189 protein-coding genes and 4 tRNA genes (1 of these 193 only partly in view) are annotated in these 230,686 nt (G+C 51.5%); 81 read left to right on the forward strand and 112 right to left on the reverse strand.

Annotation, left to right across the window (positions count from 1 at the left end):
• The first annotated feature begins 255 nt into the window (after nucleotides 1–255).
• Nucleotides 256–2,454: a S9 family peptidase gene (locus tag TH63_RS16325; protein WP_048921888.1), complete on the forward strand. Its 2,199-nt coding sequence runs from the start codon at nucleotides 256–258 to the stop codon at nucleotides 2,452–2,454.
• A gap of 320 nt (nucleotides 2,455–2,774) precedes the next feature.
• On the opposite strand, the gene TH63_RS16330 is transcribed toward TH63_RS16325, so the two are convergent.
• The 3 genes from TH63_RS16330 to glmM form a co-directional block, all read right to left on the reverse strand.
• Nucleotides 2,775–3,743: an L-threonylcarbamoyladenylate synthase gene (locus tag TH63_RS16330; protein ID WP_048921889.1), complete on the reverse strand. Its 969-nt coding sequence runs from the start codon at nucleotides 3,741–3,743 to the stop codon at nucleotides 2,775–2,777.
• 472 nt (nucleotides 3,744–4,215) lie between these two features.
• On the reverse strand, nucleotides 4,216–5,358 hold the full coding sequence (locus TH63_RS16340; protein WP_048921891.1) for a cysteine desulfurase family protein: 1,143 nt from the start codon (nucleotides 5,356–5,358) through the stop codon (nucleotides 4,216–4,218).
• Nucleotides 5,359–5,456: 98 nt separating this feature from the next.
• Nucleotides 5,457–6,851, reverse strand: coding sequence for a phosphoglucosamine mutase (gene glmM, locus TH63_RS16345; protein WP_048921892.1), 1,395 nt, complete (start codon nucleotides 6,849–6,851; stop codon nucleotides 5,457–5,459).
• 527 nt (nucleotides 6,852–7,378) lie between these two features.
• On the opposite strand from glmM, the gene mazG reads away from it, so the two are divergent.
• The 8 genes from mazG (at nucleotide 7,379) to TH63_RS16385 (ending at nucleotide 14,186) form a co-directional block, all read left to right on the forward strand.
• Nucleotides 7,379–8,197, forward strand: coding sequence for a nucleoside triphosphate pyrophosphohydrolase (gene mazG, locus TH63_RS16350; RefSeq protein WP_048921893.1), 819 nt, complete (start codon nucleotides 7,379–7,381; stop codon nucleotides 8,195–8,197).
• Between the two features lie 254 nt (nucleotides 8,198–8,451).
• A complete protein-coding gene (locus tag TH63_RS16355; protein ID WP_048921894.1) occupies nucleotides 8,452–9,309 on the forward strand; it encodes a MotA/TolQ/ExbB proton channel family protein in 858 nt (285 codons plus the stop codon).
• A 28-nt stretch (nucleotides 9,310–9,337) separates the two neighbouring features.
• The gene (locus TH63_RS16360) at nucleotides 9,338–9,946 is read left to right on the forward strand and encodes an ExbD/TolR family protein (RefSeq protein ID WP_048921895.1); all 609 of its coding nucleotides are present in this window, start codon (nucleotides 9,338–9,340) and stop codon (nucleotides 9,944–9,946) included.
• 16 nt (nucleotides 9,947–9,962) lie between these two features.
• Nucleotides 9,963–10,496, forward strand: coding sequence for an ExbD/TolR family protein (locus TH63_RS16365; RefSeq protein WP_048921896.1), 534 nt, complete (start codon nucleotides 9,963–9,965; stop codon nucleotides 10,494–10,496).
• Nucleotides 10,496–11,320, forward strand: a complete 825-nt coding sequence (locus TH63_RS16370) for an energy transducer TonB (RefSeq protein ID WP_048921897.1) — start codon at nucleotides 10,496–10,498, stop codon at nucleotides 11,318–11,320. Before TH63_RS16365 ends, TH63_RS16370 begins: the two co-directional genes overlap by 1 nt.
• Nucleotides 11,321–11,459: 139 nt before the next feature.
• Nucleotides 11,460–11,717, forward strand: coding sequence for a hypothetical protein (locus tag TH63_RS16375; protein WP_048921898.1), 258 nt, complete (start codon nucleotides 11,460–11,462; stop codon nucleotides 11,715–11,717).
• Nucleotides 11,704–12,657 (forward strand): PstS family phosphate ABC transporter substrate-binding protein, encoded by a 954-nt coding sequence (locus tag TH63_RS16380; RefSeq protein ID WP_048921899.1) that lies wholly within the window; start codon nucleotides 11,704–11,706, stop codon nucleotides 12,655–12,657. Before TH63_RS16375 ends, TH63_RS16380 begins: the two co-directional genes overlap by 14 nt.
• A gap of 38 nt (nucleotides 12,658–12,695) precedes the next feature.
• Nucleotides 12,696–14,186 carry a tetratricopeptide repeat protein gene (locus TH63_RS16385; protein WP_082161766.1) on the forward strand — a complete coding sequence of 497 codons (1,491 nt, stop codon included), beginning with the start codon at nucleotides 12,696–12,698 and terminating at the stop codon, nucleotides 14,184–14,186.
• Between the two features lie 335 nt (nucleotides 14,187–14,521).
• Here the strand turns inward: TH63_RS16385 and TH63_RS16390 are convergent, their stop codons facing one another.
• The 13 genes from TH63_RS16390 to TH63_RS16450 form a co-directional block, all read right to left on the reverse strand.
• Nucleotides 14,522–15,595: an RluA family pseudouridine synthase gene (locus tag TH63_RS16390; protein WP_048921901.1), complete on the reverse strand. Its 1,074-nt coding sequence runs from the start codon at nucleotides 15,593–15,595 to the stop codon at nucleotides 14,522–14,524.
• A 93-nt stretch (nucleotides 15,596–15,688) separates the two neighbouring features.
• Nucleotides 15,689–16,291, reverse strand: coding sequence for an OmpH family outer membrane protein (locus TH63_RS16395; RefSeq protein ID WP_053093839.1), 603 nt, complete (start codon nucleotides 16,289–16,291; stop codon nucleotides 15,689–15,691).
• Nucleotides 16,292–16,310: 19 nt separating this feature from the next.
• The gene (locus TH63_RS16400) at nucleotides 16,311–16,988 is read right to left on the reverse strand and encodes an OmpH family outer membrane protein (RefSeq protein ID WP_048921902.1); all 678 of its coding nucleotides are present in this window, start codon (nucleotides 16,986–16,988) and stop codon (nucleotides 16,311–16,313) included.
• Nucleotides 16,989–17,018: 30 nt separating this feature from the next.
• On the reverse strand, nucleotides 17,019–19,547 hold the full coding sequence (bamA, locus tag TH63_RS16405; protein ID WP_231583492.1) for an outer membrane protein assembly factor BamA: 2,529 nt from the start codon (nucleotides 19,545–19,547) through the stop codon (nucleotides 17,019–17,021).
• A gap of 35 nt (nucleotides 19,548–19,582) precedes the next feature.
• Nucleotides 19,583–20,329 carry an isoprenyl transferase gene (locus tag TH63_RS16410; protein ID WP_048922913.1) on the reverse strand — a complete coding sequence of 249 codons (747 nt, stop codon included), beginning with the start codon at nucleotides 20,327–20,329 and terminating at the stop codon, nucleotides 19,583–19,585.
• 62 nt (nucleotides 20,330–20,391) lie between these two features.
• Nucleotides 20,392–21,093, reverse strand: coding sequence for a type IX secretion system protein PorG (porG, locus tag TH63_RS16415; protein ID WP_048921904.1), 702 nt, complete (start codon nucleotides 21,091–21,093; stop codon nucleotides 20,392–20,394).
• A 120-nt stretch (nucleotides 21,094–21,213) separates the two neighbouring features.
• Complete coding sequence (locus TH63_RS16420) at nucleotides 21,214–22,179, reverse strand: DUF6089 family protein (RefSeq protein ID WP_048921905.1); 966 nt, start codon at nucleotides 22,177–22,179, stop codon at nucleotides 21,214–21,216.
• A gap of 124 nt (nucleotides 22,180–22,303) precedes the next feature.
• Nucleotides 22,304–23,182, reverse strand: coding sequence for an NAD kinase (locus TH63_RS16425; protein WP_048921906.1), 879 nt, complete (start codon nucleotides 23,180–23,182; stop codon nucleotides 22,304–22,306).
• Between the two features lie 66 nt (nucleotides 23,183–23,248).
• A complete protein-coding gene (locus TH63_RS16430; RefSeq protein WP_048921907.1) occupies nucleotides 23,249–23,914 on the reverse strand; it encodes a CBS domain-containing protein in 666 nt (221 codons plus the stop codon).
• Complete coding sequence (locus tag TH63_RS16435) at nucleotides 23,911–24,675, reverse strand: alpha/beta fold hydrolase (RefSeq protein ID WP_048921908.1); 765 nt, start codon at nucleotides 24,673–24,675, stop codon at nucleotides 23,911–23,913. Before TH63_RS16435 ends, TH63_RS16430 begins: the two co-directional genes overlap by 4 nt.
• A 38-nt stretch (nucleotides 24,676–24,713) precedes the next feature.
• Nucleotides 24,714–25,286 (reverse strand): anthranilate synthase component II, encoded by a 573-nt coding sequence (locus TH63_RS16440; protein ID WP_048921909.1) that lies wholly within the window; start codon nucleotides 25,284–25,286, stop codon nucleotides 24,714–24,716.
• Nucleotides 25,287–25,475: 189 nt separating this feature from the next.
• Nucleotides 25,476–25,985 (reverse strand): CvpA family protein, encoded by a 510-nt coding sequence (locus TH63_RS16445; protein ID WP_048921910.1) that lies wholly within the window; start codon nucleotides 25,983–25,985, stop codon nucleotides 25,476–25,478.
• A 12-nt stretch (nucleotides 25,986–25,997) separates the two neighbouring features.
• Nucleotides 25,998–26,459, reverse strand: coding sequence for a GatB/YqeY domain-containing protein (locus TH63_RS16450; RefSeq protein ID WP_048921911.1), 462 nt, complete (start codon nucleotides 26,457–26,459; stop codon nucleotides 25,998–26,000).
• 117 nt (nucleotides 26,460–26,576) lie between these two features.
• On the opposite strand from TH63_RS16450, the gene TH63_RS16455 reads away from it, so the two are divergent.
• Genes TH63_RS16455 through TH63_RS16470 form a run of 4 tightly spaced genes read left to right on the forward strand, consistent with a single transcriptional unit; the run spans nucleotide 26,577 to nucleotide 29,517 of the window.
• Nucleotides 26,577–27,293, forward strand: a complete 717-nt coding sequence (locus tag TH63_RS16455) for a pyridoxine 5'-phosphate synthase (protein WP_048921912.1) — start codon at nucleotides 26,577–26,579, stop codon at nucleotides 27,291–27,293.
• A 58-nt stretch (nucleotides 27,294–27,351) separates the two neighbouring features.
• Nucleotides 27,352–27,930 (forward strand): hypothetical protein, encoded by a 579-nt coding sequence (locus TH63_RS16460; RefSeq protein ID WP_048921913.1) that lies wholly within the window; start codon nucleotides 27,352–27,354, stop codon nucleotides 27,928–27,930.
• 39 nt (nucleotides 27,931–27,969) lie between these two features.
• Nucleotides 27,970–28,737, forward strand: coding sequence for an alpha/beta fold hydrolase (locus TH63_RS16465; protein WP_048921914.1), 768 nt, complete (start codon nucleotides 27,970–27,972; stop codon nucleotides 28,735–28,737).
• 60 nt (nucleotides 28,738–28,797) lie between these two features.
• Entirely contained in the window at nucleotides 28,798–29,517 is a 720-nt protein-coding gene (locus TH63_RS16470; RefSeq protein ID WP_048921915.1) for an SAM-dependent methyltransferase, read from the forward strand.
• A 65-nt stretch (nucleotides 29,518–29,582) separates the two neighbouring features.
• Here the strand turns inward: TH63_RS16470 and TH63_RS16475 are convergent, their stop codons facing one another.
• The 7 genes from TH63_RS16475 to TH63_RS16505 all read right to left on the reverse strand — a co-directional run bounded on the left by TH63_RS16475 (nucleotide 29,583) and on the right by TH63_RS16505 (nucleotide 37,497).
• Entirely contained in the window at nucleotides 29,583–30,917 is a 1,335-nt protein-coding gene (locus TH63_RS16475; RefSeq protein WP_048922914.1) for a murein hydrolase activator EnvC family protein, read from the reverse strand.
• A 34-nt stretch (nucleotides 30,918–30,951) separates the two neighbouring features.
• A complete protein-coding gene (locus TH63_RS16480; RefSeq protein WP_082161768.1) occupies nucleotides 30,952–31,713 on the reverse strand; it encodes a DUF4292 domain-containing protein in 762 nt (253 codons plus the stop codon).
• Nucleotides 31,706–33,457, reverse strand: coding sequence for a tetratricopeptide repeat protein (locus tag TH63_RS16485; RefSeq protein WP_076606514.1), 1,752 nt, complete (start codon nucleotides 33,455–33,457; stop codon nucleotides 31,706–31,708). The genes TH63_RS16480 and TH63_RS16485 overlap by 8 nt, the downstream gene beginning before the upstream one ends.
• A 17-nt stretch (nucleotides 33,458–33,474) precedes the next feature.
• On the reverse strand, nucleotides 33,475–34,482 hold the full coding sequence (locus TH63_RS16490) for a sugar phosphate nucleotidyltransferase (protein ID WP_048921917.1): 1,008 nt from the start codon (nucleotides 34,480–34,482) through the stop codon (nucleotides 33,475–33,477).
• Between the two features lie 120 nt (nucleotides 34,483–34,602).
• Nucleotides 34,603–35,049 carry a dUTP diphosphatase gene (dut, locus tag TH63_RS16495; protein WP_048921918.1) on the reverse strand — a complete coding sequence of 149 codons (447 nt, stop codon included), beginning with the start codon at nucleotides 35,047–35,049 and terminating at the stop codon, nucleotides 34,603–34,605.
• Between the two features lie 19 nt (nucleotides 35,050–35,068).
• Nucleotides 35,069–36,568, reverse strand: coding sequence for a lipopolysaccharide biosynthesis protein (locus tag TH63_RS16500; RefSeq protein WP_048921919.1), 1,500 nt, complete (start codon nucleotides 36,566–36,568; stop codon nucleotides 35,069–35,071).
• Nucleotides 36,569–36,714: 146 nt separating this feature from the next.
• A complete protein-coding gene (locus tag TH63_RS16505) occupies nucleotides 36,715–37,497 on the reverse strand; it encodes an enoyl-CoA hydratase/isomerase family protein (RefSeq protein ID WP_048921920.1) in 783 nt (260 codons plus the stop codon).
• A gap of 231 nt (nucleotides 37,498–37,728) precedes the next feature.
• Between TH63_RS16505 and TH63_RS16510 the strand changes: the two genes are divergently transcribed.
• Nucleotides 37,729–38,151 (forward strand): metallophosphoesterase family protein, encoded by a 423-nt coding sequence (locus TH63_RS16510; protein ID WP_156180664.1) that lies wholly within the window; start codon nucleotides 37,729–37,731, stop codon nucleotides 38,149–38,151.
• A 744-nt stretch (nucleotides 38,152–38,895) separates the two neighbouring features.
• On the opposite strand, the gene infB is transcribed toward TH63_RS16510, so the two are convergent.
• The 5 genes from infB to TH63_RS16535 all read right to left on the reverse strand — a co-directional run bounded on the left by infB (nucleotide 38,896) and on the right by TH63_RS16535 (nucleotide 46,750).
• Nucleotides 38,896–42,132: a translation initiation factor IF-2 gene (infB, locus tag TH63_RS16515; protein WP_048921922.1), complete on the reverse strand. Its 3,237-nt coding sequence runs from the start codon at nucleotides 42,130–42,132 to the stop codon at nucleotides 38,896–38,898.
• A 170-nt stretch (nucleotides 42,133–42,302) separates the two neighbouring features.
• On the reverse strand, nucleotides 42,303–43,562 hold the full coding sequence (gene nusA, locus TH63_RS16520) for a transcription termination factor NusA (protein WP_048921923.1): 1,260 nt from the start codon (nucleotides 43,560–43,562) through the stop codon (nucleotides 42,303–42,305).
• Between the two features lie 7 nt (nucleotides 43,563–43,569).
• Nucleotides 43,570–44,043 carry a ribosome maturation factor RimP gene (locus TH63_RS16525; RefSeq protein ID WP_048921924.1) on the reverse strand — a complete coding sequence of 158 codons (474 nt, stop codon included), beginning with the start codon at nucleotides 44,041–44,043 and terminating at the stop codon, nucleotides 43,570–43,572.
• Nucleotides 44,044–44,350: 307 nt separating this feature from the next.
• Nucleotides 44,351–46,513, reverse strand: a complete 2,163-nt coding sequence (gene feoB, locus TH63_RS16530; RefSeq protein ID WP_082161769.1) for a ferrous iron transport protein B — start codon at nucleotides 46,511–46,513, stop codon at nucleotides 44,351–44,353.
• 3 nt (nucleotides 46,514–46,516) lie between these two features.
• A complete protein-coding gene (locus tag TH63_RS16535; RefSeq protein WP_231583493.1) occupies nucleotides 46,517–46,750 on the reverse strand; it encodes a FeoA family protein in 234 nt (77 codons plus the stop codon).
• Nucleotides 46,751–46,919: 169 nt separating this feature from the next.
• On the opposite strand from TH63_RS16535, the gene TH63_RS16540 reads away from it, so the two are divergent.
• The gene (locus TH63_RS16540; RefSeq protein WP_048921926.1) at nucleotides 46,920–47,669 is read left to right on the forward strand and encodes a Bax inhibitor-1/YccA family protein; all 750 of its coding nucleotides are present in this window, start codon (nucleotides 46,920–46,922) and stop codon (nucleotides 47,667–47,669) included.
• Between the two features lie 89 nt (nucleotides 47,670–47,758).
• On the opposite strand, the gene TH63_RS16545 is transcribed toward TH63_RS16540, so the two are convergent.
• On the reverse strand, nucleotides 47,759–50,236 hold the full coding sequence (locus tag TH63_RS16545) for a bifunctional UDP-N-acetylmuramoyl-tripeptide:D-alanyl-D-alanine ligase/alanine racemase (RefSeq protein WP_076606515.1): 2,478 nt from the start codon (nucleotides 50,234–50,236) through the stop codon (nucleotides 47,759–47,761).
• A gap of 249 nt (nucleotides 50,237–50,485) precedes the next feature.
• On the opposite strand from TH63_RS16545, the gene TH63_RS16550 reads away from it, so the two are divergent.
• Nucleotides 50,486–51,391, forward strand: coding sequence for an EamA family transporter (locus tag TH63_RS16550; RefSeq protein ID WP_048921927.1), 906 nt, complete (start codon nucleotides 50,486–50,488; stop codon nucleotides 51,389–51,391).
• 66 nt (nucleotides 51,392–51,457) lie between these two features.
• Nucleotides 51,458–51,907 (forward strand): hypothetical protein, encoded by a 450-nt coding sequence (locus TH63_RS16555; protein WP_197088578.1) that lies wholly within the window; start codon nucleotides 51,458–51,460, stop codon nucleotides 51,905–51,907.
• A 470-nt stretch (nucleotides 51,908–52,377) separates the two neighbouring features.
• On the opposite strand, the gene gloA2 is transcribed toward TH63_RS16555, so the two are convergent.
• The 3 genes from gloA2 to TH63_RS16570 all read right to left on the reverse strand — a co-directional run bounded on the left by gloA2 (nucleotide 52,378) and on the right by TH63_RS16570 (nucleotide 56,529).
• Complete coding sequence (gene gloA2 / locus TH63_RS16560) at nucleotides 52,378–52,767, reverse strand: SMU1112c/YaeR family gloxylase I-like metalloprotein (protein WP_048921929.1); 390 nt, start codon at nucleotides 52,765–52,767, stop codon at nucleotides 52,378–52,380.
• A 57-nt stretch (nucleotides 52,768–52,824) separates the two neighbouring features.
• Nucleotides 52,825–55,419 carry a DUF5686 and carboxypeptidase regulatory-like domain-containing protein gene (locus TH63_RS16565; protein WP_048921930.1) on the reverse strand — a complete coding sequence of 865 codons (2,595 nt, stop codon included), beginning with the start codon at nucleotides 55,417–55,419 and terminating at the stop codon, nucleotides 52,825–52,827.
• Nucleotides 55,420–55,665: 246 nt separating this feature from the next.
• Nucleotides 55,666–56,529 carry a DMT family transporter gene (locus TH63_RS16570; protein WP_231583494.1) on the reverse strand — a complete coding sequence of 288 codons (864 nt, stop codon included), beginning with the start codon at nucleotides 56,527–56,529 and terminating at the stop codon, nucleotides 55,666–55,668.
• 284 nt (nucleotides 56,530–56,813) lie between these two features.
• On the opposite strand from TH63_RS16570, the gene TH63_RS16575 reads away from it, so the two are divergent.
• Nucleotides 56,814–57,299 carry a regulatory protein RecX gene (locus TH63_RS16575; RefSeq protein ID WP_048921931.1) on the forward strand — a complete coding sequence of 162 codons (486 nt, stop codon included), beginning with the start codon at nucleotides 56,814–56,816 and terminating at the stop codon, nucleotides 57,297–57,299.
• 307 nt (nucleotides 57,300–57,606) lie between these two features.
• On the opposite strand, the gene TH63_RS16580 is transcribed toward TH63_RS16575, so the two are convergent.
• From TH63_RS16580 to TH63_RS16605, 6 genes are all read right to left on the reverse strand, one after another.
• Nucleotides 57,607–58,245, reverse strand: coding sequence for a DUF4230 domain-containing protein (locus tag TH63_RS16580; RefSeq protein WP_048921932.1), 639 nt, complete (start codon nucleotides 58,243–58,245; stop codon nucleotides 57,607–57,609).
• A gap of 98 nt (nucleotides 58,246–58,343) precedes the next feature.
• A complete protein-coding gene (locus TH63_RS16585; RefSeq protein ID WP_048921933.1) occupies nucleotides 58,344–59,273 on the reverse strand; it encodes a 1-aminocyclopropane-1-carboxylate deaminase/D-cysteine desulfhydrase in 930 nt (309 codons plus the stop codon).
• A 21-nt stretch (nucleotides 59,274–59,294) separates the two neighbouring features.
• Nucleotides 59,295–60,092 carry a cation transporter gene (locus tag TH63_RS16590; protein ID WP_048921934.1) on the reverse strand — a complete coding sequence of 266 codons (798 nt, stop codon included), beginning with the start codon at nucleotides 60,090–60,092 and terminating at the stop codon, nucleotides 59,295–59,297.
• Nucleotides 60,093–60,216: 124 nt separating this feature from the next.
• The gene (locus TH63_RS16595) at nucleotides 60,217–62,634 is read right to left on the reverse strand and encodes a YfhO family protein (RefSeq protein WP_048921935.1); all 2,418 of its coding nucleotides are present in this window, start codon (nucleotides 62,632–62,634) and stop codon (nucleotides 60,217–60,219) included.
• A 62-nt stretch (nucleotides 62,635–62,696) separates the two neighbouring features.
• Nucleotides 62,697–62,996 carry a DUF4834 family protein gene (locus tag TH63_RS16600; protein ID WP_048921936.1) on the reverse strand — a complete coding sequence of 100 codons (300 nt, stop codon included), beginning with the start codon at nucleotides 62,994–62,996 and terminating at the stop codon, nucleotides 62,697–62,699.
• Nucleotides 62,996–63,748, reverse strand: coding sequence for an FkbM family methyltransferase (locus TH63_RS16605; RefSeq protein ID WP_048921937.1), 753 nt, complete (start codon nucleotides 63,746–63,748; stop codon nucleotides 62,996–62,998). Before TH63_RS16605 ends, TH63_RS16600 begins: the two co-directional genes overlap by 1 nt.
• Before the next feature lie 206 nt (nucleotides 63,749–63,954).
• On the opposite strand from TH63_RS16605, the gene TH63_RS20395 reads away from it, so the two are divergent.
• From TH63_RS20395 to TH63_RS20815, 10 genes are all read left to right on the forward strand, one after another.
• On the forward strand, nucleotides 63,955–64,287 hold the full coding sequence (locus TH63_RS20395; RefSeq protein WP_156180666.1) for a hypothetical protein: 333 nt from the start codon (nucleotides 63,955–63,957) through the stop codon (nucleotides 64,285–64,287).
• Nucleotides 64,288–64,375: 88 nt separating this feature from the next.
• Nucleotides 64,376–64,846 (forward strand): hypothetical protein, encoded by a 471-nt coding sequence (locus TH63_RS16610; protein WP_048921938.1) that lies wholly within the window; start codon nucleotides 64,376–64,378, stop codon nucleotides 64,844–64,846.
• Nucleotides 64,847–65,236: 390 nt separating this feature from the next.
• Complete coding sequence (locus tag TH63_RS16620; protein ID WP_156180668.1) at nucleotides 65,237–65,944, forward strand: hypothetical protein; 708 nt, start codon at nucleotides 65,237–65,239, stop codon at nucleotides 65,942–65,944.
• Nucleotides 65,945–66,052: 108 nt separating this feature from the next.
• Nucleotides 66,053–66,364 carry a putative quinol monooxygenase gene (locus tag TH63_RS20030; protein WP_076606516.1) on the forward strand — a complete coding sequence of 104 codons (312 nt, stop codon included), beginning with the start codon at nucleotides 66,053–66,055 and terminating at the stop codon, nucleotides 66,362–66,364.
• 281 nt (nucleotides 66,365–66,645) lie between these two features.
• On the forward strand, nucleotides 66,646–67,845 hold the full coding sequence (locus tag TH63_RS16630) for a serine hydrolase domain-containing protein (RefSeq protein WP_231583495.1): 1,200 nt from the start codon (nucleotides 66,646–66,648) through the stop codon (nucleotides 67,843–67,845).
• 362 nt (nucleotides 67,846–68,207) lie between these two features.
• Nucleotides 68,208–69,902, forward strand: a complete 1,695-nt coding sequence (asnB, locus tag TH63_RS16635; protein WP_048921941.1) for an asparagine synthase B — start codon at nucleotides 68,208–68,210, stop codon at nucleotides 69,900–69,902.
• Nucleotides 69,903–70,116: 214 nt separating this feature from the next.
• A complete protein-coding gene (locus tag TH63_RS16640) occupies nucleotides 70,117–70,716 on the forward strand; it encodes a hypothetical protein (RefSeq protein ID WP_156180670.1) in 600 nt (199 codons plus the stop codon).
• 104 nt (nucleotides 70,717–70,820) lie between these two features.
• Nucleotides 70,821–71,144 carry a nucleotidyltransferase family protein gene (locus tag TH63_RS16645; RefSeq protein ID WP_048921943.1) on the forward strand — a complete coding sequence of 108 codons (324 nt, stop codon included), beginning with the start codon at nucleotides 70,821–70,823 and terminating at the stop codon, nucleotides 71,142–71,144.
• 80 nt (nucleotides 71,145–71,224) lie between these two features.
• A complete protein-coding gene (locus TH63_RS20810; RefSeq protein WP_262506199.1) occupies nucleotides 71,225–71,362 on the forward strand; it encodes a HepT-like ribonuclease domain-containing protein in 138 nt (45 codons plus the stop codon).
• 41 nt (nucleotides 71,363–71,403) lie between these two features.
• On the forward strand, nucleotides 71,404–71,469 hold the full coding sequence (locus TH63_RS20815; RefSeq protein WP_262506200.1) for a hypothetical protein: 66 nt from the start codon (nucleotides 71,404–71,406) through the stop codon (nucleotides 71,467–71,469).
• A 44-nt stretch (nucleotides 71,470–71,513) separates the two neighbouring features.
• On the opposite strand, the gene TH63_RS16655 is transcribed toward TH63_RS20815, so the two are convergent.
• A complete protein-coding gene (locus tag TH63_RS16655) occupies nucleotides 71,514–72,563 on the reverse strand; it encodes an LLM class flavin-dependent oxidoreductase (RefSeq protein ID WP_048922921.1) in 1,050 nt (349 codons plus the stop codon).
• 465 nt (nucleotides 72,564–73,028) lie between these two features.
• On the opposite strand from TH63_RS16655, the gene TH63_RS16660 reads away from it, so the two are divergent.
• Together TH63_RS16660 and TH63_RS16665 are read left to right on the forward strand one after the other, a co-directional pair.
• Nucleotides 73,029–73,943 carry a pirin family protein gene (locus tag TH63_RS16660; RefSeq protein WP_048921944.1) on the forward strand — a complete coding sequence of 305 codons (915 nt, stop codon included), beginning with the start codon at nucleotides 73,029–73,031 and terminating at the stop codon, nucleotides 73,941–73,943.
• Between the two features lie 73 nt (nucleotides 73,944–74,016).
• Nucleotides 74,017–74,373 carry a VOC family protein gene (locus TH63_RS16665; protein ID WP_048921945.1) on the forward strand — a complete coding sequence of 119 codons (357 nt, stop codon included), beginning with the start codon at nucleotides 74,017–74,019 and terminating at the stop codon, nucleotides 74,371–74,373.
• Nucleotides 74,374–74,503: 130 nt separating this feature from the next.
• Here the strand turns inward: TH63_RS16665 and TH63_RS16670 are convergent, their stop codons facing one another.
• Entirely contained in the window at nucleotides 74,504–75,388 is an 885-nt protein-coding gene (locus TH63_RS16670) for a hypothetical protein (protein ID WP_197088579.1), read from the reverse strand.
• An 84-nt stretch (nucleotides 75,389–75,472) separates the two neighbouring features.
• Nucleotides 75,473–75,548 (reverse strand) — tRNA-Gly (locus TH63_RS16675).
• A 490-nt stretch (nucleotides 75,549–76,038) separates the two neighbouring features.
• Between TH63_RS16675 and TH63_RS16680 the strand changes: the two genes are divergently transcribed.
• The 6 genes from TH63_RS16680 to TH63_RS16710 all read left to right on the forward strand — a co-directional run bounded on the left by TH63_RS16680 (nucleotide 76,039) and on the right by TH63_RS16710 (nucleotide 92,316).
• Nucleotides 76,039–77,232: an alpha/beta hydrolase gene (locus TH63_RS16680; protein WP_231583496.1), complete on the forward strand. Its 1,194-nt coding sequence runs from the start codon at nucleotides 76,039–76,041 to the stop codon at nucleotides 77,230–77,232.
• Nucleotides 77,233–77,422: 190 nt separating this feature from the next.
• Nucleotides 77,423–79,366, forward strand: coding sequence for an LTA synthase family protein (locus tag TH63_RS16685; RefSeq protein WP_048921947.1), 1,944 nt, complete (start codon nucleotides 77,423–77,425; stop codon nucleotides 79,364–79,366).
• 705 nt (nucleotides 79,367–80,071) lie between these two features.
• On the forward strand, nucleotides 80,072–80,701 hold the full coding sequence (locus tag TH63_RS16690; protein ID WP_076606517.1) for a DsbA family protein: 630 nt from the start codon (nucleotides 80,072–80,074) through the stop codon (nucleotides 80,699–80,701).
• 194 nt (nucleotides 80,702–80,895) lie between these two features.
• Complete coding sequence (locus TH63_RS16695; protein WP_048921949.1) at nucleotides 80,896–81,348, forward strand: MarR family winged helix-turn-helix transcriptional regulator; 453 nt, start codon at nucleotides 80,896–80,898, stop codon at nucleotides 81,346–81,348.
• 58 nt (nucleotides 81,349–81,406) lie between these two features.
• Complete coding sequence (locus TH63_RS16700) at nucleotides 81,407–82,528, forward strand: alkene reductase (RefSeq protein ID WP_048921950.1); 1,122 nt, start codon at nucleotides 81,407–81,409, stop codon at nucleotides 82,526–82,528.
• An 851-nt stretch (nucleotides 82,529–83,379) separates the two neighbouring features.
• On the forward strand, nucleotides 83,380–92,316 hold the full coding sequence (locus tag TH63_RS16710; RefSeq protein ID WP_076606518.1) for a YDG domain-containing protein: 8,937 nt from the start codon (nucleotides 83,380–83,382) through the stop codon (nucleotides 92,314–92,316).
• 380 nt (nucleotides 92,317–92,696) lie between these two features.
• Here the strand turns inward: TH63_RS16710 and TH63_RS16715 are convergent, their stop codons facing one another.
• Both TH63_RS16715 and TH63_RS16720 read right to left on the reverse strand, forming a co-directional pair.
• Nucleotides 92,697–93,746, reverse strand: a complete 1,050-nt coding sequence (locus TH63_RS16715; protein WP_048921953.1) for a sensor histidine kinase — start codon at nucleotides 93,744–93,746, stop codon at nucleotides 92,697–92,699.
• 232 nt (nucleotides 93,747–93,978) lie between these two features.
• A complete protein-coding gene (locus TH63_RS16720; RefSeq protein ID WP_082161770.1) occupies nucleotides 93,979–95,907 on the reverse strand; it encodes a PAS domain-containing sensor histidine kinase in 1,929 nt (642 codons plus the stop codon).
• 453 nt (nucleotides 95,908–96,360) lie between these two features.
• Between TH63_RS16720 and carB the strand changes: the two genes are divergently transcribed.
• Nucleotides 96,361–99,174: a carbamoyl-phosphate synthase large subunit gene (gene carB, locus TH63_RS16725; protein ID WP_048921954.1), complete on the forward strand. Its 2,814-nt coding sequence runs from the start codon at nucleotides 96,361–96,363 to the stop codon at nucleotides 99,172–99,174.
• Between the two features lie 155 nt (nucleotides 99,175–99,329).
• Here carB and TH63_RS16730 read toward each other — a convergent pair whose 3' ends face one another.
• Both TH63_RS16730 and TH63_RS16735 read right to left on the reverse strand, forming a co-directional pair.
• Entirely contained in the window at nucleotides 99,330–100,715 is a 1,386-nt protein-coding gene (locus tag TH63_RS16730; RefSeq protein WP_076606519.1) for an alanine/glycine:cation symporter family protein, read from the reverse strand.
• A 169-nt stretch (nucleotides 100,716–100,884) separates the two neighbouring features.
• The gene (locus tag TH63_RS16735; protein ID WP_048921955.1) at nucleotides 100,885–101,286 is read right to left on the reverse strand and encodes a thiol-disulfide oxidoreductase DCC family protein; all 402 of its coding nucleotides are present in this window, start codon (nucleotides 101,284–101,286) and stop codon (nucleotides 100,885–100,887) included.
• A gap of 203 nt (nucleotides 101,287–101,489) precedes the next feature.
• Here TH63_RS16735 and TH63_RS16740 point away from each other — a divergent pair, with 203 nt between their 5' ends.
• The 3 genes from TH63_RS16740 to TH63_RS20610 all read left to right on the forward strand — a co-directional run bounded on the left by TH63_RS16740 (nucleotide 101,490) and on the right by TH63_RS20610 (nucleotide 103,805).
• Nucleotides 101,490–101,861: a hypothetical protein gene (locus TH63_RS16740; RefSeq protein ID WP_048921956.1), complete on the forward strand. Its 372-nt coding sequence runs from the start codon at nucleotides 101,490–101,492 to the stop codon at nucleotides 101,859–101,861.
• Nucleotides 101,862–101,955: 94 nt separating this feature from the next.
• Nucleotides 101,956–103,461, forward strand: a complete 1,506-nt coding sequence (locus TH63_RS16745; protein WP_048921957.1) for an HTTM domain-containing protein — start codon at nucleotides 101,956–101,958, stop codon at nucleotides 103,459–103,461.
• Between the two features lie 167 nt (nucleotides 103,462–103,628).
• Nucleotides 103,629–103,805 (forward strand): hypothetical protein, encoded by a 177-nt coding sequence (locus tag TH63_RS20610; RefSeq protein WP_048921958.1) that lies wholly within the window; start codon nucleotides 103,629–103,631, stop codon nucleotides 103,803–103,805.
• Between the two features lie 93 nt (nucleotides 103,806–103,898).
• Here the strand turns inward: TH63_RS20610 and TH63_RS16755 are convergent, their stop codons facing one another.
• Nucleotides 103,899–104,447 carry a hypothetical protein gene (locus tag TH63_RS16755; protein ID WP_231583497.1) on the reverse strand — a complete coding sequence of 183 codons (549 nt, stop codon included), beginning with the start codon at nucleotides 104,445–104,447 and terminating at the stop codon, nucleotides 103,899–103,901.
• Between the two features lie 219 nt (nucleotides 104,448–104,666).
• Here TH63_RS16755 and TH63_RS16760 point away from each other — a divergent pair, with 219 nt between their 5' ends.
• On the forward strand, nucleotides 104,667–106,019 hold the full coding sequence (locus TH63_RS16760; protein ID WP_048921959.1) for a DEAD/DEAH box helicase: 1,353 nt from the start codon (nucleotides 104,667–104,669) through the stop codon (nucleotides 106,017–106,019).
• 242 nt (nucleotides 106,020–106,261) lie between these two features.
• Here the strand turns inward: TH63_RS16760 and TH63_RS16765 are convergent, their stop codons facing one another.
• Complete coding sequence (locus TH63_RS16765) at nucleotides 106,262–106,711, reverse strand: hypothetical protein (RefSeq protein ID WP_048921960.1); 450 nt, start codon at nucleotides 106,709–106,711, stop codon at nucleotides 106,262–106,264.
• A 273-nt stretch (nucleotides 106,712–106,984) separates the two neighbouring features.
• Between TH63_RS16765 and TH63_RS16770 the strand changes: the two genes are divergently transcribed.
• Together TH63_RS16770 and TH63_RS16775 are read left to right on the forward strand one after the other, a co-directional pair.
• Nucleotides 106,985–108,124 carry an AI-2E family transporter gene (locus tag TH63_RS16770; RefSeq protein WP_048921961.1) on the forward strand — a complete coding sequence of 380 codons (1,140 nt, stop codon included), beginning with the start codon at nucleotides 106,985–106,987 and terminating at the stop codon, nucleotides 108,122–108,124.
• A 210-nt stretch (nucleotides 108,125–108,334) separates the two neighbouring features.
• Nucleotides 108,335–109,627 (forward strand): M20/M25/M40 family metallo-hydrolase, encoded by a 1,293-nt coding sequence (locus TH63_RS16775; protein ID WP_048921962.1) that lies wholly within the window; start codon nucleotides 108,335–108,337, stop codon nucleotides 109,625–109,627.
• A 675-nt stretch (nucleotides 109,628–110,302) separates the two neighbouring features.
• Here TH63_RS16775 and TH63_RS16785 read toward each other — a convergent pair.
• The 3 genes from TH63_RS16785 to TH63_RS16795 form a co-directional block, all read right to left on the reverse strand.
• Complete coding sequence (locus tag TH63_RS16785) at nucleotides 110,303–112,705, reverse strand: TonB-dependent receptor (RefSeq protein WP_048921964.1); 2,403 nt, start codon at nucleotides 112,703–112,705, stop codon at nucleotides 110,303–110,305.
• A 100-nt stretch (nucleotides 112,706–112,805) separates the two neighbouring features.
• Nucleotides 112,806–113,279, reverse strand: coding sequence for a GNAT family N-acetyltransferase (locus tag TH63_RS16790; protein WP_048921965.1), 474 nt, complete (start codon nucleotides 113,277–113,279; stop codon nucleotides 112,806–112,808).
• 93 nt (nucleotides 113,280–113,372) lie between these two features.
• Nucleotides 113,373–114,071 carry a hypothetical protein gene (locus TH63_RS16795; protein ID WP_197088580.1) on the reverse strand — a complete coding sequence of 233 codons (699 nt, stop codon included), beginning with the start codon at nucleotides 114,069–114,071 and terminating at the stop codon, nucleotides 113,373–113,375.
• 240 nt (nucleotides 114,072–114,311) lie between these two features.
• On the opposite strand from TH63_RS16795, the gene TH63_RS16800 reads away from it, so the two are divergent.
• Nucleotides 114,312–115,508: a C40 family peptidase gene (locus TH63_RS16800; RefSeq protein ID WP_076606520.1), complete on the forward strand. Its 1,197-nt coding sequence runs from the start codon at nucleotides 114,312–114,314 to the stop codon at nucleotides 115,506–115,508.
• A 96-nt stretch (nucleotides 115,509–115,604) separates the two neighbouring features.
• The gene (locus TH63_RS16805) at nucleotides 115,605–117,110 is read left to right on the forward strand and encodes a glycosyl hydrolase family 18 protein (protein ID WP_048921967.1); all 1,506 of its coding nucleotides are present in this window, start codon (nucleotides 115,605–115,607) and stop codon (nucleotides 117,108–117,110) included.
• Between the two features lie 331 nt (nucleotides 117,111–117,441).
• On the opposite strand, the gene TH63_RS16810 is transcribed toward TH63_RS16805, so the two are convergent.
• Nucleotides 117,442–118,809 carry a D-alanyl-D-alanine carboxypeptidase gene (locus tag TH63_RS16810; protein WP_048921968.1) on the reverse strand — a complete coding sequence of 456 codons (1,368 nt, stop codon included), beginning with the start codon at nucleotides 118,807–118,809 and terminating at the stop codon, nucleotides 117,442–117,444.
• 255 nt (nucleotides 118,810–119,064) lie between these two features.
• On the opposite strand from TH63_RS16810, the gene TH63_RS16815 reads away from it, so the two are divergent.
• Together TH63_RS16815 and TH63_RS16820 are read left to right on the forward strand one after the other, a co-directional pair.
• Nucleotides 119,065–120,123, forward strand: coding sequence for a S66 peptidase family protein (locus TH63_RS16815; RefSeq protein ID WP_048921969.1), 1,059 nt, complete (start codon nucleotides 119,065–119,067; stop codon nucleotides 120,121–120,123).
• Between the two features lie 96 nt (nucleotides 120,124–120,219).
• A complete protein-coding gene (locus TH63_RS16820; RefSeq protein WP_048921970.1) occupies nucleotides 120,220–123,342 on the forward strand; it encodes a glycoside hydrolase family 3 N-terminal domain-containing protein in 3,123 nt (1,040 codons plus the stop codon).
• A 108-nt stretch (nucleotides 123,343–123,450) separates the two neighbouring features.
• On the opposite strand, the gene TH63_RS16825 is transcribed toward TH63_RS16820, so the two are convergent.
• The 4 genes from TH63_RS16825 to TH63_RS16840 form a co-directional block, all read right to left on the reverse strand.
• Nucleotides 123,451–124,341: a carboxypeptidase-like regulatory domain-containing protein gene (locus TH63_RS16825; RefSeq protein WP_048921971.1), complete on the reverse strand. Its 891-nt coding sequence runs from the start codon at nucleotides 124,339–124,341 to the stop codon at nucleotides 123,451–123,453.
• Between the two features lie 285 nt (nucleotides 124,342–124,626).
• Nucleotides 124,627–125,733 carry a DUF3616 domain-containing protein gene (locus TH63_RS16830; RefSeq protein WP_048921972.1) on the reverse strand — a complete coding sequence of 369 codons (1,107 nt, stop codon included), beginning with the start codon at nucleotides 125,731–125,733 and terminating at the stop codon, nucleotides 124,627–124,629.
• A gap of 243 nt (nucleotides 125,734–125,976) precedes the next feature.
• A complete protein-coding gene (locus TH63_RS16835; protein WP_048921973.1) occupies nucleotides 125,977–126,696 on the reverse strand; it encodes an ABC transporter ATP-binding protein in 720 nt (239 codons plus the stop codon).
• A gap of 357 nt (nucleotides 126,697–127,053) precedes the next feature.
• Nucleotides 127,054–127,926: a hypothetical protein gene (locus tag TH63_RS16840; RefSeq protein WP_048921974.1), complete on the reverse strand. Its 873-nt coding sequence runs from the start codon at nucleotides 127,924–127,926 to the stop codon at nucleotides 127,054–127,056.
• 106 nt (nucleotides 127,927–128,032) lie between these two features.
• Here TH63_RS16840 and TH63_RS16845 point away from each other — a divergent pair, with 106 nt between their 5' ends.
• Both TH63_RS16845 and chrA read left to right on the forward strand, forming a co-directional pair.
• The gene (locus TH63_RS16845; RefSeq protein WP_048921975.1) at nucleotides 128,033–129,004 is read left to right on the forward strand and encodes an isopenicillin N synthase family dioxygenase; all 972 of its coding nucleotides are present in this window, start codon (nucleotides 128,033–128,035) and stop codon (nucleotides 129,002–129,004) included.
• Nucleotides 129,005–129,102: 98 nt separating this feature from the next.
• The gene (gene chrA / locus TH63_RS16850; protein ID WP_053093841.1) at nucleotides 129,103–130,278 is read left to right on the forward strand and encodes a chromate efflux transporter; all 1,176 of its coding nucleotides are present in this window, start codon (nucleotides 129,103–129,105) and stop codon (nucleotides 130,276–130,278) included.
• 88 nt (nucleotides 130,279–130,366) lie between these two features.
• Here the strand turns inward: chrA and rfbA are convergent, their stop codons facing one another.
• The 7 genes from rfbA to prmC form a co-directional block, all read right to left on the reverse strand.
• Nucleotides 130,367–131,227 carry a glucose-1-phosphate thymidylyltransferase RfbA gene (gene rfbA, locus TH63_RS16855; protein WP_048921977.1) on the reverse strand — a complete coding sequence of 287 codons (861 nt, stop codon included), beginning with the start codon at nucleotides 131,225–131,227 and terminating at the stop codon, nucleotides 130,367–130,369.
• A gap of 5 nt (nucleotides 131,228–131,232) precedes the next feature.
• Nucleotides 131,233–132,240 carry an SDR family oxidoreductase gene (locus TH63_RS16860; RefSeq protein ID WP_048921978.1) on the reverse strand — a complete coding sequence of 336 codons (1,008 nt, stop codon included), beginning with the start codon at nucleotides 132,238–132,240 and terminating at the stop codon, nucleotides 131,233–131,235.
• Between the two features lie 84 nt (nucleotides 132,241–132,324).
• Nucleotides 132,325–133,371: a dTDP-glucose 4,6-dehydratase gene (gene rfbB / locus TH63_RS16865; RefSeq protein WP_048921979.1), complete on the reverse strand. Its 1,047-nt coding sequence runs from the start codon at nucleotides 133,369–133,371 to the stop codon at nucleotides 132,325–132,327.
• Nucleotides 133,372–133,389: 18 nt separating this feature from the next.
• A complete protein-coding gene (galE, locus tag TH63_RS16870) occupies nucleotides 133,390–134,412 on the reverse strand; it encodes a UDP-glucose 4-epimerase GalE (RefSeq protein ID WP_048921980.1) in 1,023 nt (340 codons plus the stop codon).
• Nucleotides 134,413–134,422: 10 nt separating this feature from the next.
• Complete coding sequence (locus TH63_RS16875; protein ID WP_048921981.1) at nucleotides 134,423–135,712, reverse strand: nucleotide sugar dehydrogenase; 1,290 nt, start codon at nucleotides 135,710–135,712, stop codon at nucleotides 134,423–134,425.
• A gap of 11 nt (nucleotides 135,713–135,723) precedes the next feature.
• Nucleotides 135,724–136,314 (reverse strand): acyltransferase, encoded by a 591-nt coding sequence (locus tag TH63_RS16880; RefSeq protein WP_048921982.1) that lies wholly within the window; start codon nucleotides 136,312–136,314, stop codon nucleotides 135,724–135,726.
• A gap of 120 nt (nucleotides 136,315–136,434) precedes the next feature.
• Nucleotides 136,435–137,310: a peptide chain release factor N(5)-glutamine methyltransferase gene (gene prmC, locus TH63_RS16885; protein WP_048922927.1), complete on the reverse strand. Its 876-nt coding sequence runs from the start codon at nucleotides 137,308–137,310 to the stop codon at nucleotides 136,435–136,437.
• A gap of 79 nt (nucleotides 137,311–137,389) precedes the next feature.
• On the opposite strand from prmC, the gene ribD reads away from it, so the two are divergent.
• Together ribD and TH63_RS16895 are read left to right on the forward strand one after the other, a co-directional pair.
• On the forward strand, nucleotides 137,390–138,421 hold the full coding sequence (gene ribD, locus TH63_RS16890; protein WP_048921983.1) for a bifunctional diaminohydroxyphosphoribosylaminopyrimidine deaminase/5-amino-6-(5-phosphoribosylamino)uracil reductase RibD: 1,032 nt from the start codon (nucleotides 137,390–137,392) through the stop codon (nucleotides 138,419–138,421).
• Nucleotides 138,422–138,621: 200 nt separating this feature from the next.
• Entirely contained in the window at nucleotides 138,622–139,104 is a 483-nt protein-coding gene (locus TH63_RS16895; RefSeq protein WP_048921984.1) for a GAF domain-containing protein, read from the forward strand.
• A 190-nt stretch (nucleotides 139,105–139,294) separates the two neighbouring features.
• Here TH63_RS16895 and TH63_RS16900 read toward each other — a convergent pair whose 3' ends face one another.
• The 4 genes from TH63_RS16900 to TH63_RS16915 form a co-directional block, all read right to left on the reverse strand.
• On the reverse strand, nucleotides 139,295–139,981 hold the full coding sequence (locus TH63_RS16900; RefSeq protein WP_048921985.1) for a phosphatidylserine decarboxylase family protein: 687 nt from the start codon (nucleotides 139,979–139,981) through the stop codon (nucleotides 139,295–139,297).
• Nucleotides 139,982–140,095: 114 nt separating this feature from the next.
• The gene (locus TH63_RS16905; RefSeq protein WP_048922928.1) at nucleotides 140,096–141,370 is read right to left on the reverse strand and encodes a Glu/Leu/Phe/Val family dehydrogenase; all 1,275 of its coding nucleotides are present in this window, start codon (nucleotides 141,368–141,370) and stop codon (nucleotides 140,096–140,098) included.
• A 118-nt stretch (nucleotides 141,371–141,488) separates the two neighbouring features.
• Nucleotides 141,489–142,319: a phosphatidate cytidylyltransferase gene (locus TH63_RS16910; protein WP_048921986.1), complete on the reverse strand. Its 831-nt coding sequence runs from the start codon at nucleotides 142,317–142,319 to the stop codon at nucleotides 141,489–141,491.
• Between the two features lie 93 nt (nucleotides 142,320–142,412).
• Nucleotides 142,413–143,351, reverse strand: a complete 939-nt coding sequence (locus TH63_RS16915) for a CPBP family intramembrane glutamic endopeptidase (RefSeq protein WP_076606521.1) — start codon at nucleotides 143,349–143,351, stop codon at nucleotides 142,413–142,415.
• A gap of 56 nt (nucleotides 143,352–143,407) precedes the next feature.
• Between TH63_RS16915 and dusB the strand changes: the two genes are divergently transcribed.
• The gene (gene dusB, locus TH63_RS16920) at nucleotides 143,408–144,406 is read left to right on the forward strand and encodes a tRNA dihydrouridine synthase DusB (RefSeq protein ID WP_048921988.1); all 999 of its coding nucleotides are present in this window, start codon (nucleotides 143,408–143,410) and stop codon (nucleotides 144,404–144,406) included.
• A 263-nt stretch (nucleotides 144,407–144,669) separates the two neighbouring features.
• Entirely contained in the window at nucleotides 144,670–145,584 is a 915-nt protein-coding gene (locus TH63_RS16925) for a DMT family transporter (protein ID WP_231583498.1), read from the forward strand.
• A 7-nt stretch (nucleotides 145,585–145,591) separates the two neighbouring features.
• Here TH63_RS16925 and TH63_RS16930 read toward each other — a convergent pair whose 3' ends face one another.
• Both TH63_RS16930 and TH63_RS16935 read right to left on the reverse strand, forming a co-directional pair.
• Nucleotides 145,592–146,014 carry a hypothetical protein gene (locus TH63_RS16930; protein ID WP_048921989.1) on the reverse strand — a complete coding sequence of 141 codons (423 nt, stop codon included), beginning with the start codon at nucleotides 146,012–146,014 and terminating at the stop codon, nucleotides 145,592–145,594.
• 156 nt (nucleotides 146,015–146,170) lie between these two features.
• A complete protein-coding gene (locus TH63_RS16935; RefSeq protein ID WP_231583499.1) occupies nucleotides 146,171–147,850 on the reverse strand; it encodes an amino acid permease in 1,680 nt (559 codons plus the stop codon).
• Between the two features lie 146 nt (nucleotides 147,851–147,996).
• Here TH63_RS16935 and TH63_RS16940 point away from each other — a divergent pair, with 146 nt between their 5' ends.
• Nucleotides 147,997–148,746 carry a carboxypeptidase-like regulatory domain-containing protein gene (locus TH63_RS16940; RefSeq protein ID WP_156180674.1) on the forward strand — a complete coding sequence of 250 codons (750 nt, stop codon included), beginning with the start codon at nucleotides 147,997–147,999 and terminating at the stop codon, nucleotides 148,744–148,746.
• A gap of 185 nt (nucleotides 148,747–148,931) precedes the next feature.
• On the opposite strand, the gene TH63_RS16945 is transcribed toward TH63_RS16940, so the two are convergent.
• On the reverse strand, nucleotides 148,932–150,119 hold the full coding sequence (locus TH63_RS16945) for a sensor histidine kinase (protein WP_048921992.1): 1,188 nt from the start codon (nucleotides 150,117–150,119) through the stop codon (nucleotides 148,932–148,934).
• Between the two features lie 182 nt (nucleotides 150,120–150,301).
• Here TH63_RS16945 and hemA point away from each other — a divergent pair, with 182 nt between their 5' ends.
• Entirely contained in the window at nucleotides 150,302–151,576 is a 1,275-nt protein-coding gene (gene hemA, locus TH63_RS16950) for a glutamyl-tRNA reductase (protein WP_048921993.1), read from the forward strand.
• A gap of 513 nt (nucleotides 151,577–152,089) precedes the next feature.
• Entirely contained in the window at nucleotides 152,090–153,043 is a 954-nt protein-coding gene (locus TH63_RS16960) for a phosphodiester glycosidase family protein (protein WP_048921995.1), read from the forward strand.
• A gap of 157 nt (nucleotides 153,044–153,200) precedes the next feature.
• Here the strand turns inward: TH63_RS16960 and TH63_RS16965 are convergent, their stop codons facing one another.
• The gene (locus TH63_RS16965) at nucleotides 153,201–153,509 is read right to left on the reverse strand and encodes an ArsR/SmtB family transcription factor (protein WP_048921996.1); all 309 of its coding nucleotides are present in this window, start codon (nucleotides 153,507–153,509) and stop codon (nucleotides 153,201–153,203) included.
• A gap of 1,496 nt (nucleotides 153,510–155,005) precedes the next feature.
• Between TH63_RS16965 and TH63_RS16975 the strand changes: the two genes are divergently transcribed.
• Nucleotides 155,006–156,232, forward strand: coding sequence for a Glu/Leu/Phe/Val dehydrogenase dimerization domain-containing protein (locus tag TH63_RS16975; protein ID WP_048921998.1), 1,227 nt, complete (start codon nucleotides 155,006–155,008; stop codon nucleotides 156,230–156,232).
• Nucleotides 156,233–156,378: 146 nt separating this feature from the next.
• Here the strand turns inward: TH63_RS16975 and TH63_RS16980 are convergent, their stop codons facing one another.
• A complete protein-coding gene (locus TH63_RS16980) occupies nucleotides 156,379–156,735 on the reverse strand; it encodes a hypothetical protein (protein ID WP_156180676.1) in 357 nt (118 codons plus the stop codon).
• Nucleotides 156,736–156,807: 72 nt separating this feature from the next.
• Here TH63_RS16980 and TH63_RS16985 point away from each other — a divergent pair, with 72 nt between their 5' ends.
• Nucleotides 156,808–157,923, forward strand: a complete 1,116-nt coding sequence (locus tag TH63_RS16985; RefSeq protein WP_048922000.1) for a mechanosensitive ion channel family protein — start codon at nucleotides 156,808–156,810, stop codon at nucleotides 157,921–157,923.
• Between the two features lie 468 nt (nucleotides 157,924–158,391).
• On the opposite strand, the gene TH63_RS16990 is transcribed toward TH63_RS16985, so the two are convergent.
• Complete coding sequence (locus tag TH63_RS16990; protein ID WP_048922001.1) at nucleotides 158,392–159,246, reverse strand: tellurite resistance TerB family protein; 855 nt, start codon at nucleotides 159,244–159,246, stop codon at nucleotides 158,392–158,394.
• 183 nt (nucleotides 159,247–159,429) lie between these two features.
• Here TH63_RS16990 and TH63_RS16995 point away from each other — a divergent pair, with 183 nt between their 5' ends.
• The gene (locus tag TH63_RS16995) at nucleotides 159,430–160,413 is read left to right on the forward strand and encodes a helix-turn-helix transcriptional regulator (protein ID WP_048922002.1); all 984 of its coding nucleotides are present in this window, start codon (nucleotides 159,430–159,432) and stop codon (nucleotides 160,411–160,413) included.
• Here TH63_RS16995 and TH63_RS17000 read toward each other — a convergent pair.
• From TH63_RS17000 to TH63_RS17020, 5 genes are all read right to left on the reverse strand, one after another.
• Nucleotides 160,410–160,631, reverse strand: coding sequence for a hypothetical protein (locus tag TH63_RS17000; RefSeq protein WP_048922003.1), 222 nt, complete (start codon nucleotides 160,629–160,631; stop codon nucleotides 160,410–160,412). The genes TH63_RS16995 and TH63_RS17000 overlap by 4 nt on opposite strands.
• A 15-nt stretch (nucleotides 160,632–160,646) precedes the next feature.
• On the reverse strand, nucleotides 160,647–161,132 hold the full coding sequence (locus TH63_RS17005) for a DinB family protein (RefSeq protein WP_048922004.1): 486 nt from the start codon (nucleotides 161,130–161,132) through the stop codon (nucleotides 160,647–160,649).
• Nucleotides 161,133–161,407: 275 nt separating this feature from the next.
• The gene (locus tag TH63_RS17010; protein ID WP_048922005.1) at nucleotides 161,408–162,577 is read right to left on the reverse strand and encodes a serine hydrolase domain-containing protein; all 1,170 of its coding nucleotides are present in this window, start codon (nucleotides 162,575–162,577) and stop codon (nucleotides 161,408–161,410) included.
• Between the two features lie 79 nt (nucleotides 162,578–162,656).
• Nucleotides 162,657–163,814 (reverse strand): ATP-binding protein, encoded by a 1,158-nt coding sequence (locus TH63_RS17015; protein WP_048922006.1) that lies wholly within the window; start codon nucleotides 163,812–163,814, stop codon nucleotides 162,657–162,659.
• 205 nt (nucleotides 163,815–164,019) lie between these two features.
• Nucleotides 164,020–166,542, reverse strand: a complete 2,523-nt coding sequence (locus TH63_RS17020) for an AsmA family protein (protein ID WP_048922007.1) — start codon at nucleotides 166,540–166,542, stop codon at nucleotides 164,020–164,022.
• Nucleotides 166,543–166,715: 173 nt separating this feature from the next.
• On the opposite strand from TH63_RS17020, the gene TH63_RS17025 reads away from it, so the two are divergent.
• Nucleotides 166,716–166,790 (forward strand) — tRNA-Val (locus TH63_RS17025).
• A 413-nt stretch (nucleotides 166,791–167,203) separates the two neighbouring features.
• On the opposite strand, the gene TH63_RS17030 is transcribed toward TH63_RS17025, so the two are convergent.
• From TH63_RS17030 to TH63_RS17040, 3 genes are all read right to left on the reverse strand, one after another.
• Nucleotides 167,204–167,710 (reverse strand): YkgJ family cysteine cluster protein, encoded by a 507-nt coding sequence (locus TH63_RS17030; RefSeq protein ID WP_048922008.1) that lies wholly within the window; start codon nucleotides 167,708–167,710, stop codon nucleotides 167,204–167,206.
• 179 nt (nucleotides 167,711–167,889) lie between these two features.
• Nucleotides 167,890–168,654 carry a DUF6503 family protein gene (locus TH63_RS17035; RefSeq protein WP_048922009.1) on the reverse strand — a complete coding sequence of 255 codons (765 nt, stop codon included), beginning with the start codon at nucleotides 168,652–168,654 and terminating at the stop codon, nucleotides 167,890–167,892.
• A 414-nt stretch (nucleotides 168,655–169,068) separates the two neighbouring features.
• Nucleotides 169,069–171,684 (reverse strand): multicopper oxidase domain-containing protein, encoded by a 2,616-nt coding sequence (locus TH63_RS17040; protein WP_231583500.1) that lies wholly within the window; start codon nucleotides 171,682–171,684, stop codon nucleotides 169,069–169,071.
• 347 nt (nucleotides 171,685–172,031) lie between these two features.
• On the opposite strand from TH63_RS17040, the gene TH63_RS20945 reads away from it, so the two are divergent.
• Both TH63_RS20945 and TH63_RS17045 read left to right on the forward strand, forming a co-directional pair.
• Nucleotides 172,032–172,130, forward strand: coding sequence for a twin-arginine translocation signal domain-containing protein (locus TH63_RS20945; RefSeq protein ID WP_394331430.1), 99 nt, complete (start codon nucleotides 172,032–172,034; stop codon nucleotides 172,128–172,130).
• A 224-nt stretch (nucleotides 172,131–172,354) separates the two neighbouring features.
• The gene (locus tag TH63_RS17045) at nucleotides 172,355–173,521 is read left to right on the forward strand and encodes a hypothetical protein (RefSeq protein WP_048922931.1); all 1,167 of its coding nucleotides are present in this window, start codon (nucleotides 172,355–172,357) and stop codon (nucleotides 173,519–173,521) included.
• A 107-nt stretch (nucleotides 173,522–173,628) separates the two neighbouring features.
• On the opposite strand, the gene coaE is transcribed toward TH63_RS17045, so the two are convergent.
• The 8 genes from coaE to TH63_RS17085 all read right to left on the reverse strand — a co-directional run bounded on the left by coaE (nucleotide 173,629) and on the right by TH63_RS17085 (nucleotide 180,623).
• Nucleotides 173,629–174,228 (reverse strand): dephospho-CoA kinase, encoded by a 600-nt coding sequence (coaE, locus tag TH63_RS17050; RefSeq protein ID WP_048922010.1) that lies wholly within the window; start codon nucleotides 174,226–174,228, stop codon nucleotides 173,629–173,631.
• A 3-nt stretch (nucleotides 174,229–174,231) separates the two neighbouring features.
• Nucleotides 174,232–175,131 carry a YbbR-like domain-containing protein gene (locus tag TH63_RS17055; protein WP_076606680.1) on the reverse strand — a complete coding sequence of 300 codons (900 nt, stop codon included), beginning with the start codon at nucleotides 175,129–175,131 and terminating at the stop codon, nucleotides 174,232–174,234.
• Nucleotides 175,132–175,220: 89 nt separating this feature from the next.
• A complete protein-coding gene (gene yajC, locus TH63_RS17060) occupies nucleotides 175,221–175,556 on the reverse strand; it encodes a preprotein translocase subunit YajC (RefSeq protein WP_048922012.1) in 336 nt (111 codons plus the stop codon).
• 15 nt (nucleotides 175,557–175,571) lie between these two features.
• Complete coding sequence (locus TH63_RS17065) at nucleotides 175,572–176,114, reverse strand: DUF1573 domain-containing protein (protein ID WP_048922013.1); 543 nt, start codon at nucleotides 176,112–176,114, stop codon at nucleotides 175,572–175,574.
• 29 nt (nucleotides 176,115–176,143) lie between these two features.
• Nucleotides 176,144–177,139, reverse strand: coding sequence for an isocitrate/isopropylmalate dehydrogenase family protein (locus tag TH63_RS17070; RefSeq protein WP_048922014.1), 996 nt, complete (start codon nucleotides 177,137–177,139; stop codon nucleotides 176,144–176,146).
• Between the two features lie 12 nt (nucleotides 177,140–177,151).
• Complete coding sequence (locus tag TH63_RS17075; RefSeq protein ID WP_048922015.1) at nucleotides 177,152–177,457, reverse strand: YtxH domain-containing protein; 306 nt, start codon at nucleotides 177,455–177,457, stop codon at nucleotides 177,152–177,154.
• Between the two features lie 120 nt (nucleotides 177,458–177,577).
• Nucleotides 177,578–178,750, reverse strand: coding sequence for a transcription antitermination factor NusB (nusB, locus tag TH63_RS17080; protein ID WP_048922016.1), 1,173 nt, complete (start codon nucleotides 178,748–178,750; stop codon nucleotides 177,578–177,580).
• A 772-nt stretch (nucleotides 178,751–179,522) separates the two neighbouring features.
• Nucleotides 179,523–180,623, reverse strand: coding sequence for a Glu/Leu/Phe/Val dehydrogenase dimerization domain-containing protein (locus TH63_RS17085; protein WP_048922017.1), 1,101 nt, complete (start codon nucleotides 180,621–180,623; stop codon nucleotides 179,523–179,525).
• Nucleotides 180,624–180,769: 146 nt separating this feature from the next.
• On the opposite strand from TH63_RS17085, the gene TH63_RS17090 reads away from it, so the two are divergent.
• From TH63_RS17090 to TH63_RS17100, 3 genes are all read left to right on the forward strand, one after another.
• Nucleotides 180,770–182,557: an ABC transporter ATP-binding protein gene (locus TH63_RS17090; RefSeq protein ID WP_048922018.1), complete on the forward strand. Its 1,788-nt coding sequence runs from the start codon at nucleotides 180,770–180,772 to the stop codon at nucleotides 182,555–182,557.
• Nucleotides 182,558–182,775: 218 nt separating this feature from the next.
• Nucleotides 182,776–183,363 carry a hypothetical protein gene (locus tag TH63_RS17095; RefSeq protein ID WP_156180678.1) on the forward strand — a complete coding sequence of 196 codons (588 nt, stop codon included), beginning with the start codon at nucleotides 182,776–182,778 and terminating at the stop codon, nucleotides 183,361–183,363.
• 230 nt (nucleotides 183,364–183,593) lie between these two features.
• Nucleotides 183,594–183,667, forward strand: a tRNA-Pro gene (locus TH63_RS17100).
• Nucleotides 183,668–183,839: 172 nt separating this feature from the next.
• Here the strand turns inward: TH63_RS17100 and TH63_RS17105 are convergent.
• From TH63_RS17105 to TH63_RS17160, 12 genes are all read right to left on the reverse strand, one after another.
• Nucleotides 183,840–184,520, reverse strand: a complete 681-nt coding sequence (locus TH63_RS17105) for a DUF2490 domain-containing protein (protein WP_082161772.1) — start codon at nucleotides 184,518–184,520, stop codon at nucleotides 183,840–183,842.
• A 158-nt stretch (nucleotides 184,521–184,678) separates the two neighbouring features.
• Nucleotides 184,679–186,703 (reverse strand): DUF3857 domain-containing protein, encoded by a 2,025-nt coding sequence (locus tag TH63_RS17110; protein WP_197088581.1) that lies wholly within the window; start codon nucleotides 186,701–186,703, stop codon nucleotides 184,679–184,681.
• Nucleotides 186,704–186,804: 101 nt separating this feature from the next.
• A complete protein-coding gene (locus TH63_RS17115) occupies nucleotides 186,805–188,718 on the reverse strand; it encodes a DUF3857 domain-containing protein (protein WP_048922022.1) in 1,914 nt (637 codons plus the stop codon).
• A 30-nt stretch (nucleotides 188,719–188,748) separates the two neighbouring features.
• Nucleotides 188,749–190,785 (reverse strand): DUF3857 domain-containing protein, encoded by a 2,037-nt coding sequence (locus TH63_RS17120; RefSeq protein ID WP_048922023.1) that lies wholly within the window; start codon nucleotides 190,783–190,785, stop codon nucleotides 188,749–188,751.
• A 374-nt stretch (nucleotides 190,786–191,159) separates the two neighbouring features.
• Nucleotides 191,160–192,335 (reverse strand): carboxypeptidase-like regulatory domain-containing protein, encoded by a 1,176-nt coding sequence (locus TH63_RS17125; protein WP_197088582.1) that lies wholly within the window; start codon nucleotides 192,333–192,335, stop codon nucleotides 191,160–191,162.
• Between the two features lie 302 nt (nucleotides 192,336–192,637).
• Nucleotides 192,638–193,993: a sensor histidine kinase gene (locus TH63_RS17130; RefSeq protein ID WP_048922025.1), complete on the reverse strand. Its 1,356-nt coding sequence runs from the start codon at nucleotides 193,991–193,993 to the stop codon at nucleotides 192,638–192,640.
• Complete coding sequence (locus TH63_RS17135) at nucleotides 193,983–195,362, reverse strand: sigma-54-dependent transcriptional regulator (RefSeq protein WP_048922026.1); 1,380 nt, start codon at nucleotides 195,360–195,362, stop codon at nucleotides 193,983–193,985. Before TH63_RS17135 ends, TH63_RS17130 begins: the two co-directional genes overlap by 11 nt.
• 224 nt (nucleotides 195,363–195,586) lie before the next feature.
• Nucleotides 195,587–196,540: an adenylate/guanylate cyclase domain-containing protein gene (locus TH63_RS17140; RefSeq protein ID WP_048922027.1), complete on the reverse strand. Its 954-nt coding sequence runs from the start codon at nucleotides 196,538–196,540 to the stop codon at nucleotides 195,587–195,589.
• Between the two features lie 62 nt (nucleotides 196,541–196,602).
• Entirely contained in the window at nucleotides 196,603–196,887 is a 285-nt protein-coding gene (locus TH63_RS17145; RefSeq protein ID WP_048922028.1) for a GNAT family N-acetyltransferase, read from the reverse strand.
• A 75-nt stretch (nucleotides 196,888–196,962) separates the two neighbouring features.
• The gene (locus TH63_RS17150; RefSeq protein ID WP_048922029.1) at nucleotides 196,963–197,898 is read right to left on the reverse strand and encodes a ring-cleaving dioxygenase; all 936 of its coding nucleotides are present in this window, start codon (nucleotides 197,896–197,898) and stop codon (nucleotides 196,963–196,965) included.
• A gap of 12 nt (nucleotides 197,899–197,910) precedes the next feature.
• On the reverse strand, nucleotides 197,911–198,621 hold the full coding sequence (locus TH63_RS17155) for a pirin family protein (RefSeq protein ID WP_048922030.1): 711 nt from the start codon (nucleotides 198,619–198,621) through the stop codon (nucleotides 197,911–197,913).
• Nucleotides 198,622–198,720: 99 nt separating this feature from the next.
• Nucleotides 198,721–199,257: a YceI family protein gene (locus tag TH63_RS17160; RefSeq protein ID WP_048922031.1), complete on the reverse strand. Its 537-nt coding sequence runs from the start codon at nucleotides 199,255–199,257 to the stop codon at nucleotides 198,721–198,723.
• A gap of 394 nt (nucleotides 199,258–199,651) precedes the next feature.
• Here TH63_RS17160 and TH63_RS17165 point away from each other — a divergent pair, with 394 nt between their 5' ends.
• From TH63_RS17165 to TH63_RS17200, 8 genes are all read left to right on the forward strand, one after another.
• Nucleotides 199,652–200,902, forward strand: coding sequence for an efflux RND transporter periplasmic adaptor subunit (locus tag TH63_RS17165; RefSeq protein ID WP_048922032.1), 1,251 nt, complete (start codon nucleotides 199,652–199,654; stop codon nucleotides 200,900–200,902).
• 284 nt (nucleotides 200,903–201,186) lie between these two features.
• Nucleotides 201,187–201,876 (forward strand): ABC transporter ATP-binding protein, encoded by a 690-nt coding sequence (locus TH63_RS17170; RefSeq protein WP_048922033.1) that lies wholly within the window; start codon nucleotides 201,187–201,189, stop codon nucleotides 201,874–201,876.
• Between the two features lie 11 nt (nucleotides 201,877–201,887).
• Nucleotides 201,888–204,299: an ABC transporter permease gene (locus TH63_RS17175; RefSeq protein WP_048922034.1), complete on the forward strand. Its 2,412-nt coding sequence runs from the start codon at nucleotides 201,888–201,890 to the stop codon at nucleotides 204,297–204,299.
• 234 nt (nucleotides 204,300–204,533) lie between these two features.
• Nucleotides 204,534–205,403, forward strand: a complete 870-nt coding sequence (locus TH63_RS17180; RefSeq protein ID WP_048922035.1) for an STAS domain-containing protein — start codon at nucleotides 204,534–204,536, stop codon at nucleotides 205,401–205,403.
• Between the two features lie 15 nt (nucleotides 205,404–205,418).
• The gene (locus TH63_RS17185) at nucleotides 205,419–205,817 is read left to right on the forward strand and encodes an STAS domain-containing protein (RefSeq protein WP_048922036.1); all 399 of its coding nucleotides are present in this window, start codon (nucleotides 205,419–205,421) and stop codon (nucleotides 205,815–205,817) included.
• Nucleotides 205,801–206,214, forward strand: a complete 414-nt coding sequence (locus tag TH63_RS17190) for an anti-sigma regulatory factor (RefSeq protein ID WP_197088583.1) — start codon at nucleotides 205,801–205,803, stop codon at nucleotides 206,212–206,214. The genes TH63_RS17185 and TH63_RS17190 overlap by 17 nt, the downstream gene beginning before the upstream one ends.
• Nucleotides 206,204–207,247 (forward strand): ATP-binding protein, encoded by a 1,044-nt coding sequence (locus TH63_RS17195; RefSeq protein ID WP_048922037.1) that lies wholly within the window; start codon nucleotides 206,204–206,206, stop codon nucleotides 207,245–207,247. The genes TH63_RS17190 and TH63_RS17195 overlap by 11 nt, the downstream gene beginning before the upstream one ends.
• Nucleotides 207,248–207,255: 8 nt before the next feature.
• On the forward strand, nucleotides 207,256–208,599 hold the full coding sequence (locus tag TH63_RS17200; protein ID WP_048922038.1) for a sensor histidine kinase: 1,344 nt from the start codon (nucleotides 207,256–207,258) through the stop codon (nucleotides 208,597–208,599).
• A gap of 76 nt (nucleotides 208,600–208,675) precedes the next feature.
• Here TH63_RS17200 and TH63_RS17205 read toward each other — a convergent pair whose 3' ends face one another.
• Nucleotides 208,676–209,095 carry a response regulator gene (locus TH63_RS17205; protein ID WP_048922039.1) on the reverse strand — a complete coding sequence of 140 codons (420 nt, stop codon included), beginning with the start codon at nucleotides 209,093–209,095 and terminating at the stop codon, nucleotides 208,676–208,678.
• 374 nt (nucleotides 209,096–209,469) lie between these two features.
• Between TH63_RS17205 and TH63_RS17210 the strand changes: the two genes are divergently transcribed.
• The gene (locus TH63_RS17210; RefSeq protein WP_048922040.1) at nucleotides 209,470–209,874 is read left to right on the forward strand and encodes a hypothetical protein; all 405 of its coding nucleotides are present in this window, start codon (nucleotides 209,470–209,472) and stop codon (nucleotides 209,872–209,874) included.
• 43 nt (nucleotides 209,875–209,917) lie between these two features.
• Here the strand turns inward: TH63_RS17210 and TH63_RS17215 are convergent, their stop codons facing one another.
• The gene (locus tag TH63_RS17215; protein ID WP_197088584.1) at nucleotides 209,918–210,211 is read right to left on the reverse strand and encodes a hypothetical protein; all 294 of its coding nucleotides are present in this window, start codon (nucleotides 210,209–210,211) and stop codon (nucleotides 209,918–209,920) included.
• A gap of 150 nt (nucleotides 210,212–210,361) precedes the next feature.
• On the opposite strand from TH63_RS17215, the gene TH63_RS20400 reads away from it, so the two are divergent.
• The 4 genes from TH63_RS20400 (at nucleotide 210,362) to TH63_RS17230 (ending at nucleotide 213,544) form a co-directional block, all read left to right on the forward strand.
• Nucleotides 210,362–210,535, forward strand: coding sequence for a hypothetical protein (locus TH63_RS20400; RefSeq protein ID WP_156180682.1), 174 nt, complete (start codon nucleotides 210,362–210,364; stop codon nucleotides 210,533–210,535).
• A gap of 653 nt (nucleotides 210,536–211,188) precedes the next feature.
• Nucleotides 211,189–211,317 (forward strand): hypothetical protein, encoded by a 129-nt coding sequence (locus TH63_RS20820; RefSeq protein ID WP_262506175.1) that lies wholly within the window; start codon nucleotides 211,189–211,191, stop codon nucleotides 211,315–211,317.
• A gap of 284 nt (nucleotides 211,318–211,601) precedes the next feature.
• Nucleotides 211,602–211,994: a hypothetical protein gene (locus tag TH63_RS20615; protein ID WP_048922042.1), complete on the forward strand. Its 393-nt coding sequence runs from the start codon at nucleotides 211,602–211,604 to the stop codon at nucleotides 211,992–211,994.
• Nucleotides 211,995–212,536: 542 nt separating this feature from the next.
• Nucleotides 212,537–213,544, forward strand: coding sequence for an alkaline phosphatase D family protein (locus TH63_RS17230; protein ID WP_231583595.1), 1,008 nt, complete (start codon nucleotides 212,537–212,539; stop codon nucleotides 213,542–213,544).
• 50 nt (nucleotides 213,545–213,594) lie between these two features.
• Here TH63_RS17230 and TH63_RS17235 read toward each other — a convergent pair whose 3' ends face one another.
• The 4 genes from TH63_RS17235 to TH63_RS17250 form a co-directional block, all read right to left on the reverse strand.
• A complete protein-coding gene (locus tag TH63_RS17235) occupies nucleotides 213,595–214,116 on the reverse strand; it encodes a GyrI-like domain-containing protein (RefSeq protein WP_048922044.1) in 522 nt (173 codons plus the stop codon).
• 168 nt (nucleotides 214,117–214,284) lie between these two features.
• A complete protein-coding gene (locus TH63_RS17240; RefSeq protein ID WP_048922045.1) occupies nucleotides 214,285–216,051 on the reverse strand; it encodes an ABC transporter ATP-binding protein in 1,767 nt (588 codons plus the stop codon).
• Nucleotides 216,052–216,361: 310 nt separating this feature from the next.
• Nucleotides 216,362–217,168: a tRNA pseudouridine(38-40) synthase TruA gene (gene truA / locus TH63_RS17245; protein ID WP_076606522.1), complete on the reverse strand. Its 807-nt coding sequence runs from the start codon at nucleotides 217,166–217,168 to the stop codon at nucleotides 216,362–216,364.
• Between the two features lie 178 nt (nucleotides 217,169–217,346).
• Complete coding sequence (locus TH63_RS17250) at nucleotides 217,347–217,790, reverse strand: hypothetical protein (protein ID WP_156180684.1); 444 nt, start codon at nucleotides 217,788–217,790, stop codon at nucleotides 217,347–217,349.
• A gap of 259 nt (nucleotides 217,791–218,049) precedes the next feature.
• Between TH63_RS17250 and TH63_RS17255 the strand changes: the two genes are divergently transcribed.
• A complete protein-coding gene (locus TH63_RS17255; RefSeq protein WP_048922047.1) occupies nucleotides 218,050–218,526 on the forward strand; it encodes a DUF4293 domain-containing protein in 477 nt (158 codons plus the stop codon).
• 174 nt (nucleotides 218,527–218,700) lie between these two features.
• Here the strand turns inward: TH63_RS17255 and TH63_RS17260 are convergent, their stop codons facing one another.
• The 6 genes from TH63_RS17260 to TH63_RS17290 form a co-directional block, all read right to left on the reverse strand.
• The gene (locus tag TH63_RS17260) at nucleotides 218,701–219,381 is read right to left on the reverse strand and encodes a DUF4476 domain-containing protein (protein WP_082161774.1); all 681 of its coding nucleotides are present in this window, start codon (nucleotides 219,379–219,381) and stop codon (nucleotides 218,701–218,703) included.
• An 891-nt stretch (nucleotides 219,382–220,272) separates the two neighbouring features.
• Nucleotides 220,273–221,442, reverse strand: a complete 1,170-nt coding sequence (locus tag TH63_RS17270; protein WP_048922935.1) for an AIR synthase related protein — start codon at nucleotides 221,440–221,442, stop codon at nucleotides 220,273–220,275.
• A 154-nt stretch (nucleotides 221,443–221,596) separates the two neighbouring features.
• Nucleotides 221,597–223,528: an OmpA family protein gene (locus TH63_RS17275; protein WP_076606681.1), complete on the reverse strand. Its 1,932-nt coding sequence runs from the start codon at nucleotides 223,526–223,528 to the stop codon at nucleotides 221,597–221,599.
• Nucleotides 223,529–223,568: 40 nt separating this feature from the next.
• Nucleotides 223,569–224,051: a hypothetical protein gene (locus TH63_RS17280; RefSeq protein ID WP_048922051.1), complete on the reverse strand. Its 483-nt coding sequence runs from the start codon at nucleotides 224,049–224,051 to the stop codon at nucleotides 223,569–223,571.
• Nucleotides 224,052–224,477: 426 nt separating this feature from the next.
• Nucleotides 224,478–225,251, reverse strand: coding sequence for a (Fe-S)-binding protein (locus tag TH63_RS17285; protein WP_082161835.1), 774 nt, complete (start codon nucleotides 225,249–225,251; stop codon nucleotides 224,478–224,480).
• A gap of 129 nt (nucleotides 225,252–225,380) precedes the next feature.
• Complete coding sequence (locus TH63_RS17290; RefSeq protein WP_048922053.1) at nucleotides 225,381–226,733, reverse strand: (Fe-S)-binding protein; 1,353 nt, start codon at nucleotides 226,731–226,733, stop codon at nucleotides 225,381–225,383.
• Nucleotides 226,734–226,891: 158 nt separating this feature from the next.
• Between TH63_RS17290 and TH63_RS17295 the strand changes: the two genes are divergently transcribed.
• Both TH63_RS17295 and TH63_RS17300 read left to right on the forward strand, forming a co-directional pair.
• A tRNA-Phe gene (locus TH63_RS17295) sits at nucleotides 226,892–226,967 on the forward strand.
• 1,258 nt (nucleotides 226,968–228,225) lie between these two features.
• On the forward strand, nucleotides 228,226–230,686 hold the 5' portion of the coding sequence (locus TH63_RS17300; RefSeq protein ID WP_048922054.1) for a SusC/RagA family TonB-linked outer membrane protein. 494 nt of this gene lie beyond the right edge of the window; the window shows 2,461 of its 2,955 coding nt (coding positions 1–2,461); its start codon is at nucleotides 228,226–228,228; its stop codon lies beyond the right edge, outside the window.

A 230,686-nucleotide genomic window follows, 5' to 3' on the forward strand; every position in this document is an offset into this window, starting at 1 on the left:
GTCACGGAAGTAACTTACGCGCTATAGAAAATATTAATTCCCTTCGCTCTTCCGGATTTCCAATCCGGAAGCACTCTGTCGGGGATTTCTAATCCCCTCGCCCATAAAGGCGAAACCACATTCCCCTTCTTAAAACAAACCATTCCCTGCCTAAGCGAACCTTCACTCTTTTATTCTCTCAATCATTCAACCATTCAATCATTCATTCCCCAATATTTGCCTAATTTTAAGCCTACGAACTTTCTTACAAACTTTATGAAACATAGAATGAACCGCTGGATTTTGGCGGCTAGCTGTCTTTTGTTGGCGGTAAGCGCCCAGGCCCAGCAAAAGCGATCTTTTGACTTAGACGATATTTTCCGGAAGAACACGTTCCAGGCCAAGTCGGTGTACGGGGTGAACTGGATGCGGAACGGCCAATTCTACTCCTCGCAGGTGCAAGACCAGGCCAACAAGGCCGTGGACATTGTGCAGGTAGACGTGACCACGGGTCAGCCGGTAAGCACTATTCTGGAAGGCGAGAACCTGAAGATAGACGGAAAGGTGCTGGACTATGACAACTATAGCTTCAGCGAAGACGAGACCAAGATCCTGTTTGAGACCGAGCATGAGCCTATTTACCGCCGCAGCAGCAAGGGCCATTTCTATGTATATGACCGCGCCTCTAAAAAACTGCAGAAACTAAGCCAGGGCGGAAAGCAGAGTTACGCCACGTTTTCCCCGGACAACAAGTTTGTGGCCTTCGTGCGCGACAACAACCTGTTCTACGTAGACCTGGCCACCATGCAGGAGCGCCAGATCACCACAGACGGCAAGTGGAACTTCATCATCAACGGCGGCACTGACTGGGTATATGAAGAGGAATTTGGCTTCGCGCAGGCTTTTTTCTGGTCTCCGGAGGGAAACCAGATTGCTTTCTACACCTTTGACGAAACCCAAGTACCCGAGTACAACATGCAAATGTGGGGCCCGCTCTACCCCAAAGACTACAAGTTCAAATACCCAAAGGCTGGCGAGAAAAACGCCATTGTCTCTATCTCCGTGTTTGACCTGACCTCGGGCAAAGCCACCAAAATGGACATTGGCCAGGAGCAGGAGCAGTATATCCCGCGCATCAACTGGACCAGAACCCCTAACCTGCTATCTATCCGGCGCATGAACCGCCTGCAGAACACCCTGGAGATTCTGCACACCGACACCCGCACCGGTCAAAGCAAGGTAGTCCTCACCGAGAAAGACAAAGCCTACATTGACATCACCGATGACCTCACTTACCTGGCCAATGGCAAGCAGTTTGTGCACAACTCAGAGAAGGATGGCTTTAACCACCTGTACCTCTATGACATGAAAGGCAAACTGGTGCGCCAGATCACCAAGGGCAAGTGGGAAGTAACCAATTTCTATGGTGTAGACGAGAAAAACGACCTGGTGTATTTTTCGTCTACGGAGGTTTCACCTATGGAGCGTCACCTCTACAGCATTGGCCTGAACGGCAAGAACAAGAAAAGCCTCACCCCGGCCAAAGGCACGCACACCATCAACCTGAGCCGCGATTTCAAATACTACCTGGACTACTTCTCCACCATCACCACGCCGCAAGTTGTGAGTCTGCACACCTCGGCGGGAAAGCAGATTAAGGTATTGGAGAGCAACGAGGCACTGAAAAGCACCGTAGCCAACTACAACCTGCCCAAAGCCGAGTTCTTCCAGTTCAAGACCACCGATAACGTGACCCTGAACGGCTACACTCTAAAGCCGGTGGATTTTGACCCGAACAAGAAATACCCGGTGCTCATGTTCCTGTACGGCGGCCCCGGCAGCCAGGAAGTGGTAGACAGTTGGAGAGGCCGCAATTACCTGTGGCATAGCTATCTTACCCAGCAAGGCTACATCATTGCCGTGGTAGACAACCGGGGTACCGGTGGCCGCGGCGCGGATTTCAAAAAAGTAACTTACGGCGACTTAGGCCATTATGAGACCATTGACCAGATAGAGGGCGCCAAGCATTTAGGCAGCCTACCCTACGTAGATAAGAGCCGCATAGGTATCTGGGGCTGGAGCTTCGGGGGCTACATGAGCTCGCTGGCCATTACCAAAGGCGCGGACTATTTCAAGGCCGCCATTGCCGTGGCCCCGGTAATCAACTGGCGCTTCTATGACACCATCTATACCGAGCGTTTCCTGAAAACACCCCAGGAAAATGCCAAAGGTTATGATGAAAACTCACCGGTAACCCATGCGGGCAAACTGCGCGGCAAGTACCTGCTCATCCACGGCACCGGCGATGACAACGTGCATTTCCAGAACTCCGTGGAGATGGTGAACGCCCTAGTGAAAGCCAACATCCCGTTTGAGAGTGCCTACTACCCTAACCGGAACCACGGCATCAGCGGCGGCAACACTACCATTCACCTATTCACCAAAATGACCGAGTTTGTGCTGCGTAACCTATAGTCATTCCTGAAGTTAGTAAAGCAAAAGGCTCCCGTTCAACCAAGAACGGGAGCCTTTTATGTTCAAGCTGTTTTGAGCATGTTTTTCAGAAAGCAGGCCCAAAACAAGGTTTTCTATTTGCAGGTACATACTTTGTAGAGACAATGGCACCGCCTTGTCTCCCGCGCATTGCCCTCATTCTATAAGGTGTTACAACAAAAGTACTATTACCAAAATCAGGAATGCGTCATAGACAAGGCGGTGCCATTGTCTCTACAGATGCGCCATCTGTATAACAGCCAGAAGGGTGATTTCTATTCAGAAGGCTAAAAACATCCCCTTTACTCTTCCTGAAAGCTTGCGCGTTGCAGACGGTCATTGATGGCGCGGCCTAGGCCCTGGTCGGGCATGCGTTCGGCTAGAATGGTGTCAACCGTGGGGGTATCTAATTGGCGCAAAGCTGAGAACAGATTACGCGCCGCTTCCTGTAAATCGCCGGAGGCAGAAAGCTGAATCTGGTGCTGGACTGGGATACCAGCGAATTTCTCTTTTAAAGAAATAATGCCTACCCTGGAGGTGTCTCCTATACTCTTTAAATGCTCTCCCACCTCACCTAAAAACACCTTTTTGCCCGGGTTGTAATGGCTGCTGAGCATGCCCGGCGCGTCTGGGTTAGACGACGAAGTCTTGATTTTGGCTTTGGAGATTTGCACCACTTCGGCTAATTCTTCCAGGGCCAGCCCGCCTAGGCGCAGCACTTCAATCTCTTCGCCGGTAACCCGGATGATAGTGGATTCAATGCCGACGGGGCAGGCGCCGCCGTCTAAAATATACGGGATGCGGTCGCCCAGCTGGTCCTGCACGTGCTGGGCCGTGGTGGGGCTCACGTACCCGAACGGATTTGCGCTGGGCGCCGCCAGTGGGAATGGCAGCTGCCGAAGTAACTCCAGCGTGAGCGGGTGCCTGGGAATACGCACCCCTACAGAGTCATGACCCGAAGTCACCAGCAGCGGCACGCGTTCGGCTTTGGGCAGAATAAGCGTAAGCGGACCGGGCATGAACTTCTCGGCCAGTTTATAGGCCACGTCTGGCACCTCTCGGGCAATGGTGGCTATCTGCGCAATGGAATGGGTATGGACAATCAGTGGGTCAAAGGCCGGGCGGTTCTTGGCTTCAAAGATTTTCACCACGGCGGCCTCGTCATAGGCATTGGCCGCCAGTCCGTACACCGTCTCGGTGGGGATGGCTACCAAATCGCCTTGGGTTAAGTAAGCGGCGGCCCGCTGTATGTCTGTGCCAATGTCTGCCATGGGTGGTTTACTATTTCGCAAAGCTACTATGATAGTTGCGTATAATCAGCTACCCACGGTGTAAATTGCGTTTAGGGGCTGTTTTTCTGAAAACGGCTATTAAACAGGAATCCCCGCTGTATCAGCGGGGATTCCTGTTTAATAAATTTACCTGTTTAGTATTGACTTTGATGTTTAAGCGCTAATTAGATTATGTTAGGCGATAATAATTTCTTTTTAATCTGATTCTTTATCACCCTAACAATATTATCCCAATTGGTATAAACACCAACACACCGATAATATTTCTAATTTTATTTCCTTTGTTTGGGTCACTAAACTTTAATCCATCATTAGGTATGAACATCATGAAGGCATAATTATTCTTCGTAAAAAATGCAGCGTAAAAACACAAGGCTCCCCAACAAATAAATAACAGCCCATCTATCATCCTGGAAATTCTTTACTTCCTATAACGCCTAGCACCTTAGGACTATACCGTCTCTTTCTGGTAAAGCTTGGCTAGGGTAGCCACGGTGTAGTCAATCTCCTCAATGGTATTGTACTTACTGAAAGAAAACCGAACATTGCCTCTTTCCATATCCGCGCCAATGGCGCGCAACACATGGGAGCCCAGGTCCACGCCGCTGGTGCAGGCGCTTCCGCCGGAGGCCGAGATCTTGTTGATGTCCAGGTTAAAGAGAAGCATTTCATTCATCTCAGAGGCGGGCAGGCTCACGTTCAGAACGGTGTACAGGCTCTTGTCCCCTTCCTGCGACAGGCCGTTAAATTGCACATCCTCTATCTGCTCGCGCAGCTTCTGTACCATGCGGTCTTTTAAGGCTTGGATGTGTTGCTGGTGCTCTTCCATGTCACGGCAGGCAATCTCCATGGCTTTGGCCAGGCCTACAATACCGTACACGTTCTCGGTGCCGCCGCGCATGTTGCGCTCCTGCGAACCGCCCTGAATCAAGGGGTGAATTTTAATGGACGAATCTACATAGATGAATCCAACGCCTTTGGGACCATGGAATTTATGCGCCGAGCCTACCAGGAAGTTCACACCCAGGGCCTGCACGTCATGCTTGTAGTGGCCCATGGTCTGCACGGTGTCTGAGTGGAACACGGCATCATACTGCTTGCAGAGTTGGGCAATGGCCTCAATGTCATTCAGGTTGCCAATCTCATTGTTGGCGTGCATGATGGAGACAAACGTGCGGGGCTGCGAGGCCAGCAATTGCTCCAGATGCGCCAGATCCAGCACACCCTGTTTGTCTACCTTGAGCATGGTAAGTTCCACCTCGCCGTTCTTCTCCAGGGACTCCAGCGAGTGCAACACGGCATGGTGCTCAAGCGGAGAGGTGATGGCGTGCTTGATGCCCAGGCTCTTGATGGTACAGATAATGGCCAGGTTATCGGCCTCGGTACCGCCAGAGGTAAAGAAAATCTCAGAGGGAGAAGCGTTCACCAGATTGGCCACGGTCTTGCGGGCCATTTCAATGGCGGCGCGTACCTGCCTGCCGTGTGCGTGTATAGAAGAGGGGTTGCCGTAGTGCTCCAGCATAAAGGGAGCCATTACCTCAAAAACTTCTTTGTCTAGCGGGGTGGTAGCCGCATTGTCTAAATATACACGCATGATCTTTTTTAACTTAACAACAACAGGTACAACAGATACGGTTCATAGGAACGGTTCCTTGGAAATGAGGTAAAACGCTTATTCGCTTAGGTTACAGGTTAGGCAGACTTGTCAGAGATGATTTCCTTGATGTCGCCAATGATCTTGTTGGCCAGATGATCTGCTGTGGAAAGGCTGTCAGACTCGGCGTAGATTCTGATGATGGGCTCTGTGTTAGACTTACGCAGGTGCACCCACTCTTTATCGAACTCAATCTTAACCCCGTCAATGGTATTGATAGGTTGTTTGACGTAGTGCTTCTGCACCTTGCCCAACACCGCGTCAACATCAATGTCTTTGGTGAGCTCTATCTTGTTCTTAGAGATATAGTAGTTGGGATACGTGGCCCGCATCTGGGTCATGGTCAAGCCGGTTTTGGCTAAATGCGTCAAAAACAGCGCAATACCCACTAAGGCATCACGGCCGTAGTGCAGTTCTGGGTAAATGATACCCCCGTTACCCTCGCCGCCAATAATGGCGTTCTGGGCTTTCATCATGTTTACTACGTTCACCTCGCCCACGGCAGCGGCAAAGTACTGGCCACCGGCTTTCTCGGTGACATCGCGCAGGGCGCGGGTAGAAGACAGATTAGACACGGTGTTGCCCACCTGGTTCTGGAGCACGTAATCAGACACGGCCACCAGGGTGTATTCCTCGCCAAACATGCTGCCGTCTTCGTTTACCAACGCCAGGCGGTCTACGTCTGGGTCAACTACAATGCCCAGGTCAAACTTGCCTTTTTCCATGACCCGGGCAATCTCGCCCAGGTTTTCTGGCAGCGGCTCTGGGTTATGGGCGAAGTGGCCGGTTGGCTCGCAGTTTACTTTTTCAACTTGCGCCACGCCCAAGGCCTCTAACAACATAGGCACGGCAAAACCTCCGCTGGAATTCACGGCGTCTACCACCACTTTGAAGTTGCGGCTCTTAATGGCTTTCACGTCTACCAGGGGCAGATCCAGAATAGCCTTAATGTGGGTCTTCAGGAATTTGTCGTTCTGGGTATAGGTGCCCAGTTTGGTTACCTCGGCAAACTGGAAAGACTCTTTCTCGGCTAGCTCCAGCACCAGTTTCCCTTCAAGGTCATTGATGAATTCACCGTGTTGGTTCAGGAGTTTCAGTGCGTTCCATTGCTTGGGGTTATGGCTGGCCGTGAGGATAATGCCGCCGCCTGCCTTTAACGCCGGTACCGCCATTTCAACGGTGGGAGTGGTGGAAAGACCTAAGTCAATCACGTTTATGCCCAGCCCCTGCAGGGTAGCCACCACTAAGCGGTTGACCATGTCACCAGACAAGCGGGCGTCACGGCCTATGATAAGGGTATTGTTTTGGGTGGTCTGTAAAACCCAGGTGCCAAAAGCAGCCGCAAATTTCACAACGTCTAATGGCGTAAGCGCTTCTCCTACCTGCCCCCCAATTGTACCTCTAATTCCTGAAATTGATTTTATAAGTGCCACAGATTCTTAGTATTTGAATAGACAAAAGTAGTAAAAACGAAACGATTCCCTGCAAATAAGATCACAAAGGCCGCTACCCCCTAAGGCCTGCAACGGGCCAGCCCGGCCTCTTCGCTAAAGCCACTTTTCCTTTAAAGAATCAGAAAACTGGTTTTATCCTTCTCACTTAATAGCCTTTAAGTATAATTATTTCTAAAAGAATCTGCCCGCATTTAGTTCCTGCGGGTAAAAATACCGTACAAATGCCTTAGCACAGGAGCGGACCCCAGGCCGGCCTCAAAAAAAATTTATTTCTTTTTATGGAAATCAAGCGGCGCCTGTATCATTTAGGCAAACAGTGCTTCCGCTTGACCAGGTCAGGACGAAGAAAAACGGTTTTAGGCCTATTTTCCGGAAATCAGACCAAAACCAGCTCCCCGGTATCTTGCGCAGGCAGGAGTAGGTGCAACTTTTCATGTGTTACTGATTTTATTTAATAACAAACCTAGCCAGACCCAAATTGCTATCATTCCCTTTATCTTTGCCTAATGGAAAACCCTATTGCCCCCGTTTACTCCAGAAAAGCCCAACTAGAGGCCTTTAACCGCCTCCTGGACATCCTGGATGAACTGCGCGAGAAATGCCCCTGGGACCGGAAGCAAACCTTAGACAGCCTGCGCCACCTCACCATTGAGGAAACGTTTGAACTCTCTGAGGCTATTCTTACCCAGGACATGGCCGAGATAAAGAAAGAAGTGGGAGATGTGATGCTGCATTTGGTGTTTTACGCCAAAATAGCCGCAGAGCAACAGCAATTTGATTTAGCCGATGTTCTCAATGCCCAGTGTGACAAACTGATCTTCCGGCATCCGCACATCTACGGAGACACCAAGGCAGACACCGAAGAGGAAGTGAAACAGAACTGGGAGCGCCTAAAATTGAAAGAAGGCAACAAATCTGTGCTTTCCGGCGTTCCTTCCTCACTCCCAAGTATGGTAAAGGCCATGCGTATTCAAGAGAAGGCCCGCGGTGTAGGATTTGATTGGGATGAACCGGCGCAGGTATGGGAGAAGGTAGAAGAGGAGATAGCTGAGTTCAAGGCTGAATTTGACAAGCCCCAGCTTACTCCCGAAGACAAGGCCAAAGCCACCGATGAACTAGGCGACGTCTTTTTCTCCCTTATCAACTTTGCCCGGTTTCTGGACCTTAACCCAGAAGAAGCGCTGGAGCGGACCAACCTGAAATTCATCAAGCGGTTTCAGTACCTGGAGAAGGCCGCGGCTGCCCAGGGGAAGAAACTAAGCGAGATGACCCTGGCAGAGATGGATGTTTACTGGAACGAAGCAAAGACAGATAAAAGGAGCTAAGAAAGCGTGTTCTTCCATATTGCAATCGATTGCGATACATTTGGATTTTTGAAATGAAATATGCTCCTTTATTTGATATTCTGCTTTTAAATCCCTAGGCTTGTATTTACGTTGTCTTAAAATGTACATTTTTGAATTTCTTGGGTAACCTTACAGGGAAGTATTAGTGTATAAGGGGCAATTAAACTTTTTATCATAATTTTTTACAAACAAACACAGTAACACAACAACTAAACCTAAATTTTTAGAAGACAATGGAAAGAAAGAGTGCACCTGCAACTGCAAAACCAGTAGTACAAAAAAGTGAAGGCAAGGCAGGCTCAATGTTTGCAAGCATCGTAATTCCTGTGGCCATTATCGCCGCCGTTTTAATCTACATGTTCATTCTTGGTAACCCTGCCAACTTTGAAGGTAATGACAACGCTAACCACCCGCTTCCAGGCAACATGCTGGGCCAGGTGTATAAAGGAGGTTTCATTGTACCAATCTTGATCGCGATCAACATCTTGGTATTGGCTTTCTCTATTGAGCGTTTCATGACTATCAGCAAAGCAAAAGGTGGCAAAGGCCTTGAGCAGTTCGTGCGCACGGTGCGTCAGAAAATGGACGTGGGTGATGTAAACGGAGCTATCGCTATCTGTGATCAACAAAAAGGATCTGTTGCCAACGTAGTAAAAGCCGGTTTGTTGAAATATCAGGAAATGCACACAGAAGTGGGCATGACCAAAGATCAGCGTATCCTGGCTATCCAGAAAGAGATTGAAGAAGCTACGGCTCTTGAGTTACCTATGCTGGAGAAAAACCTGGTAATCATCTCTACTATCGCCTCTATCTCTACCCTGGTAGGTCTTATTGGTACAGTATTGGGTATGATTAAAGCGTTCGCGGCTCTTGCAACTGCAAGTGGTGCCCCAGATGCAACCCAGCTGGCAAACGGTATCTCTGAGGCCTTGATCAACACTGCTCTTGGTATCACAGGTTCTGCTATCGCTATCGTAGCCTATAACTACTTTACCAGCAAGATTGATGAGTTGACCTATAGCATTGATGAGGCTTCTTACAGCATCATCCAGACGTATGCCGCTCAGCACTCTGAAACCAACAGAATTTAATTTTAAGCTTCTTTATTAGAAGGAAGAAATGCCTAAAGTAAAAGTACACAGAACCTCTCCATCCCTGGACATGACGCCCATGGTGGACTTGGCATTCCTTCTGGTAACGTTCTTCATGCTTATTTCGAAGTTCGCACCAGAGGAAGTGCTGGTAGTGGATACGCCGTCTGCAACAAGTGAGATAAAAGCCCCGGATTCCAACATTATCACCATTAGTATTGGTAACGATGAGCGCGTTTTTATTGGTGTAGATGACAAAAACACTAAATTGAGATTGATAGACAAAATAAGTGAGAAATACGGAGTAGCCTTCACAGACGCAGAAAAGCAGACATTTGCCAGCCTTGCTTCCTTTGGGGTTCCTATCTCTCAGTTAAAGTCTTATCTGTCTTTGACGCCCGAGGACATGAAAAAGGTGAACCAGCCGGGTATTCCTATTGATTCTACCAGAAATGAGTTGAGAGACTGGGTGCAACAAGCCCGTTACTCTAACCCACAGTCTATTGTAGCTATCAAAGGAGATCAGAAGGCAGGTTATCCAGTTGCTGGTCGTGTGATTGAAATTTTACAGGATATTAATGTAAACCGTTTCAATCTGGTTACTGACATGGAAGTGAAACCTGTTATTAAAAGATAACGAAAGGGAAAAAGAAATGGCAGAAATACAACAGCAAGGCGGCGACGAAGGCGGGAAAAAGCGGGCCAAGAAAGGCTCTACCAAAGTGGATATGACCCCCATGGTAGACTTAGGCTTCCTTTTGCTTACCTTCTTCGTAATGACCACCACCCTGGCTAAACCGCAGATCATGGAGATTAACATGCCGGTTAAGCCAAAGACTGAAGAAGAAAGAAATGAACTAAAGGCATCAAATGCATTTACTATTCTCTTAGGCGGTAACAACCGTATTTTCTACTACCGTGGCCTTCACCAGCCAAACATGAACATTATTCCAACGGTAGAGGAAAGCGATTGGTCAGCCAAGGGCATTAGACAAGTGGTACTTGAAGCAACCAGCGCTAATCCTAAACTGGTAGTTTTGATCAAGGCAGATGAGACGTCAAATTACAAGAATCTGGTAGATATCTTGGATGAGATGGCCATCACCAGCACTCAAAAGTATGCCATTGTACCATTAGACAATGCTGATGCTACGTTACTTAGAAATGCAGAAAAAGGAGGGCAATAATGGATACTACTAAACGTTTGACAAACGCCAGCCTTGATGATATGGTCTTTGAAGGCCGTAACAAAGAGTATGGCGCGTACATGCTCCGTAAACTGTATAACAAACACGTTACGCGGGCAACAGTAATCGCTATCGCTCTTTTCGTACTGTTCCTAAGCATCCCTTTGATCCAATCATTGTTTAAGGATGAAGAAGCCGTAAGAAAAGCACCGGTAGTTAAGGTAGTTGACCTGGCAGCACCGCCTTCCGTTGAGAAAGTGGTTCCGCCACCGCCACCACCACCAGACGCACCACCACCCCCACCACCCGTACGCTCCACCGTTAAATTCACGCCTCCGGTAGTGAAGAAAGACGAAGACGTACGTAAGGAGGAGATTCCGGACGTGAAAGAACTTCAGAAAACTGATGCCGGGGCTGAAACCGTAAAAGGGGACCCTAATGCACCGCCATCTTTAGAAGGTATTGAAAACGGCACAAATACGGGCCCAGCTCAGGAAGTCTTTGAAGATAAGGTATACATTGCGGTAGAGAAAATGCCTGAGTTTCCAGGCGGTATGTCTGCCATGATGAAATACATGGGTGACAAATTCCGTATCCCGTCTGCTGCCCAGCGTGCTGGCGCCGAAGGAAACGTGGTTCTGTCCTTTGTGGTAGGCCCTACCGGTGAGATCACCAACATTGAAGTACTGAAAGGCCTTGGTTACGGTCTGGACGAAGAAGCCGTAAGAGTAATCAAGGGAATGCCTAAATGGACCCCAGGAGAGCAAAACGGCCGTAAGGTGTCTGTAAAATATACAGTTCCTTACCGTATCGTGATCAAATAAGCATAGCCTCGGCTTAACCTTACCTGAAACTCCGGAGACTGACATTCCTTAGAATGGACAGACTCCGGAGTTTTTTCTTACCACTGCCCTGCTTAAGAAACCAACTTACTTTATGTCACCCGTATAGGGATATTGGCTTATGAATTACTCCAGAAGACCACAGCGCCAACGACAGGAAAACGCCTATGGCAACATCATGAAGTATATTTCCTTGCTCATGGTGCTGCTATACTTTGGCTTTGGTCTGTACATTTTACTTTCCAGTCCGCAGCAGATCCCCTTCCCCAAGGAGTTTAAATATATATTGGGCGGCCTGCTGCTTTTCTATGGTTTTATTAGATTTGTGAGAGCGTATCAACAATACTTTAAGAAACCCAGACGAGATGAAGAAGAATAGACTATTGGCTTTGGTAGTATCTGTGCTTACAGGCTTTGCCGCTTTCTCCTGCAACCAGTCTGGCAAAGGACCCACAGATACTGCTACCACGGGCTCCATCAAGATAAGCGTAGATGAGTCGTTTGCCCCTATCGTAGATTCCCAGATTCAGGTATTTGAGTCTTTGTACAAGTACGCCCAGATTGAGGCCGTCTATAAGCCAGAGGCCCAGGTCATGCAAGACCTCCTAAATGACACCATAAGGTTTGCCATCTTGGCCCGGGAGCTTAACGCCCAGGAAAAAGCAGAGTTTGACCGCGTAAAGATCACCCCACGTGTCTTCAAGATTGCCATAGACGGTATTGCCCTTATCCTCAACAAAGAGAATACAGACACCACCCTCACCCTGCAGCAGGTACGTAATATCTTCACGGGTAAGACTACCAACTGGAAGCAACTTGACCCGGCAGCTAAAGACGGCAAGATCACCATTGTCTTTGACAACAGTAACTCCAGTACAGCCCGATTTATCCAGGACTCTATTAACCTCAAGAAGCCTTTACCCGCCAATACCTACGCCAGTACTTCTAATGCCAAACTGGTGGATTATGTGGCCCAGAACCGAAATGCCATAGGGGTTATTGGCGTGAACTGGATAAGTGAGCGCGCAGACAGCACCGCCATTAGTTTTCTAAAGAAGGTGAATGTGGTGGGCATCAGCAAGAAAGACAACCCGGCTTCTGTAGATGATTACGTACAGCCCTACCAGGGATACCTGGCTCAAGGAACTTATCCCCTTAAAAGAGAGGTTTTTATTATAAGCCGTGAGGCCCGCGCAGGACTTGGCACAGGTTTTGCATCCTTCATTACCGGAGACAAGGGCCAGCGAATCATTCTGAAATCTGGCTTAGTGCCTGCTTCCATGCCGGTGCGGATAGTAGGGTTTTCAGAAGAAGAATAAATTTTACCCATTTTTCACATTACTAACAACCACAACCAATGAGTAAGAACTGGAAGACGTATGGAGTTTTAGCGGCCGCTTTGTTTGTTTCCGCTGGAGCATCAGCCACTAATGTGGGCCTGGGTTCTGGTAAGACAACTGCAGCCGTACACGCCTATCTGGAGCAAAATATACTTGCCACTAACCTGGTACAGGACAATTCAGCCCTAGGCCTGGTAAAACAAGGCAAAGCTGCCCTGCAGCAGAATAAAACCGCAGAAGCCCAACAGCATTTTGACAAAGCCCTGGCTATGACAAAATCTAAGGACAATAACGTGAAGGTAGCCATTGCCGAAGCTTATGTAAGCACCGGCGTGAAGGACCTTTCCCCTGCTATTAAGCTGTTGGAAGAAGTAGTGAGCAAAGACCAGAAGAATGCCAACACCTTTATTCTTTTGGGAGAAGCTTACCTCAACAACAAAACCGTTGATGGTGGTAAGGCGCTGGCTAACTTTGATAAAGCTCTAAACCTTGAGCCGAAGAACGCCCGTGCACTTTATAGCAAAGGAAAACTTTATGTACAATCCAGAAACTATAAGTCAGCAGGTGAAAACTTAGAGGCAGCAGTAGCCGCCGATCCTAAGTTCGCTCCCTCTTATTTAGAGCTGGCAGAGCTGTACTATTTAGCAAAGCAGTTCCCTAAGAGCTCTGAATACATAACCAAGTACATTTCTCTGGCTGAAAACACGCCTGAGACCCGTGCTAAATACGCCTCTATCCTGTACCTGACAAAGGATTACACCAATGCCATGACAGAGATACAGAACGTCTTGAAGGTAGACCCCAATAATGTGGCCATGAACCGCCTGTTGGCTTACTCTTACTTTGACACCAAGCAGTATGACAAAGCCCTGGAGGCCATGAAATCATACTTCGCTAAATATGATGAGACCAAGCGTATTCCTTCTGACTACGAGTACTACGCCAATATTCTGGTGGAGAACAAGAAGCCCCAGGAAGCCGTTGACCTGATCTTGAAAGCCAAGCAGCTAGACCCTAAGAACCCGATTTATGATGACCTTCTGGCGAAGCAGTACCTAAGCCTTAAGGACTATCCTAAAGCCATTGAGGCTTACAAAGCTAAGTTTGCGGTAACGCCTCCTTCCAATACAGATCTGTTCTACTACGGGTATACCTATGAGTTGAATGATAACTACAAGACCGCTGACAGCGTGTACGCGATCATCACCACTACCAACCCAACGTATGCGTACGGTCACCTTTGGAGAGCCCGGGTAAATTCAAACTTGGACCCAGACACCAAATTAGGCTTGGCCAAACCGCACTATGAGGAGTTTATCAAGCTTACCTCTGGTGATAAGGAGAAGTACAAGAAAGACCTGATCACGGCTAACAACTACTTAGGTTACTTCTATTACCTGAAGAAAGATAAAGCCAATGCCACTAAATACTGGACAGAGGTAAAAGCGCTTGACCCCACCAACGCTGATGCCACTAACGGCTTGAATGGTTTGAAATCCATGAAATAAGCTTAGAATCCATTTATAAAAAAAAGCGCCACTCTCACCAGTGGCGCTTTTTTTATGCCTTACTCTTTTCCGTCAATCGCTCACGTTCCCTGGTTTGGGGCCGAACTCAGAAAAACAGGCTTAAAACGTAAATTGGTCTTAAGTTCTCCTTGCCCATTGCTGAAGCATTCTGGTCTTCCCTCCTATTCACCGTTGTGCTTGGGTGCTAGAACCTGTAAATGTGGGTGGCCTGAATTTACAGAAACACAAAGGTTTGTTTTGGGCCTGTTTTCCGGAAAACAGGCCCAAAACAGTCCTCTGTCACTAATACTATAAAGTTATGGCTAACTATTTAGTTAGTTGGATCTGGTGGCCAGCATGTTCCCGTATTGGCGCCACCGCTCCAATCCCGCCTTGAAATCCTCCGGGAGGTCAGACTCAAAATGGATGTTCTCATGCGAGACCGGATGCACAAAACCCAGAGACTTAGCGTGGAGGGCTTGCCGCGGAAGCGCCTCAAACGTGTTCTGCACAAACGCTTTGTAAGAACCCGTCTGCTGCCCCTTTAAGATCTTATCTCCGCCGTAGGTGGCGTCATTGAACAGGGGGTGCCCCAGATACTTCATATGCGCCCGTATCTGGTGCGTGCGCCCGGTTTCCAGGTTACATTTGATCAGGCTGCAATAGGAGAAATCTTCCAGCACCTCATAATGGGTCACTGCGGGCTTCCCAAACTCACCATCGGGGTACACGGCCATAACCTTACGGTCTTTGAGGCTGCGGCCTATGTGGCCCACAATAGTACCCTTTGGCTGCGCCGGCACGCCCCACACCAGGGCGTAATAGGTACGCTCAATAGAGTGGTCATAAAACTGGCGGGCTAAGTAAGCCATAGACAGCTCGGTCTTGGCAATCACCAACAGCCCAGAGGTATCTTTGTCTATGCGGTGCACCAACCCGGGCCGTATCTCTCCGTTACGGTGGGTGGGCAGATTTTGCAGGTGGTACACCAGGGCATTCACCAGGGTACCGGTCCAGTTATTGTAGGCGGGGTGCACCACCATTCCCGCGGGCTTATTGACAATCAAAAGCTCAGAGTCTTCAAACATGATGTCTAGGGGAATGTTCTCTGGCAAGACATCTGTTTCCCGGGGCGGGTTGGCTAGCGTGATGGTGATCACGTCCAGGGGTTTTACCCGGTAGCTGGCCTTGATCACGTTGCCGTTCACGCGCACAGACTCGGCTTTAATGGCGCCCTGTAGTTTGTTGCGGGTCACGTTGGGTAAGCGGTCCATCAGGAATTTATCCAAGCGCAGAAGGGCCTGACCCTTGTCTACCTGAATACGGTGGTGCTCAAACAACTCATCTGAATCAGGACCGGATATTTCATCGGCGTCCTCATCTTCTCTTAGGTGCCCAGGTTCCAGCATGGCGTTTTAGGCGTGTTTTTCAGAATATAGCACAAAAATAAAGAGCCGGTAACGTTTTATCGTTACCGGCTCTTACCAATAAAGGGTTTACCCTTATTTTTTCTTTTTAACCGGAGTAGCGGTAGAAGCGGCTGGCTTTGGCGTTACAGCGGAAGGGGAAGTAGAGGCCGCTCCTTTAGGAGCTGGCGTCACACCCATTTTCTTCAAAACCAGGTCAGTGAAGTTGTTTCCATCTTCAGGTCCGTACAACAAAGCCTCAGCGGTGAAGATGTGGGTATAGCCGTTTTCTTTGGCAACCTCATCAATAGCCTTCTGGATTTTGCTCATTACCGGCTCTAAGGCAGCCTGCTCTTTTTTCTGTAAAGAAGCATCAGCGTTACGCTGGAACTCTTCAATAGAGGCCTGTAACGTAGTCAATTCCTTCTCTCTGTCTGCCCGAACTACGTCTGTCATAGTAGGAGCTCCTTTTTTGTAGGCTTCTACTTTGGTTTGATAGTCTTTGTATTTGTTCTGGAGTTCTTTTTCCAGCTGGCTGCTGTGGGCTTTTAAATCAGACTCAATTTGACGGCTTTCTGGTAATTGGCTGATAATGTAGTTGGCGTTGGTATAGCCAATCTTCACATTTCCCGTTTGTGCAAATGAAGCCACACTTACCAATAAGAAAGCGGCTACCAAAAGAGATTTCAATTTGTTCATTTTAAGTTACTTAGTTTGTTTAATTGTTTTTCTTTTTAACAGGAGTAGCCTTGCGGCTAGGTACAGGTTTTTTGGCTGGGTTCACAGTGGGTTCCGCACTCTCTGGGAGCGGGGGAACATCTGCCGGATTGTCTTTCAGAGCATCGGCTGGCTTAGGGCCCGCCGCATTTTGCTCTTTAGAGGCCAATCCTAACTCCTCCAGTACAAATTCAGTGTAATCATGACGCGGGTCTGTGTACAACATGACCACATCACCAGACTTGTCAAACATGAAGTTAAGGCCACGTGCCCTTACTACTTTCTCTATTGCTTCAAATAGCTGGTCCTGGGCTGGCCTTACCAATTCCTGGCGTCTCTTGAAAAGGGCTCCTTCAAACCCGAACATCTTCCGCTGGAACTCTCTTAGCTCGGCGTCTTTCCGAGTGAGTTCTTCCTGCCGTTTCACCTTCATGTCTGGGGTGAGCAGGATCTCCTCAGCCTGATAACTCTTTTGAAGCTTCTCAAGTTCCGCCCGCATGTTCTCAATCTCCTTCTGCCACCCCTGTGAAAGCTTCTCAGCTTCCTCCTGGGCGTTCTTGTAGGCCGGCATCTTCTGCAATATAAACCCTGAGTCAATATAACCAAAACGTTGGGCGTTGACTTCTATCCCGCATAGCAGGAACAGGCTGATAAACAAAAGAGACGCTAGCTTCCTCATTTTTATATCTATCTACAAATACTGTTCCAACTATCTTATCTGCTGACCTATGATAAAGTGGAACTGACCGCCGTTAGATCCTGGTCTGCCAGGAACGGTATCAAGCCCCCAACCGTAGTCAAATCCTAGCAACCCGAAGGCAGCCATAAATACCCTGGCCCCAAGGCCTACCGAGCGGTATAATTTGAAAGGATCATATTCGCGGTAGCTGCCAAAGTTGTTACCGGCCTCTGCAAACCCTAAAACAAACACCGTAGCGGCCGGGTTCAATGAGATAGGGTAGCGCAGTTCCGCCACATATTTGTTAAAGGCGATACCCCCGGCGGCATTAGGCGTGATACTTTCATCTTCATAGCCTCTCAGACCAATATAGTCTGTGGCCACAATAAACGAACCACCTCCTAAACCAGAGCCACCCAACTTGAATCTTTCAAACGGACCAATGACCCCGTCTTTGCTGTAGGTACCAATGTACCCGAAGTGAGCCCGTGTGTTCAACACCAACTTACCGTCGCCGCTCAGGGAGTGGAACCAGGAAGCATCCAACATCCATTTGTGGAACTCAATCCACTGGAAGGAGTTAGACCCATCTTTGAACAGGGAGTAAGGCGGGGTAAACGTTACGTTCAAGCCAATAGAAGAACCGGAACGGGTATAGGTTGGGTTGTCAATACTGTTTCTGGCGAAGGACGTGATAAAGGAAACGTTGTTGGCATCCTTTATTTTATCTGCCTCAGAATAGCCCCTGAAGATAGAAGCACCGTTGCTCATATTGTACCTGAAGTAAGAAATAGAGTTACTCAAGGTAAAATAGTCATCTGGCCACTTTAATCTACGGCCCAGGTTCACGCTGGCCCCGGAGATATCAATATTGGCATCTCTTAACTGGCCAAACTCATCATACTCATTGAAACGCTGAACAGATTTGCTTAAGCTAACCGTCAATGAGTTTGGTCTGCGCCCTCCTAACCAAGGCTCTGTGAAAGAAAGCGAATAAGACTGGTAGCGCTTGCCGTTGGCCTGAATATTCAAAGCCAGACGTTGCCCGTCTCCAGAAGGAACCGGTCTCCACTCTTTCCAATCTTTGGCTTTTCTCATGGAGAAGTTATTGAGCACCAGACCTACGGTACCTACCGCGCCCAGGCCACCGCCCCAACCACCAGAAAGGGTAATCTGGTCATTTGGCCGCTCTTCTACTGAGTACTGGATATCAACGGTTCCGTTCTCAGGGTTAGGCACCGGGTTCATGCCAATCTTCTCGGGGTCAAAATAGCCCAGGTTGGAAAGCTCACGCTGTGAACGGATCAAATTAGCCCTGCTAAAGTTCTGCCCAGGCAACGTCCGTAGTTCCCTGAGGATTACGTGGTCACTGGTTTTGGTATTGCCAGAGATGGAGACTGAATTGATCTTAGCCTGAGAACCTTCGCTGATGCGCATCTCAATGTCAATGGAATCACCTTCTACGGCAACTTCTACCGGTTCAATCTGGAAGAACAGGTAACCGTCATCCATGTACAGAGAGGTAATGTCACTGCCACTTGGGTTATAGTTCAGGCGCTTGTCCAGCTCTTCTTTGTTATACACATCGCCTTTGCCAAGACCAAGAATTCTGGCCAGCACAGCGTCATTATAAAGGTAATTGCCGTTCCAGGAGATAGAACGGTAGAAGTAACGATTGCCCTCATCTACCACCAGCTTTATGCCAATCCGGTCATCACTTATGGTATAGACAGAGTCTGAGATAACGGCGGCGTCACGGTAGCCTTCTTTGTTATAGAACTCAATAAGCAGCTTCTTGTCATTCTCAAACTCAGATTTCTGGAACTTAGAGCTGGTAAACACCTTGTAGAGTTTCTTCTCCTTGGTCTTTTTCAACTGACGTTTCAGCTTGCCCTCTGTAAAGGCCTCATCATCGCCCCAAAGCCTGGAGAAAAGGTTTCCCTCGTCTTCCATTACCTGGCCGTTTCTAAGCCTTACAATGTCCAGTTCACCAATGCGCACCTTCTCGCCTTTGTCTACTTTAATTTCTAAGGCAACGCTGTTGGCAATGATGGAGTCAGGCGTCTGTCTAATGACTACCTGGGTATTGAGGTAACCCTTTTCCTGGAAGAATTTTTGAACGGTGGTACGGGTAGAACTCAAAAGGTCATCGGTCACTACCCTTCCCTTATTAAGGGAAATTTTCTTCTGAAGGTCTTCTGCTTGTGACTTGGTGGTACCGGAGAAATCAAACCGCGACAAACGCGGGCGCTCGGTTAGAAAGAAATCAAGGAAGATTTTGTCTCCTTCAATCTTGGTGGCCCGCACATCTACCCCGCCCAAGATACCCTGGTCCCAGAGTTTCTGGATGGCTTTGCTGATGGCATCACCTGGTACCTCAATCTCATCACCTACCCGTAGGCCGGTCAGGGAGATCAAAGTATTGGGGTCCAGAAATTTAGCACCGCTTACGGTAATACCGCCAATCTCATATTTGCGAGGGTTAGCGTAATCAATTGTTGCTGAGTTGCCGCTACCAAGACCAATTCTGATTTGAGCTGAGGCTGCTGCCCCAGACATTACGAAGAGGCATACTAGCCAAAAGTACTTACTCATTAAGGTTGTGCTTTTTGTAATTGTTCACTTGTTTTCCCAAAACGGCGCTCCCTTTGCTGGAAAGCAAGTATGGCTTCATAAAGGTGTTCTTTTCTAAAATCTGGCCACAACAGATCTGTAATATATAGCTCTGTGTAAGCTAATTGCCAAAGCAAGAAATTACTAATGCGTTGTTCGCCGCTGGTTCTGATCAAAAGCTCCGGATCAGGCATATTGGCCGTATTCAGGTTCTGGCGGATGGTGTTTTCGTCTATGGCAGATGGCTCCAGTTCACCGGCTTTTACCAGGCCCGCTATTTTCTGCATAGCCTGCACCAATTCCCACCGCCCGCTGTAACTTAAGGCCAATACCAGGGTCATTCTGGTGTTTCGGCTGGTAATCTCCATGGCCTCCTCCAGCTCAGCTCTGCAAGCTGCCGGCAAAGAAGCCAGGTCCCCAATGGCCTGTAGCCTGATGTTGTTCTTATTTAGCGTCTCCGTCTCCTTGCGGATGGTGCTAACCAGCAACTTCATTAAGGCATCTACCTCAAACTTAGGCCTTGACCAGTTCTCTGTAGAAAAAGCGTAGAGAGTTAAATAGTTAACGCCTAATTCAGCCGCCGCCTCCACGGTTTCCCGCACGGCGGTGATGGCGTTCTGGTGACCAAAGATCCTGAGATTCCCCTTCTTCTTTGCCCACCTACCGTTCCCGTCCATGATAACGGCAACATGTTGCGGCAAATTGCCTATATCTATCTTTTCCTTTATGCTCATTAAAAAAAGAAATTTCAATGCAATTTAGGAAAAGCTAAGCACTTTGCACTTTATTCTTATTTGATAGTTGTGTTACTAGCCGGCGAGACAGGGCAATTAATCTTATAGAAGGTATAGGAAAGGCTGATCCCGTTGTAGAAATAGAGATCATTGTTATACTTATTCATCACGGCCTGGTTCTGAGAGGTAAGGTTGTCAAACTCGTCAGAAAGCATCATCCGCACGCCAGCCTCAAGGCCCAGGTTCCACTTTTCAGAAAGGGCGTACTTAATACCCGCGCCAATGGGAATGGCCAGGGCATAGGAAGTTCTGTAGGCAGATGACTTATCGCTCCCGGCCGGGTAGATGATGGACTCGTCTGCCGCAGTGGTTTTGTTATTATAAACCAAGCCCGCCAAACCCACCGTAAAGTAAGGAGTCCACCTTACGTTCTGCCGGAAGTCATAATAGTCCAGGAAGTTATAGTCTATGCCTCCGCTCAACTCCAGCAGGCTGGTGATGACGGTAGCTCTTCTGTAGTTAGCCAGTGGCAAGTCATTGCCCAAGGAGGATTTTTTCTCAGGCACAAAGTCTTCAGCCTTAATTCTTCCCAACAAAAGGCTTCCCCGCCAGGCAACCGCATTGGAGATATCCTTTTTGTAGAAAACCGTAAGGGCCGGCCGGTTGTTGGCCAGTCTGTATCGCGGGGCCACTTCTCCTTTGTAAACTATTCCGCCAAGGCCCACGCCTATTTCACTGGTGGTTCTTGGCTGGCCCATTTGCATTTGGGCAATGGCGGGGGAGATAAAAAAAACACTCCCTATTTGTACCAAGGTGCAAATAAGGAGTGTGCGTAATTTTTGTAAAATCATGTACTCAAAATCAAAAAGTGTTCCGGCTTAACGGAATTTAGGTCCGCGGCCAATTGGGCTCAGGATGTAGTTAAGCGTAAAGCCAGTGGTGATATACCAGTCATCATCAGAAGCGTCACCTCTTTGGTCACCTTTTCTGCCGTAACCTTCCACGCGGCTTAAGCCGTTGGCATCTGTCACAGTTGAATATCTTCCGGTTTCAGCGCTTCTGTCTGAAAGAACGGCTGCTCTTCTTCCGTTATCGCCACCCATGGCTAACAAATCATTTTTGTCGGCATAGGTAGTGCTCACATCATCCAGGTAGTCAGTGAAGGTTTTTCTCCAGGTAACTTCAAAGGCTACATCCCAGCTACGAGCCAGTTTGTATTTTACGCCTAAACCGAAAGGAATAGCAAACTGTACTTTTTTGTACGGCTCTGGATATCCTGCACCACTTGCGTATTGACCTTCGGTACCCAAAGGCTGAAGCTCATACCATCCGGTTGGAACACCTGCAGCGCCACCATCATAGTAGGCTTTAGGGTTGTGGTGGAAAACAGCTACCCCTGCAAAGGCATAAGGTGTGAAGTCAGGACGACGCAGGTAAGATCTTCTGTTTTCAAACAGGTCTATAATACCCACCAGGTTCAACTCCTTAATGTCATTACGGAAGCTAAGGTTACGCTTGTAACGAGGCTCGTTTTCGCTTTCAGTAGGAGATGCACTTTTGCTGTCATCACCCGTGATACGACCCCAGGAAAGAGCGGCACGTCCGTAAATACGTGGCGTAAACTTGTGGGTGAAGTTCACCGCAACGCTTGGCCGGGTAGAGTTCAGGCGCAAGCTGGTAAAGTCAGACTCAGGGGTAATATCGCCGAAATAGTTCATGGCGTTCAGGCTGATCCCTACGCTGTTGTAAAGATTTCTTCTGTTAAAACGCTGTGCCTCAGCCTCTGAGAGAACAGTGGTTAAGAGAACAAATAAGATAAATAAGGTAGAGAATAATTTTTTCATGCCATCAACTATTACTGAATTTTTAATTTTTTCCTAAAGTGCGCCTAAACTGCCGCCGACAAAATTATACCTTTTTTCAATATAACAAATAGGTATATAGGATTTTTTAATATAAATCTTTTAATTATCCGTTCCTGTGGTCCAGTCCCCAGTGCATCTTGGTACGCAGAGTTGTTAAAAAGTTTATCTGGTTAAGCCTGATAAGCCTTGCATTAAACTCTTCCCGCCGTACCGCCAACTGAATGGTAGCATCTACCGGTTTTGATCTGGAATCAAGGGATACCAGATACTTGGTACTGCGGCCTTCAATCTCAAAGGAGATCACACTTCTGTCAGACACTACGAGGGGCCGTACGTTTAAGTTATGAGGGCATACGGGAGAGATCACGAAATTGTTCGTCTGCGGCATCATTACCGGCCCGCCGCAAGATAGGGAATATCCGGTAGATCCCGTGGGGGTGGCCACTATTAAGCCGTCTGCCCAATAGGAATTCAGGTACTCACCGTCTATATAGGTGTGCACCGCAATCATGGAAGAGGTATCCCGCTTCAGGATGGAGAATTCATTCAACCCAAAGTTCTTGCCGTCAAACACCTCCTGGTCACTGTCCAGGTGTATCAGAGACCGTTCATCTAAGGTAAAGTGGCCTTTCAGCAAAGAATCAATTGCTACCTCCAGTTGCGCATACGGCACGGAGGCCAGAAAGCCCAACCGCCCCATGTTAATCCCCATGATAGGAATCTGCAAGGGCCCTACGTAGGTAACGGCATCCAGCAGGGTACCATCGCCGCCGAGGCAAAGCATATAGGAAACGTCATGGAGACTGGTCTCCCTGTTAAAATAATCTACCTCTGCCGGGATAGGCAGAAAAGGATCAAGACATTCAGCAAACTGCTCAGACACCGTCACCTTAATTCCCTGCCGCAGCAGAATTTCAAACAGCTGGTGCACAAAGGGAATCACTTCCTCTTTCACAGGCTTGCCAACTATTGCTATTTTCATACTAGGTTCTGCTCAAGATGAATAGAGGAATGCCTATATGGCGACTGCGTACCGTTCCCTTTGAAATCAAATATTGATATACCGCAACAACTGGTCTAACCGGTCCTGGTCATCCTGCACGTTAGGGGTGTCATGGAACTGGGCCGTGATCTTGTAATTAAACCGCTCCAGGGTTGCCACTATGCGGCCCAGGTCTGTGGTATTGATCTTTAAAGTTAGCTTAATCTTAAAGATATCCAGCTCATCTGGTGAAACATAGGCGCTCAAAATCTTGGCGTTGTTAGATTCCACCAGGCGGCTGATCTCACTCAGGGAATAATCACGCTCGTTCATGCAGAGCACCAGAATCCCCCCCTGCCCCTGTAAGGCAGACATCTGGCCAAAAGCGGCAATGGTATCGTTTACCGTGATCACGCCCAGGTACTCCTGCAGTTCGTCCAGAACCGGCACCACCTGCACTTTGTTTTTGATGGCCAGCTCCATCACGTTGTAAAAGTGCTGGTTCTGCTGCACATGCACGTGCTCAAAATCAAAGGGAATGTTTTCCAGGATAAGCTCAGGGTTCTTGGCGTCCAGCACGTTCTCCTCCGTGACCAGACCCAGGTATTTCCGGTTTTTTACCACAGGCAGTTGGTTTAGCCGAAACTCATCCATCCACTGCACGGCTTTCTTGCCAGAGTCAGAGAGTTTGAGCGGCGGCACCTTCTGGTTAATCAGTTCTTCAGCAATCATACGGCAGCGGTCTTTAGCAGGAATCTCTCTAAGATACTGTTAAAGGTCTCAGGATGTTCCATCATAGGCGCATGACAGCAGTGATCAATGAAATGAAGTTCTGAATTATGGATCAATCTATTGAACTCATGGGCCACAATAGGCGGGGTAATGGTGTCATTGAGGCCCCAGATGAGCAAGGTGGGCGCATGGATCTTACCCAGGTCTTTGCCAAGGTTATTACGCTGCGCACTTTTGGCAATGGAGATGATGCGCAGCACCTTGGTGTTGCTGTTGGTGATGTCAAACACCTCGTCTACCAGGTCTTTGGTGGCCGTGGCCGGGTCATAGAACGTGTACTCCACGCGCTCTTTCACAAAGCCGTAGTTGCCGCGCTTAGGGAACGAGCCGCCCATGGAGTCTTCAAACAGCCCCGAGGAACCCGTCAGCACCAACCGGCTCACGTGTTCTGGGTTCTTTAAGGTATACTCCAGCGCCACGTGGCCGCCCAGCGAGTTCCCCAGCAAGGTAAGGTTGGAAAGTTTCTTGAAGCCAACAAAGTCCTCCACAAACTCCACCAGTCCCGGCACGCTGGCCTGCGGCAAGGGCATTTCATAGAGCGGCATCAGCGGAATGACCACCCGGTAGTTTTTCTGGAAATAAGAGACTACTCCCTGCCAGTTACTCAGCGCCCCAAACAGACCATGCAAAAGCAAGAGCACTTCGCCCTGGCCTTCATCAATGTACTCAAACCCGCCTTCCTTCTTGATTTCCAAGTTCATGTGAGAGAATCGCTTGTAATGAATGTAAGTAGAAACAATTATAGGGATGTAATATTAGCAATATTCACCCAATTTCTGAGCATTTGCAGCCCATAAGGGGTAAGTGCCGCCTCTGGATGGAACTGCAACGCATACAACGGCAAGTGCGCATGCTTAAAAGCCATCAATTCCCCTTGGGCTGTCTGCGCAAGCGGCAGCAAATCTGCCGGTGACTCCTGCACTACCAGCGAATGGTAGCGCACCACCTCGGTTACGGCCGGCACGTCCTTGAAAATAGGGTCTGGCACGCAGTGTATCTTGGAGACCTTCCCGTGCATGGGCAGCAGCCCTTTCACCACCCTGGCCCCGAAGAACTGCCCCAGCGCCTGGTGCCCCAGGCAGATACCCAGCATGGGCAGCCGGTCATGGTAGTAGGAGATCACCTCTGGCATCACGCCAGCCCGCTCGGGCGTACCTGGCCCCGGCGAGAGCACAATGCCTTCCAGAGGCAGCGTCTGCAGCTCTTGTAAGGACACATCATTGCGCCGCACCTCTACCTCCACCCCCAGTTGCCTGAAATAGTCAAACAGGTTATAGGTGAAGGAATCAAAATTGTCTAAAAGCAGCAGCACAGGGAAGAAACGCAGAGAAAGGAGAAAAAGATATTCTTCTGTTTTAGGGCTGTTTTCTTTAAAACAGCCCTAAAACAGAAGAACCAGAAAGTAAAGGTTTGATACTCAAAGAGAAGAGATTTCCGTTTTAGGCCTGTTTTCAGAAAAACAGGCCTAAAACGGTATTTCATTTAAAGTTTGAGACCTTATTTACGCAAAGGCTTCCAGGGCCTCACGGCCGAAGGGAATGATCCACTGCACAAAGGCCCAAGCCCCGGGGGCGGCATTCAGGTAAAACGGGTACACATCAGACTCCTTCACTATCTGCAGCGAGGTGTCCAGCCCGGTGGCATTGGCGAAGTACACCAGCAGGCAGATGGCAAAGGCCCATTTTCCGGCGCCAATACCCGCGCCTATCAGGTTGTCCAGCACCCCGAAAGGCGTTAGGTGCACCCCTTTCTTGACCACCATGCCAAACGCGCGCACCGCCAACCCTATGCCAATGAACACCAGCAGGTACGGCACAAACGGGAGGAACCCGGCGTTGTCGCCCAGCCACTCATGGATAGGCGGCGTCAGGAGCCCTACCAGCTTCATCCCGAAGACCGTGAGGATCACGAGGGTGGCCAAAGAGGCAATCTCCAGCACCAGGCCCTTGAAATATCCCTTGAAGGCCCCGTAGGCCAGCGGCAACAGCAGAAAAAGGTCAAAGGTGGTCACGCGTGGGAAGTACTAGGCGTTAGGGTTATTCAAGAGCGCGCTCACGGCGTTGGAAATGGCTCTGCCATCGGCTTGGCCGGCCAGCTCCCGTGAAGCCACGCCCATCACCTTGCCCATGTCTGAAGGCCCCAAAGCGCCCACGCGCTGAATAATCTCTACCAGACGCTCGCGCAGGTCTCCCTCGTCCATCTGCTGGGGCAGGAACTCCTCAATCACGGCCAGCTCAGCCAGTTCCACTTCTTCCAGGTCGGGCCGGGACTGAGTGCGGTACACCTCAGCCGACTCGCGGCGCTGCTTGGCGGCTTTGGTCAGAAGTTTCAGTTCGGTATCCGGGGCCAGGGCGTCCACGCCGCCTTTCTCGGTTTCGGCTAATAGAATCTGTGATTTGATGGCGCGCAGGGCTTGCAGGCGGGTTTTATCTTTGGCCAGCATGGCTTGCTTGATTCCGGTTTCTACTTTTTCTTTCAGGCTCATAGTTTTACGTAGTATAGGGGCACGTGCCCCGGGTGTGAAATCAGATGGTTACGTGACGCCAAGTTTCTTTTATCTTTGCCCCATCCCGTACAGGAGGAACGTTAACGCAAGACGAACATGACCAAACTCAGCGTAAATATAAATAAAATAGCCACGTTGCGGAATGCGCGCGGTGGCAATAGACCAAATGTGGTGCAAACCGCCTTGGACTGCGAGCGGTTCGGGGCGCAGGGCATCACGGTGCACCCCCGCCCAGACGAGCGCCACATCCGGTTTCAGGATGTATACGACTTAAAGGCCGTGGTGACTACCGAGTTCAACATTGAGGGAAACCCCACCCCCGACTTCATCAAGCTAGTGCTGGCCGTGAAGCCCGAGCAGGTGACCCTGGTGCCCGATGCCCCCGATGCCATCACCTCCAATGCCGGCTGGGATACAATCAAGCACAAAGACTTTTTGGTAGACGTGATTGCCCAATTCAAGGCCGAAGGCATACGCACCTCCATCTTCGTGGACCCTGTAGAGGCCCAGGTAGAAGGCGCCGCCCACACCGGCACCGACCGCATTGAGCTCTACACCGAGGCGTACGCCCACAACTACCACACTAACCGCGAAGCAGCCGTGAAGCCCTACGCCCAGGCCGCCCGCCTGGCCCAGCAGCTGAACCTGGGCCTGAACGCCGGCCATGATCTGGACCTGGACAACTTGCGCTACCTCAAAGAACAACTGCCTAACCTGGCCGAGGTTTCCATTGGCCATGCCCTGATCTGTGACGCTTTGTATTTCGGGCTGGAAAACACCATCCAGCTGTACCTGCGCCAACTCAACTACTAATGCGGCTATTTTCAGTTTTCGCCTGTTTTCCAGAAAACGGGCCTAAAACAGGCGGCCTATGTTAGGCGTGCTGCTCAAGATCACGGCTGTGATCATAGTGGTGCAGTACCTGGTGCGTTTCTTTTCCAAGTTCTTTAACAAGCAGCAGCGCGTATTCTTTCTGTCGCCTATGCGGCAGTTCAAGAAGGTGTTCTGGTCGTTGCTGAGCGCGTGGCTGGGTGGTTCCATGATCAGTCTGCTGGCCCGTGACCAAAGCGTGACGCCTCTTGAGAGAAGCATCGCCATTGGCTTGGGGGTGGTGCTGTTTCTATTCGCGCTACCCACCTTGCTGCTGCATTTCCAGTACTGGCGCCATGAGCGGGAGAATGCCCTGGAGCTGGAAAAGGAAACCAATACCGCCTTGCTGTTGCAGCCCGGCGGCCGCTACCTGCTCAACCAACAGCAGATCCAGCACATTCTGGAAACCCGCTGTCCTTCGCGCCGCTATTTCTGGAGTTCCTACCACTACCTCACGCTCACGCTGGCAGACGGCCAGCAGGTCATCATCACCTCATTGTTAATTGATCTTGAGCTCTTGAAGGCCCTCTGGCCGCGCGTGCCGCACCAAACCCGAACGAAATGGGCCTGTTTTCTGTAAAACAGGCCTAAACCATACTTCACCTCACTTCGCTATTCCATGGAATTAAACTATAAAACCTTAGGTCAGGGCCAACCGCTTCTTATCCTGCACGGCCTGTTTGGCACGTTAGACAACTGGCAGACTTTGGGCAAGCAGTTCTCTGAGAACTTCCAGGTGTTTCTGATTGATTTGCGCAACCACGGCCGCTCCCCGCACTCAGACGAGTTCAGCTACCAGCTCATGTCTGATGACCTGCTGGAATTCATTCAGCAGCACCAGTTAAAAGAAGCGTTGATCATTGGCCACTCCATGGGCGGAAAGGTAGCCATGAACTTCGCGCTGCAACACCCAGACCAGCTTTCCAAACTGCTGGTCGCCGACATAGCCCCTAAACACTACCCGCCGCACCATGACGATATCATTGCCGGCTTTAGGTCTATTGACCTGAACGCCATCCAGAGCCGCCAAGACGCTGATACCAAGCTGGCTGAGATGGTACCGGACCTGGGCACACGTATGTTCCTTCTCAAAAACCTGTACCGCAAAGAAGACAACACCTTCGGCTGGCGCCTGAATCTGGATGCCATTGAAAAGAACCTGGACCAGGTATTGAGCACCATTGAATCTACCACCCCGTTCACCAAGCCAGTGCTGTTCCTGCGCGGCGCCAATTCCCGCTACATTAAACCTGATCAGGACCTGGCCCCTATAAAGGCGTTGTTCCCGGCCGCGGAGATCAAAACCATAGAGAACGCCGGCCACTGGCTCCACGCTGAGCAACCCGAGGAGTTCTACCGTATAGCCATGGAGTTTCTGCAGGCGTAGATTATCAGGTTATAAAGGCAACAGACTCTCCCCGTTCAGTACAAGCCAAATCAAGAATACATGAGCACATCGGCCAAAGGCACGCTTTTTCTAATCCCCACGGTACTGGCCGAGGACACGGCCCAGCAGGTGATCTGCCAGCAGGTGGCCGAGGTCACGGCGCAGCTCAAATACTTTCTGGTGGAGAATGCCCGCACGGCCCGGCGCTACATCAAATCCATTGCACCCAGCCAGACCATAGAAGAGTTGCAGATCACGGTCATTGACAAGAACTCCTCAGATGCCGAACTCACCGCGGCCCTTAAACCGCTTTTGGCGGGGCAGGACGCCGGTGTTATCTCTGAGGCGGGTTGTCCCGGCGTGGCAGACCCCGGGGCCGAGCTAGCGCGCCTAGCGCACCAGCATGGGGTGAAGGTGGTGCCCTTGGTAGGTCCTTCGGCGATTTTGATGGGTTTGATGGCCTCTGGGTTCAACGGGCAGTCGTTTGCGTTCCACGGCTACCTGCCTATTGAGAAGCGTGACCGCATTGGGGCCTTGAAGAACCTGGAGAAAGAGATGGCCCTCAAAGACCAGACGCAGATTTTCATGGAGACGCCTTACCGCAACAGGCAGATGATAGAGGACCTGCTGCAGAATCTGAACAAAGACACCAAACTCTGCATTGCCGCCAACATTACGGGCCCCACGGAGTTCATTAAAACCCTGCGCGTGGCAGATTGGAAAGGCAAAGTGCCTGACCTGCATAAGCAGCCGGCCGTGTTCCTGATCTATAAGCGGTAAGTGTAGAAGAAGTGATATCCTGTTTCGGGGCCGTTTTCTCAAAAACGGCCCCGAAACAGGATATTTTATTTCCGGATCAGCCAGCCCTCTGGGTTGAGGTTGGCCTGGTTTTTCCAGATCTGGAACTGGAGCTCAGAGGTGCCCTCGGCGTCTGTGTACACACTGCCAATGGTTTGCTTGGCACTGATTTCCTGGCCCTCGGTCACATTTACGGTGCGTAGCTTGGCATAGATAGTGAAGTACTCGCCGTGCTGCACCATCACAATGTTGTTCATCCCGGGTATGGTCTGGATGGTGAGTACTTTTCCGCCAAAAATGGCCCTTACCTTTTCGTTGGCCCCTGTCTGGATATTGACGCCGTTGTTCTGCACATACACGCCTTTCAATACCGGGTGGGCCTGCCGCCCGAAGCGCTGCGAGATAAAGCCCCGCTCTACTGGCCAGGCAAAGCGACCTTTGTTCCCTGCGAAGTTGGAGGAGACAATCTCTCCCTCCGGGGTAAGGGTTACCCGGCTGGTGCTGGTTTTTACGGGGGCTTTGGCGGTGCTTGGGGCTGGGGCGGGTTTACCGGCTGCGGCAGCCGCTGCCGCGGCGGCGGCTTCACGGGCGGCCCTGGCTTTGGCGGCGGCCTCGGCGGCACGGGCAGCCCGGGCAATCTCCTCCCGCACAATGTTAGCGATCAACCTATCCAATTGCCTTACGGCCTGCTCGCGCTGCTCCACTTCCTGCTTCAAGGTCTGCTCCTGCATGCTCAGTTGTTGAATGACCTGGTCTTGCTGGTCATGCATGGAAAGCAGGTTCTTATTCTCGCTGAGCTGCACGTTGAGCAGGCTTTTCTTTTGCTTTTTCTGGGAGGTGAGGGTATTGAGGTGCTGGCTCAGGTTCTGCTGGGTGGCTTCAATGGCGGCCGCCTGCTCCTTGCGGGCCTCAGTGTACTGCCGCAGGTAGCGCATGCGCCGCATCATCTGGTTAAAGGAATCTGACGCGAACAGGAACATGAGTTTGTTGTAGCTGTTGGCCGTTTTGGAGGCGGCATAAATCAGGCGGGCGTACTCCTTTTTGAGCCGCTCCAGATCCATTTGGGTATCGGCTACTTTCTCCTCTGTGGTTCTAAGGTCTTTGTTGAGGTAGACAATCTCTGAGGAAATGTTTTTGATGACGCCCTTCTGCACCGTGATTTTTTCTTTGATCACGTTCAGCTGGCCCAAAGAGGCCTGCTTTTTCTGGGCGGTCTGTGCCAGAATGCGGTTAGCCTCCTGAATACGTTTCAGGTTGGCGTTTTTCTCCCGCTCCAGCTGCGCTTTGCTTTTTACCGGCGCCTTTTTTGTCTTTGAAGTGGTTTTGGAAGGGGTACGGGTGGTCTTCTTTTGCTGCGCATCGGCAGAATAGAAACCAACCAAGAAAAAGAATAAAAAAAGATAAAGTACCCCCGCCCTATTTACGTTCATGGTTCGAAGGTACAGAAAAAGGAAAATCCAGGGAAGTTTCAGACGTGGAAACCTGCCGGTGCTTCACCGCCACCACTGATGTTTTGGCCGAGTTCCCCTCTGGCTGCTGAATGGAAAGCAGCAGCGCCATGGCAAAAGGCTTGCCGTTCACGTCTTCAAAATCCTGGTAATCCACAGACATGTAGTCTTTGTTCTGCAGGTTGCGCACCTCGGCGCGTTTGAGCTTAAAGCGGGTGGTGTCTACAAACTGGTCCAACTGCAGGTTGGTGCGCAGGGTGCGTACGTGCTGCATGGGGCCGTCCTGTTCCAGCTTTACCTTGTCTGCCTCTCCTGGTACAAAATTCCCGATCAGGATTTCCTGCAGCGTGTTGAAATCTACGTCTACGTTGTAGCGCTGTCGCAGCACCTCATAGGAGCCTATCAGATACTCTTCCTTCAGTCTATTAACAATGTATACTGAGTCTGGCGTGACTTTAAGACGGGCGGCCTCAAAACCGAAGGCCTGAACCGAGGCCCAGATGACCTCGTTTTTCTTCATACGTATGGTGAGGTTTGCACTTAGATTGCTGTGCTCGCTCTGCAGCTTACCTTTTGCCGTTAAATAGGTGTAGTCTGTGTTGACCACGTTGATGTTGTTCATGTTTTCCGGCGCAATGGCCCCAGAGGCACCCGGCACCATCTTCTTTTGACAACCTATCAACACCAATAAACTTAACCCTAACGCGCATACGTATCTGCTCCTACTCATATAGTCTCTTGTCTTTTATCTTCTTGCTGATGCCCTCTGAGGCACCGCCTACCTGGTTGGCCCGCACCCACTGCTTGAGCGCCAGATCACGCTGGCCCAATTGGTAAAGTACGTCCCCGTAGTGCTCAATAATAGCGGCATCTGATGAAACAGCCACCGCTTTTTCCAGCAGGCGCTTTGCCTCCTGGTACTCTTTCATTTTATATAACACCCACGCATAGGTATCTAAGTACGTGGCATTGTCTGGATACTGCGCCACCAATGAACCAGCCATGGCCTTGGCCTTTACCAGGTTCTGCCCCCTAAGGGACAAAAAGTAACTGTAGTTGTTAAGCGCGTGCGGGTTCTTGGGGTCTATGGACAGCACGTTCTCATACGCCTGGTCAGACTGCTCAAACTGCTGCAGAGAATGGTAAGCATCGCCTAACTGCAGGTTGAACTGCAACTGCAGGTCGGCGTTGTTACCAGCCAGGCGCCGGCCATACTCCAAAGACTTAACGGCCTTAGTGTAATTCTTGGTGATGAGGTGGGCCGTGCCGTTGTAGAACCAGAAAATAGGTTGGTTAGGGAAGAACTCCAGCGCGCGCTCTGAATGGGCAATGAGGGAATCATTCTGGTTCATCTCCCCGTCCAGGAAGACAATCTGCTGCCAGATCTTGTAATGCCCCGGGTCCAGGGCCACCGCTTTCAGGTAATGGTCACGGGCAGGCAGTTTCTTATCTGTGTTCACATAGATATCGCCGGCCACGGCGAATGCCTTGGCTTCCTGGGGGTGGGCCTTGGTGGTGAGGTCGGCCAGCTTAATGGCCTGGCCCGCTACTTTTTCATTTGGCAGCCGCCGGATGTAGTCCACCAGAATCTTCACCTTGGCGTCAATGTTCAGGGCCGGGTTCTTAAACGCCAGTTCCAGTTGGGTGTCGGCCTCTGCTGTCTTGCCCTGTTGTTGGAGCAAATCTGCCAGCATAAGCCGGCCATAGGCATTCTGCGGATCTACCTTGAGCGCCTGTTCGGCTACTTTCACCGCATCTGGCACGCGTTTATTAGCGGCCAGAATCTCGGCCTGCGCCAGCAGGTAGCGTATTTCCTCTGGGTTGGATTTGATGAGGTTCTCCCCTTCCTTCAGGGCCTTGTCCAGGTTGTTCTGCTTAAGGTAGATCTGTTGCTTTTTGAAGGAGATTTCCTCTACCATGCCGTAGCTTTCCTCAATCTGGTTGAGCGTACGCAAGGCATCGTCCAGGCGGTTCTTGGCCAGGTACAGGTCGGTGAGGTTGAAGAGGTATTGTTGGGTGTTGGGCAGTTCCTGGGTGAGGCGGGCGTACACCTTTATGGCCTCATCAATCTGCTGTTGGTTGGTGTAGATCTGGGCCAGCAGCAGGTGGTAATACGGGTTCTTGGGTTCCAGCTCTACCGCGGCTTTGGCAAAGGGAAGGGCCCCGCGGGCACTGCCCAGCAGCAGACTGGTTTCAGCTAGCTTGTAGTTGACCCCGGCGTTGTCTGGACTGATGGCATAGGCGCGCTGGAACCGGTCCAGGGCCTTGTTATATTCCTCCAGCACAAAGAACTTCATGCCTTCCAGAAAATAGGACTCACTTAGCTGCTGCTCTTGCGGGCTTAACGCAGGGGAAGGCGCAGCCGAGGTGACTGTGCTTTTCTCCTTCTTACGCTCAGACTGGGCATAGCTTTTTTCTCCCGCTACCACCAACCCGCACAAAGCGGCCACTACCGTGAGTCCTCTCTTCCACATAAAAATTTATTCCCTATCTAGCCACGCAAGACGTTGTAATCGCCTAGGCTTAAGTCAGTTGGAATCCCCTCATATACAACGAAATTCCCCAGCATTGAGTTAGCGATATGCGCATGATTAATTTTACTGTTCTCCTGCACAATGCTGTTGCTCACCACTGATCCGTTCACCTGCGTGTTGTTACCTATGGAAACGTGCGGACCTACCACAGAATTGTGCAATACCACGTTTTCACCAATATAAACCGGAGGGATCACTACGGAGTTGGTGATCTTTGCTGACTTAGACACCAAGCCTTCCTCATCCTGGATGTATTCCAAATACCGCTGGTTGGTAAACACGGTGGCGTCTTTGTTTCCGCAGTCCAGCCACTCAGAGATAGGGCCCGGGATAAACACAGAACCTTTGCTCTTCATGTTCTCCAGGGCGTTGGTCAGCTGGTACTCGCCTTTGTCTTTAATGTCATGGTCCAGCAGGTACTGCAGCTCATCGCGCAGGTACTCGCCGTCTTTGAAGTAATAGATACCAATAATGGCCAGGTCAGACACGAAATCCTGCGGTTTCTCCACAAACTCGGTGATCTGACCCTGCTCGTTCAGTTTCACTACGCCAAACGGACGCGGATCTTCCACTTTCTGTACCCAGATCGTTCCTTCGGCAGAAGTGTCTAAGGTAAAGTCGGCTTTGAACAGGGTATCGGCGAAGGCCACTACCACATTGCCTCTCAGGGCATCTTTGGCGCACAGAATGGCATGGGCCGTACCCAATGGCTCGTCCTGGTAATGGATAGAACCTTTTGCCCCAACAGACTCGGCAATCTTGAGCAGGCGTGCCTCTACTTCCTCCCCGAAGTTGCCTATGATAAAGGCCACCTCTTCAATGGGCTCCTGGCACACCTTGGCAATGTCTTCCACCAAACGCTGCACAATGGGTTTGCCCGCAATGGGAATAAGCGGCTTAGGAACAGTAAGGGTGTGGGGACGCATGCGTTTGCCCATGCCGGCCATTGGTACAATAATTCTCATAGTAAATCTTAAAATATAGGTTGCTTAAGTATGGCCTACCTACGGACAGACCACATTTTAGATATAGGTAATTTCTGATTTAAGGCCGTTTTCAGGAAAATAGCGCAAAAACCGAAGCTTCTAGTGTTTTCCGGTACTACCGTAACCGCCGGCGCCGCGCTCAGTCTCTGTTAACTCATCCGCCGTCTCCCAGGCTATGCGTTCATACCGCGCCACTACCATCTGGGCAATCCGTTCCCCGTCTTCCACCACAAAATCAGTGTCTGAGAGGTTTACCAACAGCACCTTGATCTCGCCGCGGTAATCTGCGTCTATGGTGCCGGGGCTGTTGACAATGGAAATGCCGTGCTTGTAGGCCAGGCCGCTGCGGGGCCTTATCTGCGCCTCATGTCCTTCTGGCAGTTCAATGCTGAGTCCCGTAGGAATAAGTACGCGCTGCAAGGGTTTTAACGTGACCGGCGCCTCAATGTTGGCCCGCAGGTCTAACCCGGCCGAGTGTTGTGTCCCGTAAGCAGGCAACGCGTGCTTGCCGCTGTTGATGACTTTTACTGGTAAGGTGGTGTTCATAGAAAGCTAATATAGTAATTTATGCATTTATTCCCCTGACCTTCGGCTTTTCCACTACCCAGACCACGGCCAAAAATACCAGGCAAAGCCCAATGTGGTAAGCGTTGCCCAGCCAGAAATTATCAATCTCTACTACGTTAGCCAGCCAGATAAGCCCGGTGGCCAGCCCCAGGTAGCCAAAGATAGCCATAAGCGGATATGGCACTGGAAAATACTTCTGCCCTATCACGTAACACACCACCGACATGGTAAAGTAGCAGAGAAACGCCGCAATGGCACTTCCCATATACCCCAACACCGGAATAAGCAGAAAGTTGGCCACAACCGTGACAATGGCCCCAAAGATGGTGATGTAGGTACCGTAATGGGTCCTGTCTGTTAGCTTGAACCAGACCGTGAGGTTATAGTACACGCCATTGAACAGATAGGCCAGCAACAGAACCGGTACTACTTCCATGCCCGTGCGGTACGCCTTCTGCCCCAGGAAATACTGAAAAATATCAAGGTTGGCGCTGATGCCCAAATACGCCAGGGCGCAGACAATCACAAACCAGCGCATGACCATGGCAAAGGTGGCCGGCGAGTTCTTTTCCTGGGCCTGTGAGAAGAAGAACGGCTCCGCCGAATAGCGGAACGCCTGAATCATCAGACTCATCATGATGGCCAGCTTGTAGTTGGCCCCAAAAATACCCAAGGCCTTCTCGTTGCTTACCCCGGGGTAGAAATTAGGGGGCAGCCAGTCTTCCAGCATTAACCTGGACAGCATTTCATTGGTAGCCCCGGCAATGCCCATCACCAGGATAGGGAACGCATACACCAGCATAGGCCACATCTCCTTCAGATCCAGCTTGAACTTAAAGTCTGAGAACTCGCGCCAGAGCATGGGAATAAACAAAAGATTGGCCACCATGTTTACCAGGAAGATATACCCTACCCCCAATTCAGGGTCATAGATGGTCGTTATTAGCGGTCTTAGCTCCTGCAGGTATTTACCCTCGTACACTTGTCGGCAGAAGAGCAGAAAAAACAGGTTGCCGCCTATCACCAGAAAGATATTGGTAAGCCGGATGATGGCAAACCGGGCTGCCTTGTTCTCCAGCCGCAGGCGTGCAAACGGAATAGCCGAGATGGCATCTACGGCCATGGTAATAGCCAGCCAGATAATGTATTTCTCCTTCCCCGTGTAGCCCAGGGCCGCTGCAATAGGGGAAGCGTACAGCACAAAGGCGGCTGTCAAGACAAGGCTGGAGGTAATAATAAGCGTTTGCACCTTGTGGTATAGCGCCTGCCGGTCCACGCCCGGCTTATTGGCAAACCGGAAAAAGGCGGTCTCCATGCCATAGGTGTACACAATGTTCAGGAACGCGACAATGGCGTAGAGCTTAGTAACTACCCCGTACTCCTCGGGCGCGAAGACGCCGGTGTAGAGGGGCACCAGAAGGTAATTGAGCGCCCGGCCTATAATACTGCTCAAGCCATACGCCGCCGTTTGCCCTACCAGCTTTTTCGCAATACTCATATAAGGCTAATCAGAGAAGTTAAAACAGAAAAACAAACAGGTACGCTTATGTACGATGACTCCCGTTTTTGGCGTGTTTTCCATAAAACAGGCCAAAAACGGGAGCAGATAAAGTATTTACAGAAACAGGTTTTTACCCGAAAGGATTACTCGCCTTTGAACTCAGGCTTACGTTTCTCCAGGAACGCGGCGGTTCCTTCCTTAAAGTCTTCTGAGCCGCAGCAGCGGCTGAAGGAGTTTGCCTCGGTCTGGTAGCCATGCTCTTCTTTGTCATACCAGGCATTCACGCAGTCCACGATCATGCCTACCGCAATAGGCGCCTTGCTAATAATCTTCTCCATGATCTCCAGGCACTTAGGCATTAAATCTACCGATTGGGTTACGTGGTTGACCAATCCAAACTCGCAAGCTTCCGCCGCCGAGATCATATCGCCGGTCATCATCATTTCCATGGCTTTGCCTTTGCCCACCAACTGGGTCAGGCGCTGGGTACCGCCGTAACCGGGGATCAGGCCCAGGTTTACTTCAGGCTGACCGAAGCGCGCATTTTCACTGGCTACCCTAATATGGCAGGCCATGGCCAGCTCGCAGCCGCCGCCCAGGGCAAACCCGTTTACCGCAGCGATGACCGGCTTGGGGCACTCCTCTATCATAGAGAACACGTCCTGGCCGCGCTCGGCAAAGCGTCTGCCGTTCACCTCGTTCAGTTCCGCAATCTCGGCAATGTCAGCGCCGGCCACAAAGGCCTTCTCGCCGCTCCCGGTTAAAATAACCCCCCTCACCTCAGAATCATCGTATACTCCTTGAAAGGCCGTGTTTATTTCCTTTACCGTCTCAATATTGAGGGCATTCATCTTGTTAGGACGATTTACCGTGATAAACAAAATACCGCCCTTGTTTTCAAGCAGAAGGTTATTATAATGGGTCATATGCTATTATCTAACGTAAGTAACTTGTACTAACTCGGAGGCGCAAATATAAAGAAATCCACACAGAATATCCCCTTAGGTTCTTACCCCAGAAAAATACCCTACTTGTCCATAATTTTAGCCTCAAAACTTAGGAAAGTATAAAATTTATTTCAAATTTAGGCTTCGCTTTCGGAACAGTTGACCCTACTTTCGCGTTACCAAACATATCCAAAATTTCCTCTTACTTTTATGATCACAACTTTCAGAAATGTAGCTTTTGTAATGGCGCTGTTCCTGCTGGGAGCCACTGCCCCAGATGCTATGGCCCAAAGTTCCAAAAAAGCGAAAGCCAGCCGATTAGGGCCAGATGGAATGAAGAAAGGGGAAGTAGCAACCGGCAACGTAGACCGCCAGATGCTTCTGGAAAAACAGAAAGCCATTGCCTCTGCCAAAACCAGCGGCGGCATGACTTCCAGGTCCGTCACCTCCCTTCCAGACAACCAATTTGAAACTGGGACAGGCCGTTTCAAGATCACCGAATACAAGACCAAAAGCACTCCCAAGAGAGCATTGCCTAAGAAATCAAAAAGACTGATTGACCAGGACAACCCAGACGGCCGCATCTACCAACAGACCCTGAACAAACGCGACCGCAAGTTTCTGATCTTCTAAATATCAACTTACTTTCCCCAAAGCAAAAGCCCCTTTCATGTACATGAAAGGGGCTTTTGCTTTGGGCCCCTATGGTTAAGCGGTGGAAATGCTAGAAAGCTTTTTAGCTGCTTTTAAAAGAGGCGCAGTTTCAAAACCTGTTCCCAGGTTATTAGAAAGAACATGTCTATTACAACTGGAACCACGGACAGGTCAAGCCCTGTCCCTACCTTTCTTCATCCCGCCGGGCGATAAATGCATTGCAACCAATCGAGTAGCAGCGGGCTCACCTGCCCCGCACCTGGCGGAGGGCCGCCACCGCGTAGCCCGAAGCATGGGCAGGGGCAAGCAGCGGCGGAATGAGTGGCAGTAGCCTAAGCTCCCAATGGAACAGAGGACGGTTGCCCGGTGGTACCGCGTAGAAGCCCCGCCTATCTGAGCGGCAGCGAGTTCGGGGCTTCTTGATTCTTTTGGTTACTTTTCTCATCAAGGAGAAAAGTGACAGACGCCAGCCGGGCGCCACTTCAGGCTGGAGGCTTGGCAGTAAGAGAATAGAGAGTAAAAGCGCAATGGTAGAAGGAGAAGCAGTTTCAGTCGTTGGCCCCTAGGAACACCAACAACGGCATAACACCAAAAACAGCGCAATGACTGTGCACACAGAAAAACCGTTTTAAGCCCGTTTTCGCCAAAACACCCTCAAAACAAAAAGCCTCTCCTTTGCAGGAGAGGCCTTCATTATAACACTAAATCTAGAGCGGCAGCTGGTTACAGCGTACGTTTGATCTCACGCTCTTCGTATGCTTCAATCACGTCACCTACGTTCAGGTCATTGAAGTTCTTGATACTGATACCGCACTCGTAGCCTTGTCTCACCTCAGACGCATCGTCTTTGAAGCGTTTAAGGGCCAGGATCTCTCCGGAGTGAACCACAATACCATCACGTACCAGACGTATTTTGGAGTTTCTGGTGATAGTACCGTCCGTCACCATACAGCCGGCAATAGTACCCACCTTGGTGATTTTGAATACATCCCGAACCTCTACGTTGGCCACTACCACTTCTTGTACTGTTGGTGCCAACATACCTTCCATGGCGTCTTTCACCTCATTGATGGCGTTGTAGATGATAGAGTACAGGCGGATATCAATCTGCTCGTTCTCTGCCAACTTACGCGCACTGGCCGAAGGACGTACCTGGAAACCAATGATGATGGCGTCTGAGGCCGAAGCCAGCATGACGTCTGTCTCTGAGATCTGACCCACGCCTTTAGACAGGATGTTCACCTGCACCTCTTCAGTAGACAGTTTCAGTAAGGAGTCAGAAAGGGCCTCTACGGAACCATCCACGTCACCGCGTACAATCACATTCAGTTCCTTGAACGTACCGATGGCCAAACGACGACCGATCTCATCCAGAGTAATGTGTTTCTTGGTCCGCATGCTCTGCTCACGCTGCAACTGCTGACGTCCTACGGCAATCTCACGGGCTTCACGCTCCGTCTCCATCACCTGGAACTTGTCACCTGCCTGCGGCGCGCCGTCAATACCCAATACCTGGATAGGCATGGAAGGTCCGGCGGTCTTATGGCGGCGACCCAATACGTCGGTCATCGCTTTCACCCTACCGTAGTGTGAACCAGCTACCAGAATATCCCCAATAGAGAGGGTTCCGGTTTGTACCAACACGGTGGCTACGTAACCGCGGCCTTTGTCCAAGGCGGCTTCAATCACAGTACCCACGGCACGGCGGTCTGGATTGGCTTTCAGATCAAGTAATTCTGCTTCCAGCAATACTTTCTCCAAGAGTTCATCAATGCCTTGTCCGGTTTTAGCGGATATTTCCTGAGATTGGTATTTACCACCCCACTCTTCTACCAGTACGTTCAACTGGGCAAGTTCCTCACGAATCTTGTCTGGGTTGGCGGCAGGCTTATCAATCTTGTTAATGGCAATCACAATAGGCACCCCGGCTGCTTGCGCATGGTTCAGGGCTTCCTTGGTCTGTGGCATCACGTTATCGTCTGCCGCTACCACAATAATAACCACGTCGGTTACCTTGGCACCACGGGCACGCATGGCCGTAAAGGCTTCGTGACCCGGTGTATCCAGGAAGGTGATGTTCTTACCGGTATCTGTGGTTACCTGGTAAGCGCCAATGTGCTGGGTAATACCTCCGGCCTCACCGGCGGTTACCTTAGAGTTTCTGATGTAGTCAAGCAAAGAGGTCTTACCATGATCCACGTGACCCATGATAGTCACAATTGGAGCGCGGTGTTTCAGATCCTCTTCGGCATCTACTTCTTCTACACCAATGTTCTCTTCGTCTTCAGACGTGGCAAACTGGATGTCATAGCCAAATTCATCTGCGATGATGGTGATGGCCTCGGCATCTAGACGCTGGTTGATGGACACGAACATGCCCAAATTCATACAGGTCTTGATCACTTCATTGACGCTCACGTCCATTAAAGAGGCAAGGTCATTGGCAGACACGAACTCAGTTACTTTTAGAATCTTAGATTCCAATTGTTCCTGCATTCTGCGCTCATCAGCGGCATCTGCCACGGCAGAACGTTTCTCACGACGGTACTTGGCGCGGTTACCTTGGTTACCACCTTTACCACCGCTCAAACGAGCCAGCGTTGCTTTAATCTGATCCTGGATTTCCTTATCCGTTAACTCAGCACGTGGGGCCGATGGGCCTCCCGGACGCTGGCCTGGTCCACCCGGACGTGGACCACCTGGTCCGCCACCTGGACGGTTACCCTGGTAACCACCGCCTCCTGGGCGTGGGCCGCCTGGTCCGCCGGCACCGCCTTGACGGTTAGCTGCCTGACCAGTTCCTAACGGACGGGTGCTGGTAGCTCTGTCACCCGCGCGGTGTGCCTGAGGCTGGTTAGGATTAGGGGCAGCTGCACCTGGAGCACCTGGTTTAGGCACTTCAATGCGCTTGCGTTTTTTCTTGTCTTGACCCTGGCCCTGGCCTGCCTGGCCTGGGGCACCTGGTTGGTTTCCACGACGACGCTCATCTGAGGAGGCTACCGGCTTACCGCCTTTGCCACGTCCGCCGCTTACCGGCAATTCTATTTTACCTAATACAGTTAAGCCTTTCAGCTGATCTGCCTGGGCTTTTATGGTTTCTTGGGGTGCTTCTGGCTCTGCGGCGGCCTCTGGTGCGGGCGCTGCCGGAGCGGCAGCGGCGGGCGCAGGAGTGGCTGGTGCGGGTGCAGCAGGAGCTGCTGGTGCCGGGGCAGCAGCCTTAGGGGCTTCTGCCGCAGGGGCCGGAGCCGCTGAGGGAGCTGGCGCAGCCGGAGTTACCGGAGCGGCAGCTACGGGTGCCTCAGGCGCTTTAGCCTCTGGGGCTTTTGCTTCTGCTACTGGAGCAGCGGCCGGAGCTGGCTGAGCGGGTGCCGGGGTAACCGGCTTCTCTGCCGCAGGGGCCTCTACTGGTTTTGCCGGAGCAACCGGGGCCTCTGGCGCTTCCGGGGCTTTAGCCTCAGGCGCTGGAGCAGTTACCGGAGCCGGGGCTGGGGCTGCTGCCGCAGGAGCGGGCGCCGGTTTTGCCGGAACCGGTCTGCCTTTGGCATCTAGCTCAATCTTGCCTAACACTTTAATGCCGGGCAGAGAAGCCGCTACCGGGGCGGGCTCTGGCGTAGCAGGTGCTACCGGGGCAGCTGGCTTAGGCGCCTCTGCCTGCGGTCTCACCTGGTTAGACTTGATGAGCATCTCCTGCTCGGGCTCTTGCTGGCGCTTAGGTTCAGCCTTAGGCTCTACCTCGGCGGGCTTTTTCCCGGGGATGTTCAGCTCTGCCGCCTCGGCCTTGGCCTGCATAGAGGAAGCAAACTCTTTCGACAGCATATTGAACTGCTCCGGGGTAATTTTTGAAGTAGGTTTATTCTCGACATCAACCCCCTTTTTCTCCAGGAACTCCACCACCGTGGAGGTACTGATGTTCAAGGTGGTTGCTACCTGTTTAAGCCTCATCGATCTTTCTTCTGACATGTTCAAATATGCTGTTATGATTTACTTTTTGTAGTTACTTGTTTCTTACTCATGAAAAGGATGGGCGGCCATGACGACTTCGCGTTTTTAACCTAATTCCCGGAAAACAGGCCCAAAACGGCTCCCATCCTTCCGGTCAGATCAAATAACCCGGCACATAAAGCGCACCACTAGTTGTTGTTGCTTTCTTCTGAATCGAACTCCTGGCGGATAATGTTGAGCAAGTCTTCCACGGTTTCTTCTTCCAGTTCCGTCCTGCGCACCAAATCCTCCTTGCTGACGGCCATCACGCTGCGGGCTGTATCCAGACCAATACGCTTCAGTTCGTCAATAACCCAGGCCTCAATCTCATCAGAGAACTCAGTCAGGTCAATATCTTCTTCAAATCCTTCGGTTTCACGGAACACGTCAATCTCCAGACCCACCAGCTTACTGGCAAGTTTGATGTTCTGCCCGCCCTTACCAATAGCCAGTGATACCTGGTCTGGTTTCAGGAACACAGAGGCGCGCCCGCTTTCCTCGTTTATCTTGATGCTGCTGATCTTGGCAGGGCTCAACGCCCGCTGGATGTACAGCTCCATGTTGTCTGTGTAGTTGATCACGTCAATGTTCTCGTTCTCCAACTCCCGCACAATGGTGTGGATACGTGAACCTTTCATGCCCACGCAAGCCCCTACCGGGTCAATGCGGTCATCATAAGACTCTACGGCAACTTTGGCACGCTCGCCGGGCTCGCGCACAATTTTTTTGATGGTGATTAAACCGTCAAAAATCTCAGGCACTTCGCCTTCAAACAAACGCTCCAGAAACTGCGGAGAAGTACGGGAAAGAATGATCTTGGGATTACCGTTGATGATCTCTACGCGCTGCACTACCGCCCGCACCACGTCACCTTTGCGGTAACGGTCTTTGGGGATCTGCTCAGACTTAGGAATCAGAAGCTCGTTGTCTTCTGAGTCCAGAATCAACACCTCGCGGTTCCATACCTGATAGACCTCGCCGGAGATGATCTCCCCTACCTGGTCTTTGTATTTTTGGTACAACAGGTCTTTCTCCAGGTCTTTCACGCGTTGGATCAAGGTCTGGCGGGCGGTTAACACGGCTCTGCGGCCGAAGTCTTCCAGCTTGATCAGCTCAGAAACCTCTTCGCCTACCTCAAAGTCGGGCTCAATCTTGCGGGCCTCAGACAACGGAATCTTGTCATCGTCCCAGATATCCTCTGAGTTATCATCCACGATCTCGCGGTTACGCCAGATTTCCAGGTCACCTTTCTCTACGTTCAGGATGATGTCAAAATTCTCATCTGTCGTCCATTTCTTCCGGATCATTGTACGGAATACGTCCTCCAAGATCCGCATCATGGTAGGGCGGTCTATGTTCTTGAACTTCGCGAACTCCGCAAACGATTCGATTAATATTGAACTATCCATGTCTTTCTTATTTAAAAGAGATTACAATCTGCGCTTTCACAATGTCTAGGTAGGGCACTTTCACGGGCTCCTGCAAAGACACCTTATGTTTCTGTTTTACCTCTTCGGCAAATAAAATTCCGTCTTCTAGTACTTCCTGCAGCACGCCCACTTTCTCGGCGCCGCCAGCCAGAGTAATTTTAATGTTGCGACCTACGTTCTTGGCAAACTGGCGAGCCTCTGTGAGCGGGTAGTCAACGCCCGGCGAGGAAACCTCAATGGAATACTCCATGTCTTCGCCGTACACTTCCTCAATTCTCTTGGACACCCGGCGGCTGATCTTGGCGCACTGCTGGATGGTAATGCCCTGGTCGCCATCTGCTAGGATAGTTACCTTGGGCCGCACCGGCGTGTCAGACACGTGCACCGACACCAGGAACAAGTCCGGTTCCGGCAACGCTTCCTGCGCAAAATCTGCTATTGTTTTCTGGTCTAAGGCCATTCGCGATCTGGGTAACAAATAAAAAGGGGGACTCTCTCGTCCCCTCCATTTCACTTTAATCGCACAAATGTACAAATAAATCCACTGAAACACAAGCAACAGCGCAGGATGAACCGTAGAAGTTGCTGGAAAAATAATTTTCTAGGGGAGGAAGCCCCGGGACAAAAGCCCGCGGCGAAGCGCATCTGCCTATAAAGAAACGGAGCCCAGCACCCAATGGTTCACCGGAGGCCCGCTTACGGCTTGACCTATTCAAAGAGTGCGTTTTGGGCCTGTTTTCTGAAAAACAGGCCCAAAACGGGAAGTTCTAGGAGAACAACCTGAACACCAGAAACGCTGACACATAGGCCAGGCCGGTCATGTAAACCAGTTGCATGATGGGCCACTTCCAGCCTTTGGTCTCGCGGTACACCACGGCCAGGGTACTCATGCACTGCATGGCAAACACGTAGAAGATAAGCAGGGAGAACGCGCGCGCCGGGGTAAAGAACGGCTGCCCGAATTCGTCTTTCTGGGCCATCAGCTTCTCTTTGACGGTGGCAATGTTCTCAGAATCGCCTACGCTGTAAATGGTGGAAATGGTACCCACAAACACCTCACGGGCGGCAAAGGAAGTAAGCAAGGCAATACCCAGTTTCCAGTCATAGCCCAGCGGCTTGATGGCCGGCTCAATGAACTTGCCAAACTGACCAGCATACGAGGCCTCCAGTTTTTGCCCGGCAATATGCGCGCTGGCATCTGCCTCATTCAGGTTCAAGGTCTTTAGCTCTGAGGTAGCGCGGGCTTCTGCTTTTTCCATAGAGCTGCCCGGACCGTACGAAGACATCACCCACAGGATGACGGAGATAGCCAGAATCACTTTACCAGCCTGAAATACAAACGCTTTTACTTTCTCTACAATGGTAAGGCCCACGTTTTTCCAGCGAGGCATTTTATAGGTAGGAAACTCCATGATGAAGTAGCTCCGCTCCTTGGTCTTGAGCACCCACTTGAGCATGGCCGCCGAGAATATAGCCGCCAGGAACCCAATCAGGTACAGGCCCATGAGCACCAGGCCCTGCAGGCTCAGGAAACCCAGGAAATAGGTCTCCGGTACCACCAGTGCAATCATGATGGTATAGATGGGCAGACGCGCCGAACAGCTCATGAGCGGCGTCACAAAGATGGTGATCATGCGGTCTTTCCAGTTGTCAATGGTGCGGGTAGCCATAATAGCCGGCACGGCGCATGCCACGCCCGAGATCAGCGGCACCACGCTTTTGCCATTGAGCCCGAACTTACGCATGATCTTGTCCATGAGGAACGTGACCCGCGCCATGTAACCGGTTTCCTCCAGCACGGCAATAAAGGCGAACAAGAGCGCAATCTGCGGAATGAAGATCAGGACGCCGCCCAGACCGGCCAGCACGCCGTCGGTGAGCAAATCCACCAGCGGACCATCGGCTTGGGTATGGATCCAGGCGTTGAGTGTGGCCACCCCGCCGTCAATCAGGTCCATGGGGTAAGCCGCCCAGGCGAAGATGGCCTGGAAGATCATGAACAGCACGCCAAAGAAAATGAGGTAGCCAAAGACCTTGTGCGTAAGCACCTGGTCAATCTTGTTGCTGATCTGCTCGTTGTTTTCGGCCTTGGTCACGCGCATGGCATCCAGCAACAACGTGTTGATGCGGGTGTAGCGGTCAATGGTTTCGGCGGCCTGCTGCGCGTTAGACTGAAACCCGTATTTCTTTACTAGATCAGCAATGTAGGCCTTGTCATCCTCAGAGAGGAAAGACAGTTTCTGGTATTGGTGGGCGTAGTGCCAAGCCAGATAATCATTGCTCAGCTCAAAGTAGTAGCGTATCTGGCGCACCATCACCAGCAGGTCTTCGGGTATCTTAAAGAAGGTGGGCGTGGTTGCCTCCAGCTGCTGGGAAAGCAAAATCTTGAGGGCTGCTATGCCGCCGCCGGTACGGGCATTCACCGGCACCACGGGCACGCCCAGTTCTTGCTGCAGTTCGGCTATGTCTATCTTTACGCCGTGCTTCTCGGCTACGTCCATCATGTTCAGGGCCAGCACCGCCGGAATCTTCAGGTCGGCGAGTTGGGTGAAAAGCAGGAGGTTGCGCTTAAGGTTAGAGGCATCTGCGGTGATGATGAGCACGTCTGGGTAAAACGCGGACTTCTTATCATGCAGCAGGTCAATGATGACCTTTTCATCCAGTGATTTCGGGTACAGGCTATAGGTGCCGGGCAGGTCAATGACCTGGGCCCGAAGGTTGGGCGTGAGGTTAGTGAGGCCCGTCTTCTTGTCTACCGTTACCCCCGGAAAATTCCCTACCTTCTGGTTGAGGCCCGTTAAGTGGTTGAACAGAGAGGTTTTCCCGGAGTTCGGGTTCCCGATGAGGGCAATCTTGGCAACGGCTGTACGGGGCGTGCTGGTAGCGGGACGCGGAACGGAGGCAGGAGCCGGAGCAAGAACTTGGGACATAGACTAAGCCTTTAACTTGATGGTAGCAGCTTCGTCTAAACGCAGGGAAAGGGTGTAATCGTTCACAATGATGGTAATGGGATCGCCTAGCGGGGCTCGGCTGTTGAGTTTCACCTCTTCGCCCGGAATACAGCCCATCTCCAGCAGTTTCAAAGACATATCAGGGTCGGTGAGGCAACAGATAATGCCCTTCTCCCCTATCTTCAGATCCCGCACGCTCTTTTGGTCTTTCTGCACCTGTCTCTGCTTTATTTAGACTTGTTATAAACAACCGCAAGGTACAAGGTGTTCCTTTTGAATCCAAAAAGTTAGACAGGTTTAACTGGGGAACCTTCATGAACGCGGCACATTTATTGTATTTGCCGTATTTGTTCCCTAATTTTCCTGTAAAACCAACCAAAAGAGCATGTCACTGTTCACTTCCAATAACCCTGCCCTCAAAGAAGAGACCTTCACAGAACTGGCGCATACCGAGGCCTACGCCGGACCTACCATGACCCTGAACGGCACCATCGCCAAGACGGCGGCCCTGTTTGCCATTGTGGTAGGGTTTGCGGTTTTTTCCTGGGATCTATTCTTTTATATGGGAGTGCCGCTGCCTTACCTCATTGCTATTCCGTTGGTAGGGGTGGGCCTGGCGTTCCTGATCACGTTCAAGAAACACCTGGCTGCCTACATTGCCCCGGTGTATTGCGCGCTGCAAGGTTTGTTTTTAGGCGGAATTTCTGGTTTGCTAGAATCTAAATTCCCCGGCATAGCTAACCAAGCCATGCTGCTGACGCTTACCATCTTTGGCAGCATGTTGCTGCTGTACAGTACCCGCGTGATCAGAGCCACGGAGCGGTTCAAATCCATCATCATCACCGCCACCTTCGGGATTTTCTGCTACTACATGCTTTCCTGGGTACTGATGTTGTTTGGCGTGGAGATGGCGCTTATCCATAGCAGCGGCTGGGCCGGTATCGCGTTTAGTGTGTTGGTAGTGATCATTGCCGCCATGAACCTGATCTTGGACTTTGATACCATTGAGCAAGGCGTTGGAGTAGGTGCCCCAAAGTACATGGAATGGTACTCGGCCTTCGGCCTGACCGTGACGTTGATCTGGCTTTATATTGAGATTCTACGTCTGCTGTCTAAGATCAATAGCCGTAACTAGAACTCATATTTTATTAAAACAGAAAAGCCCCGGTCAATGCCGGGGCTTTTCTGTTTTAGGCCTGTTTTCCTGAAAACAGCCCCAAAACGCTACTCATTGTAAAACACCCGCTTCACCCGCGTACTCACATTGGTGAGCAGTTCATACGGGATGGTGCCAATGCGGGCGGCCAGTTCAGTGAGCGGCAGTCCTTCCCCGAAGATGAGTACTTCATCATCGGCGCGCACGTCCAGGCCGGTCACGTCTACCATGCACATGTCCATGCACACGTTGCCAATGATAGGCGCGCGCTGGCCATGGATGAGCACCTCACCCACCCCGTTCCCGAAGCGGCGGTCATACCCATCGGCGTAGCCAATGGCGATGGTGGCGGTCTGCTTGTCTGTGTCTGCCACGCCGCGGCGGCTGTAGCCTACGGTGTCTCCGGCCTTGATCTGCTTTACTTGCGAGACGGTTGTCTTGAGTTGTCCCACGGTTAACAGGCTGCCCTGGTCACTGCCACTTGACTCAACGCCGTACAGGCCAATGCCCAGGCGCACCATGTCAAAGGCGGCCTCCTCGCCAAAACGTACAATACCTGCTGAGTTAAGGATATGCTTGGTTACCGTGTAGCCCAGGGATTTCTCCACCCGTGCAGCCATCTGTGTGAATTGGGCAATCTGCTCGCGGGAGAAGTCATTGTAAAGCGCCTCATCGGCGCCCGCCAGGTGACTGAAGACGCTTTGCACCCGCACGTGCGGCATCTGGTCCAGCACGGCAAGGGCCTCCTCCAACTCAGCGGCGTCAAAGCCCAGGCGGTGCATGCCGGTGTCTAGCTTTAAATGGATGCGGGGCGTTTTAGGGGTCTTTTCCGGAAAATAGTCCAGAAACCGGTGCAGCAGATCGGGCGAATAGATCTCGGGTTCCAGGGCGTATTGCTCCATCTTCAGGAAACTGTCGGCACTGGGGTTCATGACCATGATGGGCAATGTAATGCCGTGCTCGCGCAGGGCTACGCCTTCATCGGTGTACGCCACGGCCAGGTAATCCACCCGGTGGAACTGCAGCAGGTTGGCAATCTCATAAGACCCCGCGCCATAGGCGAAGGCCTTGACCATGACCATGATCTTGGTCTGGGGCTGCAGCCGGGAGCGGTAGTAGTTGAGGTTGTGCACCAGAGCATCAAGGTTCACTTCCAGCATGGTGCCGTGCACCTGCTGCTGCAGGGCGGCCACAATCTTCTCAAACTGGAACACGCGGGCGCCTTTCACCAGAATGGTTTCCTGCCGGAACGTCTCGGGGCGCAGCTGGCCCAGGAAGGAATCGGTGCCCAAGTAAAACTCGCTGCCCTTGGGGAACAGGTCCTGGTGGCGGGTAATGATGTCTCCTATGCCAATGACGCGGTCCACGCCGCGCGCGGAAATCTCCTGCGCCACCTGCTGGTAGAGCGCCTCTTCTTCCATGCCGGCCTCCAGTAAATCTGAGAGAATGAGTGTTTTTCGGCCGCGCCGGGCCTGGTGGGCCAGCACATCCAGAGCAATGCGAAGGCCAGCCACGTCATTGTTGTAGGTATCATCTATGACGTAGCAGCCGTTGATGGCTTCTTTGCGTTCCAGGCGCATGGCCACGGGCGTGAGCCGTTCAAAGCGCGAAGCCATCTGCTCGGGCGCCACGCCTAGGTACAGCAGCGCGGCTAGGCAATGCAGGGCGTTTTCCAGGGAGGCCTCGTCTGAGAAGGGCAGCGTCAGGTCCTGGCCGTGGCCCTGGTAATGGAACCGGATTTTGGTTTTGCGCTGCCGCATCTCCAGCACTTTTACCTGCACATCGGCGGCCGCCGAAGGAAGTTCTGCCTTGCTCCAGGTAAACCCGGGCAGGCCGGCTTTCTGGATGGCGTAGTGCACCGGCACCTGGTCGGCGCAGTAAATGAGTTTGTCTACGTGGGTAAAGAGCCTGAGCTTTTCCTGCAGTTTCTGGTTGCGGTTCTCAAAGCCCTCGTCATGCGCTGAGCCTAGGTTGGTGAAGATACCGAGAGTGGGTTGCAGCACATCGGCGAGTTTCTCCATCTCCCCGGGCCGGGAAATGCCCGCTTCAAACACGCCCACGGTGTGGCTCTCGTTGATTTGCCACACGGAGAGCGGTACCCCAATCTGGGAGTTATAGCTGCGCGGACTTTTCACCACGCGTTCAGACACGCTCAGCAGCTGGGCCAGCCATTCCTTGACAATGGTTTTGCCGTTGCTGCCGGTAATACCAATAACGGGCAAGGTAAATTGGCGCCGGTGGTAGGCGGCCAGCCGCTGCATGGCCTCAATGCTGCTGCTAACTAGCAGAATGTTGGCTTCGGGGTAAGCGGCTAGGTCCATAATGCCGGCGGCGTCTTCCACCACAAACTGCCGCACGCCTTGCGCATACAGCTCGGGTAGGTACTGGTGCCCGTCATGGAACTCGCCCCTAATAGCGAAGAACACCGATGAGGCGGCGTTGACCAGTTTGCGGCTGTCGGTGACCAAGTGCTGGACCGGATAGTTGGCTTTCCACTGGGCCAGGGTGCCGCCCATGACGTGGGCTATCTCTTTGAAGGTAAACATAGGCTCTTACAAGTAGTAGTCAAATATACGAGAGATGCCTATACCCTGCACCTTCCCGGCTTCGGGTGCCGCATAACCAGAGTTTTCCTGTTTTCGGCCTGTTTCCCCAAAAACAGCTTCAAAACGCCCCACTCTTGCCAGAAGCGTTCTTTCTTAGTAACCGCATGCTGCTTTTCAAGGACAAATCAACGCAGATTAGGCAGTGGGGCGGGCAAGGGTTACCTTTGCGGCTCAGAAAATATTTTTGTTGTGAAGTTGAATCGTTACCACGGCGCGGCCATCAGTGCCTTTTTAATATGGGGCTTTATCCCCTTCCCGCTCAAAGCCCTCACCGACTTTCCGGCCAGCCAGATTCTGTATTTCCGGATTCTGGTCTCGGTGCTCACGCTTTTGGCCATTTCCCTGACCACGCGCCGGCAGCAATGGCAGGAAACCCTGCAGTTATTCAAAGGCCAGGCCCCGAAGGAGCGGAAGCGTTTTGTGCTGTTCACGTTTCTGGGCGGCGTGTTGCTTACGGTCAACTGGCTGGCCTTCATTTACGTGGTGAACCATGTTGACATCCAGACGGGGTCTTTCTCCTATCTGCTGTGCCCTATTCTCACGGCCTTTCTGGGCTATCTTTTATTGCGGGAGCAACTGCGCCTAAACCAATGGATTTCTATTGGCCTAAGCCTCATGAGCTGCCTGTTAGTGGGTACCGATTCGCTCTATAACCTGCTGTTCAGTCTGCTCATTGCCGCTTCTTACGCGTTCTATTTGATCACGCAGCGCCTCATGAAAGACTATGACAAGATTGTGCTGCTCACGTTGCAACTGCTGCTGGCGTTCCTGTTCATCGGGCCTAGTTACCCATGGTTCGTGGGCGATTCGGCGCAGCCAATCACGGTTCATTTTGCCGGACAGATTGTGCTCTTGAGCTGGGTGTTCACGGTGCTTCCGTTATTTCTGAACCTGTATGCGCTCAAGGAACTGAAATCTGCCACGGTGGGCGTGCTCATGTACCTGAACCCCATCATTAATTTCACCATGGCGTTCCTGTACTTTGGCGAGGTGGCCAGCCAGCAGAAGATTGTAGCGTATTTTGTGATCTTCCTGTCGGTGATTTTGTACAACCTGCCCATTGGCAAGAAAAAAGAGGCAGAAGCTTCTATTTAAGTAAAAGCCGGTGCAGCCTTTGGCTTCGTTTTTGACTCTTACCTGTAAGAATTTATGTGTATGTCTATGAAATCTCTTCCCGTTCTTGTCTTCGCCAGCCTTGTGCTCATGGGCTGCGCCCACACCGAAAACCTGTCTTCTGAGCAGACGCCTCAGTTCTCGGCGCCGTTTACCCTGGCCCTGGAGAAACCGGTAACGGTGGGCAACCTGGTGGTGAAGCTGCAGAAAGTAGAGGACAGCCGCTGCCCCATGAATGCGATGTGCATTCGGCAAGGCTCAGCTATCACGTACCTGCAATTACAGGACACCCGTGGCAACGAAGCCACCAAAACCCTGTACCTGGGCGACGCCCTCCCCGCCCCCGACAACCGGGGCATGCGCTCTGCCGATACCGTTCTGGTTTCCATGGGTCCGCGGCAATACCAGTTGATTTTGTCTGAGGTGCAACCCTATCCTAATACCGCCAATACTTCTCCGGCGGAGAAAACAGCGAAGATAGAGGTGAGGGCGTTGTAGGTTGCTTTCGCGTTAAGGCAGTATGTTTTCCTGCTTTAGCTAGCGTGATGGCCGCTTTTGCCTGAGTCCTTATGCTTGGTTGTTTCATGGTTTCCCTCCGAGCGCTCACTGCCGCGAGGCCTCGTCTTTCCCCCTCGCACTGCCCTTGCGGCCGCTTTGCCTTCTTCTCTTAGCTAGAGTTATCACAGGGCCACAAGCGAGGCGCTCAGAGTAAAGACTGGAAACAGGGAAGGCGTGGGAAGGAGGTATTTGTCCGGAAGGCGTTCTAAGCACGTTTTTCGAAAAACAGGCTCAAAACACTGCTCCGCTCATTAAGCGCAGACTCTCCCCTTGAGGGGAGCGCAGAGGGGTGTTTACACAGGAGAGCACGTATTCCGTCCCCCTTTGAAGGGGGTAGGGGGACGACGCACTCCTGCAGAGCAATTCCGTTTCCAGCCCGTTTTCTCTAAAACACCCTCAAAACACGCTATCTACAGCTCATACAATTCCAACGGCAAACCGTCCGGGTCAGAGAAGAAGCAGAAGCGTTGGTTGGTGTGTTCGTCGGTTCTGATTTCCTGCACAGGCACTCCCGCATGGATTAGGTCTTGCCGAGCGGCTTCTACGTCTTTCACCGCAAAGGCCAGGTGACGCAGGCCGGCGGCCTCAGGGAAGGAAAGGCGGGCGGGGACCTCGGGGAAAGAGAACAACTCTAATACGTACACGCCGTTCAGGGCCAGGTCCAGTTTGTAGGAGTCTCTCTCCGGACGGTAGATTTCCTGGAGCACCGTGAGGCCCAGCACCTGGGTGTAAAAAGCCTTGGAGACGGCGTAATTGGAACAGATGACCGCTATGTGATGGATGTTCTTTAACTGAAGCATGTGTTGCAGAATTATAAAAACCGGTGGCTCTTTCTAAATACAGGAAGCACTTACGCCCTAAAACCCGAAACCTACCCGAATGCCGGAGCTTACTTTCTCGCGCTCCTGGAAACCGGTCACAAAGTCTACCCTGAAGATTTTGAACAGGTGCTCCAGCCCTACGCCCACCTCCAGGTAATGCCCCGAGGCTTGGGTATGGAGGTAATTCACGCTGCCCACTTCCTGCCATTTTAGTTTGCGCACCAGCGGCAGCTTGTTCAAAATAAAGCCGTTGAAATGGTGGCTGTAGTGGCCCTCAAAGAAGGTTTTCTGGGTGCTGTAGCGGTAATAGTCAAGTAACTGGAACCCGCTGAAGTCGCCGGACAGAATGGTGCGGTTGCCGGAGAAATGCCGAAAATCCATGAAATACAGTTCCTTTTTGCGCAGGAACGAGCCCACGTTGATGGTATAGTTACTGGTTCCCAGCAGCCCCAGCGCCAGTTCGTCCTCTACTCCTACGGTCAGGAAATCATAGTCCACATCGCTGCCCAAAAGCCCAGAGATACCTTTTTTATACACCAGGGTGAAGGTGGGCCACTCAGAACCCAGGTTGATTTTACGGTCTGGGTGGGAAATGTATTCGGCCCCGGGCCGGAAAGCCAGACCAATGGTGGCCGTGAGCGCCTGATGCCGCGGGAAAGCGGTACTGCCCACTTCGGCGTTAAAGGGATCATTGGGGGTGAAGGTTTTAGTAGCTCGGTCCCGAACCACGTAGTCTGCGGTATTCTGAAGCATGTCGCGCTGGGCGTACTCCATCTCAAACATGGCGGCCAGGCCGTTCACCAGTTCCCGCCGGTGCCAGCCGCGCAGAAAGGTTTTCTGGTAGAGCTTCATGTAATTCTCTTCCACCAGCAGCGTGTATACCGTGTTGATGAACGGGGTGATGGGCTCGTTGGCATTGAACTGGCTTACAAACCTACCTCCCTCAAAGCCGGCGGAGCGGCGGCGTACCATGTCATAGTTGTAGGAGGCCGACAGTTTGGCCTGCGGCTTTTCATTGCTGAACCCGTAGCGCAACGTAGGCGTGATGGTGTAGCTGCGGCGGTCTTCAAAACGTTTGGTGTAGCTAATGCGCAGGTTGGCCACTAGCCCCTCTACCGTGTTGTACTGCCAGATACGGGTTATGGGGTCCAGGCTGAAAGTGGTGCGCTCAAAGGAGTTCTGGTAAGAGTAGCCGGTGAGCAGCAGGTTAGACACGCCCAGCTGGTTGTTCTTTTTGTCTATGGAGTCTTTGTAGGGCTTGGAGTCTTTGATGACCTGCAGGCTGTCTTTCTCATGGTAATCCACCACTTCTTCCTCGGTTAAAGGCACCGGGCGCACCTCGGCCCAGTAGGAACTGTCCTGGGTATTGGCTTCTTTCTCAATGAGCAGCACCTCCTTTTTCTTGAAGAAATCGGCATCTGGGACCCCATCGGCGGGAGCGGATTTCTGCTGGGCCTTGCGCTCTTTCCTGCTGAGTTTCACGGCAGGCGGAGTCACAGCCACCGGCGGAGAAACTACCGGAGCCTGAGGAGCCGGCGTTGTTGGGGCGGGGGCCGGTTCCTGCTTCACAAAAGAGGCGGGTTTTACGCGGTACTTGCTGTACACGGCCATGAAATACCCATTGCCTTTAAAGCCGTAACCCTCTACGTCAAACGTGAATTTCTGGGACTGCAGCACCCATACGTTTCCGGCCGCAGGCGTGAACTGCTGGGTAATGCGCAGGGTGTCTACAAACTCAATCTGTTGGTCTTTGGTCACGTACAGGTTCAGGCTTTGCAGGCGCCAGGAACCATCTACAATGTAGAGGTAACCGGTCACGGCGGGGTCATTCTTGCGTTTGGGCGTGACTTTTATGCGGTGAATGAGGTGTCCGTTGTTCTGGTTGCTACCCATGAGCTCATACTTGTAGAAGAACATGGCGTTGCTGGCCAGCGGCGAAACAAACCCACGCTCGTTCACGCCCTTGGCCTTGACCAGGTTCTGGTAGAAGTTCACGTTGAATTCAGAGGCCTGGTTAAAGCTGAAGGCCCGACTGTTGCCACTCACCTTAGAGGAAATCATGCGTTCGCGGTACTTGTTGGGCTGCATGAAGTTCAGTTCAGACACCGACTCTGACAGATACAGAATACCCGGCTTGAGGCCCGCCGGCACTTTAATGATGCCCATGATCCGTTTAGGCATGTTCAAGAGCCGTTGCAGTCCTTTCACGTAGACCTGGGCCGTGTAGGCCTGCACCTCTTTGAGGTGGTATTCGCGCTTGGCGATGGCCTGCTGCATGATGCCGTAGGCCGGGTCTTTGCCGCTGAGGCTTACCCGCACCTCGTTGAGGTTATAGACCTCGGGAAGGAGCTGCACGTTCAGCACCAGGGGCGTAGGCTTCTCTTCGTCAAGTATCTCAATGGTCTTAGACTGGCTTTTATAGCCCACGTACTGGAACACCACGGTGTGCTTGCCGGGGTCTACGTTGAACTGGTAATTCCCCTGCTCATTGGTGGTAGAGCCCACGGTAGAACCCAGCAAATACACCGTCGCGAAGGCTAGGCCCTCCCCTTTTTCATCGGTGACTTTGCCTTTCACAATGCCCGCCTGGGCCGTGCCGCCCAAGAGACAAAGGAGGCAAAGCAGAGACATCAGTATTGGCCTTGAAGCAAAAGAAAAGAGAAACGGAAAAGGCATGAACGAAGGGTTTGACAGCATAACGAAAGATCCTTCGGGTTGGGTATAGGCCTTTATAGAGAAAACGCAATATTCTAAACAGCCCTGCCTCTGAGGGAAGAGAGGCCTGTTTCTTCCCCTTAAAGGTAAAAAGAAGATGCCCTATGAAACAAAGCCAGCGGGCGTTTTGGGCCTGTTTTCTTAAAAACAGGCCCAAAACGCTTACTTGGTGGCCAGGGCGGCCTCCTGTTTCCGAAGCTTTCTGCTGTACTGCATGTTGAGCAATACCCCCAGTAAGACCAGCGCAATGCCCAGGTAAGAATAGAAATGGAAGGTCTCGCCAAAGAACACAAACCCCAGCCCCAGCGCGTAGAGAATGCCAATATAGTTGAGGTTAGCCACCCGCGCCAGCTTCTCGATCTGATAAGAACGGGTCATGAAATACTGCCCCAACTGGGTCAGAATCCCCGTCAAACCCAACCATATCCAGTCATCGCCCCGCAGGGGTACCCAGTCAAACAGGCAAAAGATAGCTGCCAGTGGCAAGGACACCAGTGGGAAGTAAAACACGATCACCAGCGGGTGGTCTGTCTCGCTTAATTTACGCACCGAGTTATACGCCACCCCCGACAGGAATGCGCTGCCAATGCCAATGAGCAGGTAATACCATGAAATGCGCGTGTCTACCCCTTCAATCACCAGCACCCCGGCAAACGACACCAAGAAAAACACCCACTGCCACGGCGTCACTTTCTCCTTGGCAATGAACACCCCCAGCAAGGCCGTGAAAATGGGCGCCAGGTATTGAATGGTGACCGCCCCCGCCAGCGGAATATTCTGGAGCGTGGTATAGAACATGAGCAGCGAGAAGCCGCCGGCCAACCCGCGCGTAATCAAAATGCTCTTCCGGTTACCCCACGGCGAGATATTGGCCCGCCTGATCATGGCGTAACTGAGCACCAAAGAGATCATAGACCGGAACAGCACCACTTCCATAGGCGGCAAATGCGACAGAAACTTCACGCATACGTTCATGAAGGCAAAAAAGAACGTAGAAAGCAGCATAAACTGCACTCCTTTGGTCATAATGGTAAGCGGTAAAAATATGTGGCTGCAAAGGTCGGGCATAATAGGTTAGGAACCGAAAAAACTCTGGTTTTCCAGCGCTAACATGCAAACTGTTTTTGCCTACTTTTGGTTATTCTATAGACCAAGGATGCAAAGCCTAAGACCCAGAATGTTGGGATAGAGAAGGGATTGGTTTAAGGTTCTTCCTGAGGAAGAAAAAGCTTGCTAACCGTCATCTTTGGAATGTACCAGACCCAGCGTTTTGCGTCTGTTGCTTCGTGTTCTACTTTAAATGCGCACCTGTGTTTCAGCCGAAGAAAAATAAAGTCTATACCAAGAAAGAGGCGCTGCCCAAGATTGCCGCCTACTGCGCTTACCAGGAACGCACCCAGAACGAGGTGCGCGCCAAACTGCTGGATTACGGCCTGGACCTGGACGACGCCGATGAGCTGGTGATTTACCTGACCCATGAAAAGCTTCTGGACGAGGAACGCTACGCCCAGTCGTTCGTGCGGGGCAAGTACGGCCTCAAACGCTGGGGCCGCCGCAAAATACAGCAGGGCCTCAAAGCCAAAGGCATCTCTGACTTCTGCGTCAGGAAAGGCCTCCAGGAAATTGACCCAGACGTGTACTGGACTAACCTGCTGCACCTCCTGGAAAAGAAGAATGCCACCGAAGGGGAACGCAATCCCATGGCCCGCCGCCAGAAAATACAGTATTTCCTGCAAAGCAAAGGCTATGAACTAGACCTGATCCAGGATGCGTGGAAGGAGTTGGGGCTAGGGTAATGTGCTAATTTCTTAGTGTGCTATTTTTCTAATTTGGGATATGCAGATCTGGAAATATTGAGGAGAAGTAGGGGCAATCCCTTGTGGTTGCCCTTTACCATTTCCACCGCATTAGGGCAACCAAAGGGGATTGCCCCTACTTCTAATGATTTTTAATCTCGCCTTTCGTACACTGCCAAAACGGGGAGTCGCCACTACAGCTGGTTCAAGTTTTCAACTTCAATGAGGCGTCAGCCTCAATCTAAATTCCTACCTCTGCACCTTTTTTAAATAGCACATCAGCACATTAAGAAATTAGCACATTACCTTACCGCTTTTTAGGCACCGGCGGGGCAGCCATGGTCTCGCGGGGCATGAGGTAGACTTTGCGGCCGGTCATGTTCTCCAGCATGGGCTTCAGGATTTTCTCAGCGTTGATAGACGTCTGCTTCAGAATGCCGCTACTGATAGCCGCCTTTTTCACGTTGGCCTCGGCGTATTTGTAGCCTTCATCCACCAGGTCTGCATCCTGGAAATAGGTATTCTCCTTCCCGAAGACCTTGGATTGCGTGTGGTCAATGCGGTAATAACAGATTTCGGGAGCCGGCAGGCTCACGTGCAGGACCGAGTCGCCAATGAATTGCAGGTCGCTGGCCTCTAACTTTCTCAGGTCAATGCAGCCTACGGCCTCCCCGCCCACAATCAGGGCTATTTTGGAGTCTGGCAGAAACGTAGAGACTTCCTTTTTGTACTCCACTACGTCTTTGAAATTGAAGCGCACCAGTTCCAGCTTGCCCATATCCTCTACCTTGGTCAAGATGGTATTGTGCATCACCTCCACCGACGGCTCTTTGTCGCCCCTGAAAAAATCACGGAACGGCGCCAGGAAGAACTTCCAGACCACCACCGCCACGGCAAAAAACAACAGCAACGGGATAAGCTTACGGAAAATATAGAGTAGACGCATGGCCAGAAGATAGGTGCAAGTATCTATATGCGAAAACCGCACCGAAAGTTGCCTCGGCCGTTTTGGCGCTGTTTTCAGGAAAAGAGGCTTGAAACAGTTTATCCTTGGGCAGACCATTCCGCCTGGGTAGGCCACTCCAGCCCATACCGCTGCGCGTACCCTTTCCAGCCTTGCTGACCGCCCGTATGCACCGCCACTATGTTCGTCCCTTCCGGGAAATAATCTTGCCTGATCAAATCAAACACGCCAAACAGCATCTTGCCCGTGTAAACCGGGTCCAGGAGAATGCCGTGCCGGGAATAGAAATCCTGAATAAAGGTGAGCAGCGCTGGGGTGTGTTTGGCGTAGCCGCCGAAGTGGTAGGCCGTCTGCAGTTCCCAGTTCTGGAAGGCCAGCCCGGAATAGGCCTGCACCAAGTCCGTTACCTCTTGTTGCAGGAACTCGCCTCCCTTTAACGCCGGGAAGCCAAGAATGCGCCCCTGGCCCTGGGCACCGGCAATCATTCCGGCCAGGGTGCCCCCGGTGCCGGCAGCTACGCAGAGAACATCCCAAGGACCGTCTACCTCCATGACTATCTCAGTGCAGCCTTTCACAGCCAGCAGATTGGTACCGCCCTCTGGTAAGAGGTAGGGTTTTGGGGCCGTTTTTGCCATTTCAGCCTGAAACTGGAGGTCGGGCCGCAGGCGGTAATCAGAGCGGTTGAGGTAACGCAGGTTCATGCCGCAATTGGTAGCGTATTGCAGCGTAGGGTTGAGGGGCAGCGTTTCCTCACCCCTGATGTAGCCCAGCGTGGCAAACCCGTGCTCTTGCCCGGCGACGGCGACCGCGGCAATGTGGTTGGAGAAAGCGCCGCCAAACGTGACCAGGGTCTGGGCCTCCTGCTCCCGGGCAGCCTGCAGGTTGTATTTCAGCTTGCGCCACTTATTGCCCGGAATGGTAGGGTGGATCAAATCCTCGCGCAGCACAGACAAAGAAACTCCTTTCTCAGTGAGCAAAGACGAATGGATGGGCTGGACAGGAACAGGCATGAGGCAAAGCTACGAAAAGAGTTATTTGGCCAGGCGCAGAATCCTGAACGCACCCCGGGCCACCAGCAGAAACACCAGCGTGCCTATGACCAAGTCCGGCACCGCAGATTGGGTGAAATATACCAATCCGCCGGCCAAGATCACGCCTATATTCGCAATGACGTCATTGGAGGTAAAGATAAGGCTGGCCTGCAGGTGCGCCTCGCGGCTTCTGGATTTCTGAAGCAGGTACAAAGATACGGCGTTGCCCAGCAGCGCAAAAAGCGAAACCCCAATCATCACCCTGAAGTCAGGCATGGCCTCCGCGCCCAGGAACCGGCGCAGCACCTCGGCAAAGCCCAGCACGGCCAAGGCCAACTGGAAATAGCCGCTCAGGCGGGCAATGTTCTTCTTGCGCAGCACCGTTCCGCCCACCGCCCAAAGGCTTAGGCCGTAGACCAGGGCATCAGCGAGCATATCAAGACTATCGGCGATCAGGCCCATGGATTTGGCTAGCAGCCCGGTGGTCATTTCTATGACGAAGAAAGCAGCGTTGATGCCCAGCACCAGCCAAAGCAGCTTGCGGTCACCGGTAGGCGAATCTGCCTGGGTAGCGGTTTCTCCCGAGGCTTCAGACTCCAGTAGCCTGGCTCCCAAGCCCAATGTGGCCAAGGCACCGGCAATGGGCGCCACGGGGCCCTGGTGCCAGATGGTGGCTTCACGGGCCTGCAAGTCAAAATTGAGGCGCTTCACCGAAGGCTTCCCTTCCAGTTTCATGCGTACCATCTGCTCCTCGGCGGGGCAGTCCATCTGGGAGATATGGAAGGTTGATTTCTGCATAGATGTTAGATGAGTATCTACCCCGCAACCAGACTTCAGCCTTTATAAAAAAGCTTGCCGCCGTTTTGGGGTTGTTTTTCTCAAAACGACCCCAAAACGGCGGCAAGTATACCTACTAGGTAATTTATACTGCCTCGTGGTCCCGCCGACGGAAACCGTAGTACACGGCTCCGGCCAGCCCGGCCAGTAAGAGCAGGGAAGAAATCAGCGCTACGGTATTACCCAACGCATATTCTTTTGGCTGAAACTTGAACTCAAGGGCATGCTGGCCCGCCGGCATGTTCATGGCCCGAAGAATGTAGTTGGCCCTGAAGTGGTCTACAGGTTTGCCGTCCAGGAACGCCTGCCAGCCGTCTTTGTAGTAAATCTCTGAGAACACCACTACCCCATCTTTAGCCGCGTTGACCGCATATTTGAGGTAATTAGGCTGATACTCTACTAATTTAATGATAGAACCCACCGTGTCATAATTCTGCGGCTTCACACTCGGGAACTTAGACACATCTACAATGGCTTCGTGCTTGGCGTCAATGCCTTTGAGCGCGTTCAGTTCCTCATCTGGAGAGTTTACCGCCCGCACTTCCTCCACGTACCAGGCATTGCCCAGGTAGCCCGGAATCAACTGCACCGGCTGTTTCTCCTGGCCGGTAATCACGTATTTGGCGTTGAGCATGTTCAGCACCTGCACGTTGCCCTGCGCAATGTGGTTCTCAATCACGTCTTGGTAGCGGCGCAGCTTGGCCCCGTGGTAACCGCCAATGGATTTGTGGAAATACGAAGTGCGGGCATCATTGAACGGGTTAGGCGCATTGTACACACGGTAACTCAGTTCCTTGTCCTGCATAATGGCCAGGTCGGCGGGCGTAGGCTGGAAATAGGCCTTGCTATAGTCTTTCTGGAAATCATCATTGTTAAGGTAGCGCTTGTCTACGCCCCAAAGGTCTATCAGGATCAACAGCCCCATCACGCCGGTGGCCATGAAAGAGGTCAGTTTGTTTTTGGTGTACAGGTACAGCGTACCGGCGGCCAGCAGAATAAACACCAGAGACCGCAGCGCGTCGCCGCGAAGCATGGACTCCCGGTCTTCTCTAATGGCCTGGATAGGGTACTGGTATTGCGCCAGTTGCTCATCTACCGCGCCCACGTAGTCAAACATGCCACTGAACAGCACCAACAGCAGGCAAAGCCCGCCGGTAACGCCCAGGGCAATCAATAGTTTCTTCTGCAGGTTCTCAATAGGATAATTCTGTAGCACGCGGCACAGCGCCAGAATGGCCAGCAGCACCATGGTTACCTGGGCAATCACCAGCGCCATACTCACTGCCCTGAACTTGTTGTAGCCCGGGAACACATCAAACATGAAGTAGTTGAAGGCCTCAAAGTTCTTGCCCCAGCTCAACATGAAAGAAAGCAGGGTGGCGCTCAGCAGCCACACCCACAGGCGGCGCGGCGTTACCAGCAGACCCAACACGAACAGGAAGCAGATAATGGCGCCCATGTACACCGGTCCGCCTACAAAAGACTGATCTCCCCAGTAGTAGGGCATGGTAGAATTCTGGAGCTGCGATTCTGGCACCCCGCCCTGCAACAAGGCTTTATAGGTAGCCGAGTTTTTCTCAATTGGTCCCTGAGAGGCACCGCCGTAAAAATTAGGCACCAATAGGGTCATAGTCTCCCCCACCCCGTAGCTCCACTGGAAAGCGTACTCGCGGTCCAGACCAGACCCTACCTGGGCGGCGTCTTTACCCTGGGTCAGTTCAGAAGCGCCCCTGATGGAATACTTACCATACTCAGCAGTGGTATAGATACGTCCAAAGCTCACGCCGGCCGCCAGGGCAGCCCCGATGGCCAGGATAAGCGTGCGTTTGAAGAAATCTGGCAGACGGCCTTCCTTGGCCCAGGCCACCAGCTCTACAATACCAAAGATGAGCACGATAAAGAGCAGGTAATACGTGATCTGCATGTGGTTCATGCGCATGTGCATGGTGAGACCAAAGGCAAACAGTGCCGCCCCTAACCACACGTTTTTGCGGTAGGCGTACCAGAGCCCGGCTAGCACCAGCGGCAAGTAGGCAATAGCCAGTGACTTGGTGTTGTGCCCGGCCTCCAGAATAGCGAAGTTATACGACACAAACGCATAGGCAATGGCCCCCACGGCTGCCAGCATCGGCCGCAGGCCGAACACCACAAACATTATGTAGGCACACACCAACGTGATAAAGATATTGGAAGCTACCAGCGGCAAACCCAGGGTAAAGAGGGAGTGCACGTACTGGAACAGGTCACCGGAGAACTTCACGCTGATAAGGTAGGCGGGCATACCGCTGAACATGGAGTTGGTCCAGAGGGCCTCGTCGCCGGTTTTCTCCCGGAAGTCGGCAATTTCTTTGGCGCCGCCCTGGAACTGCACCACGTCATGCTGCATGAGGCTTTTGCCGTCAAAGAAAATAGGTGAGAAATACGCTACAACCAGCAGCAGGAAAAACAAAAGCACCAGCAGGTGCGGCAACACGTGCCGTTTGAAATCAATTTTTGGGGCCATGATGACGTTAATTGCAACAAAAAGCCCGATGCGGTGGGCATCGGGCTTGAAAGATACTAGGTTTATTTCACTTCTTCATAATCTACATACTCCCCACCGGGGAAGTCTTTTCGGGGCCGCTTTTCTTCGGGCACGTAGGCTACCTTCACCTTGCCGTTGCCGCCCGTGGTTTGGGCGTAAGTGGGCCCGGCAGATCTTTGCTGTTGCTGCTGGTATTGCTGCTGCGCCTGAGCCTCATACACGTATTGCTGGGCGTTGCGCATCTGTTTCTGTACAAACGTTTTGAGTAAAAAGCGGATGATGTACGGCATTAGATACCGCATCAAAATCATCACCGCCAGCATAATCAAAAAGAATTTCACTAGGCGTTAGGGTTTGGTTTGAAATAAAAGTCGCCGCCCTGGTACTGGTACACCTCAAAGGGGCTACAAGGAGTTAACGTCTGGTTTGGGCTTAACGTGTATACGCCGTAGCCTAAACCGGTCAAAATCTCTATCACGGCCTTGCGGTTGTCTGTCCCGTTCAGTTCTGTCTGAATCAACGGTTTAAATTTCTTAATGGTTTCCTGCAGGTGGGCAAATACCTGGTGCTCATAGCCTTCCACATCACACTTAATAAAGTCCAGCCGGTCCAGGTCTGCGAACAACTCATCTGGCACCCGCATTTCTACCTGGTATTTCTGGGCGTACTGCTCCTGCGCCGAGCTCGCGATTTTGGTCATGCCGTGGTGCACCAGCCCGTCGCGCACGGGGGTGCCCATCTCTATGGTGGTGTTCTCGCCGCCCAGGGCGAAGGGCAACAGCGTGAGGTTGTCTACCCCGCTGGCCCGCACGTTGTCTTTCCAGATTCGGCCAAACAAAGGCACCGGCTCCACGGCCAGCACCTTGCCCTCAGGCCCGGCCAGCCTAGACAGGAATGTGGAATAATAGCCCAGGTTGGCCCCAATGTCTATACAGGTAGACCCCGGACGGATGATTTTGCGCAGGAAGAACAGCTCTGGGTACTTGTCACGCCCCCGGCCCGAACCGATCATGATAATGTACATGCGGCTGACCAAACGCAGATAGCTCTCAAACCCGAGCGCCTTCACTAATAATTTGCGGAGAAGTTTCACGCGGTAAAGTTCTGCAATCTGGGGGGAGAAAACAAAAGGAAGCGTTTTGAAGGTGTTTTGGGGAAAACGGGCTGGAAAGGCAAACGGCGCAGTTAGTACATATATTTTTCTATATATAGAATATTCGGCAGTTCAGTTAAGGTTATCTGTGAAGAATTGAGGAGAAAGTATATGTTTATGTGTGTTTTACACTAGTTAGCTACAATATGAATAAAAAAGTAACTATATCAACAGGCATAATAGTTTGGATTATCCCTCCATTATTACTTTCCAATACATATGACATAAACCTCACACAAATACTAAAATCATTCTATAGCGTGCTACACTTACTTGCGTTAAGCAGTGTATTTCTTTTTGACTATCAATCAAGACATAAAATTCAGAAAACCTTGGTATTAACTGCTTTTCTCATTTATCCATTGCTTCTGACTGCAGATTCTACACAAATGTTTGCCGAGAAAACATATATAGTTGTTTTAATTACAGCTTGGATATATTTGATGGGATTTGCTGGATGGTTATATACAGAAAAATAAAAGACAGTAGCTAACACGGCACAGGCTTCATACTCGGCTACGCCTCATTCGCAGCCTGTACTAACCGTTACGCACCATAAAATTCATAATGAAAACAAAACTTCTCCTCATCCTAGCTCTTCTGCTTTTCCAGAGAGCATATTCACAAGAGATATTTAAGGAAGAAATTCTGAAGCATGGCATTGAAACCATAACAGCAATTGATGAAGATGGCAAGCAGTTAATTGAGTTTTTTAATGCCAAGGGTGAGATTGTTAAAGCGGGTGAAATAGAGATAGATGGCACTTTTAGCCTTAATGAAGAATACCGATACGATGAATTGGGGCGGCTCAATGAAATCATTAAATATACTACTGCAGGCAGGACTCACTCAACAAAAAAATACCAATACAATTCACAGGGTCAACTGGTTAAAGCTGAACTCTTAGATGATGATAAAGTTGATGTCACTTGGTCATACACATATGATATAGTTGGGAATAAGATAAAAGAAACAAAAGAATCAGGCACATCAGGCAGTTCTGTTACTGTGTACAAATATGACAGTAATCCCTCCTGACTCAAGAGGACAAGTCTAATAATACCATAGGAAAGGAAGAGAGGGTCAACTACAAATACAATGACAGAAAGCAACTGATGGAGATGAAAACCAAGTACTACTTTAGTGGCACTACGCTAACTCAGACTTATGAGTACAATGAAGTAGGCAAGCTAAAACAGTTAAAGGATAAATCATCAAATGGCGTTTCAATGGTTATAATCTATACCTATAATGAAAAAGGGCTTCTGATTAGTGACACTTGGAGAGGGTCCTTGGGCAAGAAAGCTTACACTACTCATTATATAATTAACAAAAAGTAGAATTAAAGCACCTAAGACAGCACATAAGCAAAGCTTCGGCAGCTACGCCACTTCAAAGCAAGGTCCGTTATTCCCAACTATAAACCCCATGAAACAATCAGCTTTACTCCTGGCTGTTATCGGTTTGTTAACAGCTTGTTCTACCGTGCAACCAGTAAGTACCAGTGCAGGCCCTGAATTCCAGACCACCGAACCACTGATGACCCAATCGCTGTTTAGTGACAAGGCTGCCACCATTTCAGAAGAGAACATCCAAAAGATACTGGACGGCAAATACAAGTTGCCGCAGCAACTGCGCGTGGCCATTGCAAGAATTGACCCGGCAACCCAATTCAGAAGGCCTTACTGGAGCGATGAACAGTATCTGAAGACCCAGCAATCTTATTTAGATTTGTTCTCAGACAAACTGAAGCAATCAGGCAAGGTGACCAAGTTATCTGTTATTCCAGACCTGCTGCTGGCCAAAGCCCCTACCTTTACCAACCTCAGGGAAGCCGCCGTGAGAATGCAGGCAGATGTTATAGTGGTATACACCATTTCAAGTGATATTTACTCTAAGTACAAGGTTTTCTCACGGCCAGACATCAAAGCATTTGCCACTACCCAATTGGCCGTCATAGACGTGAGAACAGGCCTGATTCCGTTTTCCACCATAGTCACCAAAGACTTTCTGTCGCAGAAGGGAAAGGAGGAACTTGAGAATGCAGAGGCAGCGGCCCGTATCCAGAATGAAGCGGTTCTTCTGACTATCCAAGACATTGGGCAGCAAATCACAGCATTTCTTAATGCTAAATAAGCTTGGCAGTAATAACATAGCCGCTTTTTTCTTTACAGACTGCTGGCCTGGAACTTTAGGCGCCAGATAATTTCACTTATAGTAAGACACATCTCACCACCCAACCCCATGACAAAGAAATACGGCTTGCACGGCAAGTTAACCGCCACAGACGGCAACAAAGACGCCCTCGCTTCTATCTTGGTGAAAGCCTCCAAATTAGTGTTCACCATGAAAGGGTGCCACGTTTACTTTATCAGTGAAGACAAGAATGATCCTGCCGCCGTCTGGGTCACCGAGGTCTGGGACAGCAAAGAGGACCATGACAACTCCCTGCAGGTGCCCGGCGTGCGCGAACTGATTACCCAGGCCATGCCGCTTCTCGCCGAAAAACCGCAGAAGGCCCAGGAGCTGGACATTTTGGGCGGCGCCCTCAGGTAACGGCCATTTAGAGTACCCTAACCGGTAAAGCAGATGGCGGTTTATTGGCTGCGCGGGACATCACGAATAAGCAGAGCCTTCTCTCTAAGGGGAAAAACAAGGGATGACCTTCTACCTACAGGACAGTAAGATTTCCTGAAATCGTGCGTTTGGGAATTAACTTTCCTGTAAAGCAGGCGTTTTTCAGAAATCACTCCCAAAACAGAACCGAACTACTTATATTAGAGCTGGTGTTCAGGTTGGAAATCTCAGGTATGACCTTATTCAGAGTAAATTATTCTTTGTTCCGGTGTCTCGGCGCCGCTATTCTGTGTCTCTTCTTTTTTGCGTGTAAAGAAAAACGGCAGGAAAACGGCCTGTGGGAAGAAAAGGAAGAAACCCGGGAAAAAGTGGCCGTCCCGGCTTCGTTTACGGCAGACAGCGCGCGCCAACTGGCTGTGAAGTTGGACTCAGTGTTCAAGCATTTCCATAAGCGCCGGGGCTTTAACGGCACGGTGCTGGTGACCAAATATGACCAGGTTATCTATAAAAACGCCTTCGGGATGGCCGATTTCTACCGCCGCGATTCCCTGACGGTGAACACCGCGTTTCAGTTGGCCTCGGTCTCCAAGCAGTTCACGGCCATGGCCATTATGATGCTCAAGGAAGACGGCAAGCTGAGTTATGAAGACAGCGTACAGCAGTATTTTCCGGCCTTCCCGTACCATGGCATAACCATCCGGCAGCTGCTCACCCACCAGAGCGGTTTGTCTAATTACACCTATTTCAGTGACAAGCTGTGGCCAGACCGCAACAAGAACCTCACCAACCAGGACGTGGTCAACTTGATGGTACAGCACCAGCCCAAGCCTTATTTTAAGCCTAATACCCGCTTTGACTATAGCAACACCGGTTACAGTCTGCTGGCCTCTATTGTAGAGAAAGTCTCTGAAAAGCCGTTCGCCACCTTTCTGCGCGAGCGTATTTTTGAGCCTCTTGAGATGAAGCACACCTTCACCTACAGCCCAGACGTAGCCACGCTTACCGGCAAAATAGCCACCGGCCACACCCGCTTTAGGCAGAAACGCACCTCAGACTACCTGGACACCGTGCTGGGCGACAAAGGCATTTACTCTACGGTAGAAGATCTCTACAAGTGGGACCAGGCGCTCTACACCCAGAAACTGGTGAAGCGCGAAACTCTGCACGAAGCCTTTACCGGCACCCGGCAAGAGAAAAGAAAAGACGAAGACTACGGCTTCGGCTGGCGAATTAAACCCCTGGAGAACGGCGATACCGCCGTGTACCATGGCGGCTTGTGGCACGGGTTTTCCAGCTACCTGCTCCGTAACCCCAAAGAACACAGCGCCCTGATTATCCTCAGCAACCTGCCCAACGGGAGCTTCAGTTACCTGCAGGAACTCAGGCATTTCCTGTACCCAGTGCACCCAGACAGCGTGGCCAAACTCAGCAAGCAGGGAAAACTGGCGGCCCGGTTGTAGTTTCTGGCAAGTCATCTTTTTTTCCTTTGTTTTCGGCAGCCACCTCTTAAGAAATCAAAGCCTGTTTTTATGTTGTTTTGGGAAAAACGGGCTATAAACGCATAGGCTACAACAGGAAACATAATTCATGCATTTGGGATTAGTTTTCCAGCAAAATGCAGTTCAATAGGCAGACTCTCCCCTTGAGGGGAGAGTCTGCCTATTGAACAAACCTTCATCGCTACCGTTAATAGCATTCCTTCACGCAAACACTCTATTGTTTGTATATTTTTTAATTTATCAGGAAATTATTTGCGAATAATGTTTCATTTTTGAATAAATACTGCCACATTTGTTTATTGACCATTTAAAAGTCAACAAGTATGTGTGGAATTGTTTGTGCATTTGATTTAAAAGAACCTGCTGAGGCGCTTCGGCCGCAGCTATTGGAAATGGCGAAGTCTATCCGGCACCGTGGTCCGGATTGGAGTGGGGTGTTTAGTAATGACAAGGCTATCATGACGCATGAGCGCCTAGCTATTGTGGACCCTATCTCAGGTAAGCAGCCTTTGTTTAACCAGGAAGGAACCTTGGTGCTGGCCGCCAACGGCGAGATATATAACCACGTGGCCCTGCGCCAAGAGCTTACCATTGACTATAACTTCCAGACCAAATCTGACTGCGAAGTCCTGCTGGCCCTGTACCAGGAGAAAGGCGCTAAGTTCTTAGATGACCTGAACGGCATCTTCGGCTTTGCCCTGTATGATATTGAAAACAACGAGTACCTCATTGCCCGCGACCACATGGGCATTATACCGCTGTACATTGGCTGGGACCAAAACGGCACTTTTTACGTGGCCTCAGAACTGAAGGCCCTGGAAAAGACCTGCTCCAAAATTGAGCTGTTCCCGCCGGGCCATTACCTGAGCAGCAAAGAAGAAGGCTTCCAGAAATGGTATGACCGCGACTGGAAAGAGTACCAGAACGTAGCTGAGAACCAAACCAGCATCCAGGAACTACGCGAAGCCCTGGAGGCTGCCGTGCACCGCCAATTGATGAGTGATGTGCCCTATGGCGTGTTGCTTTCAGGTGGGCTGGATTCTTCCATCACCTCGGCTATTGCCAAGAAGTATTCTGAGAAGCGCATTGAAAGCAATGACACGGAGAAGGCTTGGTGGCCCCAGTTGCACTCCTTCGCTATTGGCCTGGAAGGCTCCCCAGACCTGGCCGCGGCCCAAAAAGTAGCCGACCACCTGGGTACCATTCACCATGAGATCAAATTCACCATTCAGGAAGGCATAGACGCGCTCAAAGACGTGATCTACCATCTGGAAACCTATGACGTGACCACCGTGCGCGCCTCTACCCCCATGTACCTGATGGCCCGCGCCATTAAGTCTATGGGTATTAAGATGGTGCTCTCCGGCGAGGGCGCCGATGAGATTTTTGGCGGTTACCTGTACTTCCACAAGGCGCCTAACGCCCAGGCCTTCCACGAGGAGACCGTGCGTAAGCTGGACAAGCTGCACATGTATGACTGCCTGCGCGCCAACAAGTCTCTGGCCGCCTGGGGCATTGAAGGCCGCGTACCATTCCTGGACAAAGAGTTCATGGACGTGGCCATGCGTCTGAACCCCCATGACAAGCTCATCAACGGCGAGCGTATGGAGAAATGGGTGCTGCGCAAAGCCTTTGAAGACTACCTGCCCGCCAGCGTGGCCTGGCGCCAGAAAGAGCAGTTCTCAGACGGCGTAGGCTATAACTGGATTGACACGCTCAAGGAAATGGTGAACCAAAAAGTAAGCGATGCCCAATTGGCCAACGCCCGCTTCAAGTTCCCCATCCAGACGCCCAGCAGCAAGGAAGAATACTATTACCGGTCTATCTTCCAGAAGCATTTCCCCAGTGATGCAGCTGCCCTCTCGGTGCCGTCTGTACCGTCGGTGGCCTGCAGCACGCCCATCGCGCTGGAGTGGGATGCCTCCTTCAAGAACCTGAACGACCCCTCAGGCAGAGCCGTGGCTAACGTGCACGCTGATGCTTATAAGAAGGATTTGGTGGAGGAAGTTGTAGACTAGTTAGATTTTTAGAGACCAGAAGCCCCACCCGTTTTCAAAACGGGTGGGGCTTCTGGTTTTAGGGTGTTTTGGGGGAAATGGGCTTAAAACGAAAAGCACTTAAAAGCGCATATAATTAATATATTGAGATACTATTTGGCTTTACTGTTGAGTATAACAGATAAACCAAATAACTCCGTTTAGCAATTAGTTAGCATAAAAATGAAAACTAACTTTGAAAACATTATTTAAGGCCATTCTTGTTGCTGTTACATTAACTTCTTGTAATGTAGACTTAAGAGGAAAAGCTGATGGTAATGGAATACCCAAAAACCCAATGGTCGGTCTAGAACCTCAATCTAGCCGTGACTTAAAGCGCACAGGAGTAAGCGAGAGCAGTCTAATAGGCAAAACCACTGTTGAGGTAGCAAACTTGGGCTGGTTGAGTTGTGCCCTCACCTATATAAATATTTATAAAAGCAAGTATTCTATTGTTATACTCGCGAAATCACAAGAAGAATGTGGGAACGGAAAAGGCAAAATACTCCTTGAAAGGTATATCGGTAGGAATGGAAACAAAATGATTTTTGAGGTACTAGACGAAATCAACATAAAGTCCACCTATCCCGAGAATGAATACATCTGGACATCCTGCGAGGGGAAGGGAGTGGATCGTGAGGGTTTGTATATAATAAATTATAAAGTCCAGCAGCAGGCTAAATTTACGAGCATCCTTGAATTATGGGCAGTAGACCTTAAAGCTGGTAAGTTTATACAAGAAAGTAATGTGGATAGTGTTACCTGTCTCAATCCTATACACCCTGATAACTTATAAATTCGTATGCTAAGGCAACTCCGCCGCCATATAGCCCAGTATCGTTTATTTAAATTAAACCTTTTAAGAAAAACACCCGCTAAAAGAACCAAGTAGCTTGCCCTATGAACGCAGTGGAACAAAATATAAAATCAATAGAAGCACTCTGTCAATTACACAAAGTTGACAGGCTGTTTGTGTTTGGCTCCATCCTAACAGATAAATTTGGTGCAGAAAGCGATATAGATTTTGTAGTGAAGTTTGGCCCGGTTCCTCCCTACAACTACTTTGAAAATTATCTTGGGTTTAAAGAGTCTTTAGAAAACCTACTCTGTAGACCTGTTGATTTACTGGAAGAGCAGACTATTAAGAACCCTGTCCTAAAAAAATCCATCGACAGAACCAAAAAACTAATCTATGGACGAGAGGATAAAAAAGTGGCTGCTTGATATATTATCTGCCATTGACGAAATAGACCAATTTTTCAACACTTACCCCAAATCCTTTGAGTCGTTCCAAACCAATTGTTATGCTTCGCCGGGCTACAGAAAGGAACCTGGAGATTGTTGGGGAGGCAGTAAACCGGATTCTGGTAAAAGACCCTGATTTCCCAATTGAACAAGCCAGAAGAATAGTAGGGCTAAGGAATCAAATAATCCATGCCTAAATCAAATAATCCATGCCTATGATAATATCTCAGATGAAACTATTTGGGCCATTATAATTAATCATTTACCAAAGTTGAAAGCAGAAGTAGATAAACTACTTAAATAAGCACCAGAGCCAAGAGTTGCTATATCCAACCTCGCAAAACCATTCTACCTCTTCCCTTCCTTCTCCCCCACCGCCTTCTTCACCGCCGGGGCCACTACCGTGCCCAACAGCTCAATGGCGTGCATAACCTGCGCATGCGGCAAGGTGCCCACGCTAATATGCAGCAGGAAACGGGTATTCCCGAACAGCTCATGTTCCCACAGAATCTTATCTATCACCTGCTGCGGGCTACCCACCAGCAGAGAACCTTCGGGCGCGCGCATGAGGTCATACTGCTCGCGGCTCATACCAGACCAACCGCGTTCCCGGCCAATCTTGCCCATTAAATACGCATAAGGCCCATAGAATTCACTGGCCGCCTTCTGCGAGTCATCAGAAATATAGCCATGGGAGTTGATGGCCAGTTGTAGCTTGTTGGCGTCATGCCCTGCCTGCTGCCAGGCTTGCTTGTACAGGTTAGTAAAGGGCACAAATCGCTCGGGGTTGCCGCCAATAATGGCCAGGGCCATGGGCAACCCGTAGCTGGCTGCCCGAAGCACAGATTCCGGTGTGCCGCCTACCGCCACCCAAATGGGCAGTTCTTTCTGGTACGGCCGGGGGTACACGCCCAGGTTATTAATAGAAGGTCGGTGCTTGCCTTTCCAGGTGATTTTCTCGCTTTTATTTAACTGTACCAGCAGGTCCAGCTTCTCAGAGAATAATTCATTGTAGTCTTTCAAGTCCTGCCCGAACAGCGGGAAAGACTCCGTAAAGGAACCCCGGCCGGCCATGATCTCGGCGCGGCCTTTAGAGAGCAGGTCTACGTGCGCGAAGTCCTGGAACACCCGCACGGGGTCATCTGAGCTGAGCACCGTCACGGCACTGGAGAGCTTGATATTCTTGGTTTTCACGGCTGCCGCTGCCAGCACTACCGCCGGCGAAGAGACAATGAAATCAGGCCGGTGGTGCTCGCCAATGGAGAAGACATCCAGCCCCACCTGGTCCGCCAACTCAATTTCCTCCATGAGGTCCCGCATGCGCTCATAAGGGCTCAACAAGGTCCCGGTAGCCGGGTCTGGGGTATTCTCTACGAAGGTGGTAATGCCAATTTCCATTCGGTCTTTCTGTTTGGTGCGCAGGCACAAGGCCCTCTGGTTCTAACGGAAGAAAGACAGAAAAGCTTCGGGGGATTCTTGCCAGGGGCCATGGCTATACAAAAGCATATCCAGCATTTCTTGTAGGGACAGGGCTTGACCTGTCCGCACGCGTTGCCCTCTTCCTCGTCCCCCTTTGAAGGGGGTAGGGGGATGACTAAGGCAGTGGGAGAACCAACTGCTACACCACAAAGAAGGACAAAGCTAATTCTCGGGAATGCCATATATCAGCAGGAGTAATCACCCCCCTACCCCCTTCAAAGGGGGACGAAATACGTATGAAATGCGTGCTCTCCTGTGTAAACACCCCTCTGCGCTCCCCTCAAGGGGAGAGTCTACCTGTAGAAACGTTTATGTGGGAAGTAAAGAATATCCAACCACTTTCGCCTCCTTGCTTACGTTTATTAAAATCTAACCCTAAAACCTATGTTGGATATTGTCATAGACGCCCGCAAAGCCTCCTTGGCGCCGGGCATGGACGTGCGCCGTATTCTGCCTTTTAGAATGCGCCGCATGGTAGGCCCCTTCATTTTCATGGACCATGCGGGTCCGGTAGACGTGCAGCCGCCGCTGCAGCATAACCTGGACGTGTTGCCCCACCCGCACATTGGCTTGTCTACGGTCAGTTACCTGTTTGGTGGCCAGGTCACGCACCGAGACAGCCTGGGTGTGGAGCAGATCATCAGGCCCGGTGAGGTGAACTGGATGACGGCCGGCAGCGGCATTGCCCACTCAGAGCGTTTTGAAGACCCTGCCACCCTGGCTGGCGGCCAGTTGGAGATGATCCAGACCTGGGTGGCCTTGCCCGAGAAAGATGAAGAAGCCGCTCCCGCCTTCACCAACTACAAACCCGAACAGCTGCCCATCTTCACCGACTCCGGCGTCTGGATGCGCCTGATTGCCGGCGATGCCTACGGTCTGCGCAACTCTGTCAAAACCCATTCGCCGCTGTTCTACCTGCATGTGGTGCTGGAGGCCGGGGCCCGGTTAAGCTTGCCCACAGAACACACGGAACGCGGTATTTACATTGCCAAAGGAAGCCTAGAAGTATCTGGGAGAATCTACACCGTGGGCCAGATGCTGGTGTTCACCAAAGGCGCCGAACCGGTGATTCTGGCCAAAGAACCTACTACGCTCATGCTATTGGGCGGGGAGCCCTTGGGCGAGCGGTTTATCTGGTGGAATTTCGTCTCCAGCCGCAAAGAACGCATTGAGCAAGCCAAAGCCGACTGGAAAGAAGGCCGCATTCTCTTACCGCCTACCGACAACGCCGAGTTTGTGCCCCTCCCCGAGGATAAATCAAGCCCCGCCGGAAACCCATCGCCACAGGCGCTTTCCTGAAAGAGAGGCTGCCAAAAAATTTATTACCTTTCTGGCAGCGGATACCGCCTCTACAAATTCACCTTAATATTTTATGCAATTCCTATCCCTTGAACCCTTCGTTCCCTCCGGAAGTAACTTTACAGACGCCAAACAATTCTTCCAGGAACTGGGCTTTACCCTTACCTGGGACGCCGGGGATTATATTGGTTTTGAGCGCGATGCCTGCAAATTCATCCTGCAGAAATATGACCACGCAGAATTCGCCCAGAACTTTATGCTCAATGTAAAGGTGAGTGATGTGGAGGAGTTCAGAAACGGTTTGCTCTCCAGGAAACTGCCAGAGAAATACGGCGTTACCGTTGGGCAGCCCACCCAACAACCGTATGGCAAAGAAGTGAATGTGATTGACATGGCGGGCGTTTGCTGGCACTTTGTGGAGGGCAGCTAATAGCCATGGGCACTATGCCAAAAGAAACGAGGCAACCAGGTCTGATCTGATGGTCCTTCTCTAGCCTTTCGCCAGCTTCTTTATTGTCTGTTTCGGGGCCGTTTTTGGCAAAACAGCCCCGAAACAGCTTTTACCGCTTGCTGCTTTTTCCCTGGCCCAGGCCAATCTGCACGCCAATAGAAGGCACAATAGTGATACCGGAGTAGTCTACTGTCTCGCTTTTCAGGAGCTCAAAGGTGCCGTAGTTCTGGTAAAACATAGACAGGGCCGGCAACAGGTAAATGCGCTTCACGCCAATCTTTCCGTTCACAAACAGTCCATAAGACCCGAAGCTTTGTTTTCTAGTAAGGCCTTCCAATTGCACGGCTTTTCCGCCGCCTATTTTCTCATACAGCCGGCCCGGTACCAGACCATACTCCACAAACGTGTGGTTGTAGGCTACGCCGAAGGAAATATTGCCAAACTCTTCATCGGGCCCGAACGACCGGCTGAACACCAGAGGCACCAGAATGTCTTTTCTAGTAGCCTTGAACTCCAGAATAGGGGTGAGTTTTCCCAGGAAGATCTTATCAAAAATATCTGACTTCTGCCCGGCGTACTGCACGCCCAGGCTGCCGTACCAATCCAGATTGGCGCCCGCACCGGTTCCGGCCTCGGGACCCATAAACTGGTACATAGCATCCAGCACGTGCACCCCAGAGGCATATTTGTAGCCCACGTCTACCCGCGGCAACACTCCATAGCGCACATAGAAATCAAAGGTGGGGCCCACCGGGTCCAGGGAATAGGCAATAGCGGCCTTGGTGGCAGACTTTACCAGCCCGTCATAGTACACAGAGTCGCGGTTGGCCAGGGCCTTGATGGCGTCTTCGGTGACGTCTTTGAGTTCGCCAATGGGTTCAGAGGCCAGGTTTCCGCCGAAGTTGGCGCCAACCTTGAACTGCCCGTGCGGCGTTACCCGCCCCGAATGGATAATGGACCGAGGAGCGGTACAACTGGCCAGGGACGCCAACAACACCAATAACAATAAGGACCCTTGGCTAGAAAAGAAACCAGTTACGCGCATACCTGTGGCAGAAAAAATCAAATGAATAAAAAATGGAGCGAGAAACGGGATTCGAACCCGCGGCCCTCAGCTTGGGAAGCTGATGCTCTACCAACTGAGCTACTCTCGCAGATGGATAAAGATCGCTTAACAGACAAAGATAGGCAGCCATTCCCCTACGCACAACAGGAATAGTTTTTGGGCAAAGGAAATGTGCGCTATTATCCACAAGGCCCAGTAACCTTGTTCCAAGCTCTTATCAGATTTTCCGTTTTGAGCCCGTTTTCCCTAAAACTGCATCAAAACGCATTTAACGCTTACTAAATGTAGGCTCCCCTTTGTGGGGGGACAAGGGGGTGTTTACAAAGGAGAACAACTCTTGGAGAAGCCATCGGCACAGACGCTCGCAGGAGCTGTGCACACTACGAGGTCTTTGGACCGAGCGGCAATGCGGTGGCAACGGTTCATCCCTGCTCTTCCGAATTTGCAATCCGGAAGTTGTTGAAGGGGGATTTGAAATCCCCTTCTTTTGCTAGCGGTTCCCTCCTTATTCACACAGTCAATCCGGAATTTCTCAAGGCCCGTACGTACTTAAATTACACAACCTTCTATTTACTGCTATGAAAACATCATTTTTACCCATTGCCAGAAAGGCCGGCGTTGCGCTAGTGGCTGCCTGCTGCTTTTTGGCCAGCTCCTGCGAGAGCAAACGCAGCAACGAACCAGAGCGCGAAGCCCGTGACGAGGTTGCCAGAGCCCAGAAAGAAAACAATAAGATGGCTGATGAAAATGAGCAGCCCGCTACTGCACCGGCAGGCACCGCGCTCAAGCCCACCGGTCCTAAACCCGCCTGGGCCGACCAGATCACCGGACCTATGCAGGCCGTGCTGGAGAAACTGGCCAGCTACAAAGCCAAGCCTATTCCGCAGTTAACCGCGCAGCAGGCCCGCCAGAACCCCACGCCTACTACGGCCGTCATGGACCTGATCAAGGAAAACAACATCACCCTACCTCCTTCCAAAGTAGACACTGTGGGTAAGAAAATACCTGTGACCGGCGGTCAGATCCATGCGCGGGTATACACGCCTAAAACCGGCAAAGCCACCTACCCCGTTATTGTGTATTACCACGGCGGCGGCTGGGTGATTGCTGATCTGGATACCTATGATGCCTCCGCGAAGGGCTTAGCTGAGCAGGCAGATGCCATTGTGGTGTCGGTTGCGTATCGTCAGGCCCCGGAGAATAAATTCCCGATGGCCCATAATGACTCTTTTGCCGCCTATAAGTGGGTGCTGCAGAATGCGGCCTCTATGAAAGGTGATCCTAAGAGAGTGGCCGTAGTAGGCGAGAGTGCCGGAGGGAACCTGGCCGCTTCGGTGAGCATGATGGCCCGCGACCAAAAGGTACAGATGCCTTTGCACCAGGTGCTGGTCTACCCTATTGCCGGCTATGACACTAACACCCAATCTTACCAGAAATATGCCGCGGCCAAACCCCTGGACAAACCCATGATGGAGTGGTTCTTCAAGCAATACCTGCGCTCCCCTGAAGATGGGAAAAGCCCCATGATTAACCTAGTGGGCGCTAACCTGAAAAACCTTCCGCCAACCACCATCATCAATGCCCAGTTGGACCCGCTCCAGACCGATGGCCAGAAACTAGCCGATAAACTTAAGGCCGATGGCGTGACCGTAGAGCACAAGCTGTACAACGGGGTGACGCATGAGTTCTTCGGGATGGCCGCCGTATTGCCCGAAGCCAAAGAAGCCCAGGCCCTGGCTGTTTCTAAGTTGAAAGGCGCCCTGAACAAGTAACCTGTTTTCGCCCTATTTTCCGGAAAACGGCCCCGAAACAGTAAATCCTGTTTTGGGGCCGTTTTCTGTTTTATCAGTTCTGTTTTTAGCGCAACTGGTCACCGTCTTCCTATACCCAGATTTCCGGCTGCGCATTCTCTCATGAAACTCTGCGCCCGGTTGCGTAATTTTGCGGGGCTTATTTCTGAACATGATAAAATCTTTCCACCCGAAGGTCCTCAAGCAGAGTGTGCACGTGGCGATGCTGCTGGCCCTGGCGGTAGCTATGCTGCTATACTCCATCAGTCGGGTTCTCTTTTTTGTTTTCAACCGGGGATTCTTTGCAGAGACGTCTCTCTCAGACCTGCTGTACCTCATGTGGGGCGGCCTGCGCTTTGACCTGGTGGCGGTGCTGTACACCAACCTGCTGTTCATTGCGCTCATGGTCCTGCCCTTCCGGTTCAGGCACCACCCAGCTTACCGGAAGGCGGTGAAATGGGTCTTTATCTTCTTCAATGCCCTAGGCCTGGCCCTTAATTGCATTGACTTTGTGTATTACCGCTTCACGTTGCGCCGCACTACCGGCAGTGTGGTCAGGGAGTTCGGGAATGAGGACTGGGGCGGTTTGGCGGGAAGTTTCCTGGTAGATTTCTGGTACATTCCGGCTATCTGGTTTGCGCTGGTGCTGCTCTTGGTATGGCTGTACAACCGCATCAAACTGGAGAAGTCGGTCCGTTATAATCCCTGGGTATATTATCCCTGGCACGTGGTGTTGCTGGTGCTTACCGTGGGGCTGAGCATTGCGGCCATGCGGGGCGGGTTCCGGCACAGCACGCGGCCCATCACGCTCAGTAACGCCGGCGAGTACGTGGAGCGGCCGCAAGAAATCTACCTGGTGCTCAACACGCCCTTCTCCGTGATCAGGACCATTAACAAGACCAGCTTCAAAAAGCTGGAGTATTTCCCTGAAAAGGAAGTGGCGCAGCTCTACAACCCCATTCATCTGCCGGCAGACTCTACGGTTTTTAAGAAGAAAAACGTGGTGGTGATTATTCTGGAGAGCTTCGGGAAGGAGGCCGTGGGCGGCTACAACCAGCACCTGGAAAATGGCACCTACACCGGCTTCACCCCGTTCATTGACTCGCTCATGCAGCACAGCAAGGTGTACTGGAACTCGTTTGCCAACGGCCGCAAGTCCATAGATGCCCTCCCTTCCGTGCTCACCAGCATCCCCAGCATTCAAGAGCCGTTCGTGCTTACTCAGTACGTGAGCAATGACCTGCCCAGCTTGCCACGCACGCTCCGGAACAGCGGTTACCACACCTCCTTCTTCCATGGCGCGCCTAACGGCTCCATGGGCTTTGATGCGTTCATGAATCTCATTGGCGTGGAAAAGTATTACGGCATGACAGAGTACGGCAACAAAGAGGACTTTGACGGCATGTGGGGCATCTGGGACGAGGAGTTCCTGCAGTTCATGGCCGGCAAACTAAAGACGTTTGAGGAGCCGTTCATGACCGCCGTGTTCACCACCTCCTCGCACCACCCTTACAAGATACCGGCCCGCTACAAAGGCAAATTCAAGAAAGGTCCGTTTGAGATCTTTGAGACCATTGGCTACTCAGACATGGCTTTGCGCAAGTTCTTCCAGACCGCCAGCCAGGCCCCCTGGTTCAAGAACACGCTCTTTGTAATCACCGCCGACCATTCCGCCACTTACACCTACTACCCCGAGTACCAGACCGCCTGGGGCAACTTTGCCGTACCGGTGCTCTTCTACGCCCCCGGCGACCCTTCCTTTAAAGGTATAGAGAAAGACCGGGTGGTGCAGCAACTGGACATCATGCCTACCGTGCTAGGCTATCTGGGCTATGACCAACCGTACTTCTCCTTCGGGAAGAACATGCTCAACCCTCAGGAAGGCAACTTCGCGATCAGTTACCAAGCTGGCTACCAATGGACCGAAGGCGAGTACTTTCTCCAGTTTGACGGCACGAATACCGTAGGGCTGTTCAATTACCAGCAAGACAAACTCCTGAAGCACAACCTCAAAGACAGCCTGCCGGAAGTGCGCGTGGCCATGGAGAACAAACTCAAGGCCTTTATTCAGCAGTATAATAATCGTATGCTGGAGAACCGGCTTAAGGCTGAGTGAGAATTGTTGATTGCTGATTGTTAGGGTTCTATTTTGGGGCTATTTCTTTGAAAACAGCCTCAAAATAGAATATCCTCAACTTCGCGCAGACTCTCCCCTTGAGGGGAGTTAGAGGGGTGTTTACACCTACTGATCTACGTATTGTCGATATCCTTTTTCTATTGATCAAAGGTAATCGCTTATGACAGGCTCTGAAATGCGTATTCTCCTGTGCAGACACCCCTCTAACTCCCCTCAAGGGGAGAGTCTGCGTTGAACATCCCGAATTACGGATTTGTACTCCTCTGCCCTTGTCTCTTGGCTGTTCGGGATTTGCAATCCCGAACTTTTGGAAAGCGGATTTGTAATCCGCCTGCCGGGGACCAAGACCAGGAATGCCGCCGGGGATTGCAAATCCCCCTTTCGGAACTTCCGGATTGCAAATCCGGAAGAGCCATCGAGCGATCTAGGGAGCAGCGCGTTCTCTCTCTGAGAAAAGGTAATGGTTCTCCCCGCTTCAAGAGAGCTTCAAGAGAGTATAACTGAGCCCTATTGCCAAAAACATTTGGCCCAGGGTTTACTCGCAGAAACCTGCACCTTCAGAAAAGTAAGCATTCCCTCCTCTACCTTTGCTCCACCTGTTTTGAGCCCGATTTCCGGAAAACAGCTCCGAAACGGAAACCCAGTTCTGCCCGTTCATTCTTAATTCCTAATTCTTAATTATCCATGAAGCCTACCCTATACTATATCTCTGATGCGCTTTGCGGCTGGTGTTTCGCCATGGGTCCGCAGGTGGTGCAACTGCAGGAAACCTACGGTGACAGATTCCACTTTGAGGTGCTGAGCGGCGGCATGATGACCGGCGACCGTGTGGGGCCCATCAGCCAAATGGCGGATTACATAAAGCAGGTGCTTCCCCGGCTCACGGAGATAACGGGGGTGACCATGGGTGAGGCGTATGTTAAAGGCATTTTGGGCGAAGGCACCTACGTCAGCAACTCCGTGCCGCCGGCGGTGGCGCTGGCTATTTTCAAGGAAGTAAAACCAGAGGAACAGGTGAAATACGCCAAAGCCATTCAGGACCTGCACTTCAAAGAGGGCCAGGACCTGAACCTGGTAGAGACGTACCTTCCCCTGGCCCGGGAGGCGGGGCTTTCTGAGGAACAGTTCAGGGAACGGTTCACAGATGACCAATACCGGCTTCTGGCGCAGCAGGAGTTTGCGCAGGTGCAGGCCTGGGGCATTGAGGGCTTCCCGGCTATGATTGCGCAAAAGGGCGAAGAACTGTTTCTGGTGGCCCGGGGCTTCTCCAAGGCCGAGGACGTGGCAGAAATTCTGGAGAAGATTTACTCCTGATTGCGTTTTAGGCTTGTTTTACCCAAAACGGCCCCAAAACACATTTAGTTAATTGTAAAGCAAATCCTACATCCGCCAACAGGCGTATCTCTTACTTTCTTTGAAGAAACTAAGTTAAAACGGAACAAAATATCGGCGACAATTGTATATACAATAGTTATAAGTACTTTTGTCGGCCCCACGGCTGAGCGCCTATGAAATTAGAAGACGAGATAAAGCAGAAATCTTTTGGCAGCCCTTACCGGCGCATGTTCGTGAACGTGATGTTCACCGGTAACTGGGTGCAGAAAGAAATTGCCTCTTTGCTGAAGCCGTTCGGGTTGTCTTTGCAGCAGCATAACGTCTTGGGCATCTTGCGTGGCCAACACCCCAACCCCGCCACGCTGGGCCTGATTCAGGAACGTATGCTGGATCGTGACTCCAACGCTACCCGCCTGGTAGACAAATTGCTGGAGAAAGGCTTGGTGACCCGCTGCCAATGCTCTGATAACCGGCGTAAAGTAGACATCATTATTACGGATAAAGGGTTGGAGCTGCTCAAGCAAACCGATGGCCTTTTGCAGGCTCTGGAAGAGCGGTTCAGCCACATTACCCCCGAGGAGGCTACCCTCATTGGCGAACTGATGGACAAGCTGAGAGACCGTTAATATTTTTTTATCTATATAGTTGTATATACAACTTATGTTTTCACACAAATAAATGACTATGATAACTCAAGAAAATCAACCGCTGTTACAGCCATACAAAAAAGACTCTTTAGAGCTTAAAAATAGATTAGTGATGGCGCCTATGACGCGTAGCCGGGCTAATAACCCAGAGAACGCCGCCACGCCGCTCATTGCCGAGTACTACGCCCAGCGGGCCAGTGCCGGGCTTATCATTTCAGAGGGAACCCCGGTGAGCAGCCATGCCATTGGCTACATTAACGTGCCGGGTATTTATACGCCGGCTCAGGTAGAAGGCTGGAAACTGGTAACCCAGGCCGTGCACGCCAAAGGCGGAAAGATTTTCGCGCAGCTGTGGCACGTGGGCCGCATGTCGCACCCAGACTTCCATAACGGTGAGCTGCCGGTAGCGCCCTCGGCCGTTAACCCCAACGACCAGGCCTACACCCCCGAAGGTTTCAAAGAAACCGTGACGCCGCGCGCCCTGGAAGTCTCTGAGATCAAGGCCATTATACAGGACTTCAAAAATGCCGCTGCCAATGCGGTAACCGCCGGATTTGACGGTGTGGAGATCCATGCCTCCAACGGTTACCTGCTGCACCAGTTCTTTAGCTCATTGACCAACGTCCGGACCGACGAGTACGGTGGCTCTGTGGAGAACCGCGCCCGCATTTTGTTTGAGATTCTGGATGCCGTGAAAGAAGTGCTGGACCTGAGTAAGGTAGGTGTTCGCCTGAACCCCTCTATGCACGGTGGGTTCGGTATTGAGTTGGCTGAGGACGGACCGGAGACCTTTGAGTACATTGTGCGCCAGCTGAATGACTACGGCCTGGCGTACCTGCACCTGACAGAGGCTGGCGCAGGGGCCAGAAAGTTACCGCACGCCATTAAAGAGGTAGCTAAGCACTTCCGGAAAATCTATCAGGGAACCTTGATCACCAACGGCGGCTATACCCGTGAAACTGGGAACAAAGTCATTGAAGAAGGCAATGCTGATCTGGTGGCCTACGGTGTACCGTTCATCGCCAACCCAGACCTGGTAGACCGTTTCGACCAGGAAGCATCATTGAATCAGGCAGACCCGAACACCTTCTACAGCAACACAGCTGAAGTCGGCTACACGGATTACCCGGTACTGGCCGAGGTAGAAGAAGAAAAATAAGCAAAGGATTACACCACTGCATATATAGGAAAGGGCCGCGCTGTAAGTGCGGCCTTTTTCGGTTTGGGTCCGTTTTACAGAAAACAGGCTGAAAACGGAAACCAGGTTTTACTTTTATTAACCTGTGTTACCTTGTTCTAGAATACTGTATAAGTAAAGTTAACCCCCTCCCTCTCCCCTTATACTTTACATTTATTATTCTCCGGCTTCTAGTTGTTCATTAAAGGAGCCTTAGTAGATTCCGTTATCAATGAGCGCTTAATAGCTTCATAAAATATCACTTACGCACCTTACTAGCTAAAATTTACAAATCAGACCCAGCCTAATATTAGTTAACCATAATATTATACTAGAGCTATCTGATTAGCCAATAGACTACTTAAAACTAAGTATTTATTGAATTGTTACTATAGATAAATTTATTACTTGTATTGTATTTATATTTTTTTGCATACATTTACTTTACGGTTAATTTTTACTCTAAACACAACCGCTTTGAGGTTTCCCTCACCAAGAAGATAGTATTTAATATAGAGCATACGTATTTATCACATTTAAAGGAATTGGCAGATCTGAAAATCTGATCAAGACCAACCAAAGAACAAGTGCTTATACTACAATCTTTACTTAATATTAAATAACACCTTATCAGAGGAAAAACACCCTTCTGTTCCTAAAGCCCCCACTTTCTCATTTTCTCAGCTTATCTATTGCCTGGCAGTAGCCAAGACATTATTGGATTTTACTTCCCTTCACAAGGAAGCAAGACTTTCTATGTATTGCCCTTACCCTTCCTTTTGCAACCAATTTTCTATTAAAAATTTATACTCATCATTTTTCACAACTACTTTATGGAAAATCATTTACTGTCTGTTTTAAAGGCAAACACCAGACGCTACGGCCTTCTGCTTTTCCTTTTCTTTAGCCTCTTTTTGACAGGAGGTGCTTTTGCCCAGACTGGTGTCACCATCACTGCTGCTACAGGAGGAATGAATATCTCTGCTGATAGAGCAGTAAATTCAACTAATCCAGTTGGTGGCAGCTTTACAACATTAGGAGATATTGTAATAAGCGAGACAGCATCCACAGACTTTGCATCAGAAACAGGTACAAGTACAGGTAGTACATTGGTTTTTTCAGCTCCTTTGGGTTGGAAATTTAATCCAGGAACTGGAAGCGCAACGAGAGGCACTCCTTTTGACTTATCCCTTTCTTCCCCTTCTATTACTGTTACTGCTTCTACAATTACTATCTCGTTTAGTGTTTCAGGAACTACTAAATTAGATGTTCTGACTATAAAAGGGATTCAGGTAAAAGCTGACAATGGGGCAATGTTGCCTAATGCTGGTAGTATAACTAGAACTGGAGGAACAGCAACTGTTGCGGGACTCAGTAATGGAACTTCTGTAGGGTCCCTTTCACAGGCTGCTGGTATTGCCAATAAGCTTGCATTCGTTCAGCAACCAACAACTGCCAACGCAGGAGCTACTATTTCTCCTTCTCCCACTGTTCAGGTACAGGATCAGTTTGGAAATCCAGTTTCTGCAGCCAGATCAATTTTGTTAAGCCTTAATAATTCAGGTTCTTTAAGTGGAACAGCTACAGTTACTTCAAATTCAAGTGGCTTAGCTACTTTCAATAATCTTAGCATTACCCCTGCCGGAACATATCGCTTAACGGCTAGTTCTACAAACCCAACACCTGCGCTCACTACTATCTCTAGTAGTGAGTTTACCATTAATACTGTCAAGGCGAATACAGCGACATCTTTAACTTCTTCTGCTAACCCTTCTGAATACGCACAAAATGTCACGTTCACTGCTACTGTGAATACTGTGCCGACAGGTGGGACACCTACAGGTACAGTTATGTTTTATAATGGAGCTACAGCTATAAGTGGTGCTATTACATTAACTTCCGGAGAAGCGACTTTTACTACATCTGCTCTTGCGGTAAACACATCTGGCCATACTATTAAAGCCATATATACTCCAACGGGTAACTTCAACGCCTCGTCTACTGATCCCACGGTAACACAAGTTGTAAATAGAGCAACACCAACGATCAGTGTATCAGGAACACAAGCCTTTACCTATACAGGTAATCCTCAAGGCCCTGCCACCATCAGCTACAATGGAGATGGTACTACCTCATTGTTGTACACCAATGTAGGTGGAACAACATATTCATCAGCAACAGCCCCAACTAATGCTGGCAATTATCAGGTGGTCTTGAGTGCCGCACAGGGCACTAACTATAATGCTGTATCCTCAGCTGCCTACGCCTTTAGCATTGACAAAGCACCTATACTGATAACAGCCGCGAATCAAACTGTTACTTTTGGGACAGCAGTAGCAACAGTAACAGGAGCCGGAAGCTATACTGCTACAGGTTTTGTAAATAGTGAAACAGCAAATGTGATTGGCGGTTCACCAAGTTATACAACCACATATACAGCTACCACAAATGCAGCAACCTCAGGGGTGACTCTTACTCCAGTAGTGACATCCTTAACTGCTGCTAACTACAGTTTCAGTGCTGCTGATGGAACTATTACAATTGCGCAGGCCGCCAACAGTATCGCCTTTACAAACCCAGGTACACAAACGTATGCCCCCAATGCAACAGTAGATCTGAATGCATCAGCGACTTCTGGCACCCCTGTGACCTTTGCGGTGGAAAGCGGCCCGGCCACGGTAAGCGGATCTACCTTAACCTTGACCGGCGCTGGTAACGTGACAATTAACGCCTCCTCGGCGGCAACCACAAACTATCTGTCGGCGGCAGATGTAAGCCAGACCTTTATGGTTGCCAAAGCAAACCAAACCATTACATTCGCCGCCATCACCAACAAAACCTTCGGGGGGGAGGCCTTTGCCATTGCCCTGAGTGCTTCTTCAGGCCTGCCCGTAGCAATTACTACAACAGGTGGTATCAGCTATGATGCCGTTACCGGAACTGTTAGCATTACAGGTGCCGGCCCTGCCAGCATCACGGTGGCGCAGGCTGGCGACGATAACTACAATGCTGCCGTCGCTGTTAAACGTGATTTCAATATAGCCAAGGCTACCAACAGCATTTCCTTCACCAAACCAGACGATAAAACCTTCGGGGATGCACCCTTCAGCCTGATGGCTTCGTCTACTTCAGGCGCCCCTGTAAGTTTTGAGGTAGTAAGCGGCCCGGCCACGGTAAGCGGTTCTTCCTTGACCATTACAGGTGCCGGTGACATGACTATTAGAGCCTTTCAAATTGAAACTGTGAATTACGAGGCAGCAGGTTCAATAGATCAGACATTCACCGTGGCAAAGGCCATCGCTAATGTTACCCTGGCCGACTTAGATCACACCTATAATGGATCTGCCAAATCCGCTACCGCAACAACATCAGCATCTGGATCGAGCAGCTTCACTTTAACCTATATACTAGAGGGAACGCCAATAGCAGCTGCCAACGTGAACAATGCTGGCAACTATATGGTAACGGCCACGTTGGTAAACGCCAACTACCATGGTTCTGCCACCGGTACGCTTGTGATTGCCAAGGCCAATCAGACTATCACCTGGTCTTCCCCTCCCGCCATCACCTATGGTACTGCACTTTCTTCTGTCCAGCTTAATTCGACGGCCCTAGATGGAGCATCGCTCACTTATATGCCTATTGAAGGTACTGTACTAGGAGCCGGTACCCGCACCTTATCTGTGAAGGCTGCTGCCACTACCAATTACAATGAAGCCACCAAAGAGGTGAGCCTGACGGTAAATAAGGCACCCGTTACACTTGTTTTCGGCCAAATGGAGTACATCTATGACGGTAGCCTTAAGACAGCCACCGCTACGGCCACCCCAGCTGTGGATGGTGTGAGCGTGACTGGCTCGGGCACTAACGCCAACGAATACGCCGCCACTGCCAGCCTAAACAACGACAACTACGAGGCTAACCCTCTCGAAGGCACGTTGAAGATCAAAAAGGCCCCATCAACGACCACCATAACGATCTCCCCAGGTACTTTCACCTTCACCGGCTCACCCATTACGCCGGCCACCGTTACTGTGACGGGCGCAGGCGGATTAAACCTGACGCCAGTCCCTGTTTATGCTAATAACATCAACGCAGGCATGGCTACTGCTTCTTACAACTTCGCGGACGATGGCAACCACATTGGTTCTAGTGACAGCAAGAGCTTCACAATCAGCAAGGCCTCTTCAACGATCGCGGTAACTGGTGGCAATACCTTCACTTACACCGGAGCGGCACAAGGTCCGGATGCAGTGACCAAGACTGGGTCAACCGGCACGGTAACTCTCAGCTATAGCGGCACCACTAATGGTGGTGTAGCCTACGAAGCCACCACCAAGCCTACGCAGGCTGGCACTTACAGCGTAATTGCTACCCTAGCGGAAGATGACAACCACTTTGGCATGACATCTGAGGCGTTTTCATTCTCTATCGGCAAGGCCGCTACCACCACCACGGTAGCTATCGCTGCAGGTCCGTTCACCTTTACTGGCTCGGCCATTACACCAGCTAGTGTAAAAGTAACTGGCGCCGGCGGGCTGGACTTGTCACCAAACGCCAATTATGCCAATAACATCAATGCAGGTACCGCTTCTGCCAGCTACAGCTATGCTGAGGATAACAACTATTTTGCTTCTACTGATAGCAAAGACTTTACCATCGGCAAAGCTGCAACCACAACAACGGTAACCCTGGCTGCGGGTCCATTCACTTATACCGGTTCCGCCATTACACCAGCATCCGTAAGTGTAACCGGTATTGGTGGCCTGAACCTGACACCAGCAGCAGTGTATGAAGACAACATTAATGCAGGTACGGCTACTGCATCTTACTCTTATGCTGGCAATAGCAACTACGAGGCTTCCAGTGACAGTAAGACTTTTACCATCAGCAAGGCCATATCAACAACCACTGTAACAATCACGGGTGCTCCCTTTACTTATACAGGCTCAGCTATCACACCTGCTACCGTGAGTGTAACCGGCGCGGGCGGGTTAAACCTGGCACCAGCCGTCACCTACGCTAATAACATTAATGCAGGTACCGCTACTGCTAGCTACAGCTATCCTGGTGACGGCAACCACGAGCCATCAAGCGACACCAAGAACTTCGCTATCGGCAAGGCTGCCTCCACTGTGGCGGTAACAGGTAGCAATACCTTCATCTATAATGCGACGGCACAAGGCCCGGACGCGGTGACTAAGACGGGCTCTACCGGCGCGGTAACTTACAGCTACAGCGGCACCAGCAACGGTGATATCACCTATGCCGCTTCTGCTACCAAGCCAACATTGGCTGGTTCTTACAGTGTAACAGCAACTTTGGCTGGTGATGATAATCACTTTGGCATGACCTCCGAAGCCTTTGGCTTCACCATCGGAAAAGCCACAGCCACCATGGCACTCACTGACCTGAGCCACACCTTTGACGGCACCATTAAGTCAGCTGGTTACACCATTAGCCCTGCAACGGTAACAGGCGTGAGTATCAGCAACAACGGCAAGACCAATGCAGGCTCTTACCCAGTAACGGCCTCCCTGAATAATGTCAACTATCAAGCAACCGACGTTGCAGGAAACCTGGAGATTGCCAAGGCACCTACCACAACCTTAGTAACCGCTAATGGAGCTATTTACACAGGCAATGCTATTGGTGGCACCGCTGCCGTGACCGGGGCTGGTGGTCTGGGCCAAGCGCTGGCTGTTTCTTATATGGGCACGGGCTCTACCACCTATCCTACTTCCACCTCTGCCCCAACCAACGCAGGCACCTACAACGCAACGGCAACTTACGCTGAAACCGCTAACCACCTCAGCTCAACCGACACCAAGGAATTTACCATAGGCCAGGCGACAGCCACCCTGAGCTTAGCTACCCTTAACCATGAATATGATGGTACAGAGAAGAACGCTACTGCTATTATCTCCCCTGCTGGTTTATCTGGTATTAGCATCAGCAACAATGGCAAGGTCAATTTCGGGACCTATGAAGTGGAAGCGACGCTTGCAAACAATAACTACATAGCCGCTCCAGTAAAAGGCAACCTAGTGATTACCCAGAAGGCGCTAACTGTCACGGCAAACAATAAGGAAAGAGCCTACGATGTGGCTAACCCTTCCCTAGATGGTGTACTGAGCGGCAATGTGCCAGCCGATGGCATTAGTGCCACGTATGCCACTCTTGCCACCAAGGTGAGCAATGTGGGTGAGTACACCATCACCGCTACTTTGGTTGACCCTAACAACAAGCTGGCAAACTACGCGGTGACCAACACGTCTGGGACTCTAACAATCACGCCGGCCTCTGCCACGATTACCGTTGCCGACCTGTCTAAGATCTACAACGGCTCTGCTCAGGGAGCCACAGTGATCACCTCGCCGTCCGGTATCGCGGTGAATGTAACCTATGCTGGATCTGCTACCGCCCCAACCGCTGCCGGCACTTATGCGGTGGTTGCTGCTTTGAACAACAATAACTACTCTGCCACCAACGGCACCGGCTCGCTTGTGATTGCTCCTAAAAGCGTCACAGGTTCTATCACTGCCTCTAATAAAGTCTACGATGGCAATATTTCCGCCTCTATCTCAGGTAGATCCTTGGTTGGTGTACTTTCTACAGATGCCGCAAACGTAAGCTTGGGAACTAGTGGCACTGCTACTTTCGCCACCGCTGCTGCAGGTAATGACAAGACCGTCACCGCTACCGGCCTGGCCCTGAGCGGCACAGTTGCTAACAATTACAGTCTATCCGCAACCACGGCTACCACCACAGCCAACATCACTGCCAAGGCAATTACAGGTACTTTCTCTTCTGCGAATAAAGTATATGACGGTGGTGTTTCTGCTGCGGCTGCTAATCGGCAGTTGGTTGGTGTTGTTGATGGTGATGATGTTTCCTTAACAGGAGGAACCGCTACTTTCGCTGACAAGCATGTTGCCCCTGGCAAGACAGTTACGCTAACAGACGCTGCCCTGGCGGGCGATGATAAAGGCAACTATACCTTAACTTCTGTAGGGACCACCACAGCCGCTATCACTTCCAAAACCCTGGCAATCGCCATCACCGCTGAAAACAAAGAGTATAACGGAAACGCCAATGCCACTGTAACAGCCCAAATCTCCAGCGGACTGGTAGAGAATGACCAAGTGACCGTAGCGGCAACCAACGGCCTGTTCAATGATAAACATGCAGGCGTTGGTAAGGCAGTGACCGCCAACGTGAGCAAGTCCGGCGATGATGCTGGCAACTACTCGGCAAATGGTACTGCGGCCACTACAGCCACCATTACTTCCAAAGCTATGACAATCGCTATCTCCGCTTCAGATAAGGTATATGATGGTAACGCGAATGCCCAAGTAGCGGCTTCTATCACAGCCGGACTGATACTGAATGATAAGGTAACCGTAAGTGCTTCAAATGGCCAGTTCAACAACAAGAACGTAGGCACAGGCAAGTTAGTCACCGCCTCAGTAAGCAAGTCAGGTGACGATGCAGGCAACTACTCTGCCAACGTGATTGCTTCTTCAACGGCGCAGATTACTCCCAAAGCACTGGCAGCGGCATCTACTGTTTCAACAAAGGTATATGATGGTTCTGCTGCTACAGGTGCGGTAACGTTGGGTACGGTAACAGGGCTTATAGGCAATGAAACATTGGCTATCACACCAACTGCCAGCAACTATGCTACTGCCAATGTGGGCACTTCCAAAGCCACTACCATCACTTATTTCCTTGCCGATGGCACCAATGGCGGACTCGCGGCTAACTACAGCATGGCTCCTATTAGTTCTATTGGTGACATTACCGCTAAGTCAATCAATGGTTCCTTTGCTGCTTCTGATAAAATATATGATGGGTCCACTTCCGCTAGTGTAACAGGCCGTTCATTAAATGGAGTAGTAGATTCTGATGCAGATTACGTTTCCTTAACAGGGGGCACTGCTACTTTCGCTAATAAGAATGTAGCCAGTGGTAAAACGGTAACCCTAATAGGAGCTTCTCTCACTGGCGTAAAGTCTAGCAACTACAGCCTTAGCGGAGTGGCTACTACAACAGCTACCATAACTGAGCAAACATTGTTAGTAACCGCAACAGGAATAAACAAGGTTTATGACGGAAATACAGTAACTACAGTAACTCTATCAGATAATAGGGTGGCAGGAGATGTCTTAACTACAGCTTACACTTCTGCTACATTTGCTGATGCTAACGCCGGAAATGGTATAACTGTAAGCGTAATGGGCATATCCATAACTGGTGGAGCCGATGCTGGAAACTATATTTTAAGTAGCCCTACAGTTGCCACGGTTGCCAATATCACCAAAGCCAATGCTGTGGTTGTGGTAACGCCATACTCCGGCATCTATGACGGCAATAGTCACACAGCAAGTGGTACAGCTACGGGTGTTAATGGTGAGATTCTAACCGCTAATTTGAGTTTTGCATCTAGCTTCACGAATGTTCCTGGTGGTACAACTGCATGGTCATTTGCTGGTGGTAATAACTACAACAATGCTTCTGGCAACGCTACAGTAACCATTACGCCACAGACTGCAAACCCAGTAGCAGATGCGTACTATACCGGCTCAGATTTCTATTGGACTACTAGTTCCACAAACAAATCTGCAACGCTTACCTTGGCTACAACGATTAAGAATAACCTAAACTTTACCGGTGACATTACCACAGCCAAGGTTTCATTCTTTATTAAAAATGGCACCACTCTTACGCCTATCACTGGCGCACAGAATCTGCCTGTAGGATTAGTAGACCCAACTAACACTTCGGTAGGCTCTGCAGCTGCTACTGTACAATACAACTTAGGCTCAGCTTCAGCAGCTACGTTAACCATTGCAGTGCGCATATCTGGCAACTACAATGCCTTGACAAATGCAGAGCATGATGCGTTAGTGACCATTGCAGTACCTACCCCAGGTGGGATTATTGCAGGTGGAGCCAAAATGACCCAAGCAAATTCTGCAGGTTTTGTACAAGGTGCTACTAATAGGAAATCTGATGTTAGCTTCTATGTGCAGTATAACAAGAGCATGAAAAACCCACAAGGAAATGTGGAGTTGATCATTAGGAGCTACAATGACCGTAATGGAATTGCGGGGGATGTGCTTAGGACATATAAAATCAAAAGCACAGCTATTTCTGTTCTAGCCGTTACCAGCCCAACAGCTGAGTTCACCAGCAAGGGAAATATCTCTGAGGTAGTTGATGGTGTAGAGCAAAGCATCGAAGGCAATTTGACGTTCCAACTTAAAGTTTACGATGCTCAAGCTCCTGGTGCAAACGCTAGCCTTGGAACAATGGATCAAGTAGCAGTAACCATCTTCAAAAGTAAGGGAGGAATTTGGTACTCTAACAATTGGAATGGAGTTAAGGCTGATTTGAGCGATCTATTCAGTGGCGCGCTTAGCGTATCTGGAAATGGCGGCGGAGAAACTACCAGTACCACCACCACCCAATCTGTAAGTGTTGCCGCTCCAGAACTATCAGCCAAACCGCAGGCCAAGCTCACCAGCTATCCTAATCCGTTCACAGACCAGACTACTATTGAGTTTACCTTTGACAAAGACGAGGATTACAACTTGGTGGTCTACAGCGCCAATGGTGCTTTGGTGAAAAACCTGAAATCTGGCAAAGCACGGGCCAATACTCCGGTGCAGGTAACCTGGGGAGATAACTCTTACAATGTGGGGGTTTACTTCATCAAACTGGTAACGACTAATGGCGTGCAAACCGTAAGGGTGGTACGGCAGTAACAGAACCAAGAGTCAGGCCTCGTCTTTCTGAAAGCAAGGGGCCTGACCCTACTCTGGTAATCAATTTAAAAAGCACGTATCTGGCCAACACCAGGTGCGTGCTTTTTTTATGCTCTGCCCAAGGGGCAACTTCGCCTTCTCATTTCCCCGCGTATCCTTAGGCAGGTTAGAGTACCTCATTTTATCAATACCCCAGACAAATAAAACATAAACTCTGGTCATTGGTTAGAGGCTGGTTACAGGTAGAGGAAATAAAGGACCACACTATTACTTAAAACGGGAAGAGGCCGCATTACTAGTGCGGCCTCTTCCCGTTTTAAGGGTGTTTTCGTCAAAACAGGCGTAAAACAGCTTATTGTGCCACGCCAAAAAAGCAAGGCTTATTTCTTAGGAAGTTCTATGGTGAAGGTGGCGCCTTGACCCATACCAGCACTTTGCGCCGAAAGGCTACCGCCGTGCTTCTGCATGGTTTTCTGGCACAAGAACAGGCCTATGCCGTTGCTGGGCTCACCGGCGGTGCCCACTTTCTGGTATTTGGTAAAGCGGTCAAATAAACGTTCGCCGGTTTCTGGGGCAAACCCCATGCCCTGGTCCCGGAACCGGATGTAGATGTTGCCCTCTTTCTCTTCGGCCTGAATGGAGATGGTTTGCCCGGGGTGCGAAAACTTGACGGCGTTCACTAGCAGGTTATTGAGCACCTGCTCAAACGAAGCGGCCTCTACGTTCACCTGTAGCTTAGGGGGTATCTCCTGCACTATCTGCAGGCGCTTGGCTACCAGAGTCATCTGCATAGAAAGAATGGCGCTTCGGATCATGGGGCCCAGCATTACCGGGGTCTTTTTCAGGGTCTGGCCGGTCCACTCGTCTTGCCGGAGCAGGCTCAGCACAGAGTCCATGAGGTCTAGTTGCTTCTGCCCTACCTGCTGCAGGTTGGCCAGGTAAGGCGCCAGGTTCATGCGTTCAGAAGGGCTTTCCTGCAGCAGCCGCACCGTGTCTAGCATGGTGATGGTGGGTGTGCGCAGGTCATGGGACAGCATGGAGACCAGGTCTTTTTTCTCATTCAGGAGATTATCCACGGAAGTGACCGTCAACTGGATGTCTTGCAGGAGAATGCCTACCTCATCTGTGAAGTACGTGGGCAGCTTGGGCAGTTCGTTCTGGTCAAGGTAGCTACGCAGGGCCTTTTTGGCACGTTGTATGGGTTTGATGAGCTGGTTAAGAATGACCAGGGTGAGCCCCGTGGCTACCAGGGTAAGAATGAGGGTATAGGTAATAATGCTAAAAGCGGTGAGGTGGTGGTCTTTGTTCAGGACTATGAAAAAGATAATCCCGATCAAGGGGATATGAATGCCCAGGAAAGCGACAAACAGGAATTTGACAGAGTAAGACTTAAGAAAACCAATGCGTGATAAACTACTGTAAAGCTGCATAAACCAGGACCAGGGAGCCTATTAACTAAGAAAGATAACAAAAGACCACCAAGGTACTCAATTCTTGCGCAAGTTGGTTGGCGTATAACTACCTGTTCTCTCTAGCCGGGCTAGAAAAAAGATAAACTCCCGCTACTACAGTTCTTGCCTGCTCCTTATTTTATTCTTTAGCCTGCCCAAAGGCCTACCGCCCTGTCACCAGGAATAATGCTGTTTTGCCGTTTTGGGGCCATTATTTGAAAAACACGCTAAAAACGGAACCCTCCCCTTCTTTGCTGCTCACCTCTATTCTGTCACCGGAATTGTCCAGGATTTTCTTGACCAGGTAAAGGCCAATCCCTGTGCCCTCTACGTGGTCATGCGCGCGCTTGTACATGTCAAAGATCTTGGCCGTCTGGTGGTGTGAAATGCCCAGGCCGTTATCAGAGACAGACAGCACGTGGGTGCCGGTGTCTAACATCTGCGTAGTGATCCTGACCAGCGGCGCGCGTTCTGGGTGGGCGTATTTAATGGCGTTGGAAACCAGGTTAAACAGAATGCTGCGTAGGTTCTTGCGCGAATACTGGAGAAACTCAAAGCTTTCGGTTTCAAGTTCTACGCGAGCTTTGCTTGCGTTAATAAGCCCTTTCAGGTGCTCGTTCACATCTGCCAGCATTTCTGAGAGGTAGACTTTTTCTGAGGTATGGGTTTCCTGCTGCAGCTGCGTGATCTCCGTCAAGTCAGAGATCACGTTCTTGAAGGTCTTGATGGAACCGCGCATCATAGACAGGATATTTTCGTGCTTCTCCACATCCGGCCCCAGGTCTTCCATAAGCGCCAAAAGCAGTCCTTCCAGATTGGTGATGGGCGTCTTGAGGTCATGGGAGGCGGTGTAGACAAAGTTGTCCAGGTCATTGTTGATGCGCACCAACTCCTGGTTTTTCTTCATGAGGTCTTCATTGCGACGACGCTCGGTAAGGTCACGGGTAATTTTGGCAAAACCCAGCAAGCGGTTCTCCTCATTGTATATAGGCGACAGCACTACGTTGGCCCAGAAGGCGGTGCCGTCTTTTCTAATGCGCCAGCCTTCGTCCTCAAACCGGCCGTTCTCAATGGCCTTGGTGAGTTCATACTGCGGAAAGTTCTGTTCAATGGCCTCACGGCCGTAGAAAGACGAGAAGTGCTTGCCCACAATCTCCTGCTGCTTGTACCCTTTAATGCGTTCCGCGCCTGCGTTCCAGGTCACTACCAGGCCGTCTGGGTTGAGCATGATAATGGCGTAGTCTTTTACGCTGTCTATAAGCAGGCGGGTCTTCTCCTCGCTTTCCTTCAGTTCTACGTGGGTGCGGAACAGCTTCTCCTCCAGCTGTTTTTTGTCTGTAAGGTCGCGGGTGATCTTTGAGTAGCCTATCAGTTCATTCTTGCTGTTATAGATGGCCGTAATGATCACGTTGGCCCAAAACGATGATCCGTCCTTTCTAATGCGCCACCCTTCGTCCTCAAACCGGCCATGGGCTTTGGCCTCTTTCAGCTCATGCTCGGGGTACCCCTGCCGGATGGCGTCCTGCCCGTAGAATTTGGAGAAATACTTGCCTATCACTTCCTTGGCCTCATAGCCTTTTATCTTCTGGGCGCCCTGGTTCCAGGTGGCCACGTTGCCGGCCGGGTCCAGCATGAAAATAGCATAGTCCGTGACGCCGTCTACCAGCAGCCGGTACCGCTCCTCGCTTTCCTTGAGCCACTCATAGGCCTTGAACAGATCATCCTCGGCTTTTTTGCGCTCAGAAAGGTCACGGGTAATCTTAGAGAAGCCTATCAGGGTTTTCTCCTCGTTATAAAGTGGGGTGATAATGACATTGGCCCAGAAAACCGACCCGTCTTTGCGTACCCGCCAGCCTTCGTCTTCAAAGCGGCCGCGGGCCTGGGCTTCCCTCAGTTCATAGGCGGGGTACTCCCGGTTCTTGGCCTCTGAGGTATAGAAGACAGAGAAATGCTTGCCAATGATTTCATTTGGCTCATATTGCTTGATCTTTCTGGCCCCCAGGTTCCAGGTAGAGACATGCCCGGTGGGGTTTAACATGAAGATGGCGTAGTCTGTGACGTTTTCTACAAGTAAACGGTAACTATCTGCTGATTGGGTGCCAAGATGGATGATTGGCAACGTTTCTGGTTCTGAATTCATAACAATAGGGGCAACATTGTTATACCTGAGCCTTTCTTCTGGAATTGGTCTGGCGAAATAAGCCACCCCAGGGAAAGAGTTCCTCCTGAATCCTTATCCGTCAGGGAAAAAAGCCACCGGCAGTGACCGCATTTCTTTCCCAAGGATTCAATATAATCTTTTTAATACGGATGGGCAGCAGGGCAAGTTCCCCTGCTTTGCCTTCCGCAGGCTAATATTTACATTATTTTAGTAATTACCAACCTGGCAGGCACGTTTTGCCTATTTGATTTTAGTAATCTCACAAAAGAATCAGCAAAACAATCTTCTTTTAGCAAGTAAAGAATATAAAAATTTCCTAAGCGGAAGGAATACAGGACAGCTATTATTTTTTTTTCAACCTCACGGCCATTTTTCCCGCAACTCTCAACTTTCTCCCTTAACTTTGGGCAATTTATACATACTCATTTACCAATGCCTAAAGATCAATCCATCAAGTCAGTCTTAATCATCGGTTCTGGTCCTATTGTCATTGGACAAGCCTGTGAGTTTGATTACTCCGGCACCCAGGCCGCCCGCTCCTTGCGCGAGGAGGGAATTGAGGTTACCCTCATCAACTCCAACCCCGCCACCATCATGACAGACTCTATCACGGCAGATAACATCTATCTGTTGCCGCTGGAGAAGAAGTCTATCATCCAGATTCTGGAGAAGCACAAGATTGATGCGGTACTGCCTACCATGGGGGGCCAGACTGCCCTGAATTTGGCCATTGACTGCGAGAAAGCCGGTATCTGGAAAAAGTACGGCGTGAAAATGATTGGCGTGGACATTGGCGCCATTGAGACCACCGAGGACCGCGAGAAATTCCGTCTGCTCATGATTGAGCTGGGCGTGAACGTCTGCAAAGGCTACACGGCTACCTCTTTCCTGGAAGGCAAAGAGATAGCCCAGGAGATTGGCTTCCCGCTGGTAATACGCCCGTCGTTTACCCTGGGTGGTACCGGAGGCGGTTTTGTGAACACCCCAGAGGAGTTTGACGCCGCCTTGACCCGCGGCCTGCACGCCAGCCCTACCCACGAGGTACTGGTGGAGCAAAGCATCATGGGTTGGAAAGAGTATGAGCTGGAGCTGCTGCGCGACAACATTGGCAACGTGATCATCATCTGCTCCATTGAGAACTTTGACCCCATGGGCATCCATACCGGCGACTCCATTACCGTAGCCCCGGCCATGACCCTGCCAGACACCGTGTACCAGCGCATGCGCGATTTGGCCATTAAGATGATGAACGGCATTGGCCAGTTCGCCGGCGGCTGTAACGTGCAGTTCTCAGTGAACCCAGATGATGACACCATCATCGCTATTGAGATCAATCCCCGCGTGAGCCGCTCTTCGGCCCTGGCCTCTAAAGCCACCGGCTACCCTATTGCCAAAGTGGCCGCCAAGCTGGCCATTGGGTATAACCTGGATGAACTGAAAAACTCTATCACCAAGACTACCTCGGCGTTCTTTGAGCCTGCCCTGGACTACGTGATTGTGAAAATACCGCGCTGGAACTTTGACAAGTTCAAGGGTGCCAACAAATTGCTGGGGCTGCAGATGAAATCTGTGGGCGAGGTAATGGGCATTGGCCGTACCTTCCAGGAAGCCCTGCAGAAAGCCTGCCAGAGCCTGGAGATCAAGCGCAACGGCCTGGGCGCCGATGGCAAAGAGAAAACCAACTATGACCAATTGATGTACAGCCTGGCCAACCCTAGCTGGGACCGCCTGTTCACCATCAAAGACGCCATGAAGTTTGGGGTAGCTACCAGCACCATTCAGAAAGTGACCAAGATTGACCCCTGGTTCCTGCAGCAGATTGAAGAGCTGGAGCTCACTGAGCGCGAGATCCTGAAATACACCATTGACACCATCCCGGCTGATCTGATGCGCACCGCCAAGGTGAAAGGCTACGCCGACCGCCAGCTGGCCTACCTCATGCGCTGCAAAGAAAGCGAAGTGCATGACAAGCGCCTGAGCATGGGCATTAAGCGCGTGTTCAAAATGGTAGATACCTGCGCCGCTGAGTTTGAGGCTAAAACGCCTTACTACTACAGCACCTTTGACGGCGAGAACGAAAGCGTGGTCTCTGACCGCAAGAAAGTAGTGGTGCTGGGCTCGGGTCCCAACCGCATTGGCCAGGGCATTGAGTTTGATTACTCCTGCGTGCATGGCGTATTGGCCGCCCGTGAGTGTGGATACGAAACCATTATGATCAACTGTAACCCAGAGACGGTTTCCACTGATTTTGACATCTCTGACAAACTGTACTTTGAGCCGGTATTCTGGGAGCACATCTATGACATCATCCTGCATGAGAACCCCGTAGGCGTGATTGTACAGCTAGGCGGACAGACGGCCCTGAAACTGGCCGAGAAACTGACCCGCTTCGGGATCAAGATCCTGGGTACCACCTATGAGGCCCTGGACTTAGCCGAGGACCGCGGCGCGTTCTCTACCCTGCTCAAGGAAAACAACATCCCGTATCCGCCCTTCGCCAGCGTGACCTCTGCGGAGGAAGCCCTGGAGGTGTGCAAAGACCTCAAGTTCCCGCTGCTGGTGCGCCCTAGCTACGTATTGGGCGGTCAGAACATGAAAATCGTGATCAACGAGAAAGAACTGGAAGCGCAGGTACTAGATATTTTAAAGGACAGCCCCGGCAACAAGGTGCTTCTGGACCACTTCCTGGACCGCGCCATTGAGGCCGAGGCCGATGCCATCTGCGACGGCGAGAACGTGCACATTCTGGGCGTGATGGAGCACATTGAACCGGCTGGTATCCACTCCGGTGACTCCTACGCGGTGCTGCCTCCGTTTGACCTGAGCCAGAACGTGCTCAACCAGATTGACGAGTACACCAAGAAAATCGCGTTGGCGCTGAACACCGTTGGCTTGATCAACATCCAGTTCGCCATTAAGAACGAGATTGTGTACATCATTGAAGCCAACCCCCGCGCCAGCCGCACGGTGCCGTTCATTGCCAAGGCCTACAAAGAGCCTTATGTGAACTATGCCGCCAAAGTGATGCTGGGCGAGAAAAAGGTGACGGACTTCACGTTCAATCCTCAGTTGGAAGGCTACGCTATCAAGGTGCCGGTCTTCTCCCACAACAAGTTCCCCGAGGTGAACAAGGAGCTAGGTCCAGAGATGAAATCTACCGGCGAGGCCATCTATTTCATTGACAACCTGGAAGACGAGTACTTCACCAAGATCTACTCAGAGCGCAACCTGTACTTGAGTAAATAGATTTTAGTAGTGCGTATCACGTAGTGCGACATTAGTAAAATAGAAAGGCCGTTCCTGCAGGAACGGCCTTTTTGCGTTTTGGGCCTGTTTTGCTGAAAACAGGCCCAAAACGGGATTCCAAAATCTTGCTACATGATACGCACAACCTGATACCGCTATTTCACCACGGCCACTTTCTTCTCTTCCTTCATTCTGGCAAAGTAATCTTTGGCGGCGGCCATTACCCGTGGGGACATGACTAGGGCGCAGGTCATGGTAGGAATGGCCATGAGCGCGAAGGCGGTGTCTATGAGGTTGATGACGGAGGTGATGGTAGCCACGGCGCCTATGATCACGGTTAAAATATAGAAGTAGTCATACAGGCGGCGGTACTTGAACCCGAACAGGTACGTGAAGCACTTAGACCCGTAGTAGCAGTAAGAGAAAAGGGAGGTGAACGCGAAGATGAACACGCAGATCACCAGCAGGTATTTGCCCATGACGGGCATGGCGGCGTCAAAGGCCTGGGCGGTCATGCTCACGCCGTTGTCGCTGTGGGTTTCCCAGACGCCCGTCACCAGAATGGCCAGACCGGTCATGGTGCAGACAATGATGGTGTCAATGAAGGGCTCCAGCATGGCTACCAGGCCCTCGCGAACGGGTTCGTTGGTCTGGCTCTCGCCGTGCATCATGGCGGCCGTACCTATGCCCGCCTCATTGGAGAACGAGGCCCGGCGGGCGCCCATGATAATCACCTGCATCACGGCACCGCCCATCATGGCATTACCGGTAAAAGCATCTTCAAAGATCAAAGCAAACATATGCGGCACCGCAGACACATTCACGCCAATAATATAAAGCACCGAACCCGTGTAAAGGATAACCATTAACGGCACCAGTTTGGTGGCTACGTTGGCAATGCGCTTCAGGCCGCCAAACATGATAATGGCCACCGGAAACGCCAGGGCAATGCCCATGAAAAGATTGGGCAAAAACACGTCATCACCTACCAGTCCGCTGGGCCGAAGTACCACGTCCCGCACAATCTGGGTTAATTGGTTAGACTGGAAAAGGGGCAGCGTACCAATAAGGCCGGCTGCCGCAAACAGGATAGACAAAGGCTTCCATTTCTGGCCCAGTCCTTCGGTGACCATATACATAGGGCCGCCCTCCACTTCGCCGCGCTCGTTGCGGCCGCGGTACATCACAGAAAGGGTGCAGGTAAAGAACTTGGTGGCCATGCCCACAATGGCGCTCATCCACATCCAGAACAGCACGCCGGGTCCGCCCATGGCAATACCCACGGCCACCCCACTGATGTTACCCATGCCAATGGTAGAGGCCAGCGCGCTGGACATGGCCTGGAACGGGCTTATCTGTCCGGGGGCGTTGGGGTCCACGTATTTTCCGCTCAGGATCTCTATGGAGTGGCTCAAATGCCGGAAGGGAACAAAACGGCAATACAACATCAGGAACAGGCCACCGCCCATCAGTAAAATCAATAAAGGCATGCCCCAAGCCAGGCTGCTGGCCTCAGCAAGAAACGATTCTAATCTTTCCACAGAGAAATAGTTAAGCTACAAGAGACAAACTTACGGCAGGAAAGTGGGAAAAGGAACGGCGGTTTGGGGGAGTTTCAGCAAAAACGGCCTTAAAACGCATATACTCTATAGGATAACAGGAAAATTGCTTGAAAAAGTAAACAAGAGGATAGCGCTTACCCTGGAGCAACTACAGAAAACGCGCTTTCAGGTCTGGGGTGGGAAGCATACAGCTTTCGCGCTGGCCAAACCACCGGTAACGGTTCCTAGACACAAAGTCATAGGCAGGGTCGCGCAGGAACCGGGGCACCAGCGTAAAACCGTACAGCAAGGACCACGCGCCGCTAAGATGCCGTACTACCCGCAAGGCCGCGGTGGAGCGGGAGTACAGTTGCCCGTTCTCCAGCAACAGCACGCTTTGGAAGTGAGTAGTGGGCAGACCATACGCTTTTAATACCTCCTGCCCTACCTCAGACTGCAGAGACGCGAATTTGAAGTGCCCCTTGGGGTCATGGGTGATGACGAACTGCACAAACCCATTGCACAGGTTGCAGACGCCGTCAAATAGAATAGTAGCGGAAGAGGGAAGCATAGTCTTTAATATTTGGCAAAGATTGCCATTTTACCTAACAATAAAATGACAGTATTTCTACGGATAACCCATGCCTAAAGACCGAAGCAATACGGGTATTGAATAATTTCTATGAAATTTTTAGCACCTTTCTAAGAACAACACCGTAAAAGAGGAACCTGAAATGAAACCCCATTTCTATCATTCATTAACTTGTCAAAACTATGAAAAAGACTTTTGTAAACATTTTCGCGATTGCCGCCCTGGTAGCAACTTCGGCTTTGACTTCTTGCTCTGGCAGCACTGAAACCACCACAGACACTACTAATACTGACAGAACCACTGAGTCAGAAACCAGCACTACATACGGTACCACCGGTACTACTACTGGCACCACTACCGGAACCACTACGGGCACTACCACGGGTACCACAGGCACTACTACCGGTACAACCACCGGAACTACTGGTACCACAACCGGAACTACCACAGGAACCACAACTGGTACAACTACTGGCACCACCGGTACTACTACAGGAACAACAACCGGAACAACAACAGGCACTACCACCGGTACCACTACTACTGGCAACTAGTCTCTGCGTTCCGTAGAATAAGTAATATAGGCAGAAAGGCAAAGCCCCTGGGTTTTGCCTTTTCTGTTTTCCTTTCTAGCCGCCAACCCAGACCATGCATCTACTTAGGCAGTACCTGCATTCTGTCTTCTACGCAGATACCCGGGCCCTTTCCCTCATGCGGATATGGGTGGCCAGTGTCTTGCTGCTGGATATTGGCATACGGGCCTCAGACCTGGAGGCACATTACTCCAACATGGGCGTTTTGCCGCTGCATGTGTTGCATGCCAATGCCTGGAACCCCTATTTCTTTTCTTTCCATGCGCTAAGCGGATTGTGGCAGTTTGAGGTGATTCTCTTTGCCATTGCCGGCATAGCCGCTATTTGCCTGCTGCTGGGTTACCAGACCCGCTGGGCTACCTTTGTGTCCTGGATTCTGCTGCTCTCCCTGCATAACCGCAATCCGCTCATTACGCAGTCCGGCGACAGCCTGCTCCGGATGCTGCTGTTCTGGGGCATGTTTCTGCCCTGGCACCGGCATTATTCCCTGGATGCCCGCCGCACCCCTTCCTCTGCCCTTTCTGCCCGCTACTTCAGCGCGGCCACGGTGGCTTATATTCTGCAGGTAGCCTGGGTGTATGTGTTCACCGCGCTGCTCAAAAGCGGCGCCGAATGGACCACCGATGGCACCGCCCTGTATTACGCCCTCAGCCTGGACCAGATCCTGATGCCCGGCGGCCGCATCTTGTACCAGTACCCTGAACTCATGAAGTTCCTGACCCACGCCACATATTATGTGGAGCTGTGGCTACCTTTTGTATTGCTTATTCCCTGGCGGAACGCCTGGTTCAGGATGCTGTTTTTCATTGCTATTGTAGGGCTGCACATTGGCATCAGTCTTTCTCTGTTTGTGGGTTTGTTCTACCTTATCAGCATCTCGGCGGTCATAGGTTTATTGCCTACCCCGGTCATGGACACTATAAATCACCACCTGCACTCTGGCTACCACCAGGTACATAAAACTTGGATTCGGCATGCCCGCACCTGGCGCTCTCCGGTAGACCTGCAGGTACGCCTTACCTGGAACAAGCCCGCCTGGGCCGGAGACCTTCCCTTAAAATACCTGCGTGAAACGGTGGTGTTGGTGGCCCTGGCCCTGGCCCTTTGGTGGAACCTGAGTACCTTGGGCAAGCCTTATTTTCAGATTCCGGGTAGCGTGCAATGGGCGGCGCTGGTACCGCGGCTGGACCAGAACTGGAGCATGTTTGCCCCCAACGTCTTTAAAGACGATGGCTGGTACGTGCTGGAAGGCATCAATAACCAGAACAAAAAGGTAGACCTGAACCAGCAGGGCAAAGAGCCAGACACCATTAAACCGGCCTCGGTGGTAAGCCTGTTCAAGAATGACCGCTGGCGGAAATACTCAGAGAACTACCTGTTTGTTCCTAACGCCTACATGCGGCCCTACTACTGCTTTTACCTGCTTCGCCGTTGGAACGAAGCCCACCCCCGCCCGCAGCAGATCAAGGAACTCACCGTCATCTACATGAAGGAGTTCACCTTGCCCAACTATAAAACTGCGCCCATTAAGCGGGAGTTGCTCTGCCACTGCAAACCATAATGAATTACAGGAAACAAGCCAGTTTATGGAAAGCTTAGAAGCAACAGGCCTCACTCATTTGTTAAGGTTTTTGGTAGTCCATGAGTTTCCTTCTTAGGTGCAATTCCTTCTGGTTCAGCCTCGTATAAAAGAAGTAGAATTTCACTTAAACCTGAAAGGAGGATAGTATGCCACAAGGAGATAAATCTGCCTACACAGACAAACAGAAACGGCAGGCCGAACACATAGAAGACAGCTACGAGAAGAAAGGCGTAGGCCATGAAGAAGCCGAAAAACGCGCCTGGGCCACCGTAAACAAACATGACGGCGGCGGCAAGAAAAGCGGCTCTGGCAAAAAAAGCTAACCACCCAATACCTTTGAAATGGCCGAAGTCCGTTTTGGGGCTGTTTTTCTGAAAACAGCCCCAAAACGGACTTCGGCTGTAAAGGCCTTTTCCTTACACCTTCACACTCCGCAGCCATTTGGCCACGCCGCCGGCTACTAACCCGCCCAGGAGATAATACCCCACGGTGAGGGCTTGGGTCTGGCGGGTACGGTTGCTGGGGGCTGCGCCAAGGCCCATGGGTCCGGGCAATACCACGCCGCCAATACCGGCGGCCGTGCCCAGAATAGAGCCGCGCCACCAGGCTTTTTTGCCGCCGCCGGTGAGGCTATAGTACAGGCCATTAGAAATAATATCGCCTACCAAGGACCAGGTATGTAATTTGTCATCATTGGGCGGGGTTTGACCAGCATAGCGCAAGCCTTTGGTAATGGCGCGCATGCCCAGAATATCCATACGCGGGGCATCTGGGTAAAAACGCCGTACGGTCTCATGCACCGCCGTTACAGCCAGGGCGCCCGCCAAGCCGCTGATGCCGGACCGCAGCCATTTGTTCAGGCGTTTTTTGCCTGCTTTTCTGGTGGTTCTTTTGCGCTTATTTTTCTGTTGGCCAGGCGCTGTTGTTTCTGCCTGAACGCTTCTTAAAGTCAATTTCTTTGCCATAACATATTGGTTTTATCTTCTCTCCTTTTAACCTGTTTTATGGGCGAAGGTTGCCTGAGAAGAGAGGAAAGGGAATTACGTTTTAAGCCTGTTTTCCTGAAAACGGGCCCAAAACGCACACTGAATCTTTTTACCTATCTTTGTGTCTTATATCCAGCGGGGCTGATGCACTCGCCTTTTCTTGCATGGCCAAATCACTGACGGCCTTTATCAATCAACATGACATTTTCAGAACTAAATTTAATTGAACCTCTTCTGCAGGCCCTGCAGGAAGAAGGATACACCACTCCCACTCCCATCCAGGAACAAGCTATTCCGCCGGTGTTAAACGGCGATGACATGCTGGGTTGCGCCCAGACCGGAACCGGCAAAACAGCCGCGTTCAGCTTACCGCTTTTACAGCGCCTGCATGAAGCAGGTCCGGCACACCCGGCCAAAGCCATCAGGGCGTTGATCTTAACCCCTACCCGTGAACTGGCCCTGCAGATTGGGGACAGCATCAAGTCGTATGGCCGTCATACCAACATCAAGCATAGCGTTATTTTTGGCGGCGTGGGTCAGGTACCCCAGGTACAGCAGATAAGAAACGGCGTTGACATTCTGGTGGCTACCCCCGGTAGACTGCTGGATTTGATGAACCAAGGCCTGTTGTCCTTGAAACACATTGAGACCTTTATCCTGGATGAGGCAGACCGCATGCTAGACATGGGCTTTATTCATGATGTACGCAAGGTGATTGCTCAGATTCCGGCCAAACGCCAGACGCTGTTATTCTCCGCCACCATGCCCCAGGAGATTCAGAAGCTGTCTGCCAGCATCTTGAGAGACCCGGTGTATGTAGAGGTAACGCCCGTTTCCAGCACCGTTGAGAAAATTTCCCAGAAAGTATACTTTGTGGAAAAACTGGAGAAACGTGCTTTGCTGAGACACCTGTTTCAGGAGGAAGGCATTACCCGCGCACTGGTTTTCTCCCGCACCAAACACGGCGCAGACCGCATTGCTAAGGAGCTTTCCAAGGCGGGCATCACGGCGCAGTCCATTCACGGCGACAAAGCCCAGAGCAGCCGCGTAAAAGCCCTTACCCAGTTCAAGAACAATGAGCTGCAGGCTCTGGTGGCTACTGACATCGCCGCCCGCGGTATTGACGTGGATGACCTTACGCACGTGATCAACATTGACCTGCCCAACGAGCCAGAAACCTACGTGCACCGCATTGGCCGTACGGGCCGCGCCGGCGCCGACGGCATGGCCCTTTCTTTCTGCGATGACACGGAGCTTCCGTACCTGCGCGACATTGAGAGACTGACCAAGCAGGAGATACCGGTAGAAGAAGGCCAACCGTTCCACGCCAACTATTCCAAACTTCCGTTGGCCGGCGGAAGAACCACTGACAAAGCCCGCTCCGCCTCCAGCGGTGGCGGAAGCAGCAACCGCAGCGGCGAAGCTGGCCGCAGCAGAAGAGGCCAGGGTGGCGGAAACAGAAGACCTAACTCTACCCAGGGCGCCAGCCAGGGTAGCAGCAGCGGCGGAAGCAGACGTCCTTCCGGCGGTAGCCGGGGCGGCAACCGCTAACCGCTAACCGCTAGTTTATATAAACAGAAAAGCCGAACACATAACGCGTTCGGCTTTTCTGTTTTAGGTGCTACTCAAGTATCAGGCTTTGCGTATTCTGACCGCTGTTTCTGGTGGTTGCTTCCGGGGCAATGAGGTTTTCCGTTTCTAGGGGAGACCTGCCCTTTCTGGCAGTACCTTACTCTAGCCATCACCTCTGCAAATACTGCGTTTCAAATAGCTTCTAAACTCTTCTATTGTCCTTATGAATGCTGGGTTCCGCGGGTAGAGGATTTTGATTTTCTACCTGTTTTGCCCTGGCCTATCCAGCCTTGTGAAGAAGCGGCCCAGTAAGAGGCGCCCAAGGCAATGGCAGCACCACCAATTACTTTCTGGGTAGTGGTTAAGCTGTTGAAAGAACGGGCTACGTTAGAACCCATGTCTTTCACGGCCTGTGGCACTTGCACGTTGCTTAAGCTGCTGGTGAAGTTATTCAACATACTTTGCGCTGAACCCTGCGGCTGTTGCTGTGAAGAGCCTTGTGGCTGCTGCTGGCGGCTGGAAGACTGGTCTTGCTGTCTGCTGGAAGCATTCACTGAAGACTGGCTCTGGTTAGTTGAACGTTGGTTTCTGGCTGAATCTTGTTCGTAAGAAGTTGCATCCTGGGCAGAAGCGTTTGGCTGACGGCCCGGCTGATTGGTTTTGTTTTCCATAGTTGTAAAATTTAAGATGTATAGATGCCTATAAATTCCAGGGAAAAATCTCTGGGTCTATCTACTTGTGCTCATAAGCAGACGAATCCATTTTATCGAAAACGGGCGCAAATGGTTGCGCCAATTTCTATCTTTTCTACTATTTTTTACAGATCAAGGTTGCGATTACTTCCAAATTAGCGCCTTCCAAATATACAGAGTGCAATATATAGCGTTTTGTTGCTTATTTACGTAAAAGGCTGTAGAAACCGTTTTTACTCCTGATCTGCGCTTATGCCTGTTCCCATCAAGTCTGGCCCGCACACCCCGGGCCCCTCGCAGCACTTTATCAGAAAAGTTTTAATAGTGGCTTTTGTGTTTGTTGTGCTGTTTCTGCTGTATACAGTCATCAAAATGGCCTTTGTTACGCTGCTGGTGTTCTTTGCCGCCGTTCTGTTTGGCGTTCTGCTGCACGGGCTCAGCAACTTTCTGCACCGGCACCTGAGATTGCCACACAAATGGGCCCTGGCCCTGGTCTGCCTGCTGTTGGCAGGCGTGATTACGGGGGCATTCATGTATCTGGGGCCCAGCCTTTCCCGGCAGACGGAGGAGCTACGGGAAGACCTGCCCACTGTGCTGGAGAAACTGCGGGCCCAGGTGGCCTCCCTTCCCTACGGAGACCAGTTGCTCAAGCAGATCCCCACCCCAGAGGAGCTTCTCAAGGGGGAGAGCTTCATCATGAAAAACGCTTTCTCGCTTTTCTCCTCCACCTTTGGGGTGCTGGCCAATATCCTGATCATTGTGGTAGTGGGTATCTATCTGGCCATCTCGCCCCAGGAAACCGCCAGCGGGCTGGTGCGGCTGGTGCCCAAGAAACACCGGCCCCGGGCCCGCGAAGTGATCCATGTGCTCCGGTTCACGCTCTGGGGCTGGCTCAAGGGCACCGTGCTGGCCATGGCCATCATAGGCTCGCTCACTACCTTGGGCCTCTATATTATTGGCGTGCCTATTCCGTTGCTGCTGGGGGTTTTTGCCGGTCTCCTGGAATTCATTCCTAACATTGGGCCGTTCATTGCCGGTTTTCCGGCGGCGGTGCTGGCGCTGGTGCAGGACCCCAGCAAGGCCCTGACCGTGGTGCTGTTCTTCATTGGGCTTCAGAGCCTGGAAGGGTATATTCTCACCCCGCTGGTGCAGAAACGCATCATTGACTTACCGCCGGTGCTTACCATTATGGGCCAGTTGGTCTTAGGCCTGCTGGCCGGCGCCTGGGGGCTATTTCTGGCGGTGCCGCTGGTGGCCGTGATCATGGTGCTGGTAAAGATGCTGTACATTGAAGACTACCTGGGCGACTACGCCGTGGAGGTGAAAGGCGAGGAAGAAGCCATTGCCCAGGAAGAAAACTCGCCTACACCCCAGGAAGAAGAGACTCCGTAACGTTGTGGCCCAAGTTGCCAGGTAAAGACATCGGCGGGAGCCGGATGCCTTGGATTCTGCTATGTTTTAGGGCTGTTTTATGAAAATCAGGCTTAAAACAGATATCTTCATCCGGTAAAGCCGTAAGAAACCTTTCATTTAAGTGACTAATACGTACCAGGCCACCCCACCCGTACGCCACTTGTCTCACGCAACTCATTTAAAACACCTATGACGTTCAGAAAAACCCTTGCCCTTGGCCTAGCGCTTTTGCCGCTGTCCGGTGCCTTCGCGCAGAAAGACATCAAGCAAAAAGATGTTGCCCGCATTATAAACACCCTTGCCGCCGATGAGATGATGGGCCGCAAAACCTTTACCCCGGGCATTGACAAAGCCGCCAATTTCATTTCTGATGAATTCAAGAAAGCCGGGCTGCAACCCCTGGCCGGCGACACAGACTTCAAGCAGGAGTTTAAGATGTACAGCCTTACTTCAGACAAAGCCGATATTGAGATCAATGGCAAACGGGTAAAGCCCGAAGAGTTCTTTTACAGCACCGTGCACCGCAAGGTGGAGTGGGAAGACAAAGCGCCCAAGCCCGTTTTCATTGGCGAGAACGATGATTTCAGACAGGGCATAAACAAGGCCCGCCAGCAGAAGAAAGATTTACTGGTAATGGTGCACCCTAAACACCAGGAGATGTTCAGCCGCTACGCGGAATACTTTAAGCAGTCTAGCCCGGTCACCGAACTTGGCAAAGGCTCTACGCTCATCTATGTGCTGTCGCCGCTCACTGAGGTGACTTCTTTTGACGTGGAGATCAAGAACGAGGTAAAGGAAATGGACCTGGCCAACGTGGCGGGCATGATCCCGGGCAAGCGCGCCAATGAGTACATTGTCTTCTCGGGTCACTATGACCACATTGGTTTCCAGAAAGCGGTAGATGGTGACTCCATAGCCAACGGCGCCGACGATGACGCCTCTGGTATTACCGCCGTCATTACGCTGGCCAACCACTTCAAGAAACAGCCTAAACCAGAGCGCACGCTTCTCTTTGTGGCCTTTACGGCCGAGGAGATTGGCGGCTACGGCTCCCAGCATTTCTCCAAACAGCTGAACCCCGATGAGATTGTGGCCATGTTCAACATTGAGATGATAGGCAAAGGCTCTAAGTTCGGTCCTAACAGTGCCTACATTACCGGCTTTGATAAATCAGACTTCGGGTTGCTGTTGCAGCAGGCCGTAAAAGGCACGCCCTACAGTTTCCACCCAGACCCGTACCCCGGCCAGAACCTGTTCTACCGTTCAGACAACGCCACCCTGGCCCGCCTGGGCGTTCCGGCCCATACCATCTCCTCCGTGCAGATTGACAAAGACAAGCTCTACCACTCCGTGGATGACGAAGTAAGCAGCCTGGACATGGCCCACATGACCAACATGATTAAAGCCGTGGCCCTGGGCGCCAAGGATTTCGTGCAGGGTAAAAAGACCCCTAAACGCGTGGATAAGACACAGGTGCAGTAAGCTTTTCGTGATTAGTTGTTCGTGATTAGTTGTTCGTGATTAGTTGTTAGACTTTAGATCCGAAGTCACATCTCATTCTCATATTTCTCAAGCTTCCGCTTTGGGTCTATTTTCCTGAAAACAGGCCCAAAGCGGAAGCTTCTTCTTTTCAAAATTGCCTACCTACATTAAGCTAAGCAGTCTGCTGCCTTCCCTCTTTTGTCATCCTGAAAGGACCTTGTGGGCGAACTTGAAAGGCAATTGATTAGCGTTACTACTCATTGTTCACAAGAGCTTTCCAAGAAGGCAGGGGAGAAGAGCATCTTTCTTTTCCAGTTTGCACCTCTCCCCTTCTGTCATCCTGGAAGAATCTTGGTAGCGAACGGTAATGACGCCAGAGTAAACGCTTTTCTAGTTCGCCTACAAGGTCCTTTCAGGATGACAGCAGGAAAAGATGACATAATGGAAGAGAAGCTGAACAAAGAGGAAACCAGAAAGAGAAGCAGACATCTATGACCTCGTAGTGTGCGAAGCTCCTACGAGTGTCTCACTAAAAACAAAAAGCCCTCATAGATTTCCAGAACCTGTGAGGGCTAATATATCGGCTCCCGTTTCGGGCCTGTTTTCTTAAAAACAGGCCCGAAACGGGAGCCGATGTTGTTTCAGAATCTATGCGCTTTCTACACGCAGATTCCCTTAAAAATTCCCCCTAACCGTCAACACTAAATTGCGGCCGGGAGCGCTCACCCCGGAGGCGTATACGCGGTAGAATTGGTCCAGGATATTCTCCAGGGCCGCCTGCACCTGTACCCTTGGGTGGAACTGGTAGGCGGTGCGCAGGTTGAGGGTATACCAGGCCGGCTCGCCCTGCGGGGTGGCATATTGCAGGTTATCCTCGCCTACGGGGTTGTAATCTTCCAGGCGTTTCCAGCCGTTGTACTGCACAAAAAACTCAGACCGGAATTTAGGCAGCGTGAGAAACAGACTGGTTTTCCCGAACACGGGCGCAATATGGTCCAGCGGAATATCTTGTGGCTCTGCCTTGATACGGCCGTAGGTGTAGGTAAGCGTGGAGGCCAACCGGAAGGCCTGGGTAATGTCCGCGCTCAGAGAGCCGCTGGCACCGTAGATGTAGGCTTTGTTGGCGTTCACGTTCGCGGTGACGCGGCTGGGCTGGCCGTTGTAGTCCACCACCGACTGCCCCTGGAACTGGAACGGCTGGGTGGTGATGGCGTCACGGTACCAGGTGTAGAAACCGGTGCCCTCTACCCGCACGTTCTGCAGAATGGTTTTGCCAACAGACAGTTCGGCGTTGTAGGTGTACTCGGGCTTTAAACTGGGGTTAGGCACAATCAACTGCCCGGCCACCGACTCAAACACCTTGCCTAGGTCATCTACGTTGGGCGCCCGGAACCCCGAGGAAGCCACGGCCGCCAGCCGCCAGTCATGGCCGGGTTGGAAGACCAGACCCAGGTTACCGTTCACGGCGGTGTTCTTCTGGCTTACTTCATCAAAAGGAAAATTAAAGAAGCGCTTGTCTGTGAAATCGGCGTTCAGTTCTACCCGGCTCACGCGCAGTCCGTCAGAGAGAATCCAGTGGGGCGTGATTTCCCAGGTGTGGGTGAAATAGGCGGCGGCAGTGCGCATGTCTGACCCACCGCTGGGGTAGCGGGTGTCCAGGGCGGAGCGGGCGCCGGTGTCTATGTTTTCGCCGTAGGCTCTGGACTGCACGTCATTGTAGCTTGCTTCCAGGCCGTAGCGCAGTTCATGGTCGCCTAGCAGGCGGCTGGCGTCTGCGTTGAGCGTGAAGATGTCTACGTGCTCTTTGCGATGCTGAAGCAGGGTTTTGCCAAAGCTTCGGTTGTTGCGGCTCTCGGCTACGCTTTGGTAGGCGGCCGTCAGCCGAAGGTTCTCCAGCCAGCCCTTGCCTTGCGTAGCAAATGTGTAGGCGGCCAGCAAACGCTCCTGCGGACCGTAGTACCATTGCGCACTCTTGAGCACGCCTTTGCTGTCTACCTCGGTCAACCTATCATAGCGCGGAATATCTGAAGAGGTGGAGTACTGCAGGTTAAGCACGTGCGAGGTGGTAGGACTGGCCTGGAACAGCACTTTCTGCAGCACGTCATACTGCTGGTAGCCGCTTTGTTTCTGCACGTTCACGTTCTCATTGGGCACCATCACGTCTTTCCCATTCACGCGGTCAGCGTAGAAGGGGCGCAGGCCCCAGTTGCCGTAGAACGGGTTGCGTCTTTTGCCTTGCCGCAGGTCATCAAAATCTGAATAGGTAAGGCTAGTGAAGCTCCCCCAGCGTTTTCCGCCCACCGACACATCTACGTGGCCGGTTTTCTCCTGGTTGGCGGTGGCGTAGCGGGTAAAGGCGCTGCCTGTCACGTGGGTACCGGCGCTATCACCTAACACAGGGTTCTTGGTGTAGAAATGCACTACCCCGCCCAGCGCGTCTGACCCATAGACCACTGAGCCCGGCCCAAACACTACTTCTACCTTCTGCAGCGCGGTGTTGTCTACCGTGATCACGTTCTGCAGGTGGCCGCCCCGGTAAATGGCGTTGTTCAGGCGCACGCCGTCCAGCACCATCAAAACCTTGTTGGCCTCAAAACCCCGTAAGATGGGGCTTCCGCCGCCGGCCTGGCTTTTCTGCACCAGCACCTGGCCGCTTTGCTGCAGCACATCGGCGGTGGTTTGGTTATTCTGGAAGGCCAGGTCCTTCGCTTTGAGCACCTGAATCTGTTGCGGCACATCGGCGCGCTTCTCTTCAAACTTGCTGGCAGAGACCACCACTTCCTCCAGAGAATAACTGCGCTCAGAAAGCAACACGCGGTAATGCAGGGTCCTGAGCTGGCTCACGGCCACGGTGCGGGCCTGGTAATCTGGCCGCTCAAACCGCAGGCTGTCGGTGTCCCTGAACTCTTGGGTGCTGAACCTTCCTTTGGCATCTGTTAAGACCGCGCCGCCCCCCTGCACGGGAGTTACCCGCACTCCCGCCAACGGCTGAAGGTTGGCCCGGTCCTGTACGGTGGCACTCTGCGCCCAGGTCACCACGGGCAACGCAAACAGCAACAGAGACAAATAAACTTTCATAGAAAAATGTAAAAGGTGATGGAATTCAGTTTTTAGAGGTAAGCGCACCAGACGCCTACCTGGGGTAAATCTTACAAAAAACGGGGCAGCTTGATTCTTGCTAGAGCGAGAGCTCCATCTTGATATCGGCGCGCTTGTACTCCTTGAAATCATCTGGCACCTCTATAAAGCCCAGCTTGCGGTACAGGTGAATGGCTGTTTCCAGTTTGCGGTTAGAGAGCAGGAACAAGCTGGTGCAGCCCAATTCCCGGGCTTTCTGGATGGCGGCCTCGCCCAGGCGCTTGCCTATCTTGAGGCCCTGCGCCTTATCAGTCACAGCCATTTTGGCCAATTCATAGGTCTGGTCGTCTACTTTAATGAGGGCGCAGGTGCCTACTATCTCGCCATTGTGCTCGGCCATTAGAATATGACCGCCCTTGGCAATGATGTAGCCGTCTGGATTGCCCAGAGATTTATGGTCCAGTTCCTCCATTTCAAAATAGCGCTCAATCCAGGCCTGGTTCAGCTCCCGGAAGAGGATGGCGTGGGCAGGCGTGTAGTCTATAATGGAAACCGATGCAACAGATGAATTCATTCTTAAACGTTACTTGTGTGGTTTACAAAGATACGGAATGGCAAAAGCGTTTTGGGCCTGTTTTTCAGAAAACAGGCCCAAAACAGCCCGTGGTTAATAGCGCACCGGTTCACAGATTTCCTCGTCGCAGACCAGATGCTTAAACAGCGGGTGGGCCAGCAGTTGCTGCAGGGTGTAGACCGAGCCGGCCACCTCAAACCGGTCCAGCACCAGCCTAATACCCTGGCTGTAATCTGTATAAGTGTCTATGTGGCCCAGGTACAGCGGCTGAATGGGGCTTCCGTCCAATTGGTGCCAGCCATAAATGGCCACCCGGTTAGCCCTTGGCTGGCGCCGAAGCCGGGGCGTTAGCACCACGTCTTTTTTGTGGCCGGCCGTGAGCAGACCCAGTTTATATCTTTTGCGCTGGTTCTCTATGAGTTGGTTGTGCTGCAGAAACGTGCGTACGCTGTCTCGGTCTTTGGTAAGCGGAATGGGTTCCAGTTTTATTTTAGCGGCGGCGTAGATGGCGTCTACAATCTTGCGGGTAGGCAGGGTGCAGCCCAGGGCTTCGGCTACCTTCTGGGCGGTTTTGGGCTGCAGAGGCATGCGCACAAAATCTTTGTCAGAGCCCACGGCCAGGTAGTCTGGCATAACAAAGCACATGCCCTGTAGCAGTTGGCCGTTAGGAGCGGTGGCGGTCAACGTAACAGGCCTGAAGGTGCGCAGGAAGGTGGGCAGACTGTCTTTGGCCAGCCTAGACGACAGATACTTCTCGCGCTCTGCTGGGGAAAGCCGCGCAGCCGCCTGCACTACCTGTGTACCAGATAACCGGGTAGACTTCTGGGGCGGACGGCCGCACTGCCAAAACAGGAAAGCCAGGCAAAAAAAGATTAACCCGTTTTGGAGCTGTTTTCTGGGAAATGGCCTTAAAACGCGGGGGGCAAAAGAACAATGCATGGCCTAAATTAAGCAACAGGAACGAGTTACCCGCCCTTCCTGTTCAGGATGAAGCACAAAAGCCTTATATTTCGCCTACCAGACCTCGCAATTATGAAAAACACTGCCCCCTTTCTCCTGCTAATCGCCTTTTTGGCTTCCTGCACCAGCACCAAACCGGCGCCAGACACAGCCGCTACCGTTCCTTCGGCCGCGCCTGTTTCTGCGTTGACTGCGCACGTAGACGCTACCCGCCAGCAGTTTGCCCCAGACAAGCGGGTGGTGCTTTTTGACGTGAAAGCCAACGGCAACGTACTCACCGGCGAAACCAATGTACCCGCTGCCAAGGCCGCACTGGTGGAACGGCTGCAGAAGGCCGGGCTCTCTTTCCAGGATAGCATACAAGTACTACCCGGCGCCGACCTGGAAGGCAACCACCAAGCAGTGGTCACGCTTTCAGTAGCCAACCTCCGGTCAGAGCCCAAACACCCGGCAGAGCTCGCCACGCAGGCCACCATGGGAACGCCGCTCAAGGTGTTCAAGCACAAAGGCGGCTGGTTTCTGGTGCAGACCCCAGACCAGTATTTAGCGTGGGTAGACGCCAGCGCCATCAAGCTCATGAATGAATCCGCGTTTGCGGCCTGGCAGAAGGGTGAGAAATTATTGTACCTGAACCCGTATGGCTTCGCCTTTGCCCAACCCAACAAGCAGGGCGCCACGGTCTCAGATTTGGTGTATGGTGATGTGATGGTGCTAAAGAACAAGACCAAAGATTTCTATGAAGTAGAGTTCCCGGATGGTCGCCTCGCGTTTGTGCCTACCGCTGAAACCGAGAAATACAGCACCTGGGCCGCTACCCGCAAGCCTTCTGAGCAGAACCTGGTAGAGACCTCTAAAAAGCTGCTGGGCCTGCCGTACCTATGGGGCGGCACCTCTTTCAAAGGAGTAGACTGCAGCGGCTTTACCAAAACCGTGTATTTCATGAACGGTCTAATCTTACCCCGTGATGCCTCGCAGCAAGTGACCATTGGTGAGTTGATTGATACCCAAAGCGGGTTCCAGAACCTCAAGCCCGGCGATCTGCTGTTTTTCGGTTCACCTGCCAAAGACGGCAGGCCCGAGCGCGTGGTGCACGTGGGCATGTGGATTGGCAACAATGAGTTCATCCACTCGGCGGGTCGGGTGCGCATTAACAGCATGGACCCCGCCGCCGCCAACCATGACGCCAACGAGCTCAAGCGTTTCCTGCGGGCCAAACGTGTCTCGCCGCAGGCGTCCTTAATGGATTTACGCACCGCCGCCCTCTACTAAGTTTTTTAAGAATTGACCCTAAGAGCTACTGCTTGTTAAATTATTTGATTAATTTAACAAGCAGTAGCTCTTTACGTTAACCCTGCCCCCTTCTCCATGAAACAACTCTACGTACTCCTTTTTTCTCTTCTACTCTTTGCCAGCCCCTTGGCAAAGGCCCAAAGCCAGTCCATTCATGCCGAAGAAATGACCCGTTACCACAAATATAATTTCAAGACCGATGCTGAGTACGACCGCGCCTTAGGCCGCGACACCGAAGCATTACGGGCTACCCGCAGGACTGGCACCAAGGCAAGTACCCAGCGTACCGGCGAACGCCTGGGCAAAAAGGTTTTCGGCTGGCACCCGTACTGGCAGGGCGAAACCTGGAACACCTATGACTTCAGCAACCTCAGCACCGTGGCCTACTTCTCTTATGAGGTGAACCCCAGCACCGGCGGCTACAGCAACCTCCGGAGTTGGGAAACAACCGGCCTGATTGAGGCCGCGCACGCCGCGGGCACCAAGGTAGTCCTGACCGTCACTAACTTCGGGAGCGCCAATAACGCGTCTATCTTAAACGACGCCACCCGCCGCGAAACCCTGATCTCTACCCTTATTTCGGTAGTAAAAGCCCGCAACGGCGATGGCGTGAACATTGACTTTGAAACCGTGGGTTCGGCGGAGAGAGCGGCTCTCACCAGTTTCATGAACACCCTGTCTGACCGGTTCCACACTGAGATTCCGGGTTCCCGGGTTTCTATTGCGCTGCCTGGCCTGTACAGTGCCACCAACGCCTTTGATGTGGCCGCCATGACCCAGGTAGACGATTTCCTGATCATGGGCTATGACTATTGGTACGCCGGCTCTTCTACCGCCGGCCCGGTAGCGCCTTTGGCCCCCAGCAGCTGGTCATACTGGGGCCCTACCCTCAACCTCACCAAGTCGGTAGACGGGTATTTAACAGCACTTCCGGCTTCCAAACTATTGTTGGCACTGCCCTATTACGGCCGGCGCTGGGCCACCTCTACCGATGCCATTGGATCTACGGCTACCACTCAAAACAGCAAAGTAGCTTCTGTTTCCCGCACCTACGCCGCCGCCAAAGCCGAGATAGCGGCCAATGGCTACACCCGCCAATGGAACAGCCAGGGCTCGGTGCCTTACTATGTGTACCAGGAGAACGGGCAGTGGTTCCAGACCTTTTATGATGACGCCGAAAGCCTGGGCCTGAAGTATGACCTGGTGAATACCAAAGGACTGGCCGGAATTGGCATCTGGGCGCTGGGCTATGATAACCCCGCCGTGAACCCAGAACTCAACAACCTGCTGCGCACCAAATTTCCGCCTAACGTACTTTCTGCCGGTGAGGAAATCTCTACTAAAGACAAAAACCTGGCCTACCCCAACCCCGTAGCCCGTGGCCAGAAGGTATTTGTGAAAGCTTCGGCCCCGGGTACGGCCGTCTCTGTTTCTTTGCAGGATGCGGTAGGCAGAACTAATAAAGTGGCCCTGGCGGCCGATGGTTCTTTTGACACGTCTGCCTTAGCCCCCGGCCTTTATTTCCTGACCGTAAGTAGTCCTAAAGCCAGCGCCACCTACCGCATAGTGGTGGCAGACTAGACAGTTTTTGTGTAAAAGCAATCGGCCCTTCGTTTCCATTTTCAGTGGAGACGAAGGGCCGGTTTTTTGTGGGGTATTGTTTCCCGTTTTGAGGCTGTTTTCCGGAAAGTAGGCTTAAAATGGAAGTCATTTACCCTTCCTCTTTTGTCCTCCTGAAAGGACCTTGTGGGCGAACTAGTGGAGCGTTGTAGTAAACGTTATTACCGTTCGCTACCAAGATCCTTCCAGGATGACAGAGAGGTGGTGGAAAAATGACAGAACATACAGGTGCTGACAGATGATGGTGTAAGCAGCTGGAAAGATAATTCAAGAAAGAGAACCTTTCACCTTGCTAATACTTCTCATGCACCTCGGTCATAATGCGCACCATCTCGTTGCGGATCTCACTGGAGGACGTTTTGAAGTTGTTGTTCATGAAGCTGAAGAGCAGCAGTTTTCCGCTTTTGGTTTTGATGTAGCCGCTTTGGTTGTGTACGTGCGCCAGGGTCCCGGATTTCCCGAAGACGTAGGGTACCTCGGCTTTATAGATACTCCGGAAGGTGCCGGGCTGGCCACCCGCCGCCATGAGGGGCAGCAGTCGTTCCTCGGGGCGCTCCTGCTGGATTTTCTGTAGCAACGCAATGATGCTGCGGGGCGTGAACAGGTTCATGGAAGAAAGGCCTGAACCGTCTACCCACACCGGGGCATCAGGCAGGTCGGCCAGGTAGGTTTTCATCACGTGCTTGATGGCGCGCTCCACACTCAGGGTATCTGACAGGGTACCGGAACAGAGGGCCATCAACTGCTCGGCAAACAGGTTGTCGCTCACCTGCAGCATGCGCTTATTTACAGTATCGGTCGGAAGGCCGTAGAAGGTCTGCGCGCCCTGGGGCAGCGGTCGGTTCTTGAGCAGCGTCACTTTCCGTTTAAGGGTATCCGTGAGCAGGCGCACGGTCATGTCCGGCGACGGGATAAAGGGCACCTCCACAGAGAAATCAGCGGAAGCGTGCTTTGGGAAATAGGTCAGGTCATTGGTGCGCCAGGCTCTTACAAAAGCATCGCCGTGGGCGTACCGGGCGGTGTCTGTTTTAATGGTGGGCTTGAAAATGGCGGGGGTAGTGGTGTACTTCTGGGTGGGGCCTCCCTTGCGGGTGAACTTCACAATGTTGCCATGGATGGGGAAAACGCTGCGTTCAGGCTGGTAGTAATAGTTGTAGTCATCCCAGCCCCAGTTAACGGCGAAGGGTGTGCTGGTGAAGGGTGCCTCCAGGTAATAAAGTTTCTCTTTGCGGTTCTTCAGAAAATCATAGGCCACGGAGTTTTTCACGTCCATGTGCGTGAAGGTGGGGTCACCGGTGCCCCAGAAGATAAGGGAATCGCCGCGCACCACGTACTTGAGCGCCGGAATAGAATCGCCCAGCATTTTAAGGCTGGCGTAGAAGGTGAACAGCTTGGTGTTGGAAGCGGGCACGAAGTATTTATCGGCGTTATGCTCCACCACCATCTTACCCAGCGCGGGGTCATACAGCGCGAAGCCCACAAACCGGTTCTTGCCTATTTCAGAGGAGAGAATCTGTTGTTTGATCACTTCGGGACCATAGGGCGGCGGGGCCGGTACGGTGGCCACCGGCGCTTCTTTGGCGGTTTTACAGCCTAATAAAAAAAGAAGGAAAAGGCAGGGGAGCGAAAGCCAGCGGCCGCCCAAAAGACTGGTTTGCATAGAGTACAGGTTTACAACCCGTAATTAGCCTAAGATTCTGACAGCATCAAAAATTTCGTTAGAAAATCACTGTTTCTCTTAAAGTTTAGCCAGTCATTTAGGGTAACCAAACCGCATGTTGTCAGGATGATGCCGCGGGCTGCGAAAACGTTTTGAGCCTGTTTTCACGAAAACGGCAGAAAAACGCGCGAAACTACTTCAATCTCTTTATTTTAACGGACCCAAAGCCTAACGTATCTTTTAATCCCCAGACAAATGACACTTCGTTCCCGCCGTGAGGTGCTGGCCTCGCTTTCTGTGGCCGCCGCAGCTCTTCCCTTGCTGGGTTTCACGCCCTCCACTGCCTTGGCAGAAAAAGCACCCAAAACTATTCTGCCGCCCCGCCTAAAGGCTGGTGATACCGTAGGGCTAATCTGTCCAGCTGGGGCTGCGTTCAGCAAGGAGACGGTGCAGATTACCATTGAATCTCTGGAGGCGCTGGGCCTCAAAGTGAAACTGGGGAAACACGTGTATGACCGCTTCGGGTATCTGGCCGGCACCGACCAGGCCCGGGCCGAGGACGTGAACACGATGTTCGCGGATAAAAGCGTGCAAGGCATTCTGGCTATTCACGGGGGTTGGGGCTGCGCCCGATTGCTACCTCTGCTGGACTACAAGACCATCCAGAAAAACCCTAAGCCACTGATTGGCTACTCAGACATCACGGCGCTGCTGCTGGCCATCAATGCCAAGACCGGGCTGGTGACGTTCCATGGCCCGGTAGGCTCCGCCACCTGGAACAAGTTTTCCGTGGACTCTTTCAGGCAGGTCCTTTTTGACGGTGCGCCCACTTTGTTTGAGAACCCCAAAGAGATAGGCGATAACCTTACCGTCACCAAAGACCGCATCACCACCATCACGCCCGGCACGGCCCGCGGCAAACTGATAGGCGGTAACCTGACCGTACTCACCGCCATTGTTGGCTCAGACTATTTACCCCACTGGAAAGACGCCATCCTGTTCTTAGAAGACACCAATGAGGCCGTGTACCGCATAGACCGCATGCTTACCCAACTAAAGCTGGCAGGTGTACTGGACCAGGTGAAAGGTGTGGTGTTTGGCAAGTGCTCAGACTGTGAGCCGGGCAAAGGCAGTTACGGCTCCCTTACCCTGGAGGAAGTGCTGGAGCAACACCTACAACCCCTTAAAATACCGGTCTACTCGGGCGCCATGATTGGGCACATTACGCACAAGTTCACGGTGCCCGTAGGGGCCGAGGCCGAGATTGATGCCACCGCTGGTACTATAAAGCTATTAAACAGTGCTGTGGCCTGATTTGGAACTTTGCCCCTCTCTGGCCCTGTTTTTGATATAATTACTGTAATTTGCAGGCGTTTACCCTACTCCGTACCCGTTTTATTTGCCTTTGCCTTGAAAAAACATCGTCTTCTCTCCCTCTTCGTTATTTTGCTCTTTTTTGTAGGAGCCGTTGCCCTGCATGGCCAGACCCGTGGCTCTAAATCAGGCAAATCTTCCCCTAAAAAGACGGTAGCCGCTAAAAAAGCGTCTTCCAGAAAAACCTCGGCTAAGAAGCCGGTAGCCAAGAAACCGGTGGTGCCAGCGTTCAACGCCAAAACCGATCCGCCTTTCTATGGCGCTAACCAGAAATGGGTAGATTCGGTGTTTATGTCGCTCACGCCTGAGGAGCGCATTGCCCAGCTCATCATGATTCCGGTGTACTCCAACAAAAACCAGGCACACGTAGACTCTATTAGTCGGTTAATCACCACTTACAAGATTGGCGGCTTGATATTTTTCCAGGGGGGACCGGTACGTCAGGCGCACATGACTAACCGGTACCAGCGCGAAAGCAAGGTGCCCCTTATGATTTCTATTGACGGCGAGTGGGGCCTGGCCATGCGCCTGGACAGCACCACGCGGTTCCCGTACCAAATGGCCCTGGGCGGTATAGAGAACGAGAAACTGATTTATGACATGGGCGCCGAGATTGCTCGCCAGTGCCAGCGCCTGGGCATTCACGTGAACTTCGCGCCAGTGGTAGACGTGAACAACAACGCCAGCAACCCGGTAATCGGTTTCCGCTCTTTTGGCGAAGACAAACTGAACGTGACCCGCAAGGCCCTGGCCTATGTGAAGGGCATGCAGGACAACAAGATCCTGGCCAACGCCAAGCACTTCCCCGGCCACGGCGACACCAACGTAGACTCCCACTACGGGCTGCCGGTCATCCACTTCTCCAAACTTCGCCTGGACTCCACGGAACTGTATCCGTTCCGGGAACTGATGAAAAACGGCCTGGGTAGTTTGATGGTCGCCCACATGAACATTCCCGTGCTGGACAATACCAAAGACCTGGCCTCTACCCTTTCCAAGAACATTGTACAGGACCTGTTAAAGGATGAAATGAAGTTCAGAGGCCTGGTGTTTACCGATGCCTTGAACATGCAGGGTGTGGCTAAGTTCTACGCCCCCGGCATTGTAGACGTGAAAGCGCTGCTGGCCGGCAATGACGTGCTTTTGAACACCATGGACGTGAAAACCACCATTGAGGAGGTAAAGAAAGCCATCGCCAATAAGGAGATCACACAAGCCGAGATTGATGAGCGCTGCAAGAAAGTGCTGGCCGCTAAGCAGTGGGCCGGCCTGGACAAGTGGCAGCCCATTGAAACCAAGAACCTGATCAAAGACCTCAACAACCCTACCGCCGACTACATTAACCGTCAGTTGACCGAGGCTTCTTTGACGCTGTTGCGCAACAAGAACAATGTCTTACCTATCAAAACCCTGGACACGCTCAAGATTGCCGCCTTAGCTCTGGGAACCAGCGTAGAGACCGATTTCCAGCGTAACCTGGCCAAGTACACCAAGGTAGACAACTTCTTCCTGGCGCCAACCAGCTCCATTGCCGAGCTGCAGGCCCTCAAAGAGCAACTCAAAGGTTACAACACCATTCTAGTGGGCGTGCACAAACTGCAGTTGAAGGCCTCGGGAAACAACACGTTTGGCATCACCGCCGAGATGAACCTGTTCCTGAAAGACCTTATCCGTTCCAAGCCTACCATTGTGAGCGTGTTTGGCAACGTGTACAGCATGAACCGCTTTGAGGACATTGAGAAAGCAGCCGGCGTGATTGCCACGTACCAGGAAAACGAACTGACCCAGGATGCCGCCGCCCAACTCATTTTTGGCGGGATTGGCGCCAAAGGCAAACTGCCGGTAAACGTGTCCAACTATTTCAGGATCAATGACGGCCTTAAGACCGATGGCGGTTTGCGTTTGGCCTACACCGTGCCCGAAGCGGTAGGTTTGAAATCTCAGGACCTGGCGCAGATTGACACTTTGGTAAACCAGGCTATCAAGGCCAAGGCCACCCCGGGTGCCCAGGTGCTGGTCGCTAAAAACGGCAAGGTGATTTACTACAAGTCTTTCGGGGCACATACCTATGACAACAAGGTGCCGGTGCAGAACACTGACTTGTATGACCTGGCCTCCGTGACCAAAATCACTACCTCGCTGGCGGCTTACATGAAGTTGAACGGCGAAGGCAGGTTTGATGTGGACAAGACGCTGGGCGATTATCTGCCTATGATGAAGGGCTCCAACAAAGAAAACCTCAAGTACCGCGACATTCTTACCCACCAGGCCCGCCTGAAATCCTGGATTCCGTTCTGGAAAGAGACCGTGAAGGACAACGGCAAGTTCAAGCACAAAACCTTCGAGACCGATTCTTCCGCTAAGTACCCTTACAAAGTGGCGCAGAACCTGTATATGCACAAAGACTACGCTGAGGAAATCTATGAGCAGATCAAGGAATCTCCGTTGAACGAAAAGCCAGGATACGTGTACAGTGACCTGTCCTTCATTCTGGCGCCGCTGGTAGTAAAGAATATTACCGGCCAGGACTTTGAGACCTACCTGAAGAAGAACATCTATGAGCCGCTGGGCGCCACTACCCTTACGTTCAACCCCTACAAGTACTACCCGCTGTCCCGCATTGTGCCTACAGAGGTAGACACGCTGTTCCGGAAGCAACTGCTGCACGGCACCGTGCATGATGAAGGCGCTGCCATGCTGGGCGGGGTAAGTGGCCACGCTGGCTTGTTTGGCACCGCCAATGACTTGGCCAAGGTGATGCAGCTATACCTCAACAACGGTATCTATGCCGGCAAGCGCTACATTGCTCCTAATGTGGTGAGCACGTTCAGCAAATGCCAGTTCTGCCCAGACAACTACCGCGCCCTCGGCTTTGACCGTCCATCTAAACCAGGCACCGTGAACGGGAATGCCCCGGAGAGCGCCCCGGCGGAGAGCTTCGGGCACACTGGCTTCACCGGCATCTACAGCTGGGTAGATCCCGTGAACCAACTGGTTTACGTGTTCCTCTCTAACCGTGTGCACCCTACCCGTGAGAGCTCTACCTTGAGCAAACTTAACACCCGCACCAAAGTAATGCAGGTGGTATATGACGCCATGGCGAAGTCTAAAAACGGTTCAAAAACCACGGACACTACTTCTGCCAGCTCAGTTAGATAATACTCACAGAAGGTTATAAAACAGGAAGGCCCGCCTCATTCAGTTGATGCGGGCCTTCCTGTTTTAGGACTGTTTTCCTGAAAACGGCCCTAAAATAGCAGTCTTGAATTAGTTGCTTAAGGTCAGTTGGAAATGGGGCGTGGCAAAAGAAATGGCGTCGCCTTCGCGCTGGCTGGTGCTTACCCATTGGCCTTGGTGGTAAATCCAGCTGCTGTGTCCGGTGCTGTTGGGAGCGTAGGTCCTGATGCTGGGTTCATAGGAGATTCGGGCGGGGCCCAGCCTTTCACCGGTCTCGGGGTCTGTGGGCTCATAGCGGTTCTGCTTTATGATAAGCCATTCAAAGGCAATGAACAGTCCCTGCGCAGGCATCTGAAGGTCATACTGGCTCAGGTCTAGCCTCACCGTTTTTATGCCCTGGGGAGCCTGCACCAGCAGCGGTGTTTGCAGCAGAGGGGTGGTGGGTTCGCCTTTTTCGCCTACCCGCAGCAGGTGAATTCTAAAAGCGGCTTTCTTGAGGTTGTTCATGGTCACCAGCGCCACCTCATCCAGGAACGGCGTGGCGGCAAAGCTGGCGATGTAAGGGATGTGCTGGGCCACAATCCAGGGGGTGCCGTTACTGCCAAAGCTGTATTGGGTATTGTTGTCTATGGCGTTTAAGACCCGCTTGGTGCGTTTGGCGCTTTTTCTCACGGTCACCTCAGACAAGGCTACCGCCGAAGGCACCAGCACGACCGGCAGGGTTGGCCCGGTCACCGGCACGCGGGTTCTTTCATAGCCCAGGCAACTGATCACGAGCGTCTTTCCTTCCAGACTCGTTTGCCCCAACTTGAATTCGCCCTGCTCATTAGAAGTAGTGCCCAGGTTCTCATTCTCTACCCAGATATTGGCGAACGCCACCGGCCTGCCCGTGGCTTTGTCGGTTACGGTGCCTTTGGTCTGGCTAAACGCTGAAAAAGAAAGAAGCAGGCAGAAGCCCCACAGGAAGAAGACGTGTTTCATGAGATACGGCCAATTTACCACTTTGCCCCCACAAGTTCCGTTTTAAGCCTGGTTTCTTGAAAACGGCCCCAAAACGGAATATAGGGAAAAGCTTTGGTACAACGCCGAAAGAGAGGCATCCATTGCCGATCCAGGAAGAAAGAACCGGCAAATTCCAGGACGCAAACTTTTGGTCTTGGATTTCAGATTAAACTTATCAAAACGGCCGTGCTCCTTAAAGGGGAGCACGGCCGTTTCATCTTGAATCATTATAAGGGCTTCGCCCGATTTGCTTTTAAGATTAGACTATTTTTCCATGGGGTAGACATCTGCCACCACTACATCGTCTTTGGGTTTACGGTCATCGGTGGGGCTGTCAAAGACTACCAGCAGGTGGCCTTCATCATAGATGGCCAGGCCTTCGGCTTTGTCTTTGCCGGAGGTGTCGCCGCTGCCGTGGGGCACGTCAAACAGGCGCTCCAGGTCTTTGCGGTGCACCATCTGCTCCTCTTCTAGGGTTTGGTACATGGCGTTGGGCCAGCGGTAGACCGCAATGATGCCGTCCAGGTCCATGGTGGGGCCCGCCAGAATGTAGAGGTCCTTGCCTTTGATTCTGAGTTCCCTGATCCCTTTCCCGTTCATGTGCAGGAAATGCTTTTTGTAGAGTGCCCCATCGGCGCCAGCCTTCAGTTGCAGGGTTCCTTCCTCCTCACCATTCTCTACCTGAAGCTCCAGAATAATGGCCCAGCCCCGCAATACCGGCCCGCGCAGGCCCACAAAAATGCGGTCTTCATGCATAGCCAGGCCTTCAATGTCAAAGCCATTGTCTTTGCCCGGTATGCGCAGGAAATCTTCCAGGTGCGGGTCTTTGGCAATGGCGTCCATTAGCTGGTTGCTTTTTTCTGAGCCCATCAGCTGGCCGGCCCTCAGGGTTTTGGAGGCGTCTTCAGAGTTGGTGCATTCCTTGCAGAGTGTGTACTCGCCGGTGGCGGCGTCCTGCACTAACGGAATGCGGGCCAGCAGGTACCGGTTGGCGTCTGAGGTGACCTTGGTGAGGCGTTTGATCTGCTTCTGGAGGGAGTCTTCCTTGCGGGGTTTCTTGCGCTTAAGGCCATGTGACCCCACCAGCCATAGATAGCCCCCAGACTCGCCCATGCCCTCAATGTCAATCTCAGACTTTTTGCCGTCCGGTAAATCAAGAAACTGGCTCAGGTCAAAACGGGTGTGTTCCGCGAAGGTATTGTCCCCCACTTTCCTGAGTCTCTCCAGTGAGATCTGCTCATCACAGCTCAGCCAGAGGTAGTCGCCGGTCCGCAAAACGGTAGACAGACCGTCCCGCACGTGCTTGCCCGTGGTGGTGAAACTTTTCTTGGGGTCAAAATGGAGCTCAACGTGGGTAGGCTGGTTTTTCATAGGTGGGTCTGGCAAAGGTATAACAAGCGGACAATGGTCTTAAACGGGTATCCTGACTGGCTGTTTCCTTAGTAAGGGCTGTAAAACCAGAACGCGGCAACCCGCTCTGGAGTTGCCGCGTTCTGGTTTCTTCTTTATGCGCTATGCAGAAGGGCTGGATTTAATCTTTTCAGCAACGGCTGGCCCAGAGCAACCTCCCTTTGGCAGAGTCATCGGCTTGAACGAAAATACTAACCAAGAGAATCAGGCTTTAGTAAAGGTAACGGGTGTCAGGAAATCTTCAGCCACGTTTCCCAGGCCATCGTCCAGAATGCGGCCGTCTTTGAGCCGGATCACGCGGTTGGTTTGCTCCGCGATATGAGTTTCCTGGGTCACCATCACCACGGTCATGCCTTGGCGGTTTACTTCCTTGAAAATCTCCATCACCTCGCTGCCGGCTTGGGCCTCTAGGCCACGCGTGGGTTCATCTGCCAGGATCAGTTTTGGTTTGCTGATAAGGGCACGGGCAATGGCTACCCGTTGGCGCTGCCCCGCAGACAATTCATCAGGTGTATGGTGGGCATACTCTTTCAGGCCCATGCGGTCCAGGCACTCCAGGGCCAGTTTGTCAAGCTCTTTGTGGCCTACCTGCTGGTGGATCAGCGGCATAGTCACATTCTCAAGCACGTTCTGGAAGCTGAGCAGGTCAAAGCTCTGGAAAACAAACCCCAGAAACTTCTCTCTAAAATAAGCAGCCTGGGCTTGGGACAGGTGTTTGATAGACGTACCGGCTAGGGTATACTCACCCTGATCATAGTCATCTAAAATACCCAGAATGTTGAGCAGCGTGGATTTGCCGGAGCCAGTGTCCCCCATGATGGAAACCATTTCTCCTTCCTGAATCTGCAGGTCTATGCCTTTTAATACGTGCAGCTTTTTTTGCGCCACGGCATAGTATTTATGAACGTCCCGGAGATGTATCATGGCTCTTCAATTTCAAGGCAGGCAGACTTACTGGCGGTATCAGCCCTTATTTTATATTAGATCCCGCAAGGGGTGAAATGGTTGCTTTCCCTGGACAAAAGAAAGCAGCGTATATAGGCCGTTTTTCTTAAAACAGGCCCAAAACAGAGTTCTATTGGTTTTGTCCTCTATTGGTAGCCTGTGCTCCCTTTTTATTACAACTCCTTTAAGACAAATTTTAGCCACGCATACCTATATAACTTTCCATAAATATTCTAGAAAACCTATACTAATCAAATACTTAAAACTTAGTAAAGGCATGGACACAAAAAAAGCCACCCCGCACGGGATGGCTTTCTTTTTATAAAACCCTTATGCTTACGAAGCTTTGAGGGTGATTTTGCGTTCTACGGTGTTGTAGGGGCCTGGTACTACTTTCCCCTGGCTGTCTATCAGTTCCAGCTTGAAGGTGTTTTCGCCCATAGGCAAGCCCTCCACCAGGTACGGCAGCCATTGGTCCAGGATAAACTCATTCCCGTTGATAGTGGCCCGCACCTTGTTGCCGTCTTTGGCCAGGGTAGTGTTCACCAGGTAGAAGTCCAGCATCACTTTCTTGGCGTCAGCGCCTTTGTACTCGCCTTTAGGGCGGCTGTAGAACAAATGCTGGCCGTTCTCATCAAACTTATTGGCGCTGGCGGTGGCGTTGCCCACATTGATCATTCTAAGGTCATAGGCACCTTTGTGCTTGATACTCTCATGGTAAGACCGTGACAGGAACGACAGCACCACGTGCTGGCTCGGCTTGATAGCCTTGTTGAACATAGGCTTGTAGTGCGCGGTGTAAGGCTCATTGTCCACAATGTTATGGATGTGCTGCCCTTCTTTGGAGTTGGCGTGTTCATGCTTGGCGGCGTCCGGCGTCTGCTGGCTCAGCTGGAAGTTCTCCACGGCATACTCAAACCGCACGGAGTCACCGGTCACCTTGGCGTTGTTCTCCGGTTTGTTCAGCGTAAGCTTGGCATCTGGGAAATCAACGGAGTTGCTGTAGGAGTAGACCTTGAGGCCTCCTTTTTCCATGGGCGTGCCCATGGTGCCGTTGTGCTGCACCCCGGCCGTGTCATGGTCCATCTCATGCTCGGTGGCGGTAGAGGTGCTGGTTTCTGTGGTGGTAGTGGTGGAACGGTTTCCATCACAGGCAGATGCAACCAGAAGGGCCGCAATTGCCATAAAAGACAAGTGTTTCTTTTTCATAGTAATTAGGTATTGTGGATAGTAAGGCGAATGTTTCAAAGTTAGAAATTTTGTAACTTGCGTCTCATTTCTAAACTCTTTTTTAAGAATACGTCAATTCAGGTTTATGAACGATAAATTATTAGAAGAAATCCCTTCTTTAGACCTAGCCGACTTCATGTCTGGTGACCCGCAGCGCAAAGCTGCCTTCGTGCAGGCAATGGGTGACGCCCACCAGAACATTGGGTTTGTGGCCCTGAAAAACCACGGCCTGAGCGATGACCTAACCGAGCGCCTGTATGCCGCCATCAAGAAGTTTTTCGCGTTGCCAGATGACGTGAAACAAAAATACGAGGTTCCTGAACTGGCCGGCCAGCGCGGATACGTGGGCAAAGGAAAAGAGCACGCCAAAGGCCGTAATACCGGTGACCTGAAGGAGTTCTACCACGTGGGCCAGGAAGTAACCGACAATGACCCCATCAAAGCAGAATACCCAGACAATATCTGGCCTGAAGAAGTACCTGAGTTCCAGGAAGTGGCTTTAGAAGCCTACCGCCGCCTTGAGTCTGCCGGCAAGCAGGTGCTGAAAGCCCTGGCCATCTACCTGGGTCTTTCCGAGGATTACTTTGACGCCAAGGTGCACAACGGCAACAGCATTCTGCGCCCTATCCACTACTTCCCTATTGAGAACCCAGACGCCGTACCCGCCGATGCCGTACGCGCCGCCGAGCACGGTGACATCAACCTCATCACCCTCCTGATGGGCGCCTCCGCCGACGGCCTGCAGGTGCTTCGCCGCGATGGTAAGTGGATCCCGATCACCGCCCTGCCGGAGCAGGTGATTGTGAACGTGGGCGACATGCTCTCCCGCCACACCAACAACAAATTGAAGTCTACCATCCACCGCGTAGTGAACCCGCCGCGCGAGTTGATGAACACATCCCGCTTCTCTATTCCGTTCTTCATGCACCCAAGGTCAGAAATGGACCTTACCTGCCTGGAAAGCTGCATTGATGCCCAAAACCCCAAGCAGTTCCCAGACATTACCGCCGGCGACTTCCTCAATGAGCGTCTGGTAGAGCTGGGGTTAAAAAAATAATATGATTTATATCATTTAGAAAGGAGCCTTTACGGCTCCTTTCGTTTTTATGCCTATTTTTAGAAAATGGCATAAAAACGAAACTCAAATTCAGACATTTGCGCCCTCGTAACATTATTTTCCTGAAGGATGTTGCCTCGCTCTCGCTAACGGCGTTTGGCGGGCCGCAGGCGCATATTGCCATGATGCTGCGCCTGATGGTGGAGAAGCGGAACTACATCAGTGAGAAGGAACTGATGGAATTGAACGCCCTTTGCCAGATTCTGCCCGGCCCTTCTTCCACGCAAACTATCACTGCCATTGGCTTTAAGGTGGGCGGACCTAACCTGGCCTATCTTACACTTCTGGTCTGGATTGCGCCGGCCGCCATCATCATGATTGCCGCCGGGCTCATCATGTCTTTCCTGGAAGGAAAGGGCGCCCCACTGGGCTTTACCCGCTTCATCCAACCCATGGCAGTGGGCTTTGTGGCTTTCGCCGCCTGGCGGATCAGCTCTAAGGTAGTCTATACCAAAGGCGGCATTGTCATCATGGTGGTGTCGGCTATTCTGGCTTTCTTCTTCCGGTCGCCGTGGGTGTTCCCACTGCTGCTGCTGGCCGGTGGAAGCCTCACCGCCCTCCGGTTCCAGAAACAGCCGGTGCTTGAGAAGAAACCCATGAAAGTTGAGTGGGCGAATTTCCTGCTGTTTCTGGGGGTCTTGATTGCGGCGGCTTTGCTGGGTAGGTACACCCAGTTACGGGCGGTTCTGTTGTTTGAGAACTTCTACCGGAACGGTAGCCTTATCTTTGGCGGCGGCCAGGTACTGGTGCCCGTGATGTACACCGAGTTTGTGGAGTTTAAGAAATACCTTAACTTCAAAGAGTTCATGTCCGGCTTTGCCTTGGTGCAGGCCTTGCCTGGTCCGGTTTTCTCTTTCTGCTCTTATATTGGCACCCTGGCCATGCGCCCCTACGGTTGGGGCGGCCAGATTCTGGGAGGCGTGGTTTCTACCATCGCTATCTTCCTGCCGGGCACTTTCCTTATCTTCTTTGTAATCCGGTTTTGGGAAGAGCTGCGTAAGTATCGGGTTATCCAGGCCTCTCTAGAAGGAATCAACGCGGTAGGCTCCGGTATGGTCTGCGCGGCCGCTATCATGCTGTACCACCCTATAGAGAACACACCCTATAATTTCGGGCTGGTGGTGCTCACCTTCTCTCTATTGCTATGGACCAAGATACCCGCCCCGGCACTCATTCTCACCGGTCTGGCAGCTGGACTCCTGTTCCCGGGCTAGTTTCCATTTTGGGGGTGTTTTCATAAAAATAGCCGGAAAACAGGATCTGCTCCTGCCTCCCGGCTATTCTGTTTATGTTAAAGAATGCTTATTTCAGCAAGCCCAGTAAATAATCACCGTACCCGCTTTTGCGTAAGGGTTCGGCAATGCGTTGTAGTTGCTCGGCATTGATAAAACCCATCCGGTAGGCCACCTCTTCAATAGAACCAATCTTCAGGCCTTGGCGGTCTTCAATCACTTGTACGAACGTAGCAGCCTGCATCAACGATTGAATAGTGCCCGTGTCCAGCCAGGCCGTGCCTCTATCCAAGATGCCCACTTTAAGCTTGCCTTGGCGCAGGTATTCTTTGTTTACATCGGTGATTTCATACTCACCGCGTGGGCTTGGCGCCAGGTTTTTAGCGATGTCAATCACTTGGTTGTCATAGAAGTAAAGACCTGGTACCGCATAGTGCGATTTTGGCTGCTTGGGTTTTTCTTCAATGGAGATGGCTTTCATGTTCTCATCAAACTCCACTACGCCGTAACGCTCTGGGTCCTGCACATGGTACGCATACACCACCCCGCCGTCTGGGTCACTGTTAGACTGTAGCAATTGCCCCATGCCAGAACCATAGAAGATGTTATCTCCCAGGATCAAAGCAGCCTTGTCTCTACCCACAAAATCGGCGCCTAAGACGAATGCCTGGGCAAGGCCGTTGGGCACTTCCTGCACCTGGTAACTGAAGTTACAGCCTATCTGGCTACCGTCACCCAGTAACCGCTCAAAGTTGGGCAGGTCGTGTGGCGTGGAGATGATCAGGATATCTCTGATACCCGCCAACATCAACGTAGACAGCGGGTAATAAATCATAGGCTTATCATACACCGGCATTAACTGCTTACTTACTGCTAAAGTAAGGGGGTGTAATCTGGTACCTGAACCTCCGGCTAAAACGATTCCTTTCATGGGGGTTATTTTTGGTTGTAGATAAAGTCCTGGTTTTCCTTAAACCAAGCAAGGGTTTTCTGCAAGCCTTCCTGGATCCTGATCTGCGGATTGTAGCCCAGCAAGGTCCGCGCCTTGGTGATATCGGCTAAACTGTCTCTGATGTCTCCGGCCCGTTCTGGTCCGTACTCCGGGGTGATGTCCACTCCGGCCTCTTCTTTCAGGATGTTGAACAGATCGTTTAAGGAAGTTCTGTCGCCTACCGCAATGTTATACACCTGGTTGATGGCATCAGGGTTCGTCACCATTGCCGCCCGGATGTTCGCTTCCACGCAGTTTTCCACAAAAGTAAAGTCACGGGTTTGGCCGCCGTCTCCGTTCATTCTAGGAGACTTTCCATTCAGAACCGCATCAATAAACAATGGAATTACAGCCGCGTACGCCCCGTTAGGATCCTGTCGGGGCCCGAAGATATTGAAGTACCGCAGCCCGATGATCTCCATGCCATAGGTTTTCCCGAACACATCGGCATACAACTCATTGGCATATTTGGTCACCGCATAAGGAGACAGCGGCTTACCAATCTTATCTTCCACCTTAGGAAGGGATTTACTATCGCCGTAGGTAGACGAAGAAGCAGCGTACACAAAACGCTTCACCTTCTGCTCCTTAGTGGCCATGAGCATGTTCACGAAACCACCCACGTTGACCTCATTGGAAGTAACCGGGTCTTTCACGCTTCTGGGTACTGAACCTAAAGCTGCCTGATGCAACACCACATCCATGCCTTCGCAGGCCTTCATGCACGCCTCCATATCCCGGATATCGCCATCCATAACTTCCAGCCTGTCATTGCCCTGGAAGGCTTTCAGGTTCTTGTGGAATCCGTTGGAAAAGTTATCCAGCACTCTGACTTTCTTGGCGTTGTACTTAAGCAGATATTCTACCAGGTTAGAGCCAATAAAGCCAGCGCCGCCTGTCACCAAAAATGAGGTATTTTCTAAGGAACCGGTATGGAAGGGTGATGAATACATAGAAATGAAATAAGGTTCATAAAAAAGGTTTTGAGGCTGTTTTTGGGAAAACAGCCTCAAAACCGCATTGCTTTTAAATTATCACTAGCGCGTGTATTGCCCTTTGTAATATTCCTGGTAACTACCAGAGGTAACATTGTTGAGCCACTCCTCATTGTCAAGGTACCACTCCACCGTCTTCTCCAAGCCTTCCTCAAAAGTAACAGACGGGGCCCAGCCCAGTTCCTTCATGATTTTGGAAGAGTCAATGGCGTAACGCAGGTCATGCCCGGCTCTATCAGTTACAAAGGTGATCAGCTTTCTGGAGGTTCCTTGCTCCCGGCCTAGCTTCTCATCCATGATGTCACACAGCAAATGGATCAGGTCAATATTGCGCCATTCGTTGACACCGCCAATATTATAGGTTTCCCCTACTTTGCCTTTGTGGAATACGTCATCAATCGCGCGGGCATGGTCAATCACATATAACCAATCCCGGATATTCTCGCCTTTGCCATATACCGGCACCGACTTGTTGTTCTTGATATTGTTGAGCGCCAGCGGAATGAGCTTCTCCGGAAAATGGTTAGGTCCATAGTTATTGGAGCAGTTTGACACTTTTACCGGCAAGCCATAGGTATGGTAATAAGCCCGCACAAAGTGATCTGAACTAGCCTTGGAAGCAGAATACGGTGACCGGGGATCATAAGCCGTCTCTTCCGTGAACAAGCCGGTTTCACCTAAGGAGCCATACACCTCATCCGTGGAGATATGGTAGAAGGTTTTACCTGTGAAATCAGATTTCCAGAGTTCTTTGGCCGCATGCAGCAGGTTGCAGGTTCCGTTCACATTGGTCCTAACAAAAGCCATAGGATCGGTGATGGAACGGTCCACGTGCGACTCTGCCGCCAGATGCATTACGGCGTCAAACTGATGCTCTTGAAAGAGGTTGTTGATAAACTCCTGGTCGGTGATATCGCCTTTCAGGAACGTGTAGTTGGGGGCATCTTCTACATCTTTCAGGTTCTGCAGGTTGCCGGCATAGGTAAGTTTGTCCAGGTTGAAGATCTGGTAATGCGGGTACTTATTGACAAACAACCGCACCACATGTGATCCTATAAAACCGGCGCCTCCTGTTAACAGTATTTTCATTCTATTAAATATTAACTTCTATTTCTTCATCAATTGCTTTTGCCAGGCCCAGGAGCTTCCTAAGCTGTCTTCTAAAGACAGAGAAGTTTGAAACCCTAGTTCTTGGGTGGCTTTGGTCACATCAGCATAGATGGCAGGCACGTCACCCGCACGGCGCGGCCCAATTTTATAGTTGAACTTCTGGCCGGTGGCGTTTTCAAAAGCTTTGATTACCTCCAGCACGCTGCTGCCTTTCCCGGTCCCAATGTTGAATACCTCATACGGCACGGCTTCTGCTTTCTCCAAGCGTTTAATGGCGGCCACGTGGGCTTTCGCTAAATCTACCACATGCACGTAATCCCGGATATTACTTCCATCCGGAGTATCATAATCGGTACCAAAGACGGTGAGACTCTCCCGGATTCCAGCAGCAGTTTGGGTAATGAAAGGAACCAGGTTACTTGGAACTCCCAACGGCAATTCTCCAATGAGGGCAGATTCATGGGCCCCTACTGGGTTGAAGTACCGGAGGGCAATGGATTTTACTGAATAGCTTCCGCTGTTGGCCACATCCTGCAAAATTTCCTCGTCAATCTTCTTGGTATTGCCGTATGGCGAGTTTGCTTTTTGGGTAGGCGTTTCCTCCGTAACAGGCAGCTTCTCCGGAATACCATAAACCGTACAGGAAGAAGAGAATACCAGTTGGGTCAGGTTATTCTTTTCCATAGCCTGCAGTAGGGTCACTAAACCCGTCACATTGTTATGGTAATACTTCAAAGGCTCCTTTACAGACTCACCTACCGCCTTAAAGGCAGCGAAATGAATCACGCCTGTGATATCACCTTCTTTTGAGAAAACCTCTTGTAACGCAGAGGCGTCAGTGCAGTCTACTTTATAGCAGACTACCTCTTTACCCAATATTTGCGCAAGCCCCTCCAGCACACTTTCCTCAGAATTGCTGAAATTATCAACTATGATTGGTGTATAACCAGCCTGCGCCAGTTCCACTACGGTATGCGACCCAATATAGCCCGCTCCGCCTGTTACAAGAATCTTACTCATTGTATGCTGTTTATAAACTCCAGTAAGGGAGGGTATTGATTTTGCCTCTGTAAATACCTTTCAGGTCAATCACAATAGGGCTGTCGCTGGATATGGTCCTGAAATATTCTTCGTCAAAGCCCAGGTAGTCTTTGTGGTTCACCGCTACCACCACGGCGTCATAATCATTGGTAGGGTTTTCCACTAAACCAAAACCGTACTCATGCTTCAACTCTTCTGAAGAGGCATATGGATCTACCACGTCTACCTGCACCCCAAAGCTTTTCAGCTCATTGATGACATCAGCTACCTTAGAATTACGGATATCTTCCACGTTCTCTTTGAAGGTGGCACCCATTACCAAGACTTTGGCTTTGGAGATGGCCTTTCCTTCCTTGATCATCATCTTGATAGCTTTGCTGGCCACGTAAGCGCCCATGCCGTCATTGATAGTACGGCCGCTCAAGATGATTTTAGAGTCATACCCTAGCGCTTTGGCTTTATAGGTCAAATAGTAAGGATCCACGCCAATACAGTGGCCGCCTACCAGACCCGGGAAGAATTTCAGGAAGTTCCACTTGGTACCGGAAGCCTCCAACACCTCATAGGTATTGATGTTCATCCGGTCAAAGATGATGGAAAGCTCGTTCATAAGCGCAATGTTTACATCACGCTGGGTGTTTTCAATGATTTTGGCCGCTTCGGCTACCTTGATAGAAGACGCACGGTGCACGCCCGCCTCAATCACCAGTTCATATACCTTTGCCACTACGTCCAGAGACTCTGCATCACAGCCGGAAACCACTTTCACGATTTTGGTAAGGGTGTGCTCTTTGTCACCTGGGTTGATACGCTCTGGGGAGTAACCTACTTTAAAGTCAGTAGGGAATTTCAGGCCAGACTCGCGCTCCAGCACTGGAATACAGTCTTCTTCGGTACAGCCAGGGTATACAGTGGACTCAAATACCACATAGTCGCCTTTCTTCAGAACTTTACCTACGGTGGCAGAGGCGCCTAACAGGGGTTTCAGGTCGGGTAAGGCATACGCATCAATTGGGGTAGGAACAGCTACAATAAAAAACCGGGCTTCGCGCAGCACCTCCAGGTCATGGGTAAAGGTAATATCACAGCCTTCAAACGCTGATGCCTCCAACTCGCCGCTAGGGTCAACGTTGTTCTTCATCAGATCAACCCGCTTTTCATTGATATCAAAGCCAATCACACTTATCTTCTTCGCGAACTCCAGGGCAATGGGGAGTCCTACATATCCTAGGCCGATGACTGCCAGTTTGGCTTCTTTATTGAGGAGTTGCTGGTACACAGTTAATCTATTTAAATGGATGATTTAGTTACTGAATTATTACTCAAAATATACTTCTCGCCTGTTTCAGGGCAAATGGCTTCCTGTTGGGCATCAAAGCTTAGCTTATGCCCGGCTTCGCTTACCCAGCCATGTTGTTGCGAGGGATTCCCATACACCAAGGCGTAGGGAGCTACATCTTTGGTCACCACAGCACCAGCCCCAACCAAGGCATAGGCCCCGATGGTATGGCCGCAAACAATAGTGGCATTAGCCCCAATGCTGGACCCTTTCTGCACTAAGGTCTGCTTGTATTCGCCCTGCCGATTGATGGCACTCCTTGGATTGAGCACATTGGTAAAGACCATGGAAGGCCCCAAAAAAACATCATCTTCACAAATCACGCCCGTGTAAACAGAGACGTTGTTCTGGATCTTGACGTTTTCGCCTAAAACCACGCCCGGAGAGATGACCACGTTCTGCCCGATGTTGCAGCGCTTGCCTATCTGGCAGCCGGGCATAATATGTGAGAAATGCCATATTTTAGTCCCCTCCCCAATCTGGCAACCTTCGTCTATGACAGCGGTTTCATGGGCAGAATACGAGGGGGCAGGTTGGCTCATGGACAAAGTGAAGCAAAAGAATCAGACTCCTTACGAAGAAACAGGTACTTTAGATATTATTTTTCAGGGCAAAGGTACGAGTTTTTCATTATTTAGGGTAACCCATTTGTTATCATATCCCTATCCCAATTTTCCGGGCCATAAAGCCTCTGCCATGCGGTCCTTGCCACGGAGGTCCTGGTAGAGGCGAATTCCCTGGTAACCCAGCTCTTGCAGCAAGCTTTCTGTCTGTCCGGCGTACCGTTCATTAATCTCAAAGAAGAGCCGCCCGCCCGGCTTCAGTAACGTCTGCGCCACCTGGGCGATGCGCCTATAAAAAAGCAGTGGGTCTTCATTGGGCACGAACAGAGCCAGGTGCGGCTCAAAGGCCAGCACGTTTTCCCGCATCAGGTTTTTCTCTTCCTCCAAGACATACGGAGGATTGCTGATCACGGCGTCTAAGCTATTTGCCTCAAGCGCTGGCACTTCTTGCAGAATGTCCTGGTGGAGCCAGGTTACTTGCTGGTTAATCGCCTCTGCGTTGGAGCGCGCTACCGCCAAAGCTTCTTCAGACACATCCAGGCCCCAGACTTGGGCCGTGGGCAATTCAGCTGCCAAGGTAATGGGAATGCAGCCGCTCCCGGTGCCAATGTCCAGCAACCGGACCTGGTGCTGGTGCTGGTGCTGGTAGGTTTTGATAATCCGTTGCACCAGTTCCTCGGTCTCTGGACGCGGAATCAGAACTGCCGGGGTCACCTTGAAGTCACGACCGTAAAAAGAGGCCTCTCCTAATACATATTGCAACGGCTCATGCTGCAACAGGCGCTCCAGGCACTGCTGCACCTGGTCGCCCAGACCAGTGGGTACCGGTTCCTGCCGGCGTTGAAGTAGGCCCATCCTTCCCGTTTCCAGAAGGTACTGCAACACCCACTCGGCCATGGTACGGGCCTCGGGTTCTTCATACAGCGTTTGTAGCTGTTGGGTCAGGTGCTTTAAAGTCTCCTCAATGGTAGGCATAGACACAGTTTTGGGCAATTTCTGAAAAAACACCCGATATTCGGGCATGGAAATCAAGAGGGCCGCGTAAATACACATCATGAAGACCGACAAGAAATACATGCGGCGCGCGCTGGACCTGGCGGAATTGGGGACCGGAACGGCCCGGCCTAACCCGCTGGTGGGGTGCGTGGTGGTGCACGAAGACAAGATCATTGGTGAAGGCTGGCATCAGCAATACGGCGGTCCGCACGCCGAGGTAAATGCCATTAACAGCGTGCAGGACAAAAGCCTGCTGCCCGAAAGCCGGCTCTACGTCACCCTGGAACCCTGCTCCCACTTCGGCAAAACCCCACCCTGCGCCGATTTCCTACTACAGCACGGCGTGCGTGACGTGGTCATCTGCAACACCGACCCTAACCCCTTGGTGGCGGGCCAGGGCATCCAGAAATTGATGGACGGTGGCTGCCAGGTGCATATTGGCGTATTGGAGGAGGCAGGGCTGGAAGTAAATAGACGTTTCTTTACTAACCAGACCCAAAAACGGCCTTACCTGGTGCTCAAATGGGCGGAGTCATCTGATGGGTTCATAGGTCTGCCAGACTGCCAGCCTTGTCAGATCTCGGGGCCCCTTTCAAAACTGCTGGTCCACCAATGGCGCACCCAGGAACAGGCCATCTTAGTGGGCACCCGCACTGCCCTCAATGACAACCCCCATCTGAACGTGCGCCACTGGCCCGGACCAGCCCCTGTAAGAATAGCCATAGACAAACAGCTGCAGATCCCTCAAACGCACCATCTCTTAGACAACTCCCAACCCACACTCATTTATTCCCTTAAAGAAAAGGAGGCTACCACCCAAACAACGTTCGTGACCCTTACACAAGAGACTGGGTTTCTGGAACAGATGCTGCAAGACCTGTACCAGAGAAATGTGCAGTCCGTGCTGGTGGAAGGCGGAGCGGTTCTGCTGGAGGCGTTGATTAAGGGTAATCTATGGGATGAAATACGGGTTTTTAAAAGCCCCAACCCATTAACCCAAGGCGTAAAAGCTCCCCTGCTGCCTTCTTCCCTATTTGCTTCCCGGCGGCAAATTGGCCCAGATGAACTGACTATCTACAGGAATTCCTAGCGGGAACACCTTTACCTGTTTTAAGCCTGATTTCTCTAAAACAGGCCCAAAACAGGCATTTCTAAAGACGTCCTTTCCCGCAGCATACCAGCAACAAGTTGCACCCGGAAGCTCCCGGGGTTACCTTTGCCTTTCAAAGAAAAGCTGTGCTCTATAGATCACTAGCACATCAGCACATTAAAAAATTAGCACATTACCTTATGGCTGAGAATTTATTTATTGACGATACCCTCTCCAAAGAAGAGAAATATAAGGCCCTGCTGCCGCAGATTGAGGCGTTAGTTGCCCCGGAGACCGACCTCATCGCGAACCTATCCAATGTGATGGCTGCCCTGAAACAAGGATTCGGGTTTTTCTGGGTGGGCGCGTACCTGGTGAAGGAAGGCGAACTGGTGCTGGGACCGTTCCAGGGGCCGGTGGCCTGCACCCGCATCCCATTCCATAGGGGCGTGTGCGGCGCCTGCTACACCCGCCGCGAGACCATTCTGGTACCCGACGTAGAAGCCTTCCCCGGCCACATTGCCTGCAGCAGCGACTCCAAGTCTGAGATAGTGGTGCCGGTGATCAAAAACGGCGAGGTGAAAATGGTCCTGGACGTGGACAGCGACCGCCTCAACGACTTTGATGAGGTAGACCAGAAATACCTGGAGCAACTCATGAAACTGGCCGAGAACTGGTTTTAAGTTGGTATCACGTAGTGAGTATCAAGTATCACGATTTTCTGGGAATGCCGTTTTAAAGCCATTTTCCTGAAAACAGCTCTAAAACGAAGAAGCCTCATCTTTCACAGATGAGGCTTCTTCGTTTTATATCAATCCTGGAATTCCAGAAAAAAGTCTTGCTACGTGGTACGCGCTACGTGATACCAAAAGATCAACCAAAGAAAGACGCGGAAGCCGGGGTTTTCAGCTGGGCAATCACGGTTTGACCGCCTTTGGTCACCTGACCCAACTGTACCTTCACCTCGGTATCCACAGGCACGAAGATATCCACTCTGGACCCGAACTTGATGAAACCGAACTCCTCGCCCTGGTTCACTTCGTCGCCCTCGGTCACGTACCACACAATGCGGCGGGCCATGGCGCCGGCAATCTGCCGAAACAGCACCTCTGGACCGGCTAGCGATTCTACTACCACCGTGGTGCGCTCGTTCTTGGTACTGGATTTTGGGTGCCAGGCCACAAAGTAATTACCCGGGTGGTATTTGAAGTATTTCACTACGCCAGACACCGGGTTACGGGTAATGTGCACGTTGATAGGTGACATAAAGATGGAAATCTGCTTGCGCACATCGTTGAAATACTCGGGCTCCTCCACGTTCTCAATCACCACCACCTTGCCGTCGGCGGGGGCCACGATTAGGTCCTCGTGTAGGAGCAGGTTGCGGTACGGGCTTCTGAAGAACTGAAGGATGAGCAGGAAAACGATGAGGGAAACGGCAGAGAAGATCCGGTTGAAGGTGAGGTGGGTACTGTTGAAGTAGTAAAGCGCCATGTTCACCACCAACATACCTAACAGGGTAAAAAACAGAATCTTTCGTCCTTCTTTATGAATTTTCATTAGATACTTCTTGGGCTTATGAAGCAAAAATATAAAAAAAACCGCCCCCTGTCTAAAAAAAAGACAAGGAGGCGGCAAATTTGTGTACTTCTTTAGGTTTTGACCCGGCAGGGCTTAGAAACCACCCCGGAACTTATAGGTCTGCGCCACCTTGTCAATGGCCACAATATAAGCGGCAATACGCATAGGCACGTTGTATTTCTGAGAGGTGGCGTACACCTTGTTGAACGCCTCAGACATAATCCGGTCAGAGCGCTCGGTCACCATTTCCAGGCTCCATTTGTAGCCCAGGCGGTTCTGTACCCACTCAAAGTAAGACACGGTTACCCCGCCAGAATTGGCCAGAATGTCTGGCACTACCATAATGCCTTTCTCATTGATGATTTTATCGGCGTTGGCCGAGGTGGGGCCGTTGGCGCCTTCCACAATCAGGCGGGCCTGAATCTGGTCTGCGTTGCGGGCGGTAATCACGTCTTCCACGGCGGCAGGCACCAGCACATCTACTTTAGAAGTCAGGAGGTCATCATTGCTGATGGTCTCTGCCCCAGCAAAGCCTTCCAGACGGCCATGGTGCGCGTTTTTGTAGGCAATGGCGGCTTCAATGTCAATGCCGTTCTCGTTCCAATAGGCACCGCTCACGTCACTCACGCCCAGGATCTTCACGCCGCGTTCCGCCAGCAGCTTAGCCGCCCAGGAACCCACGTTCCCGAAGCCCTGCACCGCAGCAGTAGACTGGGTGGGGTCCATGCCCAGTTTCTCCATGGCGGCCATGGCCGATACCATTACCCCGCGTCCGGTGGCCTCTACGCGGCCCAGGGAGCCACCCAATACCAGGGGCTTTCCGGTTACCACCGAGTTCACGGTCATGCCTTTGGTTTTGGAGTACTCATCCATCAACCAGGCCATCTCACGCGGGCCGGTACCCATGTCGGGGGCCGGAATATCCTGGTCTGGGCCGAAGGTATCAATCAAGGCCACGGTATAGGCGCGGGTAAGGCGCTCCAACTCACCGGCAGACATGGTGGTAGGGTCGCAGATGATACCGCCTTTGGCACCACCGTAGGGGATATCCACCACGGCGCATTTCCAGGTCATCCAGGCGGCCAGGGCCTTCACCTCATCCAGGAATACGCCTTTGTCATACCGGATACCGCCTTTAGACGGACCTAATATGTTAGAGTGAATCACCCGGAAACCTTCAAACACGCGCACGCTGCCGTCATCCATGGTCACGGGCAGGTTCACAATCACCTGGCGGGTAGGCGACTTCAAGACTTCATAGGTATCATCATCTAAGCCCAACACCTCTGCCGCAATGTTAAACCTTGACATCATGGACTCAAACGGGTTCTCCTTGTCCTTGATAGGAGCAGGTTCCTTATAGGCCATCTTACTGTTGTATGCTGCCATAATTATTAAATTAACAATATCGGGGTAAATTCAGGCCGCAAAATTATCAAATTCCAAAAACAAAACTAGCCTTACCTGCTTTATTCGTAGGTATTCTTTACCAAACCAGTTCCAGAAAAGCCACCACAAAGGGCACTACCAGAATAAGACTATCAAACCTATCCAGAATGCCACCGTGGCCCGGAATCAAGGTTCCGGAGTCTTTCACGCCCAGGCTTCGCTTGAGCATAGACTCCACCAGATCACCTAGCACGCCAAACACAGAGACCAGTACGGCTACCCCCAGCCAATGTTCCAGGGCCAAATCAGGAAAGTATCGGGCCAGCAGCCACGCTACACCTATAGAAAGAAGCATCCCTCCTACCCAGCCCTCCCAGGTTTTGCCGGGCGAAATACGCGGAAATAATTTATTTTTCCCAAAGGATTTGCCCGCTGCATAGGCCCCGGTATCAGAGGCCCAGATGAGGAACATGATGCCCAGAATAATCTGCCAGCTGTATCTGCCTGGCAGAAAAGCCAGTACGTGCAGCAGCGTAAATGGGGCCGCAATGTAGAAAACGCCTACCAGCGTAAGGGCCGCATTGGTGAAGGGCTGCTCTTTTTTGCGATACAGCTCGGCCACCAGAGCCAGGAGCATGACCGGCGGCAAGAGAAAGAGCCAGTCAGAGGCAATGGCGCCTTCTTCCACGGCAAAGCCCAGCAGGTACAGCTCTACGCCCAAGCCTACCCCAATCACGCGGTTGGGCTGAAAGCCTTTGGTGGAGAGCAGGCGGTAGAACTCCAGCAGTCCCAGCACGGTCAAGGCCAGAAACAGCATAAAAAAGGTCCATTCGTTCCAATAGATGGCGCCAATAAACAGGGCCCCTCCCAGCACTCCGGCCAGAAGCCTCAGCTGCAGATTGTTAAGTGCTTTTTTTGGTTTCTCCATATAAAGGATGCTATACGCCGCATCTGGGCGGGAAGGGGGATTTTCTTAGATCTGTTTTAAGGCTGTTTTCCGGAAAAGGGGGCTAAAACAGGTTTATTCATCGGCGTGAGCCGGAAAAGGCAGGCGCCGGAAGCCGTTATAAAGCACATACAGGAGCCCCAGGCTAAGGGCCAGGGAGAGCAGGGAAACATGCCAAGGCGAAGCCTCCGTAGACTCCACGTTCAGGTCTACCTGGCCGCGCTGCTGCAGGTACATCATGAGCACCATAAAGCCATTGTTCATGAAATGCCCTATGATGGGCACCCAGATGTTACCCGACCACCAGTACAGGTAGCCAAAGACCACGCCCAGGAAGATGCGCGGCACCACGCCATAGAACTGCATGTGAATGATGCCAAACACAATGGCGGCCACCCAAATGGCCAGGTGTGGGTTTCGCCACCAGCGCTGCAGCTCGTTCTGCACCACGCCCCTGAATACCAGCTCCTCGCCAATGGCCGGCAGCACCGCAAAGACCATGAGGCCCAGCAGCAGCTGCGGCACGGTGTTGATTTTGGTCATCTCCAAGGTAAGTTGCCGCAGGTATTCCTCTTTGGCCTTGGCCCACTGTTCAAACCCGTCCATAAACGCCGGAAAATCCACGTTGGCGTTCCAGTATACCAGCCACGAGGCGGCCGGCAGGATCACCAGCATGAGCACGGCACTGCCCAGCAGAAGGTAGCCCGGGATAGAAGGCCGGGGCGACAGGAAAGCGGCGGGTTTGTGCGCGTATACTTTCAGGAAGGCCAGGGACGCTAATGTAAAGCCAATCAGGTGCACCACCCCCTGAAAAAAGACCATCGCGCTGCGGCTGTCGGGGTAGGCGCTGGGGTTGGCCAGCATCTCGCTTATCTGCGTGAGGCCATAGCCCCATATGAGTTTGATGAGCAGCATGGCCAGAAAGTTGCCAATGAACAGGCCCGGCACCACAAACAGACAGAAGAGCAAAAGCGACTTAAAAGGGTGGAGCGCGGGCGAGATGAAACCTTTCATATAGGCGGTGTGGTTTTAATGAGGTAAATTTACGCGAATTATTTAAACTCAATCACGTGGTAAAAATCGGCAATATAGAGCTTCCGGACTTCCCGCTGCTATTAGCACCCATGGAAGACGTAAGCGACCCGCCGTTCAGGGCAGTGTGCAAGGCCAACGGCGCCGACTTAATGTATACAGAGTTCATTTCCTCTGAGGGCCTCATACGCGATGCCGCCAAGAGCCGCCAGAAGCTGGATATCTTTGACTATGAGAGCCCCATCGGGATCCAGATCTTTGGGTCTGACATAGAGTCTATGCGCGAAAGTGCGGTGATCTCGGCGCAGGTGGGCCCAGATTTGATTGACATCAACTACGGCTGCCCCGTGAAGAACGTAGCCTGCAAAGGCGCCGGCGCGGCCCTATTGCGTGATATCCCCAAGATGGTGGCCATGACCTCGGCCATTGTGCAGGCGGTAGAACCCTTCGGCTTGCCGGTAACCGTGAAGACCCGCCTAGGCTGGGACGACAGCACCAGAAATGTGGAGGAAGTGGCCGAGCGCCTGCAGGACATAGGTATCAAAGCCCTTACCGTGCACGGCCGTACCCGCGTGCAGATGTACAAAGGCGAAGCTGACTGGACCCTCATCCGGAAAATCAAGGAGAACCCCCGCATTCAGATCCCCATCTTCGGGAACGGTGACATTGACACCCCGCAGAAAGCGCTGGAATACAAGGAGCTGTATGGCGTAGACGGCATCATGATTGGCCGGGCCTCCATCGGTTACCCCTGGATTTTCAGGGAGATCAAGCATTTCCGGGAGACCGGCGAGTTATTGGCCCCGCCTACCCTGCAGGAGCGCATTGACATGTGCAAGATGCACTTTGACAAGAGCCTGGAGTGGAAAGGTCCGCGCCTGGGTATCTTTGAGATGCGCCGCCACTACGCCAACTACTTCCGGGGCCTGCCCAACGTGAAGACCTACCGTACCCGCCTGGTGCAGACCGAGGACCCCGAGGAGATCTACGCCATTCTGGATGAGATTGCCAACTCCATGGAGTACGCTGAGATTTAGCCTGTTTCAAAAGTTGACATGCGTTTTCGGCTTGTTTTACCAAAAACAGGCCGAAAACGCATTTTTTATTGCGGGCGTTTGAAAGGCGGCGGTGACTCTTGGGCTTAGGCTTTGCTAGCTTGAAACGCTTTCCCCCTCATCCTAGCCTTCTCCCTGAGGGAGAAGGAACTGCCCTTTTCTGTTTTGGGCCTGTTTTCCGGAAAACACCGCTAAAACGCGCCAACATCCATTATCTTTGCGCTTCCATTTTTCACGCCACCGCTTTGTCTATTAAAACTACCTCCCCTGCTGTTGCTGCCCCCTCTACCTCTACGCCGGCATTAGCGTGGATTATTCTGGGTGGCCTGTCCCTGATCTGGGGCACTTCTTTTATCCTGATCAAGAAAGGGCTGGCGGTTTTCTCCTCAGATGAACTGGGCGCCATCAGGATTACCATTGCCATGCTGGCTTTGCTGCCCTTCGCCCTGAGAGGGTTAAAGGCCCCAAAGGCCGGGCAATGGAAGTTTCTGGTGATCAGCGGTTTGATAGGAAACCTGATTCCGGCGTTTCTCTTCGCTTACGCCGAGACCCAGTTGGCGAGCGGCCTGGCAGGCGTACTAAACTCGTTGACGGCCCTTTTCACGCTAATCATTGGCGCGGTTTTCTTCCAACAGCGTATTACGCTGCTGCGGGTGCTGGGTATTTTGATAGGGATTGGAGGAACGGCGGTATTGATCTTTTCGGGCAGCGCCCAGGAAACCTCTTCCAACTCTTTTTATGGCCTGTATGTGGTGTTAGCTACGCTGCTGTACGGCGGCAGCCTGAACATTATCAAGCATTGCCTGGCCGGTATCAAGCCCCTGACCATGGCCAGCCTGTCTTTACTCACAGTGGGTCCGCTGGCCTTTGGGTATCTGCTTACTACGCCTGCTTTTGAAAAGCTGGCCACGCAACCGCAGGCCTGGGAAGCGCTGGGGTATATCACGTTATTGGCGGTTTTCAGTACGGCCATTGGGTTGGTTTTTTACAACAAGCTCATTCACATGACCAACACGCTATTTGCCAGCACCTCTACCTATTTAATGCCGATTGTGGCGCTAGGATGGGGCTTAGCCGATGGCGAGAGCATTTACCTGATGCACTATATGGGAATGGCTGTGATTCTGGCGGGGGTGTTGTTGGTGAACAGGGCCAAGTAAGGCCAGGTTACCGGTCGGCGCGGCTTTTCAGGAGCCAGGCCACGGCCTCTTGCTCTGAGGTGAACACGGCCAACTGCGTGAGTTTGCCCAGGTTGATCAGATACTCAAACCCGAAGCTATCTTCAATATAATTGTAATGCGAAGGCATCACCAGGTTGGCGAAGTAGTTTTGCTGGCCCAGCCGCTCTTCCACCATCGGGAAGTACTCTTCCAGCAGCCAGGTCTCGTCTTGTTCAGAGACTTTTCCGCGGCTTCTCAAGTCAAACATCCAGTAGCTTCCACCAACCTCTTCGGCCAGTTCCAGGGCCTTCATATAACCCTGCCGCAGACCCTCAGAATCGGGGACTTTAAACCAGCGCAGAAACAGGACGTCCAGGTCTTTGCGGTAGGTTAGCTGCAGTTGGCTTTCTAGTAAATCTCTCTCTATCACTGGGTATACACGTATTGCGGCAAGACCCAACAGAGCTTAAATAGAAGCCCCACTGAATCTTGCCGCAAGTTACGCCCGGAAATTGACTAAATTAAAGATATTGCAACCTTTTTAATTGGCCTCCGTAGCCGCACAGCTTCGTAAGCCTATAAATGACTAAGCAACTGCCTTCCTGATGGCTAACTTACTGTGTTTGTAGCTGTACCCAAAGTAAATAGCCAGACCAATTAACAGCCAGGCGGTGAAAAGCAACCAGTTGTTTACGCCCAACTGGGTCATCAGATACAGGTTGGTCAACAAGCCTAATACTGGCAATAAAGAAAGATTTTTCCTAAACGAGACCCAGGCCAGCAGCACGCAGGAAATAAGGAACACCAGCATAGGAATCTGGTGCCTGAACTCTTCATAGCCTCCGTTACCAGCCACTGAGCTCCAGAACTCATCAATGGCAGGGCGGTTATAAACCATCACCATACCACCAGCTACCGCCAGCAGAAGAGGCACCAGGAACTTACCGTTCAGGTAAGGCACCTTGAAGCGGGCATCTGAGGTGCCCTGCGGGTCAATCATCAAGATTCCGCCGCACACCAGCGCGAAAGCGAACAGCGTACCAATACTGGTCAGGTCAATCACCAAGTCCATGTTCAGCAGCAAGGCCGGCACACCTACAAAGAAACCGGTCACCAACGTAGAGAACGAAGGCGTTCTGAAGCGCGGGTGCACTTTGGCGAATACCGGTGGCAACAGCCCGTCTCTAGACATAGCCATCCAGATGCGGGGCTGCCCGATCTGGAACACCAGCAGCACAGACGCCATGGCGAAAATGGCACTCACGGCCACTACTCCGGCCAACCAGTCTACACCTACCTTCGTGAACACATACGCCAAGGGGTCACCCACGGCCAGCTCTTTATAAGGCACCATACCGGTCAAAACCAGGGTAATAATCACGTACAGGACGGTACAGATAATGAGGGCGTAGATCATGGCCCGGGGCAAATCCCGCTGGGGGTTCTTACATTCCTCGGCGGTGGTACTAATGGCATCAAACCCGATGTAGGCAAAGAATACGGCAGACACGCCTTTCAACACCCCTCCTATACCGTTGGGTGCAAACGGACTCCAGTTGGCCGGGTTCACGTAAAAAACGCCCACGGCGATCACTACCAGCACCACAATCATCTTCAGGATCACCAACAGGTTAGAGGCGTTCTTTGACTCTTTGATACCTATATACACCAGCGTGGTAATGAGCGCATTGATCACGAAGGCAGGCAAATCTATCACCAGTTTCCCGCCCAGAAAATCTGGGGCGGCCAGCCAGGTGTTGTAGGCCAGCAATTGCGACGGATCTGCCGCCGTAAGCGGTTTACCCGCCTGCAGCAGGGCCAACACCTCATAGTAGCCTTTGTGCGCGCTCTGGGTGCCCATGGTCAGCCAGGCCGGAATATCCAACCCTACCCCACTCAGGAGCCCGGTAAAATAATCGCTCCAGGAGATGGCTACCACAATGTTCCCCACGGTGTATTCCATGATCAGGGCCCAGCCAATGATCCAGGCAGCCAACTCGCCAAAAGAGGCATAGGCATAGGTATAGGCCGAGCCGCTCACCGGAATAGTGGCCGCGAACTGCGCGTAACACAGCGCGGAGAAGGCGCAGGCAATGGCGGTAAAGACAAACAGCAGAGAAACGGCCGGACCGCCCTCATAGCTGGCGTTACCAATGGTACTGAAGATACCGGCCCCAATAATGGCGGCAATCCCCAGGGAGGTCAAATCCCTGACAGTCAGGTTCCGCTCCAACCCTTCTTCCACGGCGCCCGGGTGGGCAGCCACATCGGTGGGCGGTGTGTGTAAAACAGCATTTAAACTCTTGCGACGGAAAAGACTTTTTAGGCTCACTTGTTCGGCTTAATATAAAATTCAGGGGTAAAAGTTAAGGAAAATATTCTGAATGCCTATATTTAGACAAACGCCTGCCCTTGACCACCCGCCGCCTCACCGTCTCCGTGCCCCAACCTTGCCACGAAAAATGGGCAGAAATGACGCCTCAGTTTCAGGGTCGTTTTTGCCAAAACTGCCAGAAAACGGTGGTGGACTTTACCCAAATGTCTGATGCGGAGGTGGTAGAGTGGCTAGGAAAAGAAACCGGAAACACCTGTGGCAGGTTCAGCCATACCCAAATAGAAAAGCCCCTAATCTTAATTTCTGGGTATAGACAAAGTCACATTTGGAAAACAGCTTCTCTGGTGCTTGCCGCCTGGCTTAGCGCTAAACCTGTGAAGGCAGATATTTCACCACAAGTAACTGCCACCTTCCAAACATCAACCACTGGCCTTAAAGTGGAACCTAAGAAAGAGCCAGCAGACAGCACCATCATTATTAAGGGAAAAGTAGTGGATGGAGCTACTCAGGAAACGATGCCGGGAGTAACCGTGCAGTTGAAAGGGACAACGATTGCCGCACCTACTAGTGTTGATGGAGTCTTTACGATTTCCTTACCTACTGGATTAGACTTGGAAAACTCATTTTTGGTATTCTCTTTTATTGGCTACGATTCCCAGGAAAAACCAGTAAAACACTTTCTTAAGAACCCCAAAGCTGAAATGGTTCTTTCTATGAGTACAAGTATAATGGGCGAAGTTGTTGTGATACGGCAGTTTACACCACGCGGCTTATATTATTCAGTGCGCAGTTTCTTTGGATACACTATTCCTAACCTCTTCCGCTAAACCCGTTTTGGGCCTCTTTTCTGAAAAACGGCTCTAAAACGGAAAGCAGAAACCTCCTTGTATTGGTTCAGCAGACCCTAGGGGCGTATCGCATACGTCCTATCACACAAGGGTGATCGGCAAAAGAATAGGGCGTATATGAAACGCCCCTACCAATATGCATGGATCGTCTTACACGAAACACCCTACCGGCTCAAAATCAACCGGATCGTAGTGCCTTTACCTACCTCAGAAGTTTTCACGAACAGCCGGCCTTGGTGGTAGTTCTCAATAATGCGTTTGGCCAGCGCCAGGCCCAGTCCCCAACCGCGTTTCTTGGTGGTGTAGCCGGGCACAAACACTTCCTGCTGCTTGGTTTTGGGTATGCCCTTGCCGGTGTCTTGAATATCCAGGGCCAGGGCGTCTTTGGCGCCCGTTTTCACAATGCGCAGGGTAATGCTGCCTTTGCCGTCCATGGCGTCTACCGCGTTTTTGCAGATGTTCTCAATCACCCACTCAAAGAGCGGGATATTGACTTTGGCGGTGGTCTCCTCCGGGAATTCGGTCTCTATATGAAAAGCCACTTTCTGCGACACGCGGTTGCGCAGGTACCCAAGGGCGTTTTCCACCACCCGCAGGATGGGCTCATCCTTCAAGACCGGCACCGACCCGATGTTGGAGAAACGTTCGGTGATGATCTCCAGGCGGCGCACGTCCTTGCCCAGTTCATCCACAATAGGTTCATCCGCAAAGCGGGGGCTAGCTTTCAGGTACTCATACCAGGCCATTAAAGACGAGAGGGGCGTGCCCAGCTGGTGGGCGGTTTCTTTGGCCAGCCCCACCCACACGCGGTTCTGCTCGGCTTTGCGCGAGTAACTGAAGGCGTAATAGGCAATCACAGAAAGGCAGGCAATGACCGTGAGCTGCACATAGGGGTAATAGCGCAGCTGGGTGAGTAGCTCAGAGTCCTTGTAAAAGATGTAGTTCTTGAAGTCTTCCTGGTAAGAAACCACAATGGGTTTGTGCTGGGCCTTCATCTTGGCCACCTCCCGTTTCAGAAGCGCTTTTTTACGGCTTTCTGAAATCTTTTCGGGGATATCCAGGTTCTTATAGGCGAGGGTGTTTTCTTTTTCGTCCGTCAGGATAACCGGCACTGAGCGGTTGGCGTCAATGATTTCCTCCTGCACAAAGACCAGGTTCTCGCTGTCAATCTCGGGAGAGCCCATGTACCGCAGGCCTTTGGCGTACAAGTCAATGAGTTGCTGCTCGCGCTCAGAGAGTTTGGCCACCAGCAGGTTGGTATAGATCACGGTGGCGGCCCCAATAACCAGGGCCACGGTCATGATAAGCAGCTTAAGGCGTGATTTCTTAGAATAAATGGAGGTTGGAATCATGGATAAAGCAACGCTTGAACCAATACGCCCGTCAGGGGTGTAGAGTTCTTTCTAAACGAAGATAGCAGAAGAAGCGTCTGTTGCCCTCAATTTGGAATGAGTATAAATAAAAGAAAGAATGAAAAGTAATTCCTTTTTAATAGATACTGAAGTAATTTTGCACACTATTTCAAAACTGCCGTATGCTTCAGAATTTTAGAGCCGTCAGTCTTTCTTATAAAAAGGCTCCCTTAGACATAAGGGAACTAATCGCATTGGATGAGGGGTCGTGCCGCCAGTTTCTGCAAACGCTCAAGGACTTCATTCAGGCGACTGACATTTTAGTTCTTTCCACGTGCAACCGCACCGAGGTTTATTATACCTCTGATGATGACTACAGCCACGAGATCGTGAAGCTGCTAGGCATTAGCAAGGGTATTGCCAATATTTCTCAGTACTTAGATTACTTCACCATTGTAAACGAGCACCGTGACGCCGTGCAACACCTGTTCAACGTGGCCATGGGCCTAGACGCGCAGGTGGTAGGCGACATGCAGATCTCTAACCAGGTGAAGCAGGCCTACCAGTGGAGCGTAGACAGTGACGCCGCCGGTCCGTTCCTGCATCGTTTACTGCACACCATCTTCTTTACCAACAAGCGCGTGGTGCAGGAAACGTCTTTCAGAGACGGGGCCGCCTCTACCTCTTACGCCGCCCTGGAGCTGGTGGAAAGCCTTACCTCAGAAATCCTCAACCCTTCTATCTTAGTGGTAGGCCTGGGCGAGATTGGTGCCGATGTATGCCGCCACCTCAAGGACTCTGATTTCCAGAACGTAAAAATCTCTAACCGCACCCAGGCCAAAGCCCTGCTTCTGGCCGAGGAGTGTAACATGGAAGTGGTTCCGTTTGAGGAACTGGTAGAGGCTATGAAAGCCGCCGATGTCATTATCTCCTCGGTAGCCCGCGACGAGCCTTTCTTTACCAAAGAAATGGTGAGCCGCCTGAACGTGCTTACCTACAAGTTCTTTATTGACCTGAGCGTACCGCGCAGCGTAGAGCCAGAGATAGAGCAGATACCTGGGGTATTGGTGTACAACATTGACGCCATCCAGAACAAAGCCTCTGCCGCCCTGCAGCGCCGCATAGAGTCTATCCCGCACGTAAAGCAGATCATTTCTGAGTCTATTGATTCGTTTGAAGACTGGACCAAGGAGATGAACGTCTCCCCTACCATCCAGAAACTGAAGAATGCGCTGGAGAGCATCCGGCAGGAGGAAATGGCCCGCTATATGAAAAAGCTTTCCACCAGTGAGGCCAAGCATATAGACGAGATCACCAAGTCTATGATGCAGAAGATCATCAAGCTTCCGGTACTGCAACTGAAGGCCGCCTGCAAACGCGGCGAGGCCGAAACCCTCATTGACGTCCTCACTGACCTTTTCGACTTGGAGAAACAATCATCTGAGGCGCAGCATTAAACAGGATCTTGTTAGATCAACTATAGCAACAGGACACTCTTTCAGTAGGGTGTCCTGTTTTTTTTGTTGGGGCAATACCTTGTGGTTGCCCTTGCGTGGCAGACTGTAATTAGCTGGCTCTTTGGCTACTGCTGACGCAACCGCCTTTTGGGCAACCACAAGGGATTGCCCTACTTGGCGTTTTAGGCCTGTTTTCCTGAAAACAGGCTCAAAACGCCAACGCATTCCTGTTTGAAGCATCTGTGTCATCCTGAAAGGACCTTGTGAGCGAACTAGAAAAGCGTTTACTCTAGTGCCATTACCGTTGGCTACCTAGATCCTTTCAGGAAGACAAAAAAGTGGGAGGAAATTGGGAGAGGAAAGGTCCCTTATCCCTATGGCGCGGATTTACTTCCGTGTCTTGCGCTTACTAAATAGAAAGTCACGGAAGTAAATCCGCGCCATAGTGTGATAAAGCAGTCAGCTAAGAGCATCTATTGAGAAAGAGAAGCACCGGTTGCTTATATTGGCAACATGAAAAAGCTGCTCCTCCTCGTTACCATTGTCTTTGTTTCTTTTACCGGCTTCGCGCAGGTGAATTGGGTGCCAAGCCCTGAACACGAGCAAGGCCTACCCACCTCCGTAAAGGTCTTCACTACGTCAGATTCCTTGGACGGCAAACCGTTCAGGGCCTTTTACCTGGAAGCGGATCTAAAGGACCCCAAACTGGAGATTCTCACCCGGGTGGGCAATGGCAAACGCTTTACGCCTAAGCAATACTATGAGCAGGAACCCGGTAACGTGCTAGCGGTGGTCAACACCACATTTTTCTCCTTCGCAGACAACAGCAACCTGAACCTAGTCATCAATGACGGCAAAGTGCTGGCCCCGCAGGCCGCCGTACGCCGCAAGAACCCCAAAGGCGCAGACACGCTCACCTTCTACCCCACCACCGGCGCCATTGGCTTCTTTAGGAATCGCAGCATAGATGTGGCCTGGGCCTACAACGTGGGCAAGAAAAAGAAAACCATGGAACTGGCCGCGCCTTATGCTGTCAACCAAGATGGCCAGGCGGCCCCGGCGCCGTCTAAGAAAACCGTGAAAGGGATGAAACGCTGGAAACCCCGCGTAGCCGTAGGCGGTGGACCAGTGCTGGTGCAGAATGGAAAGGCGCACGTGACCGCCGAGGAAGAGATGCGCGGCGGGGCCAGCTTCACCGGGCCCAACCCGCGTACCGTCATGGGCTACACGCCAGACCAGAAACTTATTATCTTAATGGTAGAAGGCCGAAACAAAGGCATCGCTGAAGGTGCCAGCCTGGACCAACTGGCCCAACTCATGGTCAGCCTGGATTGCCAGGAAGCCCTGAACCTGGACGGGGGCGGCTCCAGCGCCTTGTATGTAAAAGGGAAAGACACCATTAAACCCTCAGACAAAGAAGGGCAACGGCCGGTGCCGGCGGTGTTGGTGCTGAAGTATAAAGAGTAGGTTCTACGGTAAATCTTCCTTCTGAACTCCCAAACGCTGTTTTAAAAATACCTTAAAAAATAAAAACCGTTTCTGGCCTACTTTTTTCAAAACAGGCTGGAAACGGTTCCGGGAAGTACTTACTTGACGTGGGGGGGAGACTAGGCAAACAGGAAGGTTACAGATCGCCGCAACATTCCTCCAGGCAGTCAATCACATCAATCAGCTTGGGAATGGAAAGGGAATAATAGATTTTGGTGCCTACCTTGAAAGACGAGAGCACGCCCTTGTCCTTCAATGTGATCAAATGCTGTGACGCAATGGCCTGCGGCAGATCCAGGTAATTATAGATCTCCGTCACCGTCATTTTATCTTCTTTACCCAGAAGATCCACAATGGCCAGCCTTTTAGGGTGCGCCAATACTTTTAGCATAGACGCCGCCTTATCTATCTTCTTAGACTCTACTCTGGATAATAAACTTTTCATAAATGACACATACTAAAACCAGTACTACAATAGACGCGCCCTCCGCGCCTTTAAACCCGCCCTACAACCCGTCCTGCTGAATAGCTCAACATTCTGTTACTTTAACGTCTGGCAACTTACCATAGTATAGGCAACAGGGCTGGCACATCAGTAGCCGGAGTTAACTTGGCTTATTGCAGATTTACGTATAAAGAAGATAATTGGATATATAAAATACTTAATACTGAAACAGTTCCATATTTAAATATATAAGAACAGCGTCTGGCGGGCGTCACAGAGGTAAGCGTCATGGAGCTAATTGCCACTGACAGGCTCTACAAGCGCTATTTAGCCAATGGGAGAAAAATTTTGTGCAGCGCGAAAAATTTTTCTCTGACTCTATTTCCTCCCTTGGCACACACAAATTTTACCAACCACAGAAACGTAACTGACGTGACCATATTGGCTGGGTGGAAAGTATACCGTAATTAGCATTTTGGGAATGTTTTGCGGAAAAAGTGCCGGAAACGGAGTTGATTGGCCGGAGTTGATCGGCCGGAGTAGTTATCTCCCTACCCCCTTCCAAGGGGACGAGGAAGAGGGCAGAAGTGTTTGGTGGCAGTTCTGGTCGTTGGCGAGAATACCAACAACGGCGGACAGTATTAGGGATAGAAGCACAAAGAACCTTAGAACGCTCTTCCGGATTTGCAATCCGGAAGTATCGAAAGGGGGATTTGTAATCCCCTTAATGGTCCCTTTCGAGTTTTAGTTTACCCCTGCAGATGTACCCTCCTGTGTAAACACCCCTCTTCAGAGCTACGTTCGCTGCCTCAAACTCCCGTTTGGGCAATCCTCAAGGGGAGAGTCTGCGGTGAAGAGGTAGTATTACGTTTTGAGGCTGTTTTCAGGAAAACGTCCTTAAAACGCAAATCTTAAAACACGCATCTCCCGTGCTGTTCGGGATTTGCAATCCCGAACTTCTGAAAAGCGGATTTGCAATCCGCCAAGAACCAAGAACAAAATCGCTACCGCCGGGGATTACAAATCCCCCTTTCGGAACTTCCGGATTGCAAATCCGGAAGAGCTAATGACCCATAGCGTCCATTCCTTCAATTACAGTCTTTACTTCGAGCGCCTCGCTTGTGGCCCTGCAACAGCTTTACCTAAGAGTAGAAGGAAATAGTAGGCCGCAAGGGCAGTGCGAGGGAGAAAGACGGGGCCCCGCGGCCGTGAGCGCTCGGAGGGAGCAGATGAAATAATACAGCATAAGGACTCAGGCTACAACGGCCACTACGCCAGCCAAAAACAGAAAAAGGATTTCTGAAGTATTCAATTGCTACGTCAGCTAAAGCAGAAAAACCACAGAACTCAAACATCTTCTGTCAATCAAATCCAAAAGCAAAAACCATCCTTAAAAGGAAAAGAGCTTCTACTCAGCTCTTTTCCACCCACCACTACCAACAAACGCCCGTTATCTTTTTACCTTTGCCTATAACCCCAGAAAACCTCCTCCTATTATGAAAGACCTACTGTCCAAATTTGAGAATAAACGTCCCGAGATTGTGTTTGAGTGGAAAGACGCTGAAACCGAAGCCGAGGGATGGGTAGTCATCAATTCCTTGCGCGGCGGAGCGGCCGGCGGCGGTACACGCATGCGCAAAGGACTGGACAAACGCGAAGTAGAGTCGCTGGCGAAGACCATGGAAGTGAAGTTCACCGTTTCGGGCCCGGCCATTGGAGGAGCTAAATCTGGCATTAACTTTGACCCCGCCGACCCGCGCAAGCAGGGTGTGCTGGAGCGCTGGTACCGGGTAGTGTTCCCGTTGCTGAAAAACTACTACGGCACCGGCGGCGACCTGAACGTGGATGAAATACATGAAGTGATTCCCATCACCGAAGAATACGGCCTCTGGCACCCGCAAGAAGGCATTGTAAACGGCCACTTCAAAGCCACCGAACCCCAGAAGATCAACAAACTGGGCCAACTGCGCCAGGGTGTGAGCAAGGTGCTGGAAGACGTGCATTACTCCCCTTCCCTGGCCCGCAAATACACCGTGGCCGACATGATTACCGGATTCGGCGTAGCCAAGGCCGTGAGTCACTATTATGAACTCTGGGGTGGCGAGCTGCAAGGTAAGCGGGCGGTGATCCAGGGCTGGGGCAACGTGGGCGCTGCAGCGGCTTATTACCTGGCGGCTGAAGGCGTAAAGATTGTAGGCATTATTGACCGCGCCGGCGGCTTGATCAACCCCGACGGCTTCTCGTTTGAGGACATTTCCAATCTGTTCCTGAATCGCCACGGCAACGCCTTAACGGCAGACAATCTGCTTTCTTTTGAGGAGGTGAACGCCCGCGTGTGGGACCTGGGCTTTGAGGTGTTCATTCCGGCGGCGGCGTCCAGGCTGGTGTCTCAGGAGCAGGTGGCGCGCATGCAGCAACACGGCTTGGAGGTTATTTCCTGCGGCGCCAACGTGCCCTTTAAAGACCCTGAGATTTTCTTTGGCGCCACTGGCGAGTTCGCCGACCAGCAGGTATCCGTGATCCCGGACTTCGTGGCCAACTGCGGCATGGCCCGCGTGTTTGCTTACCTCATGGAGCAGGACGTGGAGATCACCGACGAGGCCATTTTTTCTGATATTTCCCGCACCATCAGAACGGCGCTGGAGAATGCGCATGCCCGGCATCCGCAGAAAACCGAAATCGCCAAAACCTGCTTTGAGATAGCCTTGAGCCAGTTATTATAACCCAGCCTCAGGCCAAAGAACAAAAGAACAGACCTGTTTTTGCCTTCGTTTTTAAAAAAACAGGGCAAAAACAGGTTTTCGCTTTAAGGCTGATTTGGAAATGGCTATGAAAAAAAGGCTGCTTCAGGAGATAAAGTTTTTTAGGCCTACTGCTTCTTAAACCCCACCGCCAGCAACTTAGAAACGTCTGTTTCACTTACCTTCACTTTCACCACCTGGCCGCTCAAACAAGTGCACGCTAAACAGGAGGCGCCGTCGTTCTCTCTGGTAACGGAAATTTTGAGTACCGTGAATCCTTGTTGCTTGATGTACTCACCGGCGCAGGCTTTGGCGTCTTGCGAGGTACAGGGCTCCCAGGGGTCGGCACATTGGGTTTGCTGGTAGGTAAGCCATTGGCCCATGACTAGCTTCTCTTCTTCCGGAGAGTCGCTCAGGAAGTCGCAGCCCGGCAGGGGAAACACAATTAGCAGGGCAAAAAGCTGGGATAGAACTTTTCGTTTCATAGATTTAACCTTCCATTTACCTCATGACCCTTGTGCCACCGCATTGGTTGCAAGAGGGAAATACTTTAACAAATGCAGAATCAGATTTCAGACATTCTCAGATTTGTTTTTCTAGGCAACACCGTGCAGCAATACCTGGTTTTTCTGGGCATTATGCTGTTTGGCTTCCTGTTTAAGACCTTGGTTTCCAAGCTTCTATCAGAGATTCTGTTTGGGGTGGTGATCAAGCGGTTCAACAAAGAGGTAACCAAAGACGAGTTCAAGCGCCTGCTGGTCACACCCCTGGAGTTTCTCACGTTTCTGGTGTTCCTGTACATGGCGTTTGACTACCTCACGTACCCCCCGGAACTGGGCCTACCCAAGGAAGACGAGCTGGGCCTGAAACGGGTGCTGCAGCGCATCTACGGCATTTTCCTGATTGTCTCCATCACATGGGTGACCATGCGGATAGTAGACTTCTTTGGCATGTTCTTCTCCAAGCGGGCCGCCAAAACGCTCTCCAAGCTAGATGACCAACTGGTGCCGTTCTTCGTAGACTTCACCAAGGTGATCATTGTTATCATTGGGTTCTTTGTGGTGCTGGGCACGGTATTCAAAGTAAACGTGGCGGGTCTGGTGGCTGGTCTGGGGGTGGGTGGTTTGGCCATCGCGTTTGCGGCCAAGGAAAGCCTGGAGAACCTGCTGGCCTCGTTCACCATCTTCCTGGACCACCCTTTTGTGGTAGGCGACCTGGTGCAGGTGGGCGAGATCACGGGTACGGTAGAGAAGATCGGTTTTAGAAGTACCCGCATCAGGACCATGGAGAAAAGCTACGTCACGCTCCCCAACAAGAGCATGATTGACAAACCCCTGGACAACCTCACGCTACGTACTTTCCGGCGGGTCAAGTTTGACATAACGCTCACCTATGACACCACCTCTGAGCAGATCAAAGCCATTGTCTCAGATATCCAGCACCTCATTGACGAGTACCCCCGCACGAACCAGGACGGCCGAGTAAGGTTTTTTAACCTGGGCCCACACTCAAAAGACATTATGGTGCTCTATTTCATTGACACCCTGGACTGGGACCAATACATTGACGTGAAGGAGGAAATCAACTACCGCATTGTGGACATCGTGGAAAAACACGGCGCAGAGTTCGCCTTCCCAACGCAGACAGTGTACATGAAGCGGGAAGAGGGTTGATTTGGAGATTTGGAGAGGAAGTAATGTGCTAATTTTTTAATGTGCTGATGTGCTATCTCCCTTCATGAGGCGATGACCTTGATAGGTTGAAGGAAAGCAATAGCCCCCGCCCTTGCTGCGTGTTCTCACCAGCAAGCGGAAAACCGGGAATTCCAATAGCAGTGGGCAGATTTAGTGCAAGAGGCAATAAAATAAGCTTCCACTTATTTTACCCCCCGTTTTGTCATCCTGAAAGGACCTTGTGGGCGAGCTAGAAAAGCGTTTAACCAACGTCATTACCGTTCGCTACCAAGATCCTTCCAGAAGGACAACAAAAAACAATAGGACAATTATTGCCTTCCTTGTTACTTCCTTTTAAGTTAACTCTCCCACTTAGCGGATTCTCCCTGGAGTAAATAAAAATTCCCATTTCGGGGCTGTTTTGGTGAAAACAGCCCCGAAACGGGAATAAGAAATATAAGGCAAATTTTACCAGCCGGTACCGCCGCCTCTTCGGCCACCACCCAGAAGGCCACCTAGCAGTCCGCCAAGGCCACCGCCGCCCAGTCCGCCGCCATAGCCGCGCCGGCCGCCAAGACCGCCTAAAATTGAGGCCATAGAGCCCAGGCCGCCCGACCGTCCGTTCCCGAACAGGCCGCCCCTGCCGCCCATCATGCCTCCGCCCATGGCGCCGCCTAACAGACCGCCCAGAAGGCCACCCATTCCGCCGCCCATGGAACCCATGCCACCGCCCATCATGCCGCCACCCATGCCTGAGCTTCTGCGGCGGTTCATCATGCCGCTAATCACCATGGGCGCTAGAACGCCCAGCATACCGGCTACCATGCCCGGCGAGATGCCGGCTTTCTTGAACATATCGCCAAAGCCGCTTTTGTTGAGGAACGATTGGGAAGTAGGGTCTTCGCCTTTCTCCTGGGCCTGGTTAGCCGTGTCTACAAACTGGTCCAGGATACTAAACTGATTTTGATCAATGCCCAGGTAGTTTCCTACTTCGGCTATGCGTTTTTGCTCTTCCTGCGAGTATTCGCCGTCTGATTTGGCGAAGCTGATGATATCTGTAATAAAGGAAAACCGGAGCGGACTGCCCTTGAGCACGTCAAGGCAACGCTGCAGGCTAATCTGCGAGGGGTTCTTGGCAATAGAGACAACTTCTTCCTGTAGGTTCTGGGAAAGCTCGGCGGCTTCGCCTAAAAGGCCCAGAAAGGAGATCTCTTCCTCAGACACATTTCCGTCTGCTGAGGCAATGGTGGCCAGGGCGCCCAGGTACGCGCCTTTTTCCTGATCTGTATAGTCTTTTAGCAAGGTGGTGGTTTCTTCAGCCATAGTTTCATTGTGTTAGTGTAGAATACCACAAACGAGTCGGCTAAAAACGGGTTGGCGTTTCGGGGCTGTTTTTACAAAAACAGCCCCGAAACGCCAACGTTATAATAATTTCTCCGCACCTGCTCTCCAGGCTACACGCTTCCCGGTTTTTTGGTAAGTTTAACAAGCCAACGCCCCTAGATTATGGACAGTGAATCTCTCAACCGTTTTGACCGCATTGTAGCCATGCTGCACCATCTGCAGTCGGGCCGTACGGTCAAAGCCCAGGAACTCGCCGACCGTTTTCAGGTGAGCCTGCGCACAGTATACCGAGACATCCGGTCGTTGGAGGCCTCGGGCGTGCCCGTCACCGGCGAGGCGGGCGTAGGTTACTCTTTGCTGGAAGGCTACCGCTTGCCGCCGGTCATGTTCACGCATGAAGAAGCCGGCAGTTTTGTGGCCGCAGAGAAGTTGATGCAGAAGTTCAGCGACAAAGCCTTGGGCGCACATTTTGAGTCTGCCATGTACAAGGTGAAGTCTGTATTGCGGGGCAGTGCCAAAGAGCGCGTAGCTACTTTAGAGGCCCAGATCTGGGTAGACGCCTCTACCCAGCTGTTCAACCAGCACACGCCCCACGCCCTGGACGTGCTCCTGGACAGCATGGCCGAGAAGAAGCAGGTAGCCATGCAGTACCAGGCCTTCAGTTCTGAAGAACCCACCGAGCGCCTCATAGAGCCCGTGGGCCTGTTCCACGAAAACAATTTCTGGTACATCATGGGCTATTGTCACCTGCGTGCAGATTACCGCCAGTTCAGGACGGACCGCATGCTCCAGATAAAACTAACGGACCGCCCCTTCAGCAGAGAGCACGGTCCGTTATCTGATTATAGAAAGCCCAAAGCCCCCTCTGAGAAAGTAAAAGTAGTCTTGCGGGTAGAAAAGCAGTTTGCCAAGTACATTCAGACCAGCCGCACCTATTACGGCTTTACCTCTGAAAAACCAGACGGCGATTCCATTGAGATGACCTTTATGACCGAGTCCCAGTGCGAGGGCTTTGCCAGGTGGTACCTCATGTTTGGGGACTGCGCCCAGATACTGGAGCCTGAAAGTTTGAAGGAGCAGGTAAGCGGCATCATTGCCAAGGTGCAGACCACTTTACAAGCAACACCTGAACACGCTTTGGCTTAGTCCTCCAGTTCGGCACACAGAAAACCCGCCTGTTGCAGCCTGTCAATAATAACCGAGGGCGTTACGGCCTGGGCCTCCACCCGAAGAATGTGGTCGCAATCCTCCAGGTCAAAGTTCCAGCGGTCTGCAGGCGTCAACAATTGGTTTAGCAGAGGCGCAACTTGGTTGACGCCATAGTCCGTCCGCACCGAGGTCTTAAACACCAGTACATTTCTCATAGCAGCTAGGCTGGCTTATCTTTCATAGAAATCAGGTGGTGTAACCCCCAGCGCCCGCAGGTACACGTAGCCCTGTCCGCGGTGGTGAATCTCATTGTCTATGTAATAGAGTACGGTTGAGATCACGGTTCCCTCATATGCGCCAAAAGCCATGATCTTCTCCTGGAATCTTTCGTCTGGAATCATTGACCAATACTGATTGATGGCCGTGGTGGCTTCGTCCCACAGGGCCAGAATCATTTCTTTGTTGATGGCTTCGGCGATCTCCAGGTCTAGTTGCGGCACGGTGCCATCTGCTATTTGCTTTACACCCGGCGCCGCTAAGGCCAATAGTTCCTTCACTATCTGGGCGAACGGCCGCATGCCGCCAATTGAAAACTCAACCAGCTCTTTCTCTGGGAACGCTTCAATGACTCTGCGTGTAAGGGCACGGTGTCCTTGCCAGTGTGCCAGCAAGTCTTGGGAGGAAATAACGGAAGTGGTGGATGTCATAGTTTCCATAGGTCTTTGGGTTAATTGTTTAACGATGGACCAAAACTACCCGCCCCCGGTGACAACAGTCTGTCAGTAGCCTGCAGAAAAATTAAAGAGATTGGATGAGGTGGATTGCCTGTAGCTTTTGTGAATAGAGCACACACTCCGTTTCTAGCCTGTTTTTCAGAAAACAGGCTAGAAACGCTGGCTAATATGGAGACTTATCTTTTTTAGTAAATAGCGCAATTGCCTGCTTGGCCCATCCTAAATACTCACACTACAACGGTTAGATGAATCAATACCTACTTAACCGCCGCCAGAATACGCTTAAAGAACTCATCGCCGTTGGTCTGGTGCCAGCGCCACACTACTACCAGGTCATGTTCGGGGTCTACCCAAATGGTGTTGGAGCCGGCGCCCAATGCGGCATAACTGGTGGCCGGGGCGCTGGGCCATTGTTTTTTCTGGGTGTTCAGCCACCAGAGGTAGCCGTAGTCGGGGCCGATGGGGCCGGGCGTGGTGGCCTGTTTCACCCATTTCTCAGAGACCAGCTGCTTATCTTTCCAGCGGCCGTTGCGCAGGAACAGGTAGCCAAAGCGGGCCTCGTCGCGGGTATTGATCCAGAGGCCGCCGCCCCAGCGGGTACCGCCGCTCACGCTGGGCATCTGCTTGCCGTCTACGTCTACATAAGAGTTTTTGTAGGGCAGGTATTTCCAGGTGTTGGAAGCGCCAATGGGGTTCATGATCTGCTCACGCAGCACCTCGGGCAGGGGCTTCTTCCAGAGCCGAAGTAACGAAAGCGACAGCCGGTTAATGCGCACGTCATTGTATTCATAGAAGGTGCCCGGTTCTTTCAGTTCGCGCGGTTTGCGCTCGCCGCTGCCAAATTCCTCTTTGTCCACAAAGGTGTGGCTCTTGCCGAACAGCTCTCCCTCCCACTCGCTGGTTTGCTGGGCGTGGTGGTGCCAGGTAATTTTCCTGTTGTGCTCAGCGTCATAGCCGCCGTCTTTAATGTAGTTAGCCACCGGGTCATGCACATCTTTAATCATGCCCTTGTCTATGGTGATGCCCAGAATGGTAGACAGAAAACTCTTCGCGATACTGTAGGTAGGGTCTACGGCCTTGGTGTCGCCCCACTCAGCTACAATGTAGCCGTTCTTTAAGATGATGCCGTTGGTACTGGCGCGGTCCTTCGGGATAGCCCCCAGCAGCTTCCCGAAGATCTGCTCCTGGTCAGAGAAGTCTTTGGGCCGCTTGGTTTCCTGGGTCTGGGCGTAGGCCACCGCCTGGGCCAGCAGTTCGGCATCCATGCCCACTTGCTCAGGCTTGCGGGTTTCCCAGTAATCGCCGGAGCCCGGGTAGTAGACTTTGGCATTGGAAGTGGCGGTTTGGGAAGTAGTACCGGAATTGGTTTGGCAGGCTAGTAATCCTGCTAGCAGGAAAGGCAGGAAGCGGTGGAGGGTTCTTTTCATTGGGTTTTTATAGTAAAACCGGTAGTAGAAAAAGAGAGGAGAAGTTGAGGAATTGTATGAAGTTAACCGTTGGTATATACTAACCGGTAGGTTCTGTATTATTTTTCAAATCAAGCATTTTATTAAATAGTGGCATATGCAGTTCAGAGTTATGCATGACTTCTAGAATCACATCTATACATTGTTCTGAGAATACGATTCTTTTTCTAGAATCAAGCGTTTCAATCCATATATAGTTGCTAAAGCTCTCAATAACTGTTCCTTCAGGTGGGTTCTCAACTTTAAAAGTAGCAGAATTAACCCACCCTAAATGACAAATAGCAGCTTTTAGTTGTTGATTCGTAAACTTATATATGCTTTTTTCTTTAGCTTGTTTTTCTAATGTTATAAGGTAAATGAAATCACGAGGAGCAAGGCTTTTTACTTCACCCACAATTTTATACAAGGGCTTACCCTCGTCATCAGATATTTTACCAATTTCCCCCGCTGAAATAGCATTTAAGATAATATTAAAAACTCCACTTTCAGACTTGTCGATTTCAATATCACTGCTTGATAAAACATTATCTTTCCCATTAAATCCATAAACCTTATTATGCTTTGGATTTATAATTAAAACTTCTCTAGGATTTATATCAAACATTTCAGGCAATAGTTTTGACCAAATCTCCATAAATTCCTTATTTTTCTCATTAGCTTTAATCTGGAGGAATCGATTAAACTCTTGAGCTGAATGATTTGCCGTCTCATTTTTCCCTGAGGCCCGATATGTAATATCTCCTTTTTTCAATTTATAATCTGGGAAATCATTGACAGGAATAAGAACATTATTTTGCTTTTCTATCAAAAGTGAATAAAACTTTCGAGTTCCTAACTGAAATACCTGTAAATCTAAGTCCAATCCAACCTTGCAAATCTTTTCAAATTTTTGTGACACATAACTTAAATCAATTTTACTAAGTAGGTCACAATTATTTATATCTAGTCCAATATCTTCTAATATCCCAGAGGCCTTATCTTCTTTTATACCTAAAAGGATGATACCTCCATTTCCATTTGAAAACGATAAAATATCTTTTGCAAAGTTTCTTATAAAAATTTCTAAAGGGTCTGTTAGTCCATAAAAATTCAGCTCCAGTTTATAATCATAAAGATTATTTTCTTTAGGAAACTTGCCATGGTCTCTCAAATTGACTACAGTTTGTTCTGTATGAATCCTTAGTTCTTTGATTGTCATTTTTAAATATATCAATATTGTACTTAACTATTTTATATCTCATTATCCCGTTTTTCGGCCCAACATATGCAATAATACATCCGGTGCACTACCATATAGACGGGATAACCGGAAGCGTACCTGCTAAACACATGCTACACTCTGCTCCCTCAAAAAGCCACTTCCATTTTGGGTCTGTTTCTCAGAAAACAGGCCCGAAACGCTCCTAAAAATCAAAATACTCGGTAGAGGGCTTCACCGTTTTCTTCTCTTCCTTCTTGCCGCCCTGCTGAATCAACTGTTTCAGTTCCTGCTTTTCCTGTTTCAAATCGGCAGCCACCTTGGTTTTCACTTTCTCCTGGTCATAAGCTACCTTGAAGTTTCCTTCGCGGCCTTTAATGGTCAGGAACAGGTTGGGGTTAGGGGCAGTAGACGCGGCCACCACGCCAAAGCGTTCGTCTTTGTCGCGCTTAGTGGGGCCCCGGCCTAGCGGAATGCGCACGCGGTAATCCATTTCCTGGTCAAAGGTGTGCGTACCCGACACCGAGATGGAAGAGAGACGGGTGGCGCTTGACTTGATCTCCATCTCTGGAATATACACCGTACGGCCCTGTATGTAGAAATTGTTTCTGATCTCTGAGAAACGCAGGTTAGACAGTTCGCGGCGGTCAATAAAGGCGCTTAGTTTCTGCATAGGCGCGAAGTCCAGCAGCTGCCCGTTACGCAGGTTCATCTTTATTTCGGCCTGCACCAGGTTGGTGAGCGGGGTAAGCTGGCGGTCCAGGTAAATATCTGAGTCTATCTGCGCCGACAGGTCGCCGTGCAGGTGGCGCTGGGTGATAAAGGTCTGGCCGAAATTCTCAAACACGTAGAAAAGCGTGTCTACTTTTATGTCTGTTAAGGTGGCCGTGGAACTGACCTTAATGCGTGGGTTTCTGGCATCCATGCTACCCCGCACCTTAAAGCTTCCGCCTGCGGCCTGAAGCGCAAAGTTAGGGGTAGAGAGCACTTTATCTTTCAATCTAATCTGCCCGTGCAACTGCTTACCCCTGAACCGCCGGAACTGCACCCGGCCTATAGAGGCGTTCAGGTCAAGCTCCAGCCGGGCCGGCATATTAAAGGCATAAGCCGAGGACTTTGCAGATTTTCCTTCTTCTTGCGCTGTTACGGCTGCTACTTTCTCTGAGGCCGCCAGGATCTGGTCCAGGTTCATGGACCGCGAGGTCACGTCTGCCTCTATGCGTAAATGCTGCCCTTTCAAAAATGCCCAGGCCAGCACGTTTTTAAAGTACCCGTTCACCAGAAAGTCTGAGTCGCCCAGGCGGCCCGAGAAGTCTGAGACCGCCACGTCATTTTTCCGGAGAATAAATGTGCCGTTTAACCCTCTGAACGCCGTAGGGTGTTTCCTGAACTGCAAGTTCACTTGCCGCAACACGGCCTCCCCATCGGCTTTGATGGCCGCGCCGCTGGGGTTGCTTTTGAACGCGCGTATGTTGCCGGCAAAGGCCAGCTCTACCTGCATCTGCCCGCTTCCGCTCCTGATCTCCGCTACCGGGAAAAGGCCCAGCACATGCGCCACGTCCACATCGGCTTTCAGTTGCACCTGCAGGTAGGGGTCCGCGAAGTTCTTGTACAGCACCTGCCCTGAGAAAGGCTTGCCCCGCAGTTTGCCCTTGATGTTGCGCAACTCCAGCAAAGAGGTATGGCTGCTATGCTGCACTCCATTGGTAAAACGGCCCTCCAGGGTCAGCGCTTCCAATTTCTCCTTGTAGTCTGGATGGTAAAAAGAAGCGCCCCTGGCCCCGAAGAAGATGTCTATAAACGGGCTCCGCCTCGAAGAGACCTCCCCTTTCACGGTCCCCTCAAAATAGATGTCGCCGTTGCTGCGGTACTGGGCCAGCTGCCTGGTGAACCGCGGCGGCAGCAAGGCCAGCACAGACTGCACATCTGTGTTTTTGCCCTTGGCCGTCATGTTGAGCACGGTCTGCTTCCCGAAGGAGATCTCGCCGCCCACCTGGTATACCGCCTTGCCAATCTGTATGTCTGAGGGCTGCACCGAGATCTGCTTGCGCTGGATATGAATGGCCAACTGACTGGCCAACGTGATTTCCTTTTGTTTCAGGAACTCGCCGCCCTGCACGTTCAGGCTATGGATAAAGGCATCGCCTTTGGCTTTAATGGTGATAACCGGTTCCTCTACCTCCAGCGCGGCGGTCAGGTTATGCGCCTGCACCTCATACCGCTGGCTGCGGTGCTCGTCTGCGTAGACTAAATGAACGCGCTTCAGGCCTAGGTGCTGTAGGTCAAAGCTCAGCTTGCCGCCCTGGGTGGTGTCTGCGGCCTGGAAGAAATGGTAATTGACGTCTCCGTTAGGCAATACCCGCACGTCTACGGTTCCGTCTTCCAAATGAATCTCGCGTATCTGGTAAGAGCCGCCCAAAAGGTCCCAGAGGGCGAAGGTGCTGTAGATCTTCTTGAGTTTGGCCAGCGGCCGGGTGCTGCCCGGCACTGCCTCTGTGATCTCTACGTTCTGTAGGCTTATGGCTATCTGCGGAAACTGCTCCCACCACGTGACTTCAATCTTCTCAACCGCTACCTTGGTTTTGATATGCTGGTTGGCCTCGGCCAGAAAAAGCTGGATAATTTTATCCTGATAGAAGTAAAGCACCCCCACCACCAACAACATCAACAAAAAAATTCCGGCCACCGCCCCCAAGAGGTACCGCGCCACCTTTTTTCTTAGCTCCACAAACTTTCTGATTTTCAGGGTTTAAATATATAAAGGCTCTGGCACCCCTCCAATTGTTAAGGGAGAATGAGAAAATTTTTAATCTTTTTTCAGGATGAGATTTGGCAGATAAGAAAACATCCCCCATATTTGCATCATCAAACGGGGACAAAAGGTCTCCAAAACAAAAAGAAGGGGTGTTAGCTCAGCTGGTTCAGAGCATCTGCCTTACAAGCAGAGGGTCGCTGGTTCGAATCCAGCACGCCCCACTTGATAAAAAAGCACTTACGAGGTAAAACTTGTAAGTGCTTTTTTTTATTTGCAAACATTTTGCATTTCAGGCTTAACTACGGCCTTCCTTCACTTCCAGAATTAGATTCTTCATTCAATTCTTCCCTTGCAAAAAGGCAACTCATAAGCCTATATTCAATATTAGCTATTCATGTAAAGCTTCTTTGAATACTGAATTCGTTTACTCCCCATCCGTCAACTTCGCCAAGCAGCAAAACTACGTTTCAGTGGTACGGAAGCTAATTCAACATCCGATACCCATTGGTGTTGAGCCAACATGCTACTTGAACGCTTTTACACAGTGTCAGCAGCAACTGGTACAATAGTTTATCATCTATTTATGACAAAAGTGATTTCATATGCTCCTTTTTATTCAGGCAATAATCTTTCATTAGTCAAATAGTGAGACACCAAATTCCTTTGACAGCATCCTGTCAAGTTGGTCAAGGTCTGATATTAAATTCAAGTGGTCTGGCGCCAATGATACTTCAGGCTTGTTGCTCCGCAGCAACTTCTTCAATTCAGCCATCTTGAAGTAAAATGACTGAGATTGTAGTTCAAATGGAAGTAGGGCCAGCATTCCCTCTATGGCTATCTTCTTCTGCCTAACCTCATCCACTATTTTGATAGCCGAATCGTAATCCAATCGCTTTTGTCCGAGGGATTCCAAAAGCGCGCACTCGAAACTGGCACATTGCCGCGGTCTTTTGGAATAGATACTACACCCATCACAATAGTTTTTACAGGGTTGAAGGAAAAAACCTTCCCCGTTTGCATTCCCGATATCCGTAAATTCCTTTAACGCGGGCAACTCTTCACGGCCAACCTGAACGAAACCAACCACGGTACCGTCACAGCAGAACCCACAAGCCAAACAGATATTTGTTGAATCATCCATGTTTTAGGAATTTAAGCACTTCTGTAACGTACTCTTTCAAAGAACAGTGTCAATCTGTGCTAACTACTATATAAAAAGAATAACTCCGGTATAGGCCAATTGTCCTGAGCATCAAGGTGAAGAAGGCATTGGCCGGAGTGTGAATGAAGGATCTCATACAATAAGAAAAGAACTAAGTTCTAACGTGCTCTAACCTTAATGTCTTGTAGTTCTATCCTGGAAAGTTCTTTCAGGTTGCCCGCCTCAAAATCTTTCTCTATCTCTAGAAAATTATTTCCTGCAGGTTCATAGTTAATGTAGTCTTGGAACCTGATGCCCTGGATAACCTTGGGGTTGATGGCCTTCCGGAAACGGATACCGCCGCCCTCTGTGGCATACGTATACGCCAGGTAATCCATAGTTCCTTTCTCCTGGTTCATCCAGTAAAGGAACTCATCCTGAAAGTCTTCTCCCCCACCATCCTGCTTGAAGGTTACTTTAATCTTATGATAGGGAATACCCTTAATGGTTACCGTACCCAGTAACTGCTTTTGGACCGCCGGGTCGTTGAGCCCGAAAGGGAGTAAAGCAAAGTAAATCACAGAATTCACGGAGGCGGTAAATGCTTTTACCCTTTCGGCCGGAAGGCTTTGTCTTTTGCCGTTAATGGTCCTGGAGAACCCGCTGTTGGTAAGCACGTCTTTTACCTGGCCCAGCGTATCCGTGAAAGCACGGGTATAGGTATATTGACCATCCTCCCTTTTGGCGGTGTACTCCCGGTCCCTGAATCTGAAAGCCATCTCCAGGTTCTCAAACCTTTCCCCACCATGAACCTCTATGGCCCTGTCAACAATAGTTTGCGCGTTAGCGACAGGAACTTCTGAACTGGAGATATCACCTGATTGCTTTGATTCACAGGCAAGAAAGGCAAGGCTTAGGAAAAGCAATGGCAGAAGGGTTCTCATGAAATAACGTCCTTTAAGAGGATGGGTAGTTTTAAGATAAGCACGAAAATAACCTTGGTATAGGCAATGACACGTAAGCCATCCAACGTTAGGCAAATGCCCTCCATGAACTTTCAAAATGGCTTCCCTTTATTTTTAGTCGGCTGCCCAAGGTTAACATTTTACCAAGTAAGAGCATAGAATCTGTTCTGGAGACGCTTTGTAGCATGCCATGAAAATCCATGAATTAAGGACTCCAGCTCTCTAAATGTGGTAAATCTAGCCTAAACTACACTAATTTTTGAAGCAATACCCCACGTTTAACTATTCTAATAAATTGAAAAGACACCTACCATTACTGTTGCTTCTACTGCACGTGTCAATTATGAGCCCCACCCTTTCTGACAGGGCTTGGGAAGGAGGAATAAGCCTGCCTTAATAGACAAAGGTGAAACCGGCCCCGTATTTCATGTCGCTGTCATAATGCGTGGACAGGGAAATGTATTTGGTGAGCACATACCTGAAGCCAGCCATATACTCCTTGTCTGTGTTGGCGGTCAGGTTCATCCGCAGACGGCTGGTCAGCGGAATGTCTTCCCGGCGAAGTTGGAAACGCAACTTGCCTTTGCTGTCTACCCTGGCTTCCGCCTGCACGAGCATGGGTAAGATATACTGCACCCCCGCCACGAAAGCCTTCCTGTTATTCTGGTTACTAGATTGCCCCAGCATGGTTTCCTCTGGCTCGTTCTCCACGCTGTTGTGGTGGTAATCAAACCCGACAAAAGGGAAAAGCCACTGCATCTTGCCCAGATACCGACCAAAGTAGGTTTCACTCTCAATGCCGAACTCTTTCTTGAAACCAATGCGCCATTCGGTGGAGACCTGGTACCGGGCGTTGGCGAGCATAAACTCCCCGTCACTGCCGTTGCTTTCTATTCCTATTTGCCCAGAGGGCAGGAACATTTCCTCTTCCATGTTCAGTTTTTTCCAGGCCAGTTTGGGGTCCGGCAACTCGGGGTTGGGCGGAGAGTTCTGGTAAGTGAACACCCGGCCCATGCCAGCCATCATGTGGTAGAGAATATGGCAATGGAAAAACCAGTCCCCGCTTTCTGAGGCCGCGAATTCCAGGGTGTCCGTTTCCATGGGCAGGATGTCCACCACGTTCTTGAGCGGCGCATATTCCCCTTGTTTGTTCAGGACCCGGAAGTCATGGCCGTGCAGGTGCATGGGGTGCCGCATCATGGAGTTATTAAACATGATGATTTTCACGTTCTCACCCTTCTTGATCAAGATTTTGTCTGACTCAGACACCGTTTTGTTGTCAATGGTCCAGACGTAGCGATTCATGTTACCGGTCAACTCAAACCGCAAGACCTTCTCTGGTCCCGGTTTCAGGGTGGTCTGCTCGGTAGCCCGCAGCATGCCGTAGTTGAGCGTGACCAGGTCGCCTGCACTCTCGTCCATGTCCATGTTATGCATCTCATGCCCTTGCATGGAATGGGCCTTCTGCGTGGTGTCCTTTTGCGGCTGCATCTTACTTTCCATCTCACTGGCTGGCTTTGGGGCCTGCTCCCCGTGTCCGGCGTGTCCTCCACCGGCACCCTCGGGGTACATGACGCTGTTCATGTCCATCTGCTGATTACTCATCACCATGTCCATGGGCTCCATGTCGCCGTTCATTTTCATCATGTCGTTCATCATCTTCATCCCCTCAAAGTAGTTGAGTTTCCCCAGGCGCTCTGCAGGCATCTTCATGCCCCTGCCTAGCCACAAAGAAGTGGCGTTGGTTCTATCCTCGGCAGTCGCCAGGAACTCATACTGCATGTCCTCGGGGATGGTGACCAGCAGGTCATAGGTTTCTGAGGGGGCCATGATGAGACGGTCTACTTCCACGGGTTCCACATCATTTCCGTCATTGGCCACCACGGTAATCTTTCCACCGGAATAGGTCAGCCAGAAATAGGTAGAGGCGCCACCGTTCACCACCCGCAGTTTTACCACGTCTCCGGCCTGGAAATGGGTCTGCTCGTGGGTGGACTGCCCGTTCGTGAGGACTTTCTCATACGCCACATCACTCACATCCATGGCGGTCATGCGCTTCCATTCATTCTTGAGTTTGGTGGTAAAATACCCTTGCTTAATAGCCTCTCCGTAACTCTGGGTAGCCCCTTTCTGGATCCCGAACCAGTCGTTAGCGCTTCGTAGGGAACGGTACACCTCCTTGGGTTTAAGATCGGTCCAGTCGCTTAGCACTATAGGAATGGCTGGCATGTCCGGCTCGTTCTTCTTGTGGAAGATAAGCGCCCCGTACATGCCGCTCTGCTCCTGAAAACCGCTGTGGCTATGATACCAGTAGGTTCCATTCTGGATAATGGGGAACTTGTAAAGATAGGTGGTATGCGGGGCGATAGGCTTTTGGGTGAGGTAAGGCACCCCGTCAAACCGGTTAGGCAGGAACACCCCGTGCCAGTGGATAGAGGTTTCCACATCCATTTTGTTATGGACGTAAATCTCCGCGGTATCCCCTTCGGTGAATGTCAAGGCCGGGGCCGGAATGCTGCCATTGATGGCAATGGCCTTTTTAGGCTTCCCGGTGAAGTAAACTACCGTATCCTCCACGTACAGATCATAACGCACTACCCTGGGCGTTTGTGTAGGTCCAGGCTCTTCCACTTTATGCCCCGCCTTGTGAACTGGTCCTTCCTTCACTTCTGGATTCATGACAGGGGTATCATGCTTGTGCTCAACCGGTTTTTTAGCGGCTGGTTGCTTCTTAGCAGGCTGCGCTGGGGCAGGTTGCACTTTTCTCCTGGGTTGGGCAGCCGGTTTCTGTTTTCTTACTTCCGGTTTAGGGGTTGGGGCTACTTTGGGCGCAGCCTTAACTTTTTGCTTTACCAAAGTCATGCCGCATTTGGGGCATTTACCGGGGGAAGGGCTTTGCACCTCGGGGTGCATAGGGCAGGTGTAAATAACGGTCTGCTGCTTGGCGGGTGGTGTACCATGATTCTCGTGCTGCCCGGTTACAGGAAACCAGCAACTGAGAAGCGCCACAAGAAAAAGAAATCTGTACATTTTCAGATAGGACAAAATCTAAACTAGGAGTAAAGTAGAAGATGGAAACTTGTAAACTCTAAGGCGATGCAGGGGAAAAACCTACAGTGGCCGCATCTTAGGCCAAGGCCTTCCACTTGAACTTTTCTATTTTACTTGGTACGCCCTATTTTGTTTGGTGTCTCCTTTTAAAGGCAACTTGCTTCCTCTATTAACCTGTCAGAAAAACAACCTTAAGATCTTGCCAGACAAGGCATTACTATTCTAACCTTTGCGACCTCACTTAATAACCTTGCTAGACAGGAAATTAATATTACCTCACAACACTTCCTGCCCTGAAAAACAGCATAAACAGACGTCAGGCATTAAGGGCCACAGCCCTACTTGGGGCAGCATCTGTAATAGGTTTGCCAGAGGAACAGGGCGCAGTGAGAAAAAGGATATGACCTAAAGGTGAAGGTGAGGCACCACGTTATTCGCCTTCATGTACAATTTATTTTAAGTGGAGCGGATTGCAATCTTTAATTCTAGGCATAGCATTTTTTAAACGAGTATACCCAATTTTTAAATTATAGGATGACTGCAATTGAGAGTCAGTTTTTTGTCTTAGAGATTGAAAGTGGCAATTGCCGCCTATTCTGTATTTTTGCGTTCCTTAGCCCCACGCACCATGCCCTTAATAGAAGTTACTAACGCCGCCACCGTCAAGGCCTTCCTGGATCTTCCTTCTACTATTTACCAAAACCACCCCAATTGGATACGGCCTCTGGACAAGGACATTGAGCAGGTCTTTGACCCGAAGCAGAACCCCAACTTCAAGAACGGTACCGCCATCCGCTGGATTCTGCAGGACACTCAGGGGCAGACCATTGGCCGGGTGGCCGCTTTCGTGAATAACAAGACCAAGGAGGCTTCTGAGTATGTGACGGGAGGCATGGGCTTCTTTGAGTGCATAGAGGACCAGGCAGCAGCCAATACGCTGTTTGCCGCCTGTCAGGAATGGCTGGCCGCACAAGGCATGGAAGCCATGGACGGACCTATCAATTTCGGGGAGCGCGACCGGTGGTGGGGACTGTTGGTGCAGGGGTTCACGGAGCCTAACTTCGGCATGTTCTATCACCCGCCTTATTACCAGCAGCTGTTTGAGAACTATGGGTTTCAGGTGTATTTCAAGCAATACACCTACTACATGGACACCCACGCGCGGTTCGGGGACAAGGTGTACCAACGGTCAGAAGCACTGGATGCTACCCCAGGCTACAGCTTTGGGCATCCATCTAAAAACAACCTGGAGAAACTGGCGCAGGATTTTCTGGAAGTCTACAACAAAGCCTGGGCAGGGCACTCGGGCATCAATGAGATGACCCTGGAGAAAGCCCGCAAGATAGTACACAGCATGAAACCGGTAATGGTGGAGCAGCTCATCAACTTCGTGTATTTTGAGGGCAAGCCTATCGCCTTTTTCATCATGCTGCCGGAGCTGAACCAGATTTTCAAGCACCTGAACGGCAAGTTCAATCTGACCGCCAAACTCAAATTCCTCTACCACCGCTGGCGCTACAACAAACGCACCGATAAGAAAGTATTTGGGGTCATTTTTGGGGTAATTCCTGAATTTCAGGCCAAAGGCGTAGACTCTTACCTGATTTGCCACTCCCAGGCTCCCCTGAATGCGTATGGCGCCCGCGAGATTGAGATGAACTGGGTTGGCGATTTCAACCCAAAGATGATGATGGTGACCCGTAGCCTGGGCGCCCGCATCTACAAAACCCACGTCACCTACCGAAAAATCTTTGACCCCTCCAAACCGTTTACCCGCTATCCAATTATCAGGTGAGGTAGTATCAGATGAAATGCCTTTGATGTAAACTAGGATTTAAAGCCTCTACTGGGATCAGTGTTTCTAGCCCGTTTTTCGCAAAACAGCCCTAAAACAGCAAGCCTCTACCCGGAAGCTAATTCCAAAAAAGTCGCATGGAGTTTCACTACCTGCGGCAGGACCAGTTGCGTGTCATCATTGTAAAGCACGAACTGAGCGCGGCGTACTCTTTCCTCCTCTGATAGTTGCTTGGCCATGATGGCTTCCACGTCTGTAGCGGTGCGGTGAGGGTCGCGCTGGAGGGTACGGGCCAGTCGTAAGGGCGTGGGGGCAGATACGGTGAGCACGTAATCTACCTGCGTGTAGGCATTGGACTCAAACATGAGGGCCGCCTCTTTTAAGATATAAGGAGCCGCTTGGTGCGCTTCTAACCAGGCATGGAAGTCTTTACGTACCTGCGGGTGCACCAAGCCATTCAATCTGGCCAATTCGGTGGCATTGTGGAAGACCTTTTGGCTGAGGTAGGTGCGGTTGAGGTTCTGTTGGGCGTCAAAGGTCTCGGGACCGAAGGCGGCGATCAATTGCTCCCGCAATTCCGGGTCATGGTGCATGACCCATTTGGCGCGGGAATCTGAGTCATAGACCGGCACACCCAGTAACTGGAAACATTGGCAAACAATGCTCTTGCCAGAGCCTATGCCGCCGGTAATCCCTATCTTGAGCATGGGTTATTGGGGTGTTAGGGAGATCTTCACCCGGCCTGGCAACACGGTAATGTTCCTGGTCTTGGGGGACCGCTGCAGCATTACAGGGGCAATGGTAGAGTCAGTGGCATTGAATTTCAGGTAGTCAAGGGCCACCTGAAACAGTTCGGGCTGCACCAACTCTTGGTTCTTGGGCAAGAACGAGTACTGCACCGTTATCGGTCCGTTCAGGACCCGAAGCAGCAAGCCCGGCGGGAAATTCTGCAGGACAGGCTGTACCGTCACTTCCTTGCGTTCCAGCGGCACCACTCCAAACTGCACCTCGGCTTCGCTTACGTCTGCTTTCACCAAGGTGGTAAAATCATAGGTAAGAGGCAATTCGCCTTTAAAGGGCGCCTTCAAGACATCGGTGGGTAAAGAAAGAGGGTACGGGCTGGGAAAGAGGTTCAGGATTTGCTCTGGGCCGGTAAAGGTCACAGAGTCTGGGCGCACTTTCACGGGCCCTACAAAGCCGTAGCCGGCCTCTAGTTTCAGTTGGGTACTGTCCAGGGTGAGGGGGAGCTTGCGCCGTACCAGGCGGTCAAAGTCAAAGCTGACCGTGTCTGTGATGACGAAGTTAAGGCTCAACCCGTCTAAGGCCCCGGAGATAGCGGGCCTGAGGGCGGTCCCCGGAAGCCGTTTCACGTAAGGCAAACCCCTGATGGATAATTCGGCGGGCTTTACGTTGAACAGCAGGTTTTTCTGCAGCAGTTTCCAGCCTTTGCCGGTCACGTTGATCATGACCTCTTCGGGCAAGGGCTTTACCGGAACCAGGGCTTTATGGTCATACTTAAACTCTATGGGGTAAGAGACCTGGGTTGTGTAATTCTTGTTGAGGGCGTTAAGCAGCCAAAACGTTGCCGCCGTTAAAAAACAAAGCAACACCACCCTCCAGTACTGTTTCTGCCTGGGCGAAAATGGCCTCAGTAACCAGAGGAGGGCGTTCTTTGTTTTTGTAAACGGCAAGGTGTCCTTTAAGAATTAGTAGTGCTCTCTGCGGTGGCGTTGTTCACCCGGCTGGTGGCTTCCACGGCAATGGCTACTTTGTCAAACTTCAGTTTAATGCCTTTATCTACCTCAATCCAGACGGTGTCATCATCAATGCTGAGCAGACGGCCGTGCAGCCCGCCCACGGTGACCACGTTCATGCCGCGCTTGAGCTCTTCCCGGAACTTCTTCTGGTCTTTGGCCTTTTTCTGCTGCGGCCTGATCATGAAGAAATAAAACACCAGGATAATTAACCCGATGAACAGGAAATTAGAATAAAGGTTGGCCCCTTCTGGGGTAGCTTGCAATAATACGGTTAGCATAGGGTTGTTCTGAGATTATAAGCGAACAGGTCCGGATGCTCCCGCCTGTGGCACTGCACCAACTATGTTGGTCTTGATAGTCAACTGGTTGATCTGCGGATCTGTGTTGGCCGTGATGGTGATCTGCTTAGACTGCTGTCCAGACTTTCCGGTTGGGTCAAACTCAACCTTGATAGTACCGGTCTTGCCTGGGGCAACTGGTTCCTTAGGCCATTCCGGCACGGTGCAACCGCAGGTAGCGGTAGCGCTCTCAATCACCAGCGGAGCTTGCCCGGTGTTGGTGAACGTGAACGTGTGGTTCACCTTTTTATCAGCCTTGATGGTCCCGAAGTCATGCTCGGTTTCTTTGAACGTCATCACCGGTTTCGGGCCGGTAGGGTTCACGGCTTCCTGCCCAGAAACGTTGGGGTTGGTGGCCGGGTCGTTGGCGGGCACGGTGGTGGCCGCGGTGTTTTCCTGGGCTACCGTGGTGGTCGTTTCGGTCTCGGTTTTTTTCTCGCAGCTGGTTGTCCAGAGACCACCGGCTAAAAGCAAGGCAATTACAAAGTGTTTTTTCATGATAGTAAATCCTCTATAGCTAGGACAAGTTACAAATTAGAAATGATATGCTGCGCAAATTCTGAGGTAGAGGCGGTACCGCCCAAATCACGGGTGCAGCTGTTTTTATCCAGGAGGGTTTTCTCCAGGGCTTTCTCAATTCTGGAAGCCTGCTCAAACAAGCCCATGTACTGCAGCATCATTAACCCAGAACGCAGCAAAGCCGTTGGGTTAGCCAGGCCTTGGCCGGCAATATCTGGGGCAGAACCGTGCACGGCCTCAAAAATGGCCATGTCATCGCCAATGTTAGCGCCAGACACCACGCCCAGACCACCTACCAGACCGGCACACAGGTCAGAGAGGATATCGCCAAACAGGTTGGTGGTCACAATCACCTGGAACTGCTCTGGCTTGCTTACCAGCTGCATGCACATGTTGTCAATGATCTTGTCATCCCACACCACATTCGGATATTCTTTGGAAACATCGGCGGCGGCTTCCAGGAAAATTCGGCCGGCGGCCTTCAAGATGTTGGCTTTGTGGGCCACGGTCACCTTTAGCTTGTGCTTGTCTGCGTACTTGAACGCGGCGCGCACAATTTTATGGCTTCCCTCAACGGTTACGCGGGCAATGGAATCAGCAATACCCAACCGCTCATCAAACGTCTCCAAACCGGCGTACAGGCCTTCGGTGTTTTCCCGGAACAATACCAGGTCCACGTTGTCAAAACGGGTCTTGATACCCGGCGTGGTCTTGGCGGGGCGCACGTTGGCGTACAGGTCAAACTTCTGGCGCAGCTGCACATTTACGCTCTTGAACCCCTTGCCTACCGGGGTAGTGATGGGGCCTTTGAGGGCAATACGGTTGCGCTCCAGGGAGTCTATCAATGATTGCGGAATGAGTTCGCCCATGGCGTCAAACGTGGTTTGACCGGCGTTTTCTTCTTCCCAGGTAATGGGCACTTGTGCGGCTGCAAAGATCGCCTTTACGGCTTCCGTGATCTCAGGACCTATCCCGTCGCCGGGAATTAGGGTAACGGTTGTCATGTATTGTGGGGCTTATATTTCTTTTTTACTGTTGATTTGATTGATGAGGGAGTCTACGTCTTCCAGCAGGCGCTCAGCTTTGTCGCGGGCGTCTTTGATCACGCGCTGGCCTTCAGCTTTGGCGGCAGAGCCTGCCTCTTCACGGCCGGCGATGAGCTCGTCTGTTAACTCCAATAATTTGGCCCGGTATTTCTCCAGCTGAAAGCTCAGCTTGTCACGGGTTTCGCGGCCTTTCTCCGGCGCAAACAAGATTCCCAGAACAGCGCCCGTGGCGATACCGGTGGAAAAGGCAAGGATGGCGTTGGTCTTTTTGCCCATAGTTTTGGTAGTGTTATGTGTGGTTAGCGATAGAGCCTTTCCGTTTTAGGCCTGTTTTACGCAAAACAGGCCCAAAACGCCTAAAAGGCTTGTTGTCTAGTAAACGGCAAACCGCCCGGATTATTTGTTGTCCAACAGACCACGCCCCGATTTACGGATGGCGCCGCTGCTGATCAGATCCTGTGACAGCTTGTCTAGCACCCCGTTGATAAACTGCTTGCTCTTGGGGGTACTGTATACTTTTGAAATGTCAATATACTCATTGATGGTCACCTTTACGGGAATGCTCCGGAAAATATGCATTTCGCAGAGCGCCATCTTTAAGATGATCTTGTCCAGCAGCGCTACCCGCTCCACGTCCCAGTTCTGCACGCTGTCGGCAATCATCTTCTCGTACTTCTCGTCGTCCTTGAGGGTCTCATGGTAGAGCTCCTCAAAGAAGGCCTTGTCATCTTCCCAGCTAGGCGAGAGGTCCAGCAACGGCAGGTTCTCATCTGTGTTCTCCTCCAGCATCTTGATGGATTTGTTCACCAGGTTTTTCACCACAGATTTGTTCTCTACCCAGTTAAGGTCTTTCTCCTCAAACAGGGCCTGCAGGTTCTCATCTTTAAAGATAAGGTTTTTGAAGATATGTTTCAGCAGATCATGGTCCTGCTCATAGGTAGGCTCTGGGGTTTCCAGCCAGGCCAGGATCTCTGGGTCGTTTTTTAAGTTGTTGCGGTAGATTTTCTGGATGAGCTCCTGCTCGCCGGCCCAGCTCAGGTTTCTTCTGATAATGCGCTGCTCCAGAAACTTGTTCTGCAGCAGTTTCTGCACTGCCTTGTTGTTGATGAGCGGGTGCAGGTCTGCGTCCTGGCGTTGCGTGAAACGGGTGGCAGCTTTCTTCTCTTCGCCTTCAATGAGGTAGACAATCTCCTGCATGAGGGCCAGGGTAAGCAGGTAACGGTCATAGATTTCCTCTACGGCGTTCACCATCTGGGTCCCGAAGTACTTCAGGTCTTTACGAAGCGAATTCTGGTAAAAGTTGACGGCGGCCTGGGCGGCGTCTAAGATCTCACGGTCTTTTTCCTCGGTGTCAAACTGGCGGGTTTTATACCACTCTTTGAACATCAGGCTGGCAATCTGCTTCTGGCCTTCCAGTTTCTTTCTGTCCTGCGCCTCAATGGCCATCAGGTCTGGGGCGAAGCGGTCCGCAATTAGGTCCAGGGCCAATAAATAATCGGAGCCTTCTGCCTGCACGTAGGCATAAATGGCTTGCATGGCTTTGATACGGAGTATTCTGCGGTTGAGCATGATAATAAGGAAAGAACGTGGTGAACGTGAAAAAAGCGTTAAAAGTTGGCGGGGCCGCAGGGGCCTATAGGACTTTTACGGTATAACCGCCAATTCTGCCGCAAAGGTCCGAACTTGTAGAGGAAGAACCAAACTTGTTCCCTTTTAATTCTGTGTTGGTACTTATGTTGCCGGGTTAAGAGGGATGTAGACGAAGGTAAGCGCGGGTGTTTTGGTACTGGGGAAAAATGGGCTGGAAACCGAGGAGATCTGCCAGAGTGCGCCATTCCCCTACCCCCTTCAAATGGGGACGAAATGCGTGCCCTCCTGTGTAGACACCCCTCTTCGCCCCCCTCAAGGGGAGAGTCTGCGTTTAGTGGGCGGTGCAGCGTTTTGAGGCTGTTTTGCGGAAAACGTGCTCAAAACACAGCATCAAAATCTTTCCCTATTTTACCACGCATTCCCTCAATTCCAGTCTTTACCTCGAGCGCCTCGCTTGTGGCCTTGCAATACCAGAGACTAAGAGAGAATTACAAGCATAGGCCGCAAGGGCAGTGCGAGGGGGAAAGACGGGGCCCCGCGGCCGTGAGCGCTCGGAGGGAAACTATGAAACTTAGAAGCATAAGGACTCAGGCTAGAAAGGACACTACGCTAGCGATAACCGGAATAAGCATTATAGAAACTTAAACCATTCAATTCCTTAAAAAAGAAAAAGCGTTTTGAAGCCGTTTTCTAAAAAACAGCTCCAAAACGCTTTATAAAATCCTCCTCCCAAAAGAGAGAAGAAAGAGAATTAATAGGTTTGCTTGATCTTCGCCATATCATCAATGCGCTTCTGAGCCAGCTGGGTGGCGGCTCTTTGCGGGTGGGTCTCATCCGCTTCGGCTTTGTTGAAGATATTGAGCGTGGTGTTGTAGATCTGCTCAGTCTGCTGCATGGCCCACTCGCGGTTCAGCTTTTTCACCTCTGAGTACACGTTGATGATACCGCCGGCGTTGATCAGGAAGTCTGGAGCATAGATAATGCCGCGGTCTACCAGGGCCGGACCGTGCACGTTCTCATCCTGCAGTTGGTTGTTGGCGCAACCGGCAATGATCTGGCACTTCAGGCGGGACAGGGTGTCATCATTGATAGTGGCTCCCATGGCGCAGGGCGAATAGATATCCGCGTCAACGTCATAGATCTCGTCCAGGCCTACCACGGTAGCGCCGGTATTGGCCGAGATGCGCTTTAAATGGTCCTGGTCAATATCTGTGATGAACAGCTGGGCATTTTCTTTCACCAGGTAGTCTATCAGGTAACCACCTACGTGGCCGGTGCCCTGCACAGAGATTTTCTTGCCGGCCAGGCTGTCATTGCCCCAGGCTCTTTTGGCGGCCGCTTTCATACCCATGTAGGTACCGTAGGCCGTCACCGGCGACGGGTCACCGCTACCGCCTTGTGACTCGGGCAAACCCGCCACGTATTTGGTTTCCATGCCAATGTAGGCCATGTCTTGGGTGGTCATGCCCATGTCCTCGGCGGTGATGTATTTTCCGTTGAGGTTATTCACAAAACGCCCGAACTTGCGCATCATGGCCTCGGTCTTGTCTTTCTTGGAGTCACCTATGATCACGGCCTTTCCGCCGCCCAGGTTCAGACCAGAGATGGCAGATTTAAAGGTCATGCCGCGCGACAGACGCAACACATCACGTAACGCTTCGGCCTCAGAGGCGTAGGTCCACATACGGGTTCCGCCCAGGGCTGGCCCTAACACGGTGTTATGAACGCCAATAATGGCTTTTAGGCCGGTTTCGTGGTCATGGCAGAAAACAACCTGCTCGTGCTGGTTCTCGCTTATCTGGTTAAAAACAGAAGATTCCTGCGTTACGGGTATTTCTTTAAGTTCTATCATGTTGGGTAGAAAGGATAACACCAATTTTCTTTTGTTAGATATTAGAAAAGCGAATTGGTAATTTTGAGGCAAAAATAAGTTTATATTTTAACTACAGCAAGAAAAAACTAACAAGTGTTAGTACGCTGTTCCCTTACGTTAAGTCCGTGAAATCATTAAAATACCTGAATAAATACCTACTCAAATACAAGTTCCGGCTGTTCTGGGGCATTGTGTTTGTGATCGTCTCTAACATCTTCGCCATTATTCCGGCGCAGGTGGTGCGCCACGCCTTTGACCTGGTGCGCGAGGGCATAACCATGTACCAGCTGCATGAGGGCTTCCCGCAGCAGGAGACGGTCTATGACACCTTCGCTAGAAGTACCTTGTTCTACGGGGCCGTGATTGTGCTCATGGCCTTGCTGCGCGGTATTTTCCTATTCTTTATGCGGCAGACTATTATTGTGATGAGCCGCCTCATTGAGAACGACCTCAAGAACGAGATCTACGCCCATTACCAGACCCTGCCCCTCTCCTTCTACCGCCGCAACAACACCGGCGACCTCATGTCCCGCATCTCTGAGGACGTGAGCCGGGTGCGCATGTACCTGGGGCCGGCTATCATGTACGGCATTAACCTTTTGGTTTTGTTCCTGATGGTGATCCCGTACATGCTGTCGGTGAACGTGAAGCTCACCATTTACACGCTGCTGCCCCTGCCCATTTTGAGTGTGAGCATCTACTACGTGAACAACATCATTGAGCGGAAGTCTGACGAGATCCAGAAAAGCCTGAGCGGGATCACCACGTTTGTACAGGAGGCGTTCTCGGGCATCAGGGTGTTGAAATCCTTTGTGCGGGAGCAGGACTCGCACGCCAACTTCACCAAAGCCAGTGACACCTATAAAGACAAATCGCTGGAGCTGAACTTCGTGAACTCATTGTTCTTCCCGCTTATTTTGTTTCTCATTGGCCTGAGCACCATTATTACCGTGTGGCTGGGCGGCAAGGAGGTGATCAACGGCAGTATCACGCCCGGCGTTATTGCCGAGTTCCTGATTTACGTGAACATGCTTACCTGGCCGGTGACCGCCCTGGGCTGGACCACCTCTCTGGTGCAGCGCGCGGCCGCCTCACAGCAGCGCATCAATGAGTTCCTGAACACCAAGACCGATATTATCTCCCAGAAAGACCTGGAGAAAGACATCAAGGGATCCATCGTCTTTGACGAGGTGGACTTCGTGTACCCAGACACGGGCATCCATGCGCTCAAAAAGCTGTCGTTTCAGATCAACCCCGGTGACACCCTGGCCGTGATTGGCAACACGGGCTCGGGCAAGAGTACCATTGCCGCGCTGGTCTGCCGCCTGTATGACGCCACCGGCGGGCGCATTCTCATTGACGGCGAAGACATTAGAAACTACAAGATCACCAACCTGCGCAGCCAGATCGGCTATGTGCCGCAAGACGTGTTCCTGTTCTCAGACTCCATCAGAAACAACATCGGGTTTGGGGTAGATGACTTGTCTGAGGAGAAGATGCTGCAGGCCGCCAAAGACGCCGACGTCTACGAGAACATTATGCGCTTCCCGCAGCAGTTTGACACCGTGTTGGGCGAACGCGGCATCACGCTATCGGGTGGGCAGAAGCAGCGCGTTTCCATTGCCCGCGCCCTGGCCCGCGAGCCCAAAATCCTGATCCTGGATGACTCGCTTTCGGCGGTTGACACCAAGACCGAGAACGCTATTCTCAACAGTTTGCAGCGCGTCATGGCCAACCGCACGTCTATCATTATCTCGCACCGCGTGAGCTCCGTGAAACTGGCCAACCGCATTCTGGTGCTGGACGATGGTGTGGTGGTGCAGCACGGTTCCCACGAGGAACTTATGGCCGACATTGATGGCCTGTACCGCGCCCTCTACGAGCGCCAGCTGCAGACCGACGAGGTGGAATAAGCCGTTTCAGGGCCGTTTTCTCAAAAACAGGCTTAAAACGCAATACCGGAGAAGGAGCCCTTGCCATGCAGGCGGGGCTCCTTTTTTTTTGTTCTTGCCCTTCCGTTTAGGTATTGCCATAGACCTTTGATTCGCTTACATTTAGCTTACAGATACTACTGATGTTTTCTGCTGTAAACTTTGCCCAGACTCCCGCTCTTTCTAACCGCTACGCCCTTATGAATAGAAGCTGTACGCTGTCCCGGTTTTGTGCGCTGTTGCTGCTTTGCCTGCCTTTCACCGCCTGCGATCTAATTAATCCTGCTGCGCCAGATCCCCTCAAGATTGACGAAGACCTGCACCTGAGTTTCAAAACCCCGGACTGGGGTACCAAAATGGACTGCACCCAGCTGGATCTGCCGTCTTATGGGTTGAATACCCAGACCTACTACACCTTTGGCACTTCGGTCTCTAGCAACAACACGTTCTTCTTGTCTTTCCCTAAAGACAGCAGCGCCATGGTGCTCCCGGCCAACCTCAAAAAGTACCCGGTGCAGGAGTTAGGCAACCATACCCTACCTTTTCAGTTCTCCATGAAGGTGCCGGTATTGGAAGGCAGCAGAGCCTCCCTGATCAGCAAGGAGGGCCTGTCTACGGATTCTTACAATGAGGTGGTGGCCGTGAAATATGTGGGGCGCAGTGGCCCTGATGCGCTTTTCCAGATTAAGGGCCGGTATAAAATGCAGATGGTGGAGGTAAACGCCCCTAACGCGCCAAAGCTGGTCTCAGGCACCTATCACCTGAAAGTGAAAACCACCAGACTGTAGCGCCACCTCTCCCCTTCCGGGGAACGCAGAAGTCCCGCCAAACCAACAGCTGACGTGCTTTCCCTGCCGGTGAACGGAGCAAAACTATCGTCACCAGCGGATAAACCAGGCGGCCTGGCCCCTTTGGAAGAAAGATTTTTGGCAGAAGGCCAAGTTTTTACCCCCACAAATGATATCTACCCTTTTGCTTAAACTGAATTTTCACTTTCTTTGCAACAGATACCAATGATCGGGATGTAGCGTAGCCTGGTATCGCGCCAGCATGGGGTGCTGGAGGTCGCAGGTTCGAATCCTGCCATTCCGACGAAAAAGCAAAAGCCCGTTGTTCCTGAGAGCAACGGGCTTTTGCTTTTACCCTGTTAGGCGTTTTAGGCCTGTTTCCCGGAAAACGGCCCCAAAACAGGAGAGTGGCATTTCCGTGCTTCGCCGCCAGGCGCAAGGCTTACGTTTCCACCTGAGCGCCTGGCTGCCCGTCCCTATTCCATCTGCCCGAAATCATGCCGGAGAACAAACACGCTGAAGTGCTGGTGCTTGCCGGTGCCTACCAGTTGTGACATCCACATGCCTTCCAGGGTAAGGTGCTTGTTGACCACGTAGCCCAGGCCGCCGTAGACCCGGTTGCTGTCAAAGGGCTGGTCTCTGATAATCACCCGCACCTCGTTGCGCAGAATCCCATACCAGGGTGTTTCCCCTTCGGCGTCTGGCTTTATGGGCACGCGTAGCCCCAGCAGGTACCGCAGGCGGGTATGGTAACCTTGGGGTAGCCACCGTTCCTCTACCTGGTACCTATGTGAAACGCCCACGCTCCCCACTTGTCCCCTCACTGTGATTTGCTGGTACAGGCGGTTCTCATGGGTATAAGTAGTCTCTTCAGGGGTAAGGTAGTTGCGGTTAAACAAATGGGAATAGCCGGCCGCTACCAGAACAGGCAGGTCCTTGAAGGCTTGTTGCACCTCGGCGCCCGTAAAGGCCACCCGCAGGTCGGTTACCGGCTTATAGGTCCGGTATTGCAGGTGGGCCGTAAGGCCCCACTGCGGGTTTACCCAATAGGTGCCGGAGTACTGAAGCCAGTGGTTGAAATTATTGGGTTGCCCCTGGGTTTCAGGGGCCAGGAGGAACCCAGCCCACATACCCAGAAAGCAGAAAAAGGATCTCATAATGGTTCAAACTAAACTGCTAGCAAAGGCGCTGGCCCCGTTTTTTAGGTGCGCCGGTTACAAAAGAAGCCTTGCTCCAGAGCAAGGCTTCTTTTGTAACCGGCGGCAATATACGGCATTAACGCCAAAGGAGCTTAGGCAACGATTAGGCTGGCAGCCTATATCTTCTTCTTTAGCACAATCTTCTCGGCGTGTTTGGCCACCATGCGGCTGTAGAACTCCCGAAGGTTGCCGTACTCCTCTGCATTGAAAGTAGTTTTACTGATGTTTAATTTGCTTAATACCTGCAGTTGGCCGTCTACCATTTGGGCCACATAGGTGAATTTGGCGGCACCGCCGGGCAACGTGACAGAGGCCGGCTGCGGCATCTCCTCCAGTTCATACCCGTCAGGTAATTGGTACTTGAACAGATAGGTCTCGTCTACCGGCGTACCGAAGTCAATGGGATACTGCCGGGTCGCCAGCTTGAACGGATTCTCGGTCAGGGCATGCGTGACCATGGGGGAAAGGTACAGCAGGGCGGCGGGGCTGGTGTCTCCGGTTCGGTTCAGTTGGTATTCCTTTTTGAGCGGTTGTTGCAGGTTTTCCAGGTTCTGGATCTTCACCCCTTGCCTCACCCAGTCCGGACCGGCGTTACCGAACTCTTTGATATAGGTTTCCTGCCCTGTGCTCCTGATGGAAGAGCGGGCCAGTAAGGCGGGCACGCCCAGGTAATCCTCGGTAAGGGTACCCGTGACCGCGCCGGTAGACTGGATCTTAAGCTGACCAGACACCAGTTGTGAGTTTTTCTCTGTGCCCAGAAGGGGAACCCACTTTCCGGCGGGCGCCTGCACTACCCAGCCTTGCCCGTTAAGGCACCGCAAAGGCAGCATACCAAAGGGCAGATCTTTCTCGGTGGCGTCTAACAAGTAGCTCTTTCCCCCCACGGTTACTTGGGAGATCACGTAATCAAACTTGCTGAGCATGGGCGAACCCACCAAAGGCTTGCCATGGTCCCGGGTGCTCACCAGCATAGGGTTGGCGTCTAATCCCGCTTCGCGGAGCAGGGCTGTCAACAGCAGGTTCACCTCAGAGGAAGAGCCTTGCCGGCTGTCATAGGCCTTGCGCAGGTTTTCTGTGTAGATGCGGTGCCTGCCGTTCCAGTGCATGTTGGTTTTTACGTGTTCCAGCACAGCCTTTACCTGCTCCAGCGCCTCTATTTTGCCGGCCACTAAACCTTCGGCGGTCTTTTTAAGGAAGGCCGTGTTGGCTAATTGGCCCCCGAATTCCTCTTCCTTGAGCAGTTCTTTGGTAAAGCTTTCCCAGTCACCGGACACGTACTGGGGCTTTTCATCTGGGTACTGCACCTTGGAAAGCTCAAACTCCAGTTTTGAAAGATAGTCTTTAGCGCTGGACAGATAGGGCTCTGCGGTAAAAGCGGGCACCTCTTTCATAACCCACCGGTAATTCACCACCGACATGCTGAGAGAGCCACTTTTATCTACCTGAGCTAAGCCCACCCCTGTCTTCCAGGAAATGGGTACCGTTTTTCTGACCACATTGGCTTCTTTTATGTGAAACGGATGAAGCCCATACCTGGCCTGGCTATACTCATAGAAAGGCACCATACCTACCCGGTACTCGCTCCACTGCACCGGTATGGTGTGCTGGAACTCCCACTCCCGCAGGAGCTGGAAAAAGTCTGATTTGATGGTGTAGGTCAGTTCCACCACAGACCCCACTTTCACCCCGGGCATGGTGAGTTTTTTCAGGTACCAGTTGGCATCCTGCTTTTCGTCAAAAATGGCTTTGTCGTCCAGCTTGAGTTTCACCATTTCCCCGTTCTCCAGATTATAGGTAAAGCCCTTCACGTTTGACACTTCCTCTTTTCTGCCATCCCCCTTCCTGAAATAAGGGATAAGAAAGTTGGCCTGGTCCAGGCCGTTCTTCTTGAGGATCTTGATTCTGATAATGCGTTTGAATTGTAATTGGGTGTTGTCATTGAAGAGAAAAGAAGACTCCCCCAGGTCATATAGCACCACGGCGGCGGCACTGGTGTCTGGGGCGTACGAGGTCATCTTCACGTTTTCTGGCGTGACCTGCCCCAGTTTAAAGGGATCCTGCTCACAGAAGCCCGGGGTATTTACGCCCAACAGGATCAGCAGCACCAAAAGACCTTGCTGTAAAAGCCTGGTTGTACTCATAAGAAACGGGTATTTAATCAAAGAAAGGATTGGCCTTGCACCGGCCATAAAGAAAGGGAAAAGGGCACTGCATTTTTTCCGCAGCGCCCCTTCCTGAAAACTTAGGTGGTTTCTGCGGCTAACACCACCTGCTGCTGGTCTGCCCTGGATACCTGCTTAAGAAAGTTTACCAGCTCAGCGTATTTGGCCGCGGCATGCCGGCCTTTGTGCATGGTAAGCTGGCGCACATACACCAGTTTGTTGCCTTTCATCTGCACCTGCGCCTGGTACTCCCCAAATACAGAGGCAATCTTGACCGGTTGCGGCATGCTCTCCGCTCTATACCCTGCCGGTATCTCGTACTCCACGCTGTCTACGTCATGGAAAGACATGTTCCAGACTACCTCATGGGTGCGGGTCTCCTGGAGGGTGGGGGCACTGTTCCAGCGGTTCATGAGATTGGGCGTGATAAAGAGACGTTTCCCGCTCACGGAGGCCAGCCGGGGTAGTTCCAGCTGCAGTTCCTCTTTCAGTTTGGGTTGGTCTTTCACTTTATCCAGCTTGAAGTTCTTTATCTCAAAGGCTGGTATCTGGGTGTTCTTGTAGAGCCATTTGAGTTGCTCTTCTGGCTTGTAGTTCTGTAGTACCCCGGTTCTGTCTTCATGCTGAATACCGGCATAATTGGTCACTGCAACCCCGCTGCCGCCGCCCTGGGCATTCAATTTTACCTGCACCGTGCGAGTCTGGCTGTTATCCTTGGCCGTGAAACGGGGAGTGGACACGCGCTTACCGCCTTCCGGGGTAATGAGCAGAGAGTACCTATCGCCTGTAGAGGAACCGGTATAGCCCATGTCGGCCATCTGGCTGGTACACTCCAGCCATACGGTGTCTTTTGCGGTAGGCACACACAGGATCACGTGGTTAAACTGCATGTTGGCAAAATCAGGCAGCATGGTGCGGTTGTTGTCCCCGGCATCAATGAGGGCGAAATAACTTTTAATGCCCGCGGCCTCCAGCAAAGATTTGGTGTAGTTGCTTAACGCCTTGCAGTCTCCGTAGCCCTTGCTGTCTACCATGGTGGCCTCAAACGGCTGCCAGCCTCCTATACCCAACTGGATAGAGACGTAGCGGGTCTTGTTCTGCATGAACTCGTACACGGCCTTTATCTTTTCCTCCTGCGTAGGCAAGGCCTTGACCATGTTCGCGATCTGCTGTCTGGTAGCCTCAGGGATCACATCACGGCCGGCGTTCAGTTTATTCTGCCACTCACCCAGGCTTTTCCAGGTCTCTGAGGTACCGGCGTAGCCTTGCACCTCAAAAGTGGCGGGGGCGGTACGCACCCGGGGAACCAACTCAAAAAAAGACGGGCCGTACGGCTCCCTTTCTACCGGCGCCAGGTCTTTCACCTGCCACTTGTAGGTTTGCTGCGTGCCTACCTGCTGAATGGTCACTTTTTCCGGTACCAGTTGCTCCAAATACCGCAAAGGCATATTGGCAGGCATGGTCACCTGAAAAGACGCTCTTTCCACGGCCAGTTTCTCAGCGTCTAGGGGTGTCCAGCCGGAGTAGAACAACATGTTGCTGGAGGTGGTCTGGTACTCTATCTCAATGGTGTAGGGGTACACGTCAGAGGTCAGGTCGGCCACTTTCAACCGGTTATCTTCATAAAGCGAAAAATCACTGGTGTTGCTGTAATCCTTAATGTCAGAGGTCTTGAGGGTCTTTGCCTTTTTGCCTACTGCATCATACCCCGTGACTTTGATATAGTCCACTTTAATGAGTTGGTCATAAGGCAATACCAGGCGGGCGTGCCTTTTGCCTTCCTCATTGAGAACGGTCACCACCCGTCTCACCTTCTCAGTGGCAGACTTGGTGGAGTTGACGGTGAAAACGGTCTCCTCAGAACGCACCACCGCATTGGCCCCCTTAGACAAGGTGGCATTAATGGTGAACGCAGGGAAAAAAGGAGCCTCGCCTGCCCAGGCATTGCTGCCCACCAGCACGGTGAGCAGCAGTAGTATCAGCCGGTTTTGCATGGTTTTAAAGAAAATAAGCCTGAAACGCGATTACCCTTTCTTCTTCAATACAATCTGCTCGGCGTGCTTGGCCACCATCTGGGTATAGAACTCCTTCAGGAAGGAATATTCCTCGGCGTAGAACACAGATTTATTGATGCTCATCTTGCTCATGATTTGTATCTTATTGCCTTGGTTCTGGAGCACATAGGTGAATTTTCCGCCGTTTTCCGGCAACACCAGCGAGATGCTTTTGGGCATTTCCTCTACCGCGTAGCCGTCAGGAATGGTAAAGCTGCAGACATACACTTCTTCTGTAGGCTGCGCGAAATCTACGGGGTATTTGCGGGTGGCCAGCTTGAAAGGGTTCTCCTGCTGGGCCTTGAGCAACATAGGGTTCAGGTAGATGATGTCTTTGTTCTGGGTTTCTTCGGGGCTGGACACTTCATACTGCAGACCGAACGGCTTCTGGTATTCTTTCAGGTTCTGCAGCACCGGCTTTTTGCGCTCCAGCAGGTTCTGGCTACCGGCAATTCCTTTCAGGAACTTCTCTTCGCCGGCTTCCTGCACATTGCGGCGCTGGCTCACGGCCCAAAGACCGCTGGTAGACTGGCTAACTTTGCCGGTTAAAACCCCCGTAGGTAAAATCTGCAATTCTGCGCTCAGTAACTCGGTGGTACGGTCCCCTGATTTCAAGGCTACCCAATCACCCGCGTTTTTGGCCACCAGCCAGCCTTGCCCGTTCAGGCATTGCTTGGGCAGGTACCCCAGCGGCATCAAAGGATCTGTGGCATCCATCAAAATGGTTTTGTCACCAATCTTGGCGTAGGCAACCACATAGTTGAAGCGGCTTAATACCGGGGTGTGGGGCGCGCGGCCATTGTCACGGGTACTCAAGATCACCGGGTGGGCCTCAAACCCGGCGTCGCGCAGCATAGCTACCAGCATCAGGTTAATATCGGCTACGTTGCCCGTTTTGGCGTCAAAGGCTTTGCGAAGGCTGCTGGTCACGTATTTTCCAGATTGCCCGTTCCACTTCACAGACTTCTTTACAAACTCATACACGGCATTTAAGCGGTCAACAGAATCTTTGATGGCCAGCATGGAGGCCACCTCGTTTTTGAAGAACCCGGTGCGGTTCAACTGCAGACCAAAGCTCTCCTCGGCCATTAAGTCGTCGGTGAGGGAAGTCCAGTTACCGGCAATCCGTTTGGCTATCTGGTTGGGGTACCTGATCCATTCCAGCTCAAATTCCACTTTAGACACGTAATCATTCAGCGTGGTGATATAGGCCTCAGAGGTGATGGCGGGCACATCTTTCATGACCCATCTGTGGTTCACGCAGGCGGCGTTTACCATCTCTGAACCACCAGCCGTGCGGCCACCTCTCAACCCAGGCTCCACGGAGCTGCTCCAGGTCACGGTAAAGTTCATGGTGCCGGGCAGGGCCTCATTCACCGCAAACGGCTCATAGCCCTGCGGTATGTGCTTGTACTGGTAATACTCCGGGATAGAGGCCCGGTACTCGCTATGCACCACCGGGATAGAGCGCTGGAACGTCCAGTCACGGAGGTTAAAGAGAAAGTCTGAGGTGATGGCATAGGAGATCTCCAATACGGAGCCCTCTTTCACGGCCGGCAGGGTGAATTTTTTGTTGGACCAGTTGGCAGATTCCTTTTCGTCAAAAATGGCTTTGTCGTCCATTTTCACTTTCATTATTTTGCCGTCTTCCAGGTTGTAGGTAACCCCTTTGATGTTACTCACCTGCTCTTTCCCCACGCCCGTTTTCTGGTAGTAAGGCACCACCATGTTGGCCCAGTCATAGCCGGTTTTCTTCAGGATCTTGATACGGATAACGCGCTCAAAGTTCACCTTGAAATCACTGGCATAGGTAAAATAAGAACGGCCATAGTCGGCTAGGATAACGGCGGCGGCGCTGGTGTCTTTGGCGTAAGCTTTCATCTTGAGTTCCTCTTCCGTCACCTTGCCAAACTTAACCGGTGCCTCTTGGCCCGAGGCGGAAAAATGGAACGCACAGAAGAGGGCAGCCAGCAATAGCCTTGCCTGGAAGGGGATGGAAGGGAGCATAAAAGAAAGGGATTAGTAAAGGTTTAGTATAGAATTTAGTTTATAGTTATAGTATGCCAGGTTCTATTTAAATAGGCGAATCAAACACTGGCCGCTTCTTTATGAATATGACTAAGTAATTTATTACCGAAATAAAATATGGTATTCTGAAAGTGCTGCTTGCCCTGGCAAATGGTAATGGACTGTTGTTTAAACAAATAAACAGGACGTGCTTTCTCGCAGATTCAACCTTTATATGGACTAAAGATAATTATAATTTTAATTTCATCTAAAAAAATTAAAATTATTGATGAGTTGAAAAGCTAACCCTGGCTTTTTATAGTCACATTTTAACTAAAGCGGGTTACGGCGCCATAAAAACGGGGAAAGGGGTCCTATTTCGCCGTCGGGGTATAGTCCAGAGGCAGCATCTCGGCCAGCTTTTCCCAGCCCCAGTAGCCCTCTATCAGGTGGGAATACGGGTTCAGGATCATGCCCGTGGGCTCCAGAAACGTGTAGGGCTCCAGCAAGGTGAGTAAGGACGTTTGCCAGGTAGGGGTACGGCGCGCACCAAAGGTATTTTGGCTCAGAAACCCGGCCTCTTCCCTTTCTTTAGTGTAGACCACGTTCAGGAAATCTGTGAATTGCAGCCGGGTCTGGCCAGTGGAGGTGTCTTTCCGGATAAGCTGGTCATAGGGAATGGCGCCGGTGAACAACTGGGCCACCTGCTTGTCCAGGCGGGACATGCGCAGCCAGTAGCTCAGGCTATCTTCGGGCCGACCGGGTTTAACATAGGTAACCACCATCCCTTTGCTCTGGGCCCTGGCCCGCCTGATACCGGCCTGGATCTCTTGCTCTGGCGGACGGTTGGGGTTAGGAATGCGGCGCAGCTTGCGCACGTTAAAGCCTTCGGCCTCCAGGTTCTGCGCATAGAGCGCCCGCCCAAAGTGCATCATGGAGCCCCGATACGCCTTTAGGCGGGCGGCGGCCCAGCGTTTCTGCTGCGCCTTGCTCCGGGGTTTCATCTCCACAAACCTGGGGTAACCCGCATGGAAAACCCGCTTGTCTTTAAAACTCATCTCAAAGGCCTTCAGCCCGAAATACAGCCTATAGCCCAGGGCCTTGTTCTCAATGACCAGTTCTTCGTCGGCCTCGGCGGTGAGGGTACTTTCCTGGGCGTCAAATTTAAAGTGCAGGGCATTGGCGTTCACAATCTCCGTGGCCGCGGCGTTGGGGCTTCTGCCAATAAAATTCTGGAAGAAGGTTTCATAGTTGCCTTTCCAGTCGGGGTCAACGCGCACCACCACCTCCTGCAGCGCATTGGCCTTGGGCGAGAGCTCAAACCGGAAGGACAGTTGCTGCCCGGGCTGCAATGTTACTGCATGCGAGACAGACTCATATCCCAGAAAAGACACTACCAACTCATGGCTTCCGGCAGGCAGCGCCGCCAGTTTAAAGGTTCCGTTCTCTGCGGCATTGGTGCCGTACGTGGTTTGGGCAATAAAGACCGTGGCAAAGCCCAGCGGCTGCTTGGTATTGGCATCTACTACCGTGCCTATGATACTGCCCATTCCCTGGCCAAAAGCGCTAGCAGAGAAAAAACAAAACAGCAGAAGCAGCAAAGACCCGCTTTTCCGGCACCCGGGGAAGAAGAAAGAAGGCATAGCAAAATATTTACCCAGGAAAGATAGAAATCTGCCGCCAGAAAGAATATTGCCAAAGCCGTTTTGAGCCTGCTTTTAGCAAAACAACCCAAAAACAGGTGGCCCCAAAGCGGGCACCTACACACCACGCTGCTGCCCAATCTCGCCGCAGGACCAAAAAGCAAAAGAGGACCAAAGTTCTGTTTTTAGCCCGTTTTCCGGAAAACAGGCTAAAAACGCAGGGTGAACGTGGTACCCATGCCCAGTTCTGAGCTTACCGTAAGCGTGCCCTTGTGAAGGCGCATGATCTGCTTGGACAGACTCAGGCCAATGCCGGTCCCGGTAGGTTTGGTGGTGTAGAAAGGCAAAAAGATCTGCTCCTGGGCTTCTTCGGCAATGCCGCTGCCATTGTCAGTGACCTGTATCACTACCCGGCTGTCCTGGTCTGGGAAAGCATCTAGCTGCAGGGTTTTGGCGGGCTGGTCTGCCAGGGCATGGATGGCGTTCCTGATGAGGTTGATCAGGACCTGCTCCAGCAGTTGGCGGTCTGCCAGCACCTGCAGCGTGGCGGGGCAGTTTACCTCCAGCCCAATATGCTCATGGGCCAGTTCTTCCTGGAACAGCAGCTGCAGCTCCTTGAACATTTCCTGCAACCCAAACAGTTGCTTTTTAGGCACCGGCACCCGCGCCAGGCTCCTGAAATCATGCACGAACCGCACCAGGCCCTGGCTTCTTTTCTCAATGGTTTTCAGGGCCAGGCCCAGGTCTTCGGTTTCCTCGCGGGGCAATTGGATCTGCGTACCGGGCTGCGCCTCCAGGTAATCGTCAATATCGGCGGCCACGCTGCCGGCCAGGGAGGAGATAGGCGTCACGGAGTTCATGATCTCATGGGTAAGCACGCGTATGAGGTTCTGCCAGGCTTCCATCTCTTTTTCCTCCAGCTCCCGCTGGATATTCTGGATGGAGGCCAGCCTAAAATCCTCGCCGCGCATGACCAGGTCCACCATGAAAATAGAGACCGGCACCTGCTCCTTGCCGTGCTTGAGCTTGAGAACCACGCTCTGCCCGGCCGGCAACGTCAGGAGCTGTTCCCGTACATGGGGCGCGTCTGCCTGAAGGTGGTCCAGATGGGTGAGGTGCGGGACCTGCAGCAGGCGCTTGGCGGCATTGTTGATAAGCTGTACTTCGCCCGTTTTTTTGAAGGTGAGAATACCAATGCCTATGTGCTGCACCACCGCCTGGAAGTACTGGGTAGTCGCCTCTTTCTCGGCCCTGATGTCCCGGAACTTTTTGATCACGTCATTGTAGCGCGCGTAGAGCTCGTCAAAGACTTTGCCCTCGCCGCGCGAGGAGAAAACCTCAGAGAAATCATCGTACTTAATGGTGTTCAGAAACTTGATGAGGCGCTTGGTGGTGCGTTCAATGTAGACGATTAGCGCAATGGTCTGCCCCACAATCAACACGCCCAGCCCCACCTGCGTGGCCATCAGCGAGGCCTTAAAATCTAACCTGAAAAACAGGAACACAGAGACCACCAGCAGGAGCACCCGCCCCACCACTTGCAGCCGGAAATTCTTAAAGCCCATACTTCTCCAGCCTGCGGTACAAAGAGGCGCGGGAAAGGCCCAGTTCCTTGGCGGCCTTGGAGATGTTGCCGTCGTGCTTGCCCATGGCCTTGACCACCGTGGCCCGCTCTACCTCATCCAGGTTATGCGTCTGGGACTGCGGCTCTGCCAGGGTGTTTTGCTGCGTTTGCAGGAAGAAGAAATCCTGGGGCTGCAGCACCTGGTTCTCTGAGATGATAGAGGCCCGCTCCAGCACGTGCTCCAGCTCCCGTATGTTGCCGGGCCAGTCATAGCGCCGCAAGCGTTCCAGCGCCGCCGCCGACACCGTTTTGGCGGGTTGCTTGTATTTCTGGGCGTAGCGTTTCAGGAAGTAGTCTACCAGCAGCGGCAGGTCTTCCAGGCGCTCACGCAACGGCGGCAGGTGCAGCTCAATGGTATTGATGCGGTACAGCAGATCTTGCCGGAACCGCCCTTGCTGCACCATCTGCTGCAGCGGCATGTTGGTGGCACAGATCAGGCGCACGTTAATGGGAATGGGCTGACCGGTGCCTACCCTGATGACTTCGCGGCGTTGCAACACGGTGAGCAGTTTGGCCTGCATGGCCAGGGACAGGTTGCCAATCTCGTCTAAAAATAACGTGCCGCCATTGGCCATCTCAAAGCGGCCAATGCGGTCTTCTTTGGCATCGGTGAAGGCGCCTTTCTTGTGCCCGAACAATTCGCTTTCAAAGAGGGTCTCAGTGAGCGAACCCATGTCAACGGAGATGAATACTTTGTCGGCACGCGCCGATTGCTGGTGCAACGTTCGGGCTATCACTTCCTTACCGGTGCCGTTCTCGCCCAGGAGCAACACGTCTGCATCGGTTTTGGCCACTCGGTTCATGAGATGAAGCAACTGCTGCATGGCTGGGCTATTGCCGGTGACCAGGTTTACGCCCTGGCTCAGCTGTGAGGCCAGCGCCGAGTTGGCTTTCTTGAGGGTGGAGATTTCTTTGTAGGAGGTTTTGAGCTTAGACGCCGCCGAGAGCGTGGCAATGAGTTTCTCGTTCTGCCAGGGCTTGAGCACAAAATCGGTGGCGCCTTCCTTTAACGCCCTAACCGCCATCTCCACATCGCCAAACGCCGTGATCATAATCACCACCGCTGCGGGGTCACGGGCCAGAATTTCTTTGAGCCAGTAAAAGCCCTCATTGCCACTGGTGGTGTCTTCCATGAAGTTCATGTCCAGCAAGATTAAATCATAAGTATCCTGGTTAAGGAGGAAGGGAATCTTACGCGGGTCTTTTTCAATGATCACCTGCTGGGCATACTTTTTCAGGAGCATCTTGGCAGAGAAGAGAATGTCTTCGTTGTCATCAATGATCAGGATTTTACCTAAGGTCTGTTCCACGGCGGTTTGGGTTGAGGTTGTACAAACGGTTAACCTAAACTATGCCAGACCATCAGAAAGGCTTTATCGGGCCCGGCGAGGTGAATTTACGAAATCAATAGATAGGAAAGTGTCCGGTGACGAACAAAAAAGTGTCCGCTGGTGAACAGTTCTGAGCCATTGGATGGCAACTTCGTTTTAAGCCCGTTTTCCGGAAAACAGGCCTAAAACAGAAATCCGGCTCTTTATGCTGGCGTTTCGCCTGCCACTCCGTGTTCATAAGGCTTTCCAATGAGGCGAACCTCCAGGGCTTTGCTCACGCCTTTAAGGTTCAGGAGGGCGGCGTCTGGGGCGTAGGGCGGGTTCCGTAGCAGGCCGTAAGCCCTTTCAGAAATGATAAAGCTGTTGTTTAGTTCTTTGGTAGCGGCCTGCAGCCGGGCGGCCACGTTCACAGGATAGCCCATAACGGTGAGGTTGTTGTTTAGGCCAATGCCTACGTTGCCATAGATTACTTTGCCCACGTGCACGCCAATGCCCACTTCAAAGGCATGGTGGAAGTAAGGCCGCATGTACGTGTTGTTGAAGATTTTAATATCCTCCAGAATCTTGATGCCCGCCAGCACGGCGGCCTCGGTGGCTTTCCTGATTTTGGAGTCTAACCCGAAAACGGCATACAGGCCGTCGCCGGCGGTGTCAATGATCTGCCCGCCGTAGTGGTCTATGGCATTGCGCACCAAGGTAAAGATGCGACGCATGATATGGATCACGTCAAAAGGCAGATGTGACTCAATAAACGGGGTAAAGTTACGGATATCAATGAAGAACAGAGCCAGCTTGCGGCGCACGCCCATGACCTCGGTGAGGCTGCTTTCCTCGGCGCCGTTGATGAAGATGTAGCGGTCGGTGTCATCTTTGATGAGGCGTTGCACCTGCACCCCTTCGCCGGTCACAAAAGACTGGCAGGCCAGCCGCACATTATCCGGAAATTTGCGGACGGTTTTGATGGTTTTCTCATAGCTAGACAAGGGCGAGAGATGCTCCTTGCCGTGCAACACCAATACCCGGCAGGTAGTGCACTGGCCCTTTCCGCCGCAGGCATGGTAATGCGGAATGCCCGCCGCCAAAGAAGCGTCCAGCACGGTTTGCCCCGCCCTTACCGGAATCACTTTTTCACCTTTGAAATCAATATGGAAAGTCATAGGCAGGGCTGGGTAAACTTGTGATAGAGGCGTAGAGGTTCTGCTTTTCTTATACGGGTTCTTCAGCTTTTTTCTTTGACCAGGTATTGGTACTCGGGGTGCTTTTTAAGGTACGCTTTCATGAAAGGGCATAGCGGGACTAGCTTCAGGTTTTCCAGGGCGATATGCTCCAGCACGTGTTTGATCATAGCGCTGCCAACGCCCCGGCCCTCTAGTTCAGGCGGCACCTCGGTGTGCAGCACCGTGATCACGCCCGGCCGCAATTTGTAGGTGATAAACGCGGTATGGCCCTCCAGGGTGGTTTCAAAGCGGTGGGCGGCGGTGTTGTCTTTTAGGTCAAGTTCCATGGCAACGGTTTTAAACGGACAGCAAAAGACAAAGGCCAGGAAGAAACGGTTTCCTCCTGGCCCTGTCTGGGTGTCTTAGTCTAAGCTAGGCAAAACGGCCTCAATCTTGGCCCGGCTGGCCTCATACTGCGGCGGCAACAGCAGGCTGGAACCCAGCTTGTCCCATTCCTCGTCAATACCGAAGCCCGGGTTGTCGGTGGCTATCTCAAATAGCACCCCGCCCGGCTCCCGGAAGTACAGGGAATAGAAGTAGTTGCGGTCAATCTTCTCGGTGATGTTGTGGCCAGCGGCGGCTACTTTCTTTCTAAACTCCATGAGGGTGGCCTCGTCCTTCACCCTGAACGCGATGTGGTGGTTGGTGCCGGCCCCGCCAATGCCGCGGGCCTCATTGGGCAGTTCCACCAGGTCAATGATGGCCGCGTGGGCTACCGCATCTGTTATATACCGGTAGCGGTTGCCGCTTTTCTCCAGCAGGGTGTAGCCAAAGATATCGGTTAAGATAGCCGCGGTTGCCTTGATATCTTTCAGGGTAAGGGCCACGCTGTGAAAACCTCTGGTGGCCACGTCGGCGCTCACTTCTTGGGTGGTCCAGGGCGTGCGGTTATCTGGGTTCCTGGGGATGACTAGCTCCAGTTTCAGGCCGTCTGGGTCCAGAAAAGCCAGGTACTTCTCCCCGAACTTCTCAGAGGGTTTGTTGTAGAGGACGTTGTGGGCCTCAAAGCGCTTCATCCAGAAATCAAAGCTGCCTTCGGGCACCGCGTAGCCAATGCTGGTGGCCATGCCGGTACCGGAGCTTCCGCGGCGGGCGCCCTCGTAAGGGAAGAAGGTGAGCACGGTGCCAGCGCTGCCTTTTTCATCTCCGTAGTAGAGATGGTAGGTGCCGGGGTCATCAAAATTGACGGTTTTCTTGAGCAGGCGAAGGCCCAGGGTTTTGGTGTAAAAATCAAGGTTCTTCTTGGCGCTGCCGGCAATGGCCGTGATATGGTGCAGGCCTAAAATTCTGTTTTCCATGACGGTTGGTTCTTAGTGGTTAATGGGTGTTTCTATGAGCAGAAACCTGCTCTCCTGGGGAAAGGTGAATTCTAGTTGCGCGGTGTCCCAAAGACCCAGGGCCTCGCGGTCTGCCAGCGGTTGCCCGTTCACCTCCAGCGTACCGCTGATGTTGAAGAGAAACACGGCTTTGTTCACCGGGTTAAAAGTATACCTCAAGGTCTGGCCGGCCTCAAAATACCCCAGCGCCAGCTTGGCGTTCTGGTTAATCCAGCAGTGGCCCTGCCCTTCCTCGTTGCTCACAATGGTCACCAGCTGGTTTACGCGCTTTTCCTCCGGGAAATGACGGCGCTGGTAACGGGGCGTAATGTTCTGCAGCTTGGGTTCTATCCAGATCTGCAGGAAATTCACCTGGTCCTGGCCCACGTTGTGCTCTTCATGGCGCAGGCCGCTGCCCGCGCTCATGATCTGCACCCAGTCTTTGTGCACCACCTCTTTATACCCCAATGAATCTATGTGGTTCATGGAGCCGGCCAGCATCACAGAGATAATCTCCATGTTGGCGTGGGCATGCAGGCCAAAGCCGTTTTGGGGCTGCACGAAATCATCATTGACCACCCGCAGCAACCCAAAGCCAGCCCTGACCGGGTTATAGTGACCGGAGAAGCTGAAGACGAAATTGCTCTTTAGCCAACCTATGTCTTTCACGCCCCTTTCACTAAGGCCAAATCTCTCTGATGTCATGATCGTTTTTTTAAGGTAGGTACGGGCAGTAGCCAGGAAAAATCTTGTTTCCCGTTTTAGGGCTGTTTTCTGAAAAACGGCCTTAAAACAGGTTGGGCTTTAGTTTTGCTTTACCAGCTGGATTTCGGCATGCAGCTTTATCTCATCGCTTACCACCACGCTGCCGGCCTCTGTAACGGCGTTCCAGGTAAGACCGAAGTCTTTGCGGCTGATCTTTCCGCTCACGGTAAAGCCGGCCTTGGTCTGACCGTACGGGTCTACCACAATGCCGCCAAACTCCACTTGTACGGTTACTGGCTTGGTCACGCCTTTAATGGTGAGGTCGCCGTGCAGTTGGTAATTGTCGCCGCCCACGTGCTCGTACTTGCTGCCCACAAACGTTACCTCGCCGTGGTTCTCCGCGTCAAAGAAATCCGCCGATTTCAGGTGGGTGTCGCGCTGCACGTTGTTGGTGGTGATGGAGTGCACATCGGCGGAGAAGCGCACGCTGCTAGCATTGGTGAACTGCTCGTCCGGGGTCTCCGCTTCTACCTGGAAGCGTTGGAAATAGCCGGTCACGGTGGTGATCATTAAGTGTTTTACCTTGAACTGCACTTCTGAGTGCATGGGGTCAACGGTCCATTTTGTAGTTGCCATCTTTATTAGATTTTTAGTTTTAACTTGTTTACGGGTTCCTTCTGCAGAACCATTGCACAAATGTATGTACATTTGTTGTATATACATTTGTTGAGAAATAAAAGTTTCACCTTTTTATTTTTTTGGGTGCAAGGCTCATGTATCTGCGGACTGGAATGACCGGTTTATAGGAGAAAGGAAAACTTACCAAATGCGTTTTGAGGCTGTTTTCAGGAAACAGGGCCCAAAACGGAAACAGGTGGGTCGGCGGCTGCGCTGACCTGTTCAGGCCCGGACAAAAAACTGTACGCCACCGGACACTTAATCCCAGGCCCATTACACAATACACTGTAATTCAACGTTTTACAATCCTGGCACAACAATTGGCGAAGATGAAGGCAAATTATACACTCCCATGGACCGGATCATTGAAAAGAAACGCTGGACGCTAAAGAAGCTCATCGGGTACGGGGCCGCAGTGGCGCTTTTGGCTTTGTTGGCCTACCTGCTGGCGTTCGGGGGTACCCGCTCTGAACTGAACGTGGAAGCCGACAAGATCACCCTGGCCACCGTGAGCCAAGGCACCTTCCAGGAGTTTATCCCGGTAGACGGCACGGTGCACCCCATCAAGACCATCCTGATTCCGGCGGTGGAAGGCGGCACCGTGGACCAGAAGTACCTGGAGGGTGGTAAGCCCGTGAAACAGGGTGACCCCATCCTGAAACTGACCAACCACCGCCTGGTACTGGACTTCATGAACCAGGAAACACTCATGAACGACCTTATCAACAACCTGCAGAACTCTAAGCTGAGCCTGCAGCAGAACAAATTCAACCTCCGGCGCAAGCTAGCCACCCTAGATGCTCAGGTAGACGCCGCCAAAGACATGTATGAACGTAACATCTCCCTCTATGAGGCCAAGGCGGTATCACAGCAGGAGTTCTTCAACTACCGCCGCGACTATGAGCGTCTGAAAGCCGAACGCGCCATTGAGCTGGAATCGCAGAAGTTTGAGGAGAGCAACGCGCGCCAGCAGATTGCGCAGCTGGAAACCACCATTGCCCGCACCAGCCGCAACCTGCGCATGATGGAAGACAACCTCAAAAATCTGTACATCAAAGCCCCCATCTCGGGCCAGCTTTCCTCTATTCAGGTGGAGTTGGGCACGCCCGTGCAGCCGGGGCAGGTGATTGGGCAGATAGATGACCTAAGCGGGTTCAAAGTGAAAGCCGAGCTTGACCAGCATTACGTGAGCCGGGTGTTTGCCGGGCAACGCGGCAGCTTCACCTATAACGGAGAGACCTATCCGCTGGAGATTGCGCTGGTGTATTCTGAGGTGACCAACGGTAAGTTTCCGGTAGACATGGCTTTTGTAGGCAAGGTACCCCAAGGCATCCGGCGGGGCCAGACCCTGCAGATACGCCTCCAGCTCTCTGACCCGGCCCCGGCGGTCCTGCTGCCCAGGGGCGGCTTCTACCAAAGCACCGGCGGGGCCTGGGCCTACGTGCTGGACGAGACAGAAAACGTAGCCACCAAACGCCCCATTCGGCTGGGCCGCCAGAACCCCGAGTACTATGAAGTACTGGACGGCCTCAAGCCCGGTGAGCAGGTGATTGTGTCTTCTTATGACAGTTTCAATGACAAGGAAAGACTGGAGCTGAAGTAAGCTTTGATAGTTATGGGTTATGAGTTGATACACTCCCGCAAGTTTAGCGACAGCGTAACTTGTGGGTGCTTATAAAGTGAGTTTAAAAACTCACGTCAGTTGATAAACTGACAATAAAAAAAACCACAAGTTACGCTGTCGCTAAACTTGCGGCAGGGATAAAAACAGAGGAATAAAGGAAGGGAAATAAGTAAGCGTCATCATCCCCCTACCCCCCTTCAAAGGGGACGAGAAAGAAGACAAATTCAATCGTGTAACTTGATACACATTATGTGCTACTAACCATGGTAAAGACAGTCAACCTTCAGAAAAAATATACCACCGATGAGGTGGAAACCACGGCACTGGTGAACGTGAACCTGCACGTGAAGCAGGGTGAGTTCCTGGCCATTATGGGTCCTTCGGGCTGCGGGAAATCTACGCTGCTCAACATCATCGGGCTCCTGGACAACCCTACCGGCGGCGACTTCTATTTTATGGGCCAGGAGATCTCCAAATTCAGTGAGCGGCAGCGGGCCAACCTGCGCAAAGAGCACCTGGGGTTTGTGTTCCAGAGCTTCAACCTCATTGATGAGCTCACGGTGTATGAAAACGTGGAACTGCCGCTTATTTACCTCAAGGTGGGCGCCGCGGATCGGAAGCAGCGCGTGGCGCAGGTGCTGGAGCAGATGCAGATTGCCCACCGCCGCAACCACTTCCCGCAGCAGCTTTCGGGGGGGCAGCAACAGCGGGTGGCCATTGCCCGGGCCGTAATTTCCAAACCCCAACTCCTGCTGGCAGATGAGCCCACCGGTAACCTGGATTCGGCCCACGGCCAGGAGGTGATGCAGTTGCTGAGCACCCTCAATGAAGAAGGCACCACCATTGTCATGGTCACCCACTCCCCCTCAGACGCTGACTACGCGCACCGCATTGTGAACCTGTTTGACGGGCAGATCATCTCTGAGAACGTGAAAGAGCTGGCCATTCTCTAACCCCTTCCGCTATGTTTAAGAATTACCTGTTAGTGGCCGTGCGCACCCTTCGCCGCAACCTGGGGTACACTACGCTAAATGTGGTGGGCTTGGCGCTGGGTATTACCTGCAGCCTGCTTTTGTTTTTGGTGATCAGGTATGAGACCAGCTTTGACACCTTCCACAGCAAAGCTGACCGTACCTACCGGCTTACCATGGAGATGCAGGGCCCAGACGGGGTAGGCCATTCCTCTGGCAGCCCTTTCCCGCTGCTGCCGGTGTTACAGTCTTCTCTGCCAGAACTGAAACCGGCCACCCAAGTTTTTCAGGAACAAGGCGGCACGTTCACGGTCCCTTCTCCCAATGACCAGGAGGCGCCTAAGCGGTTCAGGGAGAGTCAGGCCGTCTTGTTTGTGGAACCCGCCTTCTTTGACTTGTTTGACTTCCCCACCAACGGGGTGAATTTGCAGCAAGCCCTAAAAGACCCCTATACCGTGCTCCTGACAGAGTCTATCGCGGCCAAGTATTTTCCGGGGCAGGAAGCGGTGGGCAAAGTCTTGCGCATGAACAACACCATCAATCTAAAAGTGACCGGCGTGATTCCAGACGCGCCTTCCAACACAGATTTTCCATTCATCATGCTGGCCTCTTATGAGTCTTTCAAAAAACTCAGCGCCTTTCAGCCGGAAGGCTGGAACAGCGTAAACAGCAACCAACAGATTTACCTGGCGCTGGCACCCGGCGCCTCTGTAAGCCAGGCAGAGAAGCACCTCACGCAGCTGCTTGGCCAGTACCGGGCCAAGACCATGGGAAACCAGGAGAGAGCGGTATTACAGCCCTTGCTGGAAATGCACTATGACGCCCGTTACGGCAATTTCAACAACAGAACCATTAGCAAAACCACGCTGGTTTCCCTGGGGCTTATTGGCCTGTTTCTAGTACTGGTGGCCTGCATTAACTTTGTGAACCTGGCCACGGCACAGGCACTGCGGCGGGCCAGGGAAGTGGGCATGCGGAAGGTATTGGGGGCCAACAGAGCCCAGCTAATGACCCAGTTTTTAACGGAGACCGGTCTCATCACGTTGGTAGCGCTCTTACTGTCTGTGATGTTCACAGAGTTGCTGCTCCCCTACCTGAACCAACTTCTGGAACTGAAGATTGCCTTCCGTATTTTTGAGAGCCCAGACGTGCTGCTCTATTTAGCCCTGGTACTGGTGTTGGTGACGCTGTTCTCCGGCTTTTACCCGGCCCTGATCTTGTCTGGTTTCCAGCCTATCTCGGCGCTTAAAAGCAAGGTGGCCACTGCCCAGACGGCGGGTCTTTCTTTGCGGCGCACGCTGGTGGTATTGCAGTTTACCATCTGCCAGGTGTTGATCATCTGCACCATTGTGGTGCACAACCAGATGGAGTATTTCAACAATGCCGCGCTGGGGTTTGACAAAGAGGCCGTGGTGGTCATGCCGGTGCCCACCGGAAGGGCCAAAGACCTGATGGCGCTAAGGCCCCAACTGGAAGCCCACTCGGCCATTAAATCCACCTCCTTTGCCGTGGCGCCCCCCTCAGCAGACATTACCGTTTCCATGGGTTTCCGGTATGATGATTTCTCCAAAGACTCCGGCATTGGGGCCAATTTCAAGTTAGCCGATGAGCATTACCTTACAACCTACAACATTCCGCTGGTGGCCGGCCGGGTGTTCGCCCCCAGTGATACCATGCGGGAGTTCCTGGTGAATGAGACCTTTCTGCGAAAGCTGGGCATCAAGGCCCCGCAGGAGGTCCTTGGCAAGAGCCTTGTCGTGAATGGGGGCACCGTGAAAGGCCCCATTGTGGGGGTGATCAAAGACTTCCATGTGGGTTCGCTCAGAGACAAAATAGAGCCCGTCATCATGAGTTCTTTCAACCAGTTCTACTTTCAGGTAGCCGCTAAAATTGAGCAGAAGAATGCCAAAGCAGCCATAGCCCATTTGCAAAAGGTGTGGTCTACAGCCTACCCAGATGATGTTTTTTATTATGAGTTCCTGGATGACACCATTGCCCAGTTTTACAAGGAAGAACAGCGGCAGTCCTCTCTGTTTAAAATCTTTTCAGTGATCGCCATTCTCATTGGCTGCCTGGGCTTGTATGGGCTGGTGGCTTTTATGGTCACGCAGCGCACCAAAGAGGTGGGCGTACGCAAAGTGCTGGGCGCCTCCTCGGCCAGTATTGTGGGCCTGTTCGCCAGAGACTTTGTGAAGCTGGTATTGCTGGCTTTTGTCATTGCGGTGCCCATTTCCTATTACTTTATGCAGCAGTGGCTCAAGGGCTTTACCTACCGCATAGACCTTAGCTATTGGGTGTTCTTAGCCGCCGGGGCCGTAACCCTGCTCATAGCCCTGGCCACCGTAAGCGTGAAGGCCTTACGCGCCGCCCTCTCAGATCCGGTGCTGTCCCTTAAAACCGAGTAACCTTATTTTTGCCGTTTCCTGAAAAGCCCGTCTTACCAGACGGGCTTTTTCTTGGCGTGTAGGTTAGGGAATTTGCTTTTGCCGGGCGTATTAAATGTGCTCTTTTAACAAAGACTTGTGTTTTATCTTCTTACTTTTACAAAAGCTTTTTCTTCTGGTTTTGGGCTACTTTCCAAAAAACAGGCTTAAAACGCTTTTGCAATATGTGCCCCTAAACCCTGACCATACCTCTGCATGAACAAAGACACCGCCACCTACCTCAAAGGCAAGAAAAAACAGATCATGGAAGCCTGGATGAACAACCAGCTCAAAGACGCCGCCCTCCGCGATGACCTTATGAGTGTGTCTGAGCTTCAGCAGCAATCTGATGAGTTCCTTACCGCATTGCTCAAAGCCTTTGCCGGCCCCAATGCGGAAGACACAGACTCTATGAACTATGAGCCTATCCATGATATCCTGAACGAGATTTCCATTACCCGCGCGCGCCAGGGTTTCTCTCCGCGTGAGACCAGCTCTTACATTCTTAGCCTGAAGGAAGTGTTGAGCAACATGCTGGAAGACCAGCTGAAGAACGATCCTGCCACGCTGTACCGTGAGATCATTTCTGTGAACAAGATCCTGGATAGCCTGAGCCTGGTGACCATGGAAACCTATATCAAAGGCCGCGAAGAAGTGATCCTGCGCCAGACCAATGAGATGAGCGAGATCTCTACCCCGGTAATAAGAGTATGGGACGGTATTCTGGCCCTGCCTATCATTGGCACCCTTGACAGCGCCCGCACCCAGGTAGTAATGGAAGCCTTGCTGGAAGAGATTGTAGCTACCAGCAGCCGCATTGCCATTCTGGATATTTCTGGCGTACCTACCGTTGACTCTCTGGTAGCCCAGCATTTAATCAAGACCGTAAGCGCCGCTCGCCTCATGGGGGCCGAGTGTATCATCAGTGGCATCAGGCCAGAGATTGCACAGACTATTGTGCACCTGGGCATTGACCTTACTAACATCTACACCAAAGCCTCTCTGGCCAGCGCGTTGAAGATGGCCTTCTCTATGCTGAATATTGTGGTTTCGCGGTCCAGCGAGAAGAAGAACCTGGGCTTTTAATCTCTTACTGCCAACATGGAAAGAATTCCTATTTTAAAGATGGGGTCGTTTTTGCTGGTATCTATTCAGGTAGACCTGTATGACCGGCTGGCCCTCACGCTGGAGAATGACCTGATCAACATGGTCAGTAAGACAGAAGCCAAAGGCGTGCTGATTGATATTTCGGCGGTAAGCATTGTAGACTCCTTTATGGGGCGCATTTTAGGCAACATTGCCTCTATGTCTAAGATCATGGATGCCGCTACCGTGGTAGTGGGCATGCAGCCGGCCGTAGCCATTACCCTGGTAGAACTGGGGCTTACCCTTTCTGGCGTACACACCGCCCTGGATGTAGAGCAGGGCATGGAATTGCTCCGCGAGAAAATTGGTCAGGTAGACACTGACGAGGAAGGGCTCTATGATAGTTATATCTAAGGAGAAGATTTCCATCCAGAAAGAACAAGACGTCGTTTTATTCCGGAACCGCATTAAGGAGGTGGCCACCAAGATTGGCATGAGCCTCGTGAACCAGACCAAGCTTATTACCGCCGCCAGTGAACTGGTGCGTAACATGCTGCGCTACGGAGGCGGGGGCATCACCCATCTGGAGGTCATCAGCAGAAACAGCATACCCGGGGTACGGCTCATCTTTCAGGATGAGGGCCCGGGTATTGAAGATATTCCGCTGGCCATGAAAGATGGGTTTTCTACCGGCAAAAGCCTGGGCCTGGGCCTGCCCGGGGCCAAGCGACTGGTCAATGATTTCAGTATCAAGAGCGAAGTAGGCAAAGGCACAACCGTTACAATCATCCGGTGGAAGAATGGACTTTAATTTTGGGGCGCACCAGCATTTTCCGTTAACAGACAGAAGCTTTCTGAACATTGTACGGCGTGATATTGGCAAGATTGCCGAAGCGCATGGCCTTACAGAGACAGAGACCGGCAAAGTAAACCTGATCATCTCAGAGATGGCCACCAACCTGCTTAAGCATACCGCCACGCAAGGGGGTGAGCTGCTGGTAAAGGCCATGTATGATGAAAAAGGCCACACCGAAGGCATGGAGATGATCTGCCTGGACAACGGCCCCGGCATGAGTGATCCCTGGCGCATGATGGAAGACGGGGTCTCTACCTTCGGGAGCATGGGCCAGGGCCTGGGGGCCATTCAACGGATGTCAGATTTTTTTGATATTTATTCTCAGCGGGGTTTAGGCACCGTTATTCTCTCCCGCGTGTACCGCAAGGGCAAAGCCCCAAAATCGGCGGCCAGGAGCGAGTATGCCTTTAAAGTGGGGGCGGTCATGGTACCCAAGCCCGGCGAGAAAGTAAGCGGCGACGGCTGGGCCCTGCGTCTTTCACACCAGGGCGCCTACCTGTTGGTGTTAGACGGCCTGGGCCACGGCGAGCATGCCCACGAGGCCTCGCTCCAGGGCATACGCGCCTTTCAGCAGCACCCCAAGCATACCCCGGCAGAAATGCTGCGCGGCATACACGCTGAGATAAAAAGGACCCGCGGCGCCGTGGGCGCTATTGCCCATTGGAACGCAGAGACAGCTAGCCTGCGTTACTGCGGCATCGGCAACATTAGCGGACGCCTTTTCTTTTCTGGCACGCTTAAAAACATGCTCTCTTACAACGGTACGCTGGGCATGAATGTGCCTACTACCATCAATGATCAGCAACATGACTGGTCGCCGGGGCACCTCATGGTCATGCACTCAGACGGGTTGAAAAGCCGCTGGGACATGAGTAAATACCCTGAACTGACCAGGCATGATCCTACCCTGATTGCGGCCATGCTCTACAAAGACAATACCCGTACTTTAGATGACACCCTGGTGGTAGTGGTGCGCGCATCAGTTTAACTACGCTTATGGAGCAACCCATTATAACCATAAAATTACAGAACGAACTGGACGTGGTGCTTGCCTACAAACGCACCATGCAGCTTTCTGAGTTGACCGGGCTGCCGCTGGCCTCCCAGACCAAGTTTGCCACGGCCGTTTCTGAGATCTGCCGCAACGTGCTGGAGCACGTGGGCGAAGGCCTGATCAGGTTCAGCATGGTCCAAAACCGGGGCGGGCTTTTCCTGGAGGCCTTCGTAACCGACCGCGGCCGGGGCATACCCAACCTGCAGGATATTCTGGACCGAAACTACACGCCTACCGGGGGTAAAGGGCAGGGCATCTACAGCTCCAAGAAACTGGTAGACCTGCTCCAGATTGAGAGTGATTTCAACAAAGGCACCCGGGTACGCATGCACAAACGCATTCCGGCCAACCACCCGCCCATCAACCCGTCCATTATCCAGGGCTGGTCTGACTATTTCATGTTGGAGCCGGCCATCTCGCCCTACGCCGAGATCAAGCGGCAGAACATGCAGATGATTGAGCTGATGGAGCAGCTGCGGGTACGGACTATTGAGGCGGAGTACCAGCTCCAGGAGATTCAGCACCTGAACCAGGAACTCCAGACCTCGCACCATGAGGTCACCACTCTGCTTCAGGAACGGGAAAACCAGAACCGCCAACTGGAGAAAGCCAATAAAACCCTTGATGAATTTGCCCATACCATCACGCATGACCTGAAAGCGCCGCTGCACAACATAGTGGGCCTGGTAGACGCCGTCTCAGATTACATGGCAGAAGACAACAAAGAAGGCGTGCAGGCCGTGTTGCCCATGGTTCAGCTCCAGATCAGGCGCATGGAAAGCCTGATCAGAGACGTGTTGGCCTATTCACTCACGGGCCGGCAGCAGATACAGAAACAGCCAGTAAACGTGAATGAGCTGGTGCAAACCATTGTCAGCTCCCTGAGTATCCCCAAAGGATTTAATATCTCCTTAGATCAGGAATTGCCAGTCATGGAGGCAGAGGAAGTGTACCTGAGCCAGATCTTCAGTAACCTGTTGAGCAACGCCGTAAAGTACCATGACCGGCCCGAGGGCAACCTGTGGGTGAAAACGGTAGAGCACCCTACCTATTGGGAGTTTGTGGTGGCAGATGACGGCCCGGGCGTACCAGAAGAAAACCACCAGAAAGTCTTTGAACTGTTTGAGACCACCAATGACGTAAACCACCCAGACAGCACCGGTATTGGCCTGGCCATTGTAAGAAAGATTGTGGAGGAGAAGAAAGGGAGAGTCTGGATACAGTCTGAAGGCCGAGGCACCGCCATGCACTTTACCTGGCCCAAGGAGACACCAACGCTTTTGTAGCAGAAACCACCCGCTTACCCATAGAAAAAGGCACCTGTTAAGGGTGCCTTTTTCTATGGGTAAGCGGGAAAGAGACTTACTTACTATAATACTGTTGCATAATGTCTTTGATATCATTCTCGGTTAAGGACTTGGAGAAGTGTTTCTTCACAGAATCATAGTCTTTGAGGCGCTCCAGGTCATAGAAACTGGCCGAAGAGGTAAGCATAAGGATAATCATACTCCCGTTCTTGGAAAGGTTCTGCTTGTGGTACTCATCCAGAAAACTGAACCCGTCCATCACCGGCATTTTAATATCTAGGAAGATAAGGTCTGGGTAAGGAACCCCTCCTTTGGCAGAAGCCTGCAGATACTCCAGGGCCTCGGCCCCGTTCTTTTTCACCACAATCTCCTTGGCAGCCCCCATTTTGGTAAGCAGCCGAGTATTCACAAAATTAGTAGTGTCATCATCATCTACTAACATAATTAAATTCAACGGCTCAAACTGGGTCTTCATACAAGGTCATTCATTATAGAAGGAATCTCTTCCTTCTTACTATTATCATGGCAAATATAGCAAAACTTCACTAATCTCTTTTCAACCCGGTTTGTAATACTTGGCGCCAACCGTGTAAAAAGCCACCTGAAGCCTGGACCTGAATGGCCTAAGAAGGGACATGCTGCCAAATGCTTCTAAGGGATGATTCAGTAACTGCTAAGGGTTTCAGATGGTTAGAGAAACGTCCGTTTGCCGTACTTGCCCCAGGCATTAACACAGCCCGCGCTTATTGCGTATGAGGGGTAGGTATGACATCGCTCCTCGTACGGCATTTCTTTGTATTGAGATATAGATGTGCCCGTTATCCCGTACTTACTATATACTTTTAGACCATGGCTATAAACCTACAGCAAACCAGTGCACGCCTTAACTTCTACATGCGTATAAAAGAGCTGGATGTATACCAGTTAAGCGTACTCACGCAAACCCCTCCTGAAACGGTAGGTTGTATTCTGCAGGGGGAAGAGTACAGTATGGATGATTTGGTAGCCCTCCTGAAAAAGCTCCCCGACCTTAACTCGCGGTGGGTGATCTATGGAGAAGGCAATGTGTTTAAAACAGAAGGACAGGCAGGAGAACACGCCCTTCCCCCAGGCTTGAAGAAAGACAGAGCCGCTTATCTGGCCGAGATGCAGAGCCTTCTGCACCAGCTGGAGGAAATTGAAAAACAGAAGCAGCAACAAAGTAACTTAGACCAGTTGCGCAGCAAAATAAGGGACCTTACCAAGCATATCTAATACTTTTTTTGGCTTAGTTTTTGCACCCTTTGCTTTGACAAAGCTATTCATGTACAGGAGTGGTAGAAGGGAGCCGGCTGGCGCCGTGGTCAGTTAAATCATGGTACAGCTGGTAACCAAAAAGCCCCAATGCTAGTACTATGAAAAATAGCATGGCATATTGCTTAGGCGTCTTGGGGGTCACCTGCCCGGCAGGGCGCCGTTCTCCGGAAAGTAATACTGCCAGGCCCAGGCTACACCAGGCCCCGGCCGCTATGTAATCATGCGTGGATACGTATAAAAACGTAACCATTAACAGCAGGGCCACCAACAATGTCCGTCCTAGCTTTGTTTTCATTGTCATTTATTAGTTAGTACCAGGCGCATGCCACAGGATCAAATATACATTTGTCCCTGATCATTGAAGAGTATTATCTAGTACTTGATGTTTATACGTAGGGGTTTACCCCAGAATTATTGTCTCACTAATACGTAACGGAGGTATTTTATGAAACAACACCCAAAACTGCAATTGCCAGAAGAGTTGCATTACTGCAACCGGAACCGATGGGGTTTTGTATCACCTGATAACCCCCCGCTGGTGCTGCAGGAAAGCCTGCCACCAGTAGCGCCTAAGGCCGAGATCTATAACTTTTGCGGTTATACGTTCTCAGATAACTAAGTCATCATCGCCCAAACCCGGTCTAACCAATTTCTGACCGGGTTTGGGCTTTTTTAGTACCCACTCCTCCCCTCTTCGTTTAGGTGCCATCGGCCTTTGCAGGCAAAGGCAATCTCCGCTTTCTTCTCAGGGTATTCTCTTCTATCTGAAACCCATTATCCTTCTAACTTCTCTGGCGTACGGAGTGCATGTGGGCAGAATTCCATGAAATTGCAGATTACCGGGGCGGCGGCTGATCATAATTTTTGCAGTTTGGTAATACCCACCTTTCCCACCTCCCTCGTAATCTTGCCCCCTCACTAGAGATAACCCCCTTTTCTTTACTTTAACCTGTCCCCTAAACCCCAGCGGCCTTCCTTCCATTTTCCCTCTTCTAAAATTACAACCCTCATTAGTACTACTCACCTTAACAACCTATAAACTAAACCCCTTAAGACCATTTTCAATTTGCACTTTATAAGCAGAATGCAATTTGATTCAATCTTTGGTACCGCAACCCCTGATCTCTTTTTTTAGTATAAATACCCTGTACACTCTTAGACGAGGGGAGGTAGAAGGGTATGATGGAAAAGCTGAGGAAAATTAAATTGGAACTGTATAATTTGAAGACAAAGGCCCGGAAGATATTTAGGCGTGGTTATGAAGATTTAACCATGCTTATCTATTACCATGACCTTAAGGAAAATTTCAAGCTGTTGATTGTGAATACCAATCAAACGCTGCTACTGGAGAAGGAAATCTCCAGGGCCGAGGCTTTCCGGATCATGAACACCCGTCGTTAACAGAAACTGTACCCCACCTGGGGATTATTTATAATAGATCGGGCGCAAGCCACCAGTAAACGAAAGGACCAGCCGTAGAAAGCTGGTCCTTCTTTTTTGTGCTCATTCCGCTGAAAAAGACCAGTTATTTACCTTTGAGCTAATAAAGCTCTACCAGTTAAAATAAGCGTTAATGGATGCTCGTTACCAACTCATTACTATATACAGAATATTTATATTTAGGAACTCATATACTTACACTCACATCTAATCCTGTTACCTATCCTTAATTCTATATATTACTTATGAAAAAATTCCTCCTTCTACTTGGGCTTTGCAGCGCTCCATCCTTCTTGTTCGCCCAGGATTTCGGAAAAACCTTGGTCACTGGGTCCATAAGCTTCTCCACAGAAAAGCATTCAATTTCTATAGGCAATTTACAAGAACAGAAAAGGAATAGTTTTTCCATTCGGCCGAAGGTGGGTTTCTTCGTGGGTCCAGCCATAGCAGTTGGGATTTCCGCCGGCTATACCAGAGACTATTACAGTGATCTTAATTCCAACAATTATTACTATCAAGGCGTTGGGTATAATATCCCCACTGAATGGACGGGGAATTACTATAGTGCAGGGCCATTTGTACGCATTTATACCTCCCTTACACCCAAGTTTGCTTTCTACGGACACGGAGAAGCCTAGTATCAAACGGGCAAATCTGTTACCGAGCGCGACTTCAGCAACCTTCCGCCAGCCCCTAACGTCACGTGGGACACGACAGAGCCTACCACTACCAAAAAAGGCGGAGGGTTTAACCTACAGCCAGGTATCGTATTTTTCCCAACCAATACCATTGGGATAGAAGCTACGGTGGGCAACGTTGGCTACTCCAGCTCTAAATCAGAAACAGAAGGAAGCAACTATAGCTCTAAAAGTAGCGGGTTTAGCGCCAACTTCGGCTTAAACAGCGTCTCCTTAGGCATCTCCCTTTACCTGGGCCGCACTGCCTCAGAATAAAACACAGTAAGGCTACCTACATGCCCAGAGGCCTTAGTAGACCTTAGGCTTGTAGGCAGCTTACCTAAACCCTATCCCCCTGCCCTGCCGTATTTTGGCGTATGCATCACCCTAGATTTCTCTGGCTATCTCTTTGCCTCTTCTTACTCCTGTTTTCCTGCACCTTTACCGGTAAACAACGCCCAGGCAAAGCTTTGCCGCCGGCTAGTGCCCAAACGCCTTTGTCTGTGATAGCCTTGGGTTCCTGCAACTCGCAGGACCGGGAGCAGCCGCTGTGGCGCGAGATCCTGAAAAACCAACCGCAGCTCTGGGTCTGGCTGGGAGACAATATCTACGGCGACACCGATGACATGCAGGTCTTAAAAGGGAAATACGACAAGCAGCTTAGAGAGCCCGACTACCAGAGGCTGCAGCAGACCGTACCCGTGATTGGTGTCTGGGATGACCATGACTACGGCCGCAACAACGCCAATAAAACCTACAAGCCCAAAGCACAAAGCGCCCAATTGTTCTGGGACTTTATAGGCGAACCCCAGGCTAGTCCGCGCCGGAAGCAGCGTGGCGTGTACAGTGCCCATACGTACGGCCCCGTAGGCCGGCAAGTGAAAGTACTGCTCTTAGACGTACGTTATCACCAGGATTCTCTGCAAGGCCAGGAACCTACTTATAAACCCAACCTGAAAGGCCATTTATTGGGAGAGGCCCAATGGCGGTGGCTGGAGCGGGAACTCAAAAACAGCAAGGCCCAGTTTCACCTGATTGGCAGCGGGCTGCAGATCATTGCCAATGACCATGGCTTTGAGCGCTGGGGCAACTTCCCTCGGGAAAGGGAGCGCCTCTTCAATCTGATTGCCAAAACCAGGGCCGCCAACGTGATTCTGCTCTCCGGGGACCGCCACTTTGCCGAACTCTCCAAACTTTCCTGGCCCGGGGTGCCCTATCCCATTTATGACTTTACCACCAGCGGCCTCACCCATTCCTGGAAAGGTGGGCTAGTGAACGAACCCAACCGCCACCGGGTGGGCCAGATGCACGACAAGCTTAACTTTGGCGTGATGCGTTTTGCGTGGCAGGACAGCACGGCGGTGGTAAACTTTGAGATCAGGGACCGAAACAATGAGTTGCACCAACTGGTAAAGGTGGAGTATGCGCTGCCCAAAATCGGGCAAAAGCCACCCCGTAAGATTCCTTTCATGAGAAAGAAACCAGCAGAGAAATTACAAGAAAAACATTGACGGATCTGTTTTAAGGCCGTTTTCAGGAAAATAGGCGTAAAACGGACGGGTTATCTCGGCGCCAGCGCTACCTCTATCACCGCGGGCTTGCCTTCGGGAAAGCGTTCCACGTAGAACTCCTGCAGGGTGAGATTGTGCTCTTCGGCGTAGTCAAACAGGGCACTGTAAATGCGTTTGGGCGCAATGGTAATGCTGGCATCCAGTTCGCCTTTCAAGACCGGCTGGCCGGCCGGAACCACCCGCACGGTGAAGCCCACCGGCAAGGAGGTAGTGTCTTGCACGGCCACGCCAATAAAGGCTTTTATGGTCTTGGAATCCTTGCCCGGGTTGTTGTAATAGATACCGGCCAGGTCGCCAACCAGTTGTTTGTCTTCCACGGCCTTGCCTACCTGCTGGTAGATCTTGCCCAGTTCGTCTGCCTCGGTGTTGCCTTCATAGTATTTGCCGGCCATTAACACCTGTGAAGATACTCCCTTGGTCACGTTTACTTCGGCGAAGCCCCCCATGTACGTGTAAAACACCAGCACCAGGCCTGCTACAATGGCCAGGTAGGTCAAATACTTCTTCTTCATTTTTTGATTGCTGGTTGTTGATTGTTAATAGCTGATTCTTGCTCCTGTAAGCGCATATTTAAACCTTGCTTTCTGCTGCGGCGGTGTTTCTCACTAAGGAGGCAACTAGCGAAAAGTCGTTTTGGGGCCGTTTTTCAGAAAACAGGCTTAAAACGAAATTCTCAGGGTTTACACAAAATTCTTGTACTGCATCTCATGGAGCTGGGCATAGTAGCCACCGCTCTGGAGCAGTTGCTCATGGCGGCCGCTTTCCTTGATCTCGCCGCGGTCAAGCACAATAATGTTGTCTGCTTTCTGGATGGTGGAGAGGCGGTGGGCAATGACAATGGAGGTACGGCCCTGCATCAATTGCGCAATGGCAAATTGGATCAGTTCCTCGGTCTCAGAATCCACGCTGGAGGTGGCCTCATCCAGGATGATGATCTTGGGGTTGTACACCATGGCCCGCACGAAGGAGATCAACTGCCGCTGCCCCACCGACAGCGTGGCCCCGCGTTCCATCACGTTGTAGTGCAGTCCGCCGGGCAGGCGTTCAATAAACCGGTCGGCGCCTACCAGGCGGGCGGCGTGCCACATCTGTTCTTCGGTGATGTCTTTATTGCCCAGACTGATGTTGTCCGCGATGGTACCCGAGAACAGGAACACGTCCTGCAGCACCACGCCAATCTGCCGGCGAAGCACATCCAGGTCATACTCTTTGATGTCGCGGCCGTCTACTTTAATGGTGCCTTTGTTGATCTCGTAAAAGCGGCTCAGCAGGTTGATGATGGAGGTTTTCCCGGCTCCGGTTGCGCCCACCAAGGCCACGGTCTGCCCCGCCTGCACCTCAAAAGACACGCCCCGCAACACCCAATCCTCGTAATTATAGGCAAACCACACCTTGTCAAACTCCACCGACCCATTAATGGTCTTGGGCGCATAGGTGCCCGAGTCTGAAATCATTTCCTGGCTTTCCAGCAGCTTCATAATCCGCTCAGAACTCACCACGCCCAACTGCAGGGTATTGAACCTATCGGCTATCTGCCGGATGGGCCTAAAGAACATGGCAATGTACATGATAAAGGCAATGAGAGAGCCCAGCGTCACCGTTTCCTGGATCACGCCCTTGGCTCCGTACCACACCAACAGACCCGTTCCGGCGGCGCCGATGACCTCCGCTACCGGGAAGTAGATGGAGTAATATAGTACTGATTTAATATTTGCGCGGGTATGTTCCTTGTTGATGGCCTGGAACTTCTTCATCTCACGCTCTTCGTTGTTGAAGATCTGCACCACCATCATGCCCGTGATATGTTCCTGCACAAAGGCGTTGAGCTTGGCCACCGCCCCGCGCACCTCCTGGAACGATGATTTCACCTTCTCCTTGAAGATATAGGTACTGATGATGAGCAGCGGAAACATGGAAAGGCTCACGAGCGTGAGTTTCCAGTCAATCCAGAACATGTAACCCAGGATGAAGACCAGTTGCAGCACATCACCAATCATGGCGGCAAGGCCCTCAGAGAACACGTCAGACAGCGTCTCCACGTCGCTCACGTTTCTAGTTACCAGCGTGCCAATAGGCGTGCGGTCATAGAACTTGAGCCTAAGCTTTAGGATGTGCTCATAGAGTTTCACCCGGATGTCGCGCACCACATACTGGCCCAGCCAGCCGGCAAAGTAGGTATGGAAGTACGACACCGCCGTGTGGGCCACCAGCAGCACAATAAGCCAGATGAACATGCGGTTCACGCCCTGCCAGTTGTACTGCAGAATCTGCTTGTCTACCATCTCCTGGATCAGGAATGGCCGCACGGTAGCCAGGAACGCCGAGGCCACCGTTAGAAAAATAACCAGGTAAAACACCCGTTGGTACGGCTTTACAAACCGGAATATCTTGCGCAGCACGTCCCAGTCAAATGCGCTTCCGGTCTTGCCGCCTCCTATTTCACTCATGAAGTATTGCTTATATGTAAAATGCGCCCCTGGTGCTGTTAACGAAGAACAGATACCCTAGGTGCGGCCCGTTAAGTTAAACCACTGTTTTGAGGCTCTTTTTGTGAAATGCAGCCTAAAACAGCTTTGGCTTTCTACGGCAAAAGTACACAATTAACTACGGAATTATGTTTCAGAGTTCTGTGCTTATGGAAAGGGTGATCAGCAGAGGTTGTCATCCCCTTACCCCCTTCAAAGGGGGACGAAGGAGAAGGCAGTAGTGGTTATTTACTCCTAGAAACACCAACAACGGCGCAAACAGCAGAAGGAATTACTCTTCCGTAGGTTTAAAGGCTACCTCTGCCGCCGTCTGCTCAAAAAGCTTTTGTTGCTCCGCGAAATACCCTTCCGGGTACTCCACCTTATGCAGGAAGAGCCCTTGGGCGGGGGCCGCGCCGCTGGCTAGTGTGCGGTCCTGGCGTTCAATGGCTTGCCTGAATTGGTCAACCGAAAGCTTTCCCTTGCCTACGTCTAAGAGCGTGCCTACCACCAGGCGCACCATGCCACGTAGGAAACGGTTGGCTTTGATGGTGAAGATGAGCAGGTCTCCTTCCTGGCGCCAGTGGGCCTGGGTGATGGTGCAGCGGTAATGCTTGGTGTCTCCCTTCACTTTTGAGAAGGTGGTAAAGTCTTCCAGGTCCAGCAGCGCCTGGGCCGCGGCATTCATCTGCGCCACCTCTGGCAGACGGGGCATGAAATAGGCGTGTTTTACCAGAAACGGGTTGCGCTGCAGGGAAATGCGGTACTCATAGGTGCGGGAAATGGCGTCAAAACGGGTGTGCGCCTCGGGACCGACAGGCAATACCTGACCGATGGAAATGTCTGCCGGAAGGATTCGGTTAAGCTTGTGCTGAATGTCTGCGGGCGAGAAAGCCTGGGGCAGGTCTACGTGCACCCACTGCTGGGTGGCGTGCACCCCGGTATCGGTGCGGCCGCTGCCAATGGTCTCCACAGAGGGTAACCGGAATACCGTGCGCAGGCACTCATCCAGCACCTGCTGCACCGTGAGGGCATTGGGCTGCACCTGCCAACCATGGAACCGGGTTCCGTCATACGCCACTTCTAGAAAATACCGCATGCGGCAAAGATACGGAATTGATTTCAGCCGCTCAGCCCCAGCTGGACTGCACGAAACCGTTTTAGGTCTGTTTTCAGGAAAACGGCCCTAAAACGAAAAGGTCTTCAAAACTAGAGAGCAAGCATAAAAAAACGGCCCCTTAGGCAGGGGCCGTTCTCAAACTTGGGGAAAAGAAATTTTATAATTTTACCAACGAAAGGCTGCGTCGGCTGGCTTGCCAGGCAAACTGGCGCTTGTCGCGCTCTTTCTCATATTTGGTCTGCAGCGCCTGTTTTTCCTGCTCATATTGGGCTTTCAACTGGAGTTGCTCCCGCTCAAAGTCAATGGAAGAGCTGTTGTTTTTGGCGTATTTATCGCTGAGGGCGTGTTGCTTGCGGTTATACTTCAGTTTAAGGCGGTCCTGGTCGTGCTCGTATTTATCTTTGGCGAGGGCCATCTCGCGTTGGAACACCTCGTCCTTGCGCAGGGCCTTTGCCATTTCCTTCTCGCGTTTTTTATCGGCTTTAGCCGCTTTTTTGTCCCGACTGATGGAGGAAGCGTAAGCGCCTGATACCTGGGCCATGGTTACCTGGCTTGCCAACAGCAGAAGCCCCATTAAGCTGAATAGTAAAAACCGTTTCATTTTTCAAAGGATTTAGTATGGTTCTGCCTTTACAAGGTCCATGCCAAAAGCTGGCTATTTAACATAGTATCCAGATTTCATTCGTAAACATTGGGCTTGCTTAAAACTCTGCAGGCAGAGCCTGTCACCAAGGGAAAGGAAGGGGTTAGAAACAATATCTTAAAAACTGTTAAAGCTTGCCCCCGAAGCTATTTCTGGCCTCACGGTTTAGAAGTTTTGTGTAGTTTTGTAGCTTCTATTCTTTTTAAAGAACCTTATTATGATACAAAGAGTCCAGAGCGTGTTCCTGTTCTTGATTGTGGTAGCCATGGTGACCCTGTTTTTTGTGCCCATCTGGGCGAAGACCAACCCCGCCGACGGACAGGAGTGGGTATTGAACGCCTTTAAGCTGGCCCCGGCCAATGCCACGGCAGAGACCGCGTCTACCAACACTATCTTTATAGCGATTCTGGCCGGAGCCGCCGCCTTGATTGCCTTGTTTGAAATCTTCCAATACAAGAATCGCCTGACCCAGATGAAACTGGGCTTGCTGAATTCGTTGGTGATGGCCGCCTTGATGGGCTTTGCCTTTTATTATTCTTCTTACGTGGGCGAGGACCTGGTGAAAACCAATGGCCAGGGCGACTACCTTTCGGGCTTCTATTTACCGGCGGTAGGTTTGTTGATGAACGTACTGGCCAACCGCTTTATCAAGCGCGACGAAGACTTGGTGCGTTCTATGGATCGTTTGCGGTAGGTTTTGGTAAGACTTAAGACGCAGGATATATCTTTATCTTAGCCTGTGGGTATTAAAAAAGGGAGGGCTCTGCTGTACAGCGGGGCCCTTCCTTTTTTTTAAAGTATCTATTCTCCTACTGTCTTGCCAGAAAAGTCCCGTGTCTTGTGTCCAACATCCTGCGTCTGAAAATGCCTACTGCTTGTACAGGAAATCCTGGAGTTCCCGCTTGCTGCTGGAAAATTCAAAGGCGTCGAATACCCGGCTGAAGCGGTGGCGGTCGCACACATAGTCATAGGCGAACTTGGCCAGGGCGATCCGGCGGTCTTCAAACGAAAGCGCTTTCATAAGCAGGAAAAGGTCATCGGTCATGATGCCGCCGGCCAGCTTTATTTCGCCTTTGGCTATTTCCAGACGGCGGTCATCAAAGCCTTCGTCTTTCATAAACCTGAGCACCCGGTCCACGTCTTCCTGCTCCATAGCGTAGCGGCAACTGGTCGGCGCATCGGCGGGCGGCAACGGACGGGCTAACGGTACTTCGTCTACTTTGCGCAAGATCAAAGAACGGCCCCTACGAGTAGGTTCCAGCACATAGGCGCTTTCATACCCGGCGGCCAGATCTACCCTGGCATTAAGAACCTGGGCCCTTCTTCCCCGGCCAAGAATCCTAATATTCAAGGCATGCCGCCCAGGCGGAAGATCCCCTACGGCTACCCTGCTGGATGGCACCGGATTGATGATACGCCCCCCAATGGCCAGCAGGAAATGCTCCCCCCGCTCGGTCTCTATCAGAATGGCCGCTTCGCGGCGGCTTTGTGCCTGCAACCCATGCGCCGCCAGCAAAAACAATATCCCCAAAAAGTATAGACGTTTCATCTTGCTAAGATTTAATAAGACATAACAGCCTTCACCCAAGTATTATGCCAATTCTATATTTAGAAAGGAGCTATTCCTGATTTTAACATATTTTACGAAAAACGGGCTGGAAACGTAGGGTCACGAAAGAAGAAGGGAATAAAGTAATCCTATGAGAGACAAGCTGTTGCCCGGTAGTAATAGCAGATGGATCTTCAGTAGACCTTGCCATTCCCCTACCCCCTTCAAAGGGGGACGAAGAAGTGAAGGCACAGACACTCGCAGGAGCTGCGCACGCTACGAGGTCAGCGTCTGGTAAAGTCATTACAAGGAACGGGCCTATTACATCTGGAACCGCAGCGGACAGGTCAAGCCCTGTCCCTACTTCATCTAATAATGCCCGCCGGGCGATGAAGGCATGGCAACGGAACCACCGGCAACCCGCATCTTGCCCATAACCTTGCGGAGGGCCGCTGCCGCGTAGCCCGAAGCATGGGCAGGGGCAAGTAGCGGCTATCCAAGCGGCAGAGGCGTAAGCTCCCTATGAAACAAAAGGCTTTTGCCCGGTGGTACCGCGGTGAAGCCCCGCCTGTCTGAGCGGCAGCGAGTTCGGGGGTTCTTGATTCTTTTGGTTACTTTTCTCATCAAGGAGAAAAGTAACAAACGCCAGCCGGGCAAAGGGAAGGATATAGTTGAAGGAAGAGGTAGGAAGCAAGGCTTTATAGCAGATAGCGAGGCAGTCTAAGGTCATTGGTGAGAACACCAACAACGGCGAATGGAGGCTCTCCTGTGTAAACACTCCCCTATAGAGGTTCGCTCGCTACCTCAAACTCGCGTTTGGGCAATCCATAAGGGGAGAGTCTGCGTTGAATAAGAGGTAATGGTTTAAATGCAGACTTCCTCCTTTAATATCTATCCTTCATAATAAAACTCCCCATACCCATTCCTAATAGTAAGCTCATTCTTACTACTAGCCTCTACCCTACCAATCACTTGCGCGTCAATGTTGAAAGAGTTACTAATACGCACCAAATCTGCGGCGATGGCTTCCGGTACGTAAAGTTCCAGGCGGTGGCCCATATTGAAGACCTTATACATTTCCTGCCAGCTGGTGTTGCTTTGCTCCTGAATTAACCTGAACAGCGGAGGAACCGGCAGCAGATTGTCTTTGATGATGTGCACGTTTTTGGTGAAGTGCAGCACTTTGGTCTGGGCGCCGCCGCTGCAATGCACCATGCCGTGCAGTTGGGTGCGGTAATCTTTTAAGATGGCCTGCACCAAAGGGGCGTAAGTTCTTGTAGGCGATAGCACCAGTTTCCCCACGGTTAAACCGGTTTCCGGCTCAATATCAGTCAGGCGCTTGGTGCCGGAGTAGACCAGATCTGCCGGCACGGCGGGGTCAAAGCTTTCGGGGTAGGCCTGGGCCAGGTAATTGGCGAAGACGTCATGGCGGGCGCTGGTGAGGCCGTTGCTGCCCATGCCGCCGTTATATTCGCTTTCATAGGTGGCCTGCCCATAAGACGCGAAGCCTACAATCACATCGCCGGGCTGAATGGTGTGGTTGGAGATAACGTCAGAGCGTTTCATGCGGGCCGTTACGGTACTGTCCACAATGATGGTGCGTACCAGGTCACCCACGTCGGCGGTCTCGCCACCGGTGCTGTAGATACCAATACCGTTGTCTCTCAGCATCTGCAAAACTTCCTCGGTGCCGTTAATGATGGCGGCAATCACTTCGCCGGGCACCAGGTTCTTGTTGCGGCCAATGGTAGAGGAAAGCAGAATGTTATCGGTGGCGCCTACGCAGAGCAGGTCATCAGTGTTCATGATGATGGCGTCCTGGGCAATGCCTTTCCAGACCGAGATGTCCCCGGTTTCGCGCCAGTAAAGGTAGGCCAGCGCCGATTTGGTACCGGCCCCGTCGGCGTGCATGATGTTGCAGTACTCGGGGTCGCCCACCAACAGGTCTGGGATAATCTTGCAGAACGCCTGCGGATAGAGGCCTTTGTCTATGTTCTGAATGGCGTTGTGCACATCTTCTTTAGAGGCGGAGACGCCGCGCTGCAGATACCGGTTTTCCATGGTGGGCATTGGTTGGGTAAAAAGCCGTTTTGGGCCTGTTTTGACAAAAACGGCCTCTAAACGCAGAAACTGTTGATACCGTGGCAAAAATAAGAAAGCCTCCCGGTTATGAGAGGCTTTTCTTGTGGTATTTCAAAAATGAGGGGCAGGCGCCTTACTCGGCAATGCGGGTCACCTTGAATTCAGTACGGCGGTTGCGCTGGTGTTCGGCCTCGGTTTTAGCATTACGTACCACCGGACGGCTCTCGCCGTAACCCTTGGCGGTGATACGGGTTGCATCAATGCCTTTGGAGATAATGTAGTCTACCGCAGACTGGGCCCGACGCTGCGACAGATCCTGGTTGTAGATGTCTACCCCGCGGCTATCGGTGTGCGAACTCAGCTCAATGGTGATTTTAGGGTTATCTACCAGTGTCTGTACCAGTTTGTCCAGCTCAATGGCGGCGTCTGGCCTGATATCGGCTTTGTCAAAGTCATAGAAGATATTCTCCACCACAATGGCCTTGTCCTTCACTATTTTGCTGAGCGTAAGCGTGGTGGATAACCTGATTTCCGTCAAGGGCTTGTTAAGCTGCTCTTGCGGCGGGGTTTTGCCTTGGGTAATCACTGACTGCCGCGAAGCAAAGTAACCCTGCTTTTCAGCAATGACAGAGTACACACTGGCGGTATCTAACCGGAAGGTGAAGGCGCCTTTAGCATCTGAGGTAGCCTCGTTTACTTTCTGGCCCTGCGCGTTCTGCAGCGTTACCCTAATGCCCAGCATAGGCGAAGTAGCGTTGGTTTTGTCATTGCGTTCCAGCACTTTGCCGTCAAGCACAAAAGTCACCAGCTTCGGCTGATATTTCCGGAACGAGTACAGGTCATCGCCGCCTTGGCCGCCTTCGCGGTTAGAGGCAAAGAAGCCTTGCTCTGGGCCAGTCATCAGCAAAGAGAAATCATCGCCTACAGAATTGATAGGTGTACCCATATTGATGACAGAGTCACCGCTTACCCGGAACAGGTCCAAGCCGCCCAGGCCGGGGTGCCCATCTGAGGCAAAGTACAGGGTGCTGTCCGGACCGATGTAGGGGAAGGCCTCGTTGCCTGGGGTGTTGATGCTGGGACCCAGGTTTTCGGGGCGCGAGAAACGGCCGCCGGCATCTAAGGTGGTTTTCCAGATATCATTGCCTCCTTGCCCGCCGCGGCGGTCAGAGGAGAAATAGAGGGTGCGACCGTCTAAGGAGAAAGCGGGCGTGGCATCCCAGGCGGCATCATCGTTGATGCTGGTGGGCATGGTAGGCTCAGACCATTGGTTGGTCTTGAACTGCGAGACAAACAGATCTACGTCCTGTCTGCCGGTTTTCTTGCCGCTGTTGCTGCGCGCGAACACCATGGTGCGGCCCTCATTGGTAAACGCCGGCGAGGCATCATGCATGCCCTGCGCATTTACCGGGCCTTCCAGCAACCTTGCCGGGGAGGTGGCTCCAACCGCGCCGGTATCTGCCAGCATTAAGTAGTATAGGTTCTGGAACCCTTCGCCGTTGCCCAGGTAGCGGGTTTCCTCACGAGTAGACGTGAACAGAAGTTCATTTCCGTTCCGGAGTACCGGCGAAAACTCAGAGGTGGCCGTATTGGTGGCCGGCACGGGCTTTACAATCTGGTACGTGGGGGTATTGATGATAGAAGGCAGCACTTTGAGGTTCTCCACCTCGCGCTGCGCCTGCGCGATAAAGGTTTTGTTGGACGCCACGGCCAGGTAACGCTGCAGCTGCTCGGCGGCCTCATTATATTTGCCGGCGGCTTTGAGGGCCATGCCGTAGCGGAACATGGTCTGCTCGTTTCTCTGCCCTCCGTCAATAGCAGCCTTGTAGTACTGGTCAGTTTGGTTGAGGCGGTTAGACATGCGGTACGCCTCGGCTAGCTTAAAGTTCACGGCCGGGCCGCTTCGTCCTTTTTTGAGGGCGGCCTGGTAGTGCTCAATGGCCAGCTGGTACTCGCCCTGCGCGAAATCCTTGTCGCCTTTTTGCACAGAGCTCCTGAAAGGCCCGCACGCGGCCATGGCCAAAGACAAAGCCAATCCTAGTACCAGTGTTTTGTTCTGTCGCATGATATGCATTCCTATGCCGTTAGGGCGGTTGAACGATGTTCTAAAAATACCGGGCCAGCCAGGTATCTTTTGCGGGCTTCGGCCACTGGTCTCGCAGCGCACCCACGGTTTGTACTAAGGTATCAAAGTAAAGCGTGTCACCAGAGACAGCTCCGGCGGCCACTTCATTTTTCATTTGGGGCATGGGCACGGTCAGCACCTCACCGTTTTTCTGGAACGCCAGGGTGGTACGGTCAAAGAACCCCAGGTTCAACTCCTGCTCCAGCTGGCGTAAAAAGCCCACTGAGGCATCAATGGAACACCCAGACGCCGAGGCCACTTCTTCATTAGTCGCCAAAAACAGGAACCGGCTTTCCCGGAGGTCATAAGAGGCCTGTAAGCCAGCACCATGGCTGCTCCACTCCGTTACGAAAGCCAGGAGCCGCTGGTTCAGCTGCTCTTCTTCTTCCTGGGTAAGTGGTCTACTAAGCTGGTATACCCACATGCGGCTATGCGGCGGCAATTGATGAAAAGGAACGTACATGGTACTAATGTGCTAATTATTTAATGTGCTGATGTGCTACGTCTTCAAAGGGACAAGTATCCACACTATTAATCTATCCTGGTAAACGAAGTTGCCTTTTGGGCCTGTTTTCTGTAAAACGTGCTCAAAAGGCAATTTAGTTTTTTTGCTGATTTAATTGCAGCTTATTGATGAGAACCTTTGCCAGGTATGTATCAAGTAGCGCGTAGTATGTAGTATGTAGCGCGACTTAGTTGGCAAAAGCCCCCTTCCTTCCCGCAAGTTTTCAACTTGTGGGTAGCATTGGTGGAAGTTTTCAATTTCCTTATACCTTAATCTCAAAGCAAGTTGAAAACTTGCGCCATACAAAGCTCCAAGTTAAAAACTTGAAGCAGGGTTTATCACATGGGATAATTGTGCTACGTGACACGAAATACGTGCTACCAACTACCCGTTCAACCCTTCGGCCTGGGCAATCAATTCAGCAATGTCAAATACCTGCACGGAGTCTTCTTTGTTCTGGCTTTTTACGCCGTCAGACATCATGGTCATGCAGAACGGACAAGCAGAGGCAATGATGGTGGCGCCGGTGCCAATGGCTTCCTCGGCGCGCTCTACGTTAATGTCTTTGCTGCCGGGCTCGGGTTCTTTCCACATCTGGGCACCACCGGCACCGCAGCAAAGGCCATTGGCGCGGCTGCGTTTCATCTCCACTAAGTCAGCGTCCAGGGCGGCTAATACCTCTCTGGGGGCTTCATAGATGTTGTTGGCGCGGCCCAGGTAGCAACTGTCATGGAACGTGATGCGCTTGCCTTTGAAGGCTCCGCCGCCTTGCACTTTCACCTTGCCCTCATTGATGAGGTTCTGCAAAAACGTGGAGTGGTGGATCACTTCATAGTTTCCGCCCAGGGCCGGGTACTCGTTCTTAATGGTATTGAAGCAGTGCGGACAGGCCGTCACAATGGTTTTAATGCCATAGCCGTCTAATGTAGCGATATTGGTCATGGCCTGCATCTGGAACAGGAACTCATTGCCGGCGCGTTTGGCGGGGTCTCCGGTGCAGGTTTCTTCCATGCCCAGCACGGCGTAGCTGATGCCCACGTGGTCCAGAATACGAACGAAGTCGCGGGTCACTCTTTTATAGCGGTCGTCAAAGGAGCCGGCGCAGCCTACCCAGAATAACACCTCAGGGGTTTCTCCTCGGGCGGCCAGATCAGCCATGACGGGTACTTGTATCTGTTTTTTCTCTGACATAGAGGTAATGTGCTAATTAGATGATGTGCTTGTGTGCTAATTTATTCGGCATGCCGCACAAAAGCTAATGCGCGTTAGGGTATTTCTGTTTTAGGCCTAGTTTTTAGAAACCGTGTACAAATCATTGGCCCAGTTAAAGCGGTCACTAGGCGAGAAGGCCCAGGGAGCCCCGTTGTTCTCAATATTGTTGAACATGGTATTGAGGGCTGCCGGTGCCGCCGATTCTTCCAGCACCAGGTAACGGCGCATGTCCATGATGGTAGACAGCTGGTCTATGTTGACCGGGCAGGACTCCACGCAGGCATTGCAGGTAGTACAAGCCCAAAGCTCCTCGGGGGTCACATAGCCGCGCAGCAGGGTGCGTTCCTCGGTGGCCTTTACGCGCTCAGACTCCTCTTTGTAATGGGCCGGCGAGAAAATGAGCGGCGACTCGCCTTTCTCCTCCATCCGGTCACGGGTATCCATCACAATCTTACGCGGCGATAACAGTTTGCCGGTGAGGTTGGCTGGGCACACGCTCGTACAACGGCCGCACTCGGTGCAGGTATAGGAGTCCATGAGCTGTTTCCAGGAGAGGTCCTCCACGTCCTGGGCCCCGAACTTCTGCGGCTGGGCTCCCTCGGGGGCCGGCGGCACCACGTAGCTGGGGTCCAGCATGGCTTTTATTTCATGGGTAATGCTTTCCACGTTGCTGAACTGGCCCTTCGGCTCCAGCTTGGTGTAGTACACATTGGGGAACGCCATGATAATATGGAAGTGCTTGGAACTGGGCAGGTAGTTCATGAACGCCAGAATGCCAATGATGTGCACCCACCAGCCAATGCCGGCAATAAGGGCCAGGGAAGACAAATCACTGCCAAACAGGTTGACCATGCTGGCCGTGACCGGGAAGGTGCCGGGCAATTCAGTACTGTTGAGTTGGGCTATTTTCTGGTCAGCTATGTTAAACGCGAAGAGAGCGAACATAAGCACTATCTCAGTGACCAGAATCACGTTGGCGTCCATCTTGGGCCAGGCGCGCATCTCTGGGCCACGGGTGAGGCGGGGCACCTTGGTCACGTTGCGGCGCACCAAAAAGATAATACAGGCTACTACCACCAAGGCACCCAGCACTTCGTTCACGGCCATGAGCACGTCATAGGCCGGGCCCAGCACCCCAAAGGCGCGGTGTGTGCCGAAGATGCCGTCAATGAAGATTTCCAGCACTTCAATGTTAATAACCAGGAAGCCCACGTACACAAAGAGGTGTAAAAAGGCGGGCCATGGGCGCTTGAACATTTTTTGCTGGCCAAAAGCCACCAATAAAACGGCGTTGATACGCTCAGACACGTTGCCGGAGATGTCTTTGTCGCGGCCCAGGTTAATGTTGCGGGTGATCTTGCGTATCTGCCACACAAACAGACCGATACCCAGAATAGCTACTAAAAGAAAGGCGATGGTATGAATCACGGGAGGGGTGGTTAGCGTTAGAATCTGCTTCTACTACGAACGAATTTAGTAAAGTATTCTGAAATGGGTATAAAAGATTTTTTGCCGGAAGTTTTGCAAATGTGGTCTGGCTGCTTACCTTTGCATACTTTTTAACCACAACGGTAACAAAAGGTGCTGGTGATGTAGCTCAGTCGGTAGAGCAAAGGACTGAAAATCCTTGTGTCGTTGGTTCGATTCCAATCATCACCACCAGCATAAACCTCCTTAGGAAACTAGGGAGGTTTTTTTATGCCTTATTATCAGTACCCATACCTAGTGAGGCAAGATGAGGCTGGGACAATATATTTAAAAGGCTAATCTACCAGAATTCTAAAACATAGGCTCCGCCGTTCTTTTTTTAGGGCACTGCTGCTTTGTAATATAGAAAAGCAGCACGGCCCTGCTTCCATTATCTGTTTTATTACCATTAGCGCTAGCCAGAGAAGAAACGTGTATGTTGCAGGGGGCCGCCACTAAAGAAAAGTCCGGACCCGTAGCCTAATCACAAGGCAACAAGAAATTCTGCGGGAATAAGAGATACTGAATCTGGTTCACTTGACGGCTATACCAACATTACTCCCAAATTAAGTCGTCCTGCTTGCTGGTTAGAATATCCATAGCAAGAGTCCTCTGCCACTCCTTTACTAAAAGGGTCTATAAATTCCTCACTCTGCAACTTGATGGTCATACCGTTGGGCCAGCTTCCACTAAGTAGTATAGGGTGTATTTACTTTCTCTATTCAAGAAGACTGATCCTTTATCCCAAAAACTGAAAGCACCGTAGAATCCAGGCGTTATTGAAACGCCATTAGATTAAAAGTAAAAGACGCTTGCTAGGCAGACTTAGCAATAAAGCATAGAAGTAGTACCTCACAACCAATCTTTAGAATGAAGCAAACCCAAAGAAGGGAATCAAGTCTTTTGAGGCCAAAAAACTTCGCTAATGAAAAAGACTAAGCAGTTAGCCCCTTCTCATCTCTATATACCTTCCTATAATTAATAGTCGCCTTACCTTCAACCACTCTTACTACAGGATAACCGCTCTTTTCAAAGATGACAAAGCCCTGCGGCTTTAAGGAGGTGTATGACAAAAAGTTACCAGTTCTGTAGCTTTTTTATTTTTTTACTGAATATTTATTGCTTGCATGGTATTTTGTTATAATATTAGCACAGGTAAGCAGTGTTAATATTACACCACTTACAAACACATAAGCAACCACTCACTTAACCTAGCCCGTGACGTAAGTTTTAAGCTTTGTGTTAGATCAATGAGTACCTTTTCTGTTGTGCCAATAAACAGGGTATCCAACTAAATTAAAGCGCTGCAAAGCCTTTTTTTAATTCTATAAAAAATAATTAATTCTAACGTTTATTGCACTTTCCCAAGTGCAGCTAGAATTTCTATTCCCTTTAGTTTAGCATTTTACATTAAGCAGGTTAAGCATTCAGTTTTTAACTCACCTTCTAGATTATGAAAAAGATTTTACTGGCTTTAATTCTATTCCTTCCTCTATCAATTGAAGCAATAGCACAGGGACGAACCATCTCTGGTAAAGTGACTTCAAAAGATGATGGTTCTGATTTGATAGGGGTAAGTGTTATTGTAAAGGGCACTACCATAGGATCAAACACAGGGGTAGATGGCAGCTTTACTGTTAATCTACCAGATGGGAGCAATACCCTTGTGTTCTCCTATGTTGGCTTTGTAAAGAAGGAAGTGGTGGTTGGCAGCGGGACCTCCATTAATGTGCAAATGGAATCTGATGCGAAACTGCTAAAGGAAATCGTGATCACCGGATATGGAGAACAAGACCGGAAAACCTTAACTAGTGCAATTTCATCCGTTAGTGCTAAAGAAATTGAGAATATACCGGTGGCAAGCAGTGATCAACTCCTACAGGGTCGTGCTGCAGGCGTACAGGTAAACTCTAATTCAGGCACTCCCGGGGGCGGTATTACCGTTCGGGTAAGAGGTACCTCCTCTATCAATGCTTCAAGCGATCCTCTCTACGTAGTAGATGGCATTCCTATTCAGTCTAATAACTTATCTAACCTGGCAATAGGCGGCGGAACAACTAGCCCCATAGCAGATATCAACCCCGCCGACATAGAATCTATGGAGATTCTGAAAGACGCTTCTGCAACCGCAATTTATGGTGCAAGGGCAGCAAACGGCGTAGTGCTTATTACAACAAAAAGAGGAAAAGAAGGAAAAACCAAAGTGAGCTTGGGGGCTTACTACGGTGGCCAAAAGTCCCCAAACCTGCCAGGGGTAGTAGATGGGCCTACTTTTGAAAAGCTAATGAATGAGGCTGCCGTCAATAGCGGAAAACCACCAATATATAGCAACCCAGACAATACCACAAATACCAATTGGGGGGAGTCTATTTTTCAGACTGGCGCCTTGCGTAATATAGACTTAGGCGTGAGCGGGGGCAATGAAAAGATCCAATACCTGGTATCTGGCAATAACTTCCTGCAAGAGGGGATCATAAAGAATACAGATTTCAAAAGGAACAGTGCCCGTATTAACCTTGATTTTTACCCTGCTGATAAATTTAAGATTGGTACTAGTGTTTTGTATTCCAATACCAGCAGAGCCCGCCAAAGAAACGATGACAATATCTCTGGTAGCTTAGGGGGCGCCTTTTTTTACCCTTCTAACCTGCCAATGTTCCAACCCAATGGGGCCTACACCAAATTCAGCATCTTTGAAAACCCTATCGCCGCTATTAAGGAATCTGAAATCTCAATGATTACCAATAGGCTTCTAGGGGCTTTCTATGGGGAGTATGAGTTTATAACTGGCCTGCGCTTACGCTCTAGCTTCAGTATTGACTACAGCAACCTGGAAGAAAACGTATATGATAATACGTTCACTAATTCTGGTTCCGGCACCAACGGTAGTGCGCAGTCTGTTATGACTAACGACTATAACTGGATACAGGAAAACGTGTTAAGCTATCAGTTTGCGTTTAATGACCATTCTTTTAACACCTTGTTTGGCACCACCTTGCAGGAATCTGAGATTTCCCGCACTATAGCCTGGGGTACCCAGTTCCCAAGCAATGACTTCAAAAAAATTGCTTCCGCTGCCGTGCAAAGGGCAAGCTCTACAGGCACTAGCTGGGGCATTGGCTCCTTGTTTACGCGTATCGGCTATGATTATAAGAGCAAATACTTAGCTACCATCAATGTCCGCCGAGATGCTTCTTCCAGATTTGGTAAAGACAACAGATGGGGTACCTTCCCTTCCCTGGCTTTAGGATGGGTCATTTCAGAAGAGCCTTTCTTTAAGGATAAAACTTTTGTAAGCACTTTAAAGATCAGAGGCAGCTATGGAATAACTGGTAACCAGAGCGGCATCAATGACTTTCAGGCACAGGGCTTATGGACGGGAGCAGCTTATGCAGATATACCCGGGGTGGGCCCAGAGCAATTGGCTAACCCAGAGCTGAAGTGGGAAACTACCAAACAAACGGATATAGGAGTGGATATCGGGCTCTTCAATAACCGGATCAATATAACCGCAGACTATTATTACAAGAAAACAGAAGACCTGTTACTGGCCGTGCCAGTGCCTCGTACTTCTGGCTTTAACAGCCTGGTGCAAAACTTTGGCGAGTTGGAGAACAAAGGTTTTGAGTTAAATATCAATGCTAATATCCTGGAGTTAGGTGCTCTCAAATGGAATACAAATTTCAATATTGCCAGGAACAAGAATAAAATTCTAAAGCTAGCGGCTCCCTTTAATGTTTACAACCGCGATATTTTCAGATATGAAGAGGGGGGAGAGCTGTTCTCGTTTTATCTGCATGAGCAAACTGGAGTAAATCCAGAAACTGGGGCCCCCACCTGGACAGATGTAAATGGAGATGGTCAATTCAAGTCAAACATTGATCGTAAGATAGTAGGCAGTGCCAACCCAGATT

It is taken from the genome of Rufibacter radiotolerans (assembly GCF_001078055.1).
Taxonomy (GTDB): Bacteria; Bacteroidota; Bacteroidia; order Cytophagales; family Hymenobacteraceae; genus Nibribacter; species Nibribacter radiotolerans.

What these genes read in the sequence shown, in the direction of transcription:
- TH63_RS16710 (WP_076606518.1), top strand. Translation starts at nt 83,380, where the DNA reads ATGGAAAATCATTTACTGTCTGTTTTAAAGGCAAACACCAGACGCTAC.
- mazG (WP_048921893.1), top strand. Translation starts at nt 7,379, where the DNA reads ATGGAAAACCCTATTGCCCCCGTTTACTCCAGAAAAGCCCAACTAGAG.
- yajC (WP_048922012.1), bottom strand. Translation starts at nt 175,556, where the DNA reads ATGCTAACCGTATTATTGCAAGCTACCCCAGAAGGGGCCAACCTTTAT.
- nusB (WP_048922016.1), bottom strand. Translation starts at nt 178,750, where the DNA reads ATGCTCAACCGCAGAATACTCCGTATCAAAGCCATGCAAGCCATTTAT.
- TH63_RS20395 (WP_156180666.1), top strand. Translation starts at nt 63,955, where the DNA reads ATGAATAAAAAAGTAACTATATCAACAGGCATAATAGTTTGGATTATC.
- TH63_RS16745 (WP_048921957.1), top strand. Translation starts at nt 101,956, where the DNA reads ATGCATCTACTTAGGCAGTACCTGCATTCTGTCTTCTACGCAGATACC.
- TH63_RS17165 (WP_048922032.1), top strand. Translation starts at nt 199,652, where the DNA reads ATGGACCGGATCATTGAAAAGAAACGCTGGACGCTAAAGAAGCTCATC.
- gloA2 (WP_048921929.1), bottom strand. Translation starts at nt 52,767, where the DNA reads ATGCTTCAGTTAAAGAACATCCATCACATAGCGGTCATCTGTTCCAAT.
- TH63_RS16805 (WP_048921967.1), top strand. Translation starts at nt 115,605, where the DNA reads ATGAAACAACTCTACGTACTCCTTTTTTCTCTTCTACTCTTTGCCAGC.
- TH63_RS16700 (WP_048921950.1), top strand. Translation starts at nt 81,407, where the DNA reads ATGATAACTCAAGAAAATCAACCGCTGTTACAGCCATACAAAAAAGAC.
- TH63_RS17275 (WP_076606681.1), bottom strand. Translation starts at nt 223,528, where the DNA reads ATGCGACAGAACAAAACACTGGTACTAGGATTGGCTTTGTCTTTGGCC.
- TH63_RS17010 (WP_048922005.1), bottom strand. Translation starts at nt 162,577, where the DNA reads ATGAAAAGAACCCTCCACCGCTTCCTGCCTTTCCTGCTAGCAGGATTA.
- TH63_RS17125 (WP_197088582.1), bottom strand. Translation starts at nt 192,335, where the DNA reads ATGGGCAGTATCATAGGCACGGTAGTAGATGCCAATACCAAGCAGCCG.
- TH63_RS16375 (WP_048921898.1), top strand. Translation starts at nt 11,460, where the DNA reads ATGAATTACTCCAGAAGACCACAGCGCCAACGACAGGAAAACGCCTAT.
- TH63_RS16655 (WP_048922921.1), bottom strand. Translation starts at nt 72,563, where the DNA reads ATGGAAATTGGCATTACCACCTTCGTAGAGAATACCCCAGACCCGGCT.
- TH63_RS16860 (WP_048921978.1), bottom strand. Translation starts at nt 132,240, where the DNA reads ATGTATTCATCACCCTTCCATACCGGTTCCTTAGAAAATACCTCATTT.
- TH63_RS16510 (WP_156180664.1), top strand. Translation starts at nt 37,729, where the DNA reads ATGATCACAACTTTCAGAAATGTAGCTTTTGTAATGGCGCTGTTCCTG.
- hemA (WP_048921993.1), top strand. Translation starts at nt 150,302, where the DNA reads ATGCTTCAGAATTTTAGAGCCGTCAGTCTTTCTTATAAAAAGGCTCCC.
- TH63_RS16595 (WP_048921935.1), bottom strand. Translation starts at nt 62,634, where the DNA reads ATGGCCCCAAAAATTGATTTCAAACGGCACGTGTTGCCGCACCTGCTG.
- TH63_RS17255 (WP_048922047.1), top strand. Translation starts at nt 218,050, where the DNA reads ATGATACAAAGAGTCCAGAGCGTGTTCCTGTTCTTGATTGTGGTAGCC.
- TH63_RS16400 (WP_048921902.1), bottom strand. Translation starts at nt 16,988, where the DNA reads ATGAGGAAGCTAGCGTCTCTTTTGTTTATCAGCCTGTTCCTGCTATGC.
- TH63_RS16880 (WP_048921982.1), bottom strand. Translation starts at nt 136,314, where the DNA reads ATGAGCCAACCTGCCCCCTCGTATTCTGCCCATGAAACCGCTGTCATA.
- TH63_RS16775 (WP_048921962.1), top strand. Translation starts at nt 108,335, where the DNA reads ATGACGTTCAGAAAAACCCTTGCCCTTGGCCTAGCGCTTTTGCCGCTG.
- porG (WP_048921904.1), bottom strand. Translation starts at nt 21,093, where the DNA reads ATGGGCCAGCCAAGAACCACCAGTGAAATAGGCGTGGGCCTTGGCGGA.
- TH63_RS17250 (WP_156180684.1), bottom strand. Translation starts at nt 217,790, where the DNA reads ATGAAACGGTTTTTACTATTCAGCTTAATGGGGCTTCTGCTGTTGGCA.
- TH63_RS16505 (WP_048921920.1), bottom strand. Translation starts at nt 37,497, where the DNA reads ATGACCCATTATAATAACCTTCTGCTTGAAAACAAGGGCGGTATTTTG.
- TH63_RS16570 (WP_231583494.1), bottom strand. Translation starts at nt 56,529, where the DNA reads ATGACCAAAGGAGTGCAGTTTATGCTGCTTTCTACGTTCTTTTTTGCC.
- TH63_RS17005 (WP_048922004.1), bottom strand. Translation starts at nt 161,132, where the DNA reads ATGGAAACTATGACATCCACCACTTCCGTTATTTCCTCCCAAGACTTG.
- TH63_RS16430 (WP_048921907.1), bottom strand. Translation starts at nt 23,914, where the DNA reads ATGATTGCTGAAGAACTGATTAACCAGAAGGTGCCGCCGCTCAAACTC.
- TH63_RS16665 (WP_048921945.1), top strand. Translation starts at nt 74,017, where the DNA reads ATGCAATTCCTATCCCTTGAACCCTTCGTTCCCTCCGGAAGTAACTTT.
- TH63_RS16685 (WP_048921947.1), top strand. Translation starts at nt 77,423, where the DNA reads ATGATAAAATCTTTCCACCCGAAGGTCCTCAAGCAGAGTGTGCACGTG.
- TH63_RS16360 (WP_048921895.1), top strand. Translation starts at nt 9,338, where the DNA reads ATGCCTAAAGTAAAAGTACACAGAACCTCTCCATCCCTGGACATGACG.
- TH63_RS17190 (WP_197088583.1), top strand. Translation starts at nt 205,801, where the DNA reads ATGATAGTTATATCTAAGGAGAAGATTTCCATCCAGAAAGAACAAGAC.
- TH63_RS16580 (WP_048921932.1), bottom strand. Translation starts at nt 58,245, where the DNA reads ATGCGTCTACTCTATATTTTCCGTAAGCTTATCCCGTTGCTGTTGTTT.
- TH63_RS17240 (WP_048922045.1), bottom strand. Translation starts at nt 216,051, where the DNA reads ATGAGTGAAATAGGAGGCGGCAAGACCGGAAGCGCATTTGACTGGGAC.
- TH63_RS16690 (WP_076606517.1), top strand. Translation starts at nt 80,072, where the DNA reads ATGAAGCCTACCCTATACTATATCTCTGATGCGCTTTGCGGCTGGTGT.
- TH63_RS16720 (WP_082161770.1), bottom strand. Translation starts at nt 95,907, where the DNA reads ATGAATTCAGAACCAGAAACGTTGCCAATCATCCATCTTGGCACCCAA.
- rfbA (WP_048921977.1), bottom strand. Translation starts at nt 131,227, where the DNA reads ATGAAAGGAATCGTTTTAGCCGGAGGTTCAGGTACCAGATTACACCCC.
- TH63_RS16960 (WP_048921995.1), top strand. Translation starts at nt 152,090, where the DNA reads ATGAAAAAGCTGCTCCTCCTCGTTACCATTGTCTTTGTTTCTTTTACC.
- TH63_RS17180 (WP_048922035.1), top strand. Translation starts at nt 204,534, where the DNA reads ATGAACAAAGACACCGCCACCTACCTCAAAGGCAAGAAAAAACAGATC.
- TH63_RS17130 (WP_048922025.1), bottom strand. Translation starts at nt 193,993, where the DNA reads ATGGGCTTTAAGAATTTCCGGCTGCAAGTGGTGGGGCGGGTGCTCCTG.
- TH63_RS16610 (WP_048921938.1), top strand. Translation starts at nt 64,376, where the DNA reads ATGAAAACAAAACTTCTCCTCATCCTAGCTCTTCTGCTTTTCCAGAGA.
- TH63_RS17170 (WP_048922033.1), top strand. Translation starts at nt 201,187, where the DNA reads ATGGTAAAGACAGTCAACCTTCAGAAAAAATATACCACCGATGAGGTG.
- TH63_RS17150 (WP_048922029.1), bottom strand. Translation starts at nt 197,898, where the DNA reads ATGGAAAACAGAATTTTAGGCCTGCACCATATCACGGCCATTGCCGGC.
- TH63_RS16355 (WP_048921894.1), top strand. Translation starts at nt 8,452, where the DNA reads ATGGAAAGAAAGAGTGCACCTGCAACTGCAAAACCAGTAGTACAAAAA.
- ribD (WP_048921983.1), top strand. Translation starts at nt 137,390, where the DNA reads ATGAAGACCGACAAGAAATACATGCGGCGCGCGCTGGACCTGGCGGAA.
- TH63_RS16420 (WP_048921905.1), bottom strand. Translation starts at nt 22,179, where the DNA reads ATGAAAAAATTATTCTCTACCTTATTTATCTTATTTGTTCTCTTAACC.
- TH63_RS16975 (WP_048921998.1), top strand. Translation starts at nt 155,006, where the DNA reads ATGAAAGACCTACTGTCCAAATTTGAGAATAAACGTCCCGAGATTGTG.
- TH63_RS16825 (WP_048921971.1), bottom strand. Translation starts at nt 124,341, where the DNA reads ATGAAACACGTCTTCTTCCTGTGGGGCTTCTGCCTGCTTCTTTCTTTT.
- TH63_RS16645 (WP_048921943.1), top strand. Translation starts at nt 70,821, where the DNA reads ATGAACGCAGTGGAACAAAATATAAAATCAATAGAAGCACTCTGTCAA.
- TH63_RS16585 (WP_048921933.1), bottom strand. Translation starts at nt 59,273, where the DNA reads ATGCCTGTTCCTGTCCAGCCCATCCATTCGTCTTTGCTCACTGAGAAA.
- TH63_RS16540 (WP_048921926.1), top strand. Translation starts at nt 46,920, where the DNA reads ATGTCACTGTTCACTTCCAATAACCCTGCCCTCAAAGAAGAGACCTTC.
- TH63_RS17070 (WP_048922014.1), bottom strand. Translation starts at nt 177,139, where the DNA reads ATGACAACCGTTACCCTAATTCCCGGCGACGGGATAGGTCCTGAGATC.
- TH63_RS17215 (WP_197088584.1), bottom strand. Translation starts at nt 210,211, where the DNA reads ATGAAAACAAAGCTAGGACGGACATTGTTGGTGGCCCTGCTGTTAATG.
- dut (WP_048921918.1), bottom strand. Translation starts at nt 35,049, where the DNA reads ATGAACACCACCTTACCAGTAAAAGTCATCAACAGCGGCAAGCACGCG.
- TH63_RS16985 (WP_048922000.1), top strand. Translation starts at nt 156,808, where the DNA reads ATGCAGAATCAGATTTCAGACATTCTCAGATTTGTTTTTCTAGGCAAC.
- TH63_RS16380 (WP_048921899.1), top strand. Translation starts at nt 11,704, where the DNA reads ATGAAGAAGAATAGACTATTGGCTTTGGTAGTATCTGTGCTTACAGGC.
- infB (WP_048921922.1), bottom strand. Translation starts at nt 42,132, where the DNA reads ATGTCAGAAGAAAGATCGATGAGGCTTAAACAGGTAGCAACCACCTTG.
- TH63_RS17270 (WP_048922935.1), bottom strand. Translation starts at nt 221,442, where the DNA reads ATGGAAAACCGGTATCTGCAGCGCGGCGTCTCCGCCTCTAAAGAAGAT.
- TH63_RS20030 (WP_076606516.1), top strand. Translation starts at nt 66,053, where the DNA reads ATGACAAAGAAATACGGCTTGCACGGCAAGTTAACCGCCACAGACGGC.
- TH63_RS17145 (WP_048922028.1), bottom strand. Translation starts at nt 196,887, where the DNA reads ATGGAACTTGACCTAAAAGACAACACCGCCGCCCACCGCTTTGAAACC.
- carB (WP_048921954.1), top strand. Translation starts at nt 96,361, where the DNA reads ATGCCTAAAGATCAATCCATCAAGTCAGTCTTAATCATCGGTTCTGGT.
- TH63_RS16755 (WP_231583497.1), bottom strand. Translation starts at nt 104,447, where the DNA reads ATGGCAAAGAAATTGACTTTAAGAAGCGTTCAGGCAGAAACAACAGCG.
- TH63_RS16385 (WP_082161766.1), top strand. Translation starts at nt 12,696, where the DNA reads ATGAGTAAGAACTGGAAGACGTATGGAGTTTTAGCGGCCGCTTTGTTT.
- TH63_RS16370 (WP_048921897.1), top strand. Translation starts at nt 10,496, where the DNA reads ATGGATACTACTAAACGTTTGACAAACGCCAGCCTTGATGATATGGTC.
- TH63_RS17030 (WP_048922008.1), bottom strand. Translation starts at nt 167,710, where the DNA reads ATGGATGATTCAACAAATATCTGTTTGGCTTGTGGGTTCTGCTGTGAC.
- TH63_RS16620 (WP_156180668.1), top strand. Translation starts at nt 65,237, where the DNA reads ATGAAACAATCAGCTTTACTCCTGGCTGTTATCGGTTTGTTAACAGCT.
- TH63_RS16500 (WP_048921919.1), bottom strand. Translation starts at nt 36,568, where the DNA reads ATGAGTATTGCGAAAAAGCTGGTAGGGCAAACGGCGGCGTATGGCTTG.
- TH63_RS17210 (WP_048922040.1), top strand. Translation starts at nt 209,470, where the DNA reads ATGGCTATAAACCTACAGCAAACCAGTGCACGCCTTAACTTCTACATG.
- TH63_RS17185 (WP_048922036.1), top strand. Translation starts at nt 205,419, where the DNA reads ATGGAAAGAATTCCTATTTTAAAGATGGGGTCGTTTTTGCTGGTATCT.
- TH63_RS16945 (WP_048921992.1), bottom strand. Translation starts at nt 150,119, where the DNA reads ATGATTCCAACCTCCATTTATTCTAAGAAATCACGCCTTAAGCTGCTT.
- feoB (WP_082161769.1), bottom strand. Translation starts at nt 46,513, where the DNA reads ATGTCCCAAGTTCTTGCTCCGGCTCCTGCCTCCGTTCCGCGTCCCGCT.
- TH63_RS16895 (WP_048921984.1), top strand. Translation starts at nt 138,622, where the DNA reads ATGGCTGAGAATTTATTTATTGACGATACCCTCTCCAAAGAAGAGAAA.
- TH63_RS17235 (WP_048922044.1), bottom strand. Translation starts at nt 214,116, where the DNA reads ATGAAGAAGAAGTATTTGACCTACCTGGCCATTGTAGCAGGCCTGGTG.
- TH63_RS16330 (WP_048921889.1), bottom strand. Translation starts at nt 3,743, where the DNA reads ATGGCAGACATTGGCACAGACATACAGCGGGCCGCCGCTTACTTAACC.
- TH63_RS17045 (WP_048922931.1), top strand. Translation starts at nt 172,355, where the DNA reads ATGCCCTTAATAGAAGTTACTAACGCCGCCACCGTCAAGGCCTTCCTG.
- TH63_RS16390 (WP_048921901.1), bottom strand. Translation starts at nt 15,595, where the DNA reads ATGCTGGAACCTGGGCACCTAAGAGAAGATGAGGACGCCGATGAAATA.
- rfbB (WP_048921979.1), bottom strand. Translation starts at nt 133,371, where the DNA reads ATGAAAATACTGTTAACAGGAGGCGCCGGTTTTATAGGATCACATGTG.
- TH63_RS16340 (WP_048921891.1), bottom strand. Translation starts at nt 5,358, where the DNA reads ATGCGTGTATATTTAGACAATGCGGCTACCACCCCGCTAGACAAAGAA.
- bamA (WP_231583492.1), bottom strand. Translation starts at nt 19,547, where the DNA reads ATGTCTGGGGCAGCAGCCTCAGCTCAAATCAGAATTGGTCTTGGTAGC.
- TH63_RS16470 (WP_048921915.1), top strand. Translation starts at nt 28,798, where the DNA reads ATGAGCACATCGGCCAAAGGCACGCTTTTTCTAATCCCCACGGTACTG.
- TH63_RS16480 (WP_082161768.1), bottom strand. Translation starts at nt 31,713, where the DNA reads ATGAGTAGGAGCAGATACGTATGCGCGTTAGGGTTAAGTTTATTGGTG.
- TH63_RS16785 (WP_048921964.1), bottom strand. Translation starts at nt 112,705, where the DNA reads ATGAAAGTTTATTTGTCTCTGTTGCTGTTTGCGTTGCCCGTGGTGACC.
- truA (WP_076606522.1), bottom strand. Translation starts at nt 217,168, where the DNA reads ATGCGGTATTTTCTAGAAGTGGCGTATGACGGAACCCGGTTCCATGGT.
- TH63_RS16965 (WP_048921996.1), bottom strand. Translation starts at nt 153,509, where the DNA reads ATGAAAAGTTTATTATCCAGAGTAGAGTCTAAGAAGATAGATAAGGCG.
- galE (WP_048921980.1), bottom strand. Translation starts at nt 134,412, where the DNA reads ATGAGTAAGATTCTTGTAACAGGCGGAGCGGGCTATATTGGGTCGCAT.
- TH63_RS17160 (WP_048922031.1), bottom strand. Translation starts at nt 199,257, where the DNA reads ATGGCAACTACAAAATGGACCGTTGACCCCATGCACTCAGAAGTGCAG.
- TH63_RS16435 (WP_048921908.1), bottom strand. Translation starts at nt 24,675, where the DNA reads ATGAACTTGGAAATCAAGAAGGAAGGCGGGTTTGAGTACATTGATGAA.
- TH63_RS16915 (WP_076606521.1), bottom strand. Translation starts at nt 143,351, where the DNA reads ATGAAAGGTTTCATCTCGCCCGCGCTCCACCCTTTTAAGTCGCTTTTG.
- TH63_RS17110 (WP_197088581.1), bottom strand. Translation starts at nt 186,703, where the DNA reads ATGAGTACAACCAGGCTTTTACAGCAAGGTCTTTTGGTGCTGCTGATC.
- TH63_RS16695 (WP_048921949.1), top strand. Translation starts at nt 80,896, where the DNA reads ATGAAATTAGAAGACGAGATAAAGCAGAAATCTTTTGGCAGCCCTTAC.
- TH63_RS17075 (WP_048922015.1), bottom strand. Translation starts at nt 177,457, where the DNA reads ATGGGCAAAAAGACCAACGCCATCCTTGCCTTTTCCACCGGTATCGCC.
- TH63_RS16835 (WP_048921973.1), bottom strand. Translation starts at nt 126,696, where the DNA reads ATGATACATCTCCGGGACGTTCATAAATACTATGCCGTGGCGCAAAAA.
- TH63_RS16790 (WP_048921965.1), bottom strand. Translation starts at nt 113,279, where the DNA reads ATGAATTCATCTGTTGCATCGGTTTCCATTATAGACTACACGCCTGCC.
- TH63_RS16455 (WP_048921912.1), top strand. Translation starts at nt 26,577, where the DNA reads ATGACCAAACTCAGCGTAAATATAAATAAAATAGCCACGTTGCGGAAT.
- TH63_RS16735 (WP_048921955.1), bottom strand. Translation starts at nt 101,286, where the DNA reads ATGCTTCCCTCTTCCGCTACTATTCTATTTGACGGCGTCTGCAACCTG.
- TH63_RS16900 (WP_048921985.1), bottom strand. Translation starts at nt 139,981, where the DNA reads ATGAAAATTCATAAAGAAGGACGAAAGATTCTGTTTTTTACCCTGTTA.
- asnB (WP_048921941.1), top strand. Translation starts at nt 68,208, where the DNA reads ATGTGTGGAATTGTTTGTGCATTTGATTTAAAAGAACCTGCTGAGGCG.
- TH63_RS16840 (WP_048921974.1), bottom strand. Translation starts at nt 127,926, where the DNA reads ATGAAAAAGAAACACTTGTCTTTTATGGCAATTGCGGCCCTTCTGGTT.
- TH63_RS17095 (WP_156180678.1), top strand. Translation starts at nt 182,776, where the DNA reads ATGAATAGAAGCTGTACGCTGTCCCGGTTTTGTGCGCTGTTGCTGCTT.
- TH63_RS16740 (WP_048921956.1), top strand. Translation starts at nt 101,490, where the DNA reads ATGAAAAAGACTTTTGTAAACATTTTCGCGATTGCCGCCCTGGTAGCA.
- TH63_RS16770 (WP_048921961.1), top strand. Translation starts at nt 106,985, where the DNA reads ATGCCTGTTCCCATCAAGTCTGGCCCGCACACCCCGGGCCCCTCGCAG.
- TH63_RS16490 (WP_048921917.1), bottom strand. Translation starts at nt 34,482, where the DNA reads ATGAGAATTATTGTACCAATGGCCGGCATGGGCAAACGCATGCGTCCC.
- TH63_RS16910 (WP_048921986.1), bottom strand. Translation starts at nt 142,319, where the DNA reads ATGGAGAAACCAAAAAAAGCACTTAACAATCTGCAGCTGAGGCTTCTG.
- TH63_RS17140 (WP_048922027.1), bottom strand. Translation starts at nt 196,540, where the DNA reads ATGACTTTCCATATTGATTTCAAAGGTGAAAAAGTGATTCCGGTAAGG.
- TH63_RS17065 (WP_048922013.1), bottom strand. Translation starts at nt 176,114, where the DNA reads ATGAAAAAACACTTTGTAATTGCCTTGCTTTTAGCCGGTGGTCTCTGG.
- coaE (WP_048922010.1), bottom strand. Translation starts at nt 174,228, where the DNA reads ATGCTCAAGATAGGGATTACCGGCGGCATAGGCTCTGGCAAGAGCATT.
- TH63_RS16660 (WP_048921944.1), top strand. Translation starts at nt 73,029, where the DNA reads ATGTTGGATATTGTCATAGACGCCCGCAAAGCCTCCTTGGCGCCGGGC.
- TH63_RS17015 (WP_048922006.1), bottom strand. Translation starts at nt 163,814, where the DNA reads ATGACAATCAAAGAACTAAGGATTCATACAGAACAAACTGTAGTCAAT.
- TH63_RS16815 (WP_048921969.1), top strand. Translation starts at nt 119,065, where the DNA reads ATGACACTTCGTTCCCGCCGTGAGGTGCTGGCCTCGCTTTCTGTGGCC.
- TH63_RS17035 (WP_048922009.1), bottom strand. Translation starts at nt 168,654, where the DNA reads ATGAGAACCCTTCTGCCATTGCTTTTCCTAAGCCTTGCCTTTCTTGCC.
- TH63_RS17105 (WP_082161772.1), bottom strand. Translation starts at nt 184,520, where the DNA reads ATGAGATCCTTTTTCTGCTTTCTGGGTATGTGGGCTGGGTTCCTCCTG.
- TH63_RS17285 (WP_082161835.1), bottom strand. Translation starts at nt 225,251, where the DNA reads ATGGCTGATCTGGCCGCCCGAGGAGAAACCCCTGAGGTGTTATTCTGG.
- TH63_RS17205 (WP_048922039.1), bottom strand. Translation starts at nt 209,095, where the DNA reads ATGAAGACCCAGTTTGAGCCGTTGAATTTAATTATGTTAGTAGATGAT.
- TH63_RS16465 (WP_048921914.1), top strand. Translation starts at nt 27,970, where the DNA reads ATGGAATTAAACTATAAAACCTTAGGTCAGGGCCAACCGCTTCTTATC.
- TH63_RS16555 (WP_197088578.1), top strand. Translation starts at nt 51,458, where the DNA reads ATGAAATCTCTTCCCGTTCTTGTCTTCGCCAGCCTTGTGCTCATGGGC.
- TH63_RS17000 (WP_048922003.1), bottom strand. Translation starts at nt 160,631, where the DNA reads ATGAGAAATGTACTGGTGTTTAAGACCTCGGTGCGGACGGACTATGGC.
- TH63_RS16995 (WP_048922002.1), top strand. Translation starts at nt 159,430, where the DNA reads ATGGACAGTGAATCTCTCAACCGTTTTGACCGCATTGTAGCCATGCTG.
- TH63_RS17200 (WP_048922038.1), top strand. Translation starts at nt 207,256, where the DNA reads ATGGAGCAACCCATTATAACCATAAAATTACAGAACGAACTGGACGTG.
- TH63_RS20820 (WP_262506175.1), top strand. Translation starts at nt 211,189, where the DNA reads ATGCTTATCTATTACCATGACCTTAAGGAAAATTTCAAGCTGTTGATT.
- TH63_RS16715 (WP_048921953.1), bottom strand. Translation starts at nt 93,746, where the DNA reads ATGCAGCTTTACAGTAGTTTATCACGCATTGGTTTTCTTAAGTCTTAC.
- TH63_RS16760 (WP_048921959.1), top strand. Translation starts at nt 104,667, where the DNA reads ATGACATTTTCAGAACTAAATTTAATTGAACCTCTTCTGCAGGCCCTG.
- TH63_RS17115 (WP_048922022.1), bottom strand. Translation starts at nt 188,718, where the DNA reads ATGCAAAACCGGCTGATACTACTGCTGCTCACCGTGCTGGTGGGCAGC.
- TH63_RS16845 (WP_048921975.1), top strand. Translation starts at nt 128,033, where the DNA reads ATGAACGATAAATTATTAGAAGAAATCCCTTCTTTAGACCTAGCCGAC.
- TH63_RS16590 (WP_048921934.1), bottom strand. Translation starts at nt 60,092, where the DNA reads ATGCAGAAATCAACCTTCCATATCTCCCAGATGGACTGCCCCGCCGAG.
- TH63_RS20610 (WP_048921958.1), top strand. Translation starts at nt 103,629, where the DNA reads ATGCCACAAGGAGATAAATCTGCCTACACAGACAAACAGAAACGGCAG.
- TH63_RS20810 (WP_262506199.1), top strand. Translation starts at nt 71,225, where the DNA reads ATGCTTCGCCGGGCTACAGAAAGGAACCTGGAGATTGTTGGGGAGGCA.
- TH63_RS16830 (WP_048921972.1), bottom strand. Translation starts at nt 125,733, where the DNA reads ATGAAAAACCAGCCTACCCACGTTGAGCTCCATTTTGACCCCAAGAAA.
- TH63_RS16450 (WP_048921911.1), bottom strand. Translation starts at nt 26,459, where the DNA reads ATGAGCCTGAAAGAAAAAGTAGAAACCGGAATCAAGCAAGCCATGCTG.
- TH63_RS16325 (WP_048921888.1), top strand. Translation starts at nt 256, where the DNA reads ATGAAACATAGAATGAACCGCTGGATTTTGGCGGCTAGCTGTCTTTTG.
- nusA (WP_048921923.1), bottom strand. Translation starts at nt 43,562, where the DNA reads ATGGATAGTTCAATATTAATCGAATCGTTTGCGGAGTTCGCGAAGTTC.
- TH63_RS16425 (WP_048921906.1), bottom strand. Translation starts at nt 23,182, where the DNA reads ATGAAAATAGCAATAGTTGGCAAGCCTGTGAAAGAGGAAGTGATTCCC.
- prmC (WP_048922927.1), bottom strand. Translation starts at nt 137,310, where the DNA reads ATGCCTACCATTGAGGAGACTTTAAAGCACCTGACCCAACAGCTACAA.
- TH63_RS20400 (WP_156180682.1), top strand. Translation starts at nt 210,362, where the DNA reads ATGAAACAACACCCAAAACTGCAATTGCCAGAAGAGTTGCATTACTGC.
- TH63_RS17280 (WP_048922051.1), bottom strand. Translation starts at nt 224,051, where the DNA reads ATGTACGTTCCTTTTCATCAATTGCCGCCGCATAGCCGCATGTGGGTA.
- TH63_RS16990 (WP_048922001.1), bottom strand. Translation starts at nt 159,246, where the DNA reads ATGGCTGAAGAAACCACCACCTTGCTAAAAGACTATACAGATCAGGAA.
- TH63_RS16800 (WP_076606520.1), top strand. Translation starts at nt 114,312, where the DNA reads ATGAAAAACACTGCCCCCTTTCTCCTGCTAATCGCCTTTTTGGCTTCC.
- TH63_RS17120 (WP_048922023.1), bottom strand. Translation starts at nt 190,785, where the DNA reads ATGCTCCCTTCCATCCCCTTCCAGGCAAGGCTATTGCTGGCTGCCCTC.
- TH63_RS16485 (WP_076606514.1), bottom strand. Translation starts at nt 33,457, where the DNA reads ATGTGGAAGAGAGGACTCACGGTAGTGGCCGCTTTGTGCGGGTTGGTG.
- TH63_RS16565 (WP_048921930.1), bottom strand. Translation starts at nt 55,419, where the DNA reads ATGTCTCTGCTTTGCCTCCTTTGTCTCTTGGGCGGCACGGCCCAGGCG.
- TH63_RS16980 (WP_156180676.1), bottom strand. Translation starts at nt 156,735, where the DNA reads ATGAAACGAAAAGTTCTATCCCAGCTTTTTGCCCTGCTAATTGTGTTT.
- TH63_RS16395 (WP_053093839.1), bottom strand. Translation starts at nt 16,291, where the DNA reads ATGAACAAATTGAAATCTCTTTTGGTAGCCGCTTTCTTATTGGTAAGT.
- TH63_RS16460 (WP_048921913.1), top strand. Translation starts at nt 27,352, where the DNA reads ATGTTAGGCGTGCTGCTCAAGATCACGGCTGTGATCATAGTGGTGCAG.
- TH63_RS17085 (WP_048922017.1), bottom strand. Translation starts at nt 180,623, where the DNA reads ATGATAGAACTTAAAGAAATACCCGTAACGCAGGAATCTTCTGTTTTT.
- TH63_RS17155 (WP_048922030.1), bottom strand. Translation starts at nt 198,621, where the DNA reads ATGACATCAGAGAGATTTGGCCTTAGTGAAAGGGGCGTGAAAGACATA.
- TH63_RS16810 (WP_048921968.1), bottom strand. Translation starts at nt 118,809, where the DNA reads ATGCAAACCAGTCTTTTGGGCGGCCGCTGGCTTTCGCTCCCCTGCCTT.
- TH63_RS17195 (WP_048922037.1), top strand. Translation starts at nt 206,204, where the DNA reads ATGGACTTTAATTTTGGGGCGCACCAGCATTTTCCGTTAACAGACAGA.
- TH63_RS16525 (WP_048921924.1), bottom strand. Translation starts at nt 44,043, where the DNA reads ATGGCCTTAGACCAGAAAACAATAGCAGATTTTGCGCAGGAAGCGTTG.
- TH63_RS16680 (WP_231583496.1), top strand. Translation starts at nt 76,039, where the DNA reads ATGAAAACATCATTTTTACCCATTGCCAGAAAGGCCGGCGTTGCGCTA.
- TH63_RS16545 (WP_076606515.1), bottom strand. Translation starts at nt 50,236, where the DNA reads ATGTTTACCTTCAAAGAGATAGCCCACGTCATGGGCGGCACCCTGGCC.
- TH63_RS17175 (WP_048922034.1), top strand. Translation starts at nt 201,888, where the DNA reads ATGTTTAAGAATTACCTGTTAGTGGCCGTGCGCACCCTTCGCCGCAAC.
- TH63_RS20615 (WP_048922042.1), top strand. Translation starts at nt 211,602, where the DNA reads ATGAAAAAATTCCTCCTTCTACTTGGGCTTTGCAGCGCTCCATCCTTC.
- TH63_RS17260 (WP_082161774.1), bottom strand. Translation starts at nt 219,381, where the DNA reads ATGAAACGTCTATACTTTTTGGGGATATTGTTTTTGCTGGCGGCGCAT.
- TH63_RS16765 (WP_048921960.1), bottom strand. Translation starts at nt 106,711, where the DNA reads ATGGAAAACAAAACCAATCAGCCGGGCCGTCAGCCAAACGCTTCTGCC.
- TH63_RS16365 (WP_048921896.1), top strand. Translation starts at nt 9,963, where the DNA reads ATGGCAGAAATACAACAGCAAGGCGGCGACGAAGGCGGGAAAAAGCGG.
- TH63_RS16905 (WP_048922928.1), bottom strand. Translation starts at nt 141,370, where the DNA reads ATGGCCTATAAGGAACCTGCTCCTATCAAGGACAAGGAGAACCCGTTT.